The sequence below is a fragment of the Enterococcus sp. DIV0421 genome, assembly GCF_051713745.1.
Lineage (GTDB): Bacteria > Bacillota > Bacilli > Lactobacillales > Enterococcaceae > Enterococcus_D > Enterococcus_D casseliflavus.
In genome coordinates, this window is sequence record NZ_JBIOQM010000001.1 from 57,672 (window position 1) to 288,357 (window position 230,686).

At 42.4% G+C, this 230,686-nt stretch carries 206 protein-coding genes, 1 tRNA gene, 1 pseudogene, 2 riboswitches and 2 other annotated features (2 of these 212 only partly in view); of the genes and pseudogenes, 51 read left to right on the forward strand and 157 right to left on the reverse strand.

From position 1 onward, the window contains the following. The 3 genes in view from IGI96_RS00250 to IGI96_RS00260 are tightly spaced (at most 10 nt apart) and all read right to left on the reverse strand, a layout consistent with a single transcriptional unit that may run on beyond the window. Window positions 1-258, reverse strand: the 5' end (the start) of a protein-coding gene (locus IGI96_RS00250; protein ID WP_005229973.1) for an ABC transporter ATP-binding protein. It extends 618 nt beyond the left edge of the window; 258 of the gene's 876 nt are visible here — the first part of the coding sequence; the start codon lies at window positions 256-258; its stop codon lies off the left edge, out of view. A gap of 10 nt (window positions 259-268) precedes the next feature. Beyond that, complete coding sequence (locus IGI96_RS00255; RefSeq protein ID WP_115232460.1) at window positions 269-1,483, reverse strand: ABC transporter permease subunit; 1,215 nt, start codon at window positions 1,481-1,483, stop codon at window positions 269-271. Further along, on the reverse strand, window positions 1,480-2,592 hold the full coding sequence (locus tag IGI96_RS00260) for a hypothetical protein (RefSeq protein WP_270288048.1): 1,113 nt from the start codon (window positions 2,590-2,592) through the stop codon (window positions 1,480-1,482). The genes IGI96_RS00255 and IGI96_RS00260 overlap by 4 nt, the downstream gene beginning before the upstream one ends. A gap of 196 nt (window positions 2,593-2,788) precedes the next feature. Here IGI96_RS00260 and IGI96_RS00265 point away from each other — a divergent pair. The 3 genes from IGI96_RS00265 to IGI96_RS00275 all read left to right on the forward strand — a co-directional run bounded on the left by IGI96_RS00265 (window position 2,789) and on the right by IGI96_RS00275 (window position 5,971). Further along, window positions 2,789-2,871, forward strand: a tRNA-Leu gene (locus tag IGI96_RS00265). A gap of 405 nt (window positions 2,872-3,276) precedes the next feature. Further along, on the forward strand, window positions 3,277-4,503 hold the full coding sequence (locus IGI96_RS00270; RefSeq protein ID WP_016611001.1) for an Ltp family lipoprotein: 1,227 nt from the start codon (window positions 3,277-3,279) through the stop codon (window positions 4,501-4,503). A gap of 196 nt (window positions 4,504-4,699) precedes the next feature. Continuing rightward, window positions 4,700-5,971: a hypothetical protein gene (locus tag IGI96_RS00275; protein WP_270288049.1), complete on the forward strand. Its 1,272-nt coding sequence runs from the start codon at window positions 4,700-4,702 to the stop codon at window positions 5,969-5,971. A gap of 88 nt (window positions 5,972-6,059) precedes the next feature. Here IGI96_RS00275 and IGI96_RS00280 read toward each other — a convergent pair whose 3' ends face one another. From IGI96_RS00280 to IGI96_RS00335, 12 genes are all read right to left on the reverse strand, one after another. Beyond that, window positions 6,060-6,287, reverse strand: coding sequence for a hypothetical protein (locus IGI96_RS00280; RefSeq protein ID WP_005229963.1), 228 nt, complete (start codon window positions 6,285-6,287; stop codon window positions 6,060-6,062). Window positions 6,288-6,351: 64 nt separating this feature from the next. After that, complete coding sequence (locus tag IGI96_RS00285) at window positions 6,352-7,224, reverse strand: VOC family protein (RefSeq protein ID WP_270288050.1); 873 nt, start codon at window positions 7,222-7,224, stop codon at window positions 6,352-6,354. Between the two features lie 165 nt (window positions 7,225-7,389). After that, entirely contained in the window at window positions 7,390-8,223 is an 834-nt protein-coding gene (locus IGI96_RS00290; protein WP_266167139.1) for a sugar phosphate isomerase/epimerase family protein, read from the reverse strand. 149 nt (window positions 8,224-8,372) lie between these two features. Further along, entirely contained in the window at window positions 8,373-9,866 is a 1,494-nt protein-coding gene (locus IGI96_RS00295; protein WP_208770033.1) for an extracellular solute-binding protein, read from the reverse strand. Between the two features lie 3 nt (window positions 9,867-9,869). Next, window positions 9,870-11,462: a glycoside hydrolase family 43 protein gene (locus IGI96_RS00300; protein ID WP_438784772.1), complete on the reverse strand. Its 1,593-nt coding sequence runs from the start codon at window positions 11,460-11,462 to the stop codon at window positions 9,870-9,872. Next, window positions 11,459-11,905 carry a hypothetical protein gene (locus tag IGI96_RS00305; RefSeq protein WP_060792127.1) on the reverse strand — a complete coding sequence of 149 codons (447 nt, stop codon included), beginning with the start codon at window positions 11,903-11,905 and terminating at the stop codon, window positions 11,459-11,461. The genes IGI96_RS00300 and IGI96_RS00305 overlap by 4 nt, the downstream gene beginning before the upstream one ends. Further along, window positions 11,902-12,819 (reverse strand): pectinesterase family protein, encoded by a 918-nt coding sequence (locus tag IGI96_RS00310; RefSeq protein ID WP_270288053.1) that lies wholly within the window; start codon window positions 12,817-12,819, stop codon window positions 11,902-11,904. Before IGI96_RS00310 ends, IGI96_RS00305 begins: the two co-directional genes overlap by 4 nt. Next, a complete protein-coding gene (locus tag IGI96_RS00315) occupies window positions 12,780-13,670 on the reverse strand; it encodes a dienelactone hydrolase family protein (protein WP_438784773.1) in 891 nt (296 codons plus the stop codon). The genes IGI96_RS00310 and IGI96_RS00315 overlap by 40 nt, the downstream gene beginning before the upstream one ends. Then, complete coding sequence (locus IGI96_RS00320; RefSeq protein ID WP_074932712.1) at window positions 13,667-14,983, reverse strand: glycoside hydrolase family 28 protein; 1,317 nt, start codon at window positions 14,981-14,983, stop codon at window positions 13,667-13,669. The genes IGI96_RS00315 and IGI96_RS00320 overlap by 4 nt, the downstream gene beginning before the upstream one ends. Further along, window positions 14,980-16,101 (reverse strand): glycoside hydrolase family 88/105 protein, encoded by a 1,122-nt coding sequence (locus IGI96_RS00325; RefSeq protein WP_270288054.1) that lies wholly within the window; start codon window positions 16,099-16,101, stop codon window positions 14,980-14,982. The genes IGI96_RS00320 and IGI96_RS00325 overlap by 4 nt, the downstream gene beginning before the upstream one ends. A gap of 165 nt (window positions 16,102-16,266) precedes the next feature. Further along, window positions 16,267-16,944, reverse strand: a complete 678-nt coding sequence (locus IGI96_RS00330; protein ID WP_005229936.1) for a YesL family protein — start codon at window positions 16,942-16,944, stop codon at window positions 16,267-16,269. 15 nt (window positions 16,945-16,959) lie between these two features. Continuing rightward, window positions 16,960-17,928 (reverse strand): ABC transporter permease, encoded by a 969-nt coding sequence (locus IGI96_RS00335; protein WP_005229934.1) that lies wholly within the window; start codon window positions 17,926-17,928, stop codon window positions 16,960-16,962. Between the two features lie 259 nt (window positions 17,929-18,187). On the opposite strand from IGI96_RS00335, the gene IGI96_RS00340 reads away from it, so the two are divergent. Then, window positions 18,188-19,075 (forward strand): carbohydrate ABC transporter permease, encoded by an 888-nt coding sequence (locus IGI96_RS00340; protein ID WP_015509917.1) that lies wholly within the window; start codon window positions 18,188-18,190, stop codon window positions 19,073-19,075. Between the two features lie 60 nt (window positions 19,076-19,135). On the opposite strand, the gene IGI96_RS00345 is transcribed toward IGI96_RS00340, so the two are convergent. Continuing rightward, window positions 19,136-21,349 (reverse strand): AraC family transcriptional regulator, encoded by a 2,214-nt coding sequence (locus IGI96_RS00345; RefSeq protein WP_438784774.1) that lies wholly within the window; start codon window positions 21,347-21,349, stop codon window positions 19,136-19,138. Window positions 21,350-21,511: 162 nt separating this feature from the next. On the opposite strand from IGI96_RS00345, the gene IGI96_RS00350 reads away from it, so the two are divergent. From IGI96_RS00350 to IGI96_RS00370, 5 genes are all read left to right on the forward strand, one after another. Beyond that, window positions 21,512-22,492: a LacI family DNA-binding transcriptional regulator gene (locus IGI96_RS00350; RefSeq protein WP_142974118.1), complete on the forward strand. Its 981-nt coding sequence runs from the start codon at window positions 21,512-21,514 to the stop codon at window positions 22,490-22,492. Between the two features lie 71 nt (window positions 22,493-22,563). Then, the gene (locus IGI96_RS00355; RefSeq protein ID WP_270288056.1) at window positions 22,564-23,967 is read left to right on the forward strand and encodes a tagaturonate reductase; all 1,404 of its coding nucleotides are present in this window, start codon (window positions 22,564-22,566) and stop codon (window positions 23,965-23,967) included. 12 nt (window positions 23,968-23,979) lie between these two features. Beyond that, window positions 23,980-25,491 (forward strand): UxaA family hydrolase, encoded by a 1,512-nt coding sequence (locus IGI96_RS00360; protein ID WP_270288057.1) that lies wholly within the window; start codon window positions 23,980-23,982, stop codon window positions 25,489-25,491. A 20-nt stretch (window positions 25,492-25,511) separates the two neighbouring features. Next, the gene (gene uxaC / locus IGI96_RS00365) at window positions 25,512-26,900 is read left to right on the forward strand and encodes a glucuronate isomerase (RefSeq protein ID WP_270288058.1); all 1,389 of its coding nucleotides are present in this window, start codon (window positions 25,512-25,514) and stop codon (window positions 26,898-26,900) included. 10 nt (window positions 26,901-26,910) lie between these two features. Further along, entirely contained in the window at window positions 26,911-27,582 is a 672-nt protein-coding gene (locus tag IGI96_RS00370) for a rhamnogalacturonan acetylesterase (RefSeq protein ID WP_270288059.1), read from the forward strand. Between the two features lie 258 nt (window positions 27,583-27,840). Here IGI96_RS00370 and IGI96_RS00375 read toward each other — a convergent pair whose 3' ends face one another. The 5 genes from IGI96_RS00375 to IGI96_RS00395 form a co-directional block, all read right to left on the reverse strand. After that, window positions 27,841-28,647 carry a gluconate 5-dehydrogenase gene (locus IGI96_RS00375; protein ID WP_005229917.1) on the reverse strand — a complete coding sequence of 269 codons (807 nt, stop codon included), beginning with the start codon at window positions 28,645-28,647 and terminating at the stop codon, window positions 27,841-27,843. 22 nt (window positions 28,648-28,669) lie between these two features. Further along, window positions 28,670-29,512: a 5-dehydro-4-deoxy-D-glucuronate isomerase gene (kduI, locus tag IGI96_RS00380; RefSeq protein WP_005229915.1), complete on the reverse strand. Its 843-nt coding sequence runs from the start codon at window positions 29,510-29,512 to the stop codon at window positions 28,670-28,672. A gap of 12 nt (window positions 29,513-29,524) precedes the next feature. Next, the gene (locus IGI96_RS00385) at window positions 29,525-30,523 is read right to left on the reverse strand and encodes a sugar kinase (protein WP_115232477.1); all 999 of its coding nucleotides are present in this window, start codon (window positions 30,521-30,523) and stop codon (window positions 29,525-29,527) included. Between the two features lies 1 nt (window position 30,524). Next, a complete protein-coding gene (locus IGI96_RS00390; protein ID WP_005229908.1) occupies window positions 30,525-31,172 on the reverse strand; it encodes a bifunctional 4-hydroxy-2-oxoglutarate aldolase/2-dehydro-3-deoxy-phosphogluconate aldolase in 648 nt (215 codons plus the stop codon). Window positions 31,173-31,282: 110 nt separating this feature from the next. Next, complete coding sequence (locus IGI96_RS00395) at window positions 31,283-32,035, reverse strand: IclR family transcriptional regulator (protein WP_270288061.1); 753 nt, start codon at window positions 32,033-32,035, stop codon at window positions 31,283-31,285. A 151-nt stretch (window positions 32,036-32,186) separates the two neighbouring features. Between IGI96_RS00395 and IGI96_RS00400 the strand changes: the two genes are divergently transcribed. Further along, window positions 32,187-32,927 carry a MurR/RpiR family transcriptional regulator gene (locus tag IGI96_RS00400; protein ID WP_074932736.1) on the forward strand — a complete coding sequence of 247 codons (741 nt, stop codon included), beginning with the start codon at window positions 32,187-32,189 and terminating at the stop codon, window positions 32,925-32,927. Window positions 32,928-32,945: 18 nt separating this feature from the next. On the opposite strand, the gene IGI96_RS00405 is transcribed toward IGI96_RS00400, so the two are convergent. From IGI96_RS00405 to recQ, 15 genes and pseudogenes are all read right to left on the reverse strand, one after another. Then, complete coding sequence (locus tag IGI96_RS00405; protein ID WP_375838675.1) at window positions 32,946-34,319, reverse strand: gluconokinase; 1,374 nt, start codon at window positions 34,317-34,319, stop codon at window positions 32,946-32,948. Between the two features lie 220 nt (window positions 34,320-34,539). Further along, window positions 34,540-35,871: a 6-phospho-alpha-glucosidase gene (locus tag IGI96_RS00410; RefSeq protein WP_034858513.1), complete on the reverse strand. Its 1,332-nt coding sequence runs from the start codon at window positions 35,869-35,871 to the stop codon at window positions 34,540-34,542. Continuing rightward, window positions 35,871-37,499, reverse strand: coding sequence for a PTS transporter subunit EIIC (locus IGI96_RS00415; RefSeq protein WP_270288063.1), 1,629 nt, complete (start codon window positions 37,497-37,499; stop codon window positions 35,871-35,873). Before IGI96_RS00415 ends, IGI96_RS00410 begins: the two co-directional genes overlap by 1 nt. A 161-nt stretch (window positions 37,500-37,660) precedes the next feature. Further along, on the reverse strand, window positions 37,661-38,239 hold the full coding sequence (locus IGI96_RS00420; RefSeq protein ID WP_060792112.1) for a hypothetical protein: 579 nt from the start codon (window positions 38,237-38,239) through the stop codon (window positions 37,661-37,663). A 13-nt stretch (window positions 38,240-38,252) separates the two neighbouring features. Continuing rightward, window positions 38,253-39,896 carry an ABC transporter gene (locus IGI96_RS00425; RefSeq protein WP_128489250.1) on the reverse strand — a complete coding sequence of 548 codons (1,644 nt, stop codon included), beginning with the start codon at window positions 39,894-39,896 and terminating at the stop codon, window positions 38,253-38,255. An 18-nt stretch (window positions 39,897-39,914) separates the two neighbouring features. Continuing rightward, window positions 39,915-40,790: a carbohydrate ABC transporter permease gene (locus IGI96_RS00430; RefSeq protein ID WP_005236529.1), complete on the reverse strand. Its 876-nt coding sequence runs from the start codon at window positions 40,788-40,790 to the stop codon at window positions 39,915-39,917. Window positions 40,791-40,802: 12 nt separating this feature from the next. Then, window positions 40,803-41,750: an ABC transporter permease gene (locus IGI96_RS00435; RefSeq protein ID WP_016610970.1), complete on the reverse strand. Its 948-nt coding sequence runs from the start codon at window positions 41,748-41,750 to the stop codon at window positions 40,803-40,805. A gap of 48 nt (window positions 41,751-41,798) precedes the next feature. Next, window positions 41,799-42,725: an ROK family protein gene (locus IGI96_RS00440; RefSeq protein WP_270306503.1), complete on the reverse strand. Its 927-nt coding sequence runs from the start codon at window positions 42,723-42,725 to the stop codon at window positions 41,799-41,801. 13 nt (window positions 42,726-42,738) lie between these two features. Beyond that, window positions 42,739-43,740 carry a LacI family DNA-binding transcriptional regulator gene (locus IGI96_RS00445; protein ID WP_156235860.1) on the reverse strand — a complete coding sequence of 334 codons (1,002 nt, stop codon included), beginning with the start codon at window positions 43,738-43,740 and terminating at the stop codon, window positions 42,739-42,741. Window positions 43,741-43,962: 222 nt separating this feature from the next. Continuing rightward, window positions 43,963-46,107, reverse strand: a pseudogene (locus IGI96_RS00450) (glycoside hydrolase family 3 N-terminal domain-containing protein). A gap of 302 nt (window positions 46,108-46,409) precedes the next feature. Beyond that, on the reverse strand, window positions 46,410-48,743 hold the full coding sequence (locus tag IGI96_RS00455) for a lectin-like domain-containing protein (protein WP_270288065.1): 2,334 nt from the start codon (window positions 48,741-48,743) through the stop codon (window positions 46,410-46,412). A gap of 44 nt (window positions 48,744-48,787) precedes the next feature. Continuing rightward, complete coding sequence (locus IGI96_RS00460) at window positions 48,788-49,153, reverse strand: hypothetical protein (protein WP_016610961.1); 366 nt, start codon at window positions 49,151-49,153, stop codon at window positions 48,788-48,790. A gap of 542 nt (window positions 49,154-49,695) precedes the next feature. Further along, entirely contained in the window at window positions 49,696-50,439 is a 744-nt protein-coding gene (locus IGI96_RS00465) for a MurR/RpiR family transcriptional regulator (protein WP_015509932.1), read from the reverse strand. Window positions 50,440-50,496: 57 nt separating this feature from the next. After that, window positions 50,497-50,916: a GNAT family N-acetyltransferase gene (locus tag IGI96_RS00470; protein WP_060793049.1), complete on the reverse strand. Its 420-nt coding sequence runs from the start codon at window positions 50,914-50,916 to the stop codon at window positions 50,497-50,499. Between the two features lie 56 nt (window positions 50,917-50,972). Beyond that, window positions 50,973-52,739, reverse strand: coding sequence for a DNA helicase RecQ (gene recQ, locus IGI96_RS00475; RefSeq protein ID WP_123833668.1), 1,767 nt, complete (start codon window positions 52,737-52,739; stop codon window positions 50,973-50,975). A gap of 118 nt (window positions 52,740-52,857) precedes the next feature. Between recQ and IGI96_RS00480 the strand changes: the two genes are divergently transcribed. After that, window positions 52,858-53,973 (forward strand): NAD(P)/FAD-dependent oxidoreductase, encoded by a 1,116-nt coding sequence (locus IGI96_RS00480; RefSeq protein WP_123833667.1) that lies wholly within the window; start codon window positions 52,858-52,860, stop codon window positions 53,971-53,973. A gap of 90 nt (window positions 53,974-54,063) precedes the next feature. Here IGI96_RS00480 and IGI96_RS00485 read toward each other — a convergent pair whose 3' ends face one another. Together IGI96_RS00485 and IGI96_RS00490 are read right to left on the reverse strand one after the other, a co-directional pair. Further along, entirely contained in the window at window positions 54,064-55,074 is a 1,011-nt protein-coding gene (locus IGI96_RS00485; RefSeq protein WP_270288066.1) for a plasmid pRiA4b ORF-3 family protein, read from the reverse strand. A gap of 66 nt (window positions 55,075-55,140) precedes the next feature. Then, the gene (locus IGI96_RS00490) at window positions 55,141-56,679 is read right to left on the reverse strand and encodes a zinc ABC transporter substrate-binding protein AdcA (RefSeq protein ID WP_015509936.1); all 1,539 of its coding nucleotides are present in this window, start codon (window positions 56,677-56,679) and stop codon (window positions 55,141-55,143) included. Window positions 56,680-57,001: 322 nt separating this feature from the next. After that, window positions 57,002-57,101: riboswitch (TPP riboswitch) on the forward strand. Window positions 57,102-57,194: 93 nt separating this feature from the next. Between IGI96_RS00490 and IGI96_RS00495 the strand changes: the two genes are divergently transcribed. Genes IGI96_RS00495 through IGI96_RS00510 form a run of 4 tightly spaced genes read left to right on the forward strand, consistent with a single transcriptional unit; the run spans window position 57,195 to window position 60,429 of the window. Then, window positions 57,195-57,818, forward strand: coding sequence for a YkoF family thiamine/hydroxymethylpyrimidine-binding protein (locus IGI96_RS00495; RefSeq protein ID WP_118215710.1), 624 nt, complete (start codon window positions 57,195-57,197; stop codon window positions 57,816-57,818). Next, on the forward strand, window positions 57,811-58,413 hold the full coding sequence (locus tag IGI96_RS00500) for an ECF transporter S component (RefSeq protein ID WP_010749530.1): 603 nt from the start codon (window positions 57,811-57,813) through the stop codon (window positions 58,411-58,413). The genes IGI96_RS00495 and IGI96_RS00500 overlap by 8 nt, the downstream gene beginning before the upstream one ends. Next, complete coding sequence (locus IGI96_RS00505) at window positions 58,410-59,822, forward strand: ABC transporter ATP-binding protein (RefSeq protein ID WP_438784775.1); 1,413 nt, start codon at window positions 58,410-58,412, stop codon at window positions 59,820-59,822. Before IGI96_RS00500 ends, IGI96_RS00505 begins: the two co-directional genes overlap by 4 nt. Further along, on the forward strand, window positions 59,749-60,429 hold the full coding sequence (locus IGI96_RS00510; RefSeq protein WP_270288067.1) for an energy-coupling factor transporter transmembrane component T: 681 nt from the start codon (window positions 59,749-59,751) through the stop codon (window positions 60,427-60,429). Before IGI96_RS00505 ends, IGI96_RS00510 begins: the two co-directional genes overlap by 74 nt. Before the next feature lie 62 nt (window positions 60,430-60,491). Here the strand turns inward: IGI96_RS00510 and IGI96_RS00515 are convergent, their stop codons facing one another. Beyond that, the gene (locus IGI96_RS00515; protein ID WP_016610953.1) at window positions 60,492-61,010 is read right to left on the reverse strand and encodes a S24/S26 family peptidase; all 519 of its coding nucleotides are present in this window, start codon (window positions 61,008-61,010) and stop codon (window positions 60,492-60,494) included. 177 nt (window positions 61,011-61,187) lie between these two features. Here IGI96_RS00515 and IGI96_RS00520 point away from each other — a divergent pair, with 177 nt between their 5' ends. After that, complete coding sequence (locus tag IGI96_RS00520; RefSeq protein WP_270306505.1) at window positions 61,188-63,029, forward strand: hypothetical protein; 1,842 nt, start codon at window positions 61,188-61,190, stop codon at window positions 63,027-63,029. A 96-nt stretch (window positions 63,030-63,125) separates the two neighbouring features. Next, window positions 63,126-63,330: a binding site (T-box leader), on the forward strand. A gap of 40 nt (window positions 63,331-63,370) precedes the next feature. Further along, window positions 63,371-64,804 (forward strand): proline--tRNA ligase, encoded by a 1,434-nt coding sequence (gene proS / locus IGI96_RS00525; RefSeq protein ID WP_270288069.1) that lies wholly within the window; start codon window positions 63,371-63,373, stop codon window positions 64,802-64,804. A gap of 45 nt (window positions 64,805-64,849) precedes the next feature. On the opposite strand, the gene IGI96_RS00530 is transcribed toward proS, so the two are convergent. The 6 genes from IGI96_RS00530 to IGI96_RS00555 form a co-directional block, all read right to left on the reverse strand. Further along, on the reverse strand, window positions 64,850-65,854 hold the full coding sequence (locus IGI96_RS00530; RefSeq protein ID WP_015509943.1) for a lipoate--protein ligase: 1,005 nt from the start codon (window positions 65,852-65,854) through the stop codon (window positions 64,850-64,852). A gap of 18 nt (window positions 65,855-65,872) precedes the next feature. After that, complete coding sequence (locus IGI96_RS00535) at window positions 65,873-66,613, reverse strand: MBL fold metallo-hydrolase (protein WP_016610950.1); 741 nt, start codon at window positions 66,611-66,613, stop codon at window positions 65,873-65,875. Window positions 66,614-66,819: 206 nt separating this feature from the next. Then, window positions 66,820-67,605 (reverse strand): DUF975 family protein, encoded by a 786-nt coding sequence (locus tag IGI96_RS00540; RefSeq protein WP_270288070.1) that lies wholly within the window; start codon window positions 67,603-67,605, stop codon window positions 66,820-66,822. Between the two features lie 9 nt (window positions 67,606-67,614). Then, the gene (locus IGI96_RS00545) at window positions 67,615-68,697 is read right to left on the reverse strand and encodes a M42 family metallopeptidase (protein ID WP_270288071.1); all 1,083 of its coding nucleotides are present in this window, start codon (window positions 68,695-68,697) and stop codon (window positions 67,615-67,617) included. A gap of 188 nt (window positions 68,698-68,885) precedes the next feature. Further along, window positions 68,886-70,940, reverse strand: a complete 2,055-nt coding sequence (locus IGI96_RS00550) for an FtsX-like permease family protein (protein ID WP_438784776.1) — start codon at window positions 70,938-70,940, stop codon at window positions 68,886-68,888. Then, window positions 70,930-71,694, reverse strand: a complete 765-nt coding sequence (locus tag IGI96_RS00555; protein ID WP_128489226.1) for an ABC transporter ATP-binding protein — start codon at window positions 71,692-71,694, stop codon at window positions 70,930-70,932. The genes IGI96_RS00550 and IGI96_RS00555 overlap by 11 nt, the downstream gene beginning before the upstream one ends. A gap of 287 nt (window positions 71,695-71,981) precedes the next feature. Here IGI96_RS00555 and nrdD point away from each other — a divergent pair, with 287 nt between their 5' ends. Together nrdD and nrdG are read left to right on the forward strand one after the other, a co-directional pair. Continuing rightward, entirely contained in the window at window positions 71,982-74,177 is a 2,196-nt protein-coding gene (gene nrdD, locus IGI96_RS00560; RefSeq protein WP_034869343.1) for an anaerobic ribonucleoside-triphosphate reductase, read from the forward strand. An 83-nt stretch (window positions 74,178-74,260) separates the two neighbouring features. After that, window positions 74,261-74,857, forward strand: a complete 597-nt coding sequence (nrdG, locus tag IGI96_RS00565; protein WP_270288073.1) for an anaerobic ribonucleoside-triphosphate reductase activating protein — start codon at window positions 74,261-74,263, stop codon at window positions 74,855-74,857. Window positions 74,858-74,994: 137 nt separating this feature from the next. Here nrdG and IGI96_RS00570 read toward each other — a convergent pair whose 3' ends face one another. The 13 genes from IGI96_RS00570 to dnaX all read right to left on the reverse strand — a co-directional run bounded on the left by IGI96_RS00570 (window position 74,995) and on the right by dnaX (window position 85,465). Continuing rightward, entirely contained in the window at window positions 74,995-75,651 is a 657-nt protein-coding gene (locus IGI96_RS00570) for a DNA alkylation repair protein (protein ID WP_016610941.1), read from the reverse strand. 19 nt (window positions 75,652-75,670) lie between these two features. After that, complete coding sequence (gene dinB / locus IGI96_RS00575; protein WP_005229832.1) at window positions 75,671-76,795, reverse strand: DNA polymerase IV; 1,125 nt, start codon at window positions 76,793-76,795, stop codon at window positions 75,671-75,673. A gap of 150 nt (window positions 76,796-76,945) precedes the next feature. Then, window positions 76,946-77,287, reverse strand: a complete 342-nt coding sequence (locus IGI96_RS00580) for a P-II family nitrogen regulator (RefSeq protein ID WP_005229830.1) — start codon at window positions 77,285-77,287, stop codon at window positions 76,946-76,948. Window positions 77,288-77,303: 16 nt separating this feature from the next. Beyond that, window positions 77,304-78,521: an ammonium transporter gene (locus IGI96_RS00585; protein ID WP_195961201.1), complete on the reverse strand. Its 1,218-nt coding sequence runs from the start codon at window positions 78,519-78,521 to the stop codon at window positions 77,304-77,306. Between the two features lie 171 nt (window positions 78,522-78,692). Next, window positions 78,693-79,553: a 16S rRNA (cytidine(1402)-2'-O)-methyltransferase gene (rsmI, locus tag IGI96_RS00590; protein WP_438784777.1), complete on the reverse strand. Its 861-nt coding sequence runs from the start codon at window positions 79,551-79,553 to the stop codon at window positions 78,693-78,695. A gap of 70 nt (window positions 79,554-79,623) precedes the next feature. Continuing rightward, the gene (locus IGI96_RS00595; protein ID WP_026008088.1) at window positions 79,624-79,971 is read right to left on the reverse strand and encodes a DNA replication initiation control protein YabA; all 348 of its coding nucleotides are present in this window, start codon (window positions 79,969-79,971) and stop codon (window positions 79,624-79,626) included. A 19-nt stretch (window positions 79,972-79,990) separates the two neighbouring features. After that, the gene (locus tag IGI96_RS00600; RefSeq protein WP_438784778.1) at window positions 79,991-80,791 is read right to left on the reverse strand and encodes a PSP1 domain-containing protein; all 801 of its coding nucleotides are present in this window, start codon (window positions 80,789-80,791) and stop codon (window positions 79,991-79,993) included. A 29-nt stretch (window positions 80,792-80,820) separates the two neighbouring features. After that, on the reverse strand, window positions 80,821-81,753 hold the full coding sequence (gene holB, locus IGI96_RS00605) for a DNA polymerase III subunit delta' (RefSeq protein ID WP_270288074.1): 933 nt from the start codon (window positions 81,751-81,753) through the stop codon (window positions 80,821-80,823). Window positions 81,754-81,767: 14 nt separating this feature from the next. Then, window positions 81,768-82,097: a cyclic-di-AMP receptor gene (locus IGI96_RS00610; protein ID WP_005229817.1), complete on the reverse strand. Its 330-nt coding sequence runs from the start codon at window positions 82,095-82,097 to the stop codon at window positions 81,768-81,770. Between the two features lie 32 nt (window positions 82,098-82,129). Further along, complete coding sequence (gene tmk, locus IGI96_RS00615) at window positions 82,130-82,777, reverse strand: dTMP kinase (protein WP_005229815.1); 648 nt, start codon at window positions 82,775-82,777, stop codon at window positions 82,130-82,132. Between the two features lie 20 nt (window positions 82,778-82,797). Next, entirely contained in the window at window positions 82,798-83,394 is a 597-nt protein-coding gene (gene recR, locus IGI96_RS00620) for a recombination mediator RecR (RefSeq protein ID WP_005229813.1), read from the reverse strand. Window positions 83,395-83,408: 14 nt separating this feature from the next. Beyond that, a complete protein-coding gene (locus IGI96_RS00625) occupies window positions 83,409-83,723 on the reverse strand; it encodes a YbaB/EbfC family nucleoid-associated protein (protein ID WP_005229811.1) in 315 nt (104 codons plus the stop codon). Window positions 83,724-83,743: 20 nt separating this feature from the next. Next, a complete protein-coding gene (dnaX, locus tag IGI96_RS00630) occupies window positions 83,744-85,465 on the reverse strand; it encodes a DNA polymerase III subunit gamma/tau (RefSeq protein ID WP_438784779.1) in 1,722 nt (573 codons plus the stop codon). Between the two features lie 283 nt (window positions 85,466-85,748). On the opposite strand from dnaX, the gene IGI96_RS00635 reads away from it, so the two are divergent. Genes IGI96_RS00635 through IGI96_RS00645 form a run of 3 tightly spaced genes read left to right on the forward strand, consistent with a single transcriptional unit; the run spans window position 85,749 to window position 88,937 of the window. Beyond that, window positions 85,749-86,978 (forward strand): SPFH domain-containing protein, encoded by a 1,230-nt coding sequence (locus IGI96_RS00635; protein ID WP_010749514.1) that lies wholly within the window; start codon window positions 85,749-85,751, stop codon window positions 86,976-86,978. A gap of 16 nt (window positions 86,979-86,994) precedes the next feature. Beyond that, window positions 86,995-88,116, forward strand: a complete 1,122-nt coding sequence (locus IGI96_RS00640; protein ID WP_015509952.1) for a hypothetical protein — start codon at window positions 86,995-86,997, stop codon at window positions 88,114-88,116. Further along, window positions 88,113-88,937, forward strand: a complete 825-nt coding sequence (locus IGI96_RS00645; RefSeq protein ID WP_015509953.1) for a TPM domain-containing protein — start codon at window positions 88,113-88,115, stop codon at window positions 88,935-88,937. The genes IGI96_RS00640 and IGI96_RS00645 overlap by 4 nt, the downstream gene beginning before the upstream one ends. 199 nt (window positions 88,938-89,136) lie before the next feature. On the opposite strand, the gene IGI96_RS00650 is transcribed toward IGI96_RS00645, so the two are convergent. Further along, window positions 89,137-90,105, reverse strand: a complete 969-nt coding sequence (locus IGI96_RS00650; protein WP_175496481.1) for a pyridoxal-phosphate dependent enzyme — start codon at window positions 90,103-90,105, stop codon at window positions 89,137-89,139. A 210-nt stretch (window positions 90,106-90,315) separates the two neighbouring features. On the opposite strand from IGI96_RS00650, the gene IGI96_RS00655 reads away from it, so the two are divergent. Further along, window positions 90,316-91,335, forward strand: coding sequence for a branched-chain amino acid aminotransferase (locus IGI96_RS00655; RefSeq protein ID WP_005229799.1), 1,020 nt, complete (start codon window positions 90,316-90,318; stop codon window positions 91,333-91,335). A gap of 148 nt (window positions 91,336-91,483) precedes the next feature. Beyond that, window positions 91,484-91,657, forward strand: coding sequence for a hypothetical protein (locus tag IGI96_RS00660; RefSeq protein ID WP_005231922.1), 174 nt, complete (start codon window positions 91,484-91,486; stop codon window positions 91,655-91,657). A 116-nt stretch (window positions 91,658-91,773) separates the two neighbouring features. Here IGI96_RS00660 and rplL read toward each other — a convergent pair whose 3' ends face one another. The 4 genes from rplL to rplK all read right to left on the reverse strand — a co-directional run bounded on the left by rplL (window position 91,774) and on the right by rplK (window position 94,175). Then, on the reverse strand, window positions 91,774-92,145 hold the full coding sequence (gene rplL, locus IGI96_RS00665) for a 50S ribosomal protein L7/L12 (RefSeq protein WP_003127081.1): 372 nt from the start codon (window positions 92,143-92,145) through the stop codon (window positions 91,774-91,776). A 61-nt stretch (window positions 92,146-92,206) separates the two neighbouring features. Beyond that, window positions 92,207-92,707: a 50S ribosomal protein L10 gene (rplJ, locus tag IGI96_RS00670; RefSeq protein ID WP_016610861.1), complete on the reverse strand. Its 501-nt coding sequence runs from the start codon at window positions 92,705-92,707 to the stop codon at window positions 92,207-92,209. A gap of 65 nt (window positions 92,708-92,772) precedes the next feature. Beyond that, window positions 92,773-92,899, reverse strand: a sequence feature (ribosomal protein L10 leader region). Window positions 92,900-92,962: 63 nt separating this feature from the next. Next, window positions 92,963-93,652 carry a 50S ribosomal protein L1 gene (gene rplA / locus IGI96_RS00675; protein WP_005229790.1) on the reverse strand — a complete coding sequence of 230 codons (690 nt, stop codon included), beginning with the start codon at window positions 93,650-93,652 and terminating at the stop codon, window positions 92,963-92,965. Window positions 93,653-93,752: 100 nt separating this feature from the next. Further along, window positions 93,753-94,175, reverse strand: coding sequence for a 50S ribosomal protein L11 (rplK, locus tag IGI96_RS00680; protein ID WP_005229787.1), 423 nt, complete (start codon window positions 94,173-94,175; stop codon window positions 93,753-93,755). Window positions 94,176-94,493: 318 nt separating this feature from the next. Here rplK and sdaAB point away from each other — a divergent pair, with 318 nt between their 5' ends. After that, window positions 94,494-95,159 carry an L-serine ammonia-lyase, iron-sulfur-dependent subunit beta gene (gene sdaAB, locus IGI96_RS00685; RefSeq protein WP_005229781.1) on the forward strand — a complete coding sequence of 222 codons (666 nt, stop codon included), beginning with the start codon at window positions 94,494-94,496 and terminating at the stop codon, window positions 95,157-95,159. 14 nt (window positions 95,160-95,173) lie between these two features. After that, window positions 95,174-96,046, forward strand: a complete 873-nt coding sequence (gene sdaAA, locus IGI96_RS00690; RefSeq protein ID WP_074932907.1) for an L-serine ammonia-lyase, iron-sulfur-dependent, subunit alpha — start codon at window positions 95,174-95,176, stop codon at window positions 96,044-96,046. A gap of 153 nt (window positions 96,047-96,199) precedes the next feature. On the opposite strand, the gene IGI96_RS00695 is transcribed toward sdaAA, so the two are convergent. The 4 genes from IGI96_RS00695 to rpmG form a co-directional block, all read right to left on the reverse strand. After that, window positions 96,200-97,690: a DUF1576 domain-containing protein gene (locus tag IGI96_RS00695; protein ID WP_270288075.1), complete on the reverse strand. Its 1,491-nt coding sequence runs from the start codon at window positions 97,688-97,690 to the stop codon at window positions 96,200-96,202. Between the two features lie 128 nt (window positions 97,691-97,818). Further along, window positions 97,819-98,361, reverse strand: a complete 543-nt coding sequence (gene nusG, locus IGI96_RS00700; protein WP_005229769.1) for a transcription termination/antitermination protein NusG — start codon at window positions 98,359-98,361, stop codon at window positions 97,819-97,821. Window positions 98,362-98,479: 118 nt separating this feature from the next. Continuing rightward, window positions 98,480-98,650 carry a preprotein translocase subunit SecE gene (gene secE / locus IGI96_RS00705; protein ID WP_005229766.1) on the reverse strand — a complete coding sequence of 57 codons (171 nt, stop codon included), beginning with the start codon at window positions 98,648-98,650 and terminating at the stop codon, window positions 98,480-98,482. Window positions 98,651-98,662: 12 nt separating this feature from the next. Continuing rightward, entirely contained in the window at window positions 98,663-98,815 is a 153-nt protein-coding gene (gene rpmG / locus IGI96_RS00710) for a 50S ribosomal protein L33 (protein ID WP_005229764.1), read from the reverse strand. A gap of 155 nt (window positions 98,816-98,970) precedes the next feature. Here rpmG and cbpA point away from each other — a divergent pair, with 155 nt between their 5' ends. Next, complete coding sequence (gene cbpA / locus IGI96_RS00715) at window positions 98,971-99,609, forward strand: cyclic di-AMP binding protein CbpA (protein WP_005229762.1); 639 nt, start codon at window positions 98,971-98,973, stop codon at window positions 99,607-99,609. Between the two features lie 85 nt (window positions 99,610-99,694). Here the strand turns inward: cbpA and IGI96_RS00720 are convergent, their stop codons facing one another. Further along, window positions 99,695-100,204 carry a QueT transporter family protein gene (locus IGI96_RS00720; protein ID WP_438784780.1) on the reverse strand — a complete coding sequence of 170 codons (510 nt, stop codon included), beginning with the start codon at window positions 100,202-100,204 and terminating at the stop codon, window positions 99,695-99,697. Window positions 100,205-100,709: 505 nt separating this feature from the next. Here IGI96_RS00720 and IGI96_RS00725 point away from each other — a divergent pair. Further along, window positions 100,710-101,168, forward strand: coding sequence for a hypothetical protein (locus IGI96_RS00725; protein ID WP_270288076.1), 459 nt, complete (start codon window positions 100,710-100,712; stop codon window positions 101,166-101,168). Between the two features lie 174 nt (window positions 101,169-101,342). Here the strand turns inward: IGI96_RS00725 and IGI96_RS00730 are convergent, their stop codons facing one another. Then, entirely contained in the window at window positions 101,343-102,041 is a 699-nt protein-coding gene (locus tag IGI96_RS00730) for a sunset domain-containing protein (RefSeq protein WP_270288077.1), read from the reverse strand. Window positions 102,042-102,431: 390 nt separating this feature from the next. Here IGI96_RS00730 and IGI96_RS00735 point away from each other — a divergent pair, with 390 nt between their 5' ends. Next, window positions 102,432-102,959 (forward strand): FUSC family protein, encoded by a 528-nt coding sequence (locus IGI96_RS00735; protein WP_034858419.1) that lies wholly within the window; start codon window positions 102,432-102,434, stop codon window positions 102,957-102,959. A gap of 60 nt (window positions 102,960-103,019) precedes the next feature. On the opposite strand, the gene bsh is transcribed toward IGI96_RS00735, so the two are convergent. Further along, window positions 103,020-103,994, reverse strand: a complete 975-nt coding sequence (gene bsh, locus IGI96_RS00740) for a choloylglycine hydrolase (RefSeq protein ID WP_270288078.1) — start codon at window positions 103,992-103,994, stop codon at window positions 103,020-103,022. 389 nt (window positions 103,995-104,383) lie between these two features. On the opposite strand from bsh, the gene IGI96_RS00745 reads away from it, so the two are divergent. The 3 genes from IGI96_RS00745 to IGI96_RS00755 all read left to right on the forward strand — a co-directional run bounded on the left by IGI96_RS00745 (window position 104,384) and on the right by IGI96_RS00755 (window position 106,612). Continuing rightward, window positions 104,384-104,905, forward strand: a complete 522-nt coding sequence (locus tag IGI96_RS00745; RefSeq protein WP_087627673.1) for a hypothetical protein — start codon at window positions 104,384-104,386, stop codon at window positions 104,903-104,905. A gap of 16 nt (window positions 104,906-104,921) precedes the next feature. Next, window positions 104,922-105,167: a spermidine/putrescine ABC transporter permease gene (locus IGI96_RS00750; RefSeq protein WP_270288080.1), complete on the forward strand. Its 246-nt coding sequence runs from the start codon at window positions 104,922-104,924 to the stop codon at window positions 105,165-105,167. A 473-nt stretch (window positions 105,168-105,640) separates the two neighbouring features. After that, window positions 105,641-106,612: a diacylglycerol/lipid kinase family protein gene (locus IGI96_RS00755; protein ID WP_118215478.1), complete on the forward strand. Its 972-nt coding sequence runs from the start codon at window positions 105,641-105,643 to the stop codon at window positions 106,610-106,612. Window positions 106,613-106,665: 53 nt separating this feature from the next. Here the strand turns inward: IGI96_RS00755 and IGI96_RS00760 are convergent, their stop codons facing one another. The 3 genes from IGI96_RS00760 to IGI96_RS00770 are packed head-to-tail and all read right to left on the reverse strand — an operon-like array spanning window position 106,666 to window position 109,917. Next, the gene (locus IGI96_RS00760) at window positions 106,666-107,838 is read right to left on the reverse strand and encodes an ABC transporter permease (protein WP_438784781.1); all 1,173 of its coding nucleotides are present in this window, start codon (window positions 107,836-107,838) and stop codon (window positions 106,666-106,668) included. Further along, window positions 107,825-108,970, reverse strand: coding sequence for an ABC transporter permease (locus tag IGI96_RS00765; RefSeq protein WP_016610844.1), 1,146 nt, complete (start codon window positions 108,968-108,970; stop codon window positions 107,825-107,827). The genes IGI96_RS00760 and IGI96_RS00765 overlap by 14 nt, the downstream gene beginning before the upstream one ends. Window positions 108,971-108,984: 14 nt before the next feature. After that, window positions 108,985-109,917 carry an ABC transporter ATP-binding protein gene (locus tag IGI96_RS00770; RefSeq protein WP_015509966.1) on the reverse strand — a complete coding sequence of 311 codons (933 nt, stop codon included), beginning with the start codon at window positions 109,915-109,917 and terminating at the stop codon, window positions 108,985-108,987. 86 nt (window positions 109,918-110,003) lie between these two features. Here IGI96_RS00770 and IGI96_RS00775 point away from each other — a divergent pair, with 86 nt between their 5' ends. Then, the gene (locus tag IGI96_RS00775) at window positions 110,004-111,113 is read left to right on the forward strand and encodes a sensor histidine kinase (RefSeq protein WP_016610843.1); all 1,110 of its coding nucleotides are present in this window, start codon (window positions 110,004-110,006) and stop codon (window positions 111,111-111,113) included. Beyond that, complete coding sequence (locus IGI96_RS00780; RefSeq protein ID WP_005229739.1) at window positions 111,110-111,733, forward strand: response regulator transcription factor; 624 nt, start codon at window positions 111,110-111,112, stop codon at window positions 111,731-111,733. The genes IGI96_RS00775 and IGI96_RS00780 overlap by 4 nt, the downstream gene beginning before the upstream one ends. Before the next feature lie 103 nt (window positions 111,734-111,836). Here IGI96_RS00780 and IGI96_RS00785 read toward each other — a convergent pair whose 3' ends face one another. The 4 genes from IGI96_RS00785 to trmL all read right to left on the reverse strand — a co-directional run bounded on the left by IGI96_RS00785 (window position 111,837) and on the right by trmL (window position 116,015). After that, window positions 111,837-112,064 (reverse strand): cold-shock protein, encoded by a 228-nt coding sequence (locus IGI96_RS00785; RefSeq protein ID WP_270288081.1) that lies wholly within the window; start codon window positions 112,062-112,064, stop codon window positions 111,837-111,839. 101 nt (window positions 112,065-112,165) lie between these two features. Beyond that, window positions 112,166-114,820 (reverse strand): SF1B family DNA helicase RecD2, encoded by a 2,655-nt coding sequence (recD2, locus tag IGI96_RS00790; RefSeq protein ID WP_270288082.1) that lies wholly within the window; start codon window positions 114,818-114,820, stop codon window positions 112,166-112,168. Window positions 114,821-114,840: 20 nt separating this feature from the next. Then, a complete protein-coding gene (locus IGI96_RS00795; protein ID WP_118215474.1) occupies window positions 114,841-115,494 on the reverse strand; it encodes a histidine phosphatase family protein in 654 nt (217 codons plus the stop codon). Window positions 115,495-115,511: 17 nt separating this feature from the next. Beyond that, window positions 115,512-116,015, reverse strand: a complete 504-nt coding sequence (trmL, locus tag IGI96_RS00800) for a tRNA (uridine(34)/cytosine(34)/5-carboxymethylaminomethyluridine(34)-2'-O)-methyltransferase TrmL (RefSeq protein ID WP_015509970.1) — start codon at window positions 116,013-116,015, stop codon at window positions 115,512-115,514. Between the two features lie 286 nt (window positions 116,016-116,301). On the opposite strand from trmL, the gene IGI96_RS00805 reads away from it, so the two are divergent. Further along, on the forward strand, window positions 116,302-117,498 hold the full coding sequence (locus IGI96_RS00805) for an IS110 family transposase (protein WP_438784782.1): 1,197 nt from the start codon (window positions 116,302-116,304) through the stop codon (window positions 117,496-117,498). 449 nt (window positions 117,499-117,947) lie between these two features. Here IGI96_RS00805 and IGI96_RS00810 read toward each other — a convergent pair whose 3' ends face one another. Continuing rightward, a complete protein-coding gene (locus tag IGI96_RS00810; protein ID WP_270288083.1) occupies window positions 117,948-118,790 on the reverse strand; it encodes a methyltransferase domain-containing protein in 843 nt (280 codons plus the stop codon). 102 nt (window positions 118,791-118,892) lie between these two features. On the opposite strand from IGI96_RS00810, the gene IGI96_RS00815 reads away from it, so the two are divergent. Continuing rightward, the gene (locus IGI96_RS00815) at window positions 118,893-119,534 is read left to right on the forward strand and encodes a copper homeostasis protein CutC (RefSeq protein WP_270288084.1); all 642 of its coding nucleotides are present in this window, start codon (window positions 118,893-118,895) and stop codon (window positions 119,532-119,534) included. A 61-nt stretch (window positions 119,535-119,595) separates the two neighbouring features. Here IGI96_RS00815 and IGI96_RS00820 read toward each other — a convergent pair whose 3' ends face one another. Together IGI96_RS00820 and IGI96_RS00825 are read right to left on the reverse strand one after the other, a co-directional pair. Next, entirely contained in the window at window positions 119,596-121,377 is a 1,782-nt protein-coding gene (locus IGI96_RS00820; RefSeq protein WP_016610838.1) for an ABC transporter ATP-binding protein, read from the reverse strand. After that, window positions 121,364-123,115 (reverse strand): ABC transporter ATP-binding protein, encoded by a 1,752-nt coding sequence (locus tag IGI96_RS00825; RefSeq protein ID WP_010749432.1) that lies wholly within the window; start codon window positions 123,113-123,115, stop codon window positions 121,364-121,366. The genes IGI96_RS00820 and IGI96_RS00825 overlap by 14 nt, the downstream gene beginning before the upstream one ends. Before the next feature lie 144 nt (window positions 123,116-123,259). Here IGI96_RS00825 and IGI96_RS00830 point away from each other — a divergent pair, with 144 nt between their 5' ends. Continuing rightward, entirely contained in the window at window positions 123,260-124,096 is an 837-nt protein-coding gene (locus IGI96_RS00830; protein ID WP_270288085.1) for an AraC family transcriptional regulator, read from the forward strand. A 53-nt stretch (window positions 124,097-124,149) separates the two neighbouring features. On the opposite strand, the gene mgtE is transcribed toward IGI96_RS00830, so the two are convergent. The 4 genes from mgtE to IGI96_RS00850 are packed head-to-tail and all read right to left on the reverse strand — an operon-like array spanning window position 124,150 to window position 127,907. Next, window positions 124,150-125,514: a magnesium transporter gene (mgtE, locus tag IGI96_RS00835; RefSeq protein WP_010749430.1), complete on the reverse strand. Its 1,365-nt coding sequence runs from the start codon at window positions 125,512-125,514 to the stop codon at window positions 124,150-124,152. A 17-nt stretch (window positions 125,515-125,531) separates the two neighbouring features. Continuing rightward, window positions 125,532-126,431 (reverse strand): RluA family pseudouridine synthase, encoded by a 900-nt coding sequence (locus IGI96_RS00840; RefSeq protein ID WP_270288086.1) that lies wholly within the window; start codon window positions 126,429-126,431, stop codon window positions 125,532-125,534. A gap of 4 nt (window positions 126,432-126,435) precedes the next feature. Next, window positions 126,436-127,233, reverse strand: a complete 798-nt coding sequence (locus IGI96_RS00845) for an NAD kinase (RefSeq protein ID WP_026008090.1) — start codon at window positions 127,231-127,233, stop codon at window positions 126,436-126,438. A gap of 5 nt (window positions 127,234-127,238) precedes the next feature. After that, window positions 127,239-127,907: a GTP pyrophosphokinase gene (locus tag IGI96_RS00850; protein ID WP_005229708.1), complete on the reverse strand. Its 669-nt coding sequence runs from the start codon at window positions 127,905-127,907 to the stop codon at window positions 127,239-127,241. 195 nt (window positions 127,908-128,102) lie between these two features. Between IGI96_RS00850 and IGI96_RS00855 the strand changes: the two genes are divergently transcribed. Both IGI96_RS00855 and IGI96_RS00860 read left to right on the forward strand, forming a co-directional pair. Continuing rightward, window positions 128,103-128,678, forward strand: coding sequence for a CYTH domain-containing protein (locus IGI96_RS00855; RefSeq protein ID WP_074932947.1), 576 nt, complete (start codon window positions 128,103-128,105; stop codon window positions 128,676-128,678). 108 nt (window positions 128,679-128,786) lie between these two features. Then, window positions 128,787-129,443: a ClpXP adapter SpxH family protein gene (locus IGI96_RS00860; protein WP_074932949.1), complete on the forward strand. Its 657-nt coding sequence runs from the start codon at window positions 128,787-128,789 to the stop codon at window positions 129,441-129,443. 130 nt (window positions 129,444-129,573) lie between these two features. Here IGI96_RS00860 and pepF read toward each other — a convergent pair whose 3' ends face one another. From pepF to IGI96_RS00885, 5 genes are all read right to left on the reverse strand, one after another. Further along, window positions 129,574-131,391 carry an oligoendopeptidase F gene (gene pepF / locus IGI96_RS00865; RefSeq protein WP_270288087.1) on the reverse strand — a complete coding sequence of 606 codons (1,818 nt, stop codon included), beginning with the start codon at window positions 131,389-131,391 and terminating at the stop codon, window positions 129,574-129,576. Window positions 131,392-131,459: 68 nt separating this feature from the next. Next, entirely contained in the window at window positions 131,460-132,449 is a 990-nt protein-coding gene (locus IGI96_RS00870) for a competence protein CoiA (RefSeq protein ID WP_074932954.1), read from the reverse strand. A 100-nt stretch (window positions 132,450-132,549) separates the two neighbouring features. After that, complete coding sequence (locus IGI96_RS00875; protein WP_005229698.1) at window positions 132,550-133,200, reverse strand: adaptor protein MecA; 651 nt, start codon at window positions 133,198-133,200, stop codon at window positions 132,550-132,552. Between the two features lie 152 nt (window positions 133,201-133,352). Then, window positions 133,353-133,751: a transcriptional regulator SpxA gene (gene spxA / locus IGI96_RS00880; RefSeq protein WP_003127030.1), complete on the reverse strand. Its 399-nt coding sequence runs from the start codon at window positions 133,749-133,751 to the stop codon at window positions 133,353-133,355. Window positions 133,752-134,460: 709 nt separating this feature from the next. Beyond that, on the reverse strand, window positions 134,461-136,197 hold the full coding sequence (locus tag IGI96_RS00885; RefSeq protein WP_438784783.1) for an ABC transporter ATP-binding protein: 1,737 nt from the start codon (window positions 136,195-136,197) through the stop codon (window positions 134,461-134,463). Window positions 136,198-136,441: 244 nt separating this feature from the next. Between IGI96_RS00885 and IGI96_RS00890 the strand changes: the two genes are divergently transcribed. After that, window positions 136,442-137,176, forward strand: coding sequence for an HAD family hydrolase (locus IGI96_RS00890; protein WP_128432182.1), 735 nt, complete (start codon window positions 136,442-136,444; stop codon window positions 137,174-137,176). 47 nt (window positions 137,177-137,223) lie between these two features. Here IGI96_RS00890 and IGI96_RS00895 read toward each other — a convergent pair whose 3' ends face one another. Genes IGI96_RS00895 through IGI96_RS00905 form a run of 3 tightly spaced genes read right to left on the reverse strand, consistent with a single transcriptional unit; the run spans window position 137,224 to window position 144,657 of the window. After that, window positions 137,224-140,388, reverse strand: a complete 3,165-nt coding sequence (locus tag IGI96_RS00895) for a DEAD/DEAH box helicase (protein ID WP_438784784.1) — start codon at window positions 140,386-140,388, stop codon at window positions 137,224-137,226. Between the two features lie 16 nt (window positions 140,389-140,404). Then, window positions 140,405-143,533 carry an AAA family ATPase gene (locus tag IGI96_RS00900; RefSeq protein WP_438784785.1) on the reverse strand — a complete coding sequence of 1,043 codons (3,129 nt, stop codon included), beginning with the start codon at window positions 143,531-143,533 and terminating at the stop codon, window positions 140,405-140,407. Window positions 143,534-143,535: 2 nt separating this feature from the next. Next, window positions 143,536-144,657, reverse strand: a complete 1,122-nt coding sequence (locus IGI96_RS00905) for an exonuclease SbcCD subunit D (RefSeq protein ID WP_016610825.1) — start codon at window positions 144,655-144,657, stop codon at window positions 143,536-143,538. Window positions 144,658-144,911: 254 nt separating this feature from the next. Here IGI96_RS00905 and anmK point away from each other — a divergent pair, with 254 nt between their 5' ends. The 3 genes from anmK to IGI96_RS00920 all read left to right on the forward strand — a co-directional run bounded on the left by anmK (window position 144,912) and on the right by IGI96_RS00920 (window position 148,598). Then, entirely contained in the window at window positions 144,912-146,072 is a 1,161-nt protein-coding gene (gene anmK / locus IGI96_RS00910) for an anhydro-N-acetylmuramic acid kinase AnmK (protein WP_438784787.1), read from the forward strand. 21 nt (window positions 146,073-146,093) lie between these two features. Continuing rightward, on the forward strand, window positions 146,094-147,389 hold the full coding sequence (locus tag IGI96_RS00915; protein WP_128432186.1) for a PTS sugar transporter subunit IIC: 1,296 nt from the start codon (window positions 146,094-146,096) through the stop codon (window positions 147,387-147,389). Window positions 147,390-147,506: 117 nt separating this feature from the next. Next, window positions 147,507-148,598, forward strand: a complete 1,092-nt coding sequence (locus IGI96_RS00920; protein ID WP_128432188.1) for a DUF871 domain-containing protein — start codon at window positions 147,507-147,509, stop codon at window positions 148,596-148,598. Between the two features lie 53 nt (window positions 148,599-148,651). Here IGI96_RS00920 and IGI96_RS00925 read toward each other — a convergent pair whose 3' ends face one another. Further along, entirely contained in the window at window positions 148,652-149,287 is a 636-nt protein-coding gene (locus IGI96_RS00925; protein ID WP_311953833.1) for a lysophospholipid acyltransferase family protein, read from the reverse strand. 137 nt (window positions 149,288-149,424) lie between these two features. Between IGI96_RS00925 and IGI96_RS00930 the strand changes: the two genes are divergently transcribed. Further along, a complete protein-coding gene (locus IGI96_RS00930; RefSeq protein WP_438784788.1) occupies window positions 149,425-150,159 on the forward strand; it encodes a tRNA1(Val) (adenine(37)-N6)-methyltransferase in 735 nt (244 codons plus the stop codon). Beyond that, on the forward strand, window positions 150,149-150,427 hold the full coding sequence (locus IGI96_RS00935; protein WP_005229675.1) for a GIY-YIG nuclease family protein: 279 nt from the start codon (window positions 150,149-150,151) through the stop codon (window positions 150,425-150,427). Before IGI96_RS00930 ends, IGI96_RS00935 begins: the two co-directional genes overlap by 11 nt. 85 nt (window positions 150,428-150,512) lie before the next feature. Here IGI96_RS00935 and IGI96_RS00940 read toward each other — a convergent pair whose 3' ends face one another. Further along, window positions 150,513-151,205, reverse strand: coding sequence for a hypothetical protein (locus IGI96_RS00940; RefSeq protein WP_118215461.1), 693 nt, complete (start codon window positions 151,203-151,205; stop codon window positions 150,513-150,515). A gap of 231 nt (window positions 151,206-151,436) precedes the next feature. Next, window positions 151,437-151,509, forward strand: a riboswitch (Fluoride riboswitch). Between the two features lie 91 nt (window positions 151,510-151,600). Between IGI96_RS00940 and IGI96_RS00945 the strand changes: the two genes are divergently transcribed. Then, window positions 151,601-152,812 carry a chloride channel protein gene (locus tag IGI96_RS00945; protein ID WP_074932972.1) on the forward strand — a complete coding sequence of 404 codons (1,212 nt, stop codon included), beginning with the start codon at window positions 151,601-151,603 and terminating at the stop codon, window positions 152,810-152,812. 58 nt (window positions 152,813-152,870) lie between these two features. On the opposite strand, the gene efp is transcribed toward IGI96_RS00945, so the two are convergent. From efp to parE, 18 genes are all read right to left on the reverse strand, one after another. After that, entirely contained in the window at window positions 152,871-153,431 is a 561-nt protein-coding gene (gene efp / locus IGI96_RS00950) for an elongation factor P (RefSeq protein ID WP_005229668.1), read from the reverse strand. Between the two features lie 74 nt (window positions 153,432-153,505). Then, window positions 153,506-154,444 carry a cation diffusion facilitator family transporter gene (locus tag IGI96_RS00955; RefSeq protein ID WP_118215485.1) on the reverse strand — a complete coding sequence of 313 codons (939 nt, stop codon included), beginning with the start codon at window positions 154,442-154,444 and terminating at the stop codon, window positions 153,506-153,508. A 103-nt stretch (window positions 154,445-154,547) separates the two neighbouring features. Further along, window positions 154,548-155,117, reverse strand: coding sequence for a DUF2179 domain-containing protein (locus IGI96_RS00960; protein ID WP_118215459.1), 570 nt, complete (start codon window positions 155,115-155,117; stop codon window positions 154,548-154,550). 363 nt (window positions 155,118-155,480) lie between these two features. Then, window positions 155,481-158,471, reverse strand: a complete 2,991-nt coding sequence (locus tag IGI96_RS00965; RefSeq protein ID WP_270288118.1) for a WxL domain-containing protein — start codon at window positions 158,469-158,471, stop codon at window positions 155,481-155,483. Between the two features lie 424 nt (window positions 158,472-158,895). Further along, complete coding sequence (locus IGI96_RS00970) at window positions 158,896-159,657, reverse strand: hypothetical protein (RefSeq protein WP_118215457.1); 762 nt, start codon at window positions 159,655-159,657, stop codon at window positions 158,896-158,898. Window positions 159,658-159,738: 81 nt separating this feature from the next. Beyond that, window positions 159,739-162,192 carry a glycogen/starch/alpha-glucan phosphorylase gene (locus IGI96_RS00975; RefSeq protein WP_270288096.1) on the reverse strand — a complete coding sequence of 818 codons (2,454 nt, stop codon included), beginning with the start codon at window positions 162,190-162,192 and terminating at the stop codon, window positions 159,739-159,741. Window positions 162,193-162,309: 117 nt separating this feature from the next. After that, complete coding sequence (gene glgA, locus IGI96_RS00980) at window positions 162,310-163,743, reverse strand: glycogen synthase GlgA (protein ID WP_123834414.1); 1,434 nt, start codon at window positions 163,741-163,743, stop codon at window positions 162,310-162,312. Further along, window positions 163,740-164,891 (reverse strand): glucose-1-phosphate adenylyltransferase subunit GlgD, encoded by a 1,152-nt coding sequence (gene glgD, locus IGI96_RS00985; RefSeq protein WP_016610808.1) that lies wholly within the window; start codon window positions 164,889-164,891, stop codon window positions 163,740-163,742. The genes glgA and glgD overlap by 4 nt, the downstream gene beginning before the upstream one ends. After that, the gene (locus IGI96_RS00990; RefSeq protein WP_438785123.1) at window positions 164,881-166,023 is read right to left on the reverse strand and encodes a glucose-1-phosphate adenylyltransferase; all 1,143 of its coding nucleotides are present in this window, start codon (window positions 166,021-166,023) and stop codon (window positions 164,881-164,883) included. The genes glgD and IGI96_RS00990 overlap by 11 nt, the downstream gene beginning before the upstream one ends. A gap of 31 nt (window positions 166,024-166,054) precedes the next feature. Further along, window positions 166,055-168,001 carry a 1,4-alpha-glucan branching protein GlgB gene (gene glgB, locus IGI96_RS00995; protein WP_142973302.1) on the reverse strand — a complete coding sequence of 649 codons (1,947 nt, stop codon included), beginning with the start codon at window positions 167,999-168,001 and terminating at the stop codon, window positions 166,055-166,057. 189 nt (window positions 168,002-168,190) lie between these two features. Further along, the gene (locus tag IGI96_RS01000; protein ID WP_016610805.1) at window positions 168,191-168,598 is read right to left on the reverse strand and encodes a hypothetical protein; all 408 of its coding nucleotides are present in this window, start codon (window positions 168,596-168,598) and stop codon (window positions 168,191-168,193) included. 98 nt (window positions 168,599-168,696) lie between these two features. After that, window positions 168,697-169,143: a hypothetical protein gene (locus tag IGI96_RS01005; protein WP_087627698.1), complete on the reverse strand. Its 447-nt coding sequence runs from the start codon at window positions 169,141-169,143 to the stop codon at window positions 168,697-168,699. A gap of 197 nt (window positions 169,144-169,340) precedes the next feature. Next, window positions 169,341-170,150, reverse strand: a complete 810-nt coding sequence (locus IGI96_RS01010) for a DUF1803 domain-containing protein (protein WP_270288098.1) — start codon at window positions 170,148-170,150, stop codon at window positions 169,341-169,343. Window positions 170,151-170,238: 88 nt separating this feature from the next. After that, window positions 170,239-171,168, reverse strand: a complete 930-nt coding sequence (locus tag IGI96_RS01015) for a manganese-dependent inorganic pyrophosphatase (RefSeq protein WP_074932983.1) — start codon at window positions 171,166-171,168, stop codon at window positions 170,239-170,241. Between the two features lie 94 nt (window positions 171,169-171,262). Next, window positions 171,263-172,018 (reverse strand): pyruvate formate-lyase-activating protein, encoded by a 756-nt coding sequence (gene pflA / locus IGI96_RS01020; protein ID WP_010749400.1) that lies wholly within the window; start codon window positions 172,016-172,018, stop codon window positions 171,263-171,265. A 104-nt stretch (window positions 172,019-172,122) separates the two neighbouring features. After that, window positions 172,123-174,351: a formate C-acetyltransferase gene (gene pflB / locus IGI96_RS01025; protein ID WP_010749399.1), complete on the reverse strand. Its 2,229-nt coding sequence runs from the start codon at window positions 174,349-174,351 to the stop codon at window positions 172,123-172,125. A gap of 269 nt (window positions 174,352-174,620) precedes the next feature. Continuing rightward, a complete protein-coding gene (gene parC, locus IGI96_RS01030) occupies window positions 174,621-177,083 on the reverse strand; it encodes a DNA topoisomerase IV subunit A (protein ID WP_016610800.1) in 2,463 nt (820 codons plus the stop codon). Between the two features lie 11 nt (window positions 177,084-177,094). Next, complete coding sequence (parE, locus tag IGI96_RS01035; protein ID WP_034858393.1) at window positions 177,095-179,122, reverse strand: DNA topoisomerase IV subunit B; 2,028 nt, start codon at window positions 179,120-179,122, stop codon at window positions 177,095-177,097. A gap of 284 nt (window positions 179,123-179,406) precedes the next feature. Here parE and plsY point away from each other — a divergent pair, with 284 nt between their 5' ends. Further along, window positions 179,407-180,045, forward strand: coding sequence for a glycerol-3-phosphate 1-O-acyltransferase PlsY (gene plsY, locus IGI96_RS01040; RefSeq protein ID WP_015510003.1), 639 nt, complete (start codon window positions 179,407-179,409; stop codon window positions 180,043-180,045). Window positions 180,046-180,097: 52 nt separating this feature from the next. Here plsY and IGI96_RS01045 read toward each other — a convergent pair whose 3' ends face one another. The 15 genes from IGI96_RS01045 to IGI96_RS01115 all read right to left on the reverse strand — a co-directional run bounded on the left by IGI96_RS01045 (window position 180,098) and on the right by IGI96_RS01115 (window position 199,968). Next, window positions 180,098-180,973, reverse strand: a complete 876-nt coding sequence (locus IGI96_RS01045) for an aldose 1-epimerase family protein (RefSeq protein ID WP_438784789.1) — start codon at window positions 180,971-180,973, stop codon at window positions 180,098-180,100. A gap of 11 nt (window positions 180,974-180,984) precedes the next feature. Further along, window positions 180,985-181,776, reverse strand: a complete 792-nt coding sequence (gene codY, locus IGI96_RS01050) for a GTP-sensing pleiotropic transcriptional regulator CodY (RefSeq protein WP_005229632.1) — start codon at window positions 181,774-181,776, stop codon at window positions 180,985-180,987. 13 nt (window positions 181,777-181,789) lie between these two features. Beyond that, window positions 181,790-183,187, reverse strand: a complete 1,398-nt coding sequence (gene hslU / locus IGI96_RS01055) for an ATP-dependent protease ATPase subunit HslU (RefSeq protein WP_010749393.1) — start codon at window positions 183,185-183,187, stop codon at window positions 181,790-181,792. Window positions 183,188-183,201: 14 nt separating this feature from the next. After that, on the reverse strand, window positions 183,202-183,744 hold the full coding sequence (hslV, locus tag IGI96_RS01060; RefSeq protein WP_005229630.1) for an ATP-dependent protease subunit HslV: 543 nt from the start codon (window positions 183,742-183,744) through the stop codon (window positions 183,202-183,204). 22 nt (window positions 183,745-183,766) lie between these two features. Then, the gene (gene xerC / locus IGI96_RS01065; protein ID WP_118215448.1) at window positions 183,767-184,705 is read right to left on the reverse strand and encodes a tyrosine recombinase XerC; all 939 of its coding nucleotides are present in this window, start codon (window positions 184,703-184,705) and stop codon (window positions 183,767-183,769) included. 195 nt (window positions 184,706-184,900) lie between these two features. Further along, window positions 184,901-186,337: a flotillin family protein gene (locus tag IGI96_RS01070; protein ID WP_015510006.1), complete on the reverse strand. Its 1,437-nt coding sequence runs from the start codon at window positions 186,335-186,337 to the stop codon at window positions 184,901-184,903. Window positions 186,338-186,350: 13 nt separating this feature from the next. Next, window positions 186,351-186,776, reverse strand: a complete 426-nt coding sequence (locus tag IGI96_RS01075; protein ID WP_118215447.1) for a hypothetical protein — start codon at window positions 186,774-186,776, stop codon at window positions 186,351-186,353. Window positions 186,777-186,895: 119 nt separating this feature from the next. After that, a complete protein-coding gene (gene trmFO / locus IGI96_RS01080; RefSeq protein WP_005229622.1) occupies window positions 186,896-188,197 on the reverse strand; it encodes an FADH(2)-oxidizing methylenetetrahydrofolate--tRNA-(uracil(54)-C(5))-methyltransferase TrmFO in 1,302 nt (433 codons plus the stop codon). A gap of 151 nt (window positions 188,198-188,348) precedes the next feature. After that, window positions 188,349-190,427 carry a type I DNA topoisomerase gene (topA, locus tag IGI96_RS01085; protein WP_005229621.1) on the reverse strand — a complete coding sequence of 693 codons (2,079 nt, stop codon included), beginning with the start codon at window positions 190,425-190,427 and terminating at the stop codon, window positions 188,349-188,351. A gap of 142 nt (window positions 190,428-190,569) precedes the next feature. Continuing rightward, window positions 190,570-191,448, reverse strand: coding sequence for a DNA-processing protein DprA (gene dprA / locus IGI96_RS01090; RefSeq protein WP_156237182.1), 879 nt, complete (start codon window positions 191,446-191,448; stop codon window positions 190,570-190,572). A 68-nt stretch (window positions 191,449-191,516) separates the two neighbouring features. Next, window positions 191,517-192,281: a ribonuclease HII gene (locus tag IGI96_RS01095; RefSeq protein WP_005229617.1), complete on the reverse strand. Its 765-nt coding sequence runs from the start codon at window positions 192,279-192,281 to the stop codon at window positions 191,517-191,519. Next, window positions 192,265-193,131, reverse strand: coding sequence for a ribosome biogenesis GTPase YlqF (ylqF, locus tag IGI96_RS01100; protein WP_270288101.1), 867 nt, complete (start codon window positions 193,129-193,131; stop codon window positions 192,265-192,267). Before ylqF ends, IGI96_RS01095 begins: the two co-directional genes overlap by 17 nt. 419 nt (window positions 193,132-193,550) lie before the next feature. After that, a complete protein-coding gene (locus tag IGI96_RS01105) occupies window positions 193,551-194,447 on the reverse strand; it encodes a class C sortase (protein WP_270288102.1) in 897 nt (298 codons plus the stop codon). A 22-nt stretch (window positions 194,448-194,469) separates the two neighbouring features. Then, window positions 194,470-196,338 (reverse strand): SpaH/EbpB family LPXTG-anchored major pilin, encoded by a 1,869-nt coding sequence (locus IGI96_RS01110; RefSeq protein WP_270288103.1) that lies wholly within the window; start codon window positions 196,336-196,338, stop codon window positions 194,470-194,472. 54 nt (window positions 196,339-196,392) lie between these two features. Beyond that, window positions 196,393-199,968: a SpaA isopeptide-forming pilin-related protein gene (locus IGI96_RS01115; RefSeq protein WP_270288104.1), complete on the reverse strand. Its 3,576-nt coding sequence runs from the start codon at window positions 199,966-199,968 to the stop codon at window positions 196,393-196,395. A 343-nt stretch (window positions 199,969-200,311) separates the two neighbouring features. Between IGI96_RS01115 and IGI96_RS01120 the strand changes: the two genes are divergently transcribed. Then, window positions 200,312-201,805 carry a helix-turn-helix domain-containing protein gene (locus tag IGI96_RS01120; RefSeq protein ID WP_270288105.1) on the forward strand — a complete coding sequence of 498 codons (1,494 nt, stop codon included), beginning with the start codon at window positions 200,312-200,314 and terminating at the stop codon, window positions 201,803-201,805. A 126-nt stretch (window positions 201,806-201,931) separates the two neighbouring features. Here IGI96_RS01120 and lepB read toward each other — a convergent pair whose 3' ends face one another. The 7 genes from lepB to IGI96_RS01155 form a co-directional block, all read right to left on the reverse strand. After that, window positions 201,932-202,480, reverse strand: a complete 549-nt coding sequence (gene lepB, locus IGI96_RS01125; protein WP_270288106.1) for a signal peptidase I — start codon at window positions 202,478-202,480, stop codon at window positions 201,932-201,934. Window positions 202,481-202,511: 31 nt separating this feature from the next. Beyond that, complete coding sequence (locus IGI96_RS01130) at window positions 202,512-203,942, reverse strand: S41 family peptidase (protein ID WP_270288107.1); 1,431 nt, start codon at window positions 203,940-203,942, stop codon at window positions 202,512-202,514. Window positions 203,943-204,015: 73 nt separating this feature from the next. Further along, window positions 204,016-204,237 (reverse strand): YozE family protein, encoded by a 222-nt coding sequence (locus IGI96_RS01135; protein ID WP_270288108.1) that lies wholly within the window; start codon window positions 204,235-204,237, stop codon window positions 204,016-204,018. Next, window positions 204,230-204,751 (reverse strand): peptide-methionine (S)-S-oxide reductase MsrA, encoded by a 522-nt coding sequence (gene msrA / locus IGI96_RS01140; RefSeq protein ID WP_142973199.1) that lies wholly within the window; start codon window positions 204,749-204,751, stop codon window positions 204,230-204,232. Before msrA ends, IGI96_RS01135 begins: the two co-directional genes overlap by 8 nt. After that, window positions 204,751-205,401 carry a YpmS family protein gene (locus IGI96_RS01145; RefSeq protein ID WP_005229598.1) on the reverse strand — a complete coding sequence of 217 codons (651 nt, stop codon included), beginning with the start codon at window positions 205,399-205,401 and terminating at the stop codon, window positions 204,751-204,753. The genes msrA and IGI96_RS01145 overlap by 1 nt, the downstream gene beginning before the upstream one ends. Then, entirely contained in the window at window positions 205,398-206,384 is a 987-nt protein-coding gene (locus IGI96_RS01150) for an SGNH/GDSL hydrolase family protein (RefSeq protein WP_010749380.1), read from the reverse strand. The genes IGI96_RS01145 and IGI96_RS01150 overlap by 4 nt, the downstream gene beginning before the upstream one ends. 212 nt (window positions 206,385-206,596) lie before the next feature. Then, a complete protein-coding gene (locus IGI96_RS01155) occupies window positions 206,597-207,439 on the reverse strand; it encodes a DegV family protein (RefSeq protein WP_026008095.1) in 843 nt (280 codons plus the stop codon). 126 nt (window positions 207,440-207,565) lie between these two features. Between IGI96_RS01155 and trhA the strand changes: the two genes are divergently transcribed. After that, entirely contained in the window at window positions 207,566-208,219 is a 654-nt protein-coding gene (gene trhA, locus IGI96_RS01160) for a PAQR family membrane homeostasis protein TrhA (protein ID WP_005229593.1), read from the forward strand. 63 nt (window positions 208,220-208,282) lie between these two features. Here the strand turns inward: trhA and IGI96_RS01165 are convergent, their stop codons facing one another. The 15 genes from IGI96_RS01165 to IGI96_RS01235 form a co-directional block, all read right to left on the reverse strand. Beyond that, window positions 208,283-208,771 carry a dihydrofolate reductase gene (locus IGI96_RS01165; RefSeq protein WP_142973198.1) on the reverse strand — a complete coding sequence of 163 codons (489 nt, stop codon included), beginning with the start codon at window positions 208,769-208,771 and terminating at the stop codon, window positions 208,283-208,285. A gap of 5 nt (window positions 208,772-208,776) precedes the next feature. Further along, window positions 208,777-209,523 (reverse strand): hypothetical protein, encoded by a 747-nt coding sequence (locus IGI96_RS01170; protein WP_270288109.1) that lies wholly within the window; start codon window positions 209,521-209,523, stop codon window positions 208,777-208,779. Between the two features lie 44 nt (window positions 209,524-209,567). Next, entirely contained in the window at window positions 209,568-210,515 is a 948-nt protein-coding gene (locus tag IGI96_RS01175; protein WP_142973196.1) for a thymidylate synthase, read from the reverse strand. A 16-nt stretch (window positions 210,516-210,531) separates the two neighbouring features. Then, window positions 210,532-212,439 (reverse strand): ABC-F family ATP-binding cassette domain-containing protein, encoded by a 1,908-nt coding sequence (locus IGI96_RS01180; protein WP_142973195.1) that lies wholly within the window; start codon window positions 212,437-212,439, stop codon window positions 210,532-210,534. Between the two features lie 203 nt (window positions 212,440-212,642). Further along, window positions 212,643-214,679: a cation:proton antiporter gene (locus IGI96_RS01185; RefSeq protein WP_270288110.1), complete on the reverse strand. Its 2,037-nt coding sequence runs from the start codon at window positions 214,677-214,679 to the stop codon at window positions 212,643-212,645. 3 nt (window positions 214,680-214,682) lie between these two features. Then, window positions 214,683-214,964 (reverse strand): hypothetical protein, encoded by a 282-nt coding sequence (locus IGI96_RS01190; protein ID WP_015510017.1) that lies wholly within the window; start codon window positions 214,962-214,964, stop codon window positions 214,683-214,685. Window positions 214,965-215,153: 189 nt separating this feature from the next. After that, entirely contained in the window at window positions 215,154-217,274 is a 2,121-nt protein-coding gene (locus IGI96_RS01195) for a peptidoglycan D,D-transpeptidase FtsI family protein (RefSeq protein WP_270288112.1), read from the reverse strand. A 311-nt stretch (window positions 217,275-217,585) separates the two neighbouring features. After that, window positions 217,586-218,614, reverse strand: a complete 1,029-nt coding sequence (locus IGI96_RS01200) for an LCP family glycopolymer transferase (RefSeq protein WP_086338072.1) — start codon at window positions 218,612-218,614, stop codon at window positions 217,586-217,588. 185 nt (window positions 218,615-218,799) lie between these two features. Continuing rightward, on the reverse strand, window positions 218,800-219,609 hold the full coding sequence (locus tag IGI96_RS01205; RefSeq protein WP_438784790.1) for an ABC transporter permease: 810 nt from the start codon (window positions 219,607-219,609) through the stop codon (window positions 218,800-218,802). 45 nt (window positions 219,610-219,654) lie between these two features. Next, window positions 219,655-220,710 carry an ABC transporter ATP-binding protein gene (locus tag IGI96_RS01210; protein ID WP_086338070.1) on the reverse strand — a complete coding sequence of 352 codons (1,056 nt, stop codon included), beginning with the start codon at window positions 220,708-220,710 and terminating at the stop codon, window positions 219,655-219,657. A 169-nt stretch (window positions 220,711-220,879) separates the two neighbouring features. Further along, a complete protein-coding gene (gene tagD, locus IGI96_RS01215) occupies window positions 220,880-221,281 on the reverse strand; it encodes a glycerol-3-phosphate cytidylyltransferase (protein ID WP_008379620.1) in 402 nt (133 codons plus the stop codon). Between the two features lie 163 nt (window positions 221,282-221,444). Continuing rightward, on the reverse strand, window positions 221,445-221,645 hold the full coding sequence (locus tag IGI96_RS01220; RefSeq protein WP_005229578.1) for a cold-shock protein: 201 nt from the start codon (window positions 221,643-221,645) through the stop codon (window positions 221,445-221,447). 141 nt (window positions 221,646-221,786) lie between these two features. Beyond that, window positions 221,787-222,392 (reverse strand): superoxide dismutase, encoded by a 606-nt coding sequence (locus IGI96_RS01225; protein WP_005236898.1) that lies wholly within the window; start codon window positions 222,390-222,392, stop codon window positions 221,787-221,789. A 78-nt stretch (window positions 222,393-222,470) separates the two neighbouring features. After that, complete coding sequence (locus IGI96_RS01230) at window positions 222,471-222,932, reverse strand: GtrA family protein (RefSeq protein ID WP_086338069.1); 462 nt, start codon at window positions 222,930-222,932, stop codon at window positions 222,471-222,473. A gap of 126 nt (window positions 222,933-223,058) precedes the next feature. Next, window positions 223,059-223,226 carry a GtrA family protein gene (locus IGI96_RS01235; RefSeq protein ID WP_225001471.1) on the reverse strand — a complete coding sequence of 56 codons (168 nt, stop codon included), beginning with the start codon at window positions 223,224-223,226 and terminating at the stop codon, window positions 223,059-223,061. A 132-nt stretch (window positions 223,227-223,358) separates the two neighbouring features. Between IGI96_RS01235 and IGI96_RS01240 the strand changes: the two genes are divergently transcribed. Then, the gene (locus tag IGI96_RS01240; RefSeq protein ID WP_086338068.1) at window positions 223,359-224,168 is read left to right on the forward strand and encodes a DUF1189 family protein; all 810 of its coding nucleotides are present in this window, start codon (window positions 223,359-223,361) and stop codon (window positions 224,166-224,168) included. A gap of 26 nt (window positions 224,169-224,194) precedes the next feature. Beyond that, complete coding sequence (locus tag IGI96_RS01245; RefSeq protein ID WP_086338714.1) at window positions 224,195-225,190, forward strand: phosphoglycerate dehydrogenase; 996 nt, start codon at window positions 224,195-224,197, stop codon at window positions 225,188-225,190. Window positions 225,191-225,260: 70 nt separating this feature from the next. Here the strand turns inward: IGI96_RS01245 and IGI96_RS01250 are convergent, their stop codons facing one another. The 8 genes from IGI96_RS01250 to mltG all read right to left on the reverse strand — a co-directional run. Further along, the gene (locus IGI96_RS01250) at window positions 225,261-226,199 is read right to left on the reverse strand and encodes a glycosyltransferase family 2 protein (RefSeq protein ID WP_176323951.1); all 939 of its coding nucleotides are present in this window, start codon (window positions 226,197-226,199) and stop codon (window positions 225,261-225,263) included. Window positions 226,200-226,256: 57 nt separating this feature from the next. Next, the gene (locus IGI96_RS01255) at window positions 226,257-226,556 is read right to left on the reverse strand and encodes a HesB/YadR/YfhF family protein (RefSeq protein WP_005229567.1); all 300 of its coding nucleotides are present in this window, start codon (window positions 226,554-226,556) and stop codon (window positions 226,257-226,259) included. Window positions 226,557-226,567: 11 nt separating this feature from the next. Then, complete coding sequence (locus IGI96_RS01260) at window positions 226,568-227,233, reverse strand: potassium channel family protein (RefSeq protein ID WP_005229566.1); 666 nt, start codon at window positions 227,231-227,233, stop codon at window positions 226,568-226,570. An 86-nt stretch (window positions 227,234-227,319) separates the two neighbouring features. Beyond that, the gene (locus IGI96_RS01265) at window positions 227,320-227,949 is read right to left on the reverse strand and encodes a response regulator transcription factor (protein ID WP_005229563.1); all 630 of its coding nucleotides are present in this window, start codon (window positions 227,947-227,949) and stop codon (window positions 227,320-227,322) included. 3 nt (window positions 227,950-227,952) lie between these two features. Then, window positions 227,953-229,020 (reverse strand): sensor histidine kinase, encoded by a 1,068-nt coding sequence (locus IGI96_RS01270; protein WP_081117280.1) that lies wholly within the window; start codon window positions 229,018-229,020, stop codon window positions 227,953-227,955. Next, the gene (gene liaF / locus IGI96_RS01275) at window positions 229,017-229,748 is read right to left on the reverse strand and encodes a cell wall-active antibiotics response protein LiaF (protein ID WP_005229558.1); all 732 of its coding nucleotides are present in this window, start codon (window positions 229,746-229,748) and stop codon (window positions 229,017-229,019) included. Before liaF ends, IGI96_RS01270 begins: the two co-directional genes overlap by 4 nt. A gap of 152 nt (window positions 229,749-229,900) precedes the next feature. Continuing rightward, the gene (gene greA / locus IGI96_RS01280) at window positions 229,901-230,380 is read right to left on the reverse strand and encodes a transcription elongation factor GreA (protein WP_005229556.1); all 480 of its coding nucleotides are present in this window, start codon (window positions 230,378-230,380) and stop codon (window positions 229,901-229,903) included. A 115-nt stretch (window positions 230,381-230,495) separates the two neighbouring features. Beyond that, window positions 230,496-230,686, reverse strand: partial view of an endolytic transglycosylase MltG gene (mltG, locus tag IGI96_RS01285; protein WP_086338066.1) — the 3' portion only. 1,153 nt of this gene lie beyond the right edge of the window; only the last 191 of its 1,344 coding nucleotides appear in the window; its start codon lies off the right edge, out of view; it ends in the stop codon at window positions 230,496-230,498.

Genomic DNA, 230,686 nt, shown 5'->3' on the forward strand with positions numbered 1-230,686 from the left:
ATCATTTTGGTCAGGAAAAAATGAAATTTGTTGATGCGCTGCCACTTCTGATTTTTTGGTCACATATACTTGACTGCCGTTTAAAAATACTGCGCCTTCATTCGGCTGGATGAAATTCATCGCCACATTCAGTAGCGTGGATTTCCCAGTGCCGTTAGGGGCGACTAACCCGACGATCTCCCCGGGAGAAAAAGCAACGGAAAGTTGATCCAATACTTTTCTCGTATACGTGACAGTCACATTTTTCAGTTCTAACATATCGTTCCTCCTATGCCAAATGAAATTTTTTGCGTTGGATCGTCAAAAAGAAACACAATTCGATCAGAAGCCAAACCCCGCCTAATAAAAGTAAGCCTTTTTCCATCGTAAATCCTGCAGAACCAAAGTAAAAGCGTGTCCAGCCTGAAAGGACTTGTCCCACATTTTGATACAGATAGACATACAGCGTTTTATCAAGGTAGGCACTAAACCAGCGCCGTTGGAAAAGAAAGGGCGAAAGCAAACAAAAACCAGCCACAAGCAGATTAATCAATTCTGAGCGAAACAGGGCACTGAACAGCAAGATGCCGCGACAATAAAGAAACTGCAAAAAAAGCGTTGCAAGAAAACATTGACTTAAAAAAAGACCGATGGCTTGTGTTTCAAAAGCATTGAAATCTGTGATCGGGTAGCGGGCATCAAAGGACGATGATAAAATCGTGACTGGCAGTTCCAAGGAGCCAAAGCCGAATTGAATACCAGAGCCAAACCAGATAAAGAACATGGTTCCTAACGTTGCGATTGCAGAACCAACCATCAACGCTGCCGTTTTGCTCCAAAGGATCTCTTCTGTCGATAATGGCAGTGAAAGAAACAGAGATTTATGTCTTCGTTCTTTTGGTAAACAATCGATCGCCAAAAATAAAGAAACAGCAATTAATAGAATCGGTAAATATTCAGTAAAGCTTCGCTGTAATGCTTGCACCCCCGTTTTTTGCTCCATGACTGCTTGAGAGAGTTTGCTATTGGGCAGCTGGCTAAAAGCCTCCATCAGTTTTGCGGTTGATGCATAGCCGAAGCGCCCGTCATACCCAGCATAGTAATTTCGAAACGTGTAATAATCAGGGGTATAAAATATATTTCGTTCATCGGTAAATTGCAAAGCGAGATGGTACCAAGTACTTGTGCTTTGTGCGTATGCTTGCCAGTCTTTCTCGGCTAGCGCGTCGAGCCGTTGTTTTTCTGCCTCATTCCATGGGGTAAACATTTCGACTGCCATGAATGCCGACCAATGGTCAGAGGGATTGGCTGCTTGTTGATCAAGAAAATCTTGCCGCACGGTATAGCGTTGTTGCATTTCTGTTTTATCTACTCGTTCAATCGGGCGAAAGTCTCTTTGCCAAAAACTGTAAACGCCGCTGTAGATCAGCAGCAAGCAAAAAAGGCCAATAGTTTTCTTGCTTTTTAACAGCTGGCGTAATTCAAAGAAAAAATAGTCTTTCATACTTTACCTCCTCTCAACAAGCGATTCTGTTTATCCGCAACAAGCATGATGCTTAAACAAAGGAAGATCCACACTAGCGTCAGCAGCCAACTGGCATAGACGCCCCAAGAAGTGCCAGAGCCCAAAGCAAAGGCACCCGAATAAAATTTATCCATAGCAGCTAGATGAACTGGTAATATAGGGATCTTTTGCAGCATCGGAATCAAGCCGAATCCATAAAAAAGCACCAGTAAAAAGAAAGAGACGTATCGATTGGCTGCGACCATGTTCATGACAAAACCTAAGCATTCGATCAAACCAATCAGCAAGGCAAAAGAAACCATACTATATAAAACACTCTGCCAAAAAGGTAAGGCTACCCAATCCCCACTGAGATAGACGGCTACTGGATACTGCCAATCCCCGAACTCCCCCAGAAGGCTCATTGAAAGAAAGACGCCTAAGAAAAACACGAGCAAGATTCCTAAATTGGTGATCGTTTTGACAAAAACCTTACTGACCATCCGAATCGGGAAAATCTGTGGGTATGAGCGGATCAAGGAGAAGTGTTCTCTTTCTTCTAATAAATTGTCACTAGCAAAAAAAGCCCAGAAGAAGAACCCAAAATTCAGTAAAAACGTTATTGCCAAAGCGACAGCGGTCTGGGTATTAGCAGCCGTGAGAACCGGATCTTTTTCTTGCTCGGCTAAGGCTTGATAGACCGTCTGCTCTTGTTCGATCGACCACATCGGCGGTAAAAAGGCTTTGTCATCAACTGAAGACGCCCAAACCTGCTTTTTTAGCTCCGCCATTTGAATACTCGTTTGATTAAATCGTTCATATTCCTCCATAATCAAGTTGGACAGCTGCCGTGAGGTCAGAGTATTGTTATCAAGTAATAGCTGATATACCTCTTGCTCATCCGGTGAACCAGATTGATTGGCTTGGTAGCGATCAACAAGCCGTGAAGCCTCCGTTTTTTCTGCGGTAATGGTAGCAGGCAAGTTGACAGGTTCCATCAGTTTCAAATAAATGGAAAAACAGCAGCCTAAACTAAAGGCTCCAATGAGTAGGAAGATGAATGTTTTCTGCTTAACAGCTTTTGCCAGTTGGTTTTTAAAATAGTTCATTTGCTCTCCTCTCAAAAAAATAATTATTCATTCTTTTAGCATACCTTTTATGGGAAAAAATGCAATCTAAAGTCTGAAAATTCTTTCAAATAGCATGAGGAAAAGTTATTGACAAACCTGCTGAAAATCAGGTAAGATATTTTCTAGACGCGGCGTGACAGTACTATCTTAGCCTGCGTTTCCTTCTATAGTATTTGCGGAAATGACGGAATGGCAGACGTGCAAGATTGAGGGTCTTGTGAGCAATCGCTCGTGTGGGTTCAAATCCCATTTTCCGCATCCTTACAGCTTCCCCATTGTGGGAAGCTGTTTTTTGTTTGCACAAAAGATCCCTCCTGGCGATCCTTCAATGAATTCCCTCGATCGCTTTGATCTTGAGTACCTACTCCTCAAAAGTTGATAGTAACCTTCCTTTCCCTAAATATAAAAAATTCAATAAAAATCCTTTTATCATTGCATCTAGTGATATTTTTCATATAAAATGAATAATATAACGACTATTCATAAAATTTAGTTCGATGTTCCGTTTTTTCTTATTAGCGTATCAGAAACAATTGCTTGAATGAACTTGTGATGGAAATCTTTTCAACATTTTTTCCATTCACCTGCCCTCCTCCTTCCCCCAGATGAACCAACCTCTGCCGACCGTTTTCTCAGTTACTTTCGATAGAAAGAAGGAGTCTAATGAAAAAAAGAATACTGATCACCCTATTGTCATTCGTTATTTTGCTTATCGGCTGCACGAAGGCAGATGAAGAACTGTCAGAGACCGTTGCGCTTGGCATCGACGCACGACTGGAATATACAAACCAGTCCGGAACGGGTTGGGCCTATTATCAACCAGCGACCTTAGAATTGCTGATTGCCGGCAGCCAAGCCGAACTGGCTATTTTGGAAGAACTTGATTCTTCCGACGAAGACCTTCAGCAATTGATCAGCCACACGATTGATTTGATGGCAACCGCTGAACGAGCGTTAGTGGAGCGTCGGATCGATGTCCCTGCTTGGTTTGCCGCTCGCATTGGTCGCAGCCAAGCCCTTGCTGCAATCCATGAAAAAAGTCCGATCATCCTCAGTAATCAAGACAACCTCGACAGTCTACTAGAGGTAGCAAACGAAACGATTCCTGAAGCCGATCCGCGGGAAAAGCTGGGGCTTTTGGCAGACGATATCGAGCAGCTTCAGCAGCTCACAGAAGATGCGCTTACTCTTCATCGCACAATCGAACTTGACGATGGACTCACTGCCACCGTTTACCACACAAGCGAAACGAATGTTGACGTCTTCGTTTTTGCGATGCCCGATGAGGAGTACGCATCTGGGTTTACTGTTCTTAATCGGGAAACTGCCGACGAGCAAAAAGCTGCTTTCTATGAAACGATTTTACGAGCGCTCGCCGTAAATATTCCTCGTGAATCGTTGATGTTTATGAATCGATTCGATCAATCTTCTGATGAACATCAGCTGGCGGTGATGACCTATGGCTTTGATCATGACATTGATCAAGACATGGTCACTACCGTGTATCAACAGCTTCAAGAAGCAAACGCCAAACAAGAAGCAGCTTCGGCTTTGCAGCAAGAGCAAAACAAGGACGAACAAACTCAGACCGAGAATAAAGGATCTTCAGAACAAAGACGAGCAATCGCTCGTGCCGAATCCTTTACGAACCTCATGGCTTTCTCACGTGCACGATTGATACAACAATTAGAATTTGAAGGGTTTACCCATAATGATGCACAATGGGCAGTTGATCAGCTCACGATTGATTGGAACGAGCAGGCGTTGAAGAAAGCAAATAGTTACCATTCCTTGATGAGTCTTCCTCCTGACAACATTCGCCGGTTATTGACTTTTGAAGACTTTTCAGAAGAACAAATCGACTACGCGATGACAAACATAGGTAACTAAAAGCTAGCGAAGAAAAGGGCATCACGATGCCCATATGCTGTTGTAGTGACCCCAAAAAGTTAGGTTTTTTGGTCTAACTTTGGGGGTCAGTTGATGTCCCTTATATTGTGGCTATGTTTATACCCAAGAAAGTGCTCTGATGCGTTCATTCGTACAAATTGGCGAGGTTTACTAGAGTCTCACGAGGAGGAGAAAAATGAAAAAACAAGTTTTGTTGCCTTTATTACTAATACTGTCCCTGATTTCAGGATGTGGGACGATAAATTCAGCAAGCCCTGAGGAACTTTCTGAACGCATCGGTGCAGCTTTAGATGCTGGTTGGGAACATACCTATCATGCAGAAAATCTTACTTATGATTTAAGTATTGAAAATCTCGAACTGATGATTCGAGGCAAAGAAGCAGAAATGGCCTTTCTAGACCAGGTCAATAGCAACTCAAAACACAAGGCGGCATTCATTGAAAACACGGAAACAATGATCGCACTCGCTCAAGAAGCGATCGAAGCTCGCTATCTGGATATGCCCAGTTGGGTTGCCGCTCGCAATGGCCGTATCGAAGCCTTACTTGCCATCCATGAAGAGAGCCCGATCATCGTCAGTAGACGAGCAAAATTGCAAGAATTATTCAACGAATACGAAGAGGATTTAGCACTAGTGACCGCTGGAGCAAACAATCCACTTGCCGATGAAGAAGAAATCAATGAAGATACACGAGAAAAGCTTGGTTTGACACCTGATACACTTGAACACTTACACCAACAAAGCGATGACCAAGAAATCGAGTGGCAGAGTGCGATTGATTTGGCGAACGGTGTGACCATGAATGTCTTTTCAACAAAATATGAGCCAGTGGGGATTCTCACATTTACGAATGCTGGTGAGACCTACCCTTCCGCAATCACTTTGTTTAATGGACAAACGACGGAAATCGTTCCCGAGATAATGACTCCTTACGAAGCCGTTTCCGCTTATTTTTACGAAATTGCCGATGCTGTTTATGAAACGATTCCATACGGTTATCGATTTCTGGTTGAATCACTATGGCTTGAACTGGAAAACGACAATCGTTTTCAGTTCAGAACCTACGTGCTTGATAACGAAGTGACCGAGGAAACGATTTTAGCAGGGTTTCATCTCGCCCCGACTGTAGCAGCACGCTATGAGCGCGAAAACAATGCGACAGAACGAGAACTTGAAGCCTTTTTCCTCGTTAGAGCGCAAGGAAATCGTCGCTTTTATTCAAAACAAGAGATGGCAGAACTGTTAGAAACAGAAGGTTTTACTGCGGAGGAAACACAATGGGCACTAGAAACCCTAGATGTAGATTGGTATCGCCATGCTTTAGGACGCGCCAATCAATCCCGTCGGGTGTTAGGGATCCGTCAAAGAAATATGGCTGCTCATCTTGAAGGGAACGGCTTCTCTCCTGATGAGATCGAATTTGCGATTGAAAACATGGAAAATTAATATGTAGGGGACGAGACCCCATTTCCCATTTTGTCTTAGCTTAAACAAAAAACCGACCAATCTTCCTGTTTAAGATTGGCCGGTTTCTTTATTTTTTGGTTTTGATTGGTACCATGGCTTTGCGCCGATGCTGCTTCATTATTGCTTGAAGACCATAGACACCAACTCCGATAATTCCTGCAAAAGCCGAAAAAGCAATAAAAATCACAGGAGACGCCCCACTTTCTATTAATTGTTTCCCTTGGACAAAGAAAAATAAGCCCATGCTGATCAATAATGCTAGAAATAGTGATTGTCCCGCCCCGTTTTTTTTCATGCTTGCTCTCCTTTTACTTGATTATAGGTTATTCTCTCATTTCATGAATGAAAAAACCTCCATCTTAAGGCTGATTCTTTCTTTCGATGATCAGATTGATCCCATTCGGATCAGTCAAATGCAAGCGGCTGTCTGTTTCTAACTCATACGAAACGCCACTTGCCTTTAGATGACTTCGTAACGTAGAAAAAGCCAAAGCTGGCAATACGATCGTAAAGTACGCTAAGCCTAGATCCTGTTCTTCCATAGCTGGAACATTTCTTCCCATCCAAATATTCGATCCGATATGGTGATGATACGCACCAGCAGCAAAAAACTTTGCTTGGCTACCAAAATCTGAAGTCAAACGCATGCCTAAAACTTCTGTGTAGAATTCTTCTGTTTTTGCCAAGTCCGCCACTTTCAAATGGACATGCCCCACCGTGGTGCCAGCTGGAAAGGTCGTTTGAGATCGGTCAGCGGCTCCCAGCACGCCTTGCGCGTCCATTTCGATAGTAACGCCTACGATCTCACCATCTGCTCGAATATCCCATTCACTCATCGGTTTGTCACGATACACCTCGATCCCGTTTCCTTCTGGGTCGGTCAGGTATAACGCTTCACTATATCCATGATCGCTGGCACCATCCAGGGGAGCTTTGGTTTCCAAATAATGAATCAGCATATTTCCTAGGTCTTTACGGCTAGGCAAAAGAAACGCCGTATGGAAAAGGCCTGTTTTCCGTGTCAAAGGCAACGGATCACTCACCTTCTCTAGAACTAAAAGCGCTTGCGCTCCCACGCCTAATCGCGCGTGATCTACACTTTGCTCCAATAAAGTCAGGCCGATCACGTCCGAATAAAACTGGCTCATTTTTTCTATGTTTGCTACTTTTAAAACGACTTTGCCAATTGCGGCTGTTGCATCGATTTGATAGGTTGATTGAATCATTGTCATCGCTATTTCCTCTTTTCTAAACAGTTAAATTCACTTGTACCTTTAAGTATAACACTAACTTTTAGTAAGTAAATAAATCTGCTTGTTGAGGAAAAGATTCCGTGATCTCCCGTGATTCCTAGAAACAAAGCATTTCCGCATCAGTCACAATCAAAGACATCTGCCTCACTTTTTCAATGCTTCAATCAGTGAAATGGCTGGCTGCATCGCTTCTTCGGTCGTCCCTTCTAACACCACATAACAATATGGCTTGTATTCAGCGGTGATGGCCAATAGTTGTTGATAATCAATCATTCCTTCTCCCAATGGGACTACCTTGATTTTCCCATCGATTACTTGATAATCTTTCAAGTGCAAGCAAACGATGGCATCGCCAAAGCGAGAAAAAGCTTCCCTTGTCAAAGCGACTTGCTCTTGATAGTTCTTCGCAGTAATCAGATTGGTTGGATCAAAGATGATCCCTAAATAGTCAGAGGGTACCCGTTCCAGCAATTCTTCGATTCGGTCGATCGATGATAGTGGATGATTCAAGCCCGCTTCAATTCCTAGCATCACTTGATGTCTCTTAGCCACTTGGACCAAACGCTTGATCACCTGAACCAAATCATCGAAAACGACGTCACTAAAATTTTCCTCGGTATACCCCATATTTGGCAAAACCGAACCAGTTTCACTTGCGACCATAGCTGCATCAAAATATTTGGCATGTGCGAGATAGGTCTCGAATCTGGATAAAATCGCTTCCCGTTTTTCCAGATCAGGATGGATCAGATTACAATAACAACTTAATAAAGCGACCTGAACGTGAGATTGACCAAAAACTCGTTTGAAAAAGCGGCCTAAACCAGGGCTTAATTGCTCTGGCTCTGCCCATTGTGGGAAGGATTTATTTAATGCAAATTGAATGTTATGAATGTTTTGGGCGGCAATTTTTTGCGCTAATTCTTCTGGGGACCCATAATTCTTTAAATCATGCCCCCGAACAGTTAGTTGAAACATAGCTTCTCCTTTCTTCACTGCTTTTGAAGCAAAAAGAAGACCAAGCAGCGAATCACTTCAACTGGTCTTGGTCTTCAAATCTTTCAGCAGTAGCGGCTCCTCACTTCATCCATTTCTTCTCAATAGATGATCAGAACCTTTTGTGACCTTTATTGTTGTGAACGATAGTCTTCCGTGAACTCGTCAATGATTTGCTGTCCACCATTTCTTAAGAAGGTTTCGATCGCTGTATCAAACCCATCGATCTCGATTTCCCCAGTCATATATTGGTAGTAAGCGTCTGAGATTCCTTCAATCAAGCTTGACCATGAACGATCATAGGTTTCAGAGGTCAGCGATTGTGCAGGATTGATCACCGCAAACTCTTCATTTTCGCGAATCTTTTCATTGGCTAAGTTGACATATGGGTTGCTTGAAGGGAAAACTGTTACTAATTCTGATGGACGAGACGAAGAAAATGGTTGTACTTCTTGTTGCCACTTCGTATCATCTAAACGGACATAGACACCCTCATCATCAATTTCATAATGAACCCCTTCGATCCCTTGCGTCATCAACGTAAACGGCTCTTCGTCCATCAAATCATTGATAAATTTCAAAACAACACGTAAGTCTTCTTCGGTTTCAACATTGTTTTTCGGAATGGCTAACCAGCCGCCCATTCCACCATTGGTATCAGAAAGGATACGACGTTCCACATTTTCATGGACGATATCATTGATCAAGACCCATTCCATATGCTCTTCATCAGTACCAGCTGCATCATCAATGTAGTTACGTACTTCTTGCAAACCACTCAATACGATCCCACCACGACCTTGAACGATATAGTTCTTCTGATCATTTTTCGCCATTACCGCAAAATCAGAATTCATCCAGCCGTTATCATAGATATTACGGAACCATTCCATTGCTTCTTTGTATTCTGGTTGCATAAAGGATGGTATCACCTCATCATCATCCGTGATCGTAAACCAATTGTCTGCACCAAAGTAACCTGAAAGTGAACGGAACCCAACGTTAAAGGATTCATCACGCTCTACGAAACCAACCGTATCATCCGCACCGTTTCCATCTGGATCATCTTCCGTAAAGGCTTGGGCGACAGCTGCTAATTCTTCTAATGTCGACGGCACGTCCAAGCCTAAATTATCCAACCAATCTTTTCTGACAAGGACGCCATAACGCGCGATCGGTTTTAAAAACGGAACGCCGTAGATTCGACCATCAATTCGAGAAGACTCTAACCGATCTTCGGAAATTTCTGCCAAATTCGGGAACTCTTCTAAATAGGGTTCCACATCCCAGAACATTCCAGATGCGAGTGAGCTGCGGACGGTTGTGTTATTGATTTCTGTCAGACTAACGATATCTGCTAAAGAATTCGACGCCAATGCTGCATTCAAGCGTTCTGTTTTTGAAGCATCTGGCACCCACGTAAAGTCGATCTCGACCCCTGTGTATTCTTCTAGCTTTTGCGTGACATCTCCAGATGGTGGGGAAGCAGTATGTAGCATCGCCATCCAAGAAATACTTGATTTCCCTTCGCTTTCTGGTCCTTCAGGTGAACCTCCACCATCGCCGCAGCCTGCTAAAAACAGTCCAGCACATAATAATAAACTTGCAACTTTCAACTTTTTCATTTGTTAACCTTCTTTCTCTATTTTTAGGGAGCCATCATCGAGCGGATCTTTCCCTTGATACGTAAAATATTCAAAATCGGCATAGCTTTTGGCAAAGTGATCTAGATCATGGGCACTGATTCCAATGAAATTCCCCGTAAAACCACCAGACAAAAACTGGATGTTTTGCTTTTTAAAGGGATGCCACGTTTGTGATTGCCGATAGAACCATTGGGCTTCTAGATAAGAACCGACTACTTTCAATCCGATCGGCTCACTTGCAGCAGCGAGGGGCAATTTATCTGGGAACAAGTGAAATTCTCCTTCACAACACCGCAGCAACCGAAGGACCTTGTCTTCTTTTTCATCATAGGTTACGTAGAAAAACAAATAGTTTTCTTCATTTAAGAAAAGCGACAATCCAGCCATCTGATTGAACGATTGGGGGTGGTATTCCATCACTGTTTCAGCTTCAAAACAAAAGTCTTGTTGACGAATCGCCAATAAGTGCTTATGAAAGTTCGATTGCATCGATTCTCCGTCGATCAATCGCAAATACCCTGGTCGCTCACTCAGATTGCACCACTCTTCATTGGGCAGCAATCGTCTACCGTTCCATGCTTTTTGCAACGATCCTTTAAAGTCATCAATAAAAACAGCAGGTGATGCCCTTTGCTTCTGAGCGTCGCTAGCGAGCCTGATGGTTTGATCTGGGATCGTATCGTTATTGCTAAGACGCAGCCATCCTTCGTGATCCCAATAGACAGTTTGGAGTGCTGTCTCTCGTCCAAGGATCGCTGCCCCTTCTACTGGCCGAGTCATCAAATAGCTCATGACCCATTCTCCTGATGGCGCAATCGTCAAACTGCCATGACCTGTACATTGAAAAGGGGAATCTTCGCGCTGATAGGCACGCATCATGGGAAAATGCGGATCTACTTCATAAGGTCCAGTGATGGTTTTACTACGACAAACTGTTACCGCATGACCTGCACCCGTTCCTCCTTCTGCCGTCAGTAAGTAATAACACTCATTGTGGTAATAAAGATGCGGTGCTTCAGTCTTCGCCAGCTGGGTTCCAGAAAAAATTGGCACTCTGTCACCGATCAAGCACCCTTGTGCTTCAGAGTATTCTTGGAGCACGATCCCCACCGATTTATTTGGTGTATCCTTACGATAATCCCAAAGCGCATTCAATAACCAGATACGCCCCTCTTGATCATGAAACAAGGACGGATCAAAGCCACTACCATTTAAGTAAATGGGCTCACTCCATGGTCCATGAATCGTAGGAGCCGTGATGAGATAGTTTCGACAGTCTTTGAAGGGGCGTGTCGTGTTGCGAACATTTGTATAGACACAATAGTATTGTCCGTTTGCGTAACTGATTTGCGGTGCCCAAATGCTGCAATTTGCTGCGTTGCCTAATAAATCCACTTGATTGGTCAGAATATCTGTTTCATGGGACCAATTAACTAGATCTTGAGAACAGTAGACCCGAATTCCTGGCAACCACTCAAAGGAAGAAACCGCTAAATAATAAGTATCCTCGACTTTTAAAATACTCGGATCAGGATGAAACCCTCTTAAAATCGGATTATTGATTATTGCCTTCATGCAACCCCTCCTTGTTTGCTGACTGCGTCCGTTGTTTTTTTCTTGTGTCCGTCATCGCGATGGAGAAAACAAAAACCCGCCGCTAAAAAGAAACAAAAGGCAATCGGAAAAGCGATCATTTGACTACCAATCAATGTCACGACACCAGTCAAAAAATAAGTAGCACAAGATTGCTTTCGATAATTACGATAGCGAACAAGCATCGTCGCCACTGAAACCAATATCAGGAGTGTCAACAGCGTGAAGCCAAACCAAGCACCGAGTGTTTGAAATTGCGCCAATGCTGCTTCTGCCGTCATTTGATTCAGTATAGTGGGAAACGCACGTTGAAAGATCTCTTCGAACTGCTGGACAGTCATTTGATTGATCGCCAAGGAAAAGCCGCCCATCAACACCAGAGCGAGAACCATCCCGATCCAGCCAGACCATTTTGCCTTGCTCATTTTTCTATCACTCCTTTAAGAGTCACCCATTCAGGACGTTGGGGACTTCTTTGGTAACAACACATTCGCTCCGTGAATGTGACCGTTTGGTGGCTTGCTGTTTTTCCCCAATCAGACCATCCGCAAGGGGCGAGCTGTTGATCAAAGCAGCAGGATAAAAAGGTGACTTTGGCGTCATTACGCCAAGGGCGGCCTAAATAATAGGCTTTGTCCCCTGTCACCCGACACCGATCGAAGGTTAACCCGCTTGCTTGTTTGTTGGTTGAGGCAGCAGTAATGTAGTTCGTTTGTGGTGTATTTTTACAATGCAAGCGACACTCTTCAAAGGTGGCGGAACCACCGCCAAAAATAAAATCGACTGTTCCACTGATCCTGCAATGCAAAAACAAACTCTGTTGTTGGTCAAAGATTGTTTTTCGCCAAGGACTGATCATTGGTTCGCCCTCTTTGGTATATTTTGGCAATGGTCCCAGGCACAAGGTATCTTGAAAAGCATCGAGATGACAGCGTTCGAAGCGAATGTCATCCCCTTCGATATAGACGGCAACTGCTTGCCCGACTGCTTGCCCATACCCTGCGTCATTGATGATGGTCAGGTTTTTTACAAAGACTTCTCGGCTATTGATAAAGAGCGTCGCTGTTTGAAACGTTCCTCTTTTTTGCCCATTTTCATCGGTTTGCTCGGCAGCCAAGTGGTAGCATAAGAACGTGTTAGGTTCCGCGATCAACGTAAGCTGGTTTTTATAGATTTTCACCTGTTCTTGATACACGCCAGAGGCGATCGTGATCTCACAAGGTGCTTTTAAGGCTTCAGCAGCCAGCACGGCTGCTTGGATACTCGTAAAATCACCCTTTTGCGGCTCTTTACTAACCTTTAGCTTGATAGGAGGTGCTGTTTTAGAAATTCGATCCACTGCGCTCTCATCTCCTTGGTTTCTTCATGACCGCCTGGCAAGCAACACGCCTGCCAATGCTCCTTGTAGCCTATTGCTTCATAATGCTGTCCGAGCTGCTGATCCAAACGAGCGACGCCGCTTGAGGGGCAGCCACGATCTTCTTTGCCAACCAAACTTAAACGCGGGCGTGGTGCGATCTGTTTTTGGATCGCCACAGTCGTAAAGTCTTTCAACACATTAGGAACATAATAGTAAAACCCATGTTTGCTGAGACGGTCCTCTTCGATCAATGCTTGATAGTCCACTTGTGCTGCCATGTCCACCACCACTGATATCCGTTCATCTAGTGCTGCCAACCACCAGCTCATCAAGCCGCCCATAGAAAGTCCCAATGTGGCGATAGCGGAATGTCTCACTTCTTTGCGGGAAGCAAGATAGGTCAAAAACTGTTGATTGTCATAGATTCGTTGTCCCCATAATGTTTTGCCTTGCAACAGAAACCGCTTGTAGCTATCATTCTCACCGTTTTTTCGTTCGCCAAAGCCCCACATGTCGATCACCCCAACGGCGACGCCCAACTTCATAAATGTCGTGAATAGGCTTTCTTTTTGCATATAACACGGACTTTGTCGCAGTTCTTCTTTCCCCCTCGTGAAGTCGCCGCCATGAGAATGATTGAACAAAACGAGTGGAACAGGTTGCTGAGAGCTAGGATAAGCAAAGTATGCAGGGACATCCTCTTCTTGATTTAATCGTAGAAGTAAATGTTCCAAGGTATAATTTTGCACTTGCTCTTTTGTTTGCTGAACCACTTGTGGTGCAACTTTCATATCAGGACCTAGCAGCTGTAGTAACTGAGGATCCCTCACAAAAAATCTCCTTGAAATGCCAGAGGCTGACGATTCTCAAATGATTGTGTGACGGTGATTTCCCGACTATTCTCGATATGGAACGCTTCAGTTACGCCTTCCAAATTGATACGATCAAACTGAATATTCCGTCCACAGCCAATATAAAAGCCTTGTTTTGTCATCTCTTCGATACCTGTCATCATTGCAGGCTTTCCTGGAATTGGGTGTTCAGCCATAGAGACAGCAATATCTTGGAAAGTGATATCTGAAATAAATTGTTCAGCCAAGCCATAAACAAACCCAGCGGCCGCATGAACATTCCGAGCCGAGATATTTGCAAAATGGATTCTCCGAAAATGAGGGGTTTCCTCGGTGATCGGGTACGGATTTTTATCCCAAACATACTTTTCTTTGCCTTTCGGTCCACAGAAATAGTAAAGATTTAAAGTGAATGGACAGATAACATTATCCATCACAATGTTATTCACTCGAATATCTTCGATCGTTCCGCCACGTCCCCGACGGGATTTCAACCGAATCCCACGATCGGTATCTTGAAAAATACAGTTACTGATGGTGACATTACGAATATCGCCGCTCATCTCACTACCTAGAACGACTGCCCCATGCCCATGAAGCATATGGCAATTTACGATCGTGATATTCTCACAAGCGACCCGTTCTTTGGTGTCCTCCGTTCCTGATTTGATGGCGATACAATCATCACCAACATCGATATGACAGTTACTGATGCGGACATTTTTACAAGATTCAGGATCGATCCCATCCGTATTTGGCGAATCCGCTGGATTTTTGATGCGAAGATTATCGATCGTTAGATCTTGGCAAAGAATCGGATTGACGGTCCAACTTGGTGAATCGACAAGACGGATATCTTTCAACGTAATTTGCTGGCAAGAGTCAAAACTGATTAATTTTGGTCGTGGATAAGCAAGCTGTTCACGGTTTTCCCGAAAGGTGTTCCACCATCTTTGCCCTTGTCCATCAAGCATTCCTAGTCCTGTGACAGCGATATTTTCCGCATTCTCCGCATATAAACAAGAGGCATAAACTTCCCGTTTGACCCCTTCCCAGCGAGACACAACGACGGGATAGTCTTTGGGATCATCAGAAAATACTAGGGTCGCCCCCAATAGTAGGTGCAGTTCAATATTACTTTTTAAAAAGAGCGCTCCTGTCGGATAGCGTCCTGCGGAAAAAGTGATTCTGCCTCCTCCTTGTTGATGCAATTCATCAATTTTTTCTTGAATCGCTTCTGTCAACAGACCTTCTTTTTCTTGTAAATCAGCTGTAGTCAATTGGATATTCATTTCTTGCTTCCTTCCTCCATTAGTGGTTGCAGCAGTAAACTCGCTTGTAAAAAGGCACCGTATCCTTTGAAATCATTTGTGATAACGGGTTCACTGATATAGTAAACAAACGTACCATCCCGATCATCTGGGCCACCAAGACCAGCAACTTCACAGTTTCTGATCAGATTCAACCAGCCTTCTTTTGTTAAAAAGACAAACTCATCAAGCAATCCTTGATAGGTCTCTTGGGCAAACACTTGCCATTTTTGATCGATGATCCCTGCTTTGACTGCTTTCGCTGTTGCGTAACAAATCATTGAAGAAGCGGATGCTTCTAAATAATTCCCACGCTCACTGCCTTTATCTAAGACTTGATACCACACTTTTTTTTGGGGATCTCTTACTTTAGCAAGAGCTTCTAGACAGGAGACAAACATTTTTTCTAATGGATTCTTCTGCTCTGATTCCTCTAATAGCACCATCGTATCTGCGAGAGCCATCATGAACCATCCCATTGATCGTCCCCAGAAATTTTTTGAACAACCGGTCTCAGGATCTGCCCACGGCTGGACTTTTTGTTCATCCCACGCGTGATACAAAAGACCCGTTTTTGGATCTAGGGTATGAGTAAAGCATAAGGTGAATTGCTTGATTACATCTTCCAATGCTTCTTCTTTCTCAAATGTCAGTGCGTATTCTGTTAGAAATGGGGCCCCCATATATAAGCCATCTAACCACATTTGATAAGGATAGATTTTTTTATGCCAGAATCCGCCTTCGCTTGTTCTTGGCATCTGCTGTAATTGTTGATACAGCGTGTCCAAGGCGATCTTGTATTTTGAAGCACCTGTTTCTTTGTATAGTAAGAATAAACATTTGCCATTATTGATGTAATCGATATTCATCGCATCCATCTGATAGTTTTTGATACAACCGTCTTCGTCAATATAAAAATCCATCGTGTTTTGGATATAGTCGAAATAGCGTTTGTCACCAGTTTGCTCATAGGCTTCTTTCACGCCTTGTAAAACGACCCCGATGTCATAGGACCATTTTCCGTGATAAATTTTTTCTTTGCATAAGTAGTCATAGCGCTCAAATAATGTGTTCAAAGCAATTTCCGAATAGTTCTTCATGTACGATACTTCCTTTTATTGTAGTCTCCTCAATTCATAGAGCTATTTGAATGAATCCGTTTTACTGGCTGTATTTCATGAGGGTTCAGCTTGTCTTGCTATTTTCAGGTGTTCTCTAGTGACCGTTTTGTTTGCGGACCAGTAAAAGTCTTTAAGTCGTTTTCTTTAGATAATGACCTCATCTCCTTTGCTGGCAACGGTTTGCTCCGTAGTCGATGCCGTTTTTGAAACCACCTGATCTGTTTCAATTGGGTGGATATCTTGAAGAATTTTTTTACCAGCAAGCGCAAAAACACCACCAACTAAGCTGCTACCCATCAAAAAGAGGCCAATCAAAAAATAACTGCCCAGGACTAAATAGCCAACGATCAAAATCGTCCAACTTATGATCGAATAATGCAGATAGCCTAAACCTAACAACGCACTCCCCCGCAGGATCTCAAACACGGTCACAAAGTTGGTGGCTGCCATGACGGTATACACGTGCATGAATAAAAAGAGAAACGCAATCAAAAAGAGGACATTCGCTACTTGGATAAACCATGGAAATGGCGCAAATATGTTGGTGATCACGATCGCTGCAATGATCAGAAACAACCAACTGATCAGCACCGATTGTCGGAACCGTTCTTTACTATAGTAGAAAAAACTTTTGATCAAAGGTGGTCGTTCATGAAGACGAAGCCAGCGATCATAATATTTCATCATGGCATACGACGCAGGGCCAATGCCAAAGAGGACCCCTCCCAGGAGAGTCACACTGAGCCAAAGAAAGTGAAGTGCGATCAGCGTCAAAAATGCGAGTAATCCTTCGTTGATTTTCGTGATCTTTTCGATCGTCATGTGATCCCTTCTTTCTTAATAAATCCCGTCTTCGCCAATTTTTTTCGCCAAACGATTCGCAAAGATAACGAGGATCAAGCCAACAAGTCCTTTAAACAGCCCAACAGCTGTCGAGTAACTCAATTGACCATTTTGAATCCCGGCGGTATAGACAAAGGTATCAAAGATTTGGGCAACTTCACGGTTCATTGAATTCATCAACAAGAACATATGCTCAAAGCCCATATCTAAGATCGAACCGATCTTTAAAATCAATAAGGTTACGATCGTTGGACGAATACAAGGCAATGTGATATGCCACATTTTTCGTAGCTTGCCAGCCCCATCCATATCCGCAGCTTCATAAAGCTGTTCATCAACATTGGTAATAGCGGCTAGATAGACGATCGTCCCCCAACCGGCACCTTTCCAAAGATCTTGGAAAATGTACATTGGACGCAACCACGTGCGGCTTGTTAGAAACGGGATACGTTCGCCACCAAGACTTTCGATCATGTTATTGATTACACCACCTTCTGTCGTTAATAAAACATAGAAGATGGAAACAACGATGACCCACGACATAAAATGAGGCAAATAAATGATGGTTTGAATCCCTTTTTTCAAACGGCGATTGTTTACTTCATTTAGCATAAGTGCCAATAATATAGGAAAAGGGAAAGAAATCGTGATATTTAAGAAAAACATGATCAGTGTATTGCGCATCAACATCACGAAGGTATCTTCAGTAAAGAGCCGAATAAAATGAGTGAAGCCAACAAAGGGGCTTCCTAGGATCCCCAAGAATGGTTGGTAGTCTTGAAAAGCGATGACCAAACCGCCCATCGGTATGTAACGGAAAATAAGAAAATATAAAATCCCCGGCAATACCATAATATAGAGGGCACGATTTTTTCTGATTTGCGCCCATTTTTTCTTTTTCAGCCGCAGCCGCTGTTCTTCTTCATTAAGTGGTGAGAAGTAATTATCAACTTTTGTTTCCATACTTGTTCCTCCGAATTTTTTTGATTTGATAGTCCCATGGTAGCGTGAAAAAAAGATAACGTATATAATCATTTTCTCAGCTTTGAAAAGGTATACATTTTTTAAGGTTATTTCTCAATCGATTTGGAAAACCCTTGATTTATCAACGTTTATCACTATTGTGAATTTCTTAACATGTAAAAGTGATTATATACGTTGTCCCCGCCTCATGATACGTTGGAAGTACCTATTTAAGTAAAAAAAGATGGAGGTTTTTTCTATGCAACAAACCCTGAAAAAAACGAACCGCCCGAAAAGTGAACGGGTCGTTCAAGGATTTATTATTGGCTTTCTACTACTCTTCACCTTAACGTGTCTCTTACCTTTTCTAAACATTCTCGGAAGCTCCTTTGCTTCTTCTTCTGAGATCGCGACACGAACATTTATCATTATCCCACGTGAATTTAGCTTAAATGCTTACCGGTATATTCTCTCGACACCCACGATTTTTACGAGTATTGGTGTTTCCCTTTTCGTGACCATCGTCGGAACGGTTCTTTCAATGATCTTGACCTCTTTTATGGCCTATGCTCTTTCGAGAAAATATTTGCATGGACGCGGCATCTTCAACTTTATTGTCGTATTTACCATGTTGTTTAGCGGTGGGATGATCCCAAGTTTTATTTTGGTACAAAGCCTCGGCTTGATCGATTCTCTCTGGGCATTGATCTTACCGAGCGCCATCAGTGCATATAATATGATCATTATGAGAAACTTTTTCCAAGGGATTCCTGATAGTTTAGAAGAATCCGCAAAAATGGATGGTTGCTCTGATTGGGGCGTCTTTTTCCGTATCATCTTACCCCTTTCCTTACCATCGATTGCGACGATCTCTTTGTTCTACGCTGTTAGTTATTGGAATACTTATCAATCAGCGATCTTGTACATCAATGATTCAGCGAAATGGCCGATCCAAGTGCTCCTTCGACAAATCGTGATCGTCTCCAGCGGGATGAACGCTGATGCCGCGAGTGTCGATGTTGTCCCCCCAGCACAATCCGTAAAAATGGCCGTGATCGTCGTTGCGACTCTGCCAATGTTGATCGCCTATCCCTTTGTCCAGAAGTATTTCGTGAAAGGTGCAATGGTTGGTTCCGTCAAAGGGTAACCAACAGGCAGCAAAGAAAAAAGCGCTTTTTGATCGACGATCAAAAAGCGCTTTTTTCTTTTAGTCTTTGGATCGTTTGCGATACTCTCCAGGGGTCATCTCTTCTTTCTTTTTGAAAAAGCGGATGAAGTTTTGAGAGTTGGTATATTGAAGGTTGGCTGCGATTTCCTTGATCGTCATATCCGTTTCCCGCAACCATTTTTTGGCGATTTGTAACCGATAGTTTTGTAAGTAATCGGCAAAATTGATGGATAATTCCTTTTTAAACACATTACTTAAGTAATTGGCATTATAATGCAGCTGTTCAGCAATGCTATCTAAGGAGAGATCTTGATCGTATTGTTGGTGTACGATCAAGACCATCTTTTCAGACAAGGAGCGAATTTCTCGATCTGTTTTGGCTTGCGTCGTTTCAACGATAGGTAAAACTAACTCATGATAGATGATTTGCTCAACCTTGAACAAACTGGTTTGGTTGAGCACGGATTGATAAACTTTACGACTATTCTGCAAGCTGGTATGATCTGCTCCTATGAGTTGCCCTAGCTGAACGATACTGTTGATCAGCTTAAACAAGGCACTTTCAATCGTCAACGGATTTTTGTTTTCATGAATGATTTCCCGTACGACTTCCGTGTAACTCGCTTTGATGGTCGCTAGTTCCCCACTACGCATCGCATCCAAAAAGGTACTTTCTGCTTCTCTAGGGTATTGAACGATCGCGTTATTGTCTAATTGTGCTGCAATGTCGTCAAAAAAGATAATGACTTCTTCCCCTAAATTCATTCGATAGTGCAAGGCTTCTTTGGCGTTATCAACCGCTAATTTGGTTTCTACGAGGCGGTCATAGGATTGTGAGACCCCACAACTTATTTTGATTTTCAAGTAATCTTTTGCCGCTTGATGGATCTTTTGACAATAGGTCAATACTTGTTTTTGGTCAACTGATTCAGGAAGCTTTAAAATCGTTCCTTGGGTTTCTTGACTGGAGATGATTGGTTGAAAACGCAAATGTGCTGGAATGATCTCAGAAACGAGATTCTCGATGGCAAGCAAGAAAATATCAATAGTCGCTGTTTCTCGTCCACACAAATCATCGATTTGAATCAGTAATACGGCAAAGTGTTCTGTTTTGGATACTTCATACCCAAATTGTGACAGTTTTAAGTGAATATCTTCTTCTGAGATACAGCCGCGAAACAAGTTTAATAGAAACAAGGATTCTAATTCGGGCTTTTGATGCTCGACTTTGACGGCGAGATCGTGGTTTTGATGTAAGACCTGGTCGATATCGGAAATCAACTGATTGACTTCTAATTTCTGACCTTGTTTTTTGGGTTTTAAAAGCTCACCGATCCGATTGATGGGTGAGGTAGCCACGATCGCAATGCGATAGGATACTAATAAAAAGAGGATGATCAAAAGACTGCCAATCACGATCAAACCGCTTCTTAATTCACGGATTGCTTGTGAAACGCTAGCAGGCGCCAGACGGATCACATGATACCACTGATTGTAATCCGATTGTGTGACCACATACTTATTGTTTTCTTTGTCAGTGAAGATGCCATCGCCGTGGGCAGCTGCAATCATTGTTTCTTGTAAGGCAGAATCGATCACTTCACCATTATCGAAAAGCAGTTGTCCGTCTGCATGAAAAATATTCAAAAAGGAATCGTCATGATCTGCCACCAACTGCGCAATGGTATGGTCTTGGATTTCAGCGATCCCCAAAGCAGTGGTTTCCTGTCGAAACACAGGCAGCGTCATCACCATTTTTAAATAGCCATCTTCTGGCAACCAATACAAGTAGCGTTGGTTGTCGATCAACGCTTGAAAAGCAGCGAATTCAGTATCATCGATCTGTTTTAAGGAGCCTTCTTCGATTTTCCAATGCTGATTCAAATTCACCAATTGGTAGCTGGCGTTTTCGATCCCCATCACACCAATGTAAGCCAGTTGTGAATTGATCTCTCGCACTTGTCGATAATTCGTCACGGAAAACGGCTGTTCCATCGTATCGGAAAAGCTTTGTGTGCTACTGTATGTAGAAAAGGCATACTCCACCATCTGAATTTTTTGATCCAGATTTTCTTTGACTTGGTTGACCAAATTATGCTGACTTTGCAAAAATGTTTCTTGAATGTTTTGATACGTTCGATGATAAATGACCCCACTAAACCCAATGATTAAAGCGCTACCAATTAGAAAAATCAAAATAAATATTTTATAAAACAAGTTGGACGTTTGATGATAGCTTAAAAAGAATTTCATAGACTCCCTCCCATTACCTAACTATCTTCTTTTATACTAGCACATCCCAGAAAAAGTTCCTATGTTATTTTGAAAAATGTTTCACGTGTGCATCCTTGGTGTATTGACATTCTCGTGGGAACAAGCTATGCTTGAATCAAGCAAAAAGGAAGAAGGTTTTCTATGGTCACGATCAAAGATATCGCCAAAGTCGCTGGTGTTTCACATACAACTGTTTCTCGTGCGTTAAACGATAGCCCATTAATTAAGCCAGAAACAAAAAAGAAGATCGCAGCCATCGCTGAATCTTTACACTATGTGCCCAATGTCAATGCCAAAAGTCTGGTGAATCAAAAATCCTATATCATTGGTCTTTATTTTTCTCATCTATCCATTGGTACTTCCGATAGCTTTTTAGTCGAAGTGATCAAAGGAATCAGTGATACCCTACCATCCGAATATACTTTGGCGGTTCATGAATTATTGCAATCCGATACATTTGATGAAGAGCCGAATCGCCTCGATGGAGCGATCGTGATGAGTCAAAGCGATCGTGATGACGGTTTTATCGCTGCTCTTTCAAAGAAAAATATTCCCATCGTCGTTTTGAATCGTCAATTGCAGGATGCAACCTTGATGAATGTCACTAGTAATGATGCCCAAGGGGTCTATCAAATGATCACCTATGTGCTTGAACAAGGCTTTCGAAAGATCGCCATGATCGAAGGGATCGCTTCCTTTGGTTCCGCTAGAGAGCGCCGCAAAGGATTTATGAAAGCGATTCAAGAAAAGCAGCTTGTCTTCCCGAAAGAATACTTCGTAGCTGGCGACTACTCGTTGGAAAGCGGTCAGCTGGGTGCCCAGCAACTACTCGCTTTACCTGAACCACCTGAAGTGATTTTTTGCGCCAATGATGACATGGCGATCGGTGCGATCAATGCCTGTCATCAAGCAGGACGAAAGATCCCTGAGGAGATCGGTATCATCGGTTTTGATGATAGTTCTTTTTCTCCCTATACGTATCCCCCATTAACAACGATCCGCAAACCAGTCTATGAAATGAGTCAATTGGCAGCAACCCTGCTGTTGCAAGCATTTGCCAATCAAGTGGTTGAGAAACAACATTTCTTTGATACCTCGTTAATCATTCGTCAATCGTTGTAAGCCTCTTGTTTTCAAGAGCGCTTACGCAAAAAATGTTAACGTGTGCATAACTATTTTTTAAGGAGGATTCTATGAAAAAAATTACCGAACAACCCCATCAAACCTATCCAGCCCGAGTGATTCAATTCGGGGAAGGCAATTTTATGCGGGGCTTTTTTAACTGGCAGCTGCAGCAAATGAACAAGCAAGGTCTTTTTAACGGCAGTGCCGTTGTGGTACAGCCGATTGATCACGGCTTGAAAGAGCTGTTGGCACAACAAGAAAATCTCTACACCGTTATCTTAGAAGGACTTGTCGATGGCGCTTTATCTCAAACATTTGAAGTCGTCTCCACCATCGATCAAGTGCTGAATCCTTATCAGCAATGGGAAGACTATCTTGCTTTAGCCGAAGACGAGCAACTTGAGATCATCGTTTCTAATACGACGGAAGCAGGTATTGCGTTTCACCCAGAGGATACCTTACACGATACCCCTCCCCACAGTTTTCCCGCAAAACTGACCGCTCTTTTGTATCGTCGTTTTCAACTACGAAAAAAGGGATTTTTGATCATTCCTTGTGAATTGATCGATCGGAATGGGGAAAAACTAAAAGAGATCGTCTTACAATATGCCGCATTATGGTCTTTGGAATCAGACTTCGTCAACTGGTTAGAAAAAGAAAACACCTTTTGCTGCAGCTTAGTCGATCGGATCGTTCCAGGATATCCTCGCGACAAAGTGGCACAATACCAAGAGGTTCTTGGCTATGAGGATGCCGTAATGGTCACTGCGGAACCCTTTATGCTATGGGTGATCGAAGGAAACGGCGTAGCCGAAAAGCTCCCTTTGCAAGAAGCTGGGTTGAATGTGATCGTGACAGAAGATATGACTCCTTACCGTGAACAAAAAGTACATTTATTAAATGGTCCTCATACGGCGATGGTTCCCCTCGGTCTTTTAGCGGGTTTAGAAACCGTTGAAGAAGTAATGAACGACCGTGAATTTGCAGCCTTTTTAGATGGTCTTTTTCAGGAAGAGTTGATTCCAATGCTTGATTTGCCTAAAGCGCAGCTTACAGCTTATGCGGACCAAATCAAAGAGCGCTTCAGAAATCCTTATGTGAAGCATCAGCTGCAATCGATCGCTTTAAACAGCGTCTCAAAATTCCGTGCGCGTCTTCAACCAGTCTTAAGTCGTTATGTCCAACAAAACCAGCAGGTACCAAAACGAATCACTGCCGCACTGGCAGGTTTGCTGACTTTCTATCTCACACGACCCTTTCAAGATGATGAGCTAGTGACAACCATATTTCAGCAAGTGAAACAATTACCAGCAGAAGAACAGATCGCAGCTCTATTAAAAAATGAGCAACTTTGGCATGCAGACCTGAGCTTTATGACAGAGACGATCAATGAAATGTGCACATGCCTAAAACAAGACGGCCCCCGCCAGTTACTTGCGTCGATTGACACCCCTGAGCCAAGTTTGAAATAAAGGAGAATCTTTATGTCCAGCACATTAACAGAAACACCCGCGCAACTATTGAAATTGCACCCTAAAGACAATGTCGCAGTCGCATTAAAACCACTAGCTGCTAAAACGACCCTTGCATTTGAAGACCAAACGATCACCCTTTTTGAGGATATTCCACAAGGACACAAAATCGCCCTCAAAGATCTAGCACAATCACAAGACGTGATCAAATATGGCTATCCCATTGGACATCTCTTAGCTGACGTGAAAACTGGCCAATGGTTGCATACCCACAATGTCAAAACCAACCTTTCTGGTACCTTAGCATACACCTATGCTCCCGATTTGCATCCCGTTCGTTATCCAAAAAGGGCTGCGACGTTCCAAGGGTATCGACGGGCAAATGGCAAAGTTGGGATTCGTAATGATTTACTGATCGTGCCAACAGTTGGTTGTATCAATGGCATCGCAGAGATCATTGTTGAAAACTTCAAGAAGAATCATCCAGATCTTGGCACTTTTGATCATATTACGATCCTTAAACATCCCTACGGCTGCTCCCAGTTAGGCCAAGATCATCAAAACACCCGTCAAATTTTAATTGATGCGGTGCATCATCCAAATGCCGGTGGCGTCTTGGTCTTTGGCTTAGGTTGTGAGAACAACACCGTTCCCGAGTTTAAGAAAAACCTGGGTGACTACGATCCAAAGCGCGTCAAATTTATGGTGGCACAGGAAAGCGACGATGAAATTGCGGTCGGCGAAAGCTTATTAGAAGAATTACTGGAAGCAGCAAAAGAGGATCAACGAGAAGCCGTTCCCTTGAGTGAGCTAAAGATCGGGTTAAAATGTGGGGGTTCCGACGGGTTTTCTGGGATCACCGCCAACCCTTTGTTGGGGGCATTTTCTGACTTTTTAGTTTCTCAAGGTGGCAGTACGGTCTTGACGGAAGTACCCGAAATGTTTGGCGCTGAACAAGTCTTGATGGCGCGTGCACAAGATGAAGCAACCTTTGAAAAAATCCTCCATCTAATCAACGACTTTAAAGATTATTTTCTTGCTTACGGTGAACCAGTCTATGAAAATCCTTCTCCTGGCAATAAGGCAGGCGGCATCACTACGCTAGAAGATAAGTCATTAGGCTGTACCCAAAAATCTGGGACTTCCGCTGTCGTCGATGTCTTAAAATATGGGGAAAAACTCCGTAAGCCAGGCTTGAGCCTACTGGAAGGTCCAGGAAACGACCTTGTTGCCGCTTCTGCACTGGCTTCTGCCTATTGCCAACTCGTCTTATTTACCACTGGTCGCGGCACGCCATTTGGTGCCTATGTGCCGACCATGAAAGTTGCCACGAATCAAGAGATTTATCATAAGAAACCCCACTGGATGGATTTCAACGCTGGCCGCTTGTTGGAAGAGCCGATGGAGGTCGTGCTGGAAGATTTTATTCAAGCGATCATCGATACTGCCAGTGGAAAACCGACGCGTAATGAAGCCAACAACGTTCGTGAGATCGCCATCTTTAAAAATGGCGTGACACTATAATCAAAGAAAAGAGGTCCGACATGTTTTTAAATGAAAACTATTTATTGCCAAATGAAATTGCTCAAACACTATACCATGACTATGCCAAAGAGCTGCCGATTATTGATTACCACTGCCACCTAGACCCGAAAGAAATCTATGAGGATCGGCCCTTTAAAGCTATCACCGAGGCCTGGCTAAGTGGTGATCATTACAAATGGCGATTGATGCGCGCTTGTGGCGTACCCGAAGAAGCGATTACGGGCAATGCCAGTGATTATGAAAAATTTTTGGCATGGTGTCAAACAGTGCCAAAATTGGTGGGAAATCCCCTTTACAGTTGGACCCATTTAGAATTAAAGCGATTTTTTGAGATCGATCTTCCCGTTACTGAAGAAAATGCCGAAACTTTGTGGAGGCTATGCAACGAAAAATTGCAGCAAAAAGACTTTACCCGAAGAGCTTTGATTGCTCGCAGTAACGTCGAGATCGTTTGCACCACAGATGATCCAGTCGATGATCTTCACTATCATCACCAATTAAGCCAAACAGAACAACGTTTTCGGGTCTTGCCGACCTTTCGACCTGACAAAGCGTTACAAATCGACCATCCGAATTTTCTTACCTATGTTACCAAACTCGAAAAAAGTGTCGAAAACGCGATCACTACCTACGATGCTTTCTTGAGAGCCTTGCGGGACCGTGTAACCTACTTTCACCAGCATCACTGCCGCTTGTCTGACCATGCGTTGGATACTTTAGTGTATGCTGCAGACGAACAGTTATCCCTTGAAGCAATTTTTGCCAAAGCATTAGCTGGAGAATCTTTAGAGGAAAACGAAGTCTCGTTCTTCAAAACCAATGTTCTAGTTGAACTGATGAAGCTGTATCACGAACATGGTTGGACGATGCAACTGCATGTCCATGCGTACCGTAACTGCAATCAACGAATGTTTGAGCGCTTGGGACCAGATACGGGCTACGATGGCATCAATGATCAACCACTGACTCAAAGCTTGCAGAAATTATTGAACGCTGCTGATGCGCAGGACCATTTGCCTCAAACGATTCTCTACTCCTTAAATCCCAATGACTATGATGCACTCGTCGCTTTGATGGGGTGCTTCCAGCAAGAAGGCAATAATAAATTGCAGTTAGGATCTGGCTGGTGGTATAACGACACCCGCGCAGGCATGCGTCACCAATTGACGAAATTCGCAGATGGCAGTGTGATCTTTAACTTTGTCGGCATGCTGACGGATTCAAGAAGCTTTTTGTCTTACACCCGTCATGAATATTTCCGACGCGTCTTTTGTGAATGGCTTGCTGAGATCGTTGTACGTGGTGAAGCACCTGCTGATCTTCGTCAGCTAAAACCATTAGTAGAAAATGTCTGTTATCAAAACGCCAACAACTACTTCAAATTTTAGGAGAAAGACAATGGAAAAAATCGTCATCGTCGGTGATTCCACCGCATCGATCAAAGAGCCTAGCGCTCGTCCAGAAACGGGCTGGGGTGAAAAGATCTCACGCTATCTCCCCCAGCATCAAATCGTCAACTTGGCAAAAAATGGACGTTCCTCCAAAAGCTTCATTGAAGAAGGACGCTTGTTGCAGGCAAAAAAAGAACTATATGCTGGTGATTATCTCTTGATTCAATTTGGACACAACGATCAAAAAACAGATAGTCGTGGTACGACACCTGTAGAATATCAGCATAATTTAGCAACCTTCGTGCAAACGGCACGCCAGCAGCAAGCGACACCGATCCTATTGACCTCGATCACTCGTTTGCATTACGTGGACCAACAGCAACTTGATCCTTTGGCAGTCGGTCCTTACCCAGAAGCAATGCGTGCTTTGGCTACCTCCTTGGATGTGGTCTGTCTGGATCTTTTTGCCGCAACACAACGGTTCTTTTCAGCACTGGAACCACAACAGGCGAAAACCTATTTTCTTCGATTAGAAAAAAACCAGCACCCCAATTATCCAGCCGGCATTACGGATAACACGCATTTGAATGACCAAGGTGCTACAGCCGTCGCCAAATTAGTTGCCAAATGTTTGACAAATGCTCCATTACCGCTTGCACAACAAGTTTTGTTAGATTAAAACTCATTGTTCGTGTTGAATCTTCCCCTAACATAAATACGCTACCTGATTTGAAAAAGAGCTACTCAAGCAAAACGCTGCGAAGAACATTTTCCTTCACAGCGTTTTGCTTTTCACTCTTTCTAAAAGATTTGTTTGCCATTCCTTTGCTTCAACCCATTTATCGCCAAGCTACCTTTTAAAGCCTTGCATTTCTTAGGTGTTGCACCATAAAAAAGGGAACGATTACAATCGTCCCCATCCTTACTACTGATTGTTTTATTCAGGTTGTTTCCCGATATACGCCAAGATACCGCCGTCTACATATAAGACATGGCCATTGACAAAGTTGGATGCCTCAGAAGCTAAGAAAACCGTTGGTCCTGCTAAATCTTCTGGCTCACCCCAACGGGCAGCAGGTGTTTTCGCTACGATAAATTGATCAAATGGGTGACGAGAACCGTCTGGTTGGATCTCTCGTAATGGTGCGGTTTGCGGTGTTGCAATATAACCAGGTCCGATCCCATTACATTGAATGTTAGCTGAACCAAATTCAGCACAAATGTTTTTCGTCAACATTTTCAAGCCGCCTTTAGCCGCTGCGTAACCAGCCACCGTTTCTCTTCCCAATTCACTCATCATTGAGCAAATGTTGATGATTTTTCCATGTCCTTTTTTGATCATTGACGGTAAGACTGCTTTTGAAACGATAAATGGAGCGTTCAAGTCCACGTCAACGACTTGGCGGAAGTCTTCAGCAGACATCTCCAACATCGGGATTCGTTTGATGATCCCAGCATTATTGACTAAGATATCGATCACGCCAACTTCTTCTTCGATCTGCTTGACCATTTCGTTGACTGCTTTTTCATCCGTTACATCACAGACATAGCCGTGGGCTTCGATCCCTGCTTCACGATAGTTTGCTAATCCTTTATCCACTGATTCTTGATCCAAGTTGTTAAAAACGATCGTTGCTCCTGCTGCTGCTAGTGAACGAGCGATCGTAAAACCGATCCCATAGACAGCTCCTGTCACTAATGCGATCTTACCATCTAAACGAAATTGATCCATTGAAAAATCCATAATTGATAAACCCTCTTTCTTTTTATTTTAAGTCGTCCATTGCCACCATATCCATGTCGGTATAGGTGATATTTTCGCCACACATTGCCCAGATAAAGGAGTAGTTACTGGTTCCAACACCCGAATGGATCGACCAGCTTGGAGAAATAACTGCTTGTTCTTCACTAACGACTAAATGCTTCGTTTCATCTGGTTTGCCCATCATATGGAACACTTTTGTGTCTTCGTTGGCAAAATCAAAATACACATATGCTTCCATCCGACGTTCATGGGTATGACTTGGCATCGTATTCCAAGCACTGCCTGGTTCTAAGATCGTGTACCCCATTTGTAATTGACAGCTTTCACAAACATTTGGGTGAATGTATTGATAAATTTTCCGTTCATTTAATGTCAAGCCCTCCCCTGTCTCCATTGGTGTGACTTGATCGATACTGATTTTTACATTTGGGTATTTCTTATGTGCTGGCACGCAAGATAGATAGAATTTCGCTGGATTTGCTGGATCATCAGAGTGAAACAAGACTTGTTTGGTTTCCTTGCCGATATAGTAGCCGTCTTGTTTTTTCATTGGTTCTTTTTGGCCATCGATCGTGATCGCACCAGGTCCTCCAATATTGATGACGCCTAATTCGCGACGTTCTAAGAAGTATTCCACCCCTAATTCGCTGCTTAATTGCACTTCTAACGCTTCTTCTGTCGGTGTCACTCCGCCAAAGATCATCCGATCATTGTGGGTATAGGTCAGCATGATTTGTCCTGGTGTGAAAATTTTCTCTACCAAAAATTCTCTGCGTAATTCCTCGGTACTATAGTGACGAATATCAAGTGGACTATGGGTATAGCGTGTTTCCATGTGTTGCATGTTTTATTCCTCCTATCGGATAATTTTTCCTGAACCTGTTGCAATAAATTCTTGTATCTCATTGGCGCTAAACTGATTACAGTCGCCATGGATCGTATGTTTCAAAGCAGATGCTGCAGTGGCAAAATCAATGATTTCTTGGTCTTGTTTCTTCGTGACAAGACCATGTAGGATACCAGCTGAAAAGGCATCGCCGCCGCCGACGCGATCAACGATTGGATTGATCTCATGGGTAGCAGAAACGACATAATTGCCGTTGTGCCATAGGCTTCCTGTCAATTGATTGTGACTTGCTGAGAGCACCTGACGACTAGTTGAATAAAAGAGCTGGATATTTGGGTATTTCCGATGCATTTCTTGATAATAGTAGTCATCTTCGACTTCCTCTGTTGGAGCTGATACATCCATAAAGACTTGGGCATCTAACTGTCCTGCCGAGCAATAATCGACATAGGGGAGCACTTCTTGCAAAAAGACGCGTGCTTCAGCGGTCGTCCACAGCTTTCCACGATAATTGATATCGAAACTGATTTTACAACCAGCTGCTTTCGCTTCTTTGATCAACGTCAGCAAAAGTGTCTGCCAAGTCGTTGAAAGAGCGGGCGTGATCCCTGAAAGGTGAACAATATCAACCCCATCAAAAAGGTCAGATTGCCACTCATTTTCTTTCATTTGAGCAAAGCTAGAGCCTGCGCGATCATAAACCACTCGCGCTGCTCGTTCCCCGATACCGGTTTCAATATAGTAAGTACCTAGTCGGGAACCGCCACGAAGCACGTGGCGACAATCGACGCCATAGCTTCGTAAATGATGAAAAACGGCATCTCCTAAAGCATTCTCAGGCACTTTACTAGCAAAAGAAACGCGATGACCAAAATTCGCTAAGGAGATCGCAACATTGGCTTCTCCACCGCCATAATGGGCAGCAAACATCGAACTATGGGCGATTCGGTCGCCTAACGTTGTCGATAGACGCAACATGATTTCTCCTAGTGTCAGAATGTTTGCCATCTTACTTTCCTCGAATCTCTTTTAATTTTGCCGCATATTGTTTCGCTACTTCTGTTACTTTGTCAAAATCGCCACTTGCTGCTGGCGCTAACAAATTCCCCCCTACACCAACGGCTACGACACCCGCCGCAAACCATTCTTGCATGTTGTCTAAGCTGACACCACCGGTCGGCATAATGTTTAATTGTGGCAATGGTGCTTTGAAGGCCGAGATGATACTTGGTCCATACGCACTACCCGGGAATAGTTTAATGATATCTGCGCCTGCTTTTAAGGCGTCCTTCATTTCTGAAATGGTCATGCAACCAGGCAGATACGGGATTTGATATAAATTACATAATTCAGCCGTTTCTTGATCAAAGGTTGGGCTTACCACATATTGTGCTCCTGCCATGATCGCTAAGCGAGCAGTCACTGCATCAAGAACGGTCCCCGCACCAACGACTACCTCTGGATTATCTTTGAAGGTTGCTACTAATTCAGCGATTACATCCGCCGCTTGAGGCACTGTAAAAGTCAACTCAATGCCAGTGATCCCCCCTGCAACGATCGCTTTACTTGCTTGTAGTGCTTCTTCTTTTGAAGCGCCACGCACAACAGCGATCACGCCGCTTTCCTTTAGTTTCATTAAATTCGCTACTTTTTTCATTGAGACCCTCCATTTATTTCCTATTTGGAAAATGGTATTTATTATAAAGAAACTTACACGTTTATTATACCGTTCTCGTTTTTATTTGCAAGGGCTTTCCACTAAAAAGTTTATAATGCTTGTTCAATTTGTTGTTTTGTCGCAATAATCGCATCGATCAATGTCGATTTGTATTCTGGGGTCAAGCGGTATTTCGGTAGGCTGATAGAAAACGCCCCAACGATCTCCTGATCCTTTATCAGTGAGGCGCCGATGCAATAGATTTCTTGTTCCATTTCTTCATCATCAAACGCTACTTGGTTTTCTTTTGCCTGTTCCAATTCTTTCTTCAACTTCAACTGATTCGTAATGGTGTTTTCCGTATAAGCGGTTAAAGGCGTTGCTGCCAAATATTCTTCCACTTGAGGGACATCAAACTCCGCTAAAACGGCTTTCCCCATGGCAGAGCTATACAATGGTCTTGTGATCCCTACTTTGGAAGACATGCGGATCGTTTGATTGTGGGGCTCCAATTTATTGACATAAAGAATCTCATTGGCAGTCAAGACCCCTAAGTGGATCGTTTCATCCGCCGTTTTCTGCAATGCTTCCAAGTAAGGCAAGCTGATTTCCACTAAATCAAGCTCTTGAATGTTTTGATTGGCATACTTGATCAGCTTAGACCCTAAGCGATAATTCTTCTCTTTGTCCCGTTTGACATAGCCGATCATTTGCAGCGTTTCTAATATTTTCAAAGCTGTGGATGGGGTCAGTTTCGTTGCTTCTGAAATTTCTTGCAATGGTTTACTTGGCGCTTCTGCGAGATAATCTAAAATGGTTGCTGCTTTTAGTAGTACGGTTCCATATGGTTTTTGCGTCATCATTTCTCCACCTTTATTTTCTATATAAGAAATTATAATATCTTTTTAGGAAATGCACAATCTTTTTTCCTATATATCAGCATGACGCAATTCCTATTTTACTTTCTGTCGTTATTCATTGTATGATGAAGACAAGACAAAGGAGTGCCGAACAATGGACTTAAATGTATTGATCAAAGGAAAAAAATTGACTGACAATGAGCTGCAAATCCTTGATTATTTGCTTGCAAATACCGCTGCGATCGATGGACTGCCCTTAAGAGAAATCGCTAAAGCGATCTACACTTCTCCCGCAACCATCGTGCGGCTTGCGCAAAAATTAGGTTTTTCTGGCTATCTAGAGCTACTTTACTTCTTAAAGAATCGCTTGAAAAATCAGACGATCACTGAAGCCGCCATCGATTACCAAATTGACGCTGCCAGTATTGCAGATACGATCGACGCGATCAAAGAAATCTATGAACGAAACAAGGACAAGTTTATTACGATTTATGCAACAGGTTTTTCTGGGATCGTGGCAGAATACCTCCACAAAAAAATGCTTGTCAACGGCATTAAAACCTTATTAGTCAGTGCTTCTGACTCAGGTGGGATCATTAGTAACAACATCGAGAACATCAGTATGCTGATCACCATCTCTAAATCTGGCGAAACACAAAAAGTACTGGAGAAGATGACATTAGCCAATGAACATCACATACCAACTGTTTTGTTTTGCGGGAACGGTGATCATCGCGCTAATCAACTAGCGACCTTTTCCTTTGAAGTGACCGATGAACGTCCCTACGACACCCAAAACATCCAGTACACTAGCTTCTTTGGTAAGCTGCTCTTATTGATGGAATATATCGTCGACGCTTTTACCCATGTTGAAAAAGAAAACCAGCAACCCTAGTGGATTGCTGGTTTTTGCTTATGCTTGAAAATAGGTTTTTGCCAGTTCTTGATAGAGCGCTTGGTTCTGCGGATCAGGAACAAATTTTTCATCTGGCTGATCTTGCCGCACAACAGAGCTTTTGTATAAATCATACAAGCCGAATATCGGTTCGTTTTCATCGGAAAGATAACAGGTCAGCCCCAACACATCCGCGGTCATTTGACCTAAAAGTTTTGTTTGAAAGAAACCACCACTTACAGTGACTGCCTCTTCCAACTGCGCCATTTGCTTTAATAAATCGATGTTCATCAGCATGCCTTCGATGACTGCCCGCAACATGTCTGAGCGATTGTGTTTCAGGGTCAAGCCAGAAAAGCCGCCTGTGATCTCATTTGTCCAAAAAGGTGCCCGCTCCCCGTTTAAATAGGGAAAAAAACGTAAGCCGTTACTGCCAATCGGCGACTCCTCCATGACTTGAGGCAGATAATGATAAAACGCATCAGGATCTTCTGATAAGGTCTCTTTTGCCCAAGCAAGGACACAGCCACCATTGTTTGAAGGTGCCCCTACGACATAGAGGTCATCTTGCAGATAGTAGCAAAAATTTTGTTTTTGGCGATCAAAGACGGTGGTCTCACTTACTTTACGAACCGCCGCACTGGTTCCGATCGTCAAGCTGTTGCGGATCCCTGTAGAAATATAGCCAGCATATGCTGCTAAACACCCATCGCTAGCCCCACACATCACTTCTACCTCAGGCTTCAAGCCACACCGCTGCGCCATCTCCTCGGTAATCAAAAAACGATCAGTCGGTGCACATAAAGGCGCTAACTGGGCTTTTGAAAGGGATAAATAATTGAGAATCTTTTGACTCCATTGCTTTTCTTTCAAAGAAAAAAGACCGGTCGCTGATGCGGTACTATAATCGATCCTTGCTTGTCCGGTAAACAACGCCATTGCTAGTTCTTTTAAGCCAAACCATTTCGTCTCTTTGGAATATGAACCATTTGTTTGGAAATAAGCCAGTTTCGCAAAGGGAGACATCGCATGGATCGGTGTCCCTGTCTCTTCATAAAACGTTGCCGCCAGATCCGTTTGACGAAAGGCCGTCATCGTTTGACTCGCTTGATTGTCTGACCAAATGTAAATCTCTTCTGCTGTCCCGCCCTCCACTGGCATCAAACTGTGCATGGCGGTACTGAACCCGATCACTGTGATTGCCGCTTTTAATTGAGCGGGAATCGTTGTGACACCACTGATCAATTGGCTACTGATCTGGGTCGCTGATTGGGTCTGTTTTAACCCGTGGCTATGGGTTTTGATTGGTAATGACTGTGAGTAAATGATTTTCCGATCTTCAATGACCCCAAATTTTATGGCTGTCGTGCCGATATCAATCCCTAAAAACATCGCATTGCTCCCTCTCATCTGATTCAATTAGCTTTATTCTACCATAGTTAGTGGCATATTCTAGTATACCTGTCTGATCATTTTGTTGATAAGACGTTTCGTGGTGATTTTCTTCAGAGAATTATCCTTCCACAACAAAAATCAAAAAAGAGAAAGATTCTTGGAGAATCTTCCTCTTTCAGTTATCCAACCAGCGAATGTTTCGCAAATGTGAAACAAATCAAGACAATCCTGGCCAGTAATCACCATTTTCCGAGACCAAATCATCGAGCAACTCTTTGGCTACTTTTGCGCTAGGAATCGTTTTGGAAAGGCTTAACGCTTGCCACATTTTTTGATAGCTCTTTTCCACATATGCTTCGACCACTAATTTTTCCACAGTCACCTGTTGGAACATGAGCGCTTGTTGGAAGGCAGGAATTTTTCCTTGAGCGAGAGCTTCTGGTCCATCAGAACCGACGATACATGGCACTTCCACCATGGCATCATCTGGGAAGTTCGCAATCGCGCCGTTGTTTTCCACAATCATGACCATTCGCTCATGCGTATTAAAAGCGATGGCGCGTGCCAAATCAACGATAAAGGTTGCATGGGCATCAATCTCAAAGGCGATCCCTTCAGCAGAGCCTTGGGCAGTGATCTTTTTGGCATGATCGAACACTCGTTTTTCCCGTCCTTCCATCACTTCATTGGAACGCGTATACTCTGGATGTTCTTTCATGTGTTCGTAGACGTAATCTGGGTATAAATAATACTTCAAGTACGTATTTGGCAGATATTCTGGTGTGAGCGCCAAGAGGTCTTTGGCTTTTTTGTGGGTGTCTTGCCAACTTGGGTCAGTATGTTGGGTATCCACTTCGATCTGCGTCAAATAGCCATGTTCTGCAACGTAGTCACGAATGGTTTGAATGTACTCCGTGCCTTCTTTGTCTTTGACGCTGGTCCACCAGCCAAAATGATTCAAGCCAAAGTAGCGAACTTCTAGTTCCTCTGGCTGCTTGCCGATGATTTGCGACATGCGACGCAACGTGCCCACGGGCATGTCACAGATATTCAGAACCTTTGATTTTGGACGCAAGACTCGACATGCTTCAGCTACGATTGCAGCTGGATTGGAATAATTCAGCATCCAACAATCGGGGGAATATTTTTCCATGTAATCAATGATCTCCAGCATACCAGTGATGCTGCGCATCCCATAAGCGATCCCTCCTGGTCCACAGGTTTCTTGGCCAAAGACGCCATGGCGCAAAGGGACTTTTTCATCTTTTTCCCGCATGTCATACTTTCCTACTCGAATATGCGCCATACAGAAATCGACATCGCTGAAGGCTTCTTCAGGATCCGTCGTAAACGAAAATTCGATTTGCGGTGCTTGTTCTTTTAATAAAATCGCTAGGGCTTCACCAAGGATCGCTTGGCGTGCTTCATCATTGTCGTATAGTTTCAGCTTTCTTAAAGGAAAGCGTTCTTGATTGTCAAGCAGCATCATAACGATTCCCGGGGTAAAAGTACTGCCGCCCCCTGCGATCACTACTGAAAAATTTTTCATCATTCAATCTCTCCTTCTCTTCCCAGATAATTTTCTAACTCTTCCCGCACTTTCGGCACGGTCAACCCATAGACGACATGGACATTTTCACCATTTTTGATCACGCCTTTGGCTTGTGTTTCGTCTTTTAGCAGTGCTTCATCCACGAGTTCAGGATCCTTTAGTTTTAAACGTAAGCGGGTATAGCAGTTGTCGATGGTTTTGATATTGTCATCGCCACCTAGCGCTTTGGTGATAATTGCTGAGATACTTGTTTCACCAGTCGGACTAGTGGCGGCTTGGTCATTCGCCATGACCCCGACACCTGCTCCAGCAAGTTGTTTTTCTTTGTACTCTTTCTTCGAATACAGTTTGGTCTCTGTCCCATCTTCTTCACGCCCGACCGTTTTCAAATTCAGTTTCGTGATCAAAAAGCGGAACAAGAAGTAATAAAGAAAGAAGAAGACGACCCCGACGATCAAGTACACTGGCCAGCGAGTTTTCTCGATCCCTAAGGGCAAGTTGTACAAAAGAAAGTCGATGAAGCCATTCGGTCCGATGGCGCGAGAACCAAAGAGATTTAACGCCACCATGCTCAAGCCGCTAAGGGCAGAATGAATGACGAACAAAACAGGTGCCACGAACATAAAAGAAAATTCGATTGGTTCAGTCACACCTGCAATAAAGGAAGTCACAACTGCTGGAATCAAAATGGCTTTGACTTTGACTTTATTTTCTGGTTTTGCCGTTTGATACATCGCCAAACAGGCACCGATCAGTCCAAACATTTTTGAGATCCCACGAGCGTCCCAAATGACACTTTGCGATAATACGCGGACTGCTGGGTCAGCAATTTCCGCAAAATAAATGTTTCTTGCCCCTTCAAAGACTTGACCGCCAACTTCTGCGACACCGCCTAATGAAGTATACAAAAACGGCGTGTAGATCAAGTGATGCAAGCCAGTTGGAATCAATAAGCGTTCTAGCGTACCGTACAAGAAGATACCAAAGTTGCCCGTTTGCTGAATGATGCCGCCTAAACCGTCAATGCCAGTTTGTATTACTGGCCATACAAACGTGGAAACGATGGCTAGCAACACGACGACCGGAATCAAGACAATAAAGACGAAGCGCGCGCCACCATAAACTTGAAAGGCATTGTTAAAGCTCGTATCGATGAAACGATTGTGGACCAATGCCACGACGATTCCTAAAATGATGCCAAGAAAGACCCCCATATCCAGCACTTGGATCCCTAAAACAATCGCTTGTCCTGAACCTTGAAGTGCATCGGCTGGAACCAACATCCCCCGAAGCTCCATGAATTTGTTCATGGCATTTAAGAAGACGAAATATCCCAACAACGCGGTAAATCCCGCTTCAGCCTTTTTCTTATTGGCCAACCCTAGAGCGATCCCAACACAAAAAATAATGCCTAAATTGGTTAAAATCGGTAATAAGGAAGCGGATAAGATACTACCAAAACCGATGGTTATCGGATTATCCAAAAAAGGAAACTGCTCAAGCAAGCGGACATTTGTAAACACATTCCCAACGGCAATCAATATCCCTGCGATCGGCAAAATCAAAACGGGCACAAACATTGCCTTGGAGAATTTCTGCATCGCATCCATCACTTTTTCTTTCATTGAGGAAACTCCTTTGTAGTTGATTTGTAGGTTCATTATAGGAAACATTTGTTACTAATAGAATAGCAAACGTTTTCAATTCAATGCGTTTCAAAGATTGGAACATGTTTCATCCTGTCTACTTCCTTGCTAGTGGCGAATACAAGCAAAAACAGAGTGAATCAAGATTGATCCACTCTGTTTAGATGCAACACTTTTTGATAAAAATACAAGGGCCCAGACAGACAAAACAGATAGAAGATACTTGGTGCTGATTGCCATGTGAAGAAATAGCCGATCGCTGCTAGGACTAAAATTCCGATCCCTTTATGGTAGTGCATCATCGTAAAGAAAAAACTACTACGAAAAAGGACAAACAGGTTTTGCCGATCTTGCAATTTTGATTGCATCACATACAGGTTAATGTTGTAGGACAACAAAAATGTAAGAAAAATGATGGTCAAAAAAGAGAAAAACAATGAATTCGTCAAAGCAGCAGAACGCCACAAGCTGAGTCCGCATAAAAATGAGAAGAGATTGAAGACCCCTAATGGTAGGGTCTTCAACAATGCGTTTTTGCTGTTTTTCAAGAAGGGGCGTAGCAGTTTTGCTTCAGGATGTTCATAAGCATCTACGACCGCTCGCATAGCTGCAGGAAACGTGATGATCGGAAACGACACCACCAAAAACAAGAGATTCAAAACCAGCATACGAAAAATAACTTCGCAAAGACGATAAAAACGACTCTCTAAAGCAAACATCACACACACACCTTTAGTTTAGTTTTTCAATATTTTCAGCGATTTTCTCATTTCGGTAATCAACGATTGCTGACCACCCATTGTTTTCTCGTTCTTGTAAGTAGTCTTCCCAAATCTGACGTCCCGCTTCTTCAGAGCCTGCTTGAATAAAGTTGACCAACGCTTGCACTCTTGCTGTGTTGATGGAAGTGAGGTTTCTTGCTTCAGAACCGGTGCGAGGATCAATGTCTTCGATCTCAAAACGTGGTGCTAACTTATCTTGAGACCATTCCACCATCTGACGAATCGATGTAGCTGGTTTTTGTCCCATTTGGATAGCATAATTGTCATTCCCAACAAACCAATAAGAACCTAGCCCAACTTCCTTGTCAAAACGAGCTATGTCCGAATTTCGTAAGGCCTCTGTTTCCTCTGAGTATTCAACCACGCCATCTACGAGGTTGTATGTTTCCCCTTCAATCCCAAAGGTCGTGACCATCGTGCCATATTCACTTGCCAAATAGGTCAAAAGCTCCATGGCTTTTTGGGGTTCTTTTGTCGACGTCGTGATAAAGGTTTGTGTCCATCCACCAATATTTCCGCCAGTAAAAGTGGAATCATCGCCATTCGAATTCTTCGGCCCATCGACGGCAATATAGGTTTGTTCAGGATTACGGGCATTATTGTCTGACATGAACTCATTGAGTCCTTTCGTGTTTGTATGCAAGTAAGCAAAGTAACGGCCCTGCCCTAGTTTTTCTTTCATCGTGTTGTCATTGTCTGAAAATTGGTCGTTGGTAATGTATCCTTCATTGTAAGCTTTTCTAAAAGTCTCGATCCAAGTGATATACTCCTCATCAGCGTCTCGATCATTGAATTGCCCATCAACACTGGGTGCAATGCTTAGAAAATCTTGCAAAGTACCACCATAAGCGCCATCCCCGCCATTGGAAATATCTAATGCAGTCGAAGCAAATGGGACTAATGCAGCACCATCATCTGCTGTCGGAAATGCTTCTTTTGCCCGTTTTAACGCATCTAAAAATCCTTCGGGCGTCGACATATCAGGTTCACCCAATGCTTCGTAAATATCTTTGCGGACAATGAAGACTTGATCTCCCACTACATTGCCGTCCTCATAATCTTGCGCAGTCGTTGAAAAGCTTGGGTATCCATAGATATTGCCATCTTCTAAAGTAAACCATTGAACAGATTCAGGCTTCGCTGCATGTTCTAGGAAATAAGGATCGTATTTTTCTGCCAAAAGATTCAGTGGTAAAGCAAATTTCGTCGCTTCGTTGGCAGCAGATAGATTTTTATCGAAGGTCATGATATCTGGCAGATCGCCTCCAGCTAACATCGTGTTAAGGTTCTCATCATTCCCTGAAATAAATTCGACATTGATATTCATATCTTCTTTGATTTTTCGCGTCACAGTATCTTTTCCCCACCCTGGCTGAGCATACCAATCAAAGTTGACATACCACTTCAAGGTCGCTTCATGGTCAGTGTCTTTTTGCCAGCTTGGGGTATCTTTGTCTGCTTCAAAGCGAGCTTCTGGCAGATCTTCTACTACAGCAGCCCCTTTTGACTCGCTGTTGGAATTACCACAGGCGCCTAATACCACGACTGATGTACATACGAGACCGATTCCTAAGAATAATTTGCTTGCTTTCATTTTTTTCTCTCCTTTTGTCTATTCTTTTACTGATCCAAGAGTCATCCCTTGAATAAAGTACTTTTGTAAAAATGGATAGATCACGACGACAGGAACCGTCGTTACCACCATGGTTGCTAATTGCAATGACTGAGAAGTCGTATTTCTGACCACATTGGTGCCTGTTGCTACTGCAGGCGATAGATTTTCCGAAACGATCCGAAATAGTAGCATTTGTAAAGGATATAAACTACGATCATCAACATAGATATTGGCGGTCATGTAGTCGTTCCACTGAAAGACGCCGTGGAATAATGCGATGGTTGCCAAAACTGGAAGGGACAATGGCAAAATGATTTTTACGAAAATAATAAAAGGATTGGCGCCATCCATCATGGCAGATTCTTCCAGCGAAAATGGAATGCTCCGGAAAAAATTCATCAAAATCACCATGTCGTAAAAAGAAAATAAAACAGGTATGATGTAAACCCAAAAATTATTTAACAAGCCGAGTTCTTTAAATAAGAGAAAGGTAGGAATCATCCCTCCAGAAACGAACATCGTTAAAATCCCCATGTTCATATAGATTTTCCGCCCCATTAAGTTTCTACGACTCATCCCGTAAGCAACCATCGCCGTCAATGCCGTATGCAAAACAACACCAATCACTGTTTTTGCAACTGAGATGACAAAGGCTTTATAGATCGCAGAATCTTCAAAAACGGTGTAGTAACTTTCTAGTGAAAATTCCCGTGGCCAGAAATAGATCCCCCCTCTTGCGGCATCGGTTGCATCATTGAAAGACAAGGCGACGATATTCCATAGTGGCAACGCAATGATGGCTAAGAAGAACACCATGAAAATCACATTGGCAGTATTGAAGATCTTCTCATCTTTTGAAAATGTTTGTTTCATACTTTCCCTCCTCTAAAAGACTGATTCATCACTGATTTTTTTTGTCAAAAGATGACTACCGACCACAAGGATCAATGAAACAACCGACACAAATAGACCAACGGCGGTCGCATAGGAGAAGTCTCCTTGTTGAATCCCCATTTTATAGACGAATGAATTAATGACTTCACTGGACTGATAATTGACAGGGTTTTGTAAGACGAGTGTTTGATCGAGGTTTGAACCCAATAACCCACCGACTGACAAAACAAATGTCAAGGCGATAATATGACGGATCGAAGGGATCGTGATCCGAGTGATCTGCTGAAACTTCGTGGCGCCATCCATTCTCGCTGCTTCATAAAGAGCTGGATTGATCCCTGTCATAGCAGCAATGTATAAAATCGTATTCCATCCAACTTCTTTCCAAATATCGGAAATGACTGCAATCGCCCAATATTTTTCGGGATCAGTCAAGAAGCGAATCGGTTCATCGATCAACCCAACACCTAACAGTAAATTATTGACCAAACCGGTATCAGACAACCACGTAATAAACATGCCTCCTAAGATGACCCAAGAAAGAAAATGTGGCAAATAAGACACCGTTTGAACAACCTTCTTCAAGCGCACATGAACGATTTCATTGATCAATACTGCTAAGCCAATCGCTGCTGGAAAACCAATCAGTAGTTTAAAAAAGCTGATGCCTAACGTATTACTCATCACCGTCCAAAACATTGAATCACTAAAAAATTCTTGGAAATATTGGGTACCGACCCACTCTGCATTCGCGATCGAATCAAGCACTGAGTAATCTTTAAATGCGATGACGATCCCGTATAGTGGGATAAAATTAAAAATAATCATCAGGATAATCCCAGGCCAAACCATTGCTTGATAAAAACTTTGGCCTTTTAGTTTCTGCAAAAAGGTTCTTTTCTTTGGGGTTGCTTTAAGTACGACTCCTTTAGATTCCATTGTTCCACCCTTTCTAAAACGCTTACTTTTTCATCTGAAGGAAATGAGTTACTTCCTTCGTTGGTTCATCAACTGATAGACCGCACCAATCATACCTGCATCATTTTTTAATTTTGCACGTCGAATCGGTGCAATCGTGCGTCCTTCTAAGTAACCAATACTTTCATGGCGAGCTTTTAGCTGACAGAGGTTCTCTTCAAGCCTTGCCATAAACCCATCATTTTCACTGATCCCACCACCAATCAAAATCAGCTCGGGATCAAATGTACTGATCAAATTGAGCAAGCTCACCGATAAATCTTGAAAAAACTGTGCAAGCACTTGGTTCGCTACCACTTCTCCTTGCGCTCCTCGCTGAAAGATCTCCACCGCATCTTGAGGGAAATCACTCCGACCAAGCTGTTGAAGTGCCAACTGGTACTGGTGGCAAAGCCCCCCCACGACAGCAGCTCTTTGGTTCAAGGAAACAGTTTCTAAATTTCCTTGGTCAGGTAAGCTATCGATCAGCATCCATCCGAATTCACCTGCCATGCCATGGCTGCCGCGATAGAGCTGATCATTAACAATGATCCCACCGCCAATGCCTGTACCGACGACAAGGCATAGATAGTTCTCACAGTTCTGTGCGTGCCCAAGCCATTTTTCAGCGATCGCCGCTGCATTGGCATCATTTTCAACCATGACCGGTAGCTTGACACGTTCTTCTATTTCTTGCTTTAAATTGATTCCATAAAGGGATTTGATTGATCCTGCTGTAATCATCGTGCCATCTTTTTGGATGATGCCCGGTGCGCTAATCCCGACACCATCGACTATTGCTTCTTGCTGCAATGATTTGATCAATGCTGTGATGGATTGCAAAAATCCCTCCTTTTCATGGATCGTCGGCATCTGTCCTTTTTTGACAATTTCACCGTTTTTCAAGATCACACCATATTTGATGGTGGTTCCTCCAACATCGATTCCAATAAACATTGCTTCACCCTCATTATTCATTTACTTGTTTTGTCGATTGATTGATACACAATTCCCCTGGTAAAACGTAGGAGATCCCAATGGCATTTTCCTCAATCATTTCGATCAAGTGTTTGACTGCCGTGACCCCTTGCAATTGGATTGGATTTTTCACAGTCGTCAACCGAGGCATGAAATAGTCCAAAAGATCGATGCCATCAAAACCAATTACGCTGAAATCATCTGGCACCCGCCACTTGGTCTCATGGATCGCCTTGACCGTTCCGATCGCACTAAGATCATTTCCCGCCAGAAACGCTGTGGGTAAATCTTTCTGCTCTAACAAAAACTGTTGCACACGGACTCTCGTTCGTTCTTCTTCAAAGAACCCCTGTAATTGATAGTCCGACCTTTTAGAAACCCCTGCCTCGTTTAATGCTTCTAAATACCCTCTTAAGCGCTCATCACTATCATAAACACCAGTGATACCACTGATAAAGGCAATTTTTTTGTGGCCAAGAGACAAAAGATACTCGGTGGCTGCTTTTCCTTTTTCGAAAGAATCAAAGACTACACTGCCGAAGTTCTTCTCTTGAATGTTTCGATCGATAAAGACGGCTTTGATTTGTTCTCGTTCCATCGCAGCCAAATCCTGCTTTGTTAAAAAATCTTCAAAGCCAATAATGCCATCAACAACACCGCCTAATATACTATTGAGAACCACTCGTTTATCCGTGGATAAGAAGACATTGACCGCATAACCATGTTTTTCTGCCTCTCTGGCAATCGCTTCAACTAATACGCTAAAGTAAGGCCCTTTCATGCTGGTAGTGTAGAAACCGAGCATTTTCGTTTTCGTGTTTTTCAATTGTTTGCCCATTAAATTGGGAACATAATGCAAACGTTGTGCTGCCGCCACCACACGTTCTTTCGTAGCTGGGCGAACAACATCGACACCGTTGAGTGCTTTGGAAACCGTCGCAATCGACACATTTGCTTCTTTCGCTACTTCTCGGATCGTGATTCGATTTGCCAAATGCCCCTCACCTCCTAAACTGATCCCGCAAAAATAAAAACGTTTTTATTTTATCGGAAAAATGAACGACCGTTACCTCACTGGTCATCTGATAATCCAACTATATATAAAAACGTTTTCATCCACAATGATTCTAGGGCTGATTGGCGTTTGTACCAGCAACTTGAAACCTGTGCCATCATGGTACAAGTTGTACCTACAAAAAAAAGCCTCGAAAGGCTTTTAAATCGTGAGCGTACCAATCAACTTCGCTGAGGCAGCAGCAAAGCCAAGATATAAAGAAATCGTACCAGGATCACTTTTTGTCGAGAAATCGGAATGAACATAAGCAAAATCCTCTGGTGTAACATAGAATGAATGCTGCCTTTCTTCGCCTGCAGCAAGATGGATTTTTTGCCATTGTTTTAATTCCCGCATCGGTCGCGCTACTTCTGTAACATCGTCTCTGCTATAGAGTTGCAGTGTCGTCGTATGCGGCACATCTCCCTCATTTTTCAGCGTGCAGCTGATCTCAAATGGTGCATCCTTTTCCTGAGGATTAATGATTTGGGTGTGGGTGATCGTGCATCGACCATAGCCCATCCCCGAGCCAAAAGAAAACAATGGCTCATTTTTTTCATCCATATAACGCGAAATATATTTTTGATCACTATTCTCTTCAGTCAGTGGACGCCCTGTAGAGAGTTGAGCATAGGTCATCGGTAATTGGCCTTCTGCTCGAGGAAAACTCATAGCTAAACGTCCTTGCGGTTCAGACTCGCCCATCAACAAATCTGCCAACGCATTGCCTCCTTCTGATCCAGGGAACCAAGCAATCATGATGGCTTGGCAAAGAGGCTCGATGGCGGTCAAAACCAGTGGTCTGCCACAGAAAAGAATCGTTGCGATCCTAGGATTGACCTGACTTACTGCTTCAATCAATGCTTCTTGCTTTCTTGATAAAGAAAGTTTGGTCAGACTTGCCGCTTCTCCCGCTTCCTCGCTAGTTTCCCCCAGAGCCAATAAAACAACCTCAGCTTCTTTAGCAACTTTACACGCCTCATCAATAAAGGTACTCATCAGCATTTCCCCATCAGGATACGATAAGACAGTTAAGTCAATTTCTTTTTGAGAAAGACCCTCCGCTAAGGAGACCGCAGCCTCCGGTTTGCCGATCCACGACCAAGCCCCCAAAAGATCCTTCGAAGCTGCTTTGGGGCCGATCAATGCGACCTTTTGTTTTTTCTGTAACGGCAACAGTGCTTGGTTTTTCAGAAGAACCGTTGTTTTCTTTGCTGCTTCTCGTGAAAGGTGGCGTGTTTCCTGCACTAATTTTGGTGCTAAGTTGCCCTGCACTAATCCTCTAAAAGGGTCTTCAAAAAGACCCAACTTATTTTTTAAGCTTAACACATGAAAGACAGCCTTATTTAGCTGCTCGTTCATTTCAGGTTCTGCATGAATGATTTGTTCCAATGCATTCAGATAGCAATCGCTCATCATATCCATTTCCACGCCAGCAGTAAAAGCTTTCTTTGCGGCTTCCTTTCGATCAGCAGCTACACGATGCGCCATCAATTCCGCTACCGCTGCCCAATCTGAGATGATCAAGCCGTCGAATCCCAGCTTTTGTCGTAATACTTCCTGCAATAAGGGTTGATTTGCGGTGGCAGGAACACCGTGGATCGTATTAAAGGAGGTCATTACTAATTGCGCCCCTGCTTCAATCGCAGCCTGAAACGCGGGCAAATAATTCTGATAGAGCTCCAGATCGGACAAATCAACGGTATGGTAGTCCCGTCCACCTTCTGCAGCGCCATAGCCGATAAAGTGTTTGACACAAGCGGCAATTCGCTGTTTATTTTCTGCAAGGGAAGCAGTTCATTGATACCCTCGTACATAAGCAGCCGTCAATACAGAAGATAAGGTGGGATCTTCCCCATTACTTTCCAAGACCCTTCCCCAGCGCGCGTCTTTGACATGATCCGCCATCGGTGAAAACGTGACATGGACACCAGCTTCTGCCGCTTCTTTCGCTGAAGCTTTAGCAACCTCTTCCACTAACTGCGCATCAAAGGAAGAGGCTAAGGCAAGCGGAATTGGGAAAATCGTTTCATACCCATGGATAACATCTGCCATAAAAACAAGGGGAATCTTTAAACGACTTTTCTCAAGATAAGACGTTTGGATGGCATATACTTGTTCAGCAGTATGAGTGCCCAACACAGAACCAATCGTAAATAATTGGTCTTCACTCATTTGCCATTGCTGCATCGGACCCGTGATTTCTCCTCCTTGTGCAAAAAAATCTGGCGTCAGTTGGACTAACTGGCCCACTTTTTCAGCTACGGTCATTTGGTCAATCAGTTCTTTTAGTTTTACGGTCTCCACTATTATTCTCTCCAATCATTCAGTTCTCTTCTTTTGCTTAAAAAAAGCCCTATTTGCGCCTTCTTAGCAGAAGCAAAAAAGTATCTATTCCTTTCATCCAGTATAATTAAAAACGTTTTCAAAAAAAGATAGTGTTCCTACTTTGGTGCAACTCATGGGAAAAAGGAAAAATCTTCATCATGGTACAAGGTGTACCACAAAAAATGGATCGCACCGAATCCCCTGATACATCCGACATTGTCTCTTCCATGATTCTAATAAAAAGAAGCTGCAACTAGCTACAGCTTCTTTTTACTTTATTCTTAAGGAACAAAGGAAAGTTCCCAGAGGATCGTTGCTGTATATCGCGTGGCTTGAGGTGCTGCACTCACTGGCACCTCAAGTTTCACACTTTGATCCATTGTTTCTCGATCGCCAAAGCGCTGGACCCAAGTGCCTCTACCTTCGTTGGCATTTGCTTGCGCAATCACTTCAGCCTGTCCAACAGTCAGGGTTGCTTGCGGTTTAAACGTAGGGGGATCAGACACATTCTCTCGAGTCGTTGCTACATCGATATTGTTTAACAAAATTCTAGCACCATTCAGTTGATGCCCTTCATCACTTTCAAAAGGGGTTCGTAAGGTTGCACGGAGGGTCCAACCAGAATTTTCCCGCCTCCGATCCGAAACTTGCACATAATTAGGGCGTAGATTATCATTTGGATCAGCCGGATGAAGCAGTTTTTGCGGTAAGGCATCATAGGTCGTCGTTTCTGACCGAATGCCCACTGTCCCAAACTGGAATTGGGAAACAAAATCCAAGCTGACAAACCCTTGTTCTTCATCAATCTCAGGCGGATTCTCAGGGTTTACTTGCGTATCCGGGTCAAGAGGATCTACTGGTTGCGGAGTACTTTCCAAACCATAAACCAGCCAGTATTCTTGTTCATCTCGGGTGACTCTTGTTTCCAGCGGCTGACCGTCCCGCTCGTAAAGATATTGATAATAAGGAATCTCCACAGGCAGGATATCGACCGATTCATTTACGAATTCTCCTTGATAGGTTGGTTCCCTCAGTGTTACCCCTTCTTCATCTATGTGATTGATCTTGATGTTCGATGGCACGCGATCAAATAAAAAAGTCACCTCCTGATGGAACGGCTGCGGCATAATGTCAAATGTATCTGGGTCAAAGTGTTCTGCTTCATACTCAACACCATAATAGTCATACCCTAACTGATAGGGTTCATCGCTCTCTCGGTTCTTGGGGTCCAGTGTATGAAGAAAACGTAACGGCAGATCCAGTGTATCAGCAGGAAGAATAGGCTCTCCTGTCTCTCGATCCAGATAGTTTACATGGACGGTTCCGGTACCAATGTAATAATTCATCTCTTCAAAATAAAAGGTATGGCGATCACTTCTCGATCCCGTACTGCCGACTATAATAAATGCCATTGCAGAAACATCAGCGGACTGCCAATCACTGATATCACGTCGCCAAGTCCGACCTCTATACGTAACTTGAAACCAGCGGCCTTCATTATTTGGCTGATATTCAATCAAGATCGGATCATCCGCACCATTTCTAGCTCCCGTTGTAACTGCTGGAGCATCATTTCCCATATATGTCTCCAGCAATACTGGTGTCCTATGATAGATAAAACCAGCAAAGGGCGCTCCACCGACTGCTATAGGATCCCTTTCAACGATAAACCTTCCTTCGTCAAAAAGATCTCGATTATTATTATAGTTATTGTCTAGTTTAAAAGCGAAAGCATCCCTTAAACCTCCGATTCCAAAGGCATTGCCCTCATGACCTCTTATGTGAGTCTCAGAATTATGAAAGCCAAATGCCATCCCATCAGCACCAAGTGGTTTAGACCCTATATTGGCTCTACCTTTAAGCGTAAATGGCCGATCCAGACTAATTCTATCTTTCAAGGTAACATAACCGACTGACCTAATTACATCTTCTGTCAAGACCAAGAGCCCAGTTTCTTCATTGTAAGTAGCAGTGCCTTGGACATCAAAGTGTTCTCTAAAATTGTTTTTGTCAATCGTCACTTCGACCATCTGCTCACTTCTATCATCCACTTCCGCCTCTTTCGCTGCCGCATCCGAAGCCTCGTCTCCTTCTTCCTCTTGTGCAGCTTCCGTAGAATCATTTTCATCTTCGTCTTGATCAGTATCTTCGATCACCGTGTTTTCCACTATCAGAAGCCGTTGTGACGCAGACTCGGCAACGATGAGCTCATATTCTCCGATCGTATCCACAATAATCGGTAAGACAAAGGTGGTTTGTGGGACCTCGCTGATCAGCTGCCACACCCCTTCGTTTTCTGTTTTTACAGCAGTTAGCCCCTCCATCAATGCTTCCTGATCGATGATTACTTGTTCAGGCAAAGCGAGGTCCACCGTTTCAAGGGCATCTTCTGAGTAAAAGATAAAATCTAGTACATAATCGACTTCTCCTTGGATCAATTCTTCTGGAAAGAAGATTTCTCCGATTACTTCTTCAGCTGATTTCTCCTCTTGCTCATTCTCTGGGGTCCACGAATAAATCGTCTCGGCATTCATGATCGTGAACGTCATAATCAGAGGGAGTAAGATAAGCAAAACCAGTAATTCTTTATTTTTTTTACGAAAAAATGAGTTCATCCCATTCACTCCTAAATGTCATTCTCTTGTTTGTTAAATGGACGCTATTCCCACTTTGGGGAAGTAGCTTTTCCTTTTCGAATGATTTGTTTTAGTACATATAAGTCAAGCGCGATAATTATCAAAAGACAGCCTAGAATCACCCAATCCAATCGCTGAACGGTGTTAGTCTGAGGCAGTTCTCCCCCCGGCTTCACCGTGTCTTGCGGCGGGCGTAGGACTGGTCCTGTTGGCGGTGATGGTTCTGGAGGATCTAGCGGTTCATATACTCCTGTAAACTGCACGGTTCCATCTGTTTCGGTTGATCGCAGCTCATCGCTGAAGCTTGTTATTGGAAAACTGCAAGCGACCCATAAGGCGAGACAGCCTTTTAGAAGTTTTGCTAAAAAACGCGCACCTTTGATGTTCATTCTCCCTCCTCCTTTTATAGAATTCACTTCAAAAACCATCGTTTTTGAGATTATAAAAGGATTTGCAAGAAATGTGGAAGAAAACCATTTTAAAGCATGGTTTATCAGCCTTATTAAAAATATCACTCAAAATAAAATAACATATCTCAAAAACGATGGTTTTCAAACATGTTCTATTTATTATATCGTTTATTGACTTTTGATAAAATTCACATTCTTCATCAAATGGTGAATATTGTGAATCTCCGTTATCTTTCATGGCTCATTTCTTCCAAAATACGCGTCATTCTATAAAAATCTATTGAAAACGACACGAATTCAGGTCATTCTTGCTGCACACATTGTCTCGCCCCTCAGTTCCTCTTGCTAGTCGCTTTACTTTTTTTAAAAACAGCAAACTTTTCAAGTCGATTCCCATCGATACCTACACCTATTTTTTTCACAATAAAAAAACAAACAGCCAAATCATTCCATCAAAGGAATCCCTTTTGATGGAATGAAGCTGTTTGTTGATTTACGTGTGAATAAAGAGAAAAATCCGTTTACAATTCTTCTGCTGTTAACGAAAACTGACGAACCGTCTCTGATAAAGCTTCCACTAAGAAAAGACAAGGAATTTGCGTCGTCAAATCTTCATACTTGTTGATGCGTTTTACATCAACTGAATAGTCCAAGACATAATCGGACATTCGTCCCAGAGTGCTATTGGCGTCACTGGTGATCGCTACCGTAGTGAAGTCTGGATTGTTACGAAACCCATTGACGACTTCAATAATCTCGGTAGTCGTTCCCGTGATGGACAAGACGACGATCATATTATCCGAAGTATGCTTCAACTTAGCAAAAATGGGGTACGTATTATCCACTAATGCATAGCTATTAAACCCAATCGTAGCAAAACGGCGGGCAGCGTATTCACACATGGAACCAGAGGCACCGATGCCATAAAAAATGATGTTGTCGCATTCCAACATTCTTTCTGCGATCCGACGAATCTTTCCTTCAATATCTCGCGGAAAATGTTCAGCATTCAGGACATTCATGCTGCTATAAAAACTAACGGCATCTAATTCAGGGACTTTAAATTGGGTGCGGAACTCCGTAAAGCTTTCGTACCCTAATTTACGGATAAAGCGCATGACCGAAGAAGCTGAAGTGTGGGATTCAAGCGCGATCTCACGGACACGCATGTAAGGAATTTTATCACTTTGGCTGGACATGTAATGATAGATTGCACGATCGGTCTCTGATAACTCATTGAAATCGATTTTTCCAAAAAAAGACATCTTAAACGCTCCTATTTTTTTGTTCTCCTATCAATGTACCATAAGCTGGCAGAAACATCACAACTGTTTGACAAGAAACAATTCCATCGGCTGTTCAAATCCAGGACTTGTCAAAAGTAACCCACCGGCATCTTGGTAACCGAGTTTACGATAGAAATGCTGTGCCTGCTCGTCGACTTGTGTGGAAGTCAAGCAAAGCGCATGGCCAGCTGCTTTTTGCTGTTGTTCCCAATAAGTAACCAACCGTTTCCCGATTCCCTTGCCTTGATGCGCTTTTGCGATCACTAACATGGTACAAAAAGGAATCGTGTCCCAGAAAAAATTGTAGCGCAGCAACCCTACTGGCTGGTCGTCTGCAACTACAACATAAGCAGTTTTTTCCATTATCTTTTTGGCGAAGACTTCCGTTGGTAAGTGAGTATCCAAAGAAAACCAAAATGCTTGATCTGCAGCTACTGCCGGTCGAATCGTAATCATTGATGTTTCGTCCCTTCCTGCTGTCTTTTTTGTCTTATCTTAGAAAAATGTCTATTTTAGTCACTTTCCGTCTTTTCGTATTCAGAAAGCAATGCTAAAAAGGCGTCACCATACTTATCCAACTTGTTTTGGCCAACTCCTTTGATCTGTAAAAACTCGATCGGCGTTTTTGGCTGAACTTCCGCCAATTCTCGTAGTGTTTTATCAGAAAAAACCACATATGGCGGCAAATTTTGTTCTTGTGCGAGATTCAATCGTAAGGTGCGCAGTTGATCGAATAGCTCGTCATCCACCACTAACTGTTTGACTTTGGTTTGTTTTCGATAAACTTTTGCTTTTCCAAGCAACACATCAATCCCCGCATTGGTCACACTTAACAACGGGTATTGCCCTTCAGACGGCAAAAGATACCCTGATGCTGTTAAATAATCGATCAGCTGATTGACTTCCTTTTGGGACCAATCTTTCATTAATCCATAAGTCGGTAATTTTTCAAAGCCCCACTGTTTGACTTTTTGATCGCCTGAGCCAGTTAGCACTTTCCCCACCAGGGCTTTCCCAAAGCGTTCGCCCATTCGTTTCACACATGACAACACTTTTTGTGTATCCACTGTGATATCCACTTGTTCTCTTTCATCAAGACAATTGCTGCAACGACCGCAATCGGGACCATCTTCTCCGAAATAACGCAAAATATAGCGCTGCAAACACAATTGGGTATGTCCGTATTGGCTCATCTCCCGCAACTTCAAGTATTCGTTTTGGCGATAAAGAATGTCTGATTCGGATTGATCGATAAAGAATTGCTGGATCTGCATGTCTTGCGGCGCATAAAGCAAGATCGCATCACTGGGTTCCCCATCTCGTCCAGCACGCCCTGCTTCTTGATAATAAGACTCCAAATTACCTGGTATCTGGGCATGGATCACGAAGCGGACGTTGCTTTTGTTGATTCCCATTCCGAATGCATTGGTGGCTACCATCACTTGTAGGCGGTCATAGAGAAATTCTTCTTGGAAAAAGGAGCGCTCTTCTTCTGAAAGCCCGCCATGGTAATACCCGACTGACACGTGTTCATGCTTCAACAGGTGATAGATTCGTTCCACTTCTTTGCGGGTGCTGGCGTAAATAATACCTGATTGTCCTTGGTTCATTTTCAAATACGTCGTTATGTAGGTATCTTTTTGATCCTTGACGACTTGAAAAGCCAAATTTTCCCGCGCAAAGCCGGTCTTGACTTGATTTTCAGCTGGAATCGAAAGTAAGTTTTCGATATCTTCGGCAACTTTGGGCGTAGCTGTTGCGGTAAGGGCTATGATCGTGGGCTTTTGTTCCCAATTGTCGATCGTTTCGGCGAGCCGCAGATAGCTCGGGCGAAAATCGTGGCCCCATTGGGAAATACAGTGGGCCTCATCAACGGCTAACAAAGCGATCGGCATCTGCCGCAGCGAATAGCGAAAAGCTTCTGAGTCCAGACGTTCTGGAGAAACGTACAGCAGCTTGATTCGTCCTTGGCGAGCTTCTTGCAAGCGTTGATTGATCTGTGCTCCTGTCAAGGAAGAATTGATGTAAGCAGCGGGGATCCCCATATCAACGAGGCTGTCTACTTGATCTTTCATTAAAGAAATCAAAGGGGAAATGACCAAGGTGACCCCATCCAGCAAGAGCGCTGGCAACTGATAACAAATCGATTTCCCGCCACCAGTAGGCATGATTCCTAAAACATTTTGTTGTGTTAAAATAGATTGAATAATCGTCTCTTGACCTTCACGAAACTGTGAATAGCCAAAATGTTCTTTTAAGACTGTTTGAATAGTTTGCATAATACCCTCTTTTCCATTTCCTTATTATACGCAATTAAGTACGCAAAGAAAACGGCATTAAGAGAACTTTCGCTTTTTATTCGCTTTTCATTGAAATCAACCAAAGGAGTCTTCTACTATGAAAAAAGTTGTGATTATCGGCGGTGGGATCATTGGATTGACCCTCGCCAATTATCTTGATAAAACCAAATTTGACGTGACTGTCGTTGATTCCCTTATCGGGCAAGCAACATCTGCTAGTGCAGGCATCATCTCCCCTTGGCTCTCCAAACGCCGCAATAAAAAATGGTACCAGCTTGCACAAGACGGTGCCGCGTTTTTCCCACAATTGGTGCGGGATTTTGCTTTAGATGAATCCATCTATGCCCCCTGTGGCACGTTGGTGGTGCGTCCCGAAAACGCGCTTCAGGAGCTAGCAGATCTGGCTGTGAGTCGCCGCAAAGAAGCCCCAGAAATCGGCGAGATCGATTTGCTGACAGGACCACAAACCAAAGAGGCACTGCCATTATTGAAGGAAATGCCCTCATTACGGATCTCAGGGGGTGGTCGTTTAGATGGTCGTGCTTATCTTGCGCACGTAAAAGGAGTTGCCTTACAGCAGCAAGTCACTTTTATCGAAGAAAAAGCCGAGATTTTAAGAAAGGACAGCCATTGGCAAATCAAAGCAAAGGATCAACTCCTTGAGGCAGAGGTTCTTTGTCTGACAGCTGGACCTGGATTGTTAGACTTGTTATCACCTTTGGGGTATCACGTTGATATTCGTCCGCAAAAAGGCCAATTGCTTTCCTTTGCTGCCAACTTGCCGACAGATAATTGGCCAGTCGCCATGCTAGAGGGTGAAGGCGACTTAATCCCCTTCTCAAATGGTCAAATTTTATTAGGCGCTACGCATGAAAATGATGCTGGTTGGGATCTGACGCCTACGGAAGCTGCCAAGCAGCAATTGATGACAGGAATCGGTGCTTTTCTTGAAGATCCCGAAGCACTCTTTGCCACGCCTGTGACCATGCGCGTTGGCACACGTGCCTATACTTCTGATTTTGCGCCGTTCTTTGGGGAAGTACCTGATGAAACGAATTTGTTCGCCGCCAGTGGACTTGGTTCTTCTGGGTTAACGACCGGGCCTTATATCGGTTATCTCCTAGCCAATCGGATCAATGATGGTCGATCTCAACCAAAAAATTTCTTGAGCTACACAAAACCGATGACAGAATATATCAAGAAGCGTCTTTGACAGAAGACTAAAAAACCACCAGAACCGCTAGGGTCTGGTGGTTGTCATTGATAGTCTTGCAAAATTACGGTACAGTCTTCTAGCTGATCGCTAAACATATTCTCCTGTTTCCCAATAATCGAGTAACATTTCATTGATGATCTCGCGATCCAGTGGTTCTCGGAAATCGTCATCAAAGGCATCTTCAATTGGAACATCGCCAACAGCTTTGATACAAACTGGAACGACGGGATCTGGGTGATCTTCTGTGGTCAACACTTTTTCAATTTTGATCTTATGTGTCCAATCTGCCCCCATATCATAAATGTAGGTCATGGACTTGCAATACTGAAAATCTTGGTCAATACCGGAAGCATCCGTTGGTACGGAATTGCCTAAGCCGATCGATTTCGAACCGGCAATAAACAAGTACAAATGTTGATTCATCCACTCAAAGGCAATCTGGATCAACATATGCAGCTGCTCATAAGTCAGCCCTGCAGGAATGATCAAACGACGCCAAATTGGCGGACGGTATCCTTCTAAATCAATACGGATCTGATAGGCGACTGGTCTATTCGCCGCTTCATCAAAGGCCGTATGTTTCGTTGGAAATGGGACGATTTTTGGCGAGATTGCAGCAATACGCGGGTCATCAACGGGCAATAGTTCATGTTCTTCAGGATCGGTGTCTTGAATCATCGCTAACATCGCTTCTTTCTTTTCAGCTGACCAAAACTGGGGTTTGGACATCCGTGCGAAAAAGATAGGTTGTTTTTCAGCCAATACAAAGGCGATTTCTTGGTATTGTGATTTGGTGATATGCTTTTCTTTATACATGCAGTAATAAAAGTCTTCAATGGCTGTTTTGGCAAACGGAAGAAAATTTAAACTGTACGGTACTTCTTGAGGCAGCATTTCGGTGTACACCGATTCGACAAAGACTTTGTCTTTTAATTTAGTCATGCCACCCTCTGTTTCCGCGCAAAAGATCAAGTAAAAAACAGGATCTAAGTAGTGTTCAAGATCGTCGTCACTAACCACACTTGGTCCGCCATACAAATCAACGTGATCCATCATACGGTCAATCACTTTCGCTAATTTCTTCAATGTTTTTTCCAAAAAAATTCTCGCTCCTTCCTATCAAGTTTACTTTGACGAAAAGAGCGAGGATTGTCAATCTTTTTTTTAATGGGAAAGCATTTCCTGTGCAATTTCTAATCCGCTCATCCCAGTTGGGTAATAGGTTGGCCAATGATCCATTTCTTCTAATAAAGCTTCATGACTATCATTGCCGAAGTAGATATGGAAATGATGGGACGCACTTGGTGCGATCATATGGTCGCTGAATTGGATGTATTTGAATGCCGCATCTTCGTCAGTGCTTTCAAACAAGAAACGTACGCCACGATTACCAGCGGAATAGTTCAAAATCTCTTTGCCAGTATACACATAATTTGCTTCTTTCTTCGTACCATCATCGAAGATAAACGTCATTGTATTGTCTGTGATCTTGATCTGAGCAACATCTGTTTGATAACCGGTCGTATAATACTCTTTGTATTCGTCAGCCGTCATTTTCTTGTCCATTTTTGCTTTATAATCAAACACTTGGTCTAATGTTCCGTCTTGTAAAAATGGATACACGGATTGCCATTCTCCTGCCCAATCAGATAAGGGACGATCTTGAACATCTGCATCCTCGAAATAGCCGTTATAAACCGTTTTTTCTTTTTCGGCTTCTGCTATTTCTTTGTCATTTGCTACATCGGTCGTTTTTCTCAAGGCATCACGGTTTTGTTCCATGATCGAAATATAGTCTTCCCCGTTATCCATTTGTTCTTGGGTCAATCCTTCTAATGGATTCAAGACAGCCAGTTCAACACCTGCTTCTGAAGCTAACGTTCGTGCAATGCTGTCTTTGGCATTTTCTTCAAAGTAAATCGTTTGGATACCTGTTTCTTGAACGAACTCTTTTAGTTCTGCGATTCGTGAAGCGGAAGGTTCCTCGCTTGGAGAAAGACCAGAGATTGGTACTTGGGTCAACCCGTATTCCAATGCCAAATAACCAAAAGCTGCGTGCTGGGTCACGAAGTGATTTTGCGCTGGATTGCTAAACGCTTCTTCATAAGACGCATGAAGCTCTTGTAACTTCGCTAAATAATTCGCAGCATTTTCAGCAAAGGCTGTCGCTTTCGCTGGATAAGCCTCACTTAGTTGGTCACGGATCGCCTCTACTTGTTTCATGGCTAAGCTTGGTGCTAACCAAACATGGGGATCCAATTCATGGGAATGACCATCATCGCCATGATCGTGGTCATGATCATGATCCTCGTCTCCTGGAAGTAAGACCATTCCTTCTGTGGCTTTGACCACTGTCACATCGCCATCATTTAACGTAGCTTCAATCGAAGGAACCCACATTTCCATGTTTTCATTGTTGTAGACAAAGACATCCGCATCTTGGATCTTTGCCATGTCCTTTGCAGAAGGTTCGTAGTCGTGGGAATCAGTGCCTGCGGGCATCAATAATTCGACCTGCCCTTCCTCCCCTACGACTTGGCGTGTAAAATCATACATCGGATAAAACGTGGCCATGACCTGAATTTGTTCATTCTCAGAAGAGGCGTTTCCTGACTGCTCCGTAGCGTCAGAACCACCTTGACCACAGGCAGCCAATGCGAGGGCTACTGCTGATAACATCGTTATTTTAAAAAACTTCTTCATTTTCTAACTACACTCCTTTTATTTTTCCTCTTTTTCTTTCCCTTGGTAAAATACTGATAAATCAATTACGATTTACAAAATCAAAACGCAACGTTTACGTTTTACCATCGGTTTTATACTTTACACAACTATTTGCAACATGTCAACCGCTTTTTCACTTGTTTTTTTATATGTAAAAACCTTCATATGTACCGCCACAGATATCAGTGAAGAAATTTCCTTGAAAGACTTGCTCTGCTGATTTTTTTTCGATCGTCGAACATCTCTTTTTATTGTCCTTTGCTGGGTCCTGTGCTACACTCGAGGGGTAATTGAATAGAAGATTATCCACTAGGGGCGCTTTATGCTGAGATAGACGTAAGTCTGGTCCCTTAGAACCTGATTTGGTTAGTACCAACGTAGGGAAGTGGCAGCGCATGATTTTTCGCGTTCCCATTTTTTCTGTCTACGTGTGGATAGAAAAAGGAGGAACGCTTTTTTTGTAGACAGAAAAACCATCGAGAGGAGAAGAGAAAATGACAAATGAACCAATCGCCTGTGCCGTAGGCGGGATCGATATCACTGGGTGCCGAGTAAGTTTGTACCCCATGAAAGACCACTTTGCGCAACAAATCGTAACGAGCATTGAGCGGACGGATACAACAGCTGTTTGGCAGCAAACCGATCTGTTCAGCACCCTTTTCCGAGGGGAAGCCCCAAGTGTTGTCGATGCGGCAGCTGGGCTATTTATCAACGCTTACGAATCCAAGACACACCTCGTGGGTGAGTTTACTTTTTCTAAGGGCTGTCCTGGCGATTCTGCAGGTGACTCGTTTTTGAATGGAGAACAGGCACAACCCAATAAAGCAAGCAATCTTATGAATGGTACGTTTGACGTGGATTGTAAATACTCGTTTTATGTATTTGGGGAAAATAATTATATGGAAGAGATCGCCGCCATCGTCCAACTGGCAGAAACCTATGGTTTGGCGCCTCGCTCCGCCCATTATGTCACGATGCTGACGGGCACGGCCAACCAACTCTTTGGGTATTTTGAAGCGGCATTAGCGTATGCCCATGACCATCTTCCCCATTATGTGTTAGAAGCAACGGTCTCAGTCAACAGTCCTTCCAAAAAGAAGGCGGTGTCGCATGACTAAATGGGTCTTAAAAGATGTCATTATGGTGGGGATCGCTTCGTTGATTTTTGGCGTGATCTATTTGGGCGCTGTTCATTTTGGGCTGTTGTTAGGTACGCTTTTAACCCCCTTTGGTTTGTCTGTTTTAGCAAATGAGTTTATTTTCGGGGTTTGGTTCATGGCAGCGGCTTTTGCTGGCTATGTGCTGCGCAAACCGGGCGCAGCGACGATCACTGAGATGATCGCCGCACTTTTAGAAGTGTTTATGGGGAATTTTTATGGACCGATTATTTTTATCAGCGGGTTTGTACAAGGGATTGGAACAGAAGCTGGCTTTGCATTAGGTGGCTACCGTCGCTATGGCTGGTTCCCTTTGATCACTGGTGCCATTGGCGCCACGATCACGAGTTTTCTTTGGGGGATCATTCGGTCAAATTTCGTTGACTTGCAATGGCAGTTGTTGGTGGTGATTTTTATTATTCGCTTGCTTTCTTCTTTATTCTTTTCCGCCTTTTTGGTCAAGATCGTCTGTGACCATCTGACACGCATGGGCGTTCTCAACAGTTACCCGATTGCTGAAGACCAAACCATTAGCGCCAAACGAGAAGCGGCATGAGCCTGCTCGTGAAAAACGGCTGCTTTTTCGTGGATCAAAAACGGCTTGATCTGACACTGTCTTTAGCCCCCGGAGAAACAAAAGGAATCTATGGTGCTTCAGGAACAGGAAAAAGCACTCTTTTCCACCTCTTAGCGGGGCTTAACGAGAAAGGGTTTGAAGAAGGAACCTATACGATCGATGACCGAACGCTAAACCAGCTTTCCATTCGAGAAAGAAGCACGTCGATCAGCTTACTGTTTCAAAATCCAGATATGCAATTTTGTATGGCCACGCCTCGAGAAGAACTACTGTTTTGTCTTGAAAATCAATGTATTCCCCAAGCCGACATGCCAAAAAAAGTAGCGGAAGCCTTGACGTTTTGCGAGATCAGCCATCTTGCCGATCAGCCCTTTACGACCTTGTCTGGCGGTGAGAAACAGTTAGTAGCATTGGCTTGTTGTCTGATTTTAAAGAGTCGCTACTTACTTTTGGATGAACCATTTGCCAATTTGGACGCTGACACAAGTCAAAAAATCATTCGAAAACTGCGACAGCTCCAAAAGCAACATGCCATTGGCATCTTACTGATCGACCATCAAATCAAAGAAACTGCTGACTGGGTAGCTGAGTGGCTGCTGATTGAAGAAGGATTCAGATCCGTCGATCAAGAAAAGATGCGTGCACTCGATCAGGAGCTGCGCAGGTCACTACCGCCTGTTGAGATTAAGAAACTTTCTGCAAAAGAGCGGCTATCTTTTCAAGATTTTCGCCTGCCGATCCGTAACCAAGCGATTGTTTTTCCAAATCTTACCTTTGATAGTGGGACAATGATTGGGCTCACCGGACGTAGCGGCAGCGGCAAATCTTCGTTTTTAAAAGCGATCTTGCAGCAGCAGGCGTACTCAGGAACCATTCGCCTGTGCGGGGATCCAATCAAGAAGCATCCCTCCCCTTTTCGGTCCATCAGCTGGATCATGCAAAATCCGCAGGACCAGTTTTTGGCTGCTACAGTGGCACAGGAGCTTAGCCAAGGACCTGCAGCGACCGAGAGTGACAAACTGCTGGAAAAATTGCGACTACAAAACAAGAGCACTCAGTCTCCTTTTCTACTCAGCCAAGGCCAGCAAAGACGCTTGGCAGTAGCAGCTTTATTGCAGCGACCAGTCAAATTACTGTTGGTGGATGAACCGACCTATGGCCAAGATGTCAAGCAAGCTTGGCAGGTCATGCAGTTGTTAGCCGAAAAAGCCGCAAGCGGCACCTTGGTTTTGATCGTTAGTCACGATGTCTTATTATTGGAAGCATTTTGTTCACAAATCATTGATTTTAATCATTATGAAAAGGAGGACATAGATGCGCACCCTCAACCCGACAGTCAAGTTATTCGCCATTTTAGGACTCGCCTTACTGGTTTCTTTTCAAAATAATTTCAGATTGAATCTGCTACTCTGTGTCCTGTTCTTTGCTGTTTCTGTAAACGAACGCTCTTTGAAAAAAAGCCTTTTGCTTGTTTCTGCATTGACCTTGGCAGCTGTGGGGGTCTTTTTCACCGGACTCCTTTACTACCAGGACAACCAAGGTGGCTCTTCCTCAGCAGCAGCTATGCGCTATGGACTTGACATGGCAAGCCGTATCTATTGCTTTGGTATGTTGGGTAGTTCTTTCAGTGTATCGACCACGATCAATGCGCTGATTTATTCGCTGCAGCAACAGCTGCGACTCCCCACCGTTTTTGCCTATGGTCTGCTCGCTGCGTTTCAAATTGCGCCCATCATTCCAGCCGAGTACCAGAATATCCGTAATAGCATGCGTTCTAGAGGAATCCCCGTCAATCCATTTTCATTCAAGATGCTGATCCCTTTACTGGTCAAATCGATTCGTTGGTCTGAGCTCTTGGCGACTGCGATGCTTTCAAGAGGATTTGACAGCGAGGCAAAGCGAACCTACGCCAAGTCATTTCGCATCACTTTCGCCGATATGCTCTTTCTATCATTTTGTCTGATAATCGGCCTCGCTGGAACACTGCTCTTATAAAGGGGAAAAAGAGAAAAAACCAAAGAAACACTGCCGTTTCTTTGGCTTTTTTCTTCTTATGGCTAAGAGATGATTGATTTTTTTATGGATCCAGATTTGATTTGATAGAGCGTTACAAACAAGGTGGTCACTAAAATATACATTGCGAAAAGGAAATACATGTTTTTAAAAAGCTGGATCGTCGTTTGATTGAGCCAAGCCCCTACTTTAGGGATATAAAAAATGGGTTGCCCAATCAATTGGCTTTTTTGGATTTCTTTTGGTTCCATCTGGCTTTGGTTATCACCGATCGTATAAAGCACCGATTGGTTTTCTCCCACTGCAACGATTCGCCGTGTGCGCATCTGTCTGCCGTGATCAACATAATAGGTCACTTCATTACCAACGACCAAATTGTCTTCTGAAGCCTTTTTAACAAAAAGTAATGTCCCTTCGGAATATGTAGGTTCCATTGCATCGCTGTTAACAATGGCCATTGTGAAACCAAACGCATGAGGAATCACGACCGCTAAAACAGAAATCAGCATAAACAACAATACAAAAAGTGAGAGCATGATACTTTGTTTTGGCAAAAGTTTCATTTTCTTTTCTCCTTCTAAGGCTCAGTTTCTTTTTCGATTCTATAACATAATTAAATTATTTTCAAATATTTAAAAACGATTCATTGAATTTTTATGCGTATTTTTCTGATTATTATTTGACTTTATTTTACTATTTATATTATGCTAAAGGCGATTAAAAAACACAGGAGAAAAAGTATGCTTTTTTTAAATAACAAGTTCTTTTTTAAACGTTGGATTCCCTTTATCCTACTCGTTCTATTTTTGCTAGGAAGCATCGGTTTTTTTCTTATACTCTTCTTATCTCCTACTTCTGATAACCATACCGTGGAGAAGAAGGAAGATTGGATTTTTTATGCGGAAGACAATCCTGATTCTACTTTTATTAGCCGTTATGTGAAATATTTACCTAGCGTAAAAGCCAATGATCGATTTGTCATGCAGCGAAAAATGACCAATGAATACAAATATCCAACGATGCTACTGATTGGCGATCATCAACACATGACCGTCTATCTGGATGATCAAGAAATTTATACCAATGAAGCTGCCGAACATTCATTGACCTTCAACCATCCTGGCAAAACCTTATCTTTTATCACATTGCCAGAGGATTACGTTGGAAAGACGTTGAAGATCTACGTGACTAGTCCTTTCGACACTTATTCTGGCTTTCCAGCCGAGGTCTTTTTCGGCCCTGCCAATGCATTGATCGGTTATGTTTTTAGTCTTTCAATTTTGAATATCTATATCCTCCTATTTACCGGATTTATTTGTATTCTTAACTTATTTTATCTCTTCGTTTCTTTTATCAACCAAAGAAAGCTGAAAGTATCTTCCATCTTATTCAGCGCCTTTGCTTTAAGTGCAGGTTTAGAAGCCGGCTTCGGGGATCTGCTGGGCGGACTGCTTTTTTCTCCCCTCGTGAATTCATTTATGTTAAATTTTCTTTCGATTATTACGCCCATGTTTTTGATTGGGTTTTACTACACAAACATGCACTTCGTACGTAAGTATTATCAGAAATGGTTGTTTGTTCACTACTCCTTCGGGATCTTTGCCATGTTTTTGGCACTTTTTCAAAAACAAAGTTTGCCAGTCGTCATGAACTATCTGTTTTTATTAAATATCACCAGCACCTTTGTGACTTCGTTTGCGGCGATTTATGAGGCGTTAAAAAAGAATCAATTTTATGTCCTTTGTGCACCTTGGATCGTTGTCGCGGCAATCGGTCATGGGTTCTTGTATATCCAGGATATTTTAGTCCTCCCGCAATCTGACATCAATTGGCGCTCGATCATCTTTTTCTTACTGATACTTATTTTTACTTGTTATGGGTTCCTCGAACTCTTTTTTGCCAGTGAAGGCAAAAATAAGCAGATCGACACAGCAGACATCAAAGTGCGATTGTATGAAAATCAGCAGGCGATCGGTCCAGATCAAACGGCACAATGGCAGCAAGTTTTACAAACCATCAAAAAGAGAACCCATACCATTAAAGACATGTTAGAAGACGAACAACTAGCGGCTGCGTACGAAGGTCTTTGCGAGATTGAAGAAGAAATCAAGCAGCAGCTAACGATCCCTGCGGTTGAAAAAGAATCGATCACGACGATGCTGCTTGCTGATTATCAACACACCGCCGCTCAAAAAAGGATTACCCTTACCTGCGATGACCTCACGGAACCACTGGAACGATTGGACGAAAATGATCGTCTGTCCTTGATCGCCCATTGCTTAGAGTACGCCATCCGCTACACCTGTTCGGTCACAGATCCTCAAAATCGCAAGCTTTCGTTGAAAGTGACTGACACAAAAGAACAGCTGCATATCGACTGTCAAATGCCGCTTTTAACAGAGGATGAGGCAGAAAAACTGCAAACTGATGAAGCAAAACGACAGGCGATCCATACCGATGTGCAAATGCTGGAACAAATTTGTCTTGTCTATCAAGGAAGTCTGCGTATCGAGGATTCAGATGATTTTCATTTTTTGCGTTTAACACTTGCCGCTAAAGCGGATCTGCTGTCTTTTGACTGACTGCCTTTTCTCCGATACGTTAAACGGTCTATTTTAAGAAAAAGCGAAAAAACTCTTGCTTTTTTCGCTTTTTCGCTTTAGCATGATAAAGAACAGCAACAAGCATTGGAATAGTAATTTTATGATGGTCTAAGAGAGTCGATGGCAGCTGAAAAATCGACACCCGCTGATAAAATGAACCTACCCAATGGCAATGACCGCAAAACGGTCGGTGGAAAGGCCTTATCCTTTATGAGTTGGATTATCCCGATCGATAATCAACAAAGGTGGTACCGCGAAATCCAAGCATTTCGTCCTTTTTTAGGACGAGATGCTTTTTTATTTTTTAAGGAGGAAAAACAATGACACAAAAAAATGATTTTACAGAATGGTATATCCAAACGATCCAAAAAGCCGAATTGATGGCTTACTCCCCAGTGAAAGGTTCCATTATTTTCCGTCCTGACGGTTTCGAACTTTGGGAACATATTCAAGAGGAGTTCAATCGTTTCTTGAAAAAAGAAGGCATTCGCAATGCATACTTCCCAATGCTGATTCCGCAAAATTTCTTTATGAAGGAAGCGGATCATATCGAAGGCTTTGCCCCTGAATTACCTTGGGTCACAGAGGTCGGCAACGAAAAACTGGAAGAACCTTTGGCATTGCGTCCAACCTCAGAAACCATGATCGGCTCTGCCTTTTCTGATTGGATCAACTCCTACCGTGACCTGCCTTATGAAATCAATCAATGGGCAAACGTCTTTCGTTGGGAAAAGAAAACATTGCCTTTCTTGCGTACCTCAGAGTTTTTATGGCAAGAAGGTCATACCGCTCATGAAAATGAAGATGATGCTCGTCAACGCACCATGAAAGTCTTAGATGAATATGCCCGCCTTTGCGAAGAATTCCTAGCGATCCCTGTTTATCGCGGACAAAAAACCCCATCTGAGCGCTTTGCCGGGGCAGTAGATACTTATTCGATCGAAGCGATGATGAAAGACGGCAAAGCAGTCCAAGCAGGAACCAGCCACTACATGGGGACAAAATTTGCTGAAGCATTTGATATTACGTATTTAACGAAAGAAAACAAGCATACCTATGCCCACACAACCTCTTGGGGTGTCTCTACCCGCTTGTTAGGTGCCTTGATCATGACCCATGGCGATGAAAATGGTTTAGTTTTCCCACCAACCATTGCACCAACCCAAGTTGTGTTGTTACCAGTCGGTCCTTGGAAAAAGAATCCAGCCATCTTAGAAAAATTAGAAGAACTGTATGCCAACTTTAAAGCCAAGGGCATTCGTGTTCGTTTGGATGATTCTGATAACTCACCTGGCTATAAATTCAATGAATGGGAACTAAAAGGCGCTTGCTTGCGAATCGAATGTGGCCCAAGAGATTTAGAAGCTGGCAAAGTCATGGTCAAAGTCCGTGACCTACCTGATAAGCAAACGGTGGCGCTTGAGGAATTAGAAGCGTTTGTTGACCAAGAATTACAAGCAATGACCCCACGTTTATTAGCAGCTGCGAAGGAACGAAACAAAGATAATGAGTACACCAACATCGATACATTGGATGAACTAAAAGCCCATATCGAAACGTGCAAACAAGAAGACAAAGTGACTGGTTTTGTTTTGATCGGTTGGGACGGCTCGGAAGAAACCGAAGCCAAAATCAAAGAAGAAACTGGCTTTACTACTCGGAACATTCCGTTTGAAGCGCCAATGGAAAAAACGGTCGATATTGTCAGCGGGAAACCTGCCAAACACACCGTTTGGATCGCCCGCGCATACTAATAAAAAACGAAGCAGCCAGATGGAAAAGGCTGCTTCGTTTTTTGATTAATAAATCAATGAAAGAAAATCTTCAGGCGTTATGTTGCCAAAATATTTTTTGACATCAATGTTGGCAATGACTTGTGCCAAATCTTCTTTGGCATAACGAGTACCGATCAGTGCTTGTTCTACATCTGCAATGTCCCCTAGGCCGAAAAAGTCGCCAAAGATTTTGGCATCTGTGATTTTTCCTTCTGCCACATTTAAACGAACTTCGATGGACCCGATTGGGAATCGATGACGACGTTCTATATCAAAGGCTGGTGATTTGCCGTAATTCCAATCCCAGTTACGATAATACTTATCGGAAATCTCATTGATCTTGACCCAATCCTCTTCTGTTAGTTCATAGGTTTTGACGTCTTCCACGGAATCGACACCAAAAATCTTCAATAAGATTTCTTGACGGAACTCTTCAGTCGTCATGTCTTGCTTCTCTTTTGGCAAGAATGGTTTGATGTTGGTCACTCTTGAACGGATCGATTTGATGCCTTTTGATTCGATTTTGTCTTTACGGACTTTCAAGGCGTTGACTACTTCATTGATGTCACTGTCAAACATGATCGTGCCGTGAGCAAACATCCGGCCATTTGTTGCGTACATCGCATTCCCAGAAAACTTCATGTCATTGATCACAAGGTCGTTGCGGCCTTTTAGTTGCGCCCCTTCAACCCCCATCTCATGTAAAGCTTGGACGATTGGTTTGGTCAGTTTTTCAAAATCTCTGAAAGAATTCCCATCGTCAGGCATAATAAAGCTGAAATTCAAGTTTCCGAAATCATGATAGACTGCACCGCCGCCGCTGAAACGACGAACGACATGGATCCCATGTTCATCCACATATTCCTTATTGATCTCTTCGATCGTATTTTGATTGCGTCCAATGATAATCGATGGTTCATTAATGTAAAAAAGTAAGATGGGTTCATCCACTTTCATTTCTTGAAGAAGAAAAATCTCGATGGCTAAATTGATGCGTGGGTCATTCAGTTCGTTCGGTACAAAAAGCATACTATTCGTTCCTCCTAATTAGATGATTTCAATTATTTTTTGAACAGCCGCCAATTCAACGGGGATCCCATTGGCAGCTAGTGCAGCCTCTTCTCGTAACTGTTCTAAGTCACCGTGTTGCGGCAAATGCGTCAACATTAATTTTTTTACCTGCGCCGCATGGGCGATCTCGCCTGCTTCTTTTGACGTAAAATGAGCCTTGTGCCGCTCATTGCCTGCAAAAAGATAGGTATCTGCCAAAAACAGGTCAGCTCCTTGTGCAAACGGAACAAAAGATTCTAAGTAGCCAGAATCGCCTGTAAAAACAAAAACCTTGCCTGTGCTTTTCTCAACAAATCGCATGGCATAGCAAGTGACTGGATGGATCGTTTTCATAAAGGTAATGGTAAACGGGCCCAATTCCAATGACTCCGTTTGGAGGTAATCAATTCCTTGAGTCACTCCAGGCATCGTCAGGCTTTCAAAATGAACCGCATCCTCCCCATGTCCGTAGATTGGCAAAACCTGGCGTTCTTCGTTTCCTGGATATAATTGCCAATAGTATTGCAATACCCCTAGATCCGCAATATGATCGTGATGGTAATGCGTCAGAATCACTGCATCTAAGTCTAAAGGATCAAGGATTTTTTCTAGTTGGACCAAGGTGGTGCTTCCCGCATCAAGCAGCAAATGAAAGCCTTCCGACTCAACTAAATAGCCAGTAGTCCCTTCACCATTATACGGATAGGCACCTAAACAACCTAAGACAGTTATTTTCACTTGTGTTTCCTCCTCTTTGGCTCAAGCTGGTTTTCTACTTCTTTTATGCTATCACATCTCAACTGATTTGACTAAAATCCGACCATTTTTTTGCAAAAAAAGATCGAGAAAACGAGAAAAAGACGACCTCTATTGGTAGAACCCTATGAATGAGTTTTTTACTCTATCTGCAGGGAGCCAGACCAATGGGCCGTCGTCTTTTTTGTTTATCTGATCATCGCTCGTTGTTCATTGATCAATTCCTCATAAAATACTGCATTGACTGCATAAGCGTAGGCGTTTGCCCATAGCATCCCGATCATCAGTGCCAAAAAGCCGAGAATAAACCAGCCAATCAATGATAACTGTAGCCAAATGTATTGACCCAGATGTGGACGCAAGAGCGCAAAGGCCACTTTAATTGACTGAAGAACCCCTAATTCCGGTTGATCATAGCGCAGATAGATTGCTAATTGAATCACACCAGTAACGACTTGTGACAAAAAGAAGAACAAAATGATGGAGAGAAAGGTCCCAATCACAAAAGCGACCGAGCCATTAAACATCGCCACATCAATAGAGATTCCCCGATTAAAATTGAATACCAAGTCCAAATATTGATTGAGTCCTGATAAGACAAACTGCGGCAAGAAAATCGCAAAACTCAAAAGATAATTTAAAAGCGCGCTCACTAAATTTAGTAGCAAAAACGGTACATACAGACGCTTATCAAAGACGAGAAAAATATCCCCCACGTTGATTCCTCTGCCACGAACCAGATAGAGTGCCATGATACTCAACGCTACCGAAAACGCAAAGAAGACAAAATTGTCCAAGATCAGATCGATCCAGCTCCCTGCATTGTTTGCACCAAAAGAAGTCCCAATACTACTAAAAAGCGAGCTGACCACCGCTTGTACCGCAACCGTCGCTAAAATACTTAAGACGAACGTTCCCCAGAATCCGCGCAAGGAGTTTTTGGAGGTCTCTCGAATCATTGTATTTGATCTCATAGACTCACCTTAATAACTGCGCAATGCTTTAACGGTCTTATCGTCTAAGCGGCGAACCACTTCCGTCACAAGCTTGACTGTATTGAAGTAGTCATCCTCATGAATGACAGAAGTATGAGAATGCAGGTAACGAACTGGCACGGTAATAGCGATCGAAGGGACCCCATCACGAGTCAAATGCATTTGACCAGCATCGGTTCCTCCACCAGTGATCACGGTATATTGGAAAGGAATTTCCATCTCTTCTGCGACATCGACCACAAAATTCAATAATTTCTTGTGAGGAATCATGGAAGCATCGAAAATCAAGACTTGTGGGCCTTTGCCTAACACAGAATCCGCTTCTTTTGGTGTCATTCCAGGTGTATCCCCAGCAGTACCAGTATCTAGTGCGATAGCGATATCGGGATTCACTAAGTGAGTGCTTGTTCGCGCCCCTCTTAGGCCAACTTCTTCCATCACGTCACTGCCAGCAAACAAGCAGTTGGGATGTCCTTCGGCTGCCAAGGTTTCTAATACCCGCAGTGATACTGCCGTACCAATGCGATTGTCCCATGCTTTGGCTAATAAAAATTTGCTGTCGTTCATCCGTTTGTATTGGATATAAGGGGTGATCATATCTCCTGGACGGATCCCCCAGCCTTTGGCTTCTTCTTCACTTGAAGCGCCGATATCAATGAACATATCTTTGATATCATACGGTTTATTTCGAGTCTCTGGACTCAAGACATGGGGTGGTTTTGAACCGACGACACCGTGGATCAATTTGCCTTCATTGGTTTTGATCTCGACTTGCTGTGCCAGCATCACTTGCCCCCACCAACCACCAAGGGTCTGGAATTCAATAAAGCCTTTTTCTGTGATTTTAGTTACCATAAAGCCGACTTCATCCATATGTCCCGATATAAAAATTTTCGGTCCACCGCCATCACCAACATGTTTGGCAATGACACTTCCTAAACCATCAAAAAAGATATCTTCAGCAAAGTCTTTGGCATATTCTTTAAAGACTTCACGCACTTCCTCCTCATTCCCAGGAACCCCACGTGCAGTCGTTAGGTCTATTAAAAGCTGTTCTTCTTTTTTCTCCATCTTGCTTCCTCCTTTGTCTCATTGATTATGATTATACCATTCTCTTAATCTGGTGCCAGAGGGAAATACAAAAAGATTGGTTAAATGAAAAAACGATCCTCGTTTTGTAGTGATCCTCAAGGTTAGATTTTTTGGTCTAACTTGCAAGGTTCGCTTCAATTCTAAGGATCGTTTTATCAAGAATTCAATCAAGTTTCAATTATTCGCAGACACAGCTTGACGGTAATCAAATAGGCAAATAGATAGACGACTGCTGCAACTGCCGCAAACAAATGAGCCACCCAATACCCAGGACTGTCGATGATTTGGGTGAAGGTATTAATGGCAAAGACGGCGTGCAAGATCGCCAGTAACGTACCTGGCATAAAAATCCAGATGTTTTGCCAGTAAACGAGTTTACGTACTTCTTTTCGGGTGTAACCTAGTTTGGTCAATAATCGGTAATTGTGTTTCTCCCGCTCGGTATTTGAAAATTGCCGAACGATCAAACTGCTGGATGTCGTGATCAAAACGATCACACCTACAAATAATGACACAAACAAAACGATTCCTGCTTGCCGCCGCACGCCGCGCATCGTTGTAAAACGATTCGCTAAGGTCAGTCGATATGCGGTCATCTGGTTATTCTCACTGGTGGAATCTCGGGCAGTCTCTGGATAAAAACGCACGCTTTTTTGGTCATCGCTAAACTCATAGGTCAAAGGATGCGTCCACTCGATCGGCAGCTCTTCATCTAGCAGCTGAGTCAAGCTCTCCGTTTGCACCTTGTCTGTTTGTAAATAAGCAACGCTATAGGTGAAGCCCTCAACTTGCTGGTACGCATCATCTTGGATGACAAGGACATTCGGCAAGGAATAGCGCAAGGCAGAATCCCCAAAATAATCCTGTTCTGCTTGAATGAGTTTGAACGTATGTTGACTGCCGATTTTGACCTCATCGCGATAGGTGATAAACGAACGAGTCACATCGTATTGACTGTCAAAAAGCACCGCTTGTTTATCAGTACTCAGTTGAATCTCCGGGGCATCGGGAACCAGTTTTCGCAGACGCTGATAATCAGAAAAAGCGACCAGATTCACCATGATATTTTCAATATTTTCGTCTTGCAACTCTCCAAGGTAACGGGTTTGAACCGTCATATTGGTCATTTTATAGGGAATCGATTGTTCGGCAATAATCGGTGTATCGGCTTTTTCTAAAAGGTCCCGCAAGGTATCTGCCTGCTCTTCTGACACTTGAAAGGACGTTGGATAAATGCGGTTCGTTGCTTGATAGTTTAATGAGATGACCCCCATCGTTCCCCCGATCAGGGAGATTGCGATCGCTGTGATGATCGTCAAAAGCGCATAGCTTTTCCACGTTATTTGCAAGTAAGCCCGCACGTTATTGTAAGCAATCAGTTTCGCCCCTTTGATAAGACGTTTTTTCGGCTTACTCAAAAAATATAACAATGCAGGCAACGAGCAATCAAAAAAAAGATAGGTTGCCGTCACACAACAAAACAGAATCAATAAAGGAATCCATAAAATTGCTGAAAAATCTTGTGTGTACGTGATATAGTTGGTCCAAGTTTCCCGCAGGGTCAAAGACAAATAGTAGCCTACCCCCAGTAGAATCAGACCTAGAACCCCCATTAATGAACGAAACGGGGTCATTTTCATTTTCTTGATCGGTAAGCGGTATTCAGTCTTGATCAGCTCACTCATTGGGGTACGCCAAACAAAAAGGATCACTTGAATACTCAAAATAATCATCGCCGCGATAAAGACAAAAACCGTTGAAAAAATCGATTGGGGCGAATTAAAGAAATGACTCGTTAAATTCAAGCCCATCGCTCGAATCAAAATCATAGAAAAAAATTTCGAAAAAATAATCCCCATAAAGATGCCGGTCACTAAAGAGAAAAAGTTCAATAGAAACGTTTCCCGCAGCAACAGCCAAGCCAGACGACCTTGCCGCAGCCCCAAAAGCTGGTAAACACTGATTTCTTTTTGTCGCTGACTAAGAAAAAAATGATTGGCACTCAGCATAAAAAACAAAACGACAAAGGCAACCACACTGCTGCCGAATCCTAAAACCCCTTCAATGCGGATATCTTGCTGGACCCGTTGATTCAGCAGACGATCATTCATCAAGGCGTTAAAGGAATAAAAAATCATCACGGCGGTCATCATACAAATAAAATACACCATATAGTTGCGAAACTGCCGCAAAAAACTCCGCCAGCCGATTTTAAACAACATGGCGCGGACCGCCTCCAATCGTTGCCTGCATATCGATGATTTTTTCGAAAAATTCCTGACGCCCGCCTTTTTTGACGACTTCTGCAAAGAAGACACCGTCTCGGATGAATAAAATTCGGTTGCAGTAGCTGGCGGTGAAAGGATCATGCGTGACCATCAAGATCGTCGTTTTCTCTTGTTGATTGATTTGCGCTAAATACCGTAACAATTCTGTCGCCGCTTTTGAATCAAGGGCGCCAGTGGGTTCATCAGCAAAAAGGACCACCGGACGACTAATGATTGCTCGAGCAGCAGCGACCCGCTGTTTTTGCCCTACAGACAATTCTTCTGGGTAGCGATCTAACAAGTGCTCGATTCCTAACAAATTGGCCGTTTGTTCAATGCGCTCTTGGGTTTCACTCACGGGCAAACGATCAATGGCAAGGGGAAGCAAGATATTGTCTCTGGCAGTCAACGTCTCTAAAAGATTAAAGTCTTGAAAGATGAAACCGATCTGCTGACGACGAAAATCACTGAGGGCTTTTTCCGACATTCGGGTAATGTCTTTGCCATCGATATAGATCGAGCCTAAGCTAGGTCGCATAATTGAAGACAACAGATTCATCAAGGTCGTTTTCCCAGCACCGCTGGGCCCCATGACCCCGACAAATTCTCCTTGATCCACTGCAAAAGAAAGGTTATCTAATACTTTGGTTTGATTGAAACGAGTGCCGTAACTTTTGGTCAGATGCTTCACATCAATCATATTTTTCACATAGAACCCTCCTTTAATAAAATTCTCTCCCTATGGTAGCATACTTTTTCATTGAATACTTCTGCTTCAAAACAGAGAAAAAATAAATTTAAAAAAGTTTTTTATTCATTATGTGAAACATGGAACAACCAAATCCTTAATCTTATCAGTTTTCCCAGAAAACACCCCAATGAATATACACTATATATTGTGTATATCCAATTTACCACCCCTTATCCACCACTATATATAGTTGCTCATTTCTACAATTTGTTTTATTATATTGAGGAAGATAAGGAGTGGTAGAAATGATGAACATTAAGAGAAATCCTGAGCAAGGGTTGGAAAGACAGTCCGCTTTGCGTCAGTTAAAAATCGTTAAACGTGATGGACGGCTTGTCGATTTTGATGATCAAAAAATTTACGATGCGTTAGTGAAAGCCCTAAGAAAAATCAACGGCGAGCTTTCTCCCATCGACCACGAAAAAATCACCGAGATCGTTGACAGTGTCGATCACGAGATCGCGGAACGTTTTCGTACGAATGTAAAAATCTATGAGATCCAAAATATCGTCGAGCATATCTTATTAGCAAAAAACGAGTATGCCTTGGCTGAAGAATATATCAACTATCGGACCCATCGTGATTTCGAGCGCAGCAAAGCCACAGACATCAACTTTACGATCAACAAATTGATGAATAAAGATCAATCGGTCGTCAATGAAAATGCCAATAAAGATAGCAATGTGTTCAATACACAACGTGATTTGACCGCTGGGATCGTAGGAAAATCGATCGGTTTGAAAATGCTCCCTCCTCACGTGGCAAATGCTCACCAAAAAGGCGACATTCATTACCATGACTTGGATTATCATCCTTACACCCCAATGACCAACTGCTGCTTGATCGATTTTAAAGGCATGCTGAATAATGGGTTTAAAATTGGGAACGCCGAAGTGGAATCGCCAAAATCGATCCAAACGGCCACCGCTCAAATCTCACAAATCATTGCAAACGTAGCATCGAGTCAATATGGCGGCTGTTCTGCTGATCGAACAGATGAATTATTGGCTCCTTTTGCTGAGTTGAATTATCAAAAGCATCTAAAAGATGCCGAAGAATGGATCGAGTCGCCTGAACGTCGGGAAGCTTATGCGAAGAGCAAAACGCGCAAAGATATCTACGATGCAATGCAAAGTCTAGAATACGAAATCAATACGTTATTCACCTCAAACGGACAAACGCCGTTTACTTCCCTTGGGTTTGGTTTAGGAACCAACTGGTTCGAACGGGAGATCCAACGAGCGATTCTCCAAATTCGCATCAACGGGTTAGGCAGTGAGAAGCGTACCGCTATTTTTCCAAAATTGATCTTTAGTATTCGCCGTGGCGTCAACTTGGCCCCTACCGATCCGAACTATGATATTAAAGAACTGGCTTTAGAGTGTGCCACCAAACGGATGTATCCTGATATTTTGAATTATGATAAATTGGTTGAATTGACCGGCAGCTTTAAAGTGCCGATGGGCTGTCGTTCTTTCTTGCAAGGCTGGAAAAACGAACGTGGCGAAGAAGTCAATGTTGGTCGGATGAATCTAGGCGTCGTAACATTGAATATTCCTCGGATCGCCTTAGAAGCAAATGGTGATCAAGAAAAATTCTGGACGCTGCTGGAAGATCGTCTGCAAATCGTCAAGGATGCTCTTGTCTATCGGGTGGAGCGCTGTAAAGAAGCCAGCCCTGCGAATGCGCCGATCCTTTATATGTATGGGGCTTTCGGTGAACGTTTGGATCGCAAAGACAATGTGAATGAACTATTCAAAAACAAACGTGCTACTGTTTCTCTTGGATATATCGGTTTGTATGAAGCTGCTTCGGCTTTTTATGGTGGAACATGGGAACAAGATCCAGAAGCAAAAGCCTTTACCCTAGCGATCGTGAAAGAATTGAAAGCTCATGCAGATGCTTGGGGCGATGAATACGGCTATCATTTCAGCGTATATTCGACGCCTAGTGAAAGCCTGACTGATCGTTTCTGCCGCTTGGATACCGAAAAATTCGGTGAAGTTGAAAACATTACCGACAAAGAATACTACACCAACAGCTTCCACTATGATGTGCGGAAAAATCCGACACCATTTGAAAAACTTGATTTTGAAAAAGAGTATCCAAAATACTGTTCTGGCGGGTTTATTCATTACTGCGAATACCCAGTCTTGCAGCAAAATCCAAAAGCGTTAGAAGCGGTATGGGATTACGCTTATGATCGGGTCGCCTATCTTGGAACAAATACCCCTATCGATCACTGTTATGAGTGTGGGTATGAAGGAGATTTCAATCCAACCGAACGGGGCTTCGAATGCCCGCAATGCGGCAATCATGACCCAAAAAGTTGTGACGTCGTCAAAAGAACCTGTGGGTATCTTGGAAATCCTCAAGCTCGTCCAATGGTCAATGGACGGCACAAAGAAATTTCTGCCCGGGTCAAACATTTGCAAGAATAAACGAAAAAGGAGTGCTAGATTTCTTCTACACTCCTTTTCTTGAAGACCAATCCCTGTAATTCATGATAGAAAGAAGTTTTCTTATGAGAAATCCGAAACCTAAAGAATGGCAAGCCAAAGAATATAGCCAAAATTATATTGCTGATTACAAAGCCTTCAACTTTGTTGATGGTGAAGGCATTCGAAACAGTTTATACGTGAGCGGCTGTCTCTTTGCTTGTGAAGGATGTTTTAACAAAGCGGTCCAAAACTTTCGCTATGGTACACCTTTTACGCAAGAACTAGAGGATCGAATCATCGAAGATCTGCGGCATGATTATGTCCAAGGGCTGACCCTCCTAGGCGGCGAACCTTTCTTGAACACAACAGTCTGTCTGAAAGTCGTTGATCGGGTTCGTGCTGAATTTGGGCACAGCAAAGATATTTGGAGCTGGTCAGGCTACACCTATGAAGAATTGCTTTTGGAAACACCCGATAAATTGGAACTTTTATCCAAAATCGATATTTTAGTCGACGGTCGTTTTGAACTGAGCAAACGAAATTTAAACTTGCAGTTTCGCGGCAGCAGCAATCAACGAATCATTGATCTTGCTGCATCTCGGGAACAAGGAATAGCGGTTATCTGGGCAAAGTGCAAAGATGCTGAAGCAAGCTACGAACAAATCAAAAAACAAATTTAAAAACTAAAAACACCGTGCATCTTGAGGTGACCCCAAAAGTTAGACCAAAAAATCGAACTTTTGGCGGTCACCTCCTCTTCCTTCAAAGATGATGCACGGTGTTTTTTTATGTTATATCAACTCAGTGACCAAGCTTTTTACAAGTACTTACTTGCTTCACGAATCGTCAAAGGCGCCAGACTTGTTTGATAGCGAAGCAGAAAGTCTTGGACCCACTGAGGATTCGTCTTGGCATAATCTCGTAAGCTCCAACCAATGGCTTTGTTGATAAAGAATTCAGAACTCCCCAAATTATTGACGAGGACCTCTTCAAGCAGTGGTTGATCCATCTGTTCTTTTTGCAGCAGTTGATGGAGTATTGCCACTCGCCGCAGCCAAAGATTTTCCTCAAGACTCCAGCGAAGCATTTCAGCTTTTAACGCTGGCAGTCGGCGAACTAGTTTTCTGACAACCTCACTTAGGGCGTCCACGCTATCCCACCAAGCTTTTGTTATGACTAGCTGTTCAATTTTTGCCAGATCGATGGCCGCTAGAAACGGCTCCATCACCACTAAATAATCAATCGCAAGGTATTGGTGTTCCCGATAGCTGCTTTGCCAACAATGATCGATAAAGTCCCAATCAACCGTTTTCGTTTGTTTTGCAGCTTTGAAGGTCGCTTTCTCCTGCTGGCGGCGCAACGGCGTAGGAATGCCTAAAAAATCAAACTGATGCCGCATGTAGGCGGCCATTTTTTCACTTCGCTCCTGATTAGCCAATCCTGTCATCGTGTCATATACTTGATAGAGTGTCATTTTGCTCCTCCTCTTCAGCCTACTGCTCGTCAGATAGTTGCCATAAGGGAAGTACGATATTTTCATAGGTCAGTGGATCAAGATTTGTGACGGTGATCCCCAAAAGACGGATGCCTTTTTCCAGACCTAAAATTTCTTCCCAAATCAGACTTGCTTCGGAAAATAGCTGTTCTTTTTTATGAACATAGGTTGGCAAGGTCACTCGCTTGGTGATCGTAGAGTAATCACTGTAACGAACTTTCAACACGACCGTCTTACCATGTTTTTGTGTGCGCTTCAGGGATCTTTCGACTTCTTCTGCGATAGCCCGTAACTGGCTCAATACTTGTTCTTCACTGGTTAATGGATTGCCGTATGTATGCTCTTTTCCAACTGATTTCCGTTCTCTGGTCACACTAACTGGGGAATCATGGATCCCTCTAACTTTCCGATACAAGGAATACCCCATTTTGCCAAATTCACGAATCAGCGCCATCTCACTCCAGCCATACAGATCAGCTCCTGTAAAAATACCTAACTCATGCATCCGCGGAACAGTTTTCTTCCCGATCCCGTGAAATTTATCAATGGGTAATTGTTGCAAAAATGCCACTGCCTCATCTGGCATCACCACCGTCAATCCTCGTGGTTTATGATAATCCGAAGACAGTTTTGCCAAGAATTTGTTGTAACTGACTCCTGCCGAACAGGTCAGATGAGTCTCTTGCCAGATGTCTCGTTGAATCAAACGAGCGATCTTAATTGCTGAAGGACAATTGATCTTGTTGACTGTGACATCTAGATACGCTTCATCAATAGAAACTGGTTCGATGATGTCGGTGTATCGATGAAAAATTTCTCTGACTTGCTGGGACACTTCACGATACTTTTGATGATTTCCCGGTTTAAAAATCGCTTGCGGACAAAGCTCATAGGCTTTTTGCGCACTCATTGCCGAGTGGATGCCATATTGTCGTGCCAGATAATTGGCGGTCGTGACCACTCCTCGTCCGCCAGTATCACTTGGGTGACGGGCAATGACGAGGGGATGCTTGGCAAGCTCTGGATCATCCCGTTCTTCCACCGAAGCAAAAAAAGCATCCATATCAATATGAATAATTTTGCGGCTCGTATCATTTTTTAAGGGAAATTGTAGTTCCGACATCGTTGTTCACCTCACTTCTTATTATAAACGAACAGAAGTTCCCTATCAAGCAAGGAATCGAGGGAAATACGCAAAAAGGACCAATCTTCATTGGTCCTTCCTTCTACATTCACTGCTTTTGCGGCCCTCTTCATGGTCCAAGAAGTTCTACTATAAGGCAGCTTCCCCTCGTTCATTGGTGCGAATCCGAATCGCTTCTTCCAACGGGTAGACGAATATTTTGCCGTCACCGACTTCATCTGTCCGACAGATCGATACAATCAGCTCAATCACCGCATCGACTTTTTCATCTGCTAAAACAAAACGGACATTTACTTTTGGTAAAAGAGTTGTGATCACTTCTTGGCCACGAATAAACTCTTTGAGCCCTTTTTGATTGCCACAGCCCAGCACTTGACTGACTGTCATGCCGCTGATCAAATCAGACTGGTCCAAAGCGGCCTTTAGTTCTTCTAATTTTTCTTGGCGAATAATCGCTTCAACTTTTTTCATGACTGCTCCTCCACTCTTAAGAGTCTAACCCCATAAAGGTAGGATAGGCCGTTTCGTCATGTTCGATCCGATCCATCCCCACTGCTTCTTCTTGTTGCGATACGCGAATCGGCATTACCCATTTGATCAAAGTGATAATGACAAAGGATAAGATACCTGCAAATAGAATCGTAAATACGATACTTTCGGCTTGTGCGAGAAAAAGATCAACGCCGCCATAGAGCAATCCTGACCGTCCACCCACTGCTGGATCCGCAAAGATCCCCGTCATCAAACCGCCAAAGATTCCGCCTACGCCATGGCAGCCAAAGGCATCCAGCGCATCATCTAATCCTAGACGATGTTTGATGACAGAAATAAAGAAGTAGCAAAACGGACTGACTAAAGCGCCAATGATAAAGGAAGACCAAAGCGAGACAAATCCCGCACCTGGTGTGATGGCAACTAAGCCCACGACGGCTCCAGTACACGCACCAACGATCGTCGGTTTGCCCAACACGATTTTTTCGATCAGCATCCAAGAAAGCATCGCACTGGCTGCTGCCGTATTCGTGGTCATTAGGGCGTGGATCGCTAGACCATCAGCTGCTAACGCAGAGCCAGCATTAAAGCCAAACCAGCCAAACCATAAAAGGCCAGCACCTAGTACAACAAAGGGAATATTATGAGGACGATATTCGGTTTGATGAAATTCTCGCCGCTTACCGACAACGACCGCTAAGACTAACCCACTGATACCCGAACTGATATGAACGACATTGCCTCCTGCAAAATCGATCGAGCCGATCGCATCTAAGAAACCGCCGCCCCATACCATATGTGCCATTGGAAAATACACGAGAACTAGCCAGAAGCCGATAAATAGGAAAATAGCTGAGAAACGCATTCTGCCCACGACAGATCCAGTAATGATCGCCGTTGTGATCAAGGCAAACATCATTTGAAAGGCCGCAAATAACCCTTCAGGAATCCCTTCTCCTTCTGTCATCGAGACATGATTGAAAAAGACTTTATCTAAATTCCCAATAAATGAGCCTGTGCCGCTAAAAGATAAGGTATACCCTAAAGCGACCCATAGCACAGACGCCAAGCCCATCGTACAAATCACCATCATCATGGTATTGAGGATGTTTTTGCGACGTTCCAATCCTCCGTAAAAAAATGCCAATGCTGGAGTCATAAGAAAAACCATGCCGCTACAAATTAAAATAAATGCAATATTCCCTGTGTTCATTTTTGACGCCTCCTTTTCTTTATGTTAGCTATCCTAACATCATATTTTCAAATAATCTAGATTTTTCTGAGAAAACCGTGAATTTTCTGAAAATAGCTAACTATTGATGTCAGATAATTTAACACAAGTCCGAAAAAAGACAAAAAAATACCGAGAGAACTCTCGGTATGATTACGTTTCTAATTGATGGTAGGCTTGATAAACAAGCTGTTTCTTCACTTGATTGCGTTTAGCCACTTCTTTGATGGCTTCTTTCGATGACAAGTCTGCCTCTTCCATCAAGGCTGCCACCTGTTCAGCATAGCTTCCTTCATAAACGACTTCAGGGATTTCAGAAGCGCCTTCCACTAATAGACAGCATTCCCCTTTGATTGGTTGTTGGCCGAGGTATTCAATCAATTCTGAAAAGGTCCCTCGCAAATATTCTTCATGGATTTTTGTCAATTCACGGCAGATAACTGCTTGACGTTCTCCCAATACCTCTTTCATCGTTTCGATCGTCGCTGCGATTCGATACGGTGACTCATAAAAAATCATCGTAGCTTTTTGGCTTGCCAATTCACTTAACGCTTGCTTTTGTTCTTTTTTCTTACGAGGTAAAAAACCATAAAAAAGATTCGGCTGCGGTGATAAGCCAGAAGCGATCAGCGCGGTCAAACCAGCCGTAGGTCCTGGGAGCGCAATCACTGCGATTCCTTCGACCAAGCACGCCTTGACTAATTCATGACCTGGATCACTAATGGAGGGCATACCAGCATCACTGCATTGGGCAATAGTCTTGCCCATTTGCAGCTGTTCTATCAGCTGTGGCACCCGTTCTTTATAATTGTGTTCATGTAAGCTTTTTTGCGGTGTCGCAATCTCAAAATGATTCAACAATTTCTGGGTATTTCGAGTATCTTCACTTGCGATCAAGTCCGCTTCTTTTAAAATTTTGACACATCGGAACGTCATATCTTCCAAGTTACCGATCGGTGTTGGAACAAGATACAGTTTTCCAGTGTCTTGTTTATAACTTTGCTGCTTTTGCATGTACTGCTCCTTTCGAAAAAAAGACCAGCAGAAACTGATCTTTTTTCTAACGAACCGCTTCGTCTGTCAGCTATTTGCCGCTTTCACGATAGATCACTTCTAGACAAAACGCACAAGGTTCGTCATGTTCTCTGCGAGAACCGTATAAGTCATAACAAACATGAAATCCTTCTTCGTAAATCTTTTCTAAATTCATCCGTGATTTAGAAAGCTCTTGTTTGACCGATTCAGCGGGTGCATCTGCCACTTGGTTCAACTCACGAATGTGTTCACGTAAGCGTTGATTTTCCAATTCTAATGTCGTATTTTTTTCGACGATTTCTTGCAAAGACTGCTTCATTTCCGCTAGATTATTCAAGGAATTTTGCAACTCCACTTCTAACTGATTCAATCCGTCATATATTGATCGTTTGTCCATGCTCATTATGGTCACCTACTTATTTTGTCACTAGTTCTTCATAATCATACTCGATTGGTGTTTGCCGATCATGCAAACGGACTTTGATCACTCGGCTCAACAGATCCAGCCCGACCACACGTCCTTTGCCATCTGGCGTTTCAACTTCCTTGCCGCGATCCGGCAATTCTTTTTTTGCACGCTCATACTCTTCACTTTCGTACTTAAGACAACACATCAAACGACCACATAACCCTGAAATTTTTGCAGGATTCAAGGAGAGTCCTTGATCCTTAGCCATCTTGATGGACACTGGGATAAAATCGCCTAAAAACGTCGCACAGCATAGTTTGCGACCGCAGGGTCCAACTCCGCCTAGCGCCTTTGCTTCATCCCTGACACCAATTTGGCGCAGTTCGATCCGTGTATGAAATTCACTTGCCAAGTCTTTGACCAACTCACGAAAATCAACACGGCTTTCTGCCGTGAACGAAAAAATCAGTTTTGTGCGCTCAAAGGTATATGCCACCCGAATCAGCTTCATTGGCAGCTGGTGTGCTCGGATTTTTTCTTTCCCGATTTTCAACGCTTCGTCTGCTGCTTTTTGATTGGCGGCAGCTTGCTCCAAATCTTTTTTCGTCGCTCGACGCAGGATCGGTTTGACTGCTTGAGGCAAATCGCTCTCATTCATTTTTCTGCTTTTTGTAACCACCATGGCAAGACATTTGGCATCTTGTGATTCCACGATGACTTGTTCATTTATGGTATAGTTCTGTTTTTTTGGTGTGTAAAAATAAATCTGGCCCACGTCATGATAACGCACTCCGACAACTTCGATCATCTCTGGTCTCCTTTTCCGGCTGCTGCGTTTTATCCATAGATGATTTTCACGGAAAATTGTTCTGCCACTCCTTGGAAAGACACATTGGCTTGCAATTTTTTTTGTGCTTGCAATGCGGCTTCAATGGCACGATTGATCTCTTTTCCCCATAAACCTTGTGCCAACAATCGATCTAGTTCCTCTTGAAAGTAAAATAACAAGAGCAAAAAGATTTCTGATTGCTGATTTTTTTCTTTTGCTAGACCCAATAATTTTTTCTGAACAAAAATAAATGCTTGCGGGTCTTTCTTCAAAAGGTAATTCACCCAACGCTTAACAGCATCCTTAGTTTCATTAAACCATTCATTCTGCGAGATTTCAACTGCTTTATGATAACTATTAGTCAAGTGGCTCAGAAGTCGACTCGTCTCTTTGGAAAGTCCTTCTTCTTGGAGCTTCTCCTGTAGTTTTTCTTTTGACAGCTGCGAAAAATGAATGATCTGACAGCGAGACTGAATCGTCGGCAAAATACGTCCTAAACTCTCAGTTTCTAAAATCGCCAAAAAGTTTCCCACCGGTTCTTCCAAAAACTTTAATAGGCTGTTGGCAGCGCTGTTGTTCATTTTGTCAGCTTGAGACAAAATAAAGATTTTCAGACGACTTTCAAAGCCGCTTTTTGAGAACTCCTCTTGCAGCTGCCGAATCTGGTCGACTTTGATCATCTGCCCATCCGGCTCGATTTGGATGACGTCAGGATGCTCTCCTTGGGCGATCCGCAGACAATTGCTGCAAGTGCCGCACGGGGCTTCTTCTTGCACATTGGTACAAAAAAGGCGTTTTGCGAGCCACAGACTTAATTCGTGCTTGCCAGTCCCCTTGTCCCCTTCAAAAAGATAAGCATGAGCAATGCGCCCATGCTTGATACTTTTTTTTAGTTGGGCAAAAACAAGAGGCTGATATTCTTGTAGAAATAACTCCTCCATGAAAAGCTCCTTTTTTAATATTGATGGAATCCGTCAACCGGTAGCACGAACACAGTTGCTCCGCCGACTTCGACTTCGACTGGATAAGGAACTTGACCGTCTAAGGAAATGTCTAAAGACATCGGTGTCGAGACATATTGTTTTCTTGATTGACAGGTTTTTTTGATCAATTCTAATGCATCTTGTACCCGATCGTCTTCAATACCAATGATAAACGTACTGTTGCCAGCCTTTAAAAACCCACCCGTTGAGGACAATTTTGTAGCACGGATATTGGCATCAATAAACTCATTTGCCAAACGATTACTGTCTTTGTCTTGTACGATTGCCATAATTAATTTCATGGGACCATCTCCTTTGTGTTATCCAACCTACTCTAGATTGACTTGAAGTAAGCAGGATACGATTCAACGATTGCTGAATAGCTGGATTCAACAACTTCTTGTAACCCCATTCTAGCATCAATCTTATGAATGCGTACAGGATTTTCTTCCGCCAGCTTAAGATACGCATGACGAACCCGTTGATGAAACTCCAATCCTTCCGAATCTAAGCGGTCATATTGATGTGCGCGGTTTTCTTGGATGCGACGCAAGCCAGTATCAGAGTCAACATCTAGATACAAGGTAAAATCAGGCGTCGTTCCTTCCGTCGCAAACTCGTTGATCCGTGCGATCTCAGGAATCCCGATGCGGCGTCCAGCTCCTTGATAGGCAAGCGAACTGTCAACAAAGCGGTCACAGATCACGATGTGTCCAGCATTTAATGCCGGCAGGACAACCTCAATCAAGTGTTGGCGGCGGGCCGCTGCATAAAGTAAGGCTTCCGTCCGCTCATCCATTTCTTCATTTCGCGGATCTAAAATAATTTTACGAATCTTTTCAGCGATTTTAACTCCGCCAGGTTCTCTTGTTTTCACGATTTTTCTTGTTGCTTCAAGCTGTAACCGAGGATACAACTCTTCGATCACACTGGTTTTTCCAGCACCATCCGGTCCTTCGATGGTTATAAACAATCCATTCACCCTAATTGCCTCCAATATCTTTATAATTCTCGGCGACCTTCTACTGCTTTTAGCAAGGTCACTTCATCCGCGTATTCAATATCGCTGCCCACAGATAAGCCATGAGCCAAACGCGTGACTTTAATACCAGCAGGCTTGATCAAACGTGACATATACATCGCCGTTGCTTCACCTTCCGTGGTCGCATTGGTCGCAATAATCACTTCTTTGACCTGATCATCATGCAGCCGCTGTATCAGCGATGCAATGTTGATATCTTCTGGACCTGTCCCTTCCATCGGGGATAACACGCCATGCAGCACATGATAAAGTCCATGATACTCCCGGACTTTTTCTAGTGCCATGACATCTTTAGGCTCTTCAACCACTAAAATCGTTTCTTTGTCTCTTGTTGGATCACTACAGATCTCACAAGGATCTTCTTCAGTTATATTTCCGCAAATACTGCAAAAGTGCAAATCTCGTTTGACACTAAGCAACGATTTGGCAAACTCATTGACGACTTCTTCTTTCATATCGATCGTATAAAATGCCAAACGTGTCGCGGTTTTTTGTCCGATTCCCGGCAGTTTCATGTAACTGTCGATCAATCGGGCGATCGGTTCAGGATATTGCACCGTCATTTCTCCTTTTATAGACCCGGAATGTTTCTTGTGTATTTGCCCATCGTTTGTTCCGATTCTTTTTCAATTTTCTTCAATCCGTCATTGACAGCTAAAATGATCATATCTTGCAGCATTTCCACATCGTCAGCATCAACGATCGCTTCATTGATAGTAATGTCTTGTAACGTCTTATCGCCAGTAAAGGTCGCTTTGACATAGCCATTTGTCGATTCGCCGATAAATTGTTTGCTGTTCAGCGCTTCTTGTTCTTTCATCATTTCTTTTTGCATTTTTTGCATTTGTTTCATCATGCCTTGCATATTTCCCATGCCTCGCATCATTATCAATCACTCCATTTTCATTAATTTTCTTCAATGCTGGTTAATTCACCAAATAACTCTTGCGCTTTTGTTACTAAGTCGTCATTTTCAGGTTCGACAGGAGCGGCTTCGGTCTCTTCTTGGTCTACTTCAATTTCCGAATCTGCCGTTGCTTGACCGCCGGCCAAAAACTCTTGCCGTAGTGCTGGCCAACTTTCTTTTGTGATAAAGACAGCCTGTGGGGCGTAGTCTTTGATCATGCGAGACAATTGATTATGGATCATCAATTGAAACTCTTGGTCGTTACTTGCTCGCTGGCATAAGATCTCATAGTCAAAAGCGATCACGACGCCCGATTCGCTGGCAGCTTTTGCTTCACTGGAATGCAGCATCGCTCTTTGCGTCACGGAAAGAGACATCAAAAGATCGTCCCAAACATTGCGAACGTTTGCCAAGTCTTTCTTCGTTGCACTTTTCAGTACTTGGAACACGCGTTCCTTTGGTAAACGGAACGTAGTGGTCGCCTTGGCTTTCTTCACTGGCGCAGTGGTTTCCGCAACGGCACCTGCCGGTCGATTCTCCTGCAGTCGTTGCACCTCTGCCTGAAGTTTTTGCAATGCTTGCCGTAACTGCGCCACTTCTTGACTATTATCAGCTGAATTGCTAGCAACAGCAGCACTTTCTGGATCATTGGCTAATTTGACCACAGCCACTTCCAGATAGATCGTAGGATTGTTCGTAAATCGTACTTCATTTTGCGTATCGTTTAAGACCGTGATCCAGTGATAGATTTTTGCTGGCGGGGTATTTTTTGCCAGTGTTTGAAACGCTTCAGTCAATTGCAGCGACTTTTCAGATAGCAGCTGCGGCGCTTGTTTATACATCAGCAAGTCTCGACAATAAACCAACAAGTTTTCCAATAAACGTCGGGCTTCTTTACCAGAGGCTAATAACTCCCGCAAGGTCGCTAACGCATCGGCAACTTCTTTTTCCCCGCAAGCTTGCATCAGACGGTCCATCATTTCATAGGACAAGCTGCCCGTCACTTCAAGAGCATCTTGGGTCGTTACGGTTCCATCACTAAAAGCGATCGCCTGGTCGGTGATACTCAAGGCATCCCGCATACCGCCTTCTGCGGCTCGCGCAATGATCTGTAAAGCTTCTGCTTCGTAATTGATCTCACTAGTAGTAAGGACCGTTTCTAAATGACCCACGATATCTTGCGTATTGATCCGTTTGAAATCAAAACGTTGGGTTCGAGAAATGATCGTTGCTGGAATCTTATGGGGCTCTGTTGTTGCCAAAATAAAGACAACATTTTTCCGTGGTTCTTCCAATGTTTTTAGTAAAGCGTTGAATGCGCCTGTTGACAGCATGTGCACTTCATCAATGATATAAACTTTGTATTCAGCTTGGGTCGGTGCATAGTTCGCACGATCACGAATAAAGCGAATTTCTTCTACACCGTTGTTGCTTGCCGCATCGATTTCGATCACGTCTTCTTGCGTCCCTGCTGTGATTGAGCGACACATATCGCACTCATTGCAAGGCTCACCGTTGACCTGGTTCGGACAATTGATGGCTTTGGCAAAAATTTTCGCTGCACTTGTTTTCCCGGTTCCTCGAGGACCCGTAAATAAATAGGCATGCGAGATCTGGTTTTGATCGATTGCATTTTTTAAGGTTTGGGTAATTGCTTTTTGTCCGACAACATCATCAAAACGCTGAGAACGCCAAACACGATATAATGCTTGATAAGCCATAGTTTTCCACACTCATTTCAAAATTCGCTACCTTCTATTATACGTAATATCAGCCAAAAAAACCACCGTTTGCGTGGGGGAATCTCAAAAGAAATGGAAATTTAATCCGCAATCTCCAATTTGTCTCTTTTATTCAAATCCACCTGCGAACGAACCGTTTATTGATGGATTTTGCGAAAAACTCCTCTCCAACTTTAGACTGATAACGTAAATCTCACCTCCTATGGTATAATGAATCTATGTTCATCTATTGTGATGAAAACAATTTAAAGGAGGACTGAAAATGGGTATTATCAAAGCGGCAACAAGCGCAATTGGCGGCGGATTAGCAGATCAATGGCTAGAGGTGATCGAGCCTGACAATATGAGCGATTCGACAGTAATGACAAAAGGTGTCAAAGTGCGGCGTAATGACAAACGCGGTTCCAACAGAAAAGGCACAGAAGATGTCATCACTGATGGCTCAGTGATCCATGTCTATCCGAATATGATGATGTTATTGGTTGATGGCGGGCGAATCATCGATTATACCGCCGAAGAAGGCTACTATACAGTGAAAAACGAATTAGCGCCTTCAATGTTAAACGGTTCATTGAAAGATGCGATTTCTGAAACGTTTGACCGCTTTAAGTTTGGTGGCGTTACACCGCAAAAACAACAAGTTTTTTATATCAATCTACAAGAAATCAAAGGGATTCGCTTCGGTACTTCCTCGCCTTTGAATTATTTTGACAACTTTTACAACGCAGAACTTTTCTTGCGGGCGCACGGAAACTATTCCTTACGAATTACCGATCCAATTTTGTTCTACACGAATGCGATCCCAAAAAACAAAAGTCAAGTCGATATCAACGACATCAACGAGCAGTACTTAGCTGAATTTTTGACCGCCCTACAAACAGCGATCAACAAAATGTCCGCTGATGGCGAACGAATTTCTTACGTTCCATCTAAGAGCATGGAATTAAGCAAATATATGGGAACAGTTCTTGATGACAGCTGGCGAGAACTCCGAGGAATGGAAATCGTTTCGGTTGCCGTCGCAAGCATCTCTTATACGGATGATTCCGTAAAATTGATCAACATGCGGAACCAAGGGGCAATGTTAGGTGACCCTTCGATTCGTGAAGGCTATGTTCAAGGTTCGGTAGCTCGTGGTATGGAATCTGCCGGTAGCAATGCCGCTGGCGCTACGACTGGGTTTGTTGGTATGGGCATGGGGATGAACGCTGGTGGCGGTTATTTGAACCAAGCGTCACAAAACAACCAACAGCAGATGCAGCAGCAACAAGCACCTGCACAAAGCAACGCAGATCATTGGGACTGCCCACAATGCGGCACATCTAATACTGGTAAATTCTGCAGCAATTGCGGCACGCCTAAACCAACGAGCGATGGACCAAGTCTGAAAATGAAATGCAGTGATTGTGGTGAAGTGATTGATTTAGCCAACGGCATTCCAAAATTCTGTCCGAATTGCGGCAAACCTTTCAAAGGTGTCCCAGTAGACTAATTGAGGAGGATTGCTGATGGATGTTATCACACATAAGTGCCCCAATTGCGGGGGCGCTTTAACCTTTGATCCTGGCGATCAAAAATTTCATTGTCCATTTTGTCTGAGTATTTTTACTGAAGACGAAGTCACTGCCTTTGAAGAAAAGCAAAAAGAAGCGCAAATGGCCGCTGATTCTTCTGTAGATGCCACGGCTGCCTCAGTGACGGAGCCGAGCCTTGAAGAAGAAGTGCAACAACAAGCCAATGCACAAGCGGGACAGATGGACCTTTTCACCTGCCCCAGCTGCGGTGCTGAAATCGTGACGGATGCGACTACAGCTGCAACCTATTGCTACTTTTGCCATAACCCGGTCGTTTTATCTGGACGGCTTTCGGGAGAATTTTTGCCAAACAAAGTCCTTCCCTTTGCGATCGAAAAAGAAGAAGCAACGCAAAAGTTTTTAGAATGGGCGCAAAAGAAAAAATTCGTCCCACGGGATTTCTTCGACCAAGCACAAGTAGAGAAATTGACTGGCGTATACTTCCCTTATTGGGTCGTCGATGCCGAGATGAACGGCTCCCTCTCAGGAATGGGTACCTCCTTGCGTATTTGGCGCGTTGGTGATATTGAATATACTGAACATAAACAATACGACGTCTTGCGACGAGGCAAAATCAAGGTGAATGAATTGCTCAAGCATGCGCTGTCAAAAAACGTCCAGCAAAAAATGGTAACTGGTGTTCAGCCGTTTCCCCTTGAAAAAGCTGTTAATTTTCGCAGTCAGTATTTAGCCGGCTTCCAAGCAGAAAAAAGAGATATTGAATACATTGATCTTTCCGACGAAGTCAAAAACGAATTATCGGGGTATGCTGAAAATCTGCTAGCAGGTACCGTCAATGGCTATACTAGTTTTAAACGCAACAATCGATCCATCAATCTAACAAAAGAAGAAAACAACTACGTTTTGCTTCCTGTATGGCTAGTGACCTATCGAGCCGATGATGAAAACAAGAGTGCCTTTTATTATGCGATGAATGGGCAAACAGGAAAAGTCAGCGGTGTTTTACCGATCAGTTACAAACGCTTGGGAATCGTCAGTGGCGCAATTTTCGCGGCAACGACCATCCTCGCATTGATTGGAGCGTATTTCTTATGAAAAAACTATCTTATTTGTTGCTTCTGCTGGTTGGCTTTTTCTTCACCACCCTGCCCGCCTTTGCAGCCGAAGAGACAGTCGCAGACCACGCTGGACTTTTTACCGAACAAGAAATCCAGAAGTTGAATGAAGAAGCAGAAGCGCTGAATGCAAAAATCAAAGGCGAAGTGTTTATTCAAACAACGAACAGCAACACGGGAGATATCGAGTTGTATACTAATCGATATCTTTCAAGACGGATCGGCAACGACAACAATGGATCCGCTTTGGTGATCGATATGTCGCAACGTAAATTTCACGTTTCGACTTCTGGAAATATGATCGATTACCTCACCGATTCACGTCTAGATAATCTTCTTGATGCGGTATTTGACCAAATGGCAGAGGGAAATTATTACCAAGCGGCATTGGTCTATCTGCAAAAAGCAGCTGGTTTTGTGGAAGCAGGTGTTCCTGCCGATCACTATCGTATCGATCGTGATACTGGAAAAATTACTTATTACAAAGTGATGACGCCACTAGAAATTGCTATTTGCTTAGCGATCGCGGCAGTGATCAGTATCGCCTTTTTCATCATTGTTAAATCCCGTTATCAATTAAAAATGGGCGGCTACAAATTTAACTATCTAGAAAAATCAAGTATTGATCTGACTCAAAAAGAAGATCGCTTAGTCAACTCCTTTGTCACAACCAGACGCATCCCCCGTCCCTCGGATAATAGCGGAGGCGGCGGTGGTGGCGGTTTTTCTGGCGGCGGAGGCGGCAGTACGACCCACTCTTCTGGCGGCGGTACTTTCGGCGGCGGCGGACGCAGTTTCTAATCGTTAAATAGTTCTTTTGAATGTAAAAAAGAGTTCCTTCAAACGGGAACTCTTTTTTTTGCTGCTATTCATACCATGAATCGACAAGATCCTTTAGCTATCGTCACAATGATTTTGACCCTATCGCCGGTAAAGATATAGAGATCCTTTTGATAATTTCAAATGTACCTCATCGATTTTACTTGAGTATGCTTTTTATTCAAATCATTTCCTTAAACACAGAGAAATCAATATTGCCGCCGGAGACCAATGCCACAGTTTTCTTTCCTCGAAGTAAATGATCGATTTGTCCGCTTAAAATCGCCGCTGTACTTAATGCACCAGCACCTTCTGCAATGACTTTTTCCTTCAAAGCCAAGTAATGGATCGCTTGTTCGATGTCGGATTCTTCAACTAAGACCGTTTCATCGATACGGGTCTTTAAAACATCATAGGTCAGCTCCCCTGCTAAAGCAACATCACAGCCATCGGCGATCGTTCTACTGCGGCGATTGGCTACCAGCTTTTGCTGCCAGATCGAGGCGATCATACCATAAACGCCATAGGATTGAACGCCGATGATTTTGACTTCTGGACGAAGTTCTTTTAAGGCTAAAGCCATCCCAGCGATCAACCCACCACCGCCGATGGGAATAATGACATTATCAACATCTGGAAGATCCTCCAACAGTTCGATCGCAATCGTTCCTTGCCCCTCCATTACTGCCCGATCATCAAAGGGAGAGACAAAAACTTCGCCACTGTCTTTCATGGCGTCTACTGTCAGTTGCTTGGTTTCATCAAACGTCTCTCCTGCTAAAACGACTTGTGCGCCATAGCTTCTTGTCGCCTCTATTTTTGTTTTAGCAGCCGTTAATGGCATAAAGATTCGGACATTGATCCCCAGTAACGATCCTGCGAGAGCAACACCTTGCGCATGATTTCCTGCAGAACAGGCGATGACACCGCGAAGTTTTTCTGCATCAGTCAATGAAGCGAGCTTGTTATACGCCCCCCGCGCTTTAAAGGAGCCGGTACGCTGTAGATTTTCTAATTTCAAAAATATCGTGCCCTCTTTTTCTTTGCCTAAAATATTACTTGGTGCAAGTGGTGTATGGATCATGATTGGTTTCAATCGTCGATACGCAGCAGCGATCCCCTGACTGTCCGTCAACACTTCCTCAATCACAAACGTTCCCCCTTTTTTGTTTTTTTATACTCTCATTGAAGCACAGAACTTGTAGAAAAACAAACTGGGGAACTCGTACAAGCAAAGAGCACTTCCCTATCCTTTACACGTCAATGTCACCAACTATTCTTACAGAAGAATTTTCAGAAAATAATGACATTTCTTTTCTGAAGTGCTATACTTAGAAAAATTAAAAAAGGGTGTGAACGAATGACAATCGATTGGTCAAATTTAGGGTTTTCTTATATCAAGACGCCATGGCGTTTTTTGGCAACATGGAAAGACGGTTCTTGGAATGAAGGCGAACTTACCGAGGATAATTATCTGCATATCCACGAGGGATCAACCGCTCTTCATTATGGACAACAATGTTTTGAAGGACTAAAAGCCTACCGAAGAAAAGATGGCGGCATCAATTTGTTCCGTCCAGACGAAAATAGCAAACGGATGAATCGCAGTGCCTATCGCCTGCGCATGCCAGAGGTTCCTGAGGACTTTTTCTTAGATGCGGTAAAACAAGTAGTAAAAGCAAATCAGGAATATGTTCCGCCTTATGGCAGCGGCGCCACCTTGTATATTCGTCCTCTATTGATTGGGGTCGGAGAAAACATCGGTGTCAGTCCAGCACCAGAGTATATTTTTACGGTTTTTTGTATGCCTGTCGGTCCTTACTTTAAAGGCGGATTGACACCGACCAATTTCATTGTTTCTGATTATGATCGCGCGGCACCAAATGGTACTGGCGCAGCCAAAGTTGGTGGAAATTATGCTGCGAGTCTGCTGCCTGGATACGAAGCCCATCAGCGGAAATTTTCCGACTGCATCTATCTGGATCCAGAAACGCATACCAAAATCGAAGAAGTCGGTTCTGCTAACTTTTTCGGAATCACGGCTGACAATGAATTTGTGACACCAAAATCTCCTTCTATTTTGCCAAGTATCACAAAATATTCATTGCTGCATCTAGCGCAACACTCATTAGGATTGACCCCTGTTGAAGGCGATGTTTATCTTAATGAGCTGGATCGGTTTGTCGAAGCGGGTGCCTGCGGAACAGCTGCTGTTATCTCCCCAATCGGCGGGATCCAAAACGGTGAGGATTTTCATGTGTTCTATAGTGAAACGGAAGTTGGTCCACAAACAAAAGCATTGTATGATCAATTGACCGGCATTCAATTTGGAGATATTGCGGCCCCAACAGGTTGGATCTTTGATGTCCCATTGAAATAGCCACACCCATAGACCATCATAAAACGAACGGTCCACTGTGATCGTTCGTTTTATTCTCTTTCCGCCAACCAATTCCTTTCCATCAGGAGAGAATTGATTGCCACAACTCTTTCGACTTGTTACAATCATAGCAAAGGGAGGCGTAATGATGGGTAAACGACTCGGCTATTCTTTGCTTGCAACAGCATTGTATTTGGTGGTTTCCAATATCGGTAATCTCGTTTTTGGTATCAACCGCAGCTTTAGCTGGACCACAACATTGTGGGAAGCATTTTTCTTTTTTATTTTTGTGTTCCTATTCCAACAATTCCGAAAAAAATAAGCAGTGATCCTCGCTAGTAAGAAACGGGGATCGCTGCTTATTCCTTTTGCAGGAATTTCATTTACAAAAAAAAGCGCCAAACCCCTTCATACAAAAGGATTTGACACTAAGAAAAATTATTTAACTGTTACTGAAGCGCCAACTTCTTCTAAAGCTGCTTTCAATGCTTCAGCTTCGTCTTTAGAGATGCCTTCTTTAACTGCTGAAGGAGCTCCGTCAACGACTGCTTTCGCTTCTTTCAAGCCTAAGCCAGTTGCTTCACGAACTGCTTTGATAACTTTAACTTTTTGATCGCCAGCTGCAGTCAATTCTACAGTGAATTCAGTTTGTTCTTCAGCAGCACCAGCATCGCCAGCTCCACCAGCTACAGCTACAGGAGCTGCAGCAGATACGCCAAATTCTTCTTCGATAGCTTTAATTAAATCGTTTAATTCTAAGATTGTCGCGCCTTTTAGCTCTTCGACAATGTTTTCAATGTTCAATGCCATTTTGTTTTCCTCCATTTAAGTAAGTAGTTTAGTTTTTTAATACTGAAAAATCATGCGGCAATTATGCTGCATCTTCTTCTTTTTCTGCCACTGCTTTGACAGCGTAAGCCACGTTGCGGATAGGTGCTTGTAGCACAGATAGCAACATAGAAAGAAGTCCTTCGCGGTTTGGCAATTTCGCCAATGCAGTAATTTCTTCCAATGAAGAAACTTTGCCTTCGATGATACCGCCTTTGATTTCTAAAGCTTTTGCGTCTTTTGCGAAATCGTTAATGATTTTTGCAGGTGCAACAACGTCTTCGTTACTGAATGCTACGGCAGTAGGACCAGTGAATACTTCACCTAAACCTTCTAGACCAGCTTTTTCAGCAGCACGAGAAAGAATTGAGTTTTTGATAACTTTCATCTCAACGTTTGCATCACGCAATTGTTTACGTAAGCGAGTTACTTCATCAACAGTTAATCCACGGTAGTCAACAACGACTACAGATGCGGCTGCAGAGAATTTTTCACTCACTTCATCAACGATCGCGGATTTTTTAGCGATAGCTGCTTCACTCATTTATATTTCACCTCCTGATTTTGATGGAAGAGTTTCTTCGAAACGAACGGTTCCTTTGTCTAAAAAAAAGACAATAAAAAACTCTATGCCACCGTAGACATAGAGGGACTATTGAAGGTTCTCAATAAACGTCCTCGGTAGGAAATTAAGGCAAATGCCACCTACTGTCTTCGGTACAGTTAAACTTTTAACCTTGACTACCTTACCATAGATAAGGCAGTCAAGTCAATAAAAGTTTTAAATTTTTGTGTTAAATTAGAAAGAAGCTTGTTCTACATGGATCCCAGGTCCAAATGTTGTTGTAACTGAGATATTTTTCATGTATTGACCTTTTGCTGCTGAAGGTTTAGCTTTCAACAATGTTTCATGGATTGTTTTGAAGTTTTCGATTAATTTGTCATCTTCAAATGAAACTTTTCCGATTGGTACGTGGATGTTTCCAGCTTTGTCAACACGGTAAGTTACTTTACCAGCTTTAACTTCGTTAACTGCTTTTGTTACGTCCATTGTTACTGTACCAGTTTTAGGGTTAGGCATCAAACCTTTAGGGCCTAACACACGACCTAATTTACCAACAGTAGCCATCATGTCAGGCGTTGCAACAACAACGTCAAAATCGAACCAGCCACCTTGGATTTTTTGAACCATATCGTCGTCACCAACGAAATCAGCACCAGCTGCTTCTGCTTCTTTGGCTTTATCGCCTTTAGCAAAAACTAAAACTGTTTGTGTTTTACCAGTACCGTTTGGTAATACAACCGCGCCACGGATTTGTTGATCCGCTTTTTTAGGGTCTACGTTTAATTTGTAAGCAACTTCAACCGTTGCGTCGAATTTTGCAATATTTGTTTCTTTTGCCAAAGCTACTGCTTCTTCAACAGAATAAGCTTTTGTAGCATCAACTTTTTTCAATGCTTCTTGCATTTTTTTGCTTTTTTTAGCCATTTTGTTTCCTCCTTGATGTGGTTATAACGGTAGAACCTCCCACGTGTCCCATATTTTTCAATATGAAGCCGACTGAGAAGCTACTTCCTTAGGGCTGTAATTATTCTACAGTGATCCCCATGCTTCGTGCAGTTCCTTCAACCATGCGCATTGCTGCTTCAACGTCAGCTGCGTTTAGGTCTTCCATTTTCAATTCAGCGATTTCTTTTACTTGATCGCGTGAAACTTTTGCAACTTTTGTTTTGTTTGGTTCGCCTGAACCTTTTTCAACGTTTGCTGCTTTTTTCAACAATACTGCTGCTGGTGGTGTTTTTGTAACGAAAGTAAATGAGCGGTCTTCGTATACAGAGATCACTACTGGAATGATCAAACCTGCTTGATCAGCTGTACGAGCATTGAATTCTTTAGTGAATCCCATGATGTTGATACCCGCTTGACCTAGCGCAGGACCTACCGGTGGAGCTGGTGTTGCTTTACCTGCAGGAATTTGCAATTTAACGATTTTTTCTACTTTTTTTGCCACGAGACATACCTCCTTGAGTCCGTGATGTGGTTAATTGGAGATCCAAATTTCTCCTCCCACTTTGGTGATTCATGTGCACACACAAAAAACGTGTGACGAAAGCACACTGGAATATTATAGCATCTTTAAGGAATAATTCAAGGTTTTTCAGCTGATTTTTTTGAAAAAATACTCACCATCGCTTTTCGTCATTCCTTTGATAAAAAAATAAATAAAAATCCCTTGCTTTTGGTCTGCTTTTTTCATTCTCTCATTTTTTTATGCTACACTACTACTGGAATTCTTCCCTATTCGTTTACTACTATCGAGGTGAAAAAAATGGAACAATTAAAATACCGCAGTGTATTTGATATAATCGGTCCCATCATGGTGGGTCCCAGCAGTTCTCATACAGCCGGTGCGGCTCGGATCGGAAAAATCGTTCGCAGTATTTTTGGTGAACAGCCAGACAGTGTTGATATCCTTTTGTATGAATCGTTTGCCAAAACCTATCGCGGTCATGGAACCGATATTGCGTTAGTTGGCGGTCTTTTAGGCATGGAGCCAGATGATGCTCGCCTAGCAGACTCTTTAAAAATCGCTTATGAGAAAGGGATCGAAGTCCTATTCGTTCCTAAAAAAGAAAAAGCGGAACATCCAAATATGGTCAAGATGATTTTGACAAAAGGTAGCCACAAACTTTCTGTCACTGGTATCTCGATCGGTGGTGGTAATATTCAAATCTCAGAGCTTAACGGCTTCAAAATTTCTCTGACGCTGGGTACGCCAACTTATGTGATCGTTCATCAAGATGTTCCAGGAATGATTGCAAAAGTAACCAATTTACTATCAGAGGCTCAAATCAATATCGGTACGATGACCGTAACAAGAGAAGCTGTCGGTGATAAAGCAATCATGATCATCGAAGTCGATCAGCGCAATGATCAGCTGGCGCAACAAATCAAAGTTTTGCCACACGTTTACAGCGCTGCGTATTTTGATTAAAGGAGAAAAGGCACATGTTCTATACAATAGAAGAATTAGTAACAGAGAGTAAAAATTATCCTTCCGTTGCAGAGATGATGATTGCGATCGAAGCTGAAAATACTGGCCGTAGTCGCGAACAGATCCTTGCAATCATGGAAAAGAATTTAGTTGTTATGGAACAATCAGTCGCTGAAGGTGTCGCTGGTGTAAAATCGGTGACGGGATTGACCGGCGGCGATGCGACACGCATGAACGACTACCTTGCTGCCGGTGATTTTTTAAGCGGAGAAACCATTCTACACGCGGTCCAAAATGCCATTGCAGTCAACGAAGTCAATGCGAAAATGGGCTTGATCTGTGCAACACCGACCGCCGGTAGTGCGGGTGTTGTTTCTGGTGTCTTGATGGCCGTACGTGAACGTTTGGCACTGACTCGAGCGCAACAAGTCGACTTTTTATTTACAGCCGGCGCCTTTGGTCTAGTGATTGCCAACAATGCCTCGATTTCTGGAGCCGAAGGCGGTTGTCAAGCGGAGATCGGTTCTGCTAGCGCAATGGCAGCGGCAGCTTTGGTTTGTGCAAAAGGTGGCACCCCTCACCAAGCGGCTCAAGCGGTGGCGATCACCCTCAAAAATATGATGGGCTTGATTTGTGACCCTGTCGCGGGCTTAGTCGAAGTCCCATGCGTGAAGCGCAATGCCCTGGGATCTTCCCAAGCCTTTATCTCTGCCGACATGGCACTGGCAGGAATCGAAAGTGTTATCCCACCTGATGAAGTGGTCTTAGCGATGTATCAAGTCGGTCGCCAAATGCCTAGCATTTTCAAGGAAACGGCTGAAGGCGGTCTAGCCATGACACCGACTGCCCAACGCTTGCAGGCAGAAATCTTAGAAGCCAATCGTTGATTTTTTTTAGAAACGAACACGAATAAAAACCAACCAAGAACAACCAATCGTTGCTTGTTCTTGGTTGGTTTTCATTTTCCCATGATTTCCAGCGACGAAAAGACAAGTAATCCACACTTGTTAAACAAGTAACAAACGACATTGGCGGTTTTTCTACTCCCACTCGCCTACTCCATAGTGTTTCTTTTGGGCAACGGGTTTTAATACCTTCACAGGCTCGGAAAATTTAGGTTTCCCTTCTGTTTGATCCATTGGGACCAATGGCTGCTCGCTTTCTTGTGCTTTCAAGTCCATTTGTGGTTTTTCTTCCTGGGTAGCTTGTGCCTGATCGGCTGATTTTTGCCAGAGCTGTTTGCTGAGATCCAATAAGGGAATGATCATCATGGCGACGAGCCCGCCAGAAAAACCATTGTTATACAGATTCAAACCTCCATGTAAGAAATCAATATTCAGTACCATTGAGGCGTGGACAAAACCGACCACCAAGCCGCCTTTCCAGCCATAGGCATTCGTTACTGCACAGAGCATCATCGCAAAAATCGCTGACGTGACTGTAACTGTCTCGTTGATGGTGTATACGCTCAATAGATTGGCGATCGTCACCCCTGCCAATAAAGGCAGCGAGTTAAACACATGAGAGCCACAAGCAGAAAAGCCGATGACGCAAAAGATCGCACCGATAACTGGTCCATTTAAAACCGCACCAATACTGACAACGTAAGCCACTAACAAGAATGTCATTAACCCCATATTGATCATCGTATTATAAACGCCAGTATCCCTTAAAATATCTCGCTCGATTTTGCCACTATGCGACCAAATCGCTCGCATATTCAATCGTTTTTTCTTGATCGCCATCAACAAGCCATAGCCGACGAATACCCCTCCTAAAACCAGCATCATAAAAATCAATCGAGGTTGCTGCTCTTGAGATACTAATGTTCTTAGCTCGATCGTCAAGCCAAACATTCGGCAGATGGCAGCGACCAGGGTACATAGCATCCCTGAAGTAAATCCCGCACTGTATAGACTGACGCTTTGAAACAGCGCTTGAAAGTATAAGGCCATAGGAACCATCAAAAAACCGGTGAAGACCCCAATGCCATACCCCATCACTAGACTAAAGTATGGTGGTAAGGAATCATTGAAAGCAAAATAGCTGACGATTGGGGAAACCGATGACCCATAGAGGGCGATCAACAGAAATTTTTTCAATGGTTCGTTCATAAAATACGAATACAGTCGAACGCCTAAAAATATTGGGATAAAATTCAGGAGATTTTTTCCAAAAAAACCATAGCCAGTCACCATGAAGATCGCAGAGACTGCACCGCCCGTGATCGGTACCCGATAGTGATAGCAAATCGAGATCGCTACAAAGGTCATCAGACTGCTATTTAACAAAGCCGTCCCTACCGAGGTCATGGCAATATAATCGGTGACTAAATGACTTTCCGAAAACAAAATCAACTTGAGCTCTTCGACTGCCACCATTGGATCAAAAAACAACATAGCAAAGAAAAATAGCAGCAAATTGAAAAGAAATAACAAGCTATATCCATTATGTACAGAGATCATCCCTTTACCATGGGGATGAAAATCATTGTGAAACTTTACTCTAAAAAAAGTGACTAGTTTTGACATAGGACCCCTTCCTCTTATAAAGCGCTTACTGATTTTGAGAAAAAAAGTGGGCCAACGAATTGGTCCACTTTATTCTCATTACTGTTATTTTACCGTAAAAGAGTCATTCTTGCTAGTGAATCCAGTAGTTAAATCTTATCTACTTGCTCAAAATCAAGTTCTGTACTCGTTTCACGACCGAACATATCGATGTTCACTTTTAGTTTTTGTTTTTCTTCATCGATTTCTGCTACTTGTCCTTCTAGACCAGAAAACGCACCTTCGATGATTTTGACGGTTTCGCCAATTTCTACTTCCAGTTCAACTGTCCGAGTGCTCATACCGATCGAACGTAAAATTGAATTGATTTCTTCTTGTAATAAAGGCGCTGGCTTGCTTCCTGCACCATGAGAACCAACGAAACCTGTTACCCCAGGAGTATTACGTACAACGTACCAAGATTCATCCGTCATGACCATTTCAACTAATACATAGCCAGGAAATGTTTTATGAACGATTTCTTTGGTTTTGCCGTTTTTTTCTTCTGTTTCTACTTCTTCGGGAACGACGACACGGAAAATATAATCACCCATACCCATGCTTTGTGCACGTGACTCTAGGTTCGCTTTTACTTTGTTTTCATAGCCAGAATACGTATGCAGTACATACCAATTTTTTTCAAAAGATTCCATTTTTTTCGGACTCCCCATCTTTTTGTAAAATAAAAAAACCTCAGCTGCACCGAAGTTTTTCCTCAAAGCGATTATAGCATGATTTGCGATAAATGACTAGCGCTATCAGTAAGAAGTCTTACTTTAGGATCCAATTGAAGACTGTTTGAATCAGTGTGTCCATCACAAAGAACATCAATGCAAAAATAATGGTTGTTTGAATCACCACAAAGGTATCTTTACGTAATTGCTTTTTTGATGGCCAAGAAACGTTTTTCATTTCTTCAACAACATTTTTCAAAAATTTCATTTGATTCCCTCCTTACTTCGTTTCACGATGCAACGTATATTGATTACAATACTTGCAAAATTTGTTGATTTCAAGGCGTTCGCCTTTTTTACCTTCACTGACTGATTTTGAATAGTTGCGGGATCCGCAGACAGAACAAGCCAAAGCAGCTTTTTTTGTTGCCATCTTAGTGTCCTCCCCCTTTTTATAAAGTTTTCCAACACTAAAAATACCATTTATTTAAGAATGTGTCAATTTTTGATTTTCTGTCGTAAAAATATAGTTTCTTCTAATTTTGTGGTATGATAATGGTGTTAAATGGGTATTTGGGAGGGAAAATTATGTTATTAAAAACAATGGTTTACAAAAAACGCGATTTAACAACGGTAAAAGAAACAGCTACTTTAGAAGAAGCGCTGGCAATTTTGGAAGAATCTGGTTATCGTTGTGTGCCTATCCTAGATGAATCAGGCAAGATTTTCAGAGGAAATATTTATAAAATGCACATTTATCGCCACAAAGCAAACGGCGGCGACATGACTTTGCCAGTCACTTATCTACTAAAAAATGCGACCAAATTTATTTATGTCAATTCTTCTTTCTTTAACGTTTTCTTCACGATCAAAGAATTGCCTTATATTGCTGTATTAGATGAAAACAATCAATTTTATGGCATCTTGACACACAGTTCTTTGTTGAACATGTTGTCACAGTCATGGAGTGTTGAGCAAGGAAGCTATGTGTTGACGATCGCATCAACTGGTCAACAAGGCGACTTAGCAGTCATCGCAAAAATAATCGCAAAATACAGCAGTATTGCCAGCTGTATCACACTGGATATCGGTAAAGATGAATTTATCCGTCGTACGATGATCACTTTACCAGCGAACACATCAAAAGAATTATGCGACAAGATCGTTTCTCAACTGGAAGCGAAAAATTTCAAAGTTGTGGAGATCGAAGACCTAAAAGCAGAATAAAATAAAAGATCATTCCTAAAAAAGAAAGGAATGATCTTTTTTCTTGTTTTTTGAGAACCATCAAAGCAAAAAACAAGATTTTTTTTTAAACGCGCTTATCGAAACGAACGGCACAATTGATGATATACATCACAGGTGCAGTGATCGTCATCACGATAAATTCACTCAATGCCGTTGTTGCAAAGGTTGGCCAGAAAGGTAATGCTAAGGTGATGTTTAGCATAATCGCAATCAGGAACATGCTTAATGAAAAAACAATTGTATTAAATGCGAGTCTTAAGAAAACATTTGGAATCTTCTTATGTACCAAGGCAGTTGCTCCTAAGGCTAAAAAGCTTCCGAAACCGCCGAATACGACATCCAAGATCCCCATTCCAAAGAACAAGTTATACACAACGACCCCACCGACGACACCCCACATCAATTTTCTGTTGAAAACGACTAAGTGATTCAACCCTTCAGATATTCTGAATTGAATCGCTCCTGAGGCGACTGGTGCGACCAGAACCGTTACAGCAACATAAAGTGCCATAATGATCCCATTGGCTGCGACGACACGCAAACGTTGATTGGTTAGATTTGTTGATTTTTCCATTTGATCCCTACTTTCTCCGAGTTTTGATTACGCGGGATGGTTGATGAACCGCGGTGCGCTTCGCACAAGTACTTATTATACACATTAATAGCCATATATCAATGTTAAACCAGCCAAATCCTTTTCTAAATCACCTTAAAAGCTTTTTCTAAGTCAAGTTTCTCACCGATTGCCATTCATTCAGTGCTTCTTTATTCTACTTAAACAAGCTAGTCACGGCTCATGGGGTAGCTTTTCTTTTTGGCTTCCAATAAAAGCATACTTTTGGAAAGCAAACTCAATGAGAAATACTCTTGCAAAGCCTACGCTTACTAATAAAAAAGTACCGCTAGTCATGCTGATCTTTCAGATAGCAAAACTAAAAAAAGAAGGGAGAGAAGCACTTGTAATCGATGTCGCAAATCACGTGATGGATAATCATATTTTTTTACTTTAACGAGGCACGCAATAAATATGTTACAATATACTCATATAAACAAAAATAAAAGGAAGAAAAGGTCTAATAATGAAAAAAATAGCGATAAACTTAATAACTCTCCTTCTGATGGTCATAGCTGTTGGTTGTGGAAATGGTAATGGTAATGAAAATATCACAAAAGAAGACTTACAAAAAAATGACTGGCTTATTGAGATAGATGATGATGATGGTGATGGTGAGTATGCAGTGATGACAGCCACATTTAGTGAAACGAATCTTACTATTGGTACCGATAATAGCTCGCTACAATCAGAAGATGATGATGAACTGGAAGAGCTTGGAGTAGCTTTTGATGGGGTAGTCTGGGAAGAATTCGAGTATACCTACAACTATACCCTTGAAGACAATCAGCTAGTGATGCAAGATCCAGAATATGAAACTGAGATGTCCTACTTCTTCCTTGAAAGAGATGGTAAAAATATTATTTTTACATTTATTGAAGGAATGAACGATGAAGATGGTAGCTTTGTGCTGAAACCTCGCTAAAAAAAGGATCAGCCTATAAAGCGGGCAGCCAGTAAACTTACTTTGTGAATCCTCATATCTAGCAAAAAATACTATGGAATAAAAAACTCCTTTCCCGCTGAGGGGAAGGAATTTTTTATAGTGATCGAACCAGTTTCAAGTGCCCGATTGTGTACACATTGACTGAGTCCTTCTCTATTTAGCAGGTCGAAAGCCCGCTTTGTAAGCTTCCACCTCTGTCTTGAACATACGAATCGGACTGGTCGTTTTCTTATAGTATTGACTGCCCGGTAGGTGATAAATCTTTTGTTTTGACCCTTTGATCAACCCTTTGCCCCGTTTATCTACATATTTTTTTCGTCCATCTCGAAAGCCATTATTCGTCGTTCCAGGTGCCTTCCCACCTTTTTTTACCAGCTTGATCTGAATTGCTTCCAATTGAAAGCCAAAGCCAGAAGTTCCTGAGGACTGCCCGTTTTTTGCCCAGCCCATCCAGCCAAATTGTTGTGCATTGACTCGATAATAGACATCATAATACTTAGCGATCTCACCGGTAAGTTTGATTTGGATCGCTTCCAAACGTTGCCCCTTACCGCTTGTACCAGATAGCGCACCATTTTTTCTAAAAGATTTTTCCCATCCTTGTTTCTGAATGGATGTTTTATATTCAATACTTCCTTTATATTTTTCGTTTGTAATTTTTATTTTGATTGCTTCAAGTCGCTTCCCTTTTCCTGTAGTCCCTGACGTCTGAGCGTTTGTTTTCCATGATTGCCACCCTTGAGACTGGACATTCGTTTGATAGCTCACGCTCGGTGAAGAAGCAGCGAAAACTGTCACTGGAAAAACAACAAAACCAAGTAAGAAAACAAGTAATACAGAAACTTTTTTCATTTTATCCCCTCCTTATTTTTGATTATCTCAATATAATATCTAAAAAACAAACTTTTTATAAACAATAAGTAGTTTTTTATCAAAACAACTTATATAAATGATAACAGGACTGAAAAATCAAAAGAAGGATCACTCATGGAAATGGAAAGGAGCTTTAAACGAGGAATGCGAAAATCAATTCATTTTAAGTTAGGTTTACTTATTGTATTCCTTTCAATACTCAAAGTTGATAAGTGCATAGGATAAAACTAGCTTTTCGACTACTGGTAGAATGTACCTCTCAACGCACGATGAAAGAATCGTTGTTCATTTTTCTGAAAATCTAAAATATGAGTGCTTGCGATATGGTATAATCTATTTCGTTGAAATTGTTTTGAGAGGATGGCATGATTGAAATTATTTGGATTGACCTTTGGCTTAAGAAATGTAAAAACTGGCATTAGTGTATTTCTATGTATTTTGATTAGTTTTCTTTTGAATCGTGAAACGTATGTTGTATCGACGATCACAGCTGTTTTCACATTACGAGAAGACCATGAAAACACTGTCAAATACGGGAAACATCGGATTGCCGGCAACAGCTTTGGCGCAATCGCTTCCGTGTTTTGTATTGCGATATTTAACTTTTTCGGACATTCGTCCGTTATACAAATCATTGCGATCCCTTTAGTGATCATGTTGATGATCGCTTTATTGGTCAAATTTGATTACTCCGAGGGAACAGTTGGTGCTTGTGCCACACTATTGACGATTTTATTCATGATTCCTCAAACTGAATCATACTTGTATGCCTTTAATCGGATTATTGACAGCTTTATAGGCATGACGATCGCCATACTGGTGAATCGCTTTTTCCCATTTCCCAATAAACGCACTGCACAAACGAAGACAACACCGAGTCAGAGCGATTCGGTTTGAAACAAAGCAGAAAAAGAACCCCATCTCAAAACGGCATTGAGATGGGGTTTTAAAAATGGATCAGTTACTGAAAAATACTTGTTGGTCTTCAACTAATGGATAAGAAATCGGTACATTGCCTTCCAAATCTTCTTTATTCATATCAACTGCAACGATTTGACTATTTTCATACGTACGATAGTAATAGATCCCTTTGTCTGTATTGCAGCAAGAAGTATAAATCGTGTATTCATAGTTTTCATTTCCAGTATCACATAGTCCTTTTTGCTGTTCGACAGAACCTAGAATATGGAAAAACTGACTAATGCTTTCGGATTCAGATTCTCCAGAAACGGAATTCAATCGGGTAAATGCCGCTTTGACAAAACGAGACATCGAAGAAAGATCTCCTGGCAGACCTAAGGCCCCCATTCCACGACTGTACTCATCAAAATCCAGCTTGTCAGAAAAATGCGTTTCTGGTGTTTTCGATGATAACACACGGTAGTTATTCAAATTGAATAACTGGTAGTCAAATGGCGGATTATTCGTTAAGACCCCGACCGGATTTTCATGAATATGAAGACCATCACTCATACTCTCAACAACGATGGCACTTTTTTTATCAGCAATCATCCAATGCAATGGCGATAATGGTAGTTCTTCACTAAAATTGATCTTTACCAGATTAACCTTCGCCAACAGGGCTTTTGCCTCTTCCACGGTAGCGCATTGTCCTAGTAACCATGGGATGAATTCAAAAGGCGTGACGTTTTCTTTCCCCTCTTGAAACTCATTGTATACAGCATTTTCTGGAAAATTCAAACCAGCGATACCTAAGCCTTTTTCGTTGACCGCATCATAATAGAGTGGGTATTCAGCGACTCCAGCAGCAATCCCGATCATCGCATAATGGTGATCTATTTCACTTACTTTGCGAAATTTCAATTGGTAATTTCTCGGAGTAATGGTCACCACTTCTTTATAAGAAACATCGTAATCAAAATTTCTGCCAAAATAATGATCCTTCGTTACATACGTTAGCGCAGTACACATCCTAATTCCTCCTAAAATAAGTTTTTACACCTTTAATTTACTCCTATCGCATTTTTTTAACAAGTAAAACGGAAGAAATATTAATAAAAAAATAGTTAGATATATTATGATTGTTTTAATACTACAAAACAACAAAAATCAGCTACCTTGAAAGTCCTTCCACCGACGAAAGCGCAAATTTATTCAGATTTAACAACATTATAACGCATACATTGTTAAATAATGATTAAAAATAGGAATATTTCTTTATTTAAGAAGTGCTTAAATGTAAAATAGATAGAGTATTAGGAAAGAATGGTAACCGTTCTTTTTTTACAATACAAAAATACTAATTCATCGAAAATTATAAAAAGAAATTATAGTTTTCTTTGAACAAAGGGGATAAACAAATGAAAAAGACTCTATTTGGATTTGTGTTGGTAACGGCCTTATTTATGGCTGGCTGCTCGAGTGAAGACGCGGAAAGTGATACTGTCGAATCCTCACAACAAACAACAGAAACCACGACGGCGCCATCTGAAGATGATGAAGAGATAGATGATTCAGACGAAACTGATGATTCTGATGCCGACATCAGTGAAAGTTCTGAAGAAGAAACTGACAGCGAAGCGAATCAAGTGTCTGCTGACGATTTAGAAGTACAACTTGAAAAATTATCCGATACGTACGCTGAAATGATTGCAGAAGTGGAGGGTTATATTGCGAATCCTGACACGTATGACTTAACAGCCTACACCTCTATCATGCGCAATTATACTGATTTGATGAGAGAATTACAAACGACTACAGAAGCAATTGAAGCTGCTGATTTAGGTGACGGCTGGGCCTATCACGATATCTATATGGATATTTTGGAGGACTCTGTAAAACTAACAGAAGCTTTCGGTAATTTACCAGAAATGCAGCCATAATTAAAGGAGAAATGCGATGAAAAAAGTACTAATCAAACTGGTACGAATCTTAAGCATTATCGCGATTATTTTAAATGTGATAGGCACTTCTGGTCTGTTTTATATTGCTCACACTCATAATTTACTGGGATTTATGATTCAAACTTGGCAAAATAATCCATTAAATTTTAGTAATTCAGATGTGCTGATAATCAATAATGCGATTATATTTTTGGTGATTCCAATTTTACTTTTAACTTTCGTGAAAAATCCCAAAAAATAATCTTTCGTGGCTCCTCGAGCCGTAAACTTTAAAAGCAAAATCGTTTGTCCATCGATTTTGCTTTTTTTCTTTACCTTTCATTTAGAAAGTTTAAAATTCTTTAAAAAGCACAAAGTAAATATTGTAAGCGATTGCTAAAATAGGAAAACCTGCTATACTGTAAGTGTAAGGAGCAAGGATTCCCAGTAAAGCAGACGAAGCAGGTTCTGCAAGAAAAGAATTGTTGTCAACTTAGAATAAAAGACAAAGGATGTGGGAATTTGAGTTACTCCTTACTAATTGAATAGGATTCGGCGATGGGCATCGTTACCTGAGGATCAAAGTGGACATAAGAACCTTTGAGAACCTAGAAAGCACAATCGTCGAATCTATTTTTTTGCTCTTTTTTTCAGGCATCGTCCCCCCCTCCTTCTGTCGAAACATGCTATAATTAATCGCATTGAACGAAAAAACGATATGGAGCTATTCATAAAATGAACTATTATTATCACTTCCTCGTGAACCCTGCCTCAGGCAGTGGACGAGGAAAAAAAGCGGTGGAACGTGTGCAAAAAATTGTAAAAAAACATCGTTTCCCCCATCAAGTCTATGTAACAAAGTCTCCAGGTGATGAACGAACGATCACACGAAAACTCTTAAAAGAACGCCTCATTCCTTGGGATGAGGTCTATTTAGAAAACGGCGAGATGCTTTTTCCATTATTGGTGGTTATCGGCGGTGATGGAACGTTGCACCAAGTAGTATCAGAGTTACAACTTGAACAACAGCAAATCCCCGTTGCCTATATCCCTGCTGGTTCAGGAAATGATTTTGCTCGGAGTATTGAGTTGCCGCGGGAACCAGAAAAAGCATTTTGGAAAATTGCTGGTACTACTAAACCTCAAGAATTGACCATTATCCGTTATGAGGAGCAGATCCAAGAAGAAAATGGCATTGCCCTTAACAATGTCGGGATTGGTCTTGATGCGGCAATCGTCTATACCACCAATCACTCTGTGGCAAAAAGCAATCTAAATAAGTTTAATCTTGGCTCCTTTTCCTATATCGCTGCAATTATTCGGGTTTTGTTTCGCCAAAAAGGCTTCCCGATCTTAGTTGAGTGCAATGGGCAGCAGTTCAGTTACAAAAAAGCTTTTTTATGTACCACGACCAATCATCCTTACTTTGGCGGCGGTGTGGCGATTGCCCCAACTGCTTCAGTCAAAGAGAAAAAGTTTGATTTCGTTCTTGTCGAACGTGTGTCGCTTTTTAAGATTTTTTGGCTGATCGGCTTACTGATGCGAAAGAAACACATGAATTCACGTTACTTTCACCATCTTTCCACTTCGAAGCTGAGAATCATCTCCACCGTTCCTCAACATGGACAAGAAGATGGCGAGGAAATGGGGCAACGCCCCTTTGATATTACCTTTACCACGGCTTCACAATTATTCTGGTGCCCATAAAAAAACGATACAAATCGCTGCTGATTTGTATCGTTTTTCTATACGTTCGATCATTAATTTTTCGCCGAGTGGTATTGCCAACGACGGCTTCCTTCTCTTCCCAAAATAAATTGGAGCATTGAAAACACGGCAACAAAAGCGACTAGTACGAAGCCATTGAACCAAAAGGATTCTGTGAACGCTTGATTATAAGTGAGGGTTTCACTGATCAATGTATTGTTTTGTACAAACCAATAGGTTGGCGTAAACGCTGCAATTTTATTGACGATATCTGGCAGGAAATTCGCGGATACAAAGACACCACCGACAAAACAACTTCCTGTTATGAAGATATTGCTGATCCCACCGATTGCTTCTGAGTTTTTCACCAGGGAAGTGACACAAGCTGAAAAGCTGATAACTGGCAATAAAAACAAGAACGTATTCAAAATGTGGTACCAGGCTGCTGTATCCCAAGACGTGCGAATCACTAATAGCACCATCAGTAGTAGAAAGCCGAAGGTCAAGAGTAGCGAGTAGCTGATCAAACTTAGAAGGATTTTCCGCTGCAATACACGCTTCGGAAGTGGTGCACTCTGGTTTCGCTTGCTGATTTCTTTGCGATTGAATGCCAAGTTGATCACACCAAACCCGCTAAATACCGAGAGAAAGAGCCCATAAGACAATAAGTTAAAGGTCATGCCAGTCAACAGTTTTTTCATTCGCTGCCCATACTCTGCACTCAGCTTCACATCCCCTGTGACCGCCAGTGCAGATTGCGCTTGTTCTATTGCCGCTGCGACGGTTTTGCCTTCCTCCTGAAACAAAAGGACTGTTTGTAAAAAAGTGTTCACTTGCTGAGTGACGACTGTTTTAGAAAAGGCATCGGGTCGACTTTGAATCTCGATCGTCGGCATCTTGCCTGCCTCAACTTGATGAGTGAAATCTGCTGGCACATGCAAGACGATGTTTACACGATTAAAATAAAGCGCATCATCAATTTGTTTTTGCGAGGTGCCATCCAACGTGACCAAGGTTTGCTTTTCTTTTAAATAGGCTCGGAGACCATCCACGACAGGCGACTCCTCCTCACTGATCAAAGCAATTTTTGCCTCTTGCAAAGAGGTGTTTTCGACATCGATGCTTTGTGCATAAAAGAATGTGACAACAACAGTGATCAATACCCCAATCAGTAAGTTCGACTTATTTGCTTTAAGCAAAGTCCAAATCGTTTTATAAAGCGTCATAGCGCACCCCTCTTTCGACCCAAGCATTCCCGATGGCAAATAGGACGATAAAACCAGTCAGCCATAGAAGATTGGTATAAAAGCTAGTCAAATCTGTATAGTAGTACAATTGATACAGGCTTTCACTGATCAAATTGACGAGATTCACTTGCCCCAACAGTGGCACATGCAGATCAAGCCAATACTTGATTTGTTCCGAGCCCATCATCCCGGCAAAAAAGCTCATTGCCATCGTCACGGAGACCAAAATACCATCCTTTTGTACCAAATTCATTTTTGGTGTCAGATTTCCAATCAATGTCCCTAGCAAAATCGCACATAATGATCCTAATGCGGCAACCAGCAGTAACCACTGCCAACGATCGCCAAAGTCTACTTGATAGACAAAACGAAAGACGGCTAAAATAAGATAGATTTCGACTAACACAATCGTAAAACTTGCCGCTAAATTCGCACTTGAAACCAATGTCCGTTTCCTTGGTATCAAGGAAAGCCGAATACCATTCGCGGATTGATTGGCTTGCTGATCCTGGACATTGCGGACACCCCACATCGTCCCGTAGAGGATCGCCATCCCGATCAACGTAAAGAAATAGAAACTTTTGAAACTCATGTCACGATCAGCATTCACTTCTTGAAAAGTCGCTTCCTGCTCAAAAGCCGATAGAATTGGTGCCAGATCAAGGCTCTCAAGTTCTGCCGCTTTACTAGCAATGATCGCTGTGCGTTGTAAAAATTGATCCATTACGTTTTTCATCAACGACTGGCTCATGCCCGCTTGGCCCACATGCAGAGAAATGGTTTCATCATCAATCAGATAATACCCAGCTAAATCACCAGCAGTCAGCTTTTCAGCTGCCTCTGCCTCTTGTAATTCCTCGAGTTCAAATAATGGTTTTTCATTGATTTTTACTTGTTCAAGGACGGTGGAAAAATTTTCCGAAAGCGCTGTTTGATCTCCAGTCTTTACGATCCCCGTTGTGATCGTTTCAAGATTGCCCGCTTGATCGATCTCCCCGAAGGCAGCCATAAACATTAGACCTAAGAGGATAGGAAACGCCAACGTCCAAAACAGCATGGATTTATTTCGCAGCAATACTTTTGTGCGGTATTTATAAAAATGCCAAAACATTGTGATTCCCTCCTTTAGTCTCTCAATTCCTTGCCCGTGATCTCTAAAAAGACATCATTCAAGGTGGCTTCTTTGGTTGCAATTTTTCCATAAGTGATATGCTCTGCTTGTAAGAGCGTCAGAATCGGTAATAAAACTGTATTCAGCTCCGTCGTTGTTACTTCAAGCTGACCGTTTTTATAGGCGATCCCATCAGAAGCAATGGTTTGCTGAATCGTTGTCAATACAGGCTCAGGCAGTAAGGGGATATCGATGGTCAAACGATCCGCTGTCCGTACCATATCTTTTAGAGATTCCTTGGTTCCTTTAGCAATCACCTGTCCTTGATCCATAATCACGATCTGGTCACAAAGAATCTCCACCTCTTCCATGTAATGGGTCGTATAAACAATCGTCGCTCCTTGACGATTCAGTTCTTTGATACTTTCTAAAATTTTGTTCCGACTTTGAGGATCGACCGCTACCGTGGGTTCATCTAAAAAGATCAAGCGCGGCTTATGAGCGATCCCGCAGGCGATATTCAATCGTCGCTTCAACCCACCGCTGAGCTCGCCTGGGTGAAACGTCACAAAATTTTCCAATCCCACTAATTGAATCACTTCTTCGATCAAGGCTTGGCGTTTCTGTTTGTCAGCAACATATAAACCGCAAAAGTAATCGATATTTTCTTGCACACTAAGTTCTTCAAAGACGGCAACATCTTGAGGAACGACGCCAATCATTGCCTTGACGGCATAATTTTCCGGCGTCATGATTGATCCAAACAGTTTAATGGTCCCTTTGTCATAATTTAACAAAGAGAGCATACAGTTGATGGCGGTGGATTTTCCGCTCCCGTTTGGTCCCAATAATCCTAAAACTTCTCCTTCTTGAACTTGCAGATCAAAATGGTTCAACGCCACAAAATCACCATAGCGTTTTACTAATTTATCAATTTCGATAATCATGATGAAAAACTCCTTCCAAATTTCTTGTTAATCTGACTATAATAAAGTTCAAGGAAAGAAACTAGTGACGATTGGCTAAACCAACCATGACATTTGTCACAATGAAGGAGTCTCCTATGACGAACTATCGACCACTCACCGAAGCGGGCTTTTTCCTCGCTATCTCATTGTTCTTATTGGTAAACCAAGGATTTGTTGCTGTGCAAGTCATCTATCTGCTGATCGCTGTTTTATTTACTGGCGTCAGTTATTTGCTGCCTAAGAAACCAAGCTGGTTTTTTCAAGTTATTCTGTTGCTGCTATGTGCCTTTTGGCCAGCGCTTGCCCTCTTTTTGCCCGCAATGATGCGGGTGATCGCTCCAAAAGAAAGACAAGATGATGGTTTATTCCTATTAGGTTTTTTGTTGATTTCGACGGTTGGCAACCATTCACCCACTGAGCTCGCCTTTATCATCCTGTTACTGCTTTTCGCTTTTTATTTACGAAAAAAAGAGCAGCGAATGATCGATCTTGAGAAAAAATATATTGCTTCAAAAGATACCCATTGGGAAAAGCAGCAGCAGTTATCGGAACAAAACAAAGCATTAGCCCTGTCACAAGAGACAAAATTAGCCTTACAAATCGCGGAAGAACGAAATCGAATCGCGCGAGATATCCATGATAATGTCGGCCATCTACTTTCGAGTGCCATTTTACAAATTGGTGCGCTTGAAATGATCAATCAAGAGCCGAAATTAAATGTGCCGTTAGCAAATTTGAGTGCAACGGTTCACACTGGGATGGATCGCATTCGGCAAAGCGTTCATGATCTCCATGAAACATCGATTTCTTTTCCGCAGGCCATAGAGTTTCTGATTGCTGATTTCCCCTCTTCCGTAACGATTGAAGGAAACTTGTTTGAAGGATTGAGCGAAGCACAGCAAAACTGTTTCTTAATGGTCATCAAAGAAGCCTTGACCAACAGCATCAAACACAGTCATGCCAAAACCGTTGTCTTGCATTTTCGCACGCTGCCCGCCTTTTACCGTTTGCAGATCACCAACGAGGACGTCAATTCACCCCAAACTGCAAACAGCGGAATCGGTCTGAAAACGATGCGTCAACGGGTCCAGGAGCTGCAAGGTCAAGTTCATATTTTGCAAGAAAACCAACGCTTTCAGTTGACGATCATTTTACCAAAGGAGGAACACCAATGATTACTGTAGTCATTATTGATGATGACCCGTTTGTGACGACCTCGTTACAAACCATTCTTGAAAGCACAGAAGAGATTCAGGTGTTGGGTATCGGTCATTGTGCCAAAGACGCCATTGCTCTTTACGAAGCCCATCGTCCTGACGTTTTGTTGACCGACATCCGTATGCCGGAACAAACTGGGATCGCTGCTGCCAAAGAAATACTGGCTAAATTTCCGCAAGCGATCCTCTTGCTTTTGACCACCTTCAAAGATCAAGAATACATTCGTGAAGCCTTTTCTATCGGTGTCAAAGGATATTTGATCAAACAGAACCTGCAAGCGATCATCCCTTCTGTCAAAGCCGCATACAATGGGCAAGTCGTGTTTGGGAATGAGATCGTCGAGACCTTCACGCAAATGATGAAGAACCAACCAGCGATAGATAATCAAGCATCTTTTAGCGAACGTGAACTTGCGATCATCAAAGAAGTAGCAGCGGGTAAAAATAATAAAGAAATCGCCGATGCCTTGTATCTAAGTGATGGAACCATTCGTAATTACATCAGTCAATTACTAGAAAAGCTGGAGTTGCGGGATCGCACGCAATTAGCGATCTATTATTATCAGCATTTACAGTAAACCTCATCGATTGCAAAAAAGCCTGAAGAATGCGAAGCTGCATTCTTCAGGCTTTTTGTTTTCTATTCGAATATCCGACTGTCGTAGTTTTTTGGTGGACAAGCTATGGATTTCCAGGACTGCCAGGATTCGTTGGATTATTCGGTGTGTTAGGCGGAAAAATCGGTGCCTTATCTAACGTTTTTTCTAAGCCAGATTCTTCCCGATCGCCTCGTTCTGACTCAGGACTTTCATCCAATTTGAATTCTTTTTCTATCTCATCTAACTTTTTAAAGTCGTTGCCAGATTCTTTTGCTAATTTTGCTAATTTATCTTCGGTTTCTTTCGCCATAACGTAACGCCTCCTTTTGATTTTAGCTTAGCATAAGAAGCTAAAAAACCAAAAGAAAGCGCTCACTAACGACCCTTTTTTAGTATTTTCTCATCTTTGAATCATCCATTTTTTGTGGGCATAAAGTCGTATGGAGAACAATCCTTCATGCCAATCATTGGATCCACTAAATGCTTTTTGACCATCGTTAAAGTCAATACACCATCGTTTGGCGTTTCTTCGATGAGTGCTTCTTCCCCCGTAGTCCCTTCACTTAGAACCTTATCCCCTGACAGAGGCTTTGCCGTTTCTGTCTGATTTGATGCTGACGGCTCCGTCTCGGCAAAAGCAAACAAATCAAACCCACTATCTGAGGTCTTTTCTACCGCTTGCTTGTTAGCAGTAACTTCAGTGCTGGATTGCTCCTTTATCTTCGTCGAAGACGTTTTTACTTTCGTGTCAACAGAGGAATCATCATAAAATGGATCATCCGCTTCTTCAAATTGGGCCAATTTTGCTCGTTGCAACGGCGTCATTTTTTCTGTGCCATTGATGCGTTCTTTCAGCGTCGTTAAACGAGTCGCAGATTCGTGGTTGACACAAGTTTGGTACGCTTGTGGTTCACCAAGTAAAATCAGCATCTCTTTGCTGCGGGTCACAGCAGTATATAGCAAATTGCGCTGCAGCATGCGTTGGTATTGATGAACCATCGGCAAAATGACCATTTGAAATTCACTGCCTTGAGATTTATGGATCGAACAACAGTAGGATAACGTGATCTTGTTCCATTCATTCCGCTTATAGGTTACTTCGTTGGCATCAAATTGAATGACCAGCTCGTCGATCTTGTCTTCCGACTGTTTGGCTAGAGTGATCCCAACGATTTGCCCCATATCGCCATTAAACACGTTATCTTCAGGAGAGTTTACCAACTGCAAGACCTTATCGCCGATACGATACACCGTATCATTGAAGGTCACCTCTTTTTTGGTCCCATCATTGGGGTTAAAAATCTCTTGCATCATTTTATTAAGGGCATCGATACCCGCTGCCCCACGATACATCGGTGCCAACACTTGAATATCTTGCGGCGTGTAGCCTTTGTCTTTTGCCCGTTTCACGATTTGAGCGATCAACGGTTCGATTTTGTAAGCATCACACGCAAAGAAAGAACGATCTTTTTGGTTTTGTGTAAAATCAGCAGGCAGCTGCCCATTTTTTATGGCATGGGCGAGTGGAATAATACTTGACCCATCGCCTTGACGATAGATTTCCGTCAATTCTTGTTTCGGGATCGCATCGATCGCTAGCAAGTCATGAAGGACTTGCCCTGGTCCCACAGAAGGAAGCTGATCTTTATCCCCCACAAAAATCACTTGCATATTCGTAGGAATCGACTTAAAGAGGGTATTCGCCAGCCATGTATCCACCATAGACATCTCATCGACGATCAGTAAGCCGCCTTCTAATTCTTTTGGACTGATCGATGGCGCTTTTTCACGTCCGTTCAAGCCTAACAAACGATGGATCGTACCACTTGGCAAGCCAGTCGTTTCGTTCATTCGTTTGGCGGCTCGACCAGTCGGTGCTGCCAAGAGAATCGGAAAGGTTTCGTCGCTGTATTTTGATGGCTCTAAGTCCAAATCATTCAATTCAGCAAACAATTGTACGATCCCATTGATCACCGTCGTTTTCCCAGTACCAGGTCCTCCTGTCAAAATAAACAATGGCGAACGAATGGCTTCTTTGATTGCTTCTTCTTGCGAAGACCCATAGGTGATGCCTAAATGCTTCTCAATTTTTCGCAGCGTTTTGCTGATTTTTTTCTCAGGATACACGATCTCTTTTTTGCGGGAAAGCAAGCGTTCGATGGAACTAGCGATTCCCCACTCAGAAAAGTACAAACTGTTTTCATATAAACGAGTTTCTTCTTGCTGGATTTTTCCTTCCTCCACTAATTGAATGATCGTTGATGCCAGGTCGTCTGGCGCGATCTCAATAGGACGACTCGTCTCTAATAAACGCAGTGTCTGCTCTAACAAATCCTGGGCGTGGATAAAGGTATTACCCGTCTGCAGGGATTGGGCAAAGATCTGATGCAAGACTGCGGCTCGAAACCGTTGCGGTGACGAAGCTTCGATCCCTAGCTGCTCAGCGATGCCATCTGCGCGTTTAAAGCCAATGCCTTCAATGTCTTCCACCAGCTGGTAAGGATTTTCTTCGATAATTGCTAAAGCTTCATTTTTGTAGGCTTGGTAGATTGCAAAAGAAAGCTGACTACCAAAACCATAACGGCTCAAGCCAACGATCACTTGATCCATCCCATGATTTTGCCGAACGGTATCTAAAATCATTTTTTGCTTACTTTCATTCAATCCTGGAATCTGCTCCAACAATGTTGGTTCTTCCAACATCCGGTCGATCGCTTCTTCTCCTAAAAGATCAACGATTTTTTCAGCGGTCTTCTTACCGATCCCTGGAAATTTTTCTCCAGAAAGATAGGCGATCAACCCTTGTTCAGAGGTCGGTTGTTCTTGTTGGTAGCTTTCGGCCTTCAACTGAACGCCATACTTGGGATGATTGACCAGCTCACCAAAAAACCGATACTTTTCCTCTTCTTGGATTTCGCCGAAACTACCAGTAACGACGATCTCCGAGTCTTTGTAGTCGGCATTATTCTCAGTGACTTTAACTAATAGTACTTTATAAAAATTGCTGGGATTCTGGAAAAAGATGGCGGCAACATGGCCGACAAAAAACGTTCTTTCTGGAATCATGGTGCCGCTCCTTTCATGGTTTACAATAAAGCGTCTAATCCTGCCTGATTGCTTAAAAAGCTTGCTTCATTCCAAACTTTTAGTTCAAAAGGCAATACTTTTTGTTCATTCGTCTCTAATAAGCTAACGCTGTTATTGACTAATCCACCTTGCTCTCTTAATTCGGCTAATGGTTTGCCTGCAAGCCACTGTATAGCAGCCGTAAAGGATGCTCCATGACCGACGAACAATAATGGGCCTTCATGCTGCATCACCGCATCCATGACGACGGTCTCGATTCGGCTCAATGTTACTTGGATCGGCTCACCTTTAAAGGCACTGGGATCGTATCGATCCAGGTGATTACGCAAATCAGTCAGTTGTTGGGGATACTTCTCATGCATTTCATCGATGGACCGACCTTCCAATTCACCGAGTCCGATTTCTCGCAGGTTCTCATTATAAATGATTTCAACAGGGTGTTGGAGTCTTGCTTGGATCTCTTGAGCAGTCACTTTTGCTCGCAAAGATGTACTTGAGTAAATCTTCTCAAAAGGAATAGCTGCCAGATAATCACCGAGTAATTTGATCTCATCATAACTTTCTGGCAATAACGGCGAATCCCCCAGCATTCCTTGAAAGCGGCGTGCTTGGTTCCACTCTGTTTTTCCGTGACGGGTAAAGTATAATTGCATCGAAAAAGCCTCGCTTCTTAGTCTAATTTGTCGTTCTCGTAATGATGCGTCAATTCCAACTGCGGAAATCCTTGCTGCCGCAAAACTTCATAAATGATCAAGGCCGCCGTATTTGATAGATTTAGGGAACGAACGTGCTCATCATTCATGGGGATCCGCAAGCATTTTTCGGCATGCTCACGCATAAAACTTTCTGGAAGCCCCGTCGTTTCTTTCCCAAAAATGAAGAACTGATCGTCATCTGCGGTGTAATCGACATCAGAATACACGCGATTGGCAAATTTCGAGATCAGGTACAACGGACGCGCTCCTAAAAAGTCCATAAAAGCAGCTAAATCTTTATGATAGGTAATATTGACATCGTGCCAATAATCAAGCCCAGCACGCTTCAATTGCTTGTCATCCGTTGAAAAGCCTAAAGGCTCGATTAAGTGTAAATGAGTATTTGTTGCTGCACACGTCCGTGCAATATTCCCCGTATTGGCTGGGATCTGAGGTTCAAAAAGAACGATGTGATTCATAGATAAAAACTCCTTGTATATTTAAGATACTCAATTAATCAGCTATTCCGTTTTAACTAGCTGTTATTTTGTCTATAATTGAGCTAGACGCTATGGACTAGTATAACCTCCACCAGATTCCTTTGGAATACTGTTGTCGAAAGGCTCTGGCCACAGCTCTTTGTCACATTGTTAATAAGTTTGTTAGCGCATGACATCTGTTCGTGACGCTTGATTGATCACAAGGTTACATAGGCAAAGAGTAAGTGGAGCATAGCGTAAATTTTATCTGTCAGGAGTGGTCCTTATGTTGTACGTTGGAATAGATATTGCCAAGCACAAACATGACTTAGCGATCATTGATACTGAAGGAACGGTTTTTATCCGTCATCTTCAGATTGAAAATAATCGTGAAGGCTTTACGAAGCTTCAAATGACGCTTGCCAATTTGCAGAAAACAACCGGCGAAGAGATTCAAATCGCCTTAGAAGATACCGGTCATTATTGCTTTAATATCTTACGCTTCCTTCGGACGCAAGGGTACCCAACTTATAGCTATAATCCATACTTAATTAAAGAATTTGCCAAAAATCAAAGCTTACGAAAAACCAAAACCGATAAAAAAGACGCCATGACGATCGCTCGTAAATTACGAGCAGATCTTGATAAACAATCATTTAGTGCGAACCCCTCAATGATTGAGCTGAAATATTTAACCAGACACACAGCTAGATTAAGAGAGGACTGTACTCGAAAAAAAGTGAACTACACACGCATTTTAGATATTCTCTTTCCAGAATTAGCACCTTCTTTGGGTTCTTCTTCCGCGAAGTACCAATCCTATGTGTACGCAATCTTAAAAGAATACCCCTCTGCTAGAAAATTAGGAAATGCACACTTAACGAAGTTGACCAATCTCATTTCAACGCACTCAAAAGGTCACTTTGGAAAAGAACAGGCCGTCAAGCTCAAAACACTCGCGCAAACCTCTATTGGTCAAGAGTCGCCAGCGTTAGAATTTGAACTCCTTCAAACTATTGATGCCATTCAGTACCTTACAACTATGAGAGACAAAGCCGAGAAGGAAGTTGCTCGATTAATGAGTGAAATCGATTCACCTATTTTAACGATTCCTGGCATTGGTTTTAAATTAGGGAGTGTCATTCTCGCCGAAATTCGAGATATTAATAATTTCCGATCGCCGAATCAATTGCTTGCCTATGCAGGCGCAGAACCTTCCATCTCTACGTCTGGAATGAATCAGACTGAAACTGGTCGAATGGTCAAACGAGGTTCCTCTCAGCTTCGCTGGGCATTGCATGAAGCCGCCAGACTCATGTCTATTTGGTCTCCGTCTATGCGTGTCTATTTCCAGAAAAAACTAGCAGAAGGAAAACACTACAATGTCGCAATCAGTCATGTTGTTCGAAAACTGGTACGAATCATTTATCAACTACTGAAAGATAATAAGCCTTATGAGGAGCAGAAAATGATTGTTAACTGATCTTTTCAAAAATCCCCTTTGCCTAAGGGTTCTTTGTCATGCCTTCAAATAATGTCAAAACTACGTTATTCAAACTTTTCATTTTGTGCTTGACTTAATATAGTTTGTCTTTCGATCGGTTACTGCCGATCGGTTCTCGCATTGATTTGTGTCGTTAAACGTTACGTTTTCCATTGCATGCTCAGTAACTACTTCAATAACTTCTATAGTACCATATTTTGGCACGCTTGTTTTTCTAGAAACAACATTTTTTGGGCGCTTTTTTGGGCATAAAAAAAACGTACCAACTCGGTGTCGATCACTGCGAGTCGTTACGTTAGTGAAGCTCTTTTCACTAACTTTTATCAGAACAGGAACCTGATAAAAACCAATGAAAAATGACTTGAGAACAATATATCACTCCCATGGCATGATTGCAAGAGTAAATAACAAAAAAGTTCAAAATATTTTCAGGAAATTTTCGCAATCAACACCTCAACATCAACCGTAATCTGTGTCAAAGGGGTTTGTCGCAGCTTTTCTTTGCGTTCCTCCGAAGCCCCCCACTCTAACGGGGACATGGCAAGTAAATCTTGACGATTTTCTTCAGGGATCGCAAAAACATGCGTCACTCTTTGACGGGATGCGTTGGGATAGTGTTCAAAAAATTTGCTAACGACCCGTTCATTCGAATACTGCTGTTTTGTTTCGTTATCAGGATAAAAAGCGGCTCGTAGTTCTTTTAAATAGTCCGCCGCAGGAACCACTTTGATCAGCTGTCCGCCTTTTCTTAGAATGCGGTTAAACTCCCCATAATTTGACGGCGAAAATAGATTGAAAATCGTATCAAAGCTCGCTTCAGCAAACGGCAGGTTGGTCAGATCCGCCACACACCAAAAAGCTGGTACGTTTTGATTGGTTGCTAGATAGACTCCATCCTTGGCAATATCAAAGCCGACAGCCGCCTGAGTCTTTTCATTGACCAGCTGAGCCAGAAAACTGCCTTCCCCGCAGCCAACATCTAAAAGATGCTTAGCATCTCCCAAAGCTGCTTTGATGGTCTCAAGGACTGGTGTATACATGCCGCTAGCGATCATTCGTTGACGCGGCAAAAACAGTGCTTGATCATAATCTGCTTTGACTTGATGATCCAAAAAGAAAAGTGTGCCTTTCTTTGATAAGTCAAATCGATGACGATTTGGACAAACCAAGCCATTTTCGGTCGGGAAAAATGCTTGGCGGCACAATGGACATTCAAACAAGTGATAATGGGCGTTTAAAAATAGGCGCCCGCGATCGATTTTTTTTAACATTCAACTTCCCTCATCTCTGCTCTACTTTAGCATATTCTTGTGGTAGAATGCTAGTGGATAGAATAACAAATCAATTGAACACCCATCAAATGGAGGTAAATCATGTTAAAAGAATTTTGTGCAGAAAACTATACCAATATTCCCTTAGCAATCGCCCGAGGTGCAAAGCGCATCGAACTCTGTGATAATTTAGCAGTCGGCGGAACAACACCAAGTACCGGCGTGCAAGAAGAAGTTCTGCAATATACTGGCGAAAAAGGAATACCCGTTATGACGATCATTCGACCTCGGGGCGGTGATTTTGTTTACAATGATACAGAATTGAAAATCATGCATACCGACTTGATCGAAGCAAAAAAATTAGGAACAGACGGCGTTGTTCTAGGTTGCTTAACACCTAGCGGCTGGTTGGACGAAGAAGCATTGGAGCTACTGTTAGAAACCGCAGAAGGCTTGCAGGTTACTTTTCACATGGCGTTCGACGCGATTCCTGCAGCGCGCCAATTCAAGGCGATCGATTGGTTAGCTGAGCATGGGGTACAGCGGATTTTGACCCATGGTGGTGCTGCAGGCACTCCAATTGAAGAAAATTTCGATCGTCTGAAAGAATTGATCGCCTATGCTGGTGAGCGTTTAACGATTTTACCTGGCGGTGGCATTTCCTTTGAAAATGCCCAAGAAGTTGCCGACACACTAGGTGTAAAAGAAGTTCATGGAACCAGAATCGTTGACCTTAACGATTGAGCTTGAAGGACACAAAGAAATCCCCACAAACGATGCGCTTCTATCGTTTGTGGGGATTCTTTTAGATCGCTTGCAATAAGTCGTATTGTGATTGATACAAATGGTGATACAAGCCTTTTTGTGCCATTAGCTGATCATGGTTACCCGATTCAGCGATTGTCCCCCCTGCCACGTAAAAGATTCGATCAGAATTTTTGATCGTGGACAGTCGGTGAGCGATGATAAATGAGGTTCTGCCTTCTAACAGCTTCAACAATCCTTCTTGCAGCAATTCTTCTGTCTTCGTATCGATACTTGAGGTCGCTTCATCTAAGATCAAAATTTTTGGATCAGCCAACAACGCTCGGGCAAAGGAAATCAGTTGCCGTTGCCCTGCAGATAAAGTACTTCCTCGTTCTTCGACGACGGTTTGATAGCCGTCTTTCAACTCCGTGATAAAGTCGTGGGCACGGACGATCTTCGCTGCTTCGATGATCTCTTCTTCTGTCGCATCTAATTTTCCATAGCGAATATTCTCTATGATCGTTCCTGAGAAAATAAAAGTATCTTGCAGCATGACCCCCATTTGTGAGCGCAGCGATTCCAGCGTCACGTCACGAACGTCCATCCCATCCACTTTAACACTGCCTTCATTGACATCATAAAAGCGGCTCAGCAAGTTGATGATTGTAGTCTTCCCTGCACCAGTAGGGCCAACCAAAGCAATACTTTCCCCAGGTTCAATGTGGAAGTTAACATCAGAAAGAATGTTTTTGCCTTCTTCGTATCGGAAGGTCACGTGTTCAAAATCAACGGTCCCTTTCATCGTTGGCAATACTTTTGCATCTGGTTTGTCTTCGATATCTGGGACTTCATCCATTGTTTCAAAAATCCGTTCAAGATAGGCAGTTGCTGTAATCAAAGAATTATAAAAATTCCCGATATTGATGACTGGATTCCAGAAATTATTGATATAACTGATAAAAGCGATCAGAGTACCTGTGCTGACATCGACACCGATCTGACGAATGCCGACAAAATAAATCAAACAAGTCGTAATGACCGAAATGTTTTGCACCCCTGGCCACATCAGAAACTGAATTTTGACAGCTTTCATCCATGAAGTTCGATAATCATTGCTGACTTCTTGGAAGATCTCAGCATTTTCTTCTTCTCGCGCAAAGGATTGAGTAATCTTGATACCAGCAATACTTTCATGAATGTAAGCATTTAGATTGGATTGTTTATTACTCAACACCTGATAGGCTTTGCGCTGGTTATTCTTGATCACCATCACCATGATGAACAAAATTGGCAGCAACGCAAGGGAATACAAGGTCAATTTGAAGTCGATCGCAAACATAAAGATCAAGGTGATGATGACGTTGAAAACATCCGAGATCAAATTGATCAGGCCGTTGCTCAATAGGTCACTCAGTGTATTGATATAGTTTACGATGCGAATCAAGATCTTGCCGTGGGGCCTTGTATCAAAATAAGAAAAAGGCAGTCGCTGCAGATGTTCAAAAATATCAAAGCGCATATCCTTCAATACGTCTTGACCAATATTCGTGATATGGTAGATACGGTAACGCATGCAGACGCCGATAACGATCAAGGTCACTAGAAAGGCAGCTCCTAGAAGCAGCAATTGGTTGACATTTTTCTCAGGAATCGATGAATCGATCGCGATCTTTGTGAAAACGGGCGCCAGCATTCCTGCTAAGTTTGCCAGAATGATCGTAAATAGTACTTTCGCAATACTTCTTTTATAAGGAACGACATATTGTGACAAGCGTTTGAAATCCTTCCAGCTAAACTCCTGGTCTAATTCCTCATCCACATCAAATTTATTTCTCGCCATCGTCTTCACCTCCTGACAAGCCTAATTGTTTTTGATACACTTCGTAGTATTTGCCCCGCAGACTGACAAGTTCTTCATGGGTCCCTTGTTCAACGACTCGTCCTTTTTCCATCATCAGAATCTGATCGGCTTCTCGAACAGAGGAGATCCGATGCGCAATGATAAACGTCGTTTTCTCTCCTGTTAATTTTGTCAGCTCCTGTTGGATCTTCGATTCTGTCTCCATATCGACGGCAGACGTCGTATCATCCAAAATCAAGATCGATGGATCTTTGGCTAAGGCCCGTGCTAGGGAGATCCGTTGTTTTTGTCCGCCAGAAAGCCCTACACCTCGCTCGCCCACGATCGTTTCATAGCCTTGAGGCATCCGAGAAATAAAGGTATCTGCATCAGCGACTACCGCCATTTGCCGAATAAAGCCTTCATCAGCTAAAGGATTTCCAAAAGCAATGTTGTCGGAGATAGTATTGGAAAACAAGAAAACATCTTGCATCACCATTGAAATGTTTTCCCGCATTTGGCGCACGGGATACTCTTTGGCGTTTTTTCCATCAATCAATACTTCCCCTTCAGTGGGATCATAAAAGCGTCCAACCAAATTCACTAACGTCGTTTTCCCTGACCCAGTTTCCCCTAAGATCCCTAACGTTTGGCCAGGGCCAATTTTGAAGTTGATGTTTTCCAACACATTTTGATTCGGATCATCCGAAAAGTGGAAGGAAACATCTTTAAACTCTACAAATCCTTTGATTGGCTCTAATTTTTCTTGTTGATGAACAGGAATTTTCGATTCTTGCGCCAACATTTGCCGAATTTTGATACAGGCTGCAGAAAATCGCTGAACGTCGTTGATCAACCAACCACTCATACGCATAGGATTATTCAACATCCAAAGATAGCCATTAAACGCGACAAGATCCCCTAATGTCATCTCGCCGTTGATGACGAAGATCCCACCCAAAATCAAGGCAATGACTGACAAACTTCCTGCTAAGCCATCAAGCCATGGCAGATAGGTACGGGATACTTTGGCAGATGCCATATTGCGGGTCTTAAAATCTTCGTTGTAGGAGCGAAATTTTTCAATCTCAAAATTTTCACGAGCAAAAGCTTTCACCACTCGATTGCCGCCGATATTTTCTTCCACCATTGAATTCAAGCGCGAAAAGCTCTCACGAATGTCAAAAAACAACGGGTGTGCTTTCTTAGACATGCGATTGGTCAACAGAAATATGATCGGTGTGACAGCCACCAGCGCCAACATCAATTTCCAATCAATAAAGCTCATAACCACCACCGCTGAAAAGAACCACAAGATACATTCAGCGATATTGTAGGTCACCCAAGAAACAAAGTGGCGAATGGCATCGGTATCACCAGTCATCCGTGCCATAATATCTCCCACACGAGTGTGATTGAAAAAGTCGAAATCCAATTCTTGCAGCTTCTGATACAAATCTTCCCGTAAATCGTATAGCGTATTTTGCCCGACCCGTTCAAATAAAATTTGATAACTGTAGCGGACAATGGTACGAATGACGGTCGTTGCGATCATGATCAACAATAATGGAATCAATAAGTGCGTTTTTTGCTGATTGATGACATCATCGATCACCATTCCTCCCAAGTACGGATTAACAATGATCAGCGCTGCATTGATCACTAAAAACAGGACTGCCAATATGATTTTTCCCCGGTTCTTTTTGGCATAGCGCCAGATCCATTGTGTATTACTCATCTAATTCCCCCTCTCGTTGTTAAGCTTAGCGTTTTGAAAAGCGATTTGAATGGTTTTCCTTACTCATTTTGATGTAAAATATTAGTAAGAAGTACCATTCCCTTTTTTTACAGGAAATAAGCACCCAATTGGAGTGAATCAGCCATGAATTTAGTTAACCCTCGCACGTTTAATCCAGAAATCATCTATCTCTTTGACCCATGGACACAATCAGAAAGTCATGGCGAAATGCACCATCATGACTTTTTAGAAATCAGCGTCTTGTTAGAAGGAGAAAGTACCTATTATTTTGAAAAAGAACCAGCGAAAAAAATCCGTGCTGGCAGCGTCATGCTTTTCAATCCTGGCATCGATCACTGCGAATTGCAGTCTAAGGGCACTCGCTCCCATCAGCTGCATATTGGTTTGAAAAATATTTCTTTGGAAGGCTTTAAACGGAATTTTTTCCCGAACAAACACCCCTTGTTGGAGCTAGGCAAATACCATCATCAAGTTTTGGAAAAAGCCTGGCAGTTGGTGAGAGAAAGCAGTGAAGAGCGGGATGAGTTTCAATTGATGCAAAAGGCTGTTTTGATGGAGATGCTCGTCTACATTTTACGTGGACTAAATGAAGACCATATCAATGTCGTGCCTTACCTTTCCAAAAGCCAACGACGACAACAACAGATCGTCAACTATACGGTCTATTACTTGGAAAATCATTACAAAGAAGAAATCACGTTGGAGAAGCTCGCACAGGATCAATTTCTCAGCCCGACGTACCTTTCAAAGATTTTTAAAGAGGCGACGGGTGTCAGTCCCATCAACTACTTGATTGAGATTCGCTTAAAGCGTGCCAAAGACATGTTAAAAAATGAAAACCTCACGATCAAAGAAGTCGCCTCTGCTGTGGGCTATCAGGATGCTTATCACTTTAGCAAGTCTTTTAAAAAACTTTATGGTGTCTCTCCTTCTGGGGTATTGCCAAAACCAAAAAATTAAAGAGCAAGCCGATGACCTTCCTTCGAATGAAGAATCATCGGCTTGCTCTTTGTTCATTGAATAAAATAGTTCATAAAAAGACTGGCAATGTTGAAGTAGATCAAAACACTGGTCAAATCGCTAAGGGTCGTGATAAACGGACCACTTGCCACTGCTGGATCAAACCCCAGCTTGTCCATCAGCATCGGGATCAAACTTCCCGCTAAGTTGGCTACTGTGATGGCACACATCATCGCCATCCCAATCACAAACCCTAGAATCGGATTTTGTTTCCAGACAGCTACGATAGCAAAAATCGTCAACCCCGTGATGGCACCTGTGAACAGTCCCGTCAGCACTTCACCTACCACCGTCTTCATAAAGCTGTTTTCTTTGTCATCATTGATCGCCAGACGACGAACGGCTACGGCTAAGGATTGGGTACCAGCATTACCGGCGGTCCCGGTGATCAGTGAGATAAAAACAGCGAGAATACTTGCTTCGCTGACCAACTCTTCATAATGACTGATCAGACTGGCGGTGGCCATTCCGAGAAAGAGTAAGGTGATAAGCCAAGGCAAGCGTCTCGAAGACGCTTTGATCGGGTTCTCACTGACTTCTTCCACATTGACCCCTGCCAAACCAGAGTAGTCACTGGCTGCTTCATCATCGATAACGTCGATGATATCATCGACGGTCACGATCCCTAATAGGTGATCGTCATAATCAGTGACTGGCAATGCGAGAAAGTCATAATCTCGGAAGGTCTGAGCGACATCCTCTTGGTCATCTCCAACATGAACCGACATCACCCGCTCGTTCAAAATATCAGCGATCATGGTATCTTCATCATTGATGATCAAGTCTCTTAAAGAAATAACGCCCACAAGCTTATTATCAGTATCCACGACGTAAATATAGTAAATCGTCTCGGCAACATCTGCGGCATTTTTTAAGACATACATCGCTGAACGAACCGTTTGGTTGGCAACAATGGAAACAAACTCGGTAGTCATCAGCGATCCAGCAGTTTCATCTTCATAGTGCAGCAGCTCTTTGATTTCGCTAGCAGCTTCAGCGGTCATCAAACTCAAATATTTTGCTGTTTGTTTTTTATCCAGAGTATTCAGCAGGTCAACCGCATTATCGGTATACATTTGCGCCAACATATCAGCCGCATAGGCAGGGCGCATCTCTGAAAGATAGTCCACCATGTGTTCATCATCTTCTTCAATGACGTCAAACATGTCTGCCAATTCTTTCGGGGAAAGATACGTATAGACGATTTGTCGATCGGCTGCTTCTAGAGATTGGTAGAACTGACCCTGCTCGTAGATATGCAGATCCAAGAACGCCTCACGAAATCCCTGGATATCATTGTCTTTTAATGCTTGATTCAGTTGATCAAACCGTTCAGTTAATTCTTGATTTTCATCCAATCTCTTCACCTCATTTGTTATTGCCTATCCATGGCTGAGCAAACAGCGGCCATGTCTGCTGGTAAGGGCAGCTTAAAAGCCAACGGTTCATTCGTAAAGGGATGCTGAAATTGCAGCTGACAGCAGTGTAATGCTTGTCGTTTGATCCCAAGAGCCATTGTACCGCCATACATCTCGTCTCCTAATAAAGGACAACCGATTGCAGAAAAATGGACCCTTATTTGATGCGTCCTGCCTGTGTGTAACTGAATATCAACTAAAGCGCAATCTGAATTGCGTTGTTTTAGCCAATACTCCGTCCGTGCTTCTTTTCCTTCGTCACTGACCTTGCGTTTCAATAGTGACGTCAGGTCTCTAGCAATCGGCAGCTCAATTTCACCATGGGCAGAAAGTGCGGTCAGTTCACCAGCAACGAGGGCTTGATATTTTTTTACGACCTGCTTCTTTCGCAACTGGCTATCCAGCTTCGCATGGGCAAACCCATGTTTTGCAAAAAGCATCAGTCCTGATGTGTCACGGTCTAACCGCGTGACTACATGAATCACTTGATCTTCATAGTGCTGCGCTTGATAGTAGGCCTTGACGCGATTGGCCATCGTGCCAGTCGGATGATATTGCGCAGGGATCGATGAGATGCCTGCTGGCTTATTCACGACTAACAGATGGGCATCTTCATACACGATCTCAATCGGTGTCGGGTCAGCCAGCATCGTCTCATGTTCCCCTTCAGGAGGAATTACAATAGTTACCCTATCATTTTGCGCCAAAGAAAACAAGACGTTTTGCTCGTGATCGTTGACAAATATCTTTCCGCCTTGAAATTTGATTTTTGCTAACAGTCCTTTGGACACCCCCTGTTCCTTCAAAAAGTATTTGACTTGCTGTCCTTGTCCAGTATAGTGATACGTAAATTCCATGGGTTTATTCTTCTCCAATAAAGGAATCTTTGACCCGATTCCAAAAATGCATATGCCGATAAGACGCAAAATGAATCCGTTCATCGGCAATACGGTAATAGATAGCATCGATTTCTTCTTGTTCGATGGTAAACTGATCGATCGTCACTAAATAGTCGGTGCTTTGCTGCAGTTGTACTTTGACCCATTCATGGTGACCCACGACGATCGGCGAACCAAGGGTCCGAAAGACACGATTGTTCAACGAAGCAATCTCTGCCAATTGAAAGGCATTGATACTTGGGTGCAAGACTGCCCCACCAACACTCTTGTTATAAGCAGTGGAGCCGGTGGGCGTTGAGATCGATAAGCCATCGCCGCGAAACTTTTCAAAGAGGTCTTCTTTAATAGAAATATCGGCAACCATCGTTCGATTGCCGCGCTTGATCGTTGATTCATTCAATGCTAGGAAATGCTTGTCTGATTTTCCATTCGCATACGTGATACGGACATCTAATAACGGATAGCTGACGCTTTTTTGATGGTCATTGCATAATGACTCGACTAGTTCTTCCAATTCATAATCTCGCCAGTCCGTGTAAAAGCCGAGATGACCCGTATGGACGCCTAAAAACTGTACTTGATCCAACTTATGATTGTACAAGTGAAAAGCAGAAAGGAGCGTGCCATCTCCCCCAACAGAAATCACTAATTCAGGATTGTCTTGATCGATCTTATTTTCTGACTGTTCTAAAAGCGTAGTTAAACGCTTTGTCACTTCTACCGACTTGCTTTCTTGATTATGGACGATTGCCACGCGGATACCTTTCATTCCGTTTCCCCCTTTGGCAACGGGTTCTGATCATGTCCGCCTCGCTTGCCTTTCCCATGTGAAAATAACCGTTGTGCCTCTTGGATCTCTTCACGGATATTGGACATTTCTTCATCTAGCTGATAGGCGGCTTCTGCCGACCGACGCAGTCGTTCACTGATTTCTGCGGGAAATTCCCCTTGGTATTTGTAGTTTAGTGAATGTTCGATCGTTGCCCAAAAATTCATCGCTAGTGTCCGAATTTGAATCTCAGCTAGAATAATTTTTTCCCCGTCGATCAGTTGAACGGGATATTCGATCACTAGATGATACGAACGGTAGCCACTGGCTTTTTTATTGGTGATATAGTCCCGTTCAATGATCACTTTCATGTCTTTGCGTGTTCGTAAGAGTTCAACGACTTGGTGAATGTCTTCCACAAATTGACACATGATTCGCAAGCCAGCGATATCAGACATCTCTTCTTCAAGCCGATCCAAAGCAATCCCACGTAATTTACTTTTCGTTAAAATGCTATCCACTGGCTTGACCCGCCCAGTGACAAATTCAATGGGAACATGCTTGTTTTGTTCCCGATATTGTTTTCGTATGCCTCTTAATTTTACTTTTAATTCTGAAACCGCCTGTTCATAAGGCGCTAAGAATTCTTCCCAATCACGAATCATTCTTCTCCCTCGATTCTGTTCATAACATACCTCTTATTCTACCATACTCTTGGAATAAAACTGAATGAACAGAAGAGCAGAAACAAAAGATTTTTTGTCTCTCCCCAACGTCTCAGCTTTTCTTTGTTTGGTTTCTTTGACGGAATAGCTGAAACAGCGTACACTATGATTGCAATAGAAAGAGAGTGAGAAACGATGGGCGAACAAGTAGAGATCGAATACAAGACGATGTTGACGGAAAAAGAATACCACCAGCTGCTTGCTTATTACAATTTGTCAGAAGAAGCATTTAAGATACAAACCAATTACTATTTTGATACGGCAGATCATAAGCTGCGGGATAAGCAATTTGGCTTGCGTATTCGCACGACTGCTACCAATGCGGAATTAACGCTAAAAACCCCCATTGAGCACGGGTTATTAGAGACGACTGATCCTTTAACGAAAACGTCCGCAGCTTCATTGATTGCTTCAGAAAAAATTCTACCTACGGGTATCGTTGCTCAGCGCCTAAGAGCGGCAGGTATCGAGCCTGACACGTTACGTATGATCGCAGCATTAAAAACGAAACGGGCGGAATTTCCGATTGAAGAAGGATTGCTCGCGTTAGATGAAAGCTGGTATGGTCAACAGCATGATTATGAGTTGGAGTTAGAAGTCAACGAGCCGATTAAAGGGAAAGATGCCTTTCACTCCTTGTTACGTTTCTTTGGCGTTCCTTATCGACCAGCGAAAAACAAGATCATCCGAGCCGTTGAAGAAAAATCATAGTAAGCTGTCCTTTTGCTTACTTTTTTCGCGTTTTTTTGCTATATTTAATAAAACATACTTATTTTGTTTTTCAAGGTACAAAAGAATCTTAATTGGGGAGAGATTCAAATGATCGAACTGTTTTTATTTATTAATCCGATTGGGCCTATTTGTTATGATATCGAAAAAGAGATTCTCAATAAATTAAACACCAGCCGCAAAAAAATCCATTTGCAGATTCTACCTTTCGTTAACTTGTTTTCCGTAGGTGTCTCAATGGACTATTTGTCCATGAATAAGGCGGATTTGGTCTTGCGAAATGAACAGACCAACCAAATCTATGCTGCATCACTGGACTATAAGGCAGCTCAGTTGCAAGGAAAAAAAATTGCGCGGGATTTCTTGTTGAAACTGCAACAACGGATAGGGATCGAAAGACAAGAATATAGCGATGCCTTAGTGAAAGAATTATTTTCTGAAACGAATGGTGATTTAGAGATGTTCCTAGAAGATCGATCCTCTGAGCTAGTGAAAAAGAACTTTGCCACCGATCAGCGTGTAGCCAAAGATATGGGCATCACGATCACACCCTCTGCTGTGGTGTATGATTTTTCAAGTGAAGAAGAATATGGGGTCCTTTTAGAAGGATCAGAGGAACTGAGAAGTCTTCCGCTCGTCTGTGGTACAGCAACAGAACTCGATACATTTTTGCAAAAAGCTCAGTCTTTGAAAGCACCAAAACTTTCCACTATTCATGAAATTGATCGCGGGTTGATTCTTTTATGAAACCCTATTCAATAGCGACGCTGCGCAGCGAGCCAAACGATGATCTTGTATTTGGCTCGCTGCGCAGCGTTTTTTATTGTGGACAAACAAAAAAACAAACCAATCCTTCACGGATTGGTTCGCTTTTCAATTATGCTTCAATTTCTTTGACGAGTTCTTCCAATTCATTCAAGCGTTGCTCAAATACTTTCATCGCGTCTTCAATATAATCTGCTTTTGTCATATCGACGCCCGCTTTTTTCATGACTTCGATTGGATAATCACTGCGTCCAGCTTTCAAATAGTTCAAATAGTTGGTTAAGGCATCTGGTTCACCTGCTAAGATTTTCTTCGCTAAAGCAGAAGCTGCCGAAAATCCGGTTGAATACTGGTAAACATAGTAATTGTAATAGAAATGCGGAATGCGTGACCACTCAAGACGAATCTCAGGATCTTTTTCAACAGAAGGTCCGTAGTATTTTGCATTTAACTCGGCATAGTTCTCGCTTAAGAACTCACTGGTCAACGGTGTTCCTTTCGCATCTTCCACGTGCATGAAGTGTTCAAACTCGGCAAATTGCGTTTGACGGAAAATCGTTCCCTTGAAGCCATCGAGAAAATGATTCAAGATATAAGCTTTGACCCGTGGATCTGTTTCAGTCTGCAGCATATACTCTGTCAAAATATTTTCATTGGTGGTTGAAGCGATTTCCGCTAAAAAGATCGAATAATCCCCATAGGCATAAGGCTGGTTATTACGTGTAAAGTAACTATGCACACTGTGTCCCATTTCATGAACAAGAGTAAAGAGTTGATCCAATCGATCATTCCAGTTCATCAGGATATATGGCAGCGTGTCATAGGCACCAGAAGAATACGCGCCACTGCGTTTGCCTTTGTTTTCAACGACATCGATCCACCGATTGCTGAAGGCTTCTTCAACCACCGCAAGGTATTCTTCACCTAATGGTTTTAACGCTTCTTTCGCTTTTTCGACCGCTTCTTCATAGGTATATCGAATGGGTGCTTCCCCTAAAATCGGCGTATAAACATCATACATATGCAACGTATCGACAGCCAACAGGCGTTTTCTTAATGCCATATAACGATGCAACAATGGCAGGTGCTGATTGACGACATCCACTAATGTATCGTAGACACTTTCAGGAATGTGGTTAGCACTCAAAGCGGCTTGCCGTGCCGAATCAAATTTGCGGGCTTTTGCTTTAAAGTTATGGGCTTTGATATTGGTGCTTAATGTTTGGGCAAAGGTATTGCGGAATTGCTCATAGACACCATAAAGCCCTTTAAAGGCTGCTTCACGGACAGACCGATCCGTGCTTTCCATCAACTCACCGTATACACCATGAGATAACTGCACTTTTTCCCCGTTTTCGTCTTCAACTACTGGAAAATCCAAATCAGCATTGTTTAAAACAGAAAAAATGTTGCCAGGTGCCCCAAAAATTTCGCCAGCACCAGCTAATAACGCTTCTTGCTCCGCTGGCAAGACATGTGGACGCTCGTTGATGGTTTTTTCGATCATATGACGATAAACAGCTAGTTTCGGCTCTTGATCGAAATAGCCCCAAATCGTTTCATCAGACATTGTCAATAGCTCAGGATCAAACCAAGCAACGGCTTCACTTACTTGCGCAACCAAGTTACTTGCTTTTGCATACAAGCCTTGATACGTCGTATTGGCAGTATCTTGATCGTTTTTCAAATGACTGTATACATAGAGTTTCTCTAAACGACGAGAAAGCGCTAAAACAAATTCTAATACGGATAAGAAGGCTTGCGGCCCATCGGCTAAAGTGCCTTGGTAACGACTTGCTTCTTTGACTTGTGCTTGGATCTCTTGAAATTCTATGTCAAAAGCCGCATCATCGGCATAGATTTTCGTTAAGTCCCACGTTTTTTCGACTGGAATCGATTCACGTGCTGGTAATTGTTTTGTTTCTGACATTCCCTTCACTCCTTGTTCATTGGTTAAAAATATCTTATCATACTTTTCAGTGAAACCAAATCATTGGCTTAAAAAGAAACCGAATTTTCTAAATATTGGCATTCTTGAAAGAGTCCGCGCAAAATTTCCCGTTGATCCAGTAACGGGAATTGCCATTGCCAATCCAGCTGCCGCAGCCGTGCTACCCATTGATCAAAACGAAGTGGACAGTCACTTAAATAAAGAAAGCGAAAAACCAATATTCGATGCTCAAATAAAATGCCAAAGCTGCTTTTACAATAGCACCACATAGGCAGCTGGGAGACATTGCCTTTTAACGGATACAATATTTCTTGGATCACACGGATTTTTGGCAGGTTCTTTCGCAGTTTTTGTATCAACCATACCTGATAGTCTGCAGCAAGCCACTCAGAAGGACGGTGATGGTTTGATCTTTGTCCTTTGCACAAAGGGCGAAGAGTTTCTTTATGGTAAGGCGCCCCTTTTCGAGCATCGCTTTGTTGACTGCTGACTCCTTCTTGATAGTGCCAGTTGATTTGTTCTAACTTCATTAAGGATTGATTTTGCGTATCAATCAGCCACAAACAAAAACCAGTTGCCTGATAACTACAGCAGGCTTTTGCCAAAAGTGACCATTGGCGTTTCGGATGCAATTTCTCCCCTAAGATCCACCATGGTCGATAGCCGTTTGCTAAATACGTGCTGGTTCTTTCAAGAAATCGTGAAAACTTGAGGGAAGAACACTGTACTTCAATGGCGATATTCTTATAACAAAGGTCAGGACGCTGTTGGAGTTTAGGCAAAAAGGCTTCGATCTCAATCCCTGTATCTTGAAACCATTCAAACAATAGTTGTTTGGCTTCCAAGTGTTCCTTCGTCTCCCCTTCGCTGTAAGTCTGACAATCAGCAGTTGCTTGATGGGCAAAGTGGGGCTGTCGTTTGGTTCCTTGCCGCAAAGTCACTTCTTGGTGACACCCTGGGCAATAAAAAGGACCTGATGCTTTCTTTCTCCCTTTCGCTGCAATGACTTCTTTTCTTTGGTTCAATGCTTTCAGCATCTAACTCACCTCAACAAAAGATACGCCATTTTCATCAAACACAATTGAAAAAGCCAAGAACATTAGCAACATGTTCTTGGCTGGAAATGAATTTCATTCATTAATCATTCTTGAAGTAGAAACGAGTCAATTCAAGTGCATCGTTTTCCATGATCAACTGACCATATTCAGATAAAACCTCTGGCGTCACTGATGTCCGTTGGGCAAATTCCATCAAATAAGAAAGTGCATTTTCCACTTCAATATCAGTAACCTCTGCATCCATGAATCGAATTTCAATATAATAATGGTTACCCATTTGGTAAAGATTGGTTGCAACGGAATCCAAATATACTTCGGATGCCAATTGAATCATATCTTCGAATCGCAACAACTCGAATACAAAACGATTGCCGATGTCTTCTGCTTGCTCCGACTCTTGTAATTGAGCCGCCACATGCTTTTTCAACATGTCGGTAATGTCTTCATTCGCTTCATCGTTCATCTCATCAAAATTTTCCATTCCTTCTGGTGGAAGATTTTTGCTAATAAACAATTCTAACCCATCGCCTTTAGGCAAGACTTGGAAAGTTACAGCTTCACTGCCCTTAAATTCTTCGTCAATATCAACTTCTTCAAGAATACTGTAAAAGAAGTTTTCAATTTCATTGTGATTTCCTAGAAGGTCAAGAAAAGTGATGCCTCTCGCAGCTAAGTCTTCACTTTTGATCAATACACGAATGGTGTTCTCATTGATATGTTCCATTTCCATATTAGCTACACCTCACTTTTGCTACTCACTATAGGTTCATTGTATCGAAACCTGATAAAAAGTAAAGAGAAAACGAATATCCTCTTAAGAAAAACGTAAAAACTCAAAAAAAGACTCACTTTCAAAGAGAAAGCGAGTCGATGAAGTCAAATTTATAATCCTGCCATTAATTGCGCTTGTCTTAGTTCCAGTTGGCGAACATCCCTAGGTAAGAACCGACGAATTTCATCTTCGTTGAACCCAACTTGCAATCGTTTTTCATCAATCATGATCGGACGACGCAATAATCCTGGGTTTTCTTGAACAAGTGTCAATAAATCTTTTAGGGGCAGGTCATCTAGATCCATATTCAACTTTTGGAATACTTTGGATCTGGTGGAAATAATTTCTTCTGTGCCATCTTCTGTCATTTGAAGAATTGCCTTAAGCTCAGAAATATTTAACGGTTCTGAAAAAATATTTCTTTCAACAAAAGGGATTTCGTGCTCTTGTAACCACGCACGAGCTTTGCGACAAGATGTGCAACTTGGGGAAGTGTATAGTGTCAACAACGTGCATCTCTCCTTTTTAATTTTCAATCAAGCAAGTCCTGTTCCCTCGCTTGATTTCAATTATACAGGTTTAACTAAAAAAAATCTAGTCTAAATCTCATATTTTTTAATAAAACTCGAAAGTTATATTAAAAGCGAAACCTTTAAGGCAAAAGGTTTCCTTCAAAATGTTTATTTTTAAATGAGAAAACTCAAATTTTTTTTTAATATTACTTCTTTTATACAACAGTGTGTCAAAGGTGTATCAAAAAGATGTCAGAATATTAAAATATTCTTTTAAGAGAAGGCAACGTTTTTTAATTTCTCTTCGACAATTACAGATGTAATCAAAAACTGAGAGAAAAACCAAGGCAGTCGCTCAATCGTTTTCAAAAGAATTTTTTCACGATCCTTCCTTTGCCGAGAAACGATCGCGCTACAAGGAAAATGAATGTTATTTTTTTGTGCGAGTAATCGCAACCACTCTCTTTCTTCTTGGTTTTATTGTATCACATTCCTTTTTAATCAGAAAACCATAGAAGCATTTCTGTCATAATCTGCTATAAAACAGCTGCAGAAATGAACATCTGCTTATAAATGAAAAGGGTTTCTCACAAAAAACTCAGTAAAAAACGATCAATCCAAGAAGCCAGCCAATTTGTTGCTTGGTCACTGACAAAGCATAATAGACTGTACTATTCTTGAACTGATCGTTTACCATGTCTTTCTTCTAAGCGAGTGTTGGTTCTCGGTCACGAGCAAATTGAGCATCATGCAATGCACGATAATGCCCTTTTCTCGCCATCAACTCTTCATGGGTTCCTTCTTCTAAGATCCCCTTCTCACTAACGACAATGATTCGTGTTGCATGTTTGATCGTTGCGAGGCGATGGGCAATGATCAAGGTTGTACGCCCATCTGCCAAAGAATTCAATGATTCTTGGATCACTTGTTCCGTTTCGGTATCTAACGCTGAAGTTGCTTCATCTAAAATCAGAATCGGCGGATTTTTCAAGAACATCCGAGCAATCGCTACTCGCTGCTTTTGGCCACCGGATAATTTGACGCCTCGTTCACCGATGACCGTATCCAAGCCATCCGTCATTTGATCAATGACTTTTTCTAAGTGTGCCAATTTGACTGCCTTTAAAATCTCCTCTTCTGTTGCATCAAGTTTGCCATAAGCAATATTTTCTCGAATCGTTCCTGGGAAAAGAAAAACATCTTGCTGCACCGTACCAATCTGCTGACGTAAAGATGCCAAGGTCATCTCCTGAATATTGATGCCATCAATCGTAATGGCGCCTTCCGTGACTTCATAAAACCGCGGCAACAAGTTGCATAACGTTGTTTTCCCTGAACCACTTTGTCCAACGAAGGCGATCGTCTCACCCGCTTTGATCGACAAGTCGATGTGATTCAAGACTTTCGTCGCATCCGCATAGGAAAAAGAAACATCATGGTAGACGATGTCTCCCTTTAAGGAAGTTACTGCCCGTGCCCCTGGCTTGTCTTTGATCGTCGGTTCTTTATCCAACTCTTCGGTCAAGCGTTTGAAGCCAGCGATTCCTTTCGGATAGCTTTCGATCATCGTATTAACCTTCTCAATTGGTCTAACAAAGACATTTGACAATAAAATAAACCCTACGAACTGACCGTTCGTCAGTTCACCTCGAATCACGTAGTAGGCACCAAAGATCAGAGCAAACAAGTTGATCAACCGAATCAAGAAATAATTGTACGCTGAACTGATTGCCATTACCTTATAAAAAAGGATCTTAGACTGCCGATAAATCTCACTTAACCCGTCAAAGCGTTTATGTTCAAACGTTTCATTGGCAAATGATTGTGTCACTCGAATGCCACTGACAGATGCTTCCACTCCGGCGTTGAACTCACCGAGATTATCATAGATCTGTGTGTTGACTTTGGTCATTTTCTTATTGAAAAAAACCAAGGCGATCGTGATCAAGGGAATCAACGCAAATGTTGCCACAGCTAATTGAACATGCATATTTAACATCAATAGGAATGAACCGACCAAAGTCATGATGGTAATAAAAACATCTTCTGGCCCATGGTGAGCGACTTCAGAAATCTCAAAGAGATCCGAAGTCAAACGACTGATCAGCTTGCCAGTCTTTTGATTATCATAATATTCAAAAGATTGCGTTTGCAGATGTCGAAATAACTCTTGACGCATATCAGTTTCAATATTGACCCCAAGTTTATGACCATAAAAAACCACGATATATTGCAACACAGTATTGATCACATAAAACAAGAACAAGCCTAAGCAAGCCAACAGTATTAGGCGAAAGTTGTTCTGGGGCATGATCTTATCGATTACTTGGTTGACGGCAACTGGAAAGGCTAGTTCCAATAAACCAGCAAATACCGCACAAGTAAAGTCGAGTATAAATAGTGACCGATACGGTCGATAATAACGAAAAAACCTTTTTAACACATTTCCCCCTCCTCAATAGCTATCATTATAAGCAACTCTCAGTAGAAATGCAAAATGAGAAACATGTGAAAATGGGTAAAATTCACTATAATTTTGAAAACCTATAAAGACGCGGATTTCTAAAAACAGTAAATAAAACCTTTATTTTACAGGGATTTCCCTCTTTTTTTTACAGGAATAATGGCTTATGATTGATTCGAAAACAAACTGAAAATTTTCACTAATTCTGAAAGGCGTGTCTTTTTTGATCACTAGTATTCTTTTTGATGTCGATGATACCTTATATGACCAGCAACAACCATTTCGCAATGCCGTAACCTCCTGTTTCCCACAAATAGCCCACAAAGATTTAACTGCTCTTTACTTACGATTTCGGGTGCACAGTGACGAGCAGTTTGGACGGGTATTGGCAAATGAATGGACGCTAGATCATTTTCGCTATTTTCGACTGACCCATTCATTAACGGATTTAGGGTACTTACCTATTACAATGGAAGAAAGCTGTAAATTTCAGCTGTGTTATGAACAAGAACTAGATGCCATCACGCTGCATCCTGAAGTTGAGTCAACTTTGAACTATTTGTCCACATTGCCAGTCAAACTAGGAATTATTACCAATGGTCCCACTGACCACCAGCAAAAAAAATTGGATCAGTTGCAACTGACTCGATGGATCAAACCAAAGCATATGATCATTTCACAAGCAACTGGTTATCAAAAGCCGCAACTAGAAATTTTCCAATTGGCAGAAACCGCCTTTGCGCTTGATCCGGAAACCACACTGTACGTTGGTGATAATTTTGATAATGACGTGGTTGGCTGTAAGAAAGCCGGTTGGCAAGCTTTGTGGTTCAATCATCGTCTCCGTCAAGCGCCTAGTGGATTGGAAGACTTACCCGATGCATCGATCACTGCTTTTTCACAGCTGCAAGACAGTATTGACACACTGATGCAAGTGCCTGCATACATGTATAACTAAAAAAAGATGGACCTTCGCTCCTGCGGCAGGTCCATCTTTTTGATTGGCTAACTTTCTTCGCCGATACTCAATATCAAGCGAATATCTTCTTCTGTCATTTGTTGAAGCTGTGTTTCATTGCCTTGGATCACTTTTTGGAAAAGCTCACGTTTTTCTTGTTGCAACGCATCCATTCGTTCTTCAATAGTTCCTTCAGCAATCATTCGCCAGACTTCGACAACATTTTTTTGACCGATCCGATGAGCTCGTCCAGCGGCTTGTTCTTCCACCGCCGGGTTCCACCACAAATCGTATAAGATCACGGTGTCTGCGCCGGTCAGATTCAGTCCTGTTCCACCTGCTTTTAACGAGATCAAGAAGACGTCCTTTTCTCCACTATTGAAGGCATCGACCATCGTCAAACGATCTTGCGGCGGTGTGCTGCCTCGCAAGTAAAAGGACTCAAACCCTTCTTGTGCTAGCTCTTCTTCAATGATCGAAAGCATGCTAGTAAACTGAGAAAATAACAGCACACGACGCCCATTTTCTTTGGCTGCTAAGAGTAAATCTTTGACCTGTTCAAGTTTCCCAGAAGACCCTTCATAATCCTCCACGAATAATCGTGGGTCACAACAGATTTGCCGCAGTCGAGTCAAACCAGCTAAGACACTGATTCGATTTTTACGAAAAGACGTAGAATCCATTTGCGCGATTTCTTCCCGCATTTGCCGCAAGTACGCCAAATAGATTTTCTTTTGTTCTTCTGTTAAAACACTGTAATAATTTGTTTCCAATTTTTGCGGCAAATCATGCAGCACGGATTTTTTGTCTCTTCGCAAAATAAAGGGTTTGATCATTTTCGCAATTTCTTGCGTAGACAGTTCTTTAAATTTCTGCTTGTTCGGGAAAAAGCCTGGCATGATCATTTGGAACAAGGACCACAATTCTTCTAAATTGTTCTCGATCGGTGTGCCGCTGAGGGCGAACCGCTGTGGAACTTCCAACGAGCGCAAGGCCTGTGCCGTTTTGGTCGCACTGTTTTTGACCATTTGCGCTTCATCTAAAATCAAACAAGTCAGATCTAGTGCTTGATAGGCATCAATGTCTTGCCGCAAGCTTGCATAAGAAGTGATGCGGACGTCCGCTGGCTGCGCCATCTGCCCTTCGCGCTCTTCTTTCGTTCCGCTGATGACAGACGCGGAAATCGTCGGCGCAAACCGTTTGATTTCTTGCTGCCAGTTGAGTGTTAGACTCGCCGGTGCCACGATCAATGCATTCAATTTTTGTTTCTCTTGTTTTTCTGAAAGTAAATAGCTGATCGTCTGAACGGTCTTCCCTAACCCCATTTCATCGGCAAGGATACCGCCAAATTGATAGTGGCTCAACATTTTTAACCAACGGAAGCCAACTTCTTGGTATTGCCGCAACTCAGCATGCAAGTTTTCTGGCAGCTGCGCCTCAAAGTTTTCTGGGTGGATCAAGTCTTCCGTCATCTGCTGAAAACCGGCGCTAAAGCTGGCTTGATCAGCAAACTGCTCTTGCAGGAGCAGCCCTTGATTCAAAGGAACTTGGATCGCCCCATCCTTCGCTTCTAGTGAAAGACGCAATTTTTTCAGGGCAGCACTTGCTTCTTGAAACTCTTCCGATTCCAATGAAAGGACTTGCCCATTTTCAGTGGTATAAAATTGTGCAGACTGTAACAGGCTGCGCAAGACCTCATTGATCTCTGACTCTTGAATGCCGCTGACATCAAACTTGATATCCAACCAAGAACCATTTTCTTCGATAACGATTTCTGGTCGATGGTGTTGGGCGTCAAGGTAAAGTTCCCGCAGCTTCTTGCCGATACGGACTTCACCTAATTGCCTTAAAACAGGGATCTCCCTTGTAAAAAAGGTATAAAGTTGTTCCCCCGCAGGTAAGCTTTTTTGCCAATTTTTAGTGCTCGCTTGATAGCCAAAGGTTTCAATAATCGCTTCAATTCGTGCTTCTTGTTGAAAATCACGTAAAATCTCGGGATGATTTTCTGGCATATAGTGATGTTTTTCATCACTTGAAAAAACGACTTCTCCATAAGTGAAGTCTACTTGTAAATCGACTTGTCCTTTGATTTTCCGTAACGAAAAGACGGCTTTCAATTCAGACTCTTCGATTTCATTTTGAACTTCAGGTGCTACTTGGACACGCCCGATTTTTCGCAAATAAGGCAATACTTTCATAAAAAGATTCGCTAGTTCTTCTTTCGGATAGTCGATGACTGGCTGTTCAAATCGTTTAAACAACTGTTGCATCGTGACATAGATTTCCTTTTGTTCGACAGTCAGTTCATAAAAGGTTCCATCCAGCAGACCCCAATTATAATAGCTAAGTAAATGGTCAAAATCTTTCACGAATTCCAGCGGAAAATGATCCTCTTGTTTTGTGACTGAAAACGACAAAGGTTCACCGATTTGAAAATCGGCTTCATTGACTTTTGTTTCACCAATGGTTATTTGCGTATAGACTTCGTTTAACTGTAACAACAATTCTTTGCCGAACTCAACTGGTAGCAGCAAATACTTTTTGTCAAGTTTACCACTGATCTGAATGCCTGCTTGCCCGATTAACTGTTGCGTTTGCGCGATTCCTGCCAATCGATTCAACAAGGCTCGATTTTTCTCATCAAAGGCATCCGCAGATAGAAAGAAGGCCTGCTGCTTATTCGCTGCGTACTGCTTGTTTTCTTGGTACATCTGCAAAAATTTATAAATGTTTTTAACGACATAGGTCCGTGCGGTGCCACGATGGCCGACTTTGAGGGAAATCCCTAAGATATCCATTTCTTGATGGTAAGGATTGGTGGCGATGGTATCTATCCGAAATTCAACCTGTAAGGGTTGGCTCGTTTCTTTTTCGCTCCCTAAGCGGGCAAAGCCGTTGGAAAACATCTCTGAAGCAGAAAAGGCTTTTTTGATGGGGGTTTGCTCATTGATTTTTCGTGTTTTCCCTTGTTTGCGTAGATAAAGTTCGACTGCCACCGTGTGTTTGCAATAATGATGCTCTTCCCAGTACGGACATTGGCAATAATCTACCTCTTTGGCTGTAGCATCTAAGGTCACTAAATACAATTCTGTCCCCAATACTTCTGCGTGCCACACATTTTTTTCTTTGTCTGGTGTGACAGATAAGACGCGATCTTCGTTGACATACGTTCTGCCACGCTCAATTACTTTTTCTGGAATACTCCACTTCATAAGAGCCCTCCTCTCCTTATTCTTTTATTCGGATCCGGCTTTGCCCGCTGCCGTTAGTTTCTACGAAAACTTGCTGCAGGATTCTTGCCCGCAGTTCTCGAACATGACTGATGATCCCAATCATGCGCCCTTCATTTTCGATCATTTCTAATGCTTCCATCGCCATTTCCAATGATTCTTCATCAAGCGATCCAAAGCCCTCATCAATAAAGAGGGCTTCGATCTCGATCCCACCAGCTCGTTGCTGGATCACATCCGCCAAAGAGATCGCCAACGCTAAGGCAGCAATAAAGCTTTCACCGCCTGAAAGTGTATGAGCTCTTCTGACTTGTCCCGCATTATCGTCATATATGTCAATTTCTAAGCCTGTTGAGCTTCGATAGCTCCCGACTTTATCCGCTAATTCAAATTGATAGCGGCCACGAGTCAACCGAGCCAAGCGTTCATTGGCGACTTCTAAGATCTCTGTCAGAAATTGCTGCAGTACATACCGTTCCAAGCTGGTTTTTTTGACGTTTTCACCGTTGATGGTTTCTGCCAACTGCTGAAGTTGGCCTAATTGGGCCAGTTCTTCGACATTTTGCTGATAAATGACCTGCAGCTCGTCAAACAACCGTTGATTTCCGTTGACTTTCTCCTGTTTGCGAACTGTTTCTTGCTGTAGTTCCTCCATCACGGTCTGCAACTGAAGGTAGTCAGCTTCCAATTGGTTTAAATCGATCGCAGCTTGCTCTTTTAACTGTGCATCTAACAATGCTAGCCGTTGCTGTACAAACACCGTTTCTTGCTCATAGGTTTTGATTTCTTCTGAGAGAACGGTTGTTTGAGCGGCTTGGGCAATCAATTCCCGCATCGTTTCCTCAGTCATACTAGCTTCTTGAAGTCGCTGCGTCAGTCGTTGTTCTGCTTTTGTCTTAGCCGCTTGCTTTTCTTCAAAAAATTGCTGCAGATTTTTCAGCTTCTCTGAAAGAATCGCTTGCTGTTCGTTTAGCTGCGCTTCTTGTCGGGCATCAGCCTCAATTTGTTGCGTATATTCCCTCAGTAAACCATTGGTTTTTGCTAAATCGGCTTGTAATTGTTCATACGTTGCGCCTGCAAGTTGTTCCTGTAAAGAAGCCAATTTCCCCTCCGCAAGCTGGCGCGCTTCTTGGGCTTTTTTCGCTTGCTCACTGACTTGCTGATAGGACTCATTTAACGTTGCTAATTTCTCATTTACTGCCTGATGTTTCTTCTGCGCGTCTTCATAAGAAGCGGCTTTTTGTTGATTGAAAGATTGCCGTTTCTTTAGTTCCGCTACCGTCGTTTCCTCGGTAATCGTCTCTTGGTTTTCTATCGGCTGCAAGGCAGCAAATGCCTGTTGAACTGTAGTCCAAGCGAATGCCACTTGCTTCTGCGCAGCAGCACTGGTGGCTTGCCATTCGCTGATTCGCAATGAGGCTTGCTCCTGCAGCGTTTGATTTGCCGATACTTGCTGCTGGATCTTCGTCAATTTTTCTTGTGTTTGCTCCAGTCTTTGTTCACTGGCAATGATGTCTTCGATGCGATAGGTCGTGTGCTCCTGTGTATTCGGATGATCCAAGGATCCGCAAACCGGACAGGGTTCATTTTCTTCCAGCAAAAGACGAAGCCGAGCAATTTGCATTCGAGCATTTTGACTGGTTTCTTGTTTTAACGTTTTTTGCAGCTCCAGCAAGGATGCTGCTAATTGCTGTTGTTCAAGAACCAACTCCGAATGAATTTGTTGCTGTTCCCCTGCTTTTTGCTCGGCTTCACGAAACTGCGCTTTTGCTTGCTGCCATTTTTCTACCAGAGCCTGCGTTTCTACCAATTTCACCGCTTCTGCTTGAAACCCTCGCAATGCTTCGATTTCTTCTGCCAGATGCTGCGCTTGCGCTTTGGCACTTGCTTGCGCTTGGTTTATCTTCGTTAATTCGGTGGTCTGTTGTTGTGCGGCTTTTTCAAGTTGCACCACTTCTTCTTGCTGCGCTTGTGTGCGCTGTGCTAGCGGGATCTGCTGCTGGATTCGTTGAACTTTTTGACTAGCAGCTTCCTGTTTTTTCTTGATGCCGTCAATCAACGCTCGTTGGTCTTGCCAGCTTACTTGTTGCTGCTGAATTTCTTGCAGCTGCCGCTTTGTTTCGTTGATTTGCTGAGTAGCTTGCTGTGCTTCTTTCACTCGTTCTTCTTTTTGCTGCATGATTTCTTGATGTTCAAGCGCCCACACCAACTGGTTCAACTGTGCTTTTTTCTGAGCGATCTCGTTTTTTTTAGCATGCAGCTCTCGGGCTTTTTCTTGTAGACCTTGCCATTCGATCCGTGCATTTTCAATTTCTTTTGCACGGTAAAAAGCGTCTTGCGCAGCTTTCATTTCTTGGATCGCTTGGTCTTTTTTGTGCAATAACTGCTGAAGCTGCGCCTGTTGTTTTTCTAAATCCTGCGCCCACAAAGTCAGACCTTCCGCAACCGTTAAAACCTCCTGCGCTTCTTCCCATTCAAAGCGCTCCATGATTTGCGAGGCGAGCAGCTGCTGATGCTCAAGCTTTTTACTTTGTGCTTTGACTTGCTCTTTCAACCATTCATTAAATTGTTGATACATTTCCGTGCCAAATAAATTCCGTAAAACGCGTTCTTTCTCATTGCTGCTGGCAATCAAAAAATTACGAAATTCTCCTTGCGGCAACATCATGATTTGAAAAAACTGTTTGGCATCCAGCTGCAGCAGATCCTTGATAAATGCATCAACTTCTGTGCGTTTACTGATCTGCTTTTTCTCTTTGCCTTCGGCGTCAAAAATCGTCAGCTGGACTTTTGCCGTTTGGTTGGTGACCCCGTCACCACGTTTTTTTGCTAAGGTCTGTTCCGGTTTCCGTTGGATCTGGTAGGTAAAACGCTGATGTTCAAAAGTAAAGGTGACGCTGGTCTCTTCGGTTGGTGAAGCAAACATCGAGCGCATTTCTTTGCCTGAGCGCAGATTCCCCGATGTTTCACCGAACAAGGCAAACGTCATGCCATCGAAAATCGTCGTTTTTCCTGCACCCGTTTTGCCGCTGATCAAAAACAAACCGCCAGCTTGCAGCTGACTAAAATCCAATTTTTCATCAATGAATGGACCAAAATTTTTCATTTGTAAAGACTTCGGTTGCATGACTATTCCCTCTTTTCCACGACAAATGCTTCATTTAATCCTTGTTCGATCCACTTGGTTTGTGCATCGAGCAATGAATCTCCCGTCATCTCTTGAAAAAAATGACTGATCAAGGCCTGCGGGTCGGTTTCTCGTGTCGTTAGCTGTCTTTTTTTCGTCTGTTCTCGACCATTCAACCGTTCGACAGACAAAATAAATGGATAGATCTTTCGCAACTGATTCATCATATTTGGAATCACAGCACGATCCGTCAGCAGAAAATGCCAAAACGCCTCACGATCCAGCTCACGGTAAAAAACCGGATCGATCAACTCCTCAAAGGAGGCTGTCAGTTGCTGGATATCCCTTTTTGGTATCAGGGGAATAAATTCATTTGTGTTTTTTACAGTATCAACAAGATAGACCCCTTTTTGGTTCGTCCGTTCAGAAAGGGAAAATTTCAGCGGAGAGCCACTGTACCCGATTTTCGGATGTTTCAGGGCGGTATTGGCATGTAAATGCCCCAAAACGACTCGATCAAAAGGTGCAAAAGCTGTGGTCGGCACGCTGTCCAATCCGCCAACTTGAATTTTCGTTTCAGAATCCGTTTGGCTAGCGCCCGCCACAAAAAAATGGGTCACTAACACTTGTTTTTTTGACGAATCAAAGTGCTTGGTCATCTCCTCGATCACTCTTTGGACACTATCTGAAATTTTCGTTAACGGTTCGTCAAAAAATAAGCGCGCCTCGATCGGTTCAAAATAAGGCAGCAAAAAGAATTGTGTATCGTCAAACTCGACCGGTTGTAAACTTTGTTCGATGCTGGTGGACAGATAAAAACGCGTTTGCTGAAACCACTGACTACCAGTTTCTAGCCGCGTTGGGCTATCATGGTTTCCTGAGATAGCCAATAAAGGCAGTTCATTCGTTAGATTGATTTCTGCGATTTTTTCATTCAATAATTTGACCGCATCGACAGCGGGAACGGAACGATCATACAGATCACCTGCAATGACGATGGCAGCGGCTTTTTCTTCTAAAGCGATCGCAATGATTTGATCGATAATTGCTCGCTGGTCCTCCAGCAGATCATAGCCATGTAGTTTTTTTCCGATGTGCCAATCAGCTGTATGTATAAAGCGCATTTCTTCACCTTCTTAAAAAATATCCTTCCAACCATTATACCACTTTCCCTGATCGTTAGACATCTCTCTGCCAGCGAAATTTCACTTACCACCCATTTTTGATAAAAAGAGCGAACACCTGACATCATTATGTTGAAATGTTTTTTCAATTATAAATTTATATCTTGAAATATAATTACACTTCATTTACAATGAGTGTGAAATCGAATTCAACAATCGCTTTCATCACTATTCTAAAAGAAAGGAGAAACGCTATGCTTGCAATAGGACTAATGTCAGGAACCAGTTTGGATGGGATCGACGCTGCTTTAGTAAAAATCAATGGCTGCGGCACCGAAACAGACGTACAGCTGATGGAAATGGTCACGCTACCCATTGGTGAAGAATTGAAGGAACGAATAAAAACTGCTTGTGATCCGGTGGAATCAAATGTTCCCCTCATCTGCCAATTAAATACTGAATTAGGGTATCAATTTTTGAAAGCGTGTCAAATCCTCTGCCAAAAAGCTGGTATTGAAGAAAAAAGCATTGATTTTGTTGCCAGCCACGGACAAACGATCTGGCACTCCCCCGATTCTGATCCAGCGAAAAACAGCACCTTGCAAATTGGCGAACCTTCGATTATCGCTTATGGCTTACAAACGAAAGTCGTCGCCGATTTTCGAGTGATGGATATGGCTGCTGGCGGTCAAGGCGCCCCTCTTGTTCCTTATACAGATTATCTGCTCTATCAATCAGACAGCAAAAATCGTTTGCTGCAAAACATTGGCGGCATCGGCAATGTTACTGTACTACCAAAAAGTGGCAGCTTAAACGAGCTGTATGCCTTTGATACAGATCCAGGAAACATGGTCATTGATGAATTAATGGTTCAGTTATTCGGCCAGCCTTATGATGCGTTTGGTGAAACAGCCCGTGCGGGAGCAATTATACCCACCTTGCAAAAGGAATTAAGAACTCATTTTTATTTGTCCCAGCAACCGCCGAAAAGCACCGGGCGTGAGCTTTTTGGAAAACATTTTGTTCAGCAGTTATTGACCAAGTATCCCGAAGCAGCACCTGAAGACTTGGTGAGGACTTTAACCGATTTCACCGCTTTTTCCATCGCTGACAGTTACCAACGGTTCATTTTTCCTCAGTTGGGAACAAACGATCTGGAAGTGATTCTCTCGGGCGGCGGTGCCCACAATCATCTACTGATTGAACTGATCAAAGGCTATTTACCAGAATCAGTAGCCGTTGGAACACAAGATGACATTGGCGGTTCCAACGATGCCAAAGAAGCGGTGGCTTTTGCCATCTTAGGAAATGAAACCCTTCACAGCCGTGTCAATAATGCCCCTGCAGCAACCGGGGCAGCCCAAGGCGTGATTTTAGGGAAAATCATTCCGAATCCATGGGAAGCAAAAATGTAAAAGACCTTAGGAGGATAAACCATGTTAGATAAATTCACTCAATTCATCGAGCGCCATTTGGCAGGACCGATGGAAAAACTTGGCAGCCAGCGTCACTTGCGGGCGGTTCGTGACGGGATCGTTTCAACCTTGCCATTGATCATCGTCAGTTCGTTCTTTATGATTTTAGCCTTTCCACCGCTGCCTCAAAGTTGGGGCATCTATCAATTCTTGTCTAGCAATGCCACAACGATCTTATTGCCTTATCGAATGACGATGTACATTATGAGCTTGTATGCGTCATTCGGGATCGGATACAGTCTTTCTCGCTCTTATAAGCTTGATGGTCTTTCTGGCGGGATCCTAGCTACGACCGCCTTCTTACTGACCTTTACCCCTGTCAATATCCCAGCAGAAGCCTTGGATGCTGCTGGAACGGTCGGCTTTGTCTTGCCAATGGCCAATTTAGGGAGTGCTGGTATGTTCGTGGCGATCATCACCTCGATTCTTGCCGTTGAAATCTATCGGTTAACGGACAAATCGAAATTTAAAATCACGATGCCAGAACAAGTCCCACCTGCAGTCGCTCGTTCTTTCGAAGCCTTGACCCCTACCTTAGTCATTATTTTAGGAATGGGTGCGATCACTTACTATATCGGCTTTGACTGGCACACGATCGTGGCAAAAGTCGTCGATCCTTTAGTCAGTGCCGCAGACACCTTGCCAAGTGTGCTTTTGATCACCTTCTTGACGACCTTCTTCTGGTCATTCGGGATCCATGGTGCTTCTATCGTTGGTTCACTGGCTCGTCCATTATGGTTGCAGTTATTGGAAGGAAATACGACTGCGCTTGCTTCAGGAGATATGATTCCCAATATCGCAGCCGAACCATTTTATCAATGGTTCATCTGGATCGGTGGGGCTGGTTCAACGATTGGTTTGGCTATCTTGTTAGCGTTTCGCACCAAATCGGAATTCGGTTCAAAGCTAGGAAAAACAGCCTTGATCCCAGCTATTTTCAACATCAACGAACCACTGATTTTCGGTACACCGATCGTTTTGAACCCAATCTTGATCCCACCTTTCATCATTGCACCACTGATCAATGGCGTCATTGCGTGGGTCGCTACCTCAGCTGGTTTAGTCAATGCAGTTACGGTCAATGCCCCTTGGACATTGCCTGGACCAATTGGCGCTTTCTTAGCGACTGGCGGCGATTGGCGTGCGATCGTGCTGAATGTTCTTTTGATTCTTTTATCGATCCTGATCTATTACCCATTCGTAAAAATCTATGACAAAAACGAATTGGAAAAAGAAAATCAACCAGTCGTACAATAATGTGTAAATAACGGTCGTACGAAGCACCCACCAAGACAAACAGAAGAAGCCTTCCTCAGCAGCTTTTTCCAATGCCAAGAGGTGCTTCGTGCGGTTTTTTAGAAAGAAGGAAAACCATTGAAACGAGAAATTGGCCTTTCGATTTACCCCGACCATAGCGATCCTTTACTGGATCAAGACTATTTAAAAAAAGCTGCTGCCCTTGGTTACTCTCGCTTATTTATGAGTATGCTAGAAGTCAGTGAAGGCAAAGAGATCGTCAGAAAAAAATTCTCTTCGATTATCGGCTTTGCCAAGAACCTTGGCTTTGAAACGATATTAGATATTTCGCCTGCTGTTTTTAGTGATCTGGCGATCTCTTATGACGATCTTAGCTTCTTTGCAGAATTAGGTGCGGACGGTATCCGCTTGGATCAAGGGTTTGATGGCAATAAAGAAGCCCAGCTGACCTTTAATCCATTTGGCTTGGCGATTGAATTGAACATGAGTAATGATGTGAACTATTTAGAAAATATCCTTTCTTATCAAGCCAATGAACCTTTTTTATATGGCTGCCACAATTTTTACCCCCAACGAGGCACAGGCTTAACGGATACTTTTTTCCGCAGCTGCAGCCAACGTTTTAAAAAATACGGGTTGAAAACAGCCGCCTTCATCACTAGTCAATCAGCCAAAATTGGCCCTTGGGAAGTCAATGATGGCTTACCGACCTTAGAATCTTGTCGAGATTTACCATTGGCGCTGCAAGGGAAGCTGCTTTTTGCTTCTGGGTTGATCGATACCGTGATTATCGGCAATGCTTACGCGTCGGATGCAGAGCTGAAAGCTCTGGCGGCGATCAATCGTTACAAGCTGACCTTTGGCGTTTTCGTAGACGCAGAGGCCAGCGAAATCGAACGGAGGATATTAGCCGAAACCAATCATTTTCGTCGTGGTGACAGTAATGCGTTAGTCGCTCGTTCCACACAGTCACGGGTGAAGTACCGTCCCATCGAAAACCTCCCTCATACAAACCAAGAACCTTTTGCCTATGGGGACATCGTTATCGGCAATGATACCTTTGGCCAATACAAAAACGAATTGCAGATCGTTTTGACCCCTCACCAAGACACGCGAAAAAACAAAGTCGGCGCCATTTCAAATGACGAGCTGCCTTTGTTGGAATATTTAAAACCGTGGACCAAATTTGCTTTCGAATTATTGGATTAACTCATTAGAAAAAAGCCGCTGATCACAAAAGGATCAGCGGCTTTTCTTAGGTATTAATCTTCTCTTTTGGACTCATCGATTCGATAAACAAATGACGGATCAATTGCTTGATCCAGTGTGTCAAATGCACCCTGGATGCGCCGTTCGACTTCCGCCAAGCCCTCTTTGTCCATCTTTTTGATGTCACTGATGTCAATGGGCTCCCCAAAGCGGACGGTTACTCGCTTGCGTTTAAAAAGATCTTTTAACGTCAGCGGTCCTTGATAAACAGAGGGAACGATCTTGACCTTAGCCATTTTTGCGATCAACGCCATGCCGCCTTTTAAAGCCGTTGCGTGTCTCGTACCACTTGGAAACATGATCAAGCTAAGATCCGTTTCCTTTAAAATTTTGACTGGCGTCTTTACCGCGCTCGGTCCCGGTTTGTCTCGTTTGACTGGAAAAGCATTGGCATGGATCAAAATGAACCGTAAAATCGGGTTTTTGAACAGCTCTTCTTTCGCCATAAAACTAAATTTCTTTGGTCGAGCAGCCACTGCTAGGTACAATGGATCCCACCAGGTTCGGTGAGGAGCCACTAAAATGTAGTTTTCATTTTTAGGTAAAACCTCTTTGTTTTGATAACGAGCATTGCCGTTGATCAAAAATAATACTACGCGAACCACACCGCGCATAAAGCGAAAAAACATACTCATTTTCCTTTCTATTTCTCTCCTATTCAAGTATGCAAAAAAACGGTTTAAATGACAAGCATTTTTTAGCGTTTCCCATTATTCTTAATCGTAGTATAATACATTGAAATGAATTTAGAACAGGAGTATGCTTCATGTTGCAACCGAACGAACGCATCGACCAATTGTATGCCGATGACATCAAGATCATTCAAAGTTCCGAAGTTTTTTCTTTTTCATTAGATGCTGTGTTATTAGCAAATTACGCTAGAGTGCCAAAAAGAGGCGTAATCGTTGACCTTTGTGCAGGGAATGGCGCAGTTGGTTTATTTATCAGCAAAAAAACGACCGCTCATATTTATCAAATCGAATTGCAGGAACGCTTAGCGGATATGGCGCAGCGCAGTATCGAATTAAACGACTTGCAAGACCAGCTGACGGTCTATCCTATGGACTTGAAGAACCTCTTTCAAAAAATCAAACCTGATTCCGTCGATCTTTTGGTCTGCAATCCGCCTTATTTTAAAAATGTACCGACGGCAATCAAAAACCCGAACCCCTATTTAGCGATCGCCCGGCATGAGATCACCACAACTTTAGATGAAGTGATCCAAACCGCCAGCAAAGCGTTAAAAATGAACGGACGGTTTGCGATGGTTCATCGCCCGGATCGCTTTCTCGATATTTTGGACCATATGCGCGCCCATCGAATCGCACCAAAGTGCGTCCGCTTCGTCTATCCGAAAGTAGGCAAAGAGGCCAATATTTTATTGATTGAAGGAATCAAGGATGGCAAGGCGGATGGCTTTAAAATTGATTCCCCTCTCATTACCTATGATGAAACGGGTGCCTATAGTCCCGAAGTGAAGGCGATGCTCTATGGCTGCTGAGAATCATTATTTTTATGTCTTGCGTTGCAACGATCAATCCTTCTACGGTGGTTATACCACTGATTTGAGCCGCCGCTTATTAGAGCACAACAAAGGGATCGGAGCAAAATATACCCGTCCTGCTAGTCGCAGACCATTACAAATGATCCATGCGGAAAGCTTTTCCACTCGCAGTGAAGCCACTCAAGCAGAAGCAGCCTTCAAAAAATTGTCTCGCAAAAAGAAAGAGGACTACCTGAGCAGCCATAGCGAGAGTAATGTTATCTGACCAAGCATACAAAAAACTACCTGCCCACGGAAGATTCCTGGTTGAAGGAGCTTTCTTTCGTGACATAGGTAGTTTTCTTTTATGGTTATTCATTCCTATTCGGTAACGCCCATTGGGTTTGACTTTTCCCAAATTCTTTCGGGATCACAGAATCAACGGATTGATATTCGAGGGTTTCTTGGGTCTTTGGAATCGTAATTGCCGTTAAATAGTTGTTGGTTTCGGAATAGAAGCCGATTGTTTCAAAGGAAGGATCAGTCAAATGGTATTGAACCCCCTGCAGCTTAGCCGTTGTTGCCTCTTCCACAAATGTCGGTTGATAGCGAGCATAGTAAACCTGGGCGCCCATTTTAAAATATACGGAGTTATGAGCAGATCCAAGAAATTCAATCGCCCGTTCCACTGGTACTGCTTGATAGATCCCTAAAGTTTCAATCGCTTCATTGCTTTGGATGCGCTGATAAACTGCTGTAGTATCAGATTCGTAATATTTATAGCCTAGAAATATTTTTTCGCGGTCTCGGATATTCGGTGTGATCAGCGCATTATACGTTTTGAATTCACCATACACTTGATCTCCAATAAAAAAGCCTAGCAGACACGCAACGACTATGCCGCCAAGCAATAGCGTCACTTTCGGGTTACGGTTTTCTCGATAAAGCAGAACCATCAGGAACCCTAATAATGCGATCAGACCAACCACCATGAGAATTGGTAGGATCACATAGTAAAAACGCTCACTTTGCAGCCATTTTTCGATCGTCATAAATGCAATCATTCTTTCTTCCCCTTCGATTCCTCACTACCTACTGTTTTTCCCTTGGTTAACCAGTAGAAGGATCGTCCTTTCATCCCTTTTCTTGCCAGTGACTCTTCCGACGCTCAATTCACATGTAAATTCTTATGAAATTAATTTTACCACAAGTATGTATAAAAGATAAGTATTAGATGGATTGCTTTTCGCGACCAGCATCCATTGACAAAACGAGGGTTTTATCAGATAATATTGATGCTAATAGGGAATGAATGTCTCCCTCAGTTCTTACTGAAACCGCAATTTTGCTAATGACTTCTACCACTTTTTTTAGTGTGTAGTAGTCATTTTTTATTTTCACTCGTTCGTCATAGTTGCAAGAGCATTATTCCTACATTTTTTAAAGGATCGTGATAGAAATGAAGAAACAAGAAACAACGTATTTTGAACTGACTGCATTAGGTTTGCTCAGTCTGGTGATTGGGGTGCTTGCTGGAGCTGTTGACACTTTCTTTGGCAAAATTTTGCTGTTCTTAAGTGCCTTCCGTGAAAGTCATTTTTTGCCATTGATTCTCTTCTTACCAATTATCGGTATTTGCTTTACTTACCTTTTCCAAAAGTATGGCGATCGGAGTCCTCAAGGAATGAACTTAGTGTTTTTAGTCGGGCAGGAAGAAGAAAAAGATATTCCGCTGCGTTTGATTCCTTTTGTAATGGTGGGAACCTGGCTGACGCATTTATTTGGAGGAAGCGCAGGCAGAGAAGGAGTTGCGGTTCAGTTAGGTGCCACCATCGCCAATCGTTTAGGAAATTGGCTGCGACTAGAAAAGTACGCCAGCACCCTGATCATGATTGGGATGGCTGCGGGATTTGCTGGTTTATTTGAAACCCCCATCGCTGCGACGTTCTTTGCATTGGAAGTGCTTGTCATCGGTAAATTCAGTCATCATGCCCTCTTACCTGCTTTGCTGGCTGCTTTCACTGCTAGTACGACTTCTCAATGGTTAGGTTTAGAAAAATTTAGTCTTATGTTGCCTCAATCCGTCGATTTGACGATACCTGTTTTTCTGAAATTACTTGTGATTGGGTTGATTTTTGGTATGGTTGGCGGCAGCTTTGCGGGCTGTTTAGAAACGATGAAACGCATCATGAAGCGGCGCTTCCCGAATCCACTGTGGCGTATTGGGATTGGCGCATTGGCGTTAGTCTTGCTTTTTGTTCTGTTGTATCAAGGGCGTTATTCAGGCTTAGGAACAAATTTGATCAGCGCGAGTTTCACGAAGCAACCGATCTATTCTTATGATTGGCTGCTTAAGTTGGTGTTGACCGTATTGACCATCAGCATTGGTTTTTTGGGTGGAGAAGTCACCCCTTTGTTTGCGATTGGCTCTTCTTTGGGGGTCGTGTTGGCGCCACTGTTCGGACTGCCTATCGAACTGGTAGCAGCACTAGGCTATGCCAGTGTTTTTGGCAGCGCCACTAGCACCTTACTTGCACCGATCTTTATTGGTGGAGAAGTCTTTGGCTTTCAAAATCTACCCTTCTTTGTGATCGTCTGCTCCGTCGCCTACTTTATCAGTAAACCTTATAGTATCTATCCTTTACAAAAAAGATCGGCAAAGGGACAATGAACCACTTCTGAACACAACAAGAGCAAAGAAAAAACCGCGAACAAGTCGCGGTTTTTTGCTATTTTGCACGTTTTAAATAGGTACCTTCAGCTGTATTGATTTCTAGCATTTCGCCTTCTTCAACAAAGTCAGGAACATTGACAACTAAGCCAGTTTCCATCGTTGCTGGCTTACCAGAACCAGTCACGGTTGCCCCTTTGATCGATGGCTGTGTTTCAACAACTTTCAAGATTACGCTTGAAGGTAATTGCACGCCGATCACTTCGCTGCCGAAGAATTGGATTTTTACTTCCATGTTTTCTAGGATGAACTTCATTTCTTCTTCAACCACTTCAACTGGAATTTCATATTGTTCATAGGTTTCCAGATCCATAAAGAATGCGGTATCGTCCATTGTATATAGGTATTGTACAGCTTTCGTATCGATATGCGCTTTTTCAAATTTTTCTTCTGGGCGGAAGGTTGTATCGTAAGTAGAACCAGTCCGAACGTCACGTAATTTCATACGCATAACCGTATTTCCTTTACCTGGTTTGTGGTGGCTGGCATCTAATACTTTGATAAGTTTGCCGTCTTGAACAAACGTCATTCCAGCTCTTAAGTCACTTGCATTGATCATAATTTTGAAATCTCCTTCACTATGTGATAATCCTTGTCTATTGTATCAAAAAAAACAGCTTTATTCTAGCTAAATCAGTGGGAAGGTCGCACAAGTTTGCGCCGCTTCTCCATGTAGTGAGGATCGTACTCATCCGTTTCAATATAAATATAGACTTTTTTATCTGCCATTTGATGTCGAATCTCGGCTTCGATCTCATTAATGATTTCATAGCCGACCTCTTCTTGTTTTGCGGCAATATCGACTTTCGCTGCAATCAAAATTTCTGCTGGCCCTAAATGGACTGTTTTAACATCGATCAAGCGATCAACATCGGGACGTTCAAACGCTTGCTTGATCACCGCTAAATCACGTTTGGTAACACTTTCCCCAATCAGTAGACTATAAAACTCGCGGGCTAAGAAGATCGCTGCAACCATCAATAAAAGACCAATCAATAAGCCGCTGAAGGCATCAAAAAATGCGTTCCCGGTAATCATTGTTAAAACCGTTCCGATCAGTGCGATCATTAGACCGATCACCGCACAAAAGTCTTCTGTGAAAATGATCAAGATCTCACTATGCCGACTTTCCTTCAAAAAACGATAGATTGGTTGACGTTCGACGTTTAGCTCGCGGATCTCCTTGATCGCGATCCACAACGAACTTCCTTCAACGACCATCCCGAAAATCAAGATAGCGATCACTAACCAAGTATTGCCGACTTCATGGGCGGGATGCAGCAGCTTTTCCACTGCTTCCATCACGCCTAGTGCGCCCCCACCAAAGAAGAGCATCATCGCAACGATCGTGCTGAAAAAATATTTCGCCCGACCTTCACCAAACTGATGCAGCTCACTTTGTCCCTTTGTTGCCCGTTTATCACCGATCAATAAAAAGATCTGATTGCTGCAATCCACGACACTATGAATGCTTTCATTCAGCATGGCCGCACTACCGCTCAAGGCATAACCGACAAACTTACTGATCGCCACCAAAATATTTGAGATCAATGCAGCGATGACCGCCATCATACCATTTGCTTTCTTTTCCACACCTAACGCTTCCTCTCATCAATAAACTCCCTGCTTCTGATGCAGCTATTCTTCACGAATGGATCAAGCCGCCTCTAGTTCCTCAATCAACAGGTGCTTGCTTTTTCAACTTCGCCTCTCTACGGGTGATTTTTTTGGTCCAAAAACCGCCCGAGATATACTTGGGTTCATAGCTGATGATAAACGCTCGCTCTTCCACCGCTTTGATCGTTTGATAGAGCTTTTTCTCACTTTTTCTTTGGGAAAGAATCTCTAAAATCAGTCGCGGGCCTTCCAAACCTTCACCAAAGCTTTGTGTCACACCATAGCCCTCTTGTCGCAAAATCTTCGGCAAACTCTTTTCTTCATCCGTATTACTAGGTAGGATCACTGTGACCATTGTATAGCCCAGAGCCAGCTTATCTTCGATTTTGATCCCGATGCTGACTCCTGCAGCATAGCCTAGTGCATAAAATAAGAGATTCAGCGGGTTATCCAAACGATCCAATACCATAGATAAGCCTAAAATATAGATCGTGATTTCGATCATACTCACTAATGGGGCAATCACGCGATACCCTTTCATTGTCAATAAAAATCGCAGTGTGTTCAATGTAACATAGGCGAGATTGATAAAGAAAATCATCGCCAGCATTTGTAGATCAACTTCCATCTTTGATTCCCCCTTATTCTTAGCATATCAAAAGGCAAGCGAAAATTAAAATATTTGAGCAGGATTTAATTACTAAAATAGCTAAATAAAATTTATGCTGGAGAAGACACAGTGCTCAGGTGATTTTGTTGAGGACTACCATGTTATGATTTTGCTCATCGATACACTACCTGTGGTTTCACTCACTTCTATTGATTGAAAAGCGTATCCGCCAAAGTGGGAAAAGTAGTGTCAACCACTACTCGTTTGTTTCAGACAAAAAAGAAGTCCAATGGCAAATGGACTTCTTTTTGTCTGATCAACTTTTACAGTGTTCGATCATATTCACGATTGCAGAACATGCTTACTTGTTTTTCAAAGGGGTTATTCGTCAGCGCCAGGTACGAAACTCAACTCCCAATGGATGGTTCCTTGATAACTTGTCGCTTGCGGCCTCGCGCCAATAGGGATTTCCAGTTCGACACTTTTTTGCATGGTATGCTCGTTTCCATAGCGTTGAATCCAAGTTCCCGCCCCTTGCTTTTCATTGGCACGTGCAATCACTTGATTTTGCGGTCCCAGCTCAATTGCTTCAAAGTAGTCTGGTGCTTCAGAGTGATTTTCTCTAGAGGTAACCATTTCAATATTATTCAAATGCACACTCGCTCCTTTTAAGTGGTGCTTAAACGCATCCGTACTAACGAACCCTTCCTCTGATAATCGGGCACTCAAGGTCCAGCCCGTTTGAAGAAATCGACGATCGGAGACCTGAATATAGTTTGGTCGTTCGGTTGATTCATGATCATCCACTAAAGAAATTCGTTGCGGACGTGCCGGATAGCGGCTTGTCGACGAGCGAATCGGTACTGTACCAAAATCGAATTGTGAAACAAAGTCTATACTGACAAACCCGCGATTTTCTGGTATCAAGGGCGGATTTTCGGGTACAATCGGTTGATCAGGATCCAAGGGATCTTTTGGGTCTACGTCACCAATGGGTTCCACAGTGGTTGATGCTTCTGCCCATTTACCATCAAGAAATGCCTGCGCGGTGACCACTTCACCTTGTGTAAAATACTGGAAAGGTTCTAAATCAGATAGATCAAGTAAATACTGCCCGTTTTCATCCGCTTGGGTGTGAAAATACCCGCTATTGCCGGCACTATCGACTGTCGTTTCAAGCGTCGGTTCTGGCATCAGCCCCTCTCTTTGGAATCGAAGGTAGCTACCAGGATTGGCGGTTCCCGAAATCGTAGAAGCATTAGGTAAGGTTCTATCTTCTGTCAAAGGATCGATGGTCACCGTGACGTCTGGTATTTTCTCAAACAATAGCCGTTGCGAACGAGAAGCAAACTGCGAAGCAAACCCGCGACTTGTTTCCTCATTCAGCGAAGACACATTGGTCACATTGGTATTGGTTCCTGAAATCGCCGCAGTCATGGACAGAATCGGTTGCCACTGAAAATCAACTGTCTCTCCTGTATTTCCATGCCGCCACTGGCGAATCGCCTGATTCTTAGTAGTGATTCCTCCCCCTTCAATTAGACCATTTGTGGTGGTCGTTATCGGGCGGGTTCTTTGCAAATTGACACGCTTGGCGTCATCGATCGTCAATCTTGCGGGATTGTTGGCACCGGTAAAGAAAAGTAGGCGTTGGACAGCTTGTGGGCTGTCCGAACGAATATCTAAGGTAGCGTCTTTGCCTACGTTGAGATTGCCAGTCGTGCCAGAGAAGTGGAAGATATTTGCGGTTGTATTTTGATTTGTTGCTTCAACCTCTAAGGTGCTGCTGTCTTCTAAGGTGACATGCGTATTGGCACTTAACCAGAAAATATGACTGTACAACGTTCGGTTTGCAGCAGCAACCGACAAGCGACTTTTTTCCATTAAGCGAATATCATGGGGCGTGCCTGATGTGATGACTGCTGGGCTGTTGTTTTGTGTATTTAGTGCCAATTCCGCGCCTTTTCCTAACTCAATGCGTCCATTGCCAGCGACAAAGCGAATATTGGCACCGCCTGCTTCACCTGCCGAACCGTTGGCATTTAATGATAGTCGAGCATTATCACCTAGTATGAGACGCGCATTCGTATTAAAAAAATCAAGATTTCCTGAGCTGATCGTCGACATTTCGACGTTTGCTCCCTCACGAAGCTCTATTTGGTTGATTTCAAAATTGGCTTGGGTGTTCGAGTGAATCGTCCAAGAAGCATTGAAGTCTGAGGTATATCTAGGCGTTTGGTGCGAAACCGAATGTCCAGAAAAGCTGGCTCGAGAGTGCAAACCGTAAAACAACTGATTGCCCGTATGGTTGAGATTATGGTATCGAATGATTGAACGCTGCTGATTTGTCATGTTCAAATCATTGTACTCAATTGCCCCCCAATAATTTCCGTGATAGAGCTCCAGATTTTGCAAGGTAATGTCCCATGGCGAATCAGGATTGACACTGGAATCGCGGAAACAGATCGCTACGGCTCTAAGATCCATCTGATATTTGTCGAGACCATCGATGATTAACGTTCTTGAAACTCTCGAGGCATTGATATAAACATAGGCTAATCCGCCATTAGGATTGACGCTGCTGCTCCAGCCGTCAATTCCCGTAATGCCTAAACGAGGATTATCGTTCGTTTGAAAACTGGCCGTCAAATAAATATAATTGACCGTCCGATCGACCATTGCAGCCATAAATTCGACCCAGTTGGCAACCCCTCTTTTTTTTACGTTGTCGCCTAAAAGATAAAGATTGCCAGGATCAGACGTTGATGACTCAGGAAGCTGGCTTTCTTTTTCCTTCTCTTCTGGTACTTGATCCTCTTGATCCAATTGATCGGTGGAGTCACTCGAATCAGTTTGCTCATCCTCTTGTGTATCCGTAGGGTTTGTCTCCGATGCTTCCTTTATTTCAAGCATTATCATTGAATCTGCTGCTTCAAATGGAAACGACCCTGCTGTATCAACTATCAATGGAACCAAAAAATCACTTCTAGGAGTATCGGTCATTAGTTTCCAACCGTTCTCTTCAGTGAGTGGCGTCATCTTGACTCCCTTTGGCAACTCCTTTTCAGCAATAACCGCAGATTGCGGCAATCGGATCGCAATTTCACTAATGGGACGGTCCGTACGAAACGCAACCAGCAGCAGTTCTCCTACAGTCCCGGCTTTCGTTAATTCATCAAAATAAATGGCAACTCTTTCTTCAGTCTCTTGCTCTCGTATCGGTTCGAAGGGTTCACTCGCAACCGTTTCTTCCTCCAGTTGCGCAGCAAAAAAAACGTTTGAAGAAAATACACTCATGGTTGAGAAAAAGTAGAGTCCTCCAAGTAAACCAATAATGATGGTGAAATAAACCTTTCTCTTTTTCTTGTTCATTTGTTGATGCCCACCTTTCAGCGTATCTTTCCCTTGAAATCGATCATGGATCAGTCCTTTCCAAAGAGCAGCTTTAGCCATCAGGACGCTTGCTTCCCTTTTTCAATTACGGCTGATTAGAAAACCACTGATCTCCCACCGTTTGACTTGCTATCGATTTTAAATGACAAAAGTAATCGCCAATTAAAATAACAAACATTATAAATAACGTTGGTTTTGATCGTTTCACTTTATTTTATAGTCCACGCTATGGCTTAGTAAAATCAGAATATTCCTCACTCGGTGAAATTCATACTTCAAATGAACCAACTTGTGAATCTGTTTTCTCAAGCACACAAAAAAAACAGCTAGATGTTAGCCATCTAGCTGAAATCATTCATCGTTAGGATCAACGGACCACTTCTATTAAGAGTAACTGTCACTGCTATTTAGATCGAAAATAGCCATTTGAAGATTCTTCTTGTTGATCGTCTTCAATCATTCCTTTTAATGATCGATCTAAAACGGACCGCTTTTTCTCACCATTTTTTTTATTACTGGCTCGAAACTCGCTGCGTGTCATCCCAACAGAGGGGTGGCGATTGAATTTTTTGACGGTTGGATCATTTTCTTCTTTGACTTGATAAGCTGCTGGTTCAGTATCAAACAACAAATAACTTTCTTGTTTTTTTGCCATTGCATCCATCAAATCGTTCGGCGTAATTTCAGGTTTTTGCTCATCGGGAATAATCGATGCAGGAATATATTTAGGCACAAAGTAAGAGCGCCCCGAATATTCTTTTTTCGAAGAAACAGGAACCTCAGCTTTTTCCTTCTTACTGGTCACTTGATAAGAAGAATGGTTCGCCTCTTTGCCAAAAAAATTGGTTTTTCCTGTTGGCATCTGCTCTTTCACTGGACGTTTTCCGTACTGAGGCAAGTTGGCACGGTGATTGGCAAGCTCTTCTTTTTGACGGACATTGTGCCCTCGATCGCGTTGGCTGGACTGCACTTTGCGCTGCAAAGATTGATTTTCTTCCTTGTGAGAATGACTCACGGGATCTTTGATTTCGGTTAAAATCCAATCATCTGCTTTACTGAATGCGGGGCGATGCTCGGATTGCAGCTTCACACCATCTGTATCATCATAAGCAGGAAAACGGAAGTGTTTTCGTTTCACATCTAAATAATTTGCCACTGTACTCATCCTCTTACATGCATTTTTTTCATCATACCATAAATTAAGGAGAATTTCACGAAAGACTACACCATTTCAGATGAGGACACTTCAGCTAAATTCGGCTGGAGGCACCGTCTCAGTCAAGCTTGCTGCATTCGGTTCTTTGACATGGGCAAATAATGGATCGATCTGCCAAATATCTGCAGCATAATTTCGCACCGTTTCATCTGCCGAAAATTTGCCTGCATTCGCAATATTCATTAGGCTGACTTTACGCCAACGTTGCGTATCCTGATAGGCACTATCTACCCGATGCTGCGCGTCACAATAGGCATGAAAATCCTTTAATAAAAAGTATTCATCATTGTATTTCAAAAGGGAATCAAAGATTTCCCGACCTTCAACTTGAATATTCGGGATCGTCCCATCAATAAAGGCATTGACCACCCGTTGCAAGACTGGATCTGACTCATAGTAGGTGTAAGCAGAATAATTATGCTGGGCGTAATACTGATACACTTCTTCTTCCGTCAACCCAAAGATCGCAATGTTTTCATCACCGATCGCATCTCGAATCTCAATATTGGCACCATCTAAAGTCGCGATCGTTACTGCCCCATTTAGCATCAACTTCATATTGCTTGTCCCTGATGCTTCTTTAGAGGCCAATGAGATTTGTTCACTGACATCCGCTGCTGGAATGATTTTTTCTGCTAATGAAACGTTGTAATTTTCTAAAAATACAACCTTGATTTTATCATTGATGGTTTCATCATGATTGATCAGATTCGCCACTTCATTGATGACTTTAATGATCGATTTTGCGTAGTGATAGCTTGGTGCTGCTTTGGCACCAAAAATAAAGACTCTTGGATGAAACGCTGCAGTCGGAACGTCTTTGACCTCAAAGTAGAGCTTCAAAATATGCATTAGATTCAGCAGTTGTCGTTTGTACGCATGCAGGCGTTTGATCTGCACATCAAAAATTGCCGTTGGATCTACTGTAATGCCCGTTGCTTTTTGAATGTACTTTGCCAGTGCACGCTTGTTACTCATTTTTGCGTCGGCAATTTGTTGCAGAACGTTTTCGTCATCATAATAATTTTTGAGCAGCTGCAGATCCAAGGGGTCATTGCGCCAACTCGTACCGATCGACTGATCCAGCACTTTGGCTAATGGTTGATTGGCTAGCTGAAGCCAACGCCGTTGTGCGATGCCGTTGGTCTTATTGTTGAAACGGGCAGGATAAATGAGATAGAAGTCATGGAGTACCACTGATTTTAGTAAATCAGAATGGAGCTTGGCTACCCCATTGACACTATGGCTGCCGATGATGGCTAGATGTGCCATATGGACTTGATCATCAATAATGATTCGCGTCCGATCCAGTAAGGCTTGCGGATGGACCCCTTGCATTCCTTCGACAAAGCGCCGATCAATTTCTTTGATGATCTGATCCATTCTCGGCAACACTTCTTCAATCATGTGAACTGGCCATTTTTCTAAGGCTTCCGCCATGATCGTATGGTTCGTATAACTAATGACTTTCACGGTGATCGCCCACGCTTGTTCCCAAGCAAGGCCTTCTTCATCAACTAAAATACGCATCAGTTCTGGGACACAAAGCGCTGGGTGCGTGTCGTTGATATGGATTGCTACTCGTTCACTGAGCATCGCTAAAGGCAGATTCGATTTTTTATAATAGCGAATGATACTTTGAATGCCTGCAGAAACAAAAAAGTATTCTTGCATCAATCGTGTGCGTTTGCCGATCTCGTTTGAGTCATCTGGATATAAAACAGCAGTCAAATTTTCTAAGGCTTGCCGTGATTCCAATGTCGCATAATGTGCCTCATCTTCAGCAGGCACTTCGACACTCCACAAACGCAGTGTGTTGATGTGTTGGTTCTGATAGCCAACCATCGCGGTGTCATACGGAACTGCCCGCCAGGTAAAGCCACCTTCATAGACTGGTGCTAGTTTTCCGTCCTCTCCCGTAACAAGATAGACCTGCCCACCAAATCGAATAGGCACCGCTTTGCTTTCTTTGCGGACTTCCCAGACATTCCCAGAGCGTAACCAATCATCTGGTAATTCTACTTGATGGCCGTCAATAAATTTTTGTTTAAATAATCCATAGCGATAGCGAATCCCGTTCCCGTTTCCGGGCAAGCTTAATGAAGCCAGCGAATCCATAAAACAAGAGGCCAAACGACCGAGGCCCCCGTTACCTAAAGCCATGTCTTTTTCTGTATCAGCAACCTCATCAAGGGAAACGCCTAACTCTTCAAAAACGGCTTCCGCTTGCTCCAGCAGCTGCATATTCAACAAATTGCTTTTTAGCATTTTGCCAGGCAAAAATTCGATTGAAAAATAGTACGCTTGTTTTTGATCCTCCAGCAAGAGATTTTTTCTAGTTTGACGCCAGTCTTCTGAATACATTTGCTTCACCACATTGGCTAGTGCTTGAAACAATTCTTGCGGTGAAGCTTCATCCACTTCAATCGCAAAGAGTTCATGAACACTGATTTCTAGCAGTTCACGCAATCGTTCTTTTGTCATAGGGTTACACTCCTTTTTGCATTCAATTTATAAAAAAGAAGAATCCTTGCCGTCAAAATTGCTAGTCTTACAACTAGCAGTTCTGTTGCAGACAAGGATTCTTCTGTCTTAAAACAATCAAACTTTGATAGTATTATACAACTGGATATAAAGATCGGAACTTTGATTCCAGCTGAAATCTTTTTCCATTGCTTGCTTGACCAATACGTTCCACGTTGCCTGATCAGATTGATACAATTCGATCCCTTGCTTCAAGGCATTCATCAAGTAGAATGGTGAAAACTCTTGAAAGCCAAAGCCGGTACCTTGTTTCGTGATCGGATTATAGGAATCTACCGTATCTTTCAAGCCACCGATTTCGTGAACGACCGGTAATGTGCCATAACGCATCGCGATCATCTGTGACAGTCCGCATGGTTCGAAGGCGGAAGGCATCAAGAAAAGATCCGCTGCTGCGTATAACTTTTGCGCCAATGCAATATCAAAGGAAATCGCGGCAGCACATTTATCAGGATATTTCTGCGCAAAGTAGCGAAAGCCTTCTTCAAAGTCATGCTCGCCAGTCCCTAGTAAGATGAACTGAACATCAAATTGCAAGAGATTTTCCATTTCTTCAAGGACCAAATGGAACCCTTTTTGAGTGGTCAAACGGCTAACAACAGAAATCAATGGGACATCTTTACGGGTAGGCAAACCAAATTGTTCTTGTAGCGCTCGCTTGTTTTTAGCTTTTCCTGATAAATCTTCGACACTGAAAGGATAGTCCAAATGAGGATCGGTTTCTGGATCGTTCATTTCGTAATCAATTCCGTTTAAAATGCCGCTGAGTTTGCCGCTTTCCATACGTAAAATCACTTCAAGCCCACAGCCGAACTCAGAGGTTTTGATTTCTTCACTATAGGAAGGACTGACCGTCGTGATGCGGTCCGCATACAAGATTCCTGCTTTCATAAAGTTCAAGCAATCGTTTAAACGTAGTGTGCCATCATCGTATCTCTCAGTCCCCATACCAAAAAGATCTGGTAAAATATCGCGACTATACCACCCTTGAAACCCAATGTTATGGATCGTCAAAACGGTGCGTATGTTTTGATACGCTTGAATCCAATGATATTTTTCTTTGATCAAGAAGGGAATCATCGCCGTATGGTAATCATTGACATGAACGATGTCTGGAATAAATTCAATGCGTTCCATCATTTCGATCACGGCTAATTGGAAGAAAGCAAAGCGTTCCCCATCATCATAAAAATCATAGAGCCGTTCGCGGCCAAAATAGTAGAGATTGTCTATGAAATAATAGGTCACAGAGCCTAGAACTAATTTTTTGATCCCACAATATTGCTTGCGCCAGCCGACCGCCACTTCAAAGGAAAAACAATCTTCCATTTGCTCCTGGTATTCAGCAGGCATTTTCGTGAAATAAGGTAAGACAACAATCGTCTCGACGCCTTTTTTGACCAATTCTTTTGGTAATGCCCCTGCAACATCCCCTAATCCGCCTGTTTTAAAAAATGGGGCGCATTCCGCTGCTGTAAACAGAACCTTCATGCGCTTGCCCCTCCAATAACGTCTTGCGTGACATGAGAATTTTTCTTAATGACGATTGGCGTTTCTTTGGTTCCTTGCACTTTGACACCTTCTGCGATGGTCACATTTTTATCTAGGATCGCATAAGAGACTTCGGCGCCTGCTTTGATCTCATTATTTCCGAAGATGATCGCTCCTTTGACTTTTGCTTCAGGATGGATCTTCGTGCGGCGGGCAACGAGTGACTGTTCGACCGTTCCTTCCACGATGCAGCCAGAAGCAAAGTGGCTATTTTTCACGTCAGATGTTTCTGAATAATACGTTGGCACTTCGTTTTTCAGTTTGGTATAGATCTTTTGATTCGAGTAAAGCAACGACGTAAATTTATGCACATCGAGCATATCCATATTTGTTTGATAGTAAGAAGAGATGTCATAAATGTTACTTAAGTAACCAGTGTACTCATATAGACCTGTATTTTCAACAGCGATCATTTCTCGTAAAAATTGACCGAGGTCTGCCGTTGCGCCAACTTTTTGCCCCTCTTTTAGCGCAGCGATCAGACGATCTGTTTGAATGATAAAAATATCCGTACATAAGTTGACAAGGTCACTGACCTCACCTTTTTTCGCTTGGATCGCTTCTTCTAAGTGACCTTCACTGTCTACATTGAACAACAGATCACTTTCGCAAACATTGTCACTGCTGATGCGTTTGTACACGACGGTCATTTCATTGCCTTGTAGCTGATGGATTTTCAACAAGGCACGCAAATCAATGTTGCATAAGACTTTGCTGCCCATAAATACGGTATGATCCGATTTGGATTTTTCCAAATAGTCGATGACATTATAATAATACTCTTGTCCTTCTGCTTGCTTTTTCAATGAGTCTTGGAACAGGTGAATAAAGAAACGGTTTTGTACGCCGTCCAAGTTCCACTCTTTTCCGCCACCGATATGATCGAAGACCGACTGCGTTTCTCCTTCATTGAAAATCATATAGACTTGTTTGATATTGGCATTTTCGATACTTGAAAGATTAAAATCTAACAAGCGGTATTTGCAGTCAAACAATAAGGTCGACAGCGGACGGTTTTCTGTTAATGGCATCAAGTCTTGGTATCGTTGCAGATTCCCTAAAATCGCACACATTTTATTAGTTCTCATCAATCGTCACCCCTAAAATTTCAGAATAGCCGACTACGGCAATTTCGTCTGTTCCATCGATCTCTGCATCGTCACCAATCACTGCATTTTCCCCAACGATCACTCGGTTTAATTTAACATTTCTACCGATCACCGCTCCAGGCATGATCACGCTGTCCTTGATCGTCGATCCTTCTTTCACCTGCACATTTTCTGATAAAATACTGTGCTCGATTTCCCCTGCAACATAACAGCCATCCATCACGAGAGAGTTTCTCGCAGCCCCAGTCTCAGTCACAAAATGTGGTGGTGCGATTGGGTTTTTAGAAAATACTTGCCAACTTTTGTCCCGAATATTCAACTCCATTGCTGGATCAATAAATTCCATATTGGCTTCCCACAATGAATCGATCGTTCCTACGTCTTTCCAATAGCCAGAGAAGTGATAGGCAAAAACGTTGTCGCCGCTTTCGAGATAAGAAGGAATGACATGTTTCCCAAAATCGACCATTTCGCCGTCTTTTGTATAGTTACTCAACAGCATACTGCGCAAACGACTCCAATCAAATATATAGATCCCCATTGAAGCGAGATTGCTCTTTGGTTCGGCTGGTTTTTCATCAAATTCAATGATACGGTCATTTTTATCGGTGTTCATGATTCCGAAACGCGAGGCATCTTTCATCGGTACTTCGAGAACTGCAACCGTCAATGAAGCATCATTTTCTTTGTGTTTTTCCAGCATTTCTTCATAATCCATTTTGTAGATATGGTCCCCTGATAAAATCAAGACATATTGCGGGTCCATCTCATCGATATAAGCGATGTTTTGATAGATCGCATGGGCGGTTCCTTCAAACCATTTTTCGCCTTCTGAATTTGAATATGGCTGTAAGATCGTCACACCGGTACTGATTCCATCCAATCCCCAGCTCGCACCATTTCCGATATGGTTGTTTAGTGCTAATGGCTGGTACTGAGTGACAACACCCACATTTTTGATTCCTGAATTGACACAATTACTCAACGTGAAATCGGTGATCCGATATCTGCCGCCAAATGGAACCGCTGGTTTAGCAATATTCTTTGTTAATTTCCCTAATCGAGTCCCTTGTCCCCCTGCGAGGATCATTGCTAACATCTCTGTTTTCATTTTGTTTGGTGATCTACTCACCGTTCCCCCTCTACTCTTTTTTTTGTGCTTTCTTTACTGCTTTTTTTCGAGTCATTTTGATTTTTTCTGGTTTGATGATTAAAGCCCCAAGTGCAGGCAAAATTGTTTTGATTTGATAGTCGTATTGCTTAAAAGGGGTATTACTGGTCTGGCAGTCTGGGTTATTCGCCACCCAAGTTCCGCCAAATACATCCCGTTCCGTGTTTAAAATCTCGCGATACGTTCCTTCGTATGGCACGCCGATCGCAAAATCGTGACGCTCCACTGGTGTCAGATTGACAACCACGATCAAGAAATCTTTTTTCGTTTTTCCTTGTCGTAAGAAAGTCAATGTCGTTTCATCTAAGTTGTCTGCATCGATCACCATCAATGAATCTTCTTGATCATCCAATTCCCAAAGGGCTCGTTCTTCTTTGTATAATTCATTCAAGGTCTGGGTGAAGAACTGCATTTTTGCATTGAATGCGTCGTTTAAATCGACCCATTCAAGCCCATGATCATATTTCCATTCTAAAAACTGTCCCCATTCACTACCCATGAATAACAGTTTTTTCCCTGGATGCATCATCATGTACGTATAGAGATTGCGTAGTTGTGAAAACTGTTTGTAGCGGTCTCCCCACATTTTGTGCATCAAACTTTTTTTGCCATGAACCACTTCGTCATGGGAGAGTGGCAAGATATAATTTTCTTGCATCCGATACATGAAAGAAAAAGATAAAAGACTTAGATGATCTTTACGAAAAATCGGGTCCATTTCGTAAAAACGCAGGACATCATTCATCCAGCCCATATTCCATTTGTAGTCAAACCCGAGAGCGCCTCCTTCGACCATTCCTGTTATTTTGGTCTCGGAAGTACTTTCCTCTGCAATCATGACAACTGCAGGATGGGCTAACTTGATGACTGAATTGAGCTTTTGTAAGAAATAGTACCCTTCAAAATTCCGATTGCCCCCTTCGTGATTCGGTTCCCATGGGCCTTCATCATAATCGCGATAGATCATGTTGGAAACGGCATCTACCCGAATACCATCAATATGGTAAAATTCGATCCAGAACAATGCACTTGAGATCAGAAAGCTTTGGACTTGCGGTTTGCCTAGATCAAAGTTGATCGCACCCCAGCGAACATTTTTCGCACGGTTTTCATCCATGTATTCAAATGTCGGCGTGCCATCATAATAGGCAAGACTGTCATCATTGACACAAAAATGTCCTGGCACCCAATCAACGAAGACACCTATATTTTCCAAATGACAAGCCTCTACAAAGTCTTGAAATTCTTCTGGTGTCCCATAATAGGAGCTAAGTGCAAAGTAACCAGTCAATTGATAGCCCCATGAGGTTCCTAAAGGATGTTCCATCAAAGGCATAAATTCGATATGGGTGTAGCCCATTTTTTTCACGTAAGGAATAAGTTCATCTTTTAATTCGGAGAAGCGATAAGGGGTGCCATCTTCGTGGTGCTTCCAGGAGCTGGCATGAACTTCATAAATATTAAGAGGTCGATTAAATGTTTTTTGTCTTTTTTTCCGTCCTTGCCATAACCCATCCCGCCATTTTTTTTGTGGGATCGAGTGCAATACGGCAGCAGTTCCTGGTCGAGCTTCGAAATGGACAGCAAAAGGATCGATCTTCAATACTTCTCGTCCATTTGCTTGTTTTACTTTGTATTTGTAAAGCTGTCCTTCTTTTACTTGGTTGGTCTCAATTTCCCAAACACCGGATTCTGCCCTTTTGTTCATCGGCAAGCTATCCGTCCATTGGTTGAAGTCGCCAACAAGCCAAACTTGCTGAGCATTTGGTGCCCAAACGCGAAACACGTAGCCATCATCTACTTGATGGGCGCCTAAGAAATGCTGTACATAAAAATTTTCACCACTCAGAAAGTCTTTTTCCGCAGTCAGTACCTGTTGTTTGGTAACCACTCTCTCATCAGTCCTCCTCAAATTCATTTTTATCGCTGATTGAAATGCCAACGACCTTGTTACGCTTTTTCACCTTTTATTAATCTTTTATTAATCGTTTCAAAATCAACTACATCTCTCTATCTAGCATAGCATAAAACACTTCGCTAGTAACGCAATAACCCTAGTTACCAACAAATAATCTTTGACAGAAAAAAACAGCTTGAACGTATCAGTTCAACCTGTTTCAGCTCTACTTTTTAGCTTTTGGAAAATGAAGTATGTGACTACCCATAACTGAAACAAACTTGCTAAAACAAGAATGAAAACTACCATCACTGGAAGTGATTCAGTTAATTCAAAATATGCCAACAGTGTCCCAAATGCAGAAGAGGCGGAGCAAAAACACCAAAATCGAAACCCATAAAAACTGGTCACCACGGTATAAAGACTGATGATCCCCAACAAGAAAAGCTGAGTAAATCGGTCAAATACCGTATCGGTATAATAAATTTCACCTAACAAGGCTTGGATCGCACCAAAACTTGTCGGTACTTTATAAAGCGTCAGCAGAGCGCCGAGCAAGCTGAATGCACCAATCAGAAGATGACTGCCAGCTAAGCCGATTCGAATGTTTAGTTTCACGCGTCTTTCACAACCTTCAATCTAAGAAAATCCTTTTTCCGCTAACTACTGCTTACACAGCCGTTTTCCTTATTCACTAGAGCCGAAATCATCTGTACTTATTTTGCCTGCCAAAGCTCTTTTACTTGTCCATCCGTGTAAACTTTATAGACTTTATTTGCCGATGAGGTGGTGTTTGTGCGAGCAATCAAGTAATAGTTCCCGTCACAATCAAACTCACCTTCACTTAATAATTTGTAACTTGTAACTGGCCCATTTGCCATTTTCTTTGCTAAGTAACGCATGGCATGAGCTGGATTCACCAGATAGTTTTGATTGATGAGCCAATCAATGATCACGGAAACGATCGTATTTGCCCCAAACCGTTCCTTTTGTTTTAAAGCAAGAATGAGATCACCATCAGAAAAACGCGTTTCATCGATCCCCGCTTTTGTAATTGCTTGCCGAGCAGCTTCTATTTCTGACATTGATACGAACGTGATCATTTCTGCTTTCGTTTTGTTTTGTTCCAACTGTTCAAAATCAACCGTTTTATATCCTTCCATTTTTATATCCCCTTTCAAAGTTCTAGAATCATCATATCATCAAGAAATCAAAACTCCAAACAAAACGATTGTTGTTTTTTAATTTTTATTCATCAAATTATCATTTGAAAAAATAAGAAAAAAAGCTGCTAGAATCGAATCTAGCAACTTTTTAATAGTCAGAAAATTTAAAACAAATAACATAATTATTAGAAATTTTAATTATTATTGAAATAAAGTGTATTGTATGAACCTGATTTGTTTGCCAAGTGAGCGATCACAAGGCGTTGGACGAACAGATCCTTTTCAGAAGACGGATAACGCTCGTTTTTTAGATTATCACAATTTATTTCTTCCAGCAACAAATGTAGCTCAGGGCTTATGATCTCGACCCGTTGAAGTGATTCCAGAAAAATACTCGGACGGACTTTTTTATTTTTACGAATGCGTTCAAGGATCACACTCACTTGGTCTAAGTAATAGACTGGATCGACATCACCGATCAAATCCATTAATTCATCATAGATCGCAAGGGTGGGCAACTGTTCATTCGCTTCAAAAAAAGCAGGCAGTGTTGGTGGCCACTGTGTTTCTGAGTAAGAAATCAACTGAAATTGTTCATGACTCAATGCATAGACCGCTCCTTGTTCAACTCCTTGCTGACAACCGTAAAAGTATTTATTTTCAACACTTGACGCAGCAAAGCTTTTGATAAAACCAGCGATTTCTTGTGTTGACCAATTGCGCGCTGCTTGATAGAAATCATCACTTACTTGTATCTGCTGTTGATCATGTTCATTATAGATGGGGAAGCCTAAATAATAGCGTCGTTCTTGACGGATGATCAACTTTTCTGCGATCAAGCGGTCAAGAATTTTATCAAATGAACCATCTGTAAACTTCGCTTTTAATGCTCGTAGTGTCGGCGGCTCTTGGCTATTTAATAGCTCCTCTACCAACTCATGGAATTTCGAAGATTCCAGTATCGGTTGCAATGAGCGAAAGTGGGGACTATAAAAAAATTTCACTGCGTGTACTCCTTATCCAAACAATCATGAAAAATGCTGGCTTGATCTACCAAAACAGATCTCACCAGCATTCAGACAGTTAGCTTAATTATCCTTCAAAAACCTCTGTTAATTGAGGTACGATTTGTTTTTTGCGAGAAACGACACCAGGTAAAAACGCACGATTGTTGGTTAATGTCGTTTTAAAGGCTGCTTCTACTGGGGCAGTTGGTTCGCCAACGACTAGTAGCTCAGAATTACTATCTAAGATATCAGTGGCAACCAGCAAGAACAGATCATAGCCATTTGCTGCCATTGAATCCTTCATAGCCGCTTCCAACTCTGCTTGACGGTCAAAGACTTCTTTTAGATCAACCGTGTTGACTTGTCCGATACGGATGTTTTTAGCACCCATTGGGAAGCTTTTGGCATCTAGGTCCAGCAATTCTGCTGCTGATTTCGTTCCAAGATTCGTACCAGCTTTTAACATATCTAATCCATAGACTTCCAGTTCTACATCTGCTATAACGGCTAGTTCTTTGGCTGCTGTTACGTCTTCGTCGGTACATGTTGGTGATTTAAACAACAATGTATCAGAGATGATCGCTGAGAGCATGATTCCTGCGATCGCTTTTGGAATTTCCACTTGATTTTCTTTGTATAATTTCAACACGATCGTACTTGTACAACCGACCGGCTCTGCACGATAATACAGTGGATTAGCCGTTTCAAAGTTAGCGATACGATGATGATCAACAACTGCCAACACAGTGACATCCGCAATATCCGCTACACTTTGTTGAAATTCATTATGATCCACTAACATTACTTCTTGGGTTTCCTTTGCCACTGAATCGATCACCCGAGGGGCAGTTAGGCCAAAGGTATCTAACGCAAATTGTGTCTCTTCATTCGGTGTACCAAGCGCTACTGCTTCACAATCTTTTCCAAGTTGATTTTGTAAATTTGCAAAGGCAATTGCTGCACCAATGGCGTCGGTATCAGGATTTTGATGACCGAATACTAATATTTTCGACATTTCTTCATCGCTCCTATTTCAATTGATATTCACTTTCTAATCATAGTAAAAAAACAGGAAAGAAGCAATAGCAATCTCTTCTTTCCTGTTTTGATCAACGGGTTAAGTAACCTTTATAGTCGTCTACATGAAGCAAACGCTTGGCATTTTTCACCCGATCTTCTGTTGGTGGTTCGATCCCTTCAAGGGGATATTTCAAACCAAGCTCATCCCACTTGTATTTCCCCATCGTGTGATAAGGCAAGATCTCTACTTTATCGACATTCTTCAGTGTTTTGATAAACTCATCCAAACGGATCAAAAATTCATCATAGTCGCTTCTAAAAGGAACCAGCACGTGACGAATCCAGACAGGCTGATTGATCTCTGAAAGATAATTCGCCATATCCAAAATATTATCGTTCGATTGGGTAGTCAACTCTTTATGGGCTTTGTTATCGATGTGCTTGATATCAAACAATAACAAGTCAGTAACGGTCATCAGCTCTTGAAACTTGCTAAAAAATGGTTCTTCCCGTGTAAATGGTTTTCCACAAGTATCTAATGTCGTGCTGACACCTTCTGCTTTGGCTTTACGAAACAGATCGATCAGAAAGTCCATTTGAAGCAATGGTTCCCCACCACTGACGGTGATCCCACCTTTTTGTCCCCAGAATTCGCGATATTTCAATGCCTCTTCTAAGACATCATCAGTCGTTCGTTCGACACCGGTGCCAATCTTCCAGGTATCTGGATTATGACAAAACTGGCAACGCATGCGGCATCCTTGCATGAATACAATAAAACGGATACCTGGTCCATCTACTGATCCAAAACTTTCTGTTGAATGTACTTGTCCTGTTACTGCCATAATGCTCTTCCTTTCTTCGAAACGACGGATGACCACGCTCCGTCTGATACTTTCAAAACAAGAGGCGGCGGATTTTCCCGTCCGCCGCCTGAAGTTGTTGCTTATTACATTGCTTCGTGCATTGTACGAGCAATCACGTCATCTTGTTGTTCTTTTGTTAATTTAATGAAGTTTACTGCATAGCCAGATACCCGAATAGTTAATTGTGGGTATTTTTCTGGGTGAGCTTGCGCATCAAGCAATGTGTCACGGTTAAATACGTTGATATTTAAGTGGTGACCACCTTTTGCTGCATAGCCATCTAGCATTGTTGCTAGGTTTTCTTGTTGTGTTTCGTCGTCACGTCCTAATGCTTTAGGTACGATCGAGAAGGTGTTTGAAATACCATCTAATGAGTAATCATATGGTAATTTCGCAACTGATGAAAGACTTGCCAAAGCACCATGCGTATCGCGACCATGCATTGGGTTTGCACCTGGAGCAAATGGTGCGCCTGCACGACGTCCATCAGGAGTGTTCCCTGTTTTCTTACCATAAACCACGTTAGAAGTGATAGTAAGGATCGACGTTGTGTGTTTTGAATCACGGTATGTTTTCGTGCGTTTTACTTTTTTCATGAAGGCTTTCAACAAGTTGACTGCGATATCATCTACGCGGTCATCATTGTTTCCGTATTTCGGATAATCGCCTTCGATTTCGTAATCTTCAACAATGCCGTTTTCATCACGGATCGTACGAACTTTGGCATATTTGATCGCTGATAATGAGTCAACTGCAACAGAGAAACCAGCGATACCAGTAGCCATCGTACGTAGAATGTCTGTATCTTGTAGCGCCATTTCAATGCGTTCATAAGAATATTTGTCGTGCATGTAATGAATGATGTTCAATGTGTTCACATACAGATCACAAATCCAGTCCATCATTGTGTCATATTTTTCCATTACTTCGTTATAATCCAAGTATTCAGAAGTAATTGGTTGGAATTTTGGTCCAACTTGTGCTTTTGATTTTTCATCGACCCCACCGTTGATTGCATACAACAATGTTTTTGCTAAGTTGGCACGAGCACCAAAGAATTGCATTTGTTTCCCGATACGCATTGCGGATACACAACAAGCGATTCCGTAGTCATCGCCCCAATGTCCACGCATCACATCATCGTTTTCATATTGAATCGCTGATGTTTGGATAGACATTTTCGCACAAAATGTTTTGAAATTATGAGGCAAACGTGTTGACCATAAAACAGTCAAGTTTGGTTCTGGTGCTGGGCCTAAGTTTGCTAAAGTGTGTAAGAAACGGAAGCTGTTTTTCGTTACCATATGACGTCCGTCTTCACCCATACCAGCGATTGATTCAGTTACCCAAGTTGGGTCACCAGAGAACAATGCGTTGTAATCAGGCGTCCGAGCAAATTTCACAAGACGTAGTTTCATGACGAAATGGTCAACGATTTCTTGTGCTTCTTCTTCAGTGATCACGCCATTTTTCAAATCGCGTTCAACATAAATATCAAGGAAAGTTGACGTACGTCCCAATGACATTGCTGCACCATTTTGCTCTTTGATGGCTGCTAAGTAACCAAGGTATAACCATTGGAATGCTTCTTTCGCCGTTTGAGCTGGTTTAGAAATATCAAATCCGTAAATGTTTCCTAATTCTTTCAATTCGCTTAACGCACGAATTTGTTCACTTAATTCTTCACGTTGGCGGATAATGTCTTCGGACATCGTTCCGTTTCCGCAATACAATAGGTCTTGTTGTTTTTCTTTGATCAAGAAGTCCACTCCGTATAATGCCACACGACGGTAGTCACCAATAATCCGGCCACGGCCGTAAGCATCAGGAAGACCTGTAATTACACCAGAACGACGAGCTGCTCTGATTTCAGGTGTATAAGCATCAAAAACTCCTTGGTTATGTGTTTTACGGTAGTCACGGAAAATGTGTGAAACTTCCGCATCAATTTCATAGCCATAAGATTCTGCTGCTTGTTCTGACATGCGGATGCCACCAAATGGTTGCAAGCTGCGTTTAAATGGTTTTTCCGTTTGGAAACCAACAACTGTTTCTAGGTCTTTATCTAAGTAGCCAGGTCCATGAGAAGTGATCGTTGAAACGACTTTTGTATCCATATCCAATACGCCGCCAGCTTCACGCTCTTGCTTGTTCAGTTCCATGACTTGATCCCATAGCTTCGTCGTTGCTTCAGTAGCATCTGCTAGGAATTCATCTGTTCCGTCATAAGGTGTGTAGTTTTCTTGGATGAAGTCGCGTACGTTTACTTCTTCTTTCCAAGTTTTTCCTTTAAATCCATTCCATTGTTCCATTTGATGGACCTCCTTAAATTTTCTGTTCACTAATGTAACAGCTTTACGTGAACAGTATAACACACACCTTAATGATTGCAAGCATTTTCAAGAATTATTTTTAACAATTTATTTTTTTTTAAGATATTAATTACTAAAAACGTTGATTTATAGGTGTTTAATAAATGTGAAACTTTTATTAAAGTACCTTTTTCGTTAATGTGAAAGATTAATTATGAGACAAAAAGCAACCATCCTGTACTGGTACAGAATGGTTGCTTTGTTATAATTTATAGTACAGAATCCTCTGCGATTGCAGGACTGATTTGGGTTTTCACTTCGTAGATTTGTCCCCCTGTTTTCTCATCCATGATAAATGAGCCGTTGGAGGTCCGATCATTGATCGGGATTTGGTTGGTAATCACTTCAAAGGATTGCCCTTTTTGATTCGTCACTAGCAGTTGCTGATTTTCCCCACTGCCCATATAGACGACGCGATGAGGATTTTTCTTCAATTCCCGCAAGACCATCAATCCGCGCTTCGCCCGACCTAATTGGTTGATTTCTTGAGCCAACATTCGTTTTGCTGCGCCACGTTGGGTGATCAAAACGATCGGTGTATCCCCTTCTGAATAAACGAGTAACCCATTGATAAGATAATCATCCGCTTTAAGGTTCATCGCTTTGACCCCAGCTGCTTTTGGTCCCACAACAGGTACTTCATTAAGCGGGTAGCGCAAGCCAAAGGCAAGATGACTGACTAAGAATACATCCATTTCTTCCGTTTGATCCGTCAAAAAGACATTGACCAATTCATCTGATTCATCTTTCAGCTTCATGATCGTCATTGGCCGTGTTTTATAGGTGCGCCAAGGTTCAAATTCCGTCATTCGTGTCTGTTTGATCATACCGTTTTTACTGATCAGCACGAAATTTTTCAATGGATCGATCTCTTTGTAGGCAAAGACCCCAATGATCATTTCATCTTGCGCCAGTGTCATGACTGTTTGCGAAATATGTTCCCCTAAATCTTTCCATTTTAAATCAGGTAATTCATGGACCGGTCGATAAATCGTGTTCCCTTTATTAGTAACCAACAACAGGTGATCCAACGTGTTCATTTGGTTACTGTAAAGTAAAGAGTCGCCTTCTTTCATGCCGATCTCTTCTGGTTTTGAAGCGCCGTAAGAACGCAAGCTGCTGCGTTTGACATAGCCGTCTCTTGTGACCGTTACGACGACTTCTTCTTGTGCAACTAAGACTTGTGTTTCAATCTTGATTTCTTGAATTTCTGCTTCGATCTCAGTCAACCGCGGGGTCGTATATTTTTTCTTGATTTCCCGCAATTCCTTTTTGATCACTTTCAGTAATTCATTTTCTTCATTCAAAATCGTTGTCAATTCAGCGATCGTTTCAGCAAGTTCTTTCGCCTCTGCTTGCAATTGCGTGATATCCGTATTGGTCAAGCGGTACAACTGCAAGTTCACAATGGCTTCTGCTTGCTCTTCCGTAAAGCCGTGTTGAACCACCAGATTATTTTTGGCATCTTTTTTGTCTTTACTACCGCGAATGGTAGCGATCACCTCATCAAGGATTGACAAAGCTTTAATCAGACCATCAACGATATGCTGTCTCTTTTGGGCTTTTTGCAGTTCAAAACGACTGCGTTTTTCAATCACTTCACGGCGATGCTTGATGTAGCTTTCTAAAATCCGTTTCAAACCGACTTGTTGGGGGCGCATATTGTCGATTGCCACCATGTTGAAGTTGTAGTTGATCTGCAATTCGGTATTCTTAAATAAATAATTTAAAATTCCTTGCGCATTTGCTTCTTTTTTCAGCTCGACAACAATCTGTAGTCCAGTACGGTCTGTTTCATCTCGGACTTCAGCAATCCCATCAATGCGTTTATTCAAACGGATCTCATCCATTTTTTTGACTAAGTTGGCTTTATTGACCTCATACGGGATCTCATTGATGACGATTTGCTGTTTGCCGCCTTTGATGTCTTCGATCTTGGTTTTCGAACGCAGGATCACTTTGCCTTTGCCTGTTTCATACGCTTTTTTGATTTCTTCTTTCCCTTGTAAAATGCCCCCTGTTGGAAAATCAGGGCCAGGAATGTACTTCATCAGCTGATCCAAAGAAGCTTGCGGATGGTCGATCAAATAGATCGTTCCATCGATGATTTCCCCTAAATTGTGGGTAGGGATCTCTGTTGCATAGCCAGCTGAGATCCCAGTTGAGCCATTGACTAACAGATTCGGGTATTTTGCTGGTAGAACAGTTGGTTCTTTTTCAGTATCATCAAAGTTCCAAACCAATTCGACGGTGTTTTTTTCAATATCTTTTAATAGCTCACCACTTAATTCCGAAAGCCGTGCTTCCGTATAACGCATGGCAGCTGGTGGATCACCATCCATACTCCCGTTGTTCCCGTGCATTTCAATCAAAATCTGACGCAGCTTCCAGTCTTGACTCATGCGGACCATTGCTTCATAGATACTCGAGTCGCCATGGGGGTGAAAATTCCCCATGATATTTCCGACAGATTTTGCTGATTTGCGGAAGCCTTTGTCATAGGTATTGCCGTCTTGGTTCATGGCAAATAAAATCCGCCGCTGAACCGGTTTTAACCCATCACGAATATCTGGCAATGCCCGTTCTTGAATAATGTATTTGGAATATCGACCGAAGCGATCTCCCATCACTTCTTCCAATGTCAATTCTTGTATATTGCTTTTGTGTTCCAAGAGACCACCTCCTATTCCTTAACTAACTGTCTGCTGTCTGCTTGTTCGGTATCCATTAATTTTTCATCAACTAATTCAGGTATCGTATCTTCTTTTTTATCCAAAATACTGCCATCTTCTTCTAAACTAAATTGAACATGACTTTCGATCCACTTCCGACGAGGTTCTACCTTGTCCCCCATCAGAGTGGTGACGCGACGTTCTGCTTGGGCAGCATCATCAATCCGTACCCGAATCAGTGTCCGCGTTTCTGGGTCCATGGTCGTTTCCCACAATTGGTCGGCATTCATTTCCCCTAACCCTTTGTAGCGCTGTAGGAGATAGCCTTTGCCGATTTTTTGGGTCAGTTTGCTTAGTTCATCATCGGTCCAAGCGTATTCGACTACTGCCTTTTTCCCTAACCCTTTTGACACTTTGTACAGAGGCGGCAAAGCAATGTATACTTTCCCCGCTTCGATCAAAGGTTTCATATACCGGTAGAAAAAGGTTAAAAGCAGCACTTGGATGTGCGCACCATCGGTATCCGCATCGGTCATGATGATCACTTTATCATAGTTGCAGTCTTCAATTGAAAACTCTGGGCCAACACCGGCACCGATAGTATAGATCATGGTATTGATCTCTTCATTTTTCAAAATATCCTGCATCTTGGCTTTTTCAGTATTGATGACTTTGCCTCGCAATGGCAAGATGGCTTGGAACTTGCGGTCTCGTCCTTGCTTTGCTGAACCACCCGCAGAATCCCCCTCCACCAAATACAATTCATTTTTCTTAGGATTACGAGATTGCGCAGGTGTTAATTTACCAGATAGCAGTGACTCGCCTTTTTTTCGTTTCTTTCCAGTACGGCTTTCTTCTCTCGCCTTTCTGGCAGCTTCCCGGGCCTCTCTTGCCTTGATCGCTTTACGAACCAGCATTTGACTCATTTCACTGTTTTCTTGTAGATAATAGCCTAGCTGCTCACCAATAACATTGTCTACCGCATTTCTTGCTAAGGGTGTCCCTAATTTCCCTTTGGTCTGTCCTTCAAATTGCAAAAGATTTTCTGGCACGCGGATCGACAGAACTGCCGCTAGTCCTTCACGGAAATCACTGCCTTCAAGGTTCTTATCTTTTTCCTTCAACAAATTGACCTTGCGGGCATACTCATTGAAGGCTTTGGTCATTGACGTCTTCATCCCAACTTCATGGGTACCGCCATCTTTGGTACGTACATTGTTGACAAAGGACAAGACGTTTTCTGAATACCCATCATTGTATTGAAAAGCAAGCTCTACTTCGATGGCTTCTTTCGTGCCAGAAAAATAAACCACTTGGGTCAAGGTATCTTTTTCTTCATTTAAATAATCAACAAATTCTTTGATGCCTTCCTCATATAAAAAGACTTCATGAATCGGTTCTTCCCCACGTTCGTCCGTCAGGGAGATTTTGACCCCTTTCAACAAGAACGCTGATTCTCTCAAACGTTCAGCGAGAATCTCATAGGAGAATTTGGTTGCAGAAAAGATCGTATCGTCTGGTTTAAACGTAACGGTTGTTCCCGTTGGCTTACGGGTTTTGCCGACTTTTTTCAAAGTACCAGCTGGTTTCCCACCGTCTTTGAAGCTCTGTTTGTATTCGATGCCATCTCGAACGATGACCACTTCTAGCCAGCTGGATAAGGCATTTACAACACTGGCACCAACCCCATGAAGGCCGCCAGAGGTTTTGTAGCCGCCTTGGCCAAACTTCCCGCCGGCATGTAATACTGTGAAGATGACTTCAACAGTCGGGATTCCAGATGCATGTGTCCCGACCGGCATTCCTCGGCCATTGTCTCGAACACTGATACTATTGTCTTTATGGATCGTAACATCGATTTCATTGCCGTATCCTGAGAGTGCCTCATCAACCGCATTATCGACGATTTCATACACTAAGTGGTGCAAGCCGCGGCTATCGGTCGAGCCGATATACATTCCTGGCCGTTTTCTTACTGCTTCCAGGCCCTCTAAGACCTGAATGGAAGCATCATTATATTCTGTGGTTTTCTTTGCCAAACCCACCGCTCCTTTAATCTTGATCAGTCCTTTTTTGCTGCTGAAAGAACTGCAAAAAAAATCTTAACACAAAATACGCTTTTTTCAAGCGAACATTTTTCTAAACTATCTTATCCTTTTTCCTTTGTTTGCACAAGCTAGAGTCGCAAAATGGCTTGTTTGTGTTTCACAGCTCTGAGAAAAGCTGTTTTTCATCTTTGTCTGATCAACGAAAGATTTTCTTATTGTTGGAAAGGCGTTTTCATGCTAAAATTGCCCTAGCCTTGCAAAGAAAGTTGGTTATTATGAATACGATTCTTTTATTTATTGTTGCTTACCTTTTAGGTTCGATCCCCTCTGGTGTTTGGATTGGCCAACTGTTTTTCAAAAAAGATATTCGCCAATTCGGCAGCGGCAATACGGGAACGACCAATACATTTCGCGTTTTAGGAAAAAAAGCCGGCATCGTTGTTTTATTGATGGATATCTTAAAAGGAACTTTGGCGACCAGCTTGCCAGTCATCTTTGGTCTCCATACTGTCAATCCGCTCTGGTTTGGGGTCTGTGCGATCTTAGGTCATACCTTCCCGATCTTTGCCAAATTTAAAGGCGGCAAAGCAGTGGCGACAAGTGCTGGGATGCTCTTAGGATACAATCCGCTCTTTTTCATTTATTCTTCATTGATTTTCGTTATCTGTCTTTATGTGACAAGTATGGTGAGCCTAACCAGTATGATCGCGGCGTGTTTGATCACCTTATCGACGATCGTCTTGCCTTTTATCGCACCTGCGATCTTGCCTGAGCAAAATTGGCTGCTGACCTTCATTGCGATCGGCGTAACGATTTTTATCTTTATTCGCCATCGTGAAAACATTACCCGCATCAAAGATGGGACCGAAAGTCGGGTACCCTTTGGACTGAATAAGGGTCAAACGAACAAATAAGCAGAAGCTGAGAAAAGTCATTGCGCTTTTCCCAGCTTCTTTTTTCATACGTTTATTTAACTGTAATGGAATACTTTGTTTCAAATAATTCTTCAGGTAGAAGTGCTTGAATCTCCAGCTTCTCTGACAGCTCACCGGAGGCTTCTAGCGTATCTGCGATGCCGCACCATGGTTCAATACATAGAAATGGCGATTTCACTGGATACGTGGACCAAAAACCGACATACGACATATTATTGTAGCTTAACGTGACACTATGAGGCGATTTTTCACTGCGAATCGAGTAGGAATGTAATCCTTTCGTTTCATAAACTAGCGCATCATTTGCAAACATGTCATGGGTCAAGCGAAGATCCGTATTCGTTTGACCGAGTGTGCGTTGCTCATAATCAATATAGTTGCCTTTTAACGGCAATTTCACCCGTGATTTCTTTGGAGAAAAAGAAAGATAATAGTCTTCAAAAGTCAGCCCTTTTTCAAGTGGGACGTTGAATGCAGGGTGTCCACCAATGGAGAAATAGAGTTCTTTTTGACCGCTATTCTTCACTTGGTATTTGACGACTAAGCCATCACCGCCTAATTCATAACTGACATACAGCTGAAAATCAAACGGATACTTTGCTTTGGTTTCAGTCGAACTTTCTAGTAAAAACAAAGCGTAATCTGTGCGTTGTTCAACAACAGTAAATAACATGTCTCTGGCAAATCCATGACGAGGCAAATGATAACTCTTGCCCTCATGTTGATAGGTATCCTCTTTTAAGGCACCCACGATCGGAAATAAGATCGGTGCATGCTTTCCCCAGTGGTTTGGATCAGCTTGCCAAATATATTCAAGGTCATTGCTCGTATCGACTAAGCTTTGCAGCTCAGCCCCTTTTTCTGCAATCTTTGCTTGCAGATGACCGGCCGTGATGGTAACTGTCATGGTCTCATCTCCTAATATTGATGTTTCGTCAATTCCTCTTTAAAGCGGCTGTTAAGCACTTTTAAATAGGTGCCTTTCATCCCCAAAGAGCGGGATTCAATAATACCGGCAGACTCTAATTTACGCAAAGCGTTCACGATCACCGAACGGGTGATACCGATACGGTCCGCGATACTTGATGCGGTCAAACGACCTTCGTCTCCTTCTAATGCCTCAAAAATTGCTTGAACAGCTTTTAGCTCACTATAAGAAAGCGTGTTGATCGCCATTTGAACAGCTGTGGTACTGCGAACATCTTCTTCGATACTACGGGATTTTTGGTACAAGAATTGCATACCAACAACTGTCGCACTATATTCCGCTAATACCAAATCATCATCATCAAAGGATGTATCGATTCTGGAAAGAATGATCGTTCCTAAACGTTCTCCTGCACCGTAGATTGGTACGATGGTTGTTAGTCCGTTGGGATACAACTCGCGGCCTTCCACAGGAAAAGCCGTCATATCGTCACTGATCGGCACATTGGCTTCAGTGGAAGTCAGGTGATCGACTAAATCTGTATAATTTTTAGGAAACTGTTTTTCGACAAACATTTTTTTGATGCGCTCATTATTGACATCATGGTTCTCAACAAAACCTAACACGCTGCCGTCGACGCTAATAATATACGCATTGCTGTCTAGAATGTTTCCTAAAATGACAGCCATTTTGTCGTAAGGCAAATCAGAAGCTAAATTAAAGGTGTTTTTTTGCTGCAATAATTCGTTGATTTGTCTTGTCTTTTCTAATAATGTTTTCATTGGTCCGCTCCCTTTATAAAATATACCGGCTCAAGTCTTCATCTTTTGCGATTGAAGCAAGTTTTTCTTCCACATACGCTTCTGTGATCGTGATTTCACCCATTTGCATCTCAGATGCTTCAAACAATAGATCTTCAAGTAGTTTCTCTAGAATCGTATGCAAACGACGGGCACCAATATTGTCGGTATCGCGATTGACTTGATACGCGATTTCGGCAATTTTTTCGATGGCTTCCATCGTAAAGACCACTTTGACATTCTCGGTTCCTAACAAGGCAACGTATTGTTTGACTAAGGCATTGTTTGGTTCCGTTAAAATTTTAACAAAGTCTTCCTTCGTCAAGTCATCCAGTTCCACGCGAATCGGGAAACGCCCTTGCAACTCAGGGATCAAATCGCTTGGTTTTGATAGATGGAATGCGCCTGAAGCGATAAAGAGAATATGGTCGGTTTGTAACGTTCCATATTTCGTATTGACTTGTGAGCCTTCAACGATCGGCAAGATATCTCTTTGCACCCCTTCACGAGAAACTTCTCCTGATTGCTGTGATTTCGAAGATACTTTGTCGATTTCATCAAGAAAAATGATGCCGCTAGATTCCGCCAAACGTAATGCTTCGCTATGAATATCCGCGTCGTTGACCAGTTTGGAGGATTCTTCTTGAATCAACAATTCCCGCGCTTCTTTCACGGTTACTGTGCGTTCAATTTTCTTTTGCGGTTTCAATGCACCTAATGTTTCATTCAAATCAATGCCCATTTGTTCTAAGCCATTGTTCATCATTGGCGCTTGATTTTTCGGTTCATCGACTTGGATCGTCACTTCTCGGTTATCCAAAAGGCCTTTTTCTAATTGTTCGAAAATCGCTTGGCGATTGCTGCGAATCTCATCTGTCAATTCTTCTTTTGGTTCTTCTGGTTGTTGTGCGGCGTTGAACATATTCATCATTTGTTCATAAGGATTGGTGTTCTTTTTCTGTTCCTTTTTAATACCGGGAACTAAGACTTTTACTAAACGACGATTGGCTTTTTTCTCCGCTTGGATGCGCACGTTTTTATATTGTTCTTTTTTCACGATTTGGATCGCGTTTTCTACAAGGTCACGAACCATCGATTCTACGTCTCGACCGACATAACCGACTTCTGTGAATTTCGTTGCTTCTAGCTTAACAAAAGGCGCATCAACGATTTTCGCTAGCCGTCGCGCAATTTCCGTTTTCCCAACGCCCGTTGGTCCAATCATCAAAATATTTTTTGGTGTGACATCTTGCTGCATTTTTTCATCTAATTGCAGACGGCGGTAACGATTTCTTAAAGCAACCGCCACTGATTTTTTGGCATTGGTTTGTCCAACGATGTATTCATCTAATTCTTTCACGATCTCTCGTGGTGATTTGTTTTGGTTTGTCATATCGTCATCCCTCTTTAAAACTCTTCTACAATGATATTGTGATTTGTAAAGACACAAATGTCTGCTGCGATATTCAAGGCACCTTCAGCGATTTCTTTGGCAGATAGTTCACCGCCATAACGTTTCATCGCACGGGCTGCCGCCAAGGCATAGTTTCCACCTGAACCGATAGCTAAAATCCCTTCATCTGGCGAAATGACCTCACCTGTCCCTGAGACTAAGAGCATCTCCTTGTCATTCATGACGATCAGCATCGCCTCTAATTTTTGCATCGATTGCTGCGTCCGCCATTCTTGTGCCAATTCTACTGCAGCTCGTTGCAAGTTTCCGTTGTATTCATTTAGTTTTCCTTCAAATTTTTCTTCCAAGGTAAAGGCATCTGCCACACTGCCGGCAAAACCAACGATCACTTCACCGTTGTAAATTCGACGGACTTTCCGAGCGGTTCCTTTCATAACGACCTGTTCTCCCATCGTTACTTGACCGTCACCGGCCATGGCAAACTTACCATCTTTTTCAACCGCACAGATGGTGGTTGAATGAAATTCTGACTTCATTTACGTTCCTCCTGTACCAATTTTACGCACGTGGATGAAATTGGCGATAATTTTTTTGTAAACTATCTTTGGTGACATGCGCATAGATCTGTGTCGTAGATAGATTGGCATGCCCCAACAATTCTTGAACGGTCCGCATATCGGCTCCGTTGTTTAATAGATGGGTCGCAAACGTATGCCGCAGCATATGAGGATGGATTTTACTGTCTAAACTGCTTTTTCGGATGATTTGATTCAACACATACTCGATCCCTGTTGCAGTGATCCCATCACCTAGATGATTCACGAAAAGAACCTCGTGTTCCTTGTTCTGCTTTTCCATCAGTTGCTTGCGCCCTGAGGAAAGATAGCGCTTGACTGCCGCTTGTGCGTAACTGCCGAAAGGAACATAGCGATCTTTGTTGCCTTTTCCGTGGATCAACAAAACGCCGCTTTCCCAATCGATCGCGCCCAGCGTCAGACTGCTACACTCGCTGACCCGCAGACCTGAACCGTAAAGGACTTCTAACAATGCTTGATTGCGCTGTTGTAATGGCTCATCACCAGCGACACTTTGAAAAAGAGCATCCATTTCCTTTTCATAAAAAAAACGCGGCAATTTAGCGTTTTTCTTTTTTAAATGAATGTAGGCGAAGGGATTCTCTTTGACGATCTCATGCTTGGTTAGAAATTGGTAGAATGAACGCAAGCTAGCCATTTTCCGACTGATGGAATTACGGCTATACCCTCGTTCCGTCAAGTAGCTCAAATAGACACGAACATCACGATACTCCACCGCTAACGGGTCTTCATTGCCAGACTCTTTCAAGAAGTGAAAAAAATCGCTCATATCTTCTTGATACGCTTTTTTTGTCTTTTCCGAATACCCTCTTTCAACAATAAGATAACGAAAAAACTCTTCTTGTAATTGATCCGTTTGCAAAGTAACCCCCCTTTTCATGATTCGAAATAACTTTAGCATAGACCACAAAAAAAAACAAATGAATTGTCAGAATTTAATCAATATTTCAAAGTTTAGACATAATTGTGAAAACTTTCTAAGAATCTTCGTAAGATTCTTATCATTCTTCAGAAAGATCACTCAAAAGAGCCACAAAAACGTACCAGTCCCTTTCTCAAAATAGAGAGGGACTGGTACGTTTCCATTTATTTCCTTTTATTCGATCCGCTCCGTTGTTGGCTGAGGCGAACCATTGCTTTGTGAAACAGCCTGAACTAGCTCTTTGTTTCCTTGTTTTGTGGACATGGTGTCATTGATCAACGCCACTAAGTCTAATCCGGTGGTTTCTTTGATCGTATCAAAGGTTCGAGCTAAGCCAGCTTCTCCCATTGATTGAAGCCCATCGTTGCCGCCAAAGCTGACCACTTTATCGATATTGCTAAGGGGTGCATTGACTTCTTTTGCGATTTCAGGTAGCACTTTGATAAATTCCATCAAAATACCAGCTTCGTTCAGCTTGGTCAAAGCGATCGCCATTTTTTCTCGGCTTTCCGCTTCGGCTTGACCGACTTTTGCGATTCGTTCCGCATCGGCACTACCTAATTTTTCAATTCGTTCCGCTTCCGCTTGTGCAGCCAATTTGACTTTTTCCGCTTCGGCTTGTGCTCGGGCGATTTCACGTGCTTTGTCTGCTAATGCGTTTTGTTCAACGACATATTTATCTGCTTCGGCTTTTTTACGGACAGTTGCATTCAATTCTTTTTCTGTCAATTCCGCTTGTTTCTCTTGAATCTCAATATTTTTTTCTTGCTCGATCAATTGTACTTTCATTTGCTCACCGACCGCGATTTGCTCTGCTTTCGCATCCGCAACTTCACGTTCTTGTTTGTACTGCGCTTGTTTCAACGCCATATCTTTTGTCGCTTCTGCGATTTCTGTTTGGCGACGGATCTCTTCATGCTGTGCCAACTGTTCATTCTCGGCTTGCTTGATCCGCGTTTCTCTTAAGGCATTGGATTCTGCTACTTCAGCATTCTTCTTCACTTCAGCAATCTGGGGACGCCCTAAAGCATCGAGGTACCCATTGCTGTCGCTAACGTCTTTGATCGTAAATGAAACGATCTCCAGCCCCATTTTTTTCAAATCCGTAGAGGCAACTTCTTGTACTTGTTCCGCAAAATCATCGCGGTTTTTGTAGATGGCTTCCACCGTCATCGTTCCTAGAATTGCTCGTAAGTGACCTTCTAAGACTTCTTGCGCTTCATCTTCCAGTTCACCAGTGGATTTGCCTAAGTATTGTTCAGCGGCTGTCTTGATCGACTCGGTACTGTTGCCGACTTTCACTAATACCGTGGCACTGGCTTTGATCGGTACGCCTTGTTCTGTATAAACTTCTGGTGTCCCAATCTCTAACTTGTGGGTCAGTAAACTTAATTTATGTGCCTTTTGAACAATAGGAATCACAAACGTCCCACTGTTTTTTAAAATCTTGATGCCTTCTTTTCCTAAAAACGACCCCGTGACGATCAACGCTTCATCGGGTTTTCCGATTCGGTAGCGTATCATCAAAAAGGCGATCAATAAAACTACGAGGACAACGCCCCATAAAATCGGATTACTTAAAAAATCAACTGCTGATCCTGTATCCACCATAACCTAACACTTCCTATTCTATAAAATTTTTACTTTCAACCACCAACGCGATCCCTTTTTTATCAAAATCGACAATGATGACTTTGGTGCCGACTGGCAATCGAACATTGTTTTCACGATCTTCTTCTCGAAAAAAACGAGCAGGATAAACAGAACGTGCACCTTGACTCCCTATTTCCATGACTTCGCCGATTGTATCTCCGACAATCTTTTCCGTCAGTTCGCCGATCACAAACTCATTGCGGCTAATGACATTGCTGCGGTTTTTGTCTGTGATGCGATTGTAGAGCCACATAAAGGGCCCCAACAGCAAACTAAATGCAACAAAGACAACGAAAATGAGCCCGACCAAGAGGATCAGCCAACCTAAAAATTGGATCACTGTAGGAAAACGCTGTAAATAGTTTTGAATCAAATGAATCCATTCTCCGATCACCATCTTCACCACCTTCTGTCATTGTTACTGTCTATCATAAGTCACCTTGATTAAAGTTTCAAGACAAATTAAAAAAAAACTTTCTCACCAATTATCAGTAAGAAAGTTTTCGATCATCGTGCTTATAATTGTTCCTTGGCTTTTTCTAAAGCAGCTAACGCTCGATTTGCCAATGCTTCATAACGGGATTTCTTGTCTCTGATTCGCTCTGGAAGTTCTGGCAACAACCCAAAGTTTGCATTCATTGGTTGGAAGTGTTTGCCTTCAGCATGGGTGATATAATACGCCATACTACCAATCGTCGTTTCTTGTGGCATAATGATCGGTGCTTCGCCTTTTGCAAGTTTGGCAGCGTTGATGCCAGCCATCAACCCGCTGGCTGCACTTTCCACATACCCTTCGACCCCTGTCATTTGTCCAGCAAAAAAGAGGTCCTCACGTTTTTTCGATTGATAGGTTTGTTGCAAAAGCTCAGGTGAATTCATAAAACTATTCCGATGCATCACGCCATAGCGCACAAATTCAGCCTCTTCCAAGCCAGGGATCATCCGGAATACCCGTTTTTGTTCGCCCCATTTCAAATGTGTTTGAAAGCCAACGATGTTGTAAAGAGAAGCCGCCGCATTGTCTTGACGCAGCTGAATCACTGCGTAAGGACGCTTGCCAGTTTTCGGATCTTCTAACCCAACTGGTTTCATCGGACCAAACAACATGGTTTTCGGACCACGACCAGCCATGACTTCGATCGGCATACACCCTTCAAAGAATTTTTCTTTTTCGAATTCTTTCAAAGGAGCCACCTCTGCATTGACCAAGGCCTCACGAAACGCATAAAACTCCTCTTCATTCATCGGACAGTTCAGATAGGCTGCTTCACCTTTATCGTAACGAGATTTCAAATAAACTTTATCCATATTGATGGTTGATTTGTCAACGATTGGTGCTGCGGCATCATAGAAATAAAATCCTTCAGATCCGTTAAAGGCTTGGATCGCTTTTGAGAGCGGTTCAGAAGTCAATGGACCTGTTGCGATCACAGTGATGCCTTCTGGAATTTCAGTGATCTCCTCTTCGATGACTGTAACTAAAGGATGCTCCTTGACACGTTTGGTGACCAACTCTGAAAAATCATCGCGATCCACAGCTAAGGCACCACCTGCTGGAACCGCTGTTTTGTCTGCAGAAGTGATAATCACTGAATCCAAACGACGCATTTCTTCTTTCAAGACACCGACCGCATTCGTTAGATTGTTGCCTCGTAGTGAATTGGTACAAACAAGCTCGGCAAAATTATTTGTGTGATGGGCTTCTGTCGACTTCTTAGGACGCATTTCATAAAGATTTACTGCGACACCTGCTTGCGCTGCTTGCCACGCAGCCTCGCTTCCGGCTAAACCGGCACCAATAACATTGATTTCTTTCATAGTGCTCTCCTTTTATTTCAAAAGCTCGTCTCTTTTCATAAGAAACAGCTTGTATTAATCAAAAGGACCGGCGCTTTCTTTTGTCAGCCAACGATGAGGCTGACCGTTCAAGAGAATACGCCGATTCTTTTTTAACAGGATATCCTGCTAGTTATTTTTGCACATTTTCTTCATAGTCGCCTTTGATACAAACGACTTGTTTCCCGCCTTTGACTTTCTTTTCGACTAAATAATTATCACACTTCGGACAATTACGACCCACTGGTTTGTCCCAAGAAGTAAAGTCACATTCAGGGTAGCGGGTACAACCATAAAACAACCGGTTTTTCTTCGATTTGCGTTCAACGACTTGCCCTTGATGACAGACAGGGCACTCAACGCCGATTTCTTTCACGATTGGTTTTGTGTTGCGGCAATCTGGGAAATTACTGCAAGCATAAAACTTTCCGTAGCGGCCTAATTTGATCACCATCGGATGACCACAAAGATCGCAATCAAAGCCTGCAGGTTCATCTTTGATTTGAATTTTTTCGATACTTTCTTCTGCAGTTGTCAATTCTTTTTCAAATGGGCGATAAAACTGATCGACAACTTTGACCCATTCTTCTTTCCCAGCTTCAATGCTATCCAAGCTATTTTCCATTTCAGCAGTAAAATGCATATCAACAATTTGCGGGAAGAATTCCTCGATCAACGAATTGACGATCTCACCAAGTTCAGTTGGCTCAAAACGTTTTTGCGTCAATTTCACATAATAACGCCGCTGAATGGTTTCTAACGTCGGTGCATAGGTTGAAGGACGACCCACACCGTTTTCCTCAAGGGTTTTGATCAACGTTGCTTCGCTGTAACGAGCAGGTGGTTGGGTGAAATGCTGTTTCGGTTCGATCGATACGGATTGAACGACATCTCCTTCGACTAACTCTGGCAAGATGTTCTCTTTGTCTTCTTTGCCATCATCGCGTCCTTCCACATAGACCTGCATAAATCCTTTGAATTTGATCTTTGAACCATTGGCAATAAAGATGACACCATTTTGATCCAAAGTAACTTTCATCGTATCCAAAATGGCAGGCGTCATTTGACTAGCCACAAAGCGAGACCAGATCAAGCGATACAATTTTAATTGGTCTTTGTCTAAGAATTTCTCCATGGCTTCTGGCGTACGCAAAACACTGGTCGGTCTTACTGCTTCATGGGCATCCTGCGCCCCTTGTGCATTGGCGCGTTTTTTGCCACCGTGAGCGGAGAACTCTGAACCATAGGTGTTTTCGATAAATTCGGCTGCTTCCCCTTTGGCTGTGTCAGCGATTCGCGTCGAGTCGGTACGCATATAGGTAATCAAACCGACAGTCCCTTGTTTGCCAAGGGCGATCCCTTCATAGAGCTGCTGTGCGACCATCATGGTTTTCCGTGTTCGAAAATTCAGTTTGCGGGCTGCTTCTTGTTGCAAACTACTGGTGGTAAATGGTGCAGATGGATTCCGTTTGCGTTCTTTCTTTTCAACCTTTGTCACTTGAAAGTCTTTACCAGAAAGGCGATCGGTGACTTCTTTAATACTTTCAGCATTCGGTAATTTTTTCTTTTTGCCATCTAAGCCCCAAAAATTGGCTTTGAATTTCTTCGTGGCTTTTTTAAAGTTTCCATCAATGCTCCAATATTCTTCAGGAACAAAATCACGGATCTCTTTTTCACGATCAATAATGATCTTAAGCGCCACCGATTGAACACGTCCAGCACTTAACCCTTTTTTTACTTTGCGCCAAAGGATCGGACTCAATGAATACCCGACTAATCGGTCTAAGATCCGCCGTGCTTGTTGGGCATCGACGAGATCCACATCGATCGTTCTTGGCTCTTTGAAGGCTGCTTTGACCGCATCTTTAGTGATTTCATTAAAGACGACACGATTTTTATCTTTTAAATCTAGTCCAAGTAGAAAAGCTAAATGCCAAGCAATGGCTTCTCCTTCTCTATCCGGGTCACTTGCGAGGTAGACTTTTTCAGCTTTTTTCGCAGCAGAACGGAGACTTTTGATCACGTCACCTTTTCCACGGATCGAAATGTAATGAGGCTCATAATCATTTTCGACATCGATCCCCATCTTACTTTTAGGGAGATCACGAATATGACCGACACTTGCGACGACTTTGTAATTTCGTCCAAGGTATTTTTCAATGGTTTTCGCCTTTGCTGGCGATTCCACGATTACTAAATATTTATATGCCATATAAAGAATGGCTCCTTCCTGAATTTTTCCTACTATTATATTCTATCAATCAGTGAACCTATCGTATGCAGATGAAACATACAAATCGTAGCTTATCATAGCTTTCAAGAAAAGGTTTGTCAAGGAAGGTTGATTGGAAAAATCAAAAAAAGGCTAACTCCTGTAAAATATCTGACACACTAATCGTACATTTTGCGCCATCTTGAATCAAGTGGTGACAACCTTTTGACTGATCGGAAATCATTTCACCAGGCACTGCAAAAACTTCTCGTCCGTTTTCCATCGCTAACTGTGCCGTAATCAAAGAACCGCTTCTTTCCTTGGCTTCAATTACGCAGACCCCTTTTGAGATCCCAGCAATAATGCGATTGCGCAGCGGAAAGTGGTATCTTTGCGGTTTGGTATTGTGCGGATATTCGCTTAGCACCAGATGTTCTTGACGGATCTGCTGGAACAAACGGTAGGAAGATGACGGATAACAATGGTCCATCCCAGAAGCAATCACAGCAATGGTTTGTCCACGATTTCTGATGGCTGATTCATGGGCAAAGCTGTCGACACCATTGGCCAATCCGCTAACGATGGTATAATTTTCCGTCACTAGAGGTGGAATCAGCTTTTCGCAAACTTTTCGTGCGTATAAGGACGCCGTTCTTGCACCAACAAAGCCAATCATGGTCGTTTGTAGCAATTGCAGATTCCCTTCATAAAAAAGCATCAATGGCGGGTCCGCAATTTGTCGTAAAAGCATCGGATACTCCGCCGAGAAGAAAGTGAGGTAGTTTTGTGCGCCCATCTTTTGTGCGATGTGTTCGTCTGTCAATCGCTCCCATGATCGCCGAAAAACTGCACGGTGCTGTGGAAGGACCCCGATGGCAATCATCTCTTCCAGCGAACAATTCATCTCTTTTGTTTCCAACCAATGCCAAATGATCTTCCAACAACCTTGCAGACCAATTCCCTGACAGTAGTACAGTTTTATCAACTGTTTTTCAAAATCTGTTGCTTGTTGATACTTCATAAACAAAGCCCTCTTTTCTTAGTAATCTTACTTATAAGATTCGCTAAAAAAAGAGGGATGGATGAAATTTATAGATATTGTTTTACTGGCGCAAATGTTTTTCGATGAATAGGACAGATTCCGTGGGCAGCTAGCCCTTCTAAATGGACTTTGGTTCCATACCCAGCATTTTGATCAAACCCATAAAAAGGATAGACTTCATGAAAATCTTTCATTAAGTTGTCTCGATATACCTTGGCGATGATACTTGCTGCGGCAATGGAAATGGAACGGGCATCTCCTTTGATCAAGCTTTGTTGAGGGATTTCCGTATCGATCGTCATCGCATCGATCAGTAAATATTCGGGCTTGACTGCTAAGTCGATCAAGGCTTCTTTCATTGCTAGACGGCTGGCTTGATAGATATTGATCCGATCGATCTCTTCTGGACTGACCACACCGATACCGACGGCAACGGCTTTGTTTTGAATTTCGATAAACAGCTCTTCTCTTTTCTTGGCAGAAAGCTGTTTGGAATCATTTAGACCTAAAATCTGACATTCCTTAGGCAAGATGACCGCAGCTGACACAACGGGTCCTGCTAATGGTCCGCGCCCCACTTCATCTAAACCAGCAATAAAACGGGCGCCTTGCTGAAATGCTTCGTTTTCAAAACGCATCATTTCTTCGTATTTTTCCTGCAATAGCTGGTGTTTCACTCGCTGTTTCTCGTATTGTTGCAGCAGCTTTTGGACCCCCGCTCGTTCATCTGCTTGCAGCGCCTGTAAATACGCTTGGTCATTGAAAGCTGGATCAAATAATCGCTCTTTGATTGTCTTAATCGGCTGTTTCATCTTGGCTTTCCATTTCCTCCACTCGATCTAGTGTATATCGGCCCAATTTCCCTTGCCGAATGTCGAAGACAACGAGTTCGCTTCCTCGATCGTAATTGTCTTTATAGCCACGTTTTTCCGTGATTTTCATCAACAGATCGGGCGCTAACAACGCCTCTTCTTCCGCTTTTAGTTGATAACGATGCGCGATTCTTTCAGGATAATAGCGGGCAAAAAAATCAAGTCCATATAATGCGATATCATCCAAATGGATCAGCTGGTCTTTGATCGCTCCGGTCAATGCCAACTTCTTCCCAATCTCAGGATCTTCAAATTTTGGCCATAAGATCCCAGGCGTATCTAGAAGCTCTAGATCAGTCCCAAAACGCAGCCATTGCTGTCCTTTCGTCACGCCGGGTTTATTGCCCGTCTGAGCGATTTTCTTCCCTACTAAGCGGTTCATCAAGGTCGATTTTCCGACATTCGGGATGCCGATCACCATTGCTCGAATCGCACGAGGCTTCAAGCCTCTCGCTTTGTCGCGAGCAATTTTTTCCTTCAAGACTTGTTTTGCTGTAGGAACAATGGCTTTAACCCCTTGATTATCTTGGGCGTTGATTGCCAGTGCTAGATAGCCTTGTGCTTGGAAATAATGCTCCCATTTTTTGGTTTGAACGGGATCTGCGAGATCCGCTTTATTGATCAAGATCAATCGTGGTTTTTGTTGTAATAATTGATCTAACATGGGATTGCGGGATGAAATCGGCAAGCGTGCGTCCACGAGTTCAAAAACGATATCCACGAACTTTAATTTTTCACTTACTTCACGTCTGGCTTTCGCCATATGGCCTGGAAACCATTGAATGGTCATTTGAACGTTTTCCTCCTTGGTACTTCTTCGAATTGATAAAAAAGACAGTCGTTTTTATATTCATGTAGTCTATAGGTGACAAGAACGAAGGCTGATTGCTTTTTTTGAGTCAGAGAAACCCATCAATGCAGCAAACTAGCTGAACTGTTTGCGGATCAAGGTTCTTTTTCCAACCTGATGCATAGGAAAAGCTCGAGCGCGTTTGTTTCAACGCTCCTTGACTTTTAATTTTGGGGAAGTGGTTGAATGAAGCATCCTTACCGCTTTATTTTGGTTTTTCCTAACACACACACAATAGTCTGACTGCTTTTTTGCTATCTTTTATCTTAGTTATTGTACCATATTTCACACGACATGTTTCATTCTGACTTAGGTTAAAAAGTCATTTTCTTCTACTTAATGAGAAAAACGAACGGTCCTTACTTTTCATCAATGGAAGTATTCGAATGAAGACGTTTTTTCCGCTGAATCCTGTTACTAATCAACAAGAGGAGGATAAGAACAGTGATCACGCCTAGCATCAATCCTACTTTTTGCTGCTGTGCTTTTTTGGCGGTGGCTGTTTCTTTTTCTTCAACATAAGGAATTCTTTTGCCCCGTACCAATAAACGATGGCTATTGACCATATAGGGGGTACAGGTCAACAGCGTGACGTAATCGCTGCCTTTCACAATTTTTAATGCCTGAGTATCATCAGGGTCGACCGTTTTTATCTGATCTACTTGATACGCCAATGTATCATCAAACGTTTCGATATAAAACTCATCGCCGATCTGCAGCTTAGGCAGATCAGTAAAGAGCGTTGCACTCGTTAACCCACGGTGCCCACAAAGAACCGCATGGGTATCTTCACCACCTATTGGATACGAGGCGCCCTCCAATAATGTTGCGCCTCTTTTTAACAACGTATCGGTGGTTTGATCAAAAATCGGGAGAGCGACACCAATCACGGGGATCTTTAAGACGCCGATCGTATGTCGTTCATAGTAATCAGGTGTATCAACTGATTCTGAGTCCCTTGTTTCTGATAAATCTTGCGTTTCTTTGATTCCAGGATTGCTGGGCTGCTGTACTAGCTCTTGATTTGCTCGTTCCAACTGGTTCCTTTTTTGTTGTTTTTCTATTTCACTCATTTTTTTGGCTTGGCTTTGGTAGTAACTGATCAACTGTTGATCCAAAATCGTGTTGAGCTGATTACTTACAAAAGGATAACTGATGATCAAAACCCCTAGCAGCAGCAGAACACCCATCAAAAAATCCAATAAAGTTACTTTTCTAGTTGGTGCTTTTACGCCATTTCTTCGTCTGATACTCATCGTGCTTTTTCATCTCATTTACTTACCCTTTCCGTTTTACAAAATAACCCCCTGCTAAACCAACGATCATCACTCCGATTGCGCCCAATAAATACGTGCCGACACCACCAGTTGCTGGTAAGGTTCCTTTGCGGCGGTTAGGAACTTTTTCGGGCTCTCCCAATTGCTCTTTCGTTCCATAAGACGTTTCATGGACTTCAAAAGCGATGCGATTTGTTAGCAGCACGTAATTTTTCGGTGCTTTTACTTCTTCCAAATAGTACGTGCCAAATTTCAACCCGATGATATCAACCAATCCATCTGTTCCTGTGGTAAATTTCGTCGCTTGATCCGCTGTTTGCACCCAAGATACCTGTTTGGTTCCCTCTTCGATTTTCAAGTAGTTGGCATCATCACGGTCTTGATCCCGTACAACAAAAACTGCATCTGCTAATGCTTCGGTAGCGGTCACAGCCCCATCGACTTTTAAGAAGCGTTTGCCCCCTGTCAAAACTTCCACGCTTGGCGGCGTTTGATCCGTCATGAAATCTGTTTCTACATTTGCTTCATTCTTAAAGCCATTGATAGGCATAGCCTGTTCATTTAAATACATATAATACACAAAGCGCAATTGATTTCCCGGCGTTAGTTGCGGCACAAATTCTGGATTGATGGTTACCGTAAAGCCATGCTCTTTTTCCGCTACTTGATAGTTCGTTGAATCGATTTTCTTTTCTCCATCATACAACGCATAGCCAGTTTCTCCCTCTGCTGTGTTTTCAAAAGTCAATGCTGGATCGTGCGCATCGATCAATTGGAAATGTTTGTATTTGTTTTCTGCTCCTACTTTGTCTTGGATACCTAATGGGATATTGACCGTTAGGTGATATTGAATTCTTTCGCCGATTTCCACGTCTTTGCCGTCTAATTGTGGTGTTGTTTTGGTAACATTTGTCGTGTCATTCTTGACTGTTAACTCAACCGTGACGTCATTGCCTACTGCGATCGAAAAATCCTTGATGGTTTCTTGCTCGATCAAGGCGGCTTGACTTGGGGCTTTCGTTTCCTCTAATTGATAGGTGCCTGCTTCTAACTGCTCAACTTTTAACTGTCCTTTTTGGTTTTCATCAACATCGATGGTCGTTTCTCCAGCAGCATATTGTTTACCTGTTAAAAAGCGGTACGCTGCTTGTTTGTCAGTCGTCCACGTATAAAGTCCATCGGCTGCACTTAAAATATATTTCTTGGTCTGTGCGTTTCCTTCTTGCTTTGAGATAACAAATTCCGCATCATTCAGTGGTTCGTTTTCCCCCGTTCCTCGCTTATTCACAAGGAGCGTTCCTTCATTTGTGACAGTATTTTTAGGATAAAGATGAATCGTGTCTAATTCTTCTTCCCCGTAAGCATACGATCCGTCTGCTTGTTGGATCATTTCGTAAACAGGAAAGGCGATCACCATGTTCTCAGCAGTGGTAACACCGTCTTTAGGGTCTTCTACAATGGTGTAAACTGCATCCCGATCGGCTTGTTTTTTCGGCAATTCAAAAACCAAATCACCGGCTGCATCTGTTTTCCCGCTAGCTACAGGGGAACCAGGCGTCAAGGTTTGGACTTGACGCTTCGCTTCCTCAACGGAAGCCCCTGCAGATCGTTTTTCATAAAATGCTGTGGTCACATCATAGACAGAAAAAGTGACATCGGCTAAGCCTTGGTATTGATCAAACTCTGCCATCTCAGTCCCACTATTTTGAATCAATGAACCTGGCAAATTGACCATTTTCTTTTTATGCAGATGGATCTGTGCCAAATTGCTCTCTGCGGATACTTGCTGATTTTTCGTTCCAAAAAAGACAAATGGCAGAAGTAAAAATAGGAGACAAACCATTTTCGTATGATTAAAAATCTTTTTCATTGTTCTTTCCTCTCTTCTATGTTTGATATTTTCGTTTTTTCACGAATGGTCAAATTACTTTAATGAGGGCTTGTCTTTGCGCGTAACGTACAGATAGCTACCTGTTAAAAGGACTAATAGACCTGCTGAAAGAATCGCCAGCCACCCATGCCAATTCCCTCCTGTTTCAGGAAGAGACACTTTTACTTGATTGGTGACGATCAATTCTATTTGATTGTTCTTTTCTCCAGAAACAAGAAGATTCGGCTGCAATTTTTCGTCAATCAAGACACTGCCATCCTCTTCAATCCTAATTTTCACAGGTGCTGTTAAACCAGCATAGCCTGTAGGCGTAACAATTTCTTCTAAGGTATAGCTGCCTGGTGTTAGATCATGGAAATGAAATACCGCTAGCGATTCTTGGGATTCTGGTAATTCTATCGTCTGACCGTTTCCGCTTAAGCGGAATTTGGCTCCCTCAAGCGCTTGTCCCAGTTCATCCTGTTTATTGACCACTAAATCAAAAGGTTTTAACTGATTGCCATGGGTAAGAGTCCAACAGTTGGCATCTGCAGCGACGTTTTCCCCTTGATACTGGATCTTTCCGTCTGAACCAACTACAAACTCATAATCACCAGCAATCGTATCGTATCCAAGCGGACCAGCTGTTTCTGAGATGCGATAAGCGCCCGGCTCAAGGATCGTAAATTCAGCCATCCCCACATCATTCGATGTTTCTGAAGCAATTTCTTGATAATCCCCCGCTGCTGTTTTTTGTTGCAGAGAAAAGACAGCCCCAGCTAACAGTACTTGCTGCTCTTTTTGTACCGTATATTTTCGAATAGCAACTGGAATTTCTGTAAACGGATTGGTGATCTCCAGCGTAATCGTATGATCGTCCACTGTGACGGGCTGCCCATCGATCGTCGTATTCCCTTGCGCATCGATATGAATTAGCCACTCTGTCTGCTTAGACAAATGATGTCCCGCCGGTGCAGTGACTTCCTCCAAACGATAGGTCTGATCTTTTTGCAACACAGTATCTGCTGGCAGCCCATACGTTCCATCCCCTTGATCCACAAGGGTCACTGTCTCTCCTGCCCCCGTTAATTCAAAAACGGCACCTGTCAGCTTCACCTCTCCTACAGCGGATTTTTTGATCAGGTTTAATTCCAAGGGCACAAACGCCTTTGTGTTTTTCCATGTATAAGCGTCCACTTTTGTCGCTTCATAACCTGCCACTGCTCGTTCATTTGTGACTTGATAATCAAAAGTTTCTCCTTGATTGTTATACAGCGGCAGTAAACGGGTTTCTTCGTACTCCGTCCCATCCTTTTCAGAAAGCGCGTAAACCTTGCTTCGTTCCCAAGTTGTCTGATCTTGGGCATCGGTCTCAGTAAGTTTGAGATACCCTGTTTGCCAGCTATTCTCATTGCTGACAGGACTCCTGCTTATTTCAAAATAGATCGTTTCAGGACGACTGGAGGTATCGCCATCGTATTCTTCCCAGTGCTTTTTGATCGTCACCTCCTTCCCAGGTGCTTTGGCGGATGGCACACCAAACAATGCCTTTTGATCGGACTGATGATTCGGATAAAATACCGTTTCGCCATTCATTTGATACCAAGTATCTGGTTTAAACTCCGCTGCTTCTGTTTGAATCCGCACTTGATAATGAATTTGCAGTTCTTGCCCTTCGCCTAAATAAAGACCTGAAGCATGGATTGTATTGTCAGACATCGAAATGTCAGGCTGCACCGTTAGAGCAGCAGACCCGACACTTTTGACGGACAAGCTATTTTCTTCGTAGACAAATGGCTGCGAAATGGGGTCAGTAATCTCGCCATCGGTGACTGTTGCCGCAATGTGAAGGGCTTTTTTCTCGAGATAGTCGGCAATATCCGCTGCTTCATTCGCTGACTCATAATAAAGATGGCCGTCTTCATCAGCAGAAACCATCTGTCTCATTTTTTTCTCGACATCGGCCTTTGTATACCCAGCGGTTTGATCTCCTTGCAGTTGAATCCCCAACCCATGAATCTCGATGCCGCGCTCTTTTAACGCCATTGCTTCACCAATCGTGGCGATAAAGGTATTGTTGATCCATTTATAATTGTTCTGTTGATCAAACGCAAAATAGCCATTGTAGAGAAACGATGTATTCATCGGCTGGTCTTGAGTAAGAGAAAAGGCGGTTCCATAATAACTGCCGTCTGCCTGGGTATGCACTTTAGACACATGATAACTGTAGGTCGGTACACCATCTGTTAGCAAAACGATGACTTTCTTATGTCCATTTTGCGTCGATAGCATATCCCCTGCTTGACGTAGCCCCCTTTGTGTAAAGGTTCCCCCAGCTGCTGTTTCTGGCGTCATCGATCGGATCGTCTCTTTGACTTCAGAAAATTTTCCTAATTGGCAGGTTTTGTTTTGGTAATTGCTGCCATCACTGGAATAACCGACATAGCCCATGTAGACACTGTCCTGAATGCCGCTTCCTTCAATTTGATTTAAAAAGCGATCCACGCCTTTTTTCACTTCTGCGATCCGTCCCATCTCATTCATACTGCCTGACCAATCCACTACCAACACGACATCGATGGGATCAATTTGACGTTGAACATTCCCTCGTACATTTAGGTAGACATCAAATAGTCCCGGGGTATTCGTCTCTTTGGCAAATTTTCGTAGCGCGAAATCTGCTTCGTCTCCTACACCACCATATTCAATATATGAATGGGTCAAATTTGCTGGATCGCCATTCCATGTAGTTATGCCGTCCCACGTTTCGCCTGCATCCTTGTTCCCCTGATGATTTAAGACGTTACTCTTTTCATCAGTTTTCCAGTTCGCCGCAGGATACGTCCCGCTTTGGTCTGTCGTATAATCTGGTTCAATCGAAGCAAAAGCCTGTGAAACGGTCGTTTTTTGATAAAGACGTTCTTGTTTAAATGGTTCAATGAGCGTTTCCTCTTCAGAAGCACTTGTCGCCGTTCCTGTCTCGTTTGTCTCTTCCTTCGTTTCTTCGTTCGAAACTTCTTTTGAACTTTCAGTCGACGCTTGCTCCGAGGTCGACTCACTCACGGCTTCTGAAGAGGATCCAGTGCCAGAATTGACTTCTGACGTTTCTGAAGAAGCAGAATTTGTGGCAAGTGGGATTTCAAAAACTGATTCATTCAAAGACAGTAGGTTGTACGATTCTTCACGTTCCTTGTCATATTCTTCGATCTGAATCATCAATTTTAGCTTTTTCGTTTCTTCAGGCAGCTGAAAGATCAGTTCTTGTTCCGTTGGTGTTTGCAAGAAAGCTTGGGTTGTAAGCCAAGACTGTGCGGAATCATCCTTGACTTGAGTCATCTCTTCATTGCTTGTTTTTAATAACGACTGTTCCTTCGTTTCATCGATCGCGTATAGTTGTACCCAGAGACGCTGCTGTTTGTTTTTTTGCGGTAGTTGATAGCATAAAGAAAATTGATGGTCCTCTTGGTGACCAGTCAGTTTGATCTGCTTCGTTTCAGCAATAGTGATCGTATGTTCTTCTTGTGCACTTGCAGTCCCGTTTGTTTGCAAACTCGAATAAATGAAAAATAATATCCCCCCTAACATACAGAAAATGAAAGAGAACCAGTGGTGTCTCTTTGTCAAAAACATAAAAAGACCTCCTTTCAAAGAATCAAAAATTACAAGCTGATCATACAAGAAAGAAGCAAAAGACACCTCTTTTTTTTATTTTCTGAAAAATAGAACTAATTGGCACACCTGTAGTTATTCATAAGAAAAAAAAGTTGGTTATTTTAAAGTTAATTCATTATCTATATGTTATTTAATAATGTAAAAAAACTATCGTTTTTCACCTGCGATTTCTATTTTTGTTCTTTATGAGACAGTTCTATGAAAAATTTGTCTCAATTTTTCTAAAAAAAAGCAAAAGTTTTGAGACGTGTCTTTACACCGTTATATAAATACGTTATTAATAAAACAAGAAGGTGATCATTTGATTGAAAAAATACTCTTAGATACCCGAGCGTTAGACAAAATCGGACTCTACGGAAAACTATTATCAATTGCTCCGGGTGAATACAACCTAGAGTTCGTGAAAAATCTGACCCACTTAAGTACAACACGATTGAAAAGTTTACTTTCCTCGATCCAAATCGACTTGCAAAACCTCTCTCCAGTAAATCTTTCATTACATAAAAACACCCTGAATCTTCCTAAAAATTTGATTGAATACAACCAATATCAGCAATTTTTAGCGCAAGAAAGTATTTCTTACAAATTATTGTTAAGCATCTTGACCAATCAAGATGAAAGTTTACTGGCATTTTGCCAAAGAAACTATATCAGTCGTTCGACTTGCTTTCGGCAAACAAAGAAGCTGCAAGACCATTTGAAAGAATTCAACGTGACGTTAAATCAGTCCGCTATGGCACTTACAGGTTCGGAGATGGTGATTCGCATCTTATTGTTTAATTTTATCTGGCACATTTCTTTAGGAGATAGTTTGGCGAAGGCATTTGATCAAGAGATCGAAGAACTTTTTGTGACTTACGAAGGAACGAAGTACAAAAGCAAGTATGAGATTGGCAAAAAAGAAGCCTTGCTTCATTGCAAAATCTGCCTATTTCGTATCAAGAATGGCCACGCGACAAATCTTTATCAGTTAACGAACCAGTCCTTTATTCCCAGTGGTGAAAATCTTGATTTCTTTTCAGCTTTTTTTGAAATCATTGATTCAGCGATAGATATTCTTGAGATCAATGCTTTGTTTTTCCTTTTTTATTACTGGCCGATGCTAACTTCAGCGGCAGACGTGCGCCTTCCGATCGTTCAAGACTGTTACAAGCATGAAAAATCGGAGTTAAAGGAACTGATGGCTGAATTTGAAGCACACTGCCAAAAATTTCTCTGTGATTTTGATTTCGACCATCAATCGTTTCTTTATATGAATACATATCTTACATTGCTGAAGTTCTGCATATTCAAGCAAAAAGTCCCTCTTTTAAATTTTTTCGAAACAACTGTAATCAAAGATAAGTACCCATTACATACGATTTTGACAAATACGATTCAGAGCTTTTGGCGTAAAATAGCAAACCGCAAAGGCTACGAGTGGTTAAAAGCCTGCTATACGGATCTTGCTTTTTATCAAGCGTGTTTGCTTTACCCCATTTACATCGAAAAGGAACAGAAATATAAGCTTAAAGTTGCTTTTGTCTATGTATCCAATTACTTGGTCTCAATGGAAGTGTTTAATATATGTGAACGATTGCCTTATGTTGAAATTGAACGGATCACGCTGCCCACAGAGGAACCCTTTGACTTTTATATTCTGAGTTCCCCACAGCTTTTACCTCCTTTTACAACCGAGGAAAACACTGCGATCATTGATTTTTGCCGCTACCGTGATTTTGAAACGAATCTATGTCAGAAACTCTTGGCTGCTTTTAATGAAAAAATACAAAGAATAACTGCCAATAGCGCCTAAGTTCACCCTTTTCTCGATACAAATCACATCCTTTTGAAAAAGGATCATTGCTATACAACATCCCCCCTTGGAATCAACAGATGATTCCAAGGGGGGATGTTTATTTAAGAATATTTTTTTCTCAGTCTAAATCAGCCGAATATGAGTCAATGGATAATAGACAAAGCGGGCATTGCCTAAAATCGCATCACCTGATATAGGACCAAAGGAGCGGCTATCTTTAGAGGCACGTCGATTATCACCAATGACAAAATAACTGTCTTTGCCTAATTTCTCAACGCCCAATAAAGATTCCAAATCAAAATCATTGGTATAAGAGGCAGACTCATGATCGTTGCTGCGGTTTTTCACTAGAAAATCTTCATCTACCGGTTCATCATCAATGTAAAGTTGATCATTGACATATTTCACCGACTCACCCGGCAAGCCAATCACCCGCTTGATATAGGTCGAACCATCCGGCATCTGGAAAACAACGACATCAAAACGCTGGATCGGTGATATCTTTTCGATGACCACCATATCTCCTTGTTTTAAGGTTCCTTCCATCGAGTTTCCTTCAACAGGAACTGGGATCAACAAGAATGCCCGAATCAAGAAGGCTGTTGCAAAAGCGATCAACGCATATTTCACGACTAACCAAAAACGATCGATCCACTGTCTCTTGGCATTCACAAATCTACCTCCTCTCTGATTTTTTCCTTACTTATTTTTCTGAAAGCAAGGACAGTGCTTTTAAGTACGCTGGGTCCTCTGCTTTGAGTTTCTCTGCTACTTCTTTTTCAATTGCTTGGGCAGTGTCGGCATCGACTTCACCAGTTGCCTTTAGGTCATGAGCTTCTTGGAAGGCTTTCACAGCTGCAGTCGTCTCGTCATTGAAGGTATCGCCGCCAGTGGCATACCCTAACGCTTTAAGAAATTGATTCAGATTGTTGACAGCCGTTGACGATTGTCCAGCTTTTAAGGCATTATCACGAGGTAATGGCGGGAAATACGCATATTCTAGATAATCCTCTTCATAGTCCGGCATCACGCCTTGATCGTTGACCCAATTTTCATTCGGTGTCAGCCATTTCATGACCGTCATTTTTAATTCACTATTATCCCCCAGATCCTTCACATTTTGAACGGTCCCCTTACCAAAGGTTTCCGTACCAACGACTGGGATATCCGCTGATTCTTGCAGGGCTGCGGCAAAAATCTCAGCTGCGGAGGCACTGCCGCCGTCGACTAAAACAACGACTGGCTCTGTGACTTTGAATCCTTCATCCAATGCTTCGCTCGCTTTGGTCTCACTGACAACCCCTTGATTATTGGCAAACTTCACAATCGTTTGGCCGTTTTCTAAAAACATACTTGCCATGATCTGGACTTGATCCAGCAAGCCACCAGGGTTTTGTCTTAGATCAAGAACAAACGACTTCGCACCGTCTTCCCGCAATTCGGTAATCGTTTCTTTCAACTCAGCTGCTGTGTTTTCTGCAAATGAGGTGATATCAATTCGACCGACCGTATCATCATTTTCAACCAGTTCACCATGGACCGTTTCGATTGGGATCACGTCCCGAGTGATTTCCACATCAAAGGTATCTGCTCCACGCTGAATCGTTAACGTCACCTGCGTGCCTTTTTCCCCTCGAATCTTACTCACGACTTCAGACAATTCCTGTCCTTGCGTATCTTCCCCATCGACTTTGACGATTCGGTCATTCATGCGCAGACCACTTTTTTCTGCAGGGGTGTTTTTGATTGGCGCTTGTGCGACCTCGGGATAGTCTTCAACAATCGTCAAGGTAGCACCGATCCCTTCAAAACTTCCTGAAAGGGACTGATCCAAGTTATCCGCATCTGATTGGTTCAGATACGTCGTGTAAGGATCGTCAAGCGCATCGGTCATCCCTTGAAGAGCACCTTCAATCAAAGCATCCTCATCGACTTCTTGGTAATAATTCGCAAGGATCTGGTCATATAGCGACTGGATTTTCTCCATCCCGCTGGCTTCTGTGCTCGTTTCTGTCACCGGTTGCGTCGTCTGCTGATTTTGCTGGGCTGTTTGCCATAAATAGACACCGCCTCCTGACAAAATTGCGACACAAACGAGAGAAACAATATATCGGCTCGTCGTTAAACCTTTCATTCACAACACCTCTCTGAGAAAAAACAGCTTCGTTCTGTGGATTTTATACAACCAGGCAAAACGAAGGACGTTTTTATTTGTTATTTTCGAGATACTCTGCCCAGATACGATCAAAAATATCCATGGATGGCAAATAATCAACGTTTAGTTCCAGATAAGAAGAGACTTCATCATAATCATCACTGTGCTTTGGAAACTGAATATCATGACTCGCATGAGTGGCAAAGATCTGTGCCTCATCTGTATAACTCGGACCTTTGACTGCCATTAAATAGCTATAAAAACTTTTACGCATGTTCTTGCTCCCAATGATCTTCTAAAAAGGCTGCTCGACGGGCATGATTGCGAGCAAAATTTTCAGGATTCTTTTTGTAATACTCTTGATGTTCTTCTTCCGCTAAATAAAAGGGTTGCGCTGGTTCGATCGTGGTCACGATCGGATCGGTAAAGCGACCGGAAGCCTGAAGTGCTGCTTTGCTAGCTTCGGCTTTTTCTCGCTGCTCTTCATTAAAATAGAAGATAGCCGGACGATAATTGTCGCCGCGATCTTCAAATTGTCCAAAAGCATCGGTTGGATCTGTTTGCTGCCAATAAATCGTCAAGAGATCTTCATAACTGATTTTTTCTGGGTCGAAAATGATTTCTACTGCTTCGGTATGCCCTGTTTGATGGCTTTTGACTTCTTCATAGGTTGGATTTTCGGTATGTCCTGCGGTATAGCCAGAAAAAATCGAATGCACCCCTTCGAGTTCATCAAAGGGCTGGATCATACACCAGAAACACCCACCTGCAAAAATTGCTCGTTCCATTATTCATCCTCCGTTTCAGCTGGTAAATATAAGCTCATTTGAATTTCATCATCTACAAGATTGATTTTGTTTGCCTTGATGAACAATCCGTTTTGCATGCGGAATTGATCCAATCGTATCAGTATAATTTGTTCATCGGCATTGACATCGATCCATTCGGGAAATTTAAAACTACGTTTGATCATTTTCATTACTTCACTGGTGGGCAAATCCAAGGTGCCAATCGATAAACTTTTGGCTTTTAATTGGACATTGCCTTCTTCTGTCACATAAGGATCAAAATAGAGATAAAACGTGATAGGAAACCCTAATACTTGAAACTCGCCTGTTAAGAGTGCTTCGTTTCTCAGCTCAAAATTATATTTTACCTCTTGATCCTTTTGAAAATCAGATAGATAAAAATCAATCAATTGATTGACTTGGCTTTTGTTGCTGTTAACGGTCAGAACAGGACTGCCCTCCCGTTGAACAAGTTCAGCACTTTCATTTAAGCCAGTTTCTCGCTGCTGAAAAATTCTTGAAGCAAAGAAAACCGTTGTCCCCAAAAGGATGCCGACCAGAACTAGAAAAGCAATTTTCCAGTAGTTGATCGATTTTTTAGTGCTTGCAGCTGTTTTTTCCAGCTGCTTCTTTGATTCGCTTGGTTTCATTTTGCTTCCTCCTCTAGCAACCAATAGTTTTGTGTTTTGATCACTTCATCGCGAACGGCATTCGCCATCAGTTGATACCCAAGATTATTGGGATGGAAGCGGTCGCCTTCATACAAAACATTGTTGGTGATATTATTCCCGACAGCTTGCGATGAGTCGGTAGTCGCCGACGTGCTGCTTTGTGTCTCATCAGCATTTGGCGCCGATGACTCAGGTAAACTTCCAGTGTCGGTTGTTTGTGTTGTTTCCTCAGTTGCGTCTTCTTCTGTATCCGCAATACCGACCTCATCACTCAACCCTTTATAGAGCAAATCGTTGATAGGAATAAAAAAGGCATTTTCTTGCTGATTGACGAACGTTTCCGTCTGTTTATTCCAGTTATCAATGATCGTCTGCATGTCGGTGATCTCTGGAAAGTTCAGATAAAATGGATTGTAAATACCCAAAACATAGATTGGGGCATCGCTATTTAGTTCACGGATTTGAGCGAATAAATCTTTTAAGCGTTCATTATATTCTGCCATCGGTTCCGTAAACGTCTCGATACTCAGACCGAAGAAATTGCTTTGGATCACTTTTAAGACGTCATTTCCGCCGACGGTCAAAGTAATCAGGTCCGCTTGACTAAGGTCTTGGCGCAAGTCTTCATCATTTTTGACTCGTTTTAAAATCTGGTCGCTTCGTTCACCAGCGACCCCATAATTTTTGGTTACTAAATTGCTCAGATCATAGCGGTCCTCTAGATCTCCTGCCAAAATAGGCACAAAGCCGCCCCGAGCTGTTTCATCCCCAACACCCTCTGTCAATGAATCCCCAAGAGCGAGGTATTCAATGGCGGATTTTTTCGAATCATTGGCTGCTAGCTTATCCACAGGGGTCAGCAGTGGTTGCGCTTTGGGAACAGCTAAATGAAACAGTACACCCGTTCCAACGGCTATCAGTCCCACAACGATCAAATAAGTTACTAATTTCTTCCATTTCACAGGTATTCAAACTCCTTTGTAATCTTTGCTATTTTAACAAAATTCTCATAAAATTCCTAGTCGCAATCCTTCAAACTTAAGAAAGAAAACAGCTCCCTACTCTCTGAATAGACAAAGAATCGCAGCTTCATTCTGCTTTTTCTTCCTTTCAGCTTTTCATACACCAAAAAGCGATTCGTCGTCAAACGAATCGCTGAAAGGAAGCACCTTTTTTATTCCGTACTGTAAGTGATCGCAAACGCACCTCTACCTGTATGAGTGGCGATGATCGGTGTTGTGTGAAGCAATGGGATCTCCAAGTCAGGAAACAATTCTGCTAGTTCTTTTTGGAAACGTTCCGTGATTTCTAACCCTTCTGCATGAGAAATACCAATTTTCGTCACTTTTGGCATATTCTTCAATTCTGCTTTTAATTCCTCAAACCATTTATTGAACGTCTTGACGCCGCGTCCTTTGACGACTGGAATCAGTTCTGAATGATCAAAATCCATGATCACTTTCATGTTCAGTAAGCTCGATAAAAGACCTTTGGCACGACTGATGCGCCCACCTTTTACTAAGTTTTCTAACGTTGAAACGCCGATAAATAATTTCGTATGCTCACGCACCAGATCCACTTCTGGTAAAACTTCTTCTAGTGTCTTACCGGCTTTAGCCAATTCTGCTGCCCGAATCACTTGAAAAGCCAACGCTTGGTCTGTCGTGTCGCTATCGATCACGGTGACTTTGGCTTTTGATAAATGACTGGCTTGACGAGCCGCTTCCACAGTTCCACTAAGACCTTTGGTCATATGGATCGATAGTATTTCACTGCCATCTTTGCCTAATTCGTCATACAGTTCTACAAAATGACCAATCGGCGGCTGACTAGTTTTAGGTAATTCTTTGGCTTGCGCCATCATTTGCATAAATTTTTCTCCCGGCAACGTTTCATCATCTGGATAAACGACACCATCGATCATTACAGATAAAGGCACGACATGGATAGCCAAAGCATCACGGACACTTGGTTCCATCGTACTGGAAGAATCTGTCACAATTTTAAGATTTGCCATCATATATTCACTCTCTCTTTAAATCAAGTCTTTTTTCGTGGTAAAATAACCACAGACCATTTATACTAAGTATAACAGAGAGAAAAATTTTTTTCATCTAATTTCGATTCGAAAGGACGGTGCCGAATGCAGCACATGAAGTTTAGTCGCAGATATTTGATCGTCAATGAAGTATTAAATGCAGTAACCCACGGGATCGGATTAGGACTGAGTATCGCAGGACTGGTCATCCTCTTAATCAAGGGGGCAAATCTAGGGTCACCTATCCACATCGTTTCCTATGCCATTTATGGGTCGATGATGATTTTGCTCTTCCTCTTTTCTACCTTATTTCACAGTTTGATTTTTACCAAAGCAAAAAAGGTCTTCCAAGTCTTTGATCATGCCTCCATTTTCTTGCTGATCGCTGGAAGTTATACACCTTTTTGCTTGCTTAGTATCCAAGGCTGGCTTGGCTGGTCACTCTTTGTCTTGATTTGGCTACTAGCAATTAGCGGCATCGTTTATAAGTCACTGACTCTTCATAAAAAAGAGACCGTCTCAAAAATCTCCACTCTGATCTACATCATCATGGGCTGGTTATGTGTTATTGCCTTTAAACCTCTGATCGAACATTTAGGCTACTGGGGAACATTTTTACTAGCAAGCGGTGGTGTTTCTTATACTGTAGGTGCGCTATTCTATAGTTTAAAATCCGTTCGGTTCATGCATGTGGTTTGGCACTTATTCGTTATGTTAGGTGCTGGACTGATGTACTTTTCCGTCTTGTTGTATACCTAAAAATGAAGCACTGCTTATAAAAAAAGAACAGGAAACTTTCGCTGCAGAAAGCTTCCTGTTCTTTTATTTTCTACGATAAAATTCAAATTGATGGGGATAATTGTTCTTTTCATCGACGATCCCATCAATCACATGATCAAGTTTCCATTGCGTCCAATCAATCTCTGGGAAATACACATCTCCGTTAAATTCCGCAGCGATCACTGTACGGTACAATTGATCGCAATCGTCAATCATCGCTTCAAAAACACCTGCTCCACCAGTTAAAAAAACGGGATGCTCTTGCTGCTTCACATACGCCAAAATTTCCTCACGGTCATGCATCACTAAGGCGCCGTTGGCTTGATAATCCCGATCACTCGTCAAAACGATCGTCGTACGCTGTGGCAGTAATCTTTTTCCCATGCCTTCAAAGGTTTTGCGCCCCATTATAATCGTATTATTGATGGTTTGCTCTTTAAAAAATTTCAAATCATTCGGCAAATGCCACGGCAGTGTACCATCCGCTCCGATCAACCCTTTTTGATCTTGTGCCCAAAGTGCGATCAACATAAAAATTACATCCCTTCTGTATAAAATGACTCCGAAATAATAGCAGCAACCTGCAGCCGCTGCATCAGCTGAAAAGCTGATTCATGCTCAAATGGATCTTTGTTGCGCTCCTCAAAGCGCAAGCCATCACAGGCTTGGTAAACAATTGTGCCGCCGCTTCTTTGGATATTTCGCGGCCATTCCCCATCGTTTAAATGCGCGTTGTTGTTTTTCAGCAAGGTCGGTATCAGGGAGATTGGAAAGAGAGCAATGCCAGCTGCGACATCAACTTCTTCTATTTGAAAGAAGTCAGCAGCGATCTCGTTGATCAAGCGCTCCGTTCTTTGCCACGTTTGCGGATGACTCGCAAACGCCCTTGCAGTTCGTCCAAGGATACAATACGTATTCGCAGGTAAAGGCTTTTTGCTTATTGCCACTAGTTCTTCGGGATAGGTCTTCATCCACGTCACCACGCGATCAAAATCACAAATATGCAGCGAATCCAGAGCTGGCAGGTGGTGCTGGGCAGCAAAAACAAGCCTTCTGCGGGCATCCGCTGCTCCTTTTGCTGGTATAAAAATGGCAGTACACTGCTGATTTGATCGAATGGCTTCCTTTAGCTCTGGCACTGTTTCTTCGGATACGGATAGCCAAACTGCATCATAGTGCTGATGCAAGAAATCGATGACTTGCTCAATGAGCGCTGCAGTAATCGATCCAGCATGTCTCTGATGAAAGGTCGCCGCAAAGCCTCGCTTGTGGGTATTTACCATTACGCCTCATTCCTTTCTTTATGAAATGAAACCCAAACAACCACTTAAACTGCGATCGGTGCTTTGATCGTTGGATGCGGCTCATACCCTGCCAAGGTAATATCTTCCATTTCAAAATCAAAGATCGACTGTTTTTCAGGATTTAACTGTAAGGTTGGCGCCGGACGTACCGAACGAGACAACTGTTCCTTCATCTGTTCCATATGATTGCTGTACAGATGAGCATCGCCTAATGTATGGACAAAATCCCCGACTTCTAGTCCAGTTTCATGAGCAATCAGGTGCGTTAATAGCGCATAACTAGCAATATTGAAAGGAACGCCTAAAAAGACATCGGCACTGCGTTGATACAGCTGACAGCTTAAGCGACCCTCATGAACATAAAATTGAAACATTGTGTGACAAGGTGGCAACGCCATCGTCGGTATATCTTCAGGATTCCATGCGGAGACGATCAGACGGCGAGAATCCGGCGTCGTTTTGATCATGTCGATCACTTCTTTGATTTGATCGATAAACCCGCCGGTACTTTTTTCCCAATGCCGCCATTGATACCCATATACATGGCCCAAATCGCCGAAAGTTTCAGCGAAAGCATCATCGGCTAAGATTTTTTCACAAAATAGTTTCAACTCATGTTGATACTGTTCATTGAAAGCTTCATCCACTAATGAACGGCGACCAAAGTCTGTCATATCAGGACCTGTATAAGCATCACTTTTAATATAGCGTTCAAACGCCCATTCATCCCAAATGTGGTTATTATGTTCCAGCAGGTAGCGGATATTGGTATCTCCCTTTAGAAACCACAATAATTCGCTTTTGATCAAGCCAAAAGGAACTCTTTTTGTTGTCAGCAAAGGAAAGCCTTGGGACAGATCAAAACGCATTTGATGACCAAAGACACTGCGTGTTCCCGTTCCTGTACGATCACTTTTATCATTGCCTTCTGCTAATATTTTTCTTCCTAGATCTAAATATGCTTGTTCCATCGTTCTCTCCTTTACTCTATACAAATTCGCTCAAATATTCCCAGCGATCCATTTTTTCTGCCAGTTGCGTTTCAACCTCGCTGATTTCTTGCTGTAATTTTTGCAGCTTAGTAAAGTCCGCGCCTTGATGATTCATTTCTTCGGTCAAAGCGGCTGCTTTTTCTTCTAATACCGCGATATCATCTTCAATCGTCGCCCACTCTTTTTGTTCCATATAACTCAGTTTCTTTTTGACAGGCGCTGCAGCAGACGCCTCACTTTCAGCAGAAAGTGAATCGGTTTTTGTTTCTTTTGGCTCTAGTACACTCGAACTAGCTTTATTGGTATTGGCTGCTAGATATTCATTGATGGAACCAAAGTAGGACGTAATTCTGCCATTTCCTTCGAAGATCAGCAATTTTTGGGCAACTTTATCTAAAAAGTAGCGGTCATGAGAAACAGTGATGACTGCACCTGGAAATGTTTCCAAATAACTTTCCAAAATCGTCAAGGTATCAATATCCAAATCGTTAGTCGGTTCATCTAACAAGAGAACATTTGGCTGTCCAATCAATAGCTTGAGTAAAAATAGTCGTCGTTTTTCCCCGCCAGACAGCTTGCCGATCTTGGTGCCATGCATGGATCGCGGAAATAAAAACTGTTCCAGCATTTCGGCGACACTGACTTGGGAACCATCCACTTTTTGCACTTCCTCGGCTGCTTCTTGCAAATAAGCAATCATTCGCTGATCAGGGTTCATCGCTTCAATCGTTTGCGTATAATAAGCCATTTTCACAGTCACGCCCATCGTACGCTCCCCTTCTTCTAAAGGCAGGCGACCAGCTAAAATATTGAGCAACGTCGATTTGCCCGCACCGTTTTCTCCTGTGATCCCTAAGCGTTCTCTTGATTGAATCAACAAATCAAAGTGAGACAAAATCGTTTTGTTTTCAATCTTGAAACTTGCATCTTTTAGTTCTAAGACTTGTTTGCCTAAGCGTGTCGTAGCAACATCAATGGCCACTTCGCCGTTTCGTTTTACTTGATGTAGGTTTTCTTTTAAATCATCGAAACGATCGATCCGTGCCTGTTGTTTCGTTGTACGAGCCTTCGCTCCAGTGCGAATCCAAGCCAACTCATGTTTGTACAACTGCTTGCGCTTGTCTTCTTGCGTCTCCTCCACACGTTCTCTTTCTGCTCGAGCATGAAGATACGTCTCGTAATTACCCTGATATTCATGCAGCTTGCCAAAAGACAATTCAAAGATCCGATTAACGACTCGATCCAAAAAGTAGCGATCGTGGGTCACCATCAGTAACGCACCCCGATAATTTTTTAGATAGCCTTCCAACCATTGGATCGCATCATAATCTAAGTGGTTAGTCGGTTCATCCAATAACAACAAGTCTGGTTCATCGATCAATACTTGAGCCATAGCCACTCGTTTCTTTTGACCTCCAGATAACTCACTGACTTTTTTTTCTAACTCATTGATCCCAAGTTTTTGTAAAATGATCTTGGCAGTTGTATCTGTATTCCAAGCATCGGCTTTATTCATCGCTTCTTCTGCCAACTGATAATTCCGTTGCGTTTGTTGATCCAAGCCATTATTCTCTAAGGCAATCAGCGCTTTTTCATAGTCACGAACAACGCGAATCAGCGGACTGGTGCCTTGAAAAACAGCATCTACAACAGATAATTCTTCTTGTAACTGATTGTCTTGAGTCAAGAAACCGATGCGATAATCTTGGGCGGCAAATACCGTTTGGCGATCGCCATCGCCGCGATCCAAACCGGCCAAGATCCGTAACAAACTCGATTTACCCGTGCCATTGACACCGATCAAACCGATTCGATCTTTTTCATGTATCAGAAAAGAAAGCTGATCAAACAGTGTTTTTTCACCATATGTTTTGGTTAATTCACTTACTTTTAATTCTTTCACAGAATCCCTCCTGAGTTTTTTCTTCGCTCATTGTACCACATTTCATCAGCGGAAACGATGAGAGAAAAAAATCAATTTTTGTAAAAAAAGAATGCCTTCGTCAGTCTACTCCTTCTGATCATCGATGTTGATCATCTTTTAGGAATAACCTGACGAAGACACTCCATAAAACGTGCCTCAAGTTGTGCGCCTCTTGAGACGTATTATCGGCGAAACATTCGCTGCTTCGGCTGTTCTTCTGCTCGAGACATCGCATACGATTCTAACAGATTGACATTGCGTCGGTATTCATTTGCCGAAATCGTTGAGATTTTCTCCGCCACTTCATATTCATCGATCGTTTTGCGCTCAAGGTAATAGCCCCAAAGGACTTTCTTAACAAAAATCGGGTCTTGCTCGATCATGATCGTTTCAATGAAATTGCTGTGTTCAAATCGTTTGATGCTCATTTCTCGTTGACGAATAAAAAAATTGATCAGCGAGGAATCATAGACATCTTCTAAATTGCTCAAACTGTGAAAAATATATTCACTGTTCTTTAAGTAAATTTTTTGTACTTCAGAAATGTCTCGTTGCTTCAAGGCAGCTTTTAGCTGCTGCTGTCGCTGTAAAAACAAACGAGGATGGATCAATACACGAATAAAGCGCTGAATAAAGAAGAGCCAAAAACTAAAGAATGAGAGAATTTGTTTTGCGAGGGAATGCTGTTGCTGAGAAATAAACCGTGAATAAAAACGATAGCCATTTAGACTGACTTTCCCATTTCGATAGGCTTCATCCAAGCCATCTTGTTCGATCGACAAGATCAACCCTTGAATTTCTTGGATTTCTTGTTTTTCTGAATCTGTCAAACTATTGCGATACAATTCCCAACGGCGATTTTCATAGGAATTGATGACAGCATCGATCGCTAAGCGACCTTTATCAGAAAGCTCTTGTTTTTCTTCTGCTTCCAATTGTTCGATGACGTCTTCTAAGATCAGCAAGTGATTGAAGTCGACACTTTCGGCAGCTTCACCATCTGCCAAATAAGGCAAGACCATCACGCTGATGATCAATGTCAGCAAAATCACACAGGCGGTCAAAAACAGAAGCAAGCCTCTTTCATGAAAAGGTGCATCATGCACCATCACAGGCAAAATAAAGATGGCTGCCAAACTGACTGTTCCCTTGACTCCGCCAAAAGTTAACAGGGCGACTTGATTCATTGATACTTGTTTTTTTGACTGTAAAAACCAATAGTAAAACAACAAAAAGAGAAAACGAACAAGGAAGATCACCGCCGTGATCACCAAAATCGTAATCACTAGATGCCAGTTTGCATAATTATTGCTCTCCCAGATTGGTGAAAATACTTGTGACAACTCGATTCCTAGAAAAAGAAACACCAATGCATTCAATGTAAAGACAATGGTCGACCAAGTACTTTCTGAAATGTTCGCCAGCTCTGCATCAAACAACGAGATCCGTCGTTTTCTTTGGGCTTGGGCTACACCTGCCACAACGGCTGCGATGATCCCTGAGACCCCGATCATTTCGGCCAGCAAATAGGCAGCAAATGGCAAGAGCAGTTCGATCAATAAGTATACTGTGACATCTTGTGCCGAGATTTTTTCAATAAAGCGCAAAATTCGACGTTTCAGCCACACGATCAAGTAACCGACAAGCCCGCCGCCGATACTAGAGAATAGGAGCTGGAACCCTGCGTTGGCTGCTGAAAAGCTCCCGGTGGTCAAAGCTACGATAGCAAACTGCAATGCGGTAACCCCTGAAGCATCGTTCAGTAAGCCCTCGCCTTCCAGAATGTGCATAATGTTTTTGGAAATTTTCAAACGTTTTGCTAATGAGGAGACTGCCACTGCATCAGTTGGTCCTAACGCAGCACCAAAAGCGAAACAAGCAGCCAGAGGAATCGTGGGCATCAACCAATGGAGCGTTCCGCCGACAGCAAACAGTGTCATTAAAACGCCGCCAAAAGCCAAAAACAATACGATCTTGCTGTTTTTGAGGATTTCAGGTACATCTGCTCGTTCTCCTTCACGAAACAGCAGTGGTCCAATGATCATTACTAAAAACATTTCCGGTTCAAAAGCGATTTCCTGTCCCATTTCTGTTAAACCTAGTAAAATCCCTAAGATGATTTGAATAAAAAAGATCGGTACCGAGGGTAATATTTTGCTCGCCACATTTGATAACGTGACGAGAATTGCAATGATAATGACGAGTTCAATAAATTCCATCCATTACCCTCTTTTCTTTCGAATAGCTAATAACAGCTCAAGAAAATCTTCTTTTTTCAAAAGGATCTTATCGTTTAGAAGACCTAACTCCTTTTCGTTATTTTCAATTTCGCATTGGACACGCCGTGATTCCAAGCGGTAAAGATCGTGTTTCATTCGCTCAAATTTACGAAAAAGCAATGGATTTTTCCGTTGCAAGTACTCACGAATCTCTTTTTTTTCAGCTGGTGTAAATTGTCCCAACTGTTTCATCAGTTCTTGTTTGCTTAAACATTCCTTGTTCATGATTGTGCTTTGGGCCCCTTTTTATTATCAATTTATCTTTTTATTTATCGTATAAATCAAAATTATCTCTTGACCGCTAGTATTCTAAGCCAATCATTCAAAAATAGCAAGTCTTTCTCACTAAAAGATGGTTTTCTATCCGCATTCTTATAAACTAAAAAAACCGCAGCTTTCACTGCGATTTTTTGTTTATTTCATATACAAGTCGTAATAAGCATCCATGATCTCTTTCGCGATTTGAATATTGGGATGCGTATCGGTGTCTCCTTTTAATTGAGGCATCACGATCGCAATCGCAATATCCGCATCACTGCTTGGCCCGTAGGCAACGATGTTTAAGTTAACTAAGCTGATGGTATTGCCATTACTATCCACGATGGGTGTTTCGGCAGTACCTGTTTTGGCAGAGACTTCCATTTTCGCAGAAGCCAAGCCTTTGGCAGTTGCCCAAGCATCCGTTCCATGAACCGCATCGTAAAAGCCATTTTGGATAATTTGCATTTGGGCATCTGATAAACCAACCTCGTTCAATACCGTTGGTTCGATGTCCTCAATCAGCGAACCTAGTCCGCCTGTTTCATCATTGTCGTAGATTCCGTCAACGATGTGAGGCTGCAATCTTTTGCCACCATTAGCAACAGTTGCTGCATATTGTGCCAGTTGCAGTGTCGTATAAGTATCAAACTGGCCGAATGCTAAGTCGAGGATCTTTCCGCCATCACTGACAGGGTCCATGTTCTCAATGGATGTGCTGATACCAGTTGCTTCTCCTGGTAAATCGATACCTGTTTCAGTTCCCATACCAAAAGAGGCAAAAGAGGAACGGAGTTTTTCGTAGACATCCCCTTGACGATCCACTGTTGGAATCGAGATGCCTGACTGATAATTGATGCCCATCAAACGTAAAGCGACTTGCATCATATAGGAGTTAGAAGAAACTTCCAACGCCTGCTCCGCAGAAAGGTTGCGATTATATGCCCCAGTTGGGTTGAAAATAGAAGCTTTTACATCGGAGCCGATTCTGATTGGTTGATCCAGCAGCACTTCGTTGCCGTTTAAGACGCCGTTTTCCCAACCGGCAGCCAAGGTTCCTGCTTTGACGACGGACCCTGGTACAAAGGAATTAATAAAGGTACCAATGGCATTTTCCTGCATTTCATTTGATCCCGTGTCATGATGATACCCGGACATGGAAAGGACACCGCCGGTTTTCGGGTTTAACGCCACTGCGTATACCCCTGGGGAATACTCTGCTGCACCAGAATCAATCAGTTTTTGAAAATTGTCTTGCAAAATCTTGTCAACTTTCGCTTGAAATTCAGCATCGAGTGTTAAAACCAGATTATCCCCCTTTGCACCTGCAAAGGTTTCTTTTTGACTTTCAATATTGTTGTTGTTGTCAAGCGATATTTCAGAGATGGATTTTGTTCCTTGTAAAACTTCTTCATATTGCTGTTCTAAATAACTACGGCCAACGCGATCATTACGTGCGTAACCTTTTTCTAAGAATTCGTCTAGAACTTCTTCAGGTATTCCTTGTTCTTCACTAGTCACCGTTCCGATCAAACTAGCCAGAGAACTTCCTTCAACGATCTTTCGTGTCCAATCGGTCCCGGTGGAGATTCCTGGTAAATCGACCATGTTTTCAGCAACAACTGCCAATTCTTGGTCAGACACATCCGACGTCTTAATAAAGACCGTACTCAAGGATTGTGCGCTGTTCATCCGCTTGAAAATCGTGGCTGCTTCTAATTCGGCATCTGAGAAATTGATTTCTTCCTCGGTCACTTTCTCAACGGTTGCCGTATATTGTTCAGAAGTACCTAAAGAACGCTCTTCATCACTCAATCGTTCAGTTGCTTTTTCAAGATTGTCTTCATCTGCCAACCAAAAGTCCTTAAGATCTCGATCAGACAAGTTTTTGTCGACTGGCATTTCGATCAACTCGCTCAATTTTTTGGCCGTTTCTAAAAGATCTTGAGCGGTCATTTTGTTTCCCCGGGTAAAAGTGATTGCTGCATTGGCTTGATTTTCCACTAAAGCTTTCCCAGAAGCATCGTAAATCATCCCCCGAGGGGCACTTCCTTTTACTTCCACTACAGATGAAGCTTTCAATTGCTGCTCAATATTTTCGCCATTGACGATCTGTAGATAGCCTAATTGGACAATCAATGATACAAACAAAGCAAAAATAATAAAAAACAAAAAGTTCAATCGAAATGGAACATGAGATTTGCGATACGATTTGGCCTTTGGTTCTTCTGGCCCCTTACGTATCCCTTGGACAACTTTATCTTTCAAATTCTTCATCTCATCTATCCTTCCAATCTATAATGACTACTGTCCTATTTTACCAAAAAATTCGATCTGAAACAGAAAAAACAAAAAATATCCATTAATCCTTAGAAAAAACTATAAAAACTCAACGATATCTGCCAGAATGTTTCACAGATAGATTGTTTCATTTTCACTCTTTCATGAAAAAATTGTTTTTTTTAAGCTTTCTTATGTTTTTTCATTTGTTGATTTCGTGAAACAAGAAATTGATTGATGTTATTGTGGAAAACTAAAAGCAGGAGGACTTTCGGTCACCCTGCTTTTTAGGCTTCTAAAGAAACTAGCTACTCCCCAGTTGTTGAATTTTCTTCTGAGAAGGTCAGACTGTCGTCGTATAACTGATAATTAGGCGATCCGTTAGTATATTCATCGCCTTGGGTCAACCCCTCGTTCGTCGGAAGTTGCAACTGCTCCTTTAACAAATTTTGCGTATGCAACAACTGATTCGTGCCTAATAGCTGATAATATACCCCACCAATCAGTTGTCCTTCCCCTTGTAGCTGCTCTTGCTCGATGGTCGTAAAAGCAGGCATGTAATTCGTGCCGATATCCATCATGTCATTCCAGGTAAGATCCGTCTTCGAATTTTTTTCAACTGCTTTAAGGATATTGCGGTAATTTCCTATTCCCTCCAAGCTCATGACTTTTTGAAGGATTTTCGTCACCACTTCTCTTTGCCTTCTTTGTCGTCCAATATCTCCCTCTGGATCTTGTTTACGCATTCTTGCGTAGGCCAAGCCTGTTTTCCCATCTAAAGTGATTTGTCCTTTAGGGACATGGACACCTTCTAACGTAAAATCGATGGCATTTGTCACTTCGATCCCACCTACTGCATCAATCAAATCCCGCATTCCTTGCATATTGATCGTCACATAATGGTCGATAGGAATGTCTAAAAGATTTTCAACTGAATCCATTGCCATCGCTTCACCACCGAAAGCATAGGCATGATTCAACTTATCGATCGTATTAAAGCCAACGATTTGCGTATAGATATCACGGTCAAGACTAACGATCGTTGACTGCTTTTTCTCAGGATTGACTGTTACCACCATCATGCTATCTGAACGGCCTTGCTCGGTTCGTCCCAACGCCCCTGTATCAATCCCCATTAACAGAATGGAAAATGGATCGCGCTCTTCAATGCTGATCGCTGTTTCTCGTTTGTCTGTTTTACGATCAACAGACTTTGAGATTTGGTTGAATGTAGCATTCGTCTCTTGATAGATCTGCATGCCATAAATCGTTAACCCAATGATTCCAACTACTAACACGACTAAAATACTGACTATTACTTTTTGATAACTCCGCATCCTGCACCTCGCCAATAAAAAATCACTTATCGAGTAAATTTTCCCACAAAATACAACGTTCAGCAACCGCTATCAAGAATAACTTTCATCCGTAACGCTTCCGTAACTTATTTGAAATAAAGAAAAAATTAAAAACAAATAAAGTGCGCTCTCTAAGTTAGAGAGCACACGTCAAAACATCATTTTTAAATGTAATCAACAAAACGAGCACGGAACTTCATATGCAAATGGCTTCCTAAAATAAGAAGCATCAAAGTTAGACACCAGAATATAAGTGTGTAGGTCGTTTTTTCCCAAACCCATGCTCGAGAAAGGAAAGCATCCCGAAATCCCTCGATTAAATAGTAAATTGGATTTAAGTGTAACACTTTAATTAGCCAATCTGGTAAATTACGATTATTGATATTCCAAATAGGTCCTGAAACATAGAATAATAAACGAAGTACTGATTGTAAGAAAATATGATAATCTCGAACTAGTACTGTTATTGTGGCGTTCAATAGACCAAATGCAAATAAGAAAACAATCATCGCAAGAAAATAATAAATAAATTGCAACCAATAGATACTTGGCGTCACACCAGCTATGAATAACGAACCTACCACGATTGCCACCATAGGAATGTAGGATGATAAATTACTTATAATGTTGATCGATGGTAGAATACTGACTGGAAACTTCATTTTCGCTACCATTCCTACTTGTCGATGAATACTATTCGAGGCTCCTAAGATTGATGCACTAATATAAAACCATGCCGTGATCCCAATCAGCATCCAGATAATAAAAGGTACGCCATCAATATTTCCGTTTTGATTAACACCTAGACCAAAAACCAAGTAATAGATTCCTACTTGAATAGCGGGATTTAAAATCTGCCAAGCTAAACCTAGATAGTGACTCTGATAGGTCGCTTTATCTTCATAACGGGACATCCGAAAAATAATCCCCGCATTTTTAAATTGTTCTTTTATAACTGTAGCAATCTCTTTCACAAACTTCTTCCTTTTCTATTTGAACTAAACAAAGAAACATCTTCTTTATTTGAAAACTTGACTGATCGTTTCAACAGGATTTTTAATTGCGTAAGTAATCGAACGCCCGCTAAAAGAAACCAGCGAGCAGAATATCGTTGCGACTACGACCAAACCTAAGACTCCTTTTGTCGGCCAGCTCATTTTTTCTCCTAGTGGCGTACGTTTCAAGTTTTTCTTGATCATTTGGTCGGAAAGATTTTGTAGTTGTAAAAAATGATCTTCTCGGCTTTTTTCAGCTAATTTGTCCAAGTTAAATGCTTTTTGATCTTCTTTGTATTTATCTTGATAGGCTTTTTGCTCTTTCTTTGGTTGTTTTTTGAACCAATCGATAAATTTGCGGTATTCAGCCATTACTTCTTCAGTAGGACCAAACATCCGTAAATCACCATAGTGCATCCAAATCGTTCGGTCACAAAGTTTTTCTACCTGTCCTAAAGCATGACTAACAAAAAAGATCGTTTTTCCTGCTTCTTTAAATTCCATAATCTTATCCACACATTTTTGATAAAACGTTTCGTCTCCGACAGACAACGCCTCATCAATGACTAAAATATCTGGATCATTATGAACCGCAATAGCAAAGCCTAACCGTGATTTCATCCCACTGGAATAGCTTTTAACGGGTTGATTGATAAAATCACCTAAATCAGCAAAGGCTACTATTTCAGGCATTTTTTCATCAATTTCTTTATTAGTCATTCCAGACATCAATGCTTTGAGCCGAATGTTTTCTAACCCTGTCAGCTGATATTTTAACCCCGCACCGATTGCGATGATTGAGGTATCACCATTTACTTCCATCGTACCGGATGTCGGTGGAATAATGCCACTGATCACGTTCGATAAAGTTGATTTTCCAGAGCCATTGATCCCAATGATCCCCACTGATTCACCAGCTTTCACATCGAAGCTAACTCCTTTTAATGCCCAAAAACGGGGAACATTGCGATGATAGAACTTGAATAGTGCTTTTACTTTGTCAGCTTTCTTTTTATATAAGTCGTATTCTTTCGTCACTAAAGTTGCACGGACTTTGATTTCTTTTTCCACTTTCTTCATCCATTCTCATAGAATTTCTAATTGATCAAGTCAACTCACAAAACATCATACCATATTTTGAGTTCTGAACAAATAATCAATGAAAAACTAGTAATAAATTCTTAAGTTCTTGGAGTTGGTTTCAATAAAAAAAACATCTGTAAAAGATGCTTTTTTAATAACAGTCCTTTTAATTGTTGAGTTTCAAATCTTTTTTGATTTGCGTGGTTGATATTTCTGGTGTCCGTGCTAGATAAATCACTTCAGCATCGGTTTCTTCTTGAATAAAGTCAAACTTTCCTGCCCAATCGTCTCCCATAACAAAGGTATCAACATGGTACTCTTTGACATCAGAAACTTTTTGAGCCCAGCCTTCTTCAGGAATCACTAGATCCACATACCGAATCGCTTCTAATAATTGTTTCCTTTTCTCATAAGAAAAGTAACATTTTTTTTGTTTTTCATTCCAATTAAATTCATCCGTTGACAGTGCTACGATTAAATAATCGCCTTGTTCTTTTGCACGACGCAAAAGATTGATATGTCCATAGTGCAATAAATCAAATGTTCCGTAAGTGATTACTCGTTTCATTCTTATCCCTCTTCGCTTCCTAGTCTTACTAATGTATTGAAGATACCAAATATGGAAAGAAATAGCAAATTAAAAAAGCTGAGTATCTTTTGTGACCTCAAAAATCAAACAATAAAAAATATCTTTTTGAGGCACTTCAGTTACTCAGCTTTTTTGTTCTGATTTAGACTTTGGTTACTTCCGCTGCCTGCGGTCCGCGGGCACCTTCAACGATCGTAAATTCAACTTCTTGTCCTTCTTCAAGCGATTTAAAACCATCTCCTTGAATGGCAGAGAAGTGAACAAATACATCATCGCCACCGTCAACTGTAATAAAACCAAACCCTTTTTCGTTGTTGAACCATTTTACTTTCCCATGTTCCATAGTGTGTAAAGCCTCCAATAATTATAATCCGACGATTCCGTCTATTTCATTATAGCGAAATATGTAAGCGTTAGCAATAACGAAATTTCTTTCCATCAACAAAAAAGAAGCCCTTAGTCAGGCTTCTTCCTAATGGTTTGTTTAAGCTTTTGCGAAATATTCGTTTACTTTGTCCCAGTTAACAACACTCCAGAAAGCATTGATGTAATCTGGACGAACATTTTTGTATTTTAAGTAATACGCATGTTCCCAAACATCTAAACCTAATACAGGTGTTTGACCATCCATCAATGGTGAATCTTGATTTGCGGTTGAAGTGATTGCTAGTTTACCGTCTTTAACGACTAACCATGCCCAACCTGAACCAAAACGTCCAGTTGCAGCAGTTTTAAATTCTTCTTTAAAGTCTTCAAAGCTACCGAAAGCTTCGTCAATTGCCTCTTTGATTGCCCCAGTAGGTTCGCCACCAGCATTTGGGCCTAAGATTTCCCAGAAGAATGTGTGGTTAGCATGGCCGCCGCCATTGTTGCGAACCGCTGTTTGAATGTCTTCTGGTACAGAAGAAAAGTCTGCTAATAATTCTTCAACTGTTTTTTCACCTAATTCAGGATGTTTTTCAATCGCTGCATTTAAGTTTGTTACATAAGTGTTGTGGTGTTTATCATGATGCAAATGCATCGTTTCTTCATCAATATATGGTTCCAATGCATCGTATGCGTAAGGTAAATCTGGTAATGTGTAAGTCATAAAAAAATCCTCCTCAATGATAATGTTTACATAAGTAACATTATCAGACTATCAGACTTTGTTCAAAAAATATGCTTACTAACTTTCATCATTTACTTCAAAATTTTTGATTTCCGCTTGATTAAATATCAGGAATTTACTAAAGAGATAATTAGCGAGAACAACAATGATTTGAGTAACTATCTTTGCTGTTAAATTCGTTGTATTCATTAAATCGATCATAACATACATCACACCCATATCCATTCCAAGGGAGAGTACACGATAAAAAATAAACTTAGCAAATTCAACTAAAAGTTCTAACATACTTTCTGTTTTTGAATGGAACACCCAAACTTTGTTCGTTACAAAAGCAAACAAAACAGAAGCTATCCACGAAATTCCATTTGCTACCAAGTAATGCAGAGAGAGCCATTCTACACAAATAAAATAAGTTACGATATTTACAATTGTGGCAAGACCACCAAAAAAAAGATAAATAAAAAGATTCCATAGTTTTCTTTTTTCTAAAGCCTCTTTAAACCTTAAATAAAATTTCAAAAAGAACACTCCTAATTCATCAAAGCTTTCTTACACTATATTATATCCTATAAATAATTAATATACGAATTTTTTCATAAAATTATCGCTTTATTTTTCTTTTTTTCATAAGATTAAAGAAGACAATCAAACAATCACATTCGCTGTCTGATAATAAAAACCAAACCCTTCACGAAAAATAAGATAGACGACAATATTGACTACGGTGGTCAAACCACCAAAAAATAAATACGTGAGTGGCTCCCACAGTTTTTTTTGTTGTAAGATTTGTTTGTATTCAATAAACTTTTGCATCCATATGCCTACTTTCATTACTTTATTTACTTATTCAATAGATATTTGGCTCTTTTTTTGTGAATTCCTTGTAATCCTAAGAACCCTTCGTTACAATTACTCTAGTTATACCACAAAGGAGTTTATCAGCAAATGACTATCGTCCAACTATTTAAAATTGCTTTTTTTCGAATACCAGAACTAAAATTCGTCAAAAAAGCAGAGTTTTCCAAAGTGATCGTTTTTCTATTAGGTGCAGCCGTGATGATGGCTTTGCCAATTACCATCAATGTCTTAGGCGTCTTTCGTGATGTGCAAGCAGATGGACAAAAAATCGGAGAAACGATTCCTGATTTTACGATCGAAAATGGACAGCTTTCTGCCGCTCCAAATACGAAAGGATTCATCTATCAAACCGATTCGATCATCTTTACTTTTGATCCTGATGGCAATCGTACACCAGCGGATATTGCATCTGATGTCACCGGCTCGGTGATCGCAGTAGGTTTGTTAAAAGATCAGCTGGTCATTCGTATCCCTTCTTCTGGTTTCTCAACGTCTATGTTCGATTCAAACCAATTAGAGTTTGATTATAGTGAACCAGCACTGCGTAATCTTAACGGTCAGGCGATTCGAGAAACCTTATCCAACCAAGCGATCCCATGGCTGATAAAAATCATTGTCTTTTTTGTCGCCTTATATCCCACGTTTGTCAGCTTACTGATCACCTTAATCATGGGAACCTTTATTGCAACGATCTATACGAAATTGAAGCTATTCTCTTATACCTTTTTCGAAAATTTAAAGATTCTCATTGTCTGTGCTGCATTGCCTACACTCATTAGTGTTATTGTACAACTAGCGCTGCCTTCCTTTGATGCTACCACCTTTATTTTGTTTGGTTCCCTATTCTTATTTACACAAGGTGTCAAAGATTCACCAAAAATACAATTAAAAAAATGATCTATGCCATGTTCAATTCATTGAACATGGCTTTTTTCTCATTCTTTGCTACACTTAAGATACAAGGAGGCTTGGCAATGAAAAAAATAATCTTAGCCACTCGCAACTTTCGCGACACTTATGTGGAACAAATGGAAAAAGACTATCAATTTCTCGTCTACTCAAAGGACCAAGCAATTGATTGGTCACAAGTAGAAATCACTATCGGTTGGAAACCAACATGGAACGAACACCTGTTAACCGAAAAAACAAATTTGAAATGGGTCCAAGCGATTTCGGCTGGTGTGGACACCTTGCCATTAAAAGAGTTTGCAAAATACGACATTCTCTTATCAAATGGCAGTGGCATCCACGCAGAATCGATTACAGACCATTTATTGGCTTTGCTCTTTATGGAAAACCGCGGGATTTTCCAAGCAATCCAACAACAAAGAAAACAGCAATGGGCACCGGATACGATTCCTTATGCAAAGCTATCTGATCAAGAGATTTTGATCGTTGGTACGGGACAAATCGGCCAAAGATTAGCCCAAGCATTAACCTTTTTTGGTGTACATCCGATTGGCATTAATACAAGCGGCCATGAGGTGGCGGGTTTTGAAAAAACGTTTGCGTTATCTGACTTACACGCTTGCGCAAAAACCGCCGATTGCATCATCAATATTCTTCCACTGACAGAAGAAACCACACATTTGTATGATGAAGCCTTTTTTGCACAAATGAAGCCTTCCGCTTCATTTTATAATGTCGGTCGCGGTCCTAGCGTGGATACTGCCGCATTAACAAAGGCATTAGAGAAAAAGCAGCTGGCATTTGCCGCACTAGATGTTTTTGAAGAGGAACCTCTACCAGAAAATGATCCACTATGGCATACCGAAAACCTGTTGATTACTCCTCACATCTCAGGACACACGCCCCATTTTCAAAAGGCATTTATGGATATTTTCTTAGCGAATTTCCAACAATTTTTAACGAAACAAGAACTTGTTAAAAATGAGATAAACTTGGAAAAGGGATACTAACAAATTCTTTCCGTAAAAAAAGTGTACAGTTGAAGGCAACCCCTTCAAATTGTACACTTTTATTTTATCATTATTTTTCTTGGTCTTTTTCGGTTTCTTTCAAGAAGTATAAGGGTCTATTTTTAGTCTCTAAGAAAATTTTTCCGATATACTTGCCGATGATCCCTAAACAAAGCAATTGCAATCCACCAACAAATAAGAAGATACTGACCATTGAAGGCCACCCTGATGTCGGATCTCCAAAAATAAAGGTTCTTATCACAATAAAGATCAAAGCAATCAGAGAACCAAAACAGGAAAGCGCACCAATAAACGAGGCGATATTCAAAGGTGTATCTGAAAAATTGACGATGCCATCGATCGAATATTGGAATAGCTTCCAGAATGACCAGGACGTCTCACCCGCTACTCTTTCTCGATTCTCATAGGCGATGTATTCTGTATCAAACCCAACCCAGCTGAAGATCCCTTTTGAAAAGCGATTGTACTCTGACAGCTGTAAAACTGCATCAACCATATTGCGGCGCATCAAGCGAAAATCTCGCGCACCGTTTACCATTTCAGTATCGGCAATTTTGTTGATGATGTTATAGAACGAGTTCGAAAAAAAACTGCGAATCTTTGGCTCACCTTTTCTATCGGCACGTCTCGTACCCACACAGTCAAGCTCTGGTTTACTTCTTAGCAAAGCAAACATTTCAGGTAGTAATGACGGCGGATCTTGTAAATCTGCATCCATTACAGTGACAAAATCGCCTCTAGCAGCTTGTAGCCCCGCATAAAGAGCAGCTTCTTTGCCAAAGTTTCTCGAAAAAGATAGATAGCGAACACTTTCAGGGTGGGCGTGATACAAGTCTCTTAAAACAGACAGAGTTTGATCTGAAGACCCGTCATTAACAAAAATATATTCAAAAGGCATATTTAAGTGTTTCTTCACTTTTTCTGTTTCTTCAAAGAAAATCGGCAAGCTTGCCTCTTCATTAAAACAAGGTACAACAATTGATAACATCGGTTTCATCTCCTAGAGCCAGTCGTGGGAAATCGGTCAGCTAGGACCGAATCCACATTATTTTTTATCTTCGCTAAAATCATATTTCGGTTCATCTAACGTTTCATCATAGTCCACAGTTAGATCATAGCCTTTGAAAAACCATTCGTCTGCTTCATCAATAAAAAAAAGCAAGCCATCAATGGTTTGTTCGACGATCGGACGTTCTGGTTTATCGACTGACATTCCCACGGAAAATCCGTCATGCACTTGTGTTTTGCCATAAATTTTTCCGAAAAAACGAATCCCGCTTCCTTGGTCTACCACCAATTCTTTTTTAAACCATTGCATTGCTTCAGGACTTATTGTTAAGTTCATTTTCTTCACTCCTAATCATTCATATGTTCATCAAGTATATCTACATCATCTGTATTGCCGATCACGAGTAAATTGTCATTTTCACGCACGATCGCCTCTGCATCAGGCGAAACGATCACTTGTCCTGGTCCCCGACGAATCGCAACGACTGTCAGACCATATTTTTGTCGAAAATTCAGCTCAATCAGGGATTTATTGAAAAAGCGTGGATTGGACACGCGAATCTCTGCTAGAGAAAATTCGTCAGATAGTTCAATATAATCTAAAATATTTTTGGAAACAAGATTATGGGCGATGCGAATCCCCATGTCACGTTCGGGATGAACGACACGGTCTGCGCCGAGTTTTTCCAGTACACGGGCATGGTATTCGTTTTGGGCTTTCGCTAAGATATTAGGAACACCCATTTCTTTGACCATCAAGGTCACCAAAATACTAGCTTGAATATCCTCACCAATCGCAACAATGACATGGTCAAAGTTACGGATACCCAATGAGCGTAACGTCATCTCATCTTGTGCGTTGCCGACCACCGCATGGGTGGCGATATTCATGTACTCATTGACACGATCTTCGTTGCTATCGATCGCCAGTACTTCTTGTCCAGATTCAATCAACGTGCGACAAATACTGCCACCAAAACGGCCCAGACCGATTATTGCATAATTTTGCTTCACCACAAACGCTCCTTTTTTACCAGATCATAATTTAGTATAACAAAAACCTCCTCTGCTTGCCATGAGGAGGTATGATTATTAAGACTTTATTTTATTAAACCATGTTTAAAAGCATATATCGTAGCTTGTGTACGATCTTCTACTTCTAATTTTGATAAGATATTTGACACATGTGTCTTCACTGTTTTCAGCGTAATGAAGAGTGCATCCGCAATCTCTTGATTGCTCTTTCCTTCGGCGATTAACAGTAACACTTCTTGTTCCCGATTGGTCAAATCTTCATGTAGGATCGGTGTCCGATTCGTCAAACGATCCATCATTTTCGTGGTGACTTCGGGTTCTAAGACCCGCTCTCCTCGCTGGGTTGCACGAATGGCTTCCGCAATCTCATGAGCAGTAGACGTCTTTAACAGATAACCTGCCGCCCCCGCTTCAATAGCAGGATAGACTTTTTCGTCATCAATAAAACTAGTGACAATAATGATTTTTGCTTCGGGCCAATCATTTAAAATCAATTTCGTAGATTCGATCCCATCCATTTCATCCATCACCAAATCCATCAAAATCACATCTGGACGTAATTCCAATGCCTTTTCATACCCGACTCGACCATTTTCCGCTTCCCCAATTACTTCTATATCGTCTTGAATCGATAGATAAGAAGAAACCCCAAGACGAACCATTTCATGGTCATCAACTAGCAACACTTTAATCATACCTTATGCCTCCTTCAACAGTGGAACTTTAATTTCAATACTGGTTCCTTGATTTTTAAAACTAATAATTTTCAACGTTCCGCCAACGGCACTTACCCGTTCTCGGATATTCATCAAACCATAGCTGCCGGCCTTTTGATCTTGTGGATCAAAGCCAACACCGTCATCGATCACCCGCAACAACACGTTATTATCAATGCGATGCAAGTAAACTTCCAACTCATTGGCCTTGGCGTGACGCAGTGTATTAGATAAGAGTTCTTGGATCACACGAAAGAGTTGATCTTCAATCGAACTAGGCATCGTAAAGTCTTCAATATCCCAAGTCAATAGAATTTTGATTTTGGTCTCTAATTCTTTTAACAATTGCTCGATTCCTTGCTTTAGACTCTTCCCTTCCAAAGTAACAGGTCGTAGATGAAGCAAGAGCGCCCGCATTTCAGATTGCGAAGCATTGATAATGTCTGTGACCATAGCTAACTGTTTCTTTTGGCTTTCTGGCGCATCTGTTCGAATCGCTTGCTCATTTAGTGCAGACATCATCATCATGGCGGCAAACAGCTGTTGAGAAACAGAGTCGTGCAATTCACGAGCCAGACGCTGCCTTTCTGCTTCTAAAATCTCTTCTTTCGTCTGACCATCAACAAACTGCGGTTTCGCATTCAATTGCTGTAATTCCATCGACATCTGTTTCATCTTCGATTGGATACTGGCAATATCACGATCCACATTCGCAATCAAATGGTTTTCAGACGCATGGGGGATTTTTGTTTCTAATAAAGGGCTATCGATATAGCCGCTGGCTAACAGTCTTAACTTTTCTTCCACCGGACCGTATTGACGGTTGCGAAAAAAAGAAATCAGTAAAAAGATAGCTAAAGCAATCAATGCAGATATTACAAGTAAGTGAAAGACGATTGGGATAAAGAAGAGCTTGATTTGAAAGACTTCTATCAGCCAATTATTTTTCCCACTGGCATACAAATAGGAAAACAGCATCAAAATCATGGTGAAAAAACTTGCTAATCCTGCATAAAAAGCGATCATGCCTCTTGAAAATTTCCCGATCATACCCGAATCACCTCAACATCACCAACAAGGGTATTCGTCAAGATTTTCAAACGCCGACTATTTTCGCCATAATCCGGGCTATAGATCGTCACTTTTTCATTTTTCAAGCTCGTTTCTTCGCCTTCAAAGATAACGGAGCCAATAAAAGTACTATGCTCTAATTTGATTGCTACGCCAGCAGGCACTAAAATACGAGTTCTGCCAAAGCCTTTTCGTACGATCACGACGTTTTCTTTCTTAGGCAATAAAGTGTTGCCTAGATCGATAAAAGTGTCCCCAGTCAAGATATCTAAATTGATATCGTCCCATTCATAGACTTGACTGCCGATCCGTTCATTGCCTAACCATTGCTGCTTTTGTTTCAGTGGATGATCAGCTTTGGGTTCTTCAGTTTCAACGATAATCATTTGTTTTTTGCGCCAGAATGAATTTTTAGTTAAGTCGATTCCGGTAATCTCGACTCCTTTTAAACCAATAAATAAAATCGCAAAAATCAGCATCAGCCACAGTGCTGGACTATTTAACAAACTGATCAAAATAGCAATGGAACTTGAGACCATCAAGAAATTTTTAAAATTGCTCTTGCGCTCACTTCGGTTCACAAGGACCAAGCACGTCACACCAAGTATTAATAAAAATAATAATGGCGGATTAGATAAAATTTGCCATACCGCAAAAAGCAGTAAGAGCGCTTCAACAATAAAGAAAAAACGCCAAGGACTTTTCATTCAAGCTCCTCCTCCTAGTAATTCTACTCTATCATACCTGAAAAAAATGGTTTGTCCATCCGTCGCTGGTCCGAAAAAAGACCCTGTTTGATCAAATTCCCTAAAGGAGAATGAACAACAGGGTCAACTAGATTGATCGAGTGATCAAGCAATTAGCTTTTCTTTACTTCTGTGATTCTTACTTGCATATCTCCGCCTGGCGTTGAGATCGTCACTTCATCATTGACTTTTTTCCCAATCAAGGCACGAGCGATTGGTGAATCATTGGAAATTTTACCAGAAAACGGATCTGCTTCAGCACTACCGACGATCATGTACTCTTCTTCGTCACCATCAGGCAACTCAACAAAAATCACTGTTTTTCCGATGGAAACTTCATCAGAGTCTACACCCTCATTATCAATGATCTCTGCAAAACGAATCATATTTTCTAAAGTAGTGATTCGGCCTTCGACAAACGCTTGTTCATCTTTAGCAGACTCATACTCTGAGTTTTCGGATAAATCGCCAAAACTGCGGGCTACCTTGATACGTTCAATGATTTCGCCGCGTTTTACCGTTTTCAATTCTTCTAATTCTTGTTCTAGCTTTTCTTTTCCTTCAAGTGTCATTGGGTAAACTTTTTCTACCATAGTTCTTTTCTCCTTTTAGTAACTTCTAATAAATCGCAAAAGGTAATCTTTTGCGATGAGTCCACAAAAGATTACCATGCTTTTTTTTAAATGTAAACTATAAACCTATGAAAATTTAATTTGAGGTATTGTTTACATATTGTTCCACTAATTGCATATGCTGTTCATAGGTTTCCGCAAAGTAAACTTCTTGGGTATGAATATCAGCAACGAAATAATAGTAGTTGTTCGGTGTTGGATCTAAGACCGCTTGGATCGCTTCTTCACTTGGATTATTGAATGGTCCTGGCCCATATCCGGTATGCA

Excerpts from the sequence above, each read along its gene's own strand:
- IGI96_RS00255 (WP_115232460.1), bottom strand. The coding sequence starts at position 1,483 with ATGAAAGACTATTTTTTCTTTGAATTACGCCAGCTGTTAAAAAGCAAG.
- IGI96_RS00260 (WP_270288048.1), bottom strand. The coding sequence starts at position 2,592 with ATGAACTATTTTAAAAACCAACTGGCAAAAGCTGTTAAGCAGAAAACA.
- IGI96_RS00270 (WP_016611001.1), top strand. The coding sequence starts at position 3,277 with ATGAAAAAAAGAATACTGATCACCCTATTGTCATTCGTTATTTTGCTT.
- IGI96_RS00275 (WP_270288049.1), top strand. The coding sequence starts at position 4,700 with ATGAAAAAACAAGTTTTGTTGCCTTTATTACTAATACTGTCCCTGATT.
- IGI96_RS00280 (WP_005229963.1), bottom strand. The coding sequence starts at position 6,287 with ATGAAAAAAAACGGGGCGGGACAATCACTATTTCTAGCATTATTGATC.
- IGI96_RS00285 (WP_270288050.1), bottom strand. The coding sequence starts at position 7,224 with ATGACAATGATTCAATCAACCTATCAAATCGATGCAACAGCCGCAATT.
- IGI96_RS00290 (WP_266167139.1), bottom strand. The coding sequence starts at position 8,223 with ATGTTTCAACTAACTGTTCGGGGGCATGATTTAAAGAATTATGGGTCC.
- IGI96_RS00295 (WP_208770033.1), bottom strand. The coding sequence starts at position 9,866 with ATGAAAAAGTTGAAAGTTGCAAGTTTATTATTATGTGCTGGACTGTTT.
- IGI96_RS00300 (WP_438784772.1), bottom strand. The coding sequence starts at position 11,462 with ATGAAGGCAATAATCAATAATCCGATTTTAAGAGGGTTTCATCCTGAT.
- IGI96_RS00305 (WP_060792127.1), bottom strand. The coding sequence starts at position 11,905 with ATGAGCAAGGCAAAATGGTCTGGCTGGATCGGGATGGTTCTCGCTCTG.
- IGI96_RS00320 (WP_074932712.1), bottom strand. The coding sequence starts at position 14,983 with ATGAATATCCAATTGACTACAGCTGATTTACAAGAAAAAGAAGGTCTG.
- IGI96_RS00325 (WP_270288054.1), bottom strand. The coding sequence starts at position 16,101 with ATGAAGAACTATTCGGAAATTGCTTTGAACACATTATTTGAGCGCTAT.
- IGI96_RS00330 (WP_005229936.1), bottom strand. The coding sequence starts at position 16,944 with ATGACGATCGAAAAGATCACGAAAATCAACGAAGGATTACTCGCATTT.
- IGI96_RS00335 (WP_005229934.1), bottom strand. The coding sequence starts at position 17,928 with ATGGAAACAAAAGTTGATAATTACTTCTCACCACTTAATGAAGAAGAA.
- IGI96_RS00340 (WP_015509917.1), top strand. The coding sequence starts at position 18,188 with ATGCAACAAACCCTGAAAAAAACGAACCGCCCGAAAAGTGAACGGGTC.
- IGI96_RS00345 (WP_438784774.1), bottom strand. The coding sequence starts at position 21,349 with ATGAAATTCTTTTTAAGCTATCATCAAACGTCCAACTTGTTTTATAAA.
- IGI96_RS00350 (WP_142974118.1), top strand. The coding sequence starts at position 21,512 with ATGGTCACGATCAAAGATATCGCCAAAGTCGCTGGTGTTTCACATACA.
- IGI96_RS00355 (WP_270288056.1), top strand. The coding sequence starts at position 22,564 with ATGAAAAAAATTACCGAACAACCCCATCAAACCTATCCAGCCCGAGTG.
- IGI96_RS00360 (WP_270288057.1), top strand. The coding sequence starts at position 23,980 with ATGTCCAGCACATTAACAGAAACACCCGCGCAACTATTGAAATTGCAC.
- uxaC (WP_270288058.1), top strand. The coding sequence starts at position 25,512 with ATGTTTTTAAATGAAAACTATTTATTGCCAAATGAAATTGCTCAAACA.
- IGI96_RS00370 (WP_270288059.1), top strand. The coding sequence starts at position 26,911 with ATGGAAAAAATCGTCATCGTCGGTGATTCCACCGCATCGATCAAAGAG.
- IGI96_RS00375 (WP_005229917.1), bottom strand. The coding sequence starts at position 28,647 with ATGGATTTTTCAATGGATCAATTTCGTTTAGATGGTAAGATCGCATTA.
- kduI (WP_005229915.1), bottom strand. The coding sequence starts at position 29,512 with ATGCAACACATGGAAACACGCTATACCCATAGTCCACTTGATATTCGT.
- IGI96_RS00385 (WP_115232477.1), bottom strand. The coding sequence starts at position 30,523 with ATGGCAAACATTCTGACACTAGGAGAAATCATGTTGCGTCTATCGACA.
- IGI96_RS00390 (WP_005229908.1), bottom strand. The coding sequence starts at position 31,172 with ATGAAAAAAGTAGCGAATTTAATGAAACTAAAGGAAAGCGGCGTGATC.
- IGI96_RS00395 (WP_270288061.1), bottom strand. The coding sequence starts at position 32,035 with ATGATGACGCAAAAACCATATGGAACCGTACTACTAAAAGCAGCAACC.
- IGI96_RS00400 (WP_074932736.1), top strand. The coding sequence starts at position 32,187 with ATGGACTTAAATGTATTGATCAAAGGAAAAAAATTGACTGACAATGAG.
- IGI96_RS00405 (WP_375838675.1), bottom strand. The coding sequence starts at position 34,319 with ATGTTTTTAGGGATTGATATCGGCACGACAGCCATAAAATTTGGGGTC.
- IGI96_RS00410 (WP_034858513.1), bottom strand. The coding sequence starts at position 35,871 with ATGAAAAATTTTTCAGTAGTGATCGCAGGGGGCGGCAGTACTTTTACC.
- IGI96_RS00415 (WP_270288063.1), bottom strand. The coding sequence starts at position 37,499 with ATGAAAGAAAAAGTGATGGATGCGATGCAGAAATTCTCCAAGGCAATG.
- IGI96_RS00420 (WP_060792112.1), bottom strand. The coding sequence starts at position 38,239 with ATGTTTGCTTTAGAGAGTCGTTTTTATCGTCTTTGCGAAGTTATTTTT.
- IGI96_RS00425 (WP_128489250.1), bottom strand. The coding sequence starts at position 39,896 with ATGAAAGCAAGCAAATTATTCTTAGGAATCGGTCTCGTATGTACATCA.
- IGI96_RS00430 (WP_005236529.1), bottom strand. The coding sequence starts at position 40,790 with ATGAAACAAACATTTTCAAAAGATGAGAAGATCTTCAATACTGCCAAT.
- IGI96_RS00435 (WP_016610970.1), bottom strand. The coding sequence starts at position 41,750 with ATGGAATCTAAAGGAGTCGTACTTAAAGCAACCCCAAAGAAAAGAACC.
- IGI96_RS00440 (WP_270306503.1), bottom strand. The coding sequence starts at position 42,725 with ATGTTTATTGGAATCGATGTTGGAGGAACCACCATCAAATATGGTGTG.
- IGI96_RS00455 (WP_270288065.1), bottom strand. The coding sequence starts at position 48,743 with ATGAACTCATTTTTTCGTAAAAAAAATAAAGAATTACTGGTTTTGCTT.
- IGI96_RS00460 (WP_016610961.1), bottom strand. The coding sequence starts at position 49,153 with ATGAACATCAAAGGTGCGCGTTTTTTAGCAAAACTTCTAAAAGGCTGT.
- IGI96_RS00465 (WP_015509932.1), bottom strand. The coding sequence starts at position 50,439 with ATGTCTTTTTTTGGAAAAATCGATTTCAATGAGTTATCAGAGACCGAT.
- IGI96_RS00470 (WP_060793049.1), bottom strand. The coding sequence starts at position 50,916 with ATGATTACGATTCGACCGGCAGTAGCTGCAGATCAAGCATTTTGGTTT.
- recQ (WP_123833668.1), bottom strand. The coding sequence starts at position 52,739 with ATGCAAACTATTCAAACAGTCTTAAAAGAACATTTTGGCTATTCACAG.
- IGI96_RS00480 (WP_123833667.1), top strand. The coding sequence starts at position 52,858 with ATGAAAAAAGTTGTGATTATCGGCGGTGGGATCATTGGATTGACCCTC.
- IGI96_RS00490 (WP_015509936.1), bottom strand. The coding sequence starts at position 56,679 with ATGAAGAAGTTTTTTAAAATAACGATGTTATCAGCAGTAGCCCTCGCA.
- IGI96_RS00495 (WP_118215710.1), top strand. The coding sequence starts at position 57,195 with ATGACAAATGAACCAATCGCCTGTGCCGTAGGCGGGATCGATATCACT.
- IGI96_RS00500 (WP_010749530.1), top strand. The coding sequence starts at position 57,811 with ATGACTAAATGGGTCTTAAAAGATGTCATTATGGTGGGGATCGCTTCG.
- IGI96_RS00505 (WP_438784775.1), top strand. The coding sequence starts at position 58,410 with ATGAGCCTGCTCGTGAAAAACGGCTGCTTTTTCGTGGATCAAAAACGG.
- IGI96_RS00510 (WP_270288067.1), top strand. The coding sequence starts at position 59,749 with ATGCGCACCCTCAACCCGACAGTCAAGTTATTCGCCATTTTAGGACTC.
- IGI96_RS00515 (WP_016610953.1), bottom strand. The coding sequence starts at position 61,010 with ATGAAACTTTTGCCAAAACAAAGTATCATGCTCTCACTTTTTGTATTG.
- IGI96_RS00520 (WP_270306505.1), top strand. The coding sequence starts at position 61,188 with ATGCTTTTTTTAAATAACAAGTTCTTTTTTAAACGTTGGATTCCCTTT.
- proS (WP_270288069.1), top strand. The coding sequence starts at position 63,371 with ATGACACAAAAAAATGATTTTACAGAATGGTATATCCAAACGATCCAA.
- IGI96_RS00530 (WP_015509943.1), bottom strand. The coding sequence starts at position 65,854 with ATGCTTTTTGTACCGAACGAACTGAATGACCCACGCATCAATTTAGCC.
- IGI96_RS00540 (WP_270288070.1), bottom strand. The coding sequence starts at position 67,605 with ATGAGATCAAATACAATGATTCGAGAGACCTCCAAAAACTCCTTGCGC.
- IGI96_RS00545 (WP_270288071.1), bottom strand. The coding sequence starts at position 68,697 with ATGGAGAAAAAAGAAGAACAGCTTTTAATAGACCTAACGACTGCACGT.
- IGI96_RS00550 (WP_438784776.1), bottom strand. The coding sequence starts at position 70,940 with ATGTTGTTTAAAATCGGCTGGCGGAGTTTTTTGCGGCAGTTTCGCAAC.
- nrdD (WP_034869343.1), top strand. The coding sequence starts at position 71,982 with ATGATGAACATTAAGAGAAATCCTGAGCAAGGGTTGGAAAGACAGTCC.
- nrdG (WP_270288073.1), top strand. The coding sequence starts at position 74,261 with ATGAGAAATCCGAAACCTAAAGAATGGCAAGCCAAAGAATATAGCCAA.
- IGI96_RS00570 (WP_016610941.1), bottom strand. The coding sequence starts at position 75,651 with ATGACACTCTATCAAGTATATGACACGATGACAGGATTGGCTAATCAG.
- dinB (WP_005229832.1), bottom strand. The coding sequence starts at position 76,795 with ATGTCGGAACTACAATTTCCCTTAAAAAATGATACGAGCCGCAAAATT.
- IGI96_RS00580 (WP_005229830.1), bottom strand. The coding sequence starts at position 77,287 with ATGAAAAAAGTTGAAGCGATTATTCGCCAAGAAAAATTAGAAGAACTA.
- IGI96_RS00585 (WP_195961201.1), bottom strand. The coding sequence starts at position 78,521 with ATGAACACAGGGAATATTGCATTTATTTTAATTTGTAGCGGCATGGTT.
- rsmI (WP_438784777.1), bottom strand. The coding sequence starts at position 79,553 with ATGCAAAAGCAGCAAAGTTATAAACAAGACACTGGAAAACTGTATCTT.
- IGI96_RS00595 (WP_026008088.1), bottom strand. The coding sequence starts at position 79,971 with ATGGACAAACGATCAATATATGACGGATTGAATCAGTTAGAAGTGGAG.
- IGI96_RS00600 (WP_438784778.1), bottom strand. The coding sequence starts at position 80,791 with ATGATCGAAGTTGTCGGAGTGCGTTATCATGACGTGGGCCAGATTTAT.
- holB (WP_270288074.1), bottom strand. The coding sequence starts at position 81,753 with ATGGAGGAGTTATTTCTACAAGAATATCAGCCTCTTGTTTTTGCCCAA.
- IGI96_RS00610 (WP_005229817.1), bottom strand. The coding sequence starts at position 82,097 with ATGAAATTAATTATGGCAATCGTACAAGACAAAGACAGTAATCGTTTG.
- IGI96_RS00625 (WP_005229811.1), bottom strand. The coding sequence starts at position 83,723 with ATGATGCGAGGCATGGGAAATATGCAAGGCATGATGAAACAAATGCAA.
- dnaX (WP_438784779.1), bottom strand. The coding sequence starts at position 85,465 with ATGGCTTATCAAGCATTATATCGTGTTTGGCGTTCTCAGCGTTTTGAT.
- IGI96_RS00635 (WP_010749514.1), top strand. The coding sequence starts at position 85,749 with ATGGGTATTATCAAAGCGGCAACAAGCGCAATTGGCGGCGGATTAGCA.
- IGI96_RS00640 (WP_015509952.1), top strand. The coding sequence starts at position 86,995 with ATGGATGTTATCACACATAAGTGCCCCAATTGCGGGGGCGCTTTAACC.
- IGI96_RS00645 (WP_015509953.1), top strand. The coding sequence starts at position 88,113 with ATGAAAAAACTATCTTATTTGTTGCTTCTGCTGGTTGGCTTTTTCTTC.
- IGI96_RS00655 (WP_005229799.1), top strand. The coding sequence starts at position 90,316 with ATGACAATCGATTGGTCAAATTTAGGGTTTTCTTATATCAAGACGCCA.
- IGI96_RS00660 (WP_005231922.1), top strand. The coding sequence starts at position 91,484 with ATGGGTAAACGACTCGGCTATTCTTTGCTTGCAACAGCATTGTATTTG.
- rplL (WP_003127081.1), bottom strand. The coding sequence starts at position 92,145 with ATGGCATTGAACATTGAAAACATTGTCGAAGAGCTAAAAGGCGCGACA.
- rplJ (WP_016610861.1), bottom strand. The coding sequence starts at position 92,707 with ATGAGTGAAGCAGCTATCGCTAAAAAATCCGCGATCGTTGATGAAGTG.
- rplA (WP_005229790.1), bottom strand. The coding sequence starts at position 93,652 with ATGGCTAAAAAAAGCAAAAAAATGCAAGAAGCATTGAAAAAAGTTGAT.
- sdaAB (WP_005229781.1), top strand. The coding sequence starts at position 94,494 with ATGGAACAATTAAAATACCGCAGTGTATTTGATATAATCGGTCCCATC.
- sdaAA (WP_074932907.1), top strand. The coding sequence starts at position 95,174 with ATGTTCTATACAATAGAAGAATTAGTAACAGAGAGTAAAAATTATCCT.
- IGI96_RS00695 (WP_270288075.1), bottom strand. The coding sequence starts at position 97,690 with ATGTCAAAACTAGTCACTTTTTTTAGAGTAAAGTTTCACAATGATTTT.
- nusG (WP_005229769.1), bottom strand. The coding sequence starts at position 98,361 with ATGGAATCTTTTGAAAAAAATTGGTATGTACTGCATACGTATTCTGGC.
- secE (WP_005229766.1), bottom strand. The coding sequence starts at position 98,650 with ATGAAATTTTTGAAAAATGTTGTTGAAGAAATGAAAAACGTTTCTTGG.
- rpmG (WP_005229764.1), bottom strand. The coding sequence starts at position 98,815 with ATGGCAACAAAAAAAGCTGCTTTGGCTTGTTCTGTCTGCGGATCCCGC.
- cbpA (WP_005229762.1), top strand. The coding sequence starts at position 98,971 with ATGTTATTAAAAACAATGGTTTACAAAAAACGCGATTTAACAACGGTA.
- IGI96_RS00720 (WP_438784780.1), bottom strand. The coding sequence starts at position 100,204 with ATGGAAAAATCAACAAATCTAACCAATCAACGTTTGCGTGTCGTCGCA.
- IGI96_RS00725 (WP_270288076.1), top strand. The coding sequence starts at position 100,710 with ATGAAAAAAATAGCGATAAACTTAATAACTCTCCTTCTGATGGTCATA.
- IGI96_RS00730 (WP_270288077.1), bottom strand. The coding sequence starts at position 102,041 with ATGAAAAAAGTTTCTGTATTACTTGTTTTCTTACTTGGTTTTGTTGTT.
- bsh (WP_270288078.1), bottom strand. The coding sequence starts at position 103,994 with ATGTGTACTGCGCTAACGTATGTAACGAAGGATCATTATTTTGGCAGA.
- IGI96_RS00745 (WP_087627673.1), top strand. The coding sequence starts at position 104,384 with ATGAAAAAGACTCTATTTGGATTTGTGTTGGTAACGGCCTTATTTATG.
- IGI96_RS00750 (WP_270288080.1), top strand. The coding sequence starts at position 104,922 with ATGAAAAAAGTACTAATCAAACTGGTACGAATCTTAAGCATTATCGCG.
- IGI96_RS00755 (WP_118215478.1), top strand. The coding sequence starts at position 105,641 with ATGAACTATTATTATCACTTCCTCGTGAACCCTGCCTCAGGCAGTGGA.
- IGI96_RS00760 (WP_438784781.1), bottom strand. The coding sequence starts at position 107,838 with ATGACGCTTTATAAAACGATTTGGACTTTGCTTAAAGCAAATAAGTCG.
- IGI96_RS00765 (WP_016610844.1), bottom strand. The coding sequence starts at position 108,970 with ATGTTTTGGCATTTTTATAAATACCGCACAAAAGTATTGCTGCGAAAT.
- IGI96_RS00770 (WP_015509966.1), bottom strand. The coding sequence starts at position 109,917 with ATGATTATCGAAATTGATAAATTAGTAAAACGCTATGGTGATTTTGTG.
- IGI96_RS00775 (WP_016610843.1), top strand. The coding sequence starts at position 110,004 with ATGACATTTGTCACAATGAAGGAGTCTCCTATGACGAACTATCGACCA.
- IGI96_RS00780 (WP_005229739.1), top strand. The coding sequence starts at position 111,110 with ATGATTACTGTAGTCATTATTGATGATGACCCGTTTGTGACGACCTCG.
- IGI96_RS00785 (WP_270288081.1), bottom strand. The coding sequence starts at position 112,064 with ATGGCGAAAGAAACCGAAGATAAATTAGCAAAATTAGCAAAAGAATCT.
- recD2 (WP_270288082.1), bottom strand. The coding sequence starts at position 114,820 with ATGATTCCAGAAAGAACGTTTTTTGTCGGCCATGTTGCCGCCATCTTT.
- IGI96_RS00795 (WP_118215474.1), bottom strand. The coding sequence starts at position 115,494 with ATGCAATTATACTTTACCCGTCACGGAAAAACAGAGTGGAACCAAGCA.
- trmL (WP_015509970.1), bottom strand. The coding sequence starts at position 116,015 with ATGAATCACATCGTTCTTTTTGAACCTCAGATCCCAGCCAATACGGGG.
- IGI96_RS00805 (WP_438784782.1), top strand. The coding sequence starts at position 116,302 with ATGTTGTACGTTGGAATAGATATTGCCAAGCACAAACATGACTTAGCG.
- IGI96_RS00810 (WP_270288083.1), bottom strand. The coding sequence starts at position 118,790 with ATGTTAAAAAAAATCGATCGCGGGCGCCTATTTTTAAACGCCCATTAT.
- IGI96_RS00815 (WP_270288084.1), top strand. The coding sequence starts at position 118,893 with ATGTTAAAAGAATTTTGTGCAGAAAACTATACCAATATTCCCTTAGCA.
- IGI96_RS00820 (WP_016610838.1), bottom strand. The coding sequence starts at position 121,377 with ATGGCGAGAAATAAATTTGATGTGGATGAGGAATTAGACCAGGAGTTT.
- IGI96_RS00825 (WP_010749432.1), bottom strand. The coding sequence starts at position 123,115 with ATGAGTAATACACAATGGATCTGGCGCTATGCCAAAAAGAACCGGGGA.
- IGI96_RS00830 (WP_270288085.1), top strand. The coding sequence starts at position 123,260 with ATGAATTTAGTTAACCCTCGCACGTTTAATCCAGAAATCATCTATCTC.
- IGI96_RS00840 (WP_270288086.1), bottom strand. The coding sequence starts at position 126,431 with ATGGAATTTACGTATCACTATACTGGACAAGGACAGCAAGTCAAATAC.
- IGI96_RS00850 (WP_005229708.1), bottom strand. The coding sequence starts at position 127,907 with ATGATTCGTGATTGGGAAGAATTCTTAGCGCCTTATGAACAGGCGGTT.
- IGI96_RS00855 (WP_074932947.1), top strand. The coding sequence starts at position 128,103 with ATGGGCGAACAAGTAGAGATCGAATACAAGACGATGTTGACGGAAAAA.
- IGI96_RS00860 (WP_074932949.1), top strand. The coding sequence starts at position 128,787 with ATGATCGAACTGTTTTTATTTATTAATCCGATTGGGCCTATTTGTTAT.
- pepF (WP_270288087.1), bottom strand. The coding sequence starts at position 131,391 with ATGTCAGAAACAAAACAATTACCAGCACGTGAATCGATTCCAGTCGAA.
- IGI96_RS00870 (WP_074932954.1), bottom strand. The coding sequence starts at position 132,449 with ATGCTGAAAGCATTGAACCAAAGAAAAGAAGTCATTGCAGCGAAAGGG.
- IGI96_RS00875 (WP_005229698.1), bottom strand. The coding sequence starts at position 133,200 with ATGGAAATGGAACATATCAATGAGAACACCATTCGTGTATTGATCAAA.
- IGI96_RS00895 (WP_438784784.1), bottom strand. The coding sequence starts at position 140,388 with ATGAAGTGGAGTATTCCAGAAAAAGTAATTGAGCGTGGCAGAACGTAT.
- IGI96_RS00900 (WP_438784785.1), bottom strand. The coding sequence starts at position 143,533 with ATGCAACCGAAGTCTTTACAAATGAAAAATTTTGGTCCATTCATTGAT.
- IGI96_RS00905 (WP_016610825.1), bottom strand. The coding sequence starts at position 144,657 with ATGCGCTTTATACATACAGCTGATTGGCACATCGGAAAAAAACTACAT.
- anmK (WP_438784787.1), top strand. The coding sequence starts at position 144,912 with ATGCTTGCAATAGGACTAATGTCAGGAACCAGTTTGGATGGGATCGAC.
- IGI96_RS00915 (WP_128432186.1), top strand. The coding sequence starts at position 146,094 with ATGTTAGATAAATTCACTCAATTCATCGAGCGCCATTTGGCAGGACCG.
- IGI96_RS00925 (WP_311953833.1), bottom strand. The coding sequence starts at position 149,287 with ATGTTTTTTCGCTTTATGCGCGGTGTGGTTCGCGTAGTATTATTTTTG.
- IGI96_RS00930 (WP_438784788.1), top strand. The coding sequence starts at position 149,425 with ATGTTGCAACCGAACGAACGCATCGACCAATTGTATGCCGATGACATC.
- IGI96_RS00935 (WP_005229675.1), top strand. The coding sequence starts at position 150,149 with ATGGCTGCTGAGAATCATTATTTTTATGTCTTGCGTTGCAACGATCAA.
- IGI96_RS00940 (WP_118215461.1), bottom strand. The coding sequence starts at position 151,205 with ATGATTGCATTTATGACGATCGAAAAATGGCTGCAAAGTGAGCGTTTT.
- IGI96_RS00945 (WP_074932972.1), top strand. The coding sequence starts at position 151,601 with ATGAAGAAACAAGAAACAACGTATTTTGAACTGACTGCATTAGGTTTG.
- efp (WP_005229668.1), bottom strand. The coding sequence starts at position 153,431 with ATGATCAATGCAAGTGACTTAAGAGCTGGAATGACGTTTGTTCAAGAC.
- IGI96_RS00955 (WP_118215485.1), bottom strand. The coding sequence starts at position 154,444 with ATGATGGCGGTCATCGCTGCATTGATCTCAAATATTTTGGTGGCGATC.
- IGI96_RS00960 (WP_118215459.1), bottom strand. The coding sequence starts at position 155,117 with ATGGAAGTTGATCTACAAATGCTGGCGATGATTTTCTTTATCAATCTC.
- IGI96_RS00965 (WP_270288118.1), bottom strand. The coding sequence starts at position 158,471 with ATGAACAAGAAAAAGAGAAAGGTTTATTTCACCATCATTATTGGTTTA.
- IGI96_RS00970 (WP_118215457.1), bottom strand. The coding sequence starts at position 159,657 with ATGAGTACAGTGGCAAATTATTTAGATGTGAAACGAAAACACTTCCGT.
- IGI96_RS00975 (WP_270288096.1), bottom strand. The coding sequence starts at position 162,192 with ATGACAAAAGAACGATTGCGTGAACTGCTAGAAATCAGTGTTCATGAA.
- glgA (WP_123834414.1), bottom strand. The coding sequence starts at position 163,743 with ATGAAGGTTCTGTTTACAGCAGCGGAATGCGCCCCATTTTTTAAAACA.
- glgD (WP_016610808.1), bottom strand. The coding sequence starts at position 164,891 with ATGAGAACTAATAAAATGTGTGCGATTTTAGGGAATCTGCAACGATAC.
- IGI96_RS00990 (WP_438785123.1), bottom strand. The coding sequence starts at position 166,023 with ATGAAAACAGAGATGTTAGCAATGATCCTCGCAGGGGGACAAGGGACT.
- glgB (WP_142973302.1), bottom strand. The coding sequence starts at position 168,001 with ATGAATTTGAGGAGGACTGATGAGAGAGTGGTTACCAAACAACAGGTA.
- IGI96_RS01005 (WP_087627698.1), bottom strand. The coding sequence starts at position 169,143 with ATGGAAGGATATAAAACGGTTGATTTTGAACAGTTGGAACAAAACAAA.
- IGI96_RS01015 (WP_074932983.1), bottom strand. The coding sequence starts at position 171,168 with ATGTCGAAAATATTAGTATTCGGTCATCAAAATCCTGATACCGACGCC.
- pflA (WP_010749400.1), bottom strand. The coding sequence starts at position 172,018 with ATGGCAGTAACAGGACAAGTACATTCAACAGAAAGTTTTGGATCAGTA.
- pflB (WP_010749399.1), bottom strand. The coding sequence starts at position 174,351 with ATGGAACAATGGAATGGATTTAAAGGAAAAACTTGGAAAGAAGAAGTA.
- plsY (WP_015510003.1), top strand. The coding sequence starts at position 179,407 with ATGAATACGATTCTTTTATTTATTGTTGCTTACCTTTTAGGTTCGATC.
- IGI96_RS01045 (WP_438784789.1), bottom strand. The coding sequence starts at position 180,973 with ATGACAGTTACCATCACGGCCGGTCATCTGCAAGCAAAGATTGCAGAA.
- codY (WP_005229632.1), bottom strand. The coding sequence starts at position 181,776 with ATGAAAACATTATTAGAAAAGACAAGACAAATCAACGAATTATTGCAG.
- hslU (WP_010749393.1), bottom strand. The coding sequence starts at position 183,187 with ATGACAAACCAAAACAAATCACCACGAGAGATCGTGAAAGAATTAGAT.
- hslV (WP_005229630.1), bottom strand. The coding sequence starts at position 183,744 with ATGAAGTCAGAATTTCATTCAACCACCATCTGTGCGGTTGAAAAAGAT.
- xerC (WP_118215448.1), bottom strand. The coding sequence starts at position 184,705 with ATGCTAAAGTTATTTCGAATCATGAAAAGGGGGGTTACTTTGCAAACG.
- IGI96_RS01070 (WP_015510006.1), bottom strand. The coding sequence starts at position 186,337 with ATGGTGGATACAGGATCAGCAGTTGATTTTTTAAGTAATCCGATTTTA.
- IGI96_RS01075 (WP_118215447.1), bottom strand. The coding sequence starts at position 186,776 with ATGGTGATCGGAGAATGGATTCATTTGATTCAAAACTATTTACAGCGT.
- trmFO (WP_005229622.1), bottom strand. The coding sequence starts at position 188,197 with ATGAAAGAAATCAATGTTATTGGTGCCGGTTTAGCCGGAAGCGAGGCT.
- topA (WP_005229621.1), bottom strand. The coding sequence starts at position 190,427 with ATGGCATATAAATATTTAGTAATCGTGGAATCGCCAGCAAAGGCGAAA.
- dprA (WP_156237182.1), bottom strand. The coding sequence starts at position 191,448 with ATGAAGTATCAACAAGCAACAGATTTTGAAAAACAGTTGATAAAACTG.
- IGI96_RS01095 (WP_005229617.1), bottom strand. The coding sequence starts at position 192,281 with ATGAAACAGCCGATTAAGACAATCAAAGAGCGATTATTTGATCCAGCT.
- ylqF (WP_270288101.1), bottom strand. The coding sequence starts at position 193,131 with ATGACCATTCAATGGTTTCCAGGCCATATGGCGAAAGCCAGACGTGAA.
- IGI96_RS01105 (WP_270288102.1), bottom strand. The coding sequence starts at position 194,447 with ATGAGTATCAGACGAAGAAATGGCGTAAAAGCACCAACTAGAAAAGTA.
- IGI96_RS01110 (WP_270288103.1), bottom strand. The coding sequence starts at position 196,338 with ATGAAAAAGATTTTTAATCATACGAAAATGGTTTGTCTCCTATTTTTA.
- IGI96_RS01115 (WP_270288104.1), bottom strand. The coding sequence starts at position 199,968 with ATGTTTTTGACAAAGAGACACCACTGGTTCTCTTTCATTTTCTGTATG.
- IGI96_RS01130 (WP_270288107.1), bottom strand. The coding sequence starts at position 203,942 with ATGAAAGGTTTAACGACGAGCCGATATATTGTTTCTCTCGTTTGTGTC.
- IGI96_RS01135 (WP_270288108.1), bottom strand. The coding sequence starts at position 204,237 with ATGCGTAAAAGTTTTTATAGCTATTTAATGGCAGTCAAAGGTCCGAGT.
- msrA (WP_142973199.1), bottom strand. The coding sequence starts at position 204,751 with ATGGAACGAGCAATTTTTGCAGGTGGGTGTTTCTGGTGTATGATCCAG.
- IGI96_RS01145 (WP_005229598.1), bottom strand. The coding sequence starts at position 205,401 with ATGAAACCAAGCGAATCAAAGAAGCAGCTGGAAAAAACAGCTGCAAGC.
- IGI96_RS01155 (WP_026008095.1), bottom strand. The coding sequence starts at position 207,439 with ATGGCAAATCTTAAAATTGTGACAGATTCTTCCAGTACGATGGAACCA.
- trhA (WP_005229593.1), top strand. The coding sequence starts at position 207,566 with ATGCAGCACATGAAGTTTAGTCGCAGATATTTGATCGTCAATGAAGTA.
- IGI96_RS01165 (WP_142973198.1), bottom strand. The coding sequence starts at position 208,771 with ATGTTGATCGCACTTTGGGCACAAGATCAAAAAGGGTTGATCGGAGCG.
- IGI96_RS01170 (WP_270288109.1), bottom strand. The coding sequence starts at position 209,523 with ATGGTAAATACCCACAAGCGAGGCTTTGCGGCGACCTTTCATCAGAGA.
- IGI96_RS01175 (WP_142973196.1), bottom strand. The coding sequence starts at position 210,515 with ATGGAACAAGCATATTTAGATCTAGGAAGAAAAATATTAGCAGAAGGC.
- IGI96_RS01185 (WP_270288110.1), bottom strand. The coding sequence starts at position 214,679 with ATGGAATTTATTGAACTCGTCATTATCATTGCAATTCTCGTCACGTTA.
- IGI96_RS01190 (WP_015510017.1), bottom strand. The coding sequence starts at position 214,964 with ATGAACAAGGAATGTTTAAGCAAACAAGAACTGATGAAACAGTTGGGA.
- IGI96_RS01195 (WP_270288112.1), bottom strand. The coding sequence starts at position 217,274 with ATGAAGAATTTGAAAGATAAAGTTGTCCAAGGGATACGTAAGGGGCCA.
- IGI96_RS01200 (WP_086338072.1), bottom strand. The coding sequence starts at position 218,614 with ATGCGGAGTTATCAAAAAGTAATAGTCAGTATTTTAGTCGTGTTAGTA.
- IGI96_RS01210 (WP_086338070.1), bottom strand. The coding sequence starts at position 220,710 with ATGAAGAAAGTGGAAAAAGAAATCAAAGTCCGTGCAACTTTAGTGACG.
- tagD (WP_008379620.1), bottom strand. The coding sequence starts at position 221,281 with ATGAAACGAGTAATCACTTACGGAACATTTGATTTATTGCACTATGGA.
- IGI96_RS01220 (WP_005229578.1), bottom strand. The coding sequence starts at position 221,645 with ATGGAACATGGGAAAGTAAAATGGTTCAACAACGAAAAAGGGTTTGGT.
- IGI96_RS01225 (WP_005236898.1), bottom strand. The coding sequence starts at position 222,392 with ATGACTTACACATTACCAGATTTACCTTACGCATACGATGCATTGGAA.
- IGI96_RS01235 (WP_225001471.1), bottom strand. The coding sequence starts at position 223,226 with ATGCAAAAGTTTATTGAATACAAACAAATCTTACAACAAAAAAAACTG.
- IGI96_RS01240 (WP_086338068.1), top strand. The coding sequence starts at position 223,359 with ATGACTATCGTCCAACTATTTAAAATTGCTTTTTTTCGAATACCAGAA.
- IGI96_RS01245 (WP_086338714.1), top strand. The coding sequence starts at position 224,195 with ATGGCTTTTTTCTCATTCTTTGCTACACTTAAGATACAAGGAGGCTTG.
- IGI96_RS01250 (WP_176323951.1), bottom strand. The coding sequence starts at position 226,199 with ATGTTATCAATTGTTGTACCTTGTTTTAATGAAGAGGCAAGCTTGCCG.
- IGI96_RS01255 (WP_005229567.1), bottom strand. The coding sequence starts at position 226,556 with ATGAACTTAACAATAAGTCCTGAAGCAATGCAATGGTTTAAAAAAGAA.
- IGI96_RS01265 (WP_005229563.1), bottom strand. The coding sequence starts at position 227,949 with ATGATTAAAGTGTTGCTAGTTGATGACCATGAAATGGTTCGTCTTGGG.
- IGI96_RS01270 (WP_081117280.1), bottom strand. The coding sequence starts at position 229,020 with ATGATCGGGAAATTTTCAAGAGGCATGATCGCTTTTTATGCAGGATTA.
- liaF (WP_005229558.1), bottom strand. The coding sequence starts at position 229,748 with ATGAAAAGTCCTTGGCGTTTTTTCTTTATTGTTGAAGCGCTCTTACTG.
- greA (WP_005229556.1), bottom strand. The coding sequence starts at position 230,380 with ATGGTAGAAAAAGTTTACCCAATGACACTTGAAGGAAAAGAAAAGCTA.